We start from the raw sequence: 197,905 nt of genomic DNA, 5'->3' as shown, positions 1-197,905 counted from the left end.
TAAATAGATATAAATATCAGTTAATGAGTGAGTTGTGATGTTATAAAATGTGTAGTTTTTTGCCTTTTAAGGTGAAAAAATGATGATTTTAAAGAGGTTTTTAGTAGAGCTCTGATCAGGTATATGTAATCATTAAAATAACTGTTTCCAAAAAAAATATAGAACAAGGGGGGTAACATTTTTCTTGGTTAATACATTAAAGGCTCATTTAAGGAAAAATTAAAAAAGTAATGGATATGAAAAATTTAAAAAAGTAATGGATATGAAAAATTTAAAAAACAAACTTTTAGTACTATGTGTAGTAACCTTATCATTGGCTGCTTGCTCTTCTGATGATGATCCGGTGCCGGTAATAGATACTACGATTAAGGTAAGTAAGGAAGACCTGAGTGATAAGTCACTTAATGTTTTAACCCTAACAGAAACAAGAAGAGTTGAAGGAGTTGTAGATCAGGAAGAAACGGTTTCGTTTGTAGATGATCAATCTATCTATGCCTATTTTGATTTTTATGCAGATGGAGAATGCCTTTATCGACGCAGGCATTCTTCTTCTAATGAGAGAGGAGATTATGAGTGGTTGATTGAGGACGGTATTCTTAAACTAAATATGGGAATTGTTGTAGATATTGAAATTCTACGTTTTGAAGATGATTTTTTTGATTTTCAATACAAAAGAACCGGGACTACAGAAGAAGGAAAAGATTATGTGCGTACTTACAAATTTACCACAGCTGTAGGTGATATTGTTCTTACAGAGTAAATACATTAGATATAAAAATTAAAGCAATATGAAACTTAAAAATTTATTTATTCTGGCATTAGTATTGGCCAATACATTGATAAGCTGTAGTGAGGATGATGCTGACTTGATACTACCTCCAGAGACCATAAACAGTTTTACTTATGATGATAAAACAGAAGAGATTAATAGAATGGCGATGATCAAATGTGGTGGAAGTTATGCAGGATTTTATTTGTCTTCTGGTACGCTTGAATATAAAGAGAACCCATCAACGGTTAGCGAACTTTTGAACCCAATATCTGGTGATGGGAGTCGGATTGTTATAGAGTTAGGAGATAATTATTCTTCTGTTAGGAATTTAATTCGCAATGGGGAATACACTTTCTTAGGAGATGAACTAAGTGTGAACTATGTTGACGTTTCAACTTTTGAAGAAGGAAATCCGATTCCTTCAATTTTAGATAACCTTATAAAGGCTACGATAAACATAAAAACTGATGGTGATATTGAAAATGGCGTATACGAACTTTCTTTTGAAGCAGAATTTGAAAGTGGTAAAAAACTGAATGGATATTATAAGGATGAGCTATCAGGAATCAGAAATGGGAATTGTGAGTAAAAATATAAAGGATATGAAACTTAAAAGCCTATGCAGACTAGCGATAGTATTGGCTGCGGTATTAATAAGTTGTAGTAAAGATGATGAGACCGACATAATAGCTAACCCGGGAAAATTCTGTTTGATCTCAGAAAGGATTATGGGTCAATCAAAGATTGTATACGCTTATGATAATCAGGGTAGAATTATCCAAAAAACTGATTATTATAAAGATGAAAAAGGAGGTGAAGAGAGGATCGTTTATGGGGCTGATAAAATCACCATATCCTTTTTTGATAATGAAGGGAATAGACAAAGCAATGATGTAGTTTGGAATATTGAGGGTAATGAAGCCAGCTCAGGAGTTAGAATTATTGATGATTTTATCGATGAGTTTTCTGGGGTAAAAAGAGTATTTGATACTGAAGGGTATTTGATAGAAGAAACCAGAACATTTGAATTAAGAGAATGTGTAGCAGGGTGCTTTGAAAATAATACCGATATCGTTGTAAGTTATAATTATGAGAATGGAAATCTGGTTTCTGAAGATATTGTAGAAACATCTTACGTTGTTGTGTATAACGAAATAGGAGAGCTAGTTGATCAAAGTACCGATATAAAAAAGTATTCAAAAGAATATGAGTATTATGAAGAGTTACTCAATAAACAAAACAACTTAAAACTACTATCAGGAAAGTCCAACAAAAATTTAATTAAGACAATTATTGAGAAGGATGACGCTGGCAATTTGATAAGCTTTAATAATTATTCTTATGAATTGAATGAAGATGGTTATGTTGTTAAAACTGATAATTACATAACACCTATAGCATATAAATATTTGTGTAACTAAATATATAAAGGTTGATAGACCTAAAAAATAATTAGAAATATATAAATGCATTGAATCTCAAAAGAACTAAAATCAAAGATATACTTCCTTAAACTTGATTAAAATCCTAGAGCCTAAGGGTCAAAAGGGATTTTAGAAAAAAGAAATAGGAGATAAGAGCACCAAAAAGTATTTAAAAAAGAATCTTTTTTTGATAAATGCTTTAGCAACTCATACAGGGGTTTCAAAGAGCCGGAGGGGTCTTTGGGAAGATATATTGATTACATATGGTTGAATATTTAGATTTTTATATCTAATAAAACGGTCACAAGAAACCACCCGAATTAGGTAAGGAAATACATTATTTAATGATGTGGTTTTGCAAAAAAATAACTGTAAAATAAAAAATGTGAATCATAAATAGTAAAATTGTTCTAGTATTTATATTATCATTATTAATATTGTCCTGTAGCAACGATGATGATGTAAACCAATTATTAAGTAGTGAAAAGCAGATTACGTCATTTAGTATAGGGGATTCTATAGGGACTATTAATCAAGAGGACAATAATATCATAGTTAATTTACCATATGGTACGGATGTAACTACCCTAAAAGCAGATATTACAATTCCAGAAAAGGCTACGATAAGCCCGGATCCAAACCAACTTAGAGATTATACTAATCCTGTAACTTATACTGTAACCGCGCAGGATGGATCAAAGTTAGTATATACAATTACTGTGATTGTTGCAGAAATTACAGATAGAGACGTTTTAATAGCAATTTATAAAGCTAATACTGATAATACATTGGATTGGGATATTACTCAGGCTGATATTTCTTCTTGGCAGGGGGTAATATTAGAGAATGACAGGGTAGTATCTTTGGTATTAAGTGGAAGTGCTCTTAATATCACTACGCTGGTTCCTGAGATTGGTAACCTGACTTATCTAAAAAAAATGTCAATCACTTTTTCTGAAATCTCTATTATACCTAAAGAAATAGGGAATCTTAAACAGTTAGAAGAACTTACAATTTTTGGTAGTAGGCTTGAAACACTGCCTATCGAAATAGGAAGCTTAAATAATCTTAAGAAAATAAATATGGCTCAAAATTCAATTACGTCTTTACCAGCAGAAATTGGAAATCTGAGTAGTCTTACAGAGCTTTTTATGAGAGTGAATAAAATAGGAGCAATACCTATAGAAATTGATAAACTAAGTAATTTGGAAAGTATAGTCTTGACAGATAATGAGATAACCTCAGTTCCTCCAATCATAGGTAGCCTTTCTAAATTGTATAGAATATTATTAGATGGAAATAATTTAACGTCATTACCGATAGAAATAAGAAACTTGACCAACCTTGATTTGTTGAGAATTCAAAGTAATATGATCACAACTGTTCCAAGAGAAATCTGCGATTTAGCAAATTCTGGTACAGAAATTCAAAAAGATGATACAGCTATTTGTTATTCTTCAAAAGAATATTTGGCTTTAAAAGCTATTTATGAAGTCAATCCTAGTAATATATTAGGGTGGGACATTGCAAATCATGATATTTCTACCTGGAATGGAGTAACGGTTGAAAATGGTTTAGTTTATCAGAAAAATCTCTATCAATACTTCCTAAGGAATTAGGAGATTTGACAAATCTAAGAAGTTTAAACCTACGCAAAAATTCTTTAACAAGTGTTCCATCAGAGTTAGGAAGTCTTAGGAGTCTGGGCTATCTATACCTGGAGGATAATTCCTTAACCAGTGTTCCGGTAGAGTTAGGAAATCTGACAAATTTAACTGTACTACGCTTAAATCATAATTCCTTGAGAAGTATACCTGCAGCGCTAGGAAGGTTAGCAAAATTGATATTCTTAAACTTAAATCATAATTCCTTAACGGATATTCCAGCAGAGCTGGGAAATCTTGTAAAATTAACTACACTAAATTTAAGTAACAATTCCTTAACAAGTATCCCACAAGAAGTATGTAACTTAGAGAATACAGGAACTACTATAGCGAAGGATGCTGAGGTTTCTTGCAATTAATACGAAGTGATCAATCAATTTTCAAAATTAGTGGTATTAAAATCAAAAAAACTAAATAAGATGTAAGGATATATAAAAGCTACAATACCATAAACTGTATTGTGGCTTTTTAAATTCTTAGTAAATAAAGTTTTGCAGTAAAGAAAAACGCTAGCTGTAGTCTCAGATAAAAAGTCTAATTTTGCACAAATTTCAGAAAAGATTGTAATGAGCGGTATTGTAGCAATTGTGGGGAGACCTAATGTAGGGAAGTCTACTTTTTTTAATCGTCTAATAAAAAGAAGAGAAGCTATCGTAGATGCGGTGAGCGGAGTAACCCGAGATCGGCATTATGGTAAGAGTGATTGGAATGGTGTAGAATTCTCTCTGATTGATACCGGAGGTTATGTGGTGGGTAGTGATGATATCTTTGAGGCTGAAATAGATAAGCAGGTAGAATTGGCTATCGATGAAGCAGATGCGATTCTTTTTATGGTAGATGTAGAATCTGGAGTTACAGGAATGGATGAAGAAGTAGCTAATTTGCTTCGCAAAGTAGAAAAACCTGTTTTTCTGGTAGTCAATAAAGTAGATAATGCTCAGCGGGCTACAGATGCCGTAGAGTTCTATTCGTTGGGGCTAGGAGAGTATTATACAGTAGCCAGTATCAATGGTAGTGGAACCGGAGAATTATTAGATGCTTTGGTAGAAGCATTACCAGAAAAAGAAGACGTGGAAGAATCCGAACTACCTCGTTTTGCGGTAGTAGGTAGGCCTAATGCAGGTAAATCTTCTTTTATCAATGCCTTAATTGGTGAAGATCGATATATTGTAACAGACATTGCCGGAACAACACGTGATGCAATTGATACTAAGTATAATCGTTTCGGATTCGAATTTAACTTAGTAGATACTGCCGGGATCAGGCGTAAATCTAAGGTTAAAGAAGATCTGGAGTTTTATTCTGTAATGCGATCGGTTAGAGCCATAGAACATAGTGATGTTTGTTTGATTGTTTTTGATGCTACCAGAGGTTTTGATGGTCAGGTGCAAAATATCTTTTGGTTAGCAGAACGCAACCGAAAAGGGATCGTAATTCTTGTTAATAAATGGGATTTGGTCGAAAACAAGGAAAGTAATACGATGAAGGATTTTGAGAGGCAAATCCGTAAAGAGATCGAACCTTTTACAGATGTGCCAATTGTATTTATTTCTGCAATGACCAAGCAACGTATTTTTAAAGCAATTGAGACGGCTGTCGAAGTGTATAATAATCGTTCTAAAAAGATCAAGACTAGTGTGATGAATGACACAATGTTGCCGATTATAGAGCATAATCCACCACCAGCTTATAAGGGTAAATATGTAAAGATTAAATATTGTATGCAGTTACCCACACCTCAGCCACAGTTTGCGTTCTTTTGTAATTTACCACAATATATTAAAGATCCATACAAGAGATTTATAGAAAACCAACTACGTAAGAACTTTGATTTTCACGGAGTACCGGTTGCTGTGTATTTTAGAAAGAAGTAATAGTTACCCCTGCATTTTAGCAGTTAATTCCTTAAATATCTTATAAGCTACCATTGCGGTTGTATTATTCAGGTCTCTTATTGGATTATATTCTACAATGTCAGCTCCAATAATATGAGAAGGAATCTCTTGAATTATTTGGATCAACTGTCTTGTGGTCATTCCTCCTGGTTCATGATGTGATACTCCAGGGGCAAAAGCAGGATCCAATACATCTAAGTCAACAGAAATGTAAAGTGGAGAAGGTAAGTTTTTAATGAAGTCAAAGTTAAAATCTTTCATTTCTATAACATGTACTCCGAACTTATGAGCTTGCTCTCTTTGATGTGTATTAAAGGTTCTGATACCAACTTGCGTTAACGAATTGATTTTCCCCGTTTCCATTAATCTAGCAAAAGGTGAAGCGTGAGAAAAGGGATTGTTATCAAAATTGTTATACAAATCAGCATGAGCATCCAGGTGTAAAATGTTTAATTCGGAATATTTTTCAGCTAAAGCACTAATGACAGGATAGCTGATAGAATGATCACCACCAAAAGAAATAACTTTACTATTATCACTAACTAAATGTCTGATTTTACTTTGAATCGTATCAAATGCTGTTTTAGGATTTGTATTTTCAAAGTGTATATCTCCACAATCTTTATAGACAATGCCTTCTTTTACATCTAATCCATATTCTGAAAAAGAATTTGAAGAACCTTCTTTATCCATTAATCTAATACGTTGAGGGGCATAGGATGACCCTTTAAGAAAAGATGAATTTGCGTCAAAGGGTATTCCGATTAGTTTTATCATGTATAACTGTTGCTTTTAATCACTAATGCTACCAACTCCCACCAGCACCACCACCGCCAAATCCTCCGCCTCCAAAGCCTCCACCAAATCCTCCGCTGGAACCACCGCCAAAACTTCCGCCTCCTCCAAATCCACCGCGCCCCATATTACTTAGAATAATAACATCAAGTAAACTTCCTGATCCTGATCGATTACCTCTATTTCCCTTTCCGCCATTTTTATGGTTACTTTTTCTAAATGCAGCAATAATGATTACAACAATAAAAAATAATAATACAAAATGTCCTAAAGGAGCATTAGGTTTTTTCTTTCTGGATCCTTTAAAAGTACCGTCTAAAACCTGAAAGATTGCAGTGGTTCCTTTATCTAATCCGCCATAGAAGTTATTTCTTTTAAATTCTGGGGTTATGATATCATCAATAATGGTTTTACTAACAAAATCTGTTAGTTTATCTTCTACACCATAACCGGTGGCGATCCATATTTTTCGATCATTTTTGGCAACAAGTATAAAAACTCCATTATCCTCTTTTTTTTGACCAATTCCCCATTTGTGTGCCCATTCTGCAGCATATAAACCGATGTTTTCGCCTTGTAATGAATTGATGGTAGCAACAACAATTTGAGTTGAAGTTGTGTCGGAATAGCGTATTAATTTCTGCTCTAACTGTTTGCTGTTAGGAAAAAGCATTCTAGCTTCATCATATACAGCGGTCTGTTCTTTTGGTTTAGGAGGAATTTCTCTTTGGGCATAAATTGATGCAGAACATGTTCCTAGGATAAATAAAAAAGGCAGTAGTATTTGTTTTAAAGTCATTATTTACCCTTTTGATATTTCATCCGGAAGTTCGTTAGTATCATAATGATCCCACGGAAAATGTTTTTGTAACTGCTCTCCGGCTAAGATAACTCCATCGATTAGCCCTTGAGTGAAGTTTCCTGTTTTAAAATGCTTCAGAATAACATCTTTAGTGCTTTGCCAGAAATTTTCCGGCACAACTTCATTGATGCCTTGGTCACCATATATAGCAAATGTTCGATCTTCTACAGCAACATAAATTAAGACACCATTTCTTTGGATGGTATTGTCCATCTTTAAATAATGGAAAACTTCTTCAGCTCTTTCTAAAACATCAAGTTCTGTATGTTTTTCCAAATGTACACGGATTTCTCCGGATGTGGTTTGCTCGGTATCTCTAATCGCAGCTACAATTTGCTGTTCCTGATCAGTGGTAAGAAAATCTTCTACTTTAGACATTACTTAAAATCAAAATCTACATCAGGTGCTTTCTCGGTCCCTTCTTCAGCTTCAAATCGAGTCATTTTTTCAAAATTCCCTAGTCTTGTTAAAACGATATTATTAGGAAAAACTCTCAGGTATTTGTTGTAAGTCCCGACAGATTCATTATATCTATTGCGTTCTACATTAATTCTATTTTCAGTACCCTCCAATTGTGTTTGAAGGTTCAGGAAATTTTGATTAGCTTTTAGATCAGGATATCTTTCTACAGTAACTAATAATCGGGATAGGGCTGAGGTTAATCCACTTTGTACCTTTTGAAACTGAGCCATTTGATCTGGAGTAATATTACTGGGGTCAATATTGATAGAGGTAGCCTTAGACCTGGCATCGATCACTTCTTTTAATGTAGTTCTTTCAAAATCAGCAGCACCTTGAACGGTTTTTACCAAATTTCCGATCAGGTCGCTTCGTCTTTGATAGGCACTTTCTACATTAGACCAAGCTGTTATAGCATCTTCTTGATAAGTAACAGCTTGATTGTATTTTCCGCCAGATAACATATAAAACATTCCAATAATTATAACAATGATAACAATTGGGATCAGCAGTTTTTTCATGATGATTGTGTATTGGTTTTGTTTAATGCCCATTATGGGTTTATAGTTGTTCTTTAATCTTAAGTAGTTGTCCTTTGATAGCTTCTAGTTTGCGAATAATATCAAAACTATCCAGGGTTTCTTGTTTTTGTTCTTTGAGATGAATTTTTGCCCCTTCTAAGGTAAAGCCACGCTCTTTTACTAAGTGGTAGATGAGTTCTAGGTTTTTAATATCTTCTGGGGTAAATTTTCGATTGCCTTTGGCATTTTTTTTAGGCTTTAGGATATCGAATTCTTTTTCCCAAAAACGAATTAATGAGGTGTTTACATTAAAAGCATCTGCCACCTCACCGATACCGTAATACATTTTTTTAGGCAAGTCTACATACATAAATTAATCTTTTTGTTGTGTAAAACTTCCATCTTCGTTAAAAATGAGCTTACTCTCAGGAAAATCCTCTTCGGTTAGTTTCTTAATTTCTTTTAAAGCTCCTTTCTTTTCATCTATAAATGGGTATACCTCATCAATTTGTTTAGCAGAGTGAAGTTTGCCTTTTATAAAATTACCTTCGGTATCAATATCAATTTCCGCAATCGGGGCATATGCTTTGACACCTCCTAAACTAAATCTGGAATAAGTGCAAAAGTTTCCTAAGCTGTATGCAATAAATTTATTTTTATATACCTCGAATGCTCTGGAAACGTGAGGCCCATGGCCAATAACTATATCTGCTCCGGTATCTATCATTGTATGCGCAAAGCGATACACATCTCCACGGTCTTCGCCATAAAAACGTTCTGTTTTTCTAGGAACGTGGGTGTGTTTAAAACCTTCTGCACCGCCGTGAAAAGATACGATCACTATATCTGCTTTTTGTTTGAGTTCGGTTACTATTCTTTTTGCATTGGTTAAGTTATGAATTTTTACGCAATCTTTATTTGGGGCAAAAGCACAAAATCCATAAGTGATTCCATCTTTTTCAAAAATAGTAGACTCTTTTGCAAAGATTCCTGCATAGGCAATATCGTGTTTTTCGAGAGTTTTGGCAGTGTTTTTAATACCAATATTACCAAAATCACCGATATGATTATTAGCGATACTCATCACATCAAAACCGGCTTCTTCTAAATATTTTCCAAAATACTCTGGAGATCGAAAAGAATAACATTTGGAAGGATCAGAACACCTTTTTGCATTTTCACCTTCATCGGTCAGTGTGCCTTCTAAGTTCCCGAAAAGAATATCGGCTTCTAATAAAACAGTATGTACATCATCAAAAGGACCTTTACCCTCGGGAGGCATGTAGCTTTCATTAGGGAAATTGGTACCCATCATGATATCACCAACGGCCATGACTTTGATATGTTTAAATTTGGCTAGTTTTTCTTTAACGACCTCAACGATAGTATACATGGAGTCGATCTCTTCTTTTGAATATTTCTGGGCTTGTATTGAGAAACTAAAACCAAAAATAACTACAAACAGAAGGGTTTTACGCATTGACTGATATTTAATCTAGAGTTTCGTTGACTAGGTTAGAGGCTTTAAGCATTTCTGCAAATTCCTCAGGAGTTAAACTTCCGTAATAAAAATTACGTGGATTAATTTTTTCGCCATCTTTGAAAATCTCATAATGTAAATGAGGAGCTACTGATCTACCTGTATTTCCGACATATCCTATGATGTCACCGCGTTTTACCTTTTGCCCTACCTTTACATTATACTTACTTAAATGAGCATATAAACTCATGTAGTTAAAGCCGTGATCTATTCGTATATGCCTTCCGTAGCCTGTAGAATTAGCATCGGCTCTTTTTACAACACCATTTCCGGATGCGTAAATAGGCGTTCCTGTTGGTGCGGAGAAATCCATTCCGTAATGAAATTTTCTAGCTTTGGTAAAAGGATCACTTCTCCATCCATAACCTGATGCCATTCTCTTAAGATCAGAATTCTGAATAGGTTGTATTGCGGGGATAGTAGCAAGTAACTCTTCTTTTTGTTCAGCCAGATCTGCTATGACATCCAGAGATTTAGACTGTACTACAATTTGTTTGGTAAGTTTATCAATACGTTCACTACTGCTAATGATCATTTCAGAATTGTCAAAACCTTCTAAGTTTTTATATCTATTGACACCTCCAAAACCAGCGTTACGTAATTCTTCAGGAATTGGTTTTGCTCCAAAATATAAACGGTAGATATTATCGTCACGTTCTGCAATCTCCTGTAGAATGACTTCATCACGTTTAAGTCTTTTATTCATTAAGTCATATTGAAGCTTCATGTTTTCAAGCTCTCTTCGATATGCCTTTTCTTTAGGAGTCTCTAATTGTGGGATATTTAAATATATAAGAAGCAGCAGGAACCCAGCCAAAAATGCACCGAGAATACTTAATGCTGCTATACCAAATTTACGTCCTTTCTTTTGCTCAATTTTGCGATAAGAAAGAGTATCACTATCGTAGTAATATTTAACCTTTGACATAATTTAAAATATACTATTTTTGCAGGATATTAACCAAATAGCGGTTAATAAAATTGCTACCATCGCAACAAATATAGTAAAATGTTGCAAAGTGCGGAAAAACTGACAAAGATCAATTTTGCATTTAGTAAAACTTGTTAAGATGAAACCTATGTTTTTTCAAGTGTTTTAAGTGTAATTTTGAGATAATATTAGATAACATATAGAATTCATGAAATCCCAAGAAATCAGAAATCAATTTTTAGAGTTTTTTAAATCTAAAAAACATAGTATAGTAGCATCAGCACCAATGGTGATAAAAGACGACCCTACATTGATGTTTACTAATGCCGGGATGAACCAGTTTAAAGAATTCTTTTTAGGTAATGGTGTTCCTAAGAGTAACCGTATTACAGATACCCAAAAATGTTTACGAGTTAGTGGTAAGCATAATGATTTGGAAGAAGTAGGTATGGATACCTATCATCATACCATGTTTGAGATGTTAGGAAATTGGAGTTTTGGGGATTATTTTAAAAAAGAAGCGATTCATTGGGCTTGGGAACTACTTACCGAAGTGTATGGAATTGATAAAGATATATTATATGTTTCTGTTTTTGAAGGAGCAAAGGATGAAAACCTGGAGATGGATCAGGAAGCCTATGATTTGTGGAAGGAAATCGTTCCTGAAGATAGAATCATTATGGGTAATAAGAAAGACAACTTCTGGGAAATGGGAGATCAGGGGCCTTGTGGGCCTTGTTCAGAAATCCATGTAGATATTCGCTCTAATGAGGAAAAAGCTAAAACCCCAGGCCGTGATTTAGTAAATGCCGATCACCCTCAAGTAGTAGAGATTTGGAATCTGGTTTTTATGCAGTATAACAGAAAAGCAGATAGTTCTTTAGAGAAACTTCCAGCTCAGCATGTAGATACCGGGATGGGCTTTGAACGTTTGTGTATGGTCTTGCAAGGAGTAAAGTCTAATTATGACACTGATGTATTCACTCCGTTAATTAGAGAGATCGAAACTATTACTAATTCTGAATACGATAAAGATAGCTTGCCTACGGATGAAGATGGTAAAGTAAGCGTGGCTATTCGTGTAATTGCTGACCACGTTAGGGCAGTAGCATTTTCGATTGCAGATGGACAACTGCCAAGTAACACTGGTGCAGGGTATGTGATCAGAAGGATTTTACGTAGAGCAATTCGATATGGATTTACTTTTTTAAACACAAAAGAGCCATTTATCTATCAATTAGTAGAAACATTGAGTAAGCAGATGGGTAAGGCTTTCCCTGAGTTAAAATCACAGAAAAACCTAATCATTAATGTAATTAAAGAAGAAGAAAATTCATTCTTAAGAACATTAGATCAAGGGTTGTTATTGTTAGATAATGTGATTAAGAATACCAAAGGGAAAGTGGTTTCTGGAGAAAAGGCATTTGAGCTTTATGATACTTATGGTTTTCCTATTGATCTTACAGCTTTGATTCTTAGTGAACAAGGATATGAATTGGATGAGAAGGGTTTTGATGTTGAATTGCAAAAACAAAAAGATAGATCCAGAGCAGCATCTCAGGTTTCTACTGGTGATTGGGAAATTTTACAGAATAATGCTAAAGAAGAATTCATTGGGTATGATCATTTATCTGCGGATGTTAAAGTAACTCGCTATCGCAAAGTAAATAGTAAGAAAGATGGAGAACTATATCAGTTAGTTTTTGACAAAACACCTTTTTATCCTGAAGGAGGAGGGCAAGTTGGTGACAAAGGGTATTTAGAAGTTCCTAACGGAGATGTAGTGTATATTATTGATACGAAAAAGGAAAATAATCTGATTATTCATTTTGCTAAAAATTTACCAAAACATATTAATGAAACACTAACGGCTATAGTAGATGCTAAACAACGCTCCAGAACAGCTGCTAATCATACTGCTACACATTTATTGCATCAAGGATTACGTACTATTTTAGGAACGCACGTAGAGCAAAAAGGTTCAATGGTACATAGTGGGAATTTACGTTTTGATTTTTCGCACTTTTCTAAAGTTACAGCAGAAGAGCTTAAGGAGGTTGAAAATTTTGTGAATGCCAGAATTCGTGAAAACCTTCCTTTAGAAGAAAAACGCAATATTTCATATGATCAAGCTATTGCTGAAGGTGCTATAGCATTATTTGGAGAAAAGTATGGAGACTCGGTAAGAGCAATACGGTTTGGAGAGTCAATGGAGCTATGTGGAGGAATACATGTGGAAAATACGAGTAATATTTGGCATTTTAAAATCACATCCGAAAGCGCAATCGCAGCAGGAGTTCGTAGAATAGAAGCAATTACTTCTGATGCTGCAAAAGAATATTTTACTGCTCAATCTGAAGCGTTTAATGAGGTGAAATCAGTGCTTAAAAACGCTAAAGATCCAGTAAAAGCAATAACATCTCTACAAGAAGAAAATACAAGCCTCAAAAAACAGATTGAAGCATTGTTAAAAGATAAAGCCAAAAACCTAAAGAGTGAGCTTAAATCTGAGTTCGAAGAAATAAATGGTGTTCAGTTCCTGGCTAAAAAAGTAGATCTGGATGCTGCGGGAATTAAAGACCTGGCTTTTGAACTTGGGGGAGAACTTGATAATGTAGTGGCACTCTTTGGGGCAGAACAAAATGGTAAGGCATTACTGTCCTGTTACGTGTCTAAAAATTTAGTTGCTGAAAAAGAATTAAACGCGGGTCAGATTGTACGCGAATTAGGGAAATATATCCAGGGAGGTGGTGGAGGACAACCTTTCTTTGCAACAGCAGGAGGTAAAAACCCGGCAGGAATTGATGAAGCTTTGGAGAATGCTAAAAAGTATTTGAATTAATAGAAAATGATGTAATTGTTTTTATTCGATTTAGTTCTATGAATCTACAAACCAAAATACCATTACAACCACAGCAATATAAAATAGATTATAATGCTGAGGTTGCGTTGTTTGGTTCTTGTTTTGCCGAAAACGTAGGACAGAAATTTGAATATTATAAATTCAAAAATTATATCAATCCTTTCGGAATATTGTTTCATCCGAAAGCTATTGAGACATTTTTGTGGATGGCTACTCAGGGTGAAAGATATACAGAGACAGATCTTTTTTATCATAATGAACAATGGCATTGTTTTGATGCGCATTCTTCTCTTAGTAGTCCTGATCAAGATAAATTGCTTTCTGATCTAAATGAAGCATTGGTGATTACTCAGGATAAAATTCAATCAGCAACTCATGTTTTTATCACTTTAGGAACAGCCTGGGTGTATAGATTGAAGGCTTTGGATATGATAGTAGCAAACTGCCATAAGATTCCGCAAAAAGAATTCAAAAAGGAGTTGCTGTCTGTTGACGAAATTACAGAAAGTCTTCAAAATTGTGTGCATCTTATTCGAAACCTTAATCCTTCTGCAAAAATTATATGTACAGTCTCTCCGGTTCGACATATAAAAGATGGCTTTATAGAGAATAATAGGAGTAAGTCACATCTAATTGCAGCAATGCATCAAGCAATTGAAGCGGATAAAGGCTTGAGTTATTTTCCGTCATACGAAATTATGATGGATGAACTCCGAGATTATAGGTTTTATAATCAGGATATGATTCACCCTACAGAAACCGCTATTGAATATATTTGGGAACGTTTTTCAGAAGTTTGGATTTCGGAACACGCAAAATCCACTATGAAAAAAGTTGAAGAAGTACAAAAAGGATTGCTGCATCGTGTGTTTAATCCAAATAGTAAACAACATATCGCTTTTTTAGAGAATTTGGCTTATAAAAAGTATCAACTTCAGGAACAATACTCTTTTATTAAGTTTTAAACTGTAAACATTTAATTGTTAAAACAAGCTAAATAAAGTTTGTATTACTCCTACAGATACTCCTACTCCAAACGAATTTGTACCTGTTGGATTATCCCAGGATCTTCTTTCCAAAGATTCATATACCATTGGATCAAATAGTGATTCATGGTTAAAAGCGTCTCTTCTAATTGTAGCATAAGGGTTAAATCTAGAGATGCTTAGAGATGGGAATTGAGAATTGTACGGCAGGCTAAAAAACACTGAGTACTCATTACTCGTGTACATAACATCTGATAGGTTATGCTCTTTAAACTTTAGAACAGGTATAGAATCTATGACAAGTGTAGAAGTTTTTTTAAAGTTTAAAGAAGGTTTTGGTGTGAATTGAGAATGTATCGAATTACTGAAGGTAAAAAACACTACAAAAAATAAAATCTTTGAATAGGTCATGGTTTGGATAGTTGAATTTAAAATAGTTTCTGGTTGAATACTATGTTTCTTCATCAAAAAATATGCCGCAAAAAATGATGATTATAATGTTGACCTATGTGTGATTAGTTACACTAATAATAAAATTGGGGGAATTTTATAAAAAACTTTATTGTGAGGTTTTTTAACCTGAGATCGGGTATGAGTTCATTAGGGGCTGTGCCCGATCTCTTTTTAAGATGTGATTTGATCATTAATAGAATTGGCTTTTACAATTTCAACACCACTATCAACCAGATGTTTAATTTCTGGTCTTTTATTGGTTATATCTCTTAGGTGTTTTAGAATACTATCAGCAAATTTTTGATCTCTATCATAAACAAGTTCGTAGATCTCTGTAGGTAACAACCAGTCATCTGAGTGGTCTTTTTTTAGAATAGCAAAAACAGCTTCCAAAGAGAACTTTGTGTTTTCTCCATGTCGCACATTTTTTACAGCCTGATATAGAGAATGTAATTCTTCTTCTTTAGAGGAGTATGTTCTTTTTATCGTATTCATATCCGGATTATGAGTAACCAGATCAAAGGAATAATCATCCGCTGGACCTGAGAATGCGGAAACAATTTCTTTTCCTACTGCAAGGTCAAAAGTTCCCCACTCCGGCTTAAACAGATACTCATCTTTGTATTTGATAGTACATTCTTTAAACTGAATAAGGATAAGTTCTCCTTTAATATTTCGCATTCCGGTAATATTGAGCCCTGCAACGGTAATTCCACTTTCGAATTCAAATTCTATATATTCACCATCATAAAAATGATATGCTTTCAGATCTCTGGGTGACATGTTCTCGATAGCAAGGTTAATACCTTTTAACTTGCCAAGAGGAGATCTGAAGCCGTTAGCATGTGTTTCAATTCCGTGACCTGTTAATTCTTTTTCTCTAAAAGAAAGTGCTGTTGGTCCTTCGGTTTCAAAATAAATAACTTCATTATCTTCATTTTTGATCATTCGGGTAAAAACTCCTGAAATCTGTAATCCGGTACTTAATTCTATAGTTCCAAGATTTTCGGATTCGATCAATTTAGCAAGTCCTCGATGACCACCTTTGCGCAAAGCCATAGTGTTGGCAAATTCCTCCAAAACTTGACAGAGATAGGCAAAATCCGGAGTGACAAATAATTGTGGTTGAGGTTTTGTGATGTCAAAATCTTGATAAGCAGCTTCCGGCGAGTAGGGGAGTTTTTTAACATTGTCTGTCATACACCACTCACTTTCTCCGATTGAAGATAATAATCCTGCACCATATATTTTCGGGTCGTCTACAGTACCAATGAGTCCATATTCTACAGTCCACCAATGTAGATTGCGAATTAGAGCCATTTCAGATGGATCTTCTTTTTGATTTTGTAATTCCTCCACTCTTTGTTCAGCAGCAGTAATATCACTTGGTTTTGTATTTGGAGCTTCTTTTAAAATAGATAAAGTTCGCACTGCATCGTACATATCGTAATCTCGTTTAGAAGAAATAGCTTTGCAACCTATTTTTCCAAAACGCCTTAAATATTCTGCATAATCCGGATTAGCAATAATGGGTGCGTGACCAGCAGCTTCGTGAATGATATCGGGTGCAGGAGTGTATTCTATATTTTCCAGTTGTCTTATATCAGACGCAATCACTAATATATTATATGCCTGAAACTCCATAAAGGCATTAGGAGGGATAAAACCATCTACAGCCACAGCAGCCCAACCGATTTCTTTAAGAATACGGTTCATTCCATACATACTTGGAATTTTATCAATAGAAATACCGGTTTTTTTAAGACCGTTCAAATAAGATGTATGAGCCACCTTACTTAATGAAGCAATGTTTTTTCGCATTACGTATCTCCAAACTGCTTGATTAATTGGAGTGTATTCCTCATAATTCTGCGGTTTTATAAACTGTTTAAGATGAGGAGGTAACTTGTCAATTAATGGATTGGTTTCTATAGGTAGTGACATTATAAGTATAGTTGAGTCTTGATTAAAAAGCTTAGAGATGGGAAATTAATGGATTTATTTAATATTGAACTATAAGTAATTTCCTAAATTTACGTTAAACTAAAAAATGTTTGTTTTGAGATTAAAGTATATAATAATTACTGTTTTAGTATTTGTAACTGGTTTGAATGCTCAAGTTACCAATGAGAAAGAACCTTATAGTTGGAAAGAGATTAATAAAAAAAATCAAAAAGAGTTATCTATTATAGAAATGCCAAAATTTAATATGGCTAAAATAAAATCAGAGGATGCGATAAATGACTTAGATAAATCAAAAGTTTATCGTTTTGGATATGAATTTGATGTAGATTATGGTTTTAAAAACGCGGGAGTTTGGGATCAATTAAGTAGTGGTGATTGGATTTGGAGAATTCGTTTTAAATCTAATGGTGCTAAAACTTTAAACTTTGTTTGTAATGAATATAAACTACCAGAAGGAGCGTCTCTCTATTTATATAGTGAGGACAGGAAAGATTTGTTAGGAGCATATACAGATGCTTTTAATAGAGCTGATGGAATGCTTGGTACTTGGATGGTAGAGGGTGATGATATAATTCTAGAGTATTATGTTCCAGAATCTAAAAAGGGACAAGGTAAATTTAATATATCAAAAGTAGTCCACGGATACAGATCAGTAACCGATTTTGAGATTAGTCAAAAAGGGTTGAATGATTCTGGTGATTGTAATCAAGATGTGGATTGTACCGTGGGAGCAGATTTTGATCCATTAAAAAATGAGTTAAAACGCTCCGTAGCTCTAATGGTAGTGGGTAGCTCAGGGTTTTGTACAGGAACATTGATTAATAATACCGCAGAAAATAAGGCGCCTTACTTTTTAACCGCTAACCATTGTTATGTGAATGAATCGGGGGATCCACTGAGTAATATATCTACTTGGGCGTTTAGATTTAATTGGGCTAGTCCTAATCCTTCTTGCGCTACTACAACTCCAAGTACAAATGGAACTTTTGATCAAACAACAAGTGGAGCAACATTATTAGCTAATAATAGCAAATCTGATATGCTTTTAGTTAATATTGATACTTCTCTTCCTGATTCCTGGAATCTGGAGTGGGCTGGATGGGACAGAACAGGTAATACTCCCAATTTTACAGTCGGGATTCATCATCCTTCCGGAGATATTATGAAGGTATGTCGGGATAATCAGTCTCCTGCACAAACTAATCTAGATTTTAATGGTAACGCTACAACAGAAGTATGGGAAATAGCTGATTGGGATTTAGGTGTTACAGAAAGAGGGTCGTCAGGGTCAGCATTGTTTGATCAAAATGGTCGTATCATTGGGCAATTAGCAGGAGGAACTGCTGCTTGTAATGGAACTACAGATAATAACCAATTCGATGTTTATGGAAGATTTGATATTTCGTGGGATTTTGGTACTACCGATGCAACAAGGCTTTCTAACTGGTTGGATCCGCAAAACACAGGTCAAACAACCTTAGATATGCTTTCAGGGGATGTGGTTGTGCCACCTCCACCTCCATCTCCACCAGGAGAGGATATAGTAGAGTCCATACTTTTTCCGAATCCTACCCAAGGAGAATTTACAATTACCAACAAAGAAGAAAATCTTATAAAATATACGATTTATGATATTTTTGGTAAAAGTATTGATTCAGGTCAATCTGATGAGGAAAATCCAGTAATAGATATTACTTCGCAAAGAGCAGGTATGTACTTTGTTTATGTAGAAGATTTATCTAAAGGGATTTCTTACACTAGAAGAGTAGTGCTGAATCCTCGTTTGTTTTAGGTTTTGTAGTTTTAGTTATATCCTTCTAATATATAATAACAGAGAATCTTTTTTGTTTTGAGCCAAAAAAAGAATTAGTTTGAGTTTTGATTGTAAATTAATTAGCTAAATTTGTTAAGATGCGGTCAGTTTTTATGCTTAAGCTGTTATTGCTATAAATACATTTAGTATATAAATTTTTAGTGCTTATTTTAAAAATACTGGACTGATCTAATATAATCACACAATTATGAAAAAACTTATTTTTTGGGCTTTGATGTTATTTTTTACTAATATCACAATAGGCCAGGTTACTAATGAAGGAAAACCAAAAAGTTGGAAAGAAAGCTTTATAGGAATGAAAAAAGAATCCCTTAAAGTAATAAAAATGCCAACTTTTGATTTACTAAAGCTCAGGATGGAAGATGCTATAAACGATAAAGACAAATCAAAAGTTTATCGTTTTGGATATGAATTTGATGTTGATTTTGGTTTTAAAAATGCGGGAGTTTGGGAACAATTAAGTAGTGGTGATTGGATTTGGAGAATTCGTTTTAAATCTGATGGTGCTAAAACTTTAAATTTTGTTTGTAATGAATATAAACTACCGGAAGGAGCGTCTCTATATTTATATAGTGAGGACAGGAAAGATTTGTTAGGAGCATACACAGATGCTTTTAATAGAACTGATGGAATGCTTGGTACTTGGATGGTAGAGGGTGATGATATAATTCTAGAGTACTATGTTCCGGAATCTAAAAAGGGACAAGGTGAATTTAATATATCAAAAGTAGTACACGGATATCGTTCTGTTACTGATTTTGATATTAAACAAAAGGCACTTAATGATTCTGGAGATTGTAATCAGGATGTAGATTGTCCTGTTGGGAATGATTTTGAAACTTTAAAAAATGAACTAAAAAGTGCTGTTGGACTTATGGTTGTTGGAAGTTCAGGATTTTGTACAGGAACATTGATTAATAATACCGCGAATGATAGTGCTCCTTATTTTCTAACTGCAAATCACTGTTTTGAAAATACTAATGGAACCGGAAATACAGCTATTTGGGCATTTCGATTTAATTGGATCAGCCCTAATCCTTCTTGCGCAACTACAACTCCAAGTACTAATGGAACTTTTGATCAAACCACTAGTGGTTCAACAATATTAGCCAGAAATTCTGAATCTGATTTTTTATTGGTAAACATAGATACCAGCCTCCCGGAGAGTTGGGATTTAGAATGGGCTGGTTGGGATCGAACAGGTGATTCTCCAAGTTTTGTGGTTGGGATACATCATCCCTCCGGTGATATTATGAAACTTTGCCGTGAAAATATTAGCCCTACCAAAGTCGAAGAGGTTGGTATTGGAGGATTGGTAGCAGCTGTTGATTCCTGGCGAGTAGCTGATTGGGATTTAGGGGTTACAGAAAGAGGTTCTTCTGGTTCTGCAATTTTTGACCCCACAGGACGGATAATTGGGCAATTAGCAGGAGGAGCAGCAGCATGTAGTGGTACCGTAGATAATAATGCACAAGATTTTTATGGTAGATTCGATGTTTCGTGGGATTTTGGAACTACAGATGCAACCAGGCTTTCTAATTGGTTGGATCCTGGAAATACGGGTAGAACCACTTTAAACTCACTTACTCAAGAGATTTCACTAAGTGTTGAAGATAATATATTTGAAAACCAGACAGTTATTTATCCTATTCCTTCTAATGGGGTGTTTAATGTATCCAATAAAACAAAAAGTCAATTGGATTATATTGTTTTTAATATAATCGGTCAAAAAATTGATCAAGGAATAATTAATAAGGAAAATGAAACTATAAATATATCATCAAATACTAGTGGTATTTATTTTATAACCTTAACAAATACTACAAACAGCGCTAGTTTTACTAAGAAAATAGCTATCTGGTAATATATTCTAAATTTATGACTAGCTAAAAAAAAATGAAATTTATGGTTTCATTTTTTTTAGTTAAAAGTTATTGCTCTTTCTTGGCAACAATAGCTTCGGTTGTATTGTTAGATAGTTTTAAAAGACTCTTATTCGTGTTTTTAAGTTGTGTTTCGGATAAAGCTTTGAAAAAATCTTTTTCTAACTGATCAGTTTTGGCACAATACATTTTCGAATACATAGGAAGCCCAAATGAGATATTTTCTTTTTCTATTGTGTAGCCGCAAGAATATGTGTTGCAACCCGAAAATCCTGAGATAGTCTTTTTTTCTGAGTCAAATACGATAGTAAGTTTATGTTCAGAAACATCTTCTCCATATAATTTAGTTACCAGGTAAGTTCCATCAGGCTCAGATTGATTAGGAGTTAGAGTTTTATCTTGTTTTGCACTACTTGTGCTATTACAATTGATCAATAAAAGTAAAGCTAAAAATGTAATTGAAAAGCTGTATTTCATAGTGTGATAGGTTTTAGGTGAAATTTCAAAAGATGCTCTGTTAATTTCGTATGCAGCAAATTTATTATATTTTAGTCGTTAATCTTTGATTTGGACTAAATCTAAGGCAAAATCTTTTTTGTAATATAATTAAATCAATCCATGAAACCCGAGAGTAGGAAGCAAGAAATTATAAACGCTGCATCAATTCTTTTTAAGGAAAAAGGTTATAGTGCGGTAACTATGAGGGATTTAGCGAAAGCAATGGGGATCAAAGCGGCAAGTTTGTATAACCATATTCAGTCAAAGCAGGAGATTCTTTCTACTATTATCATTGAGCTTGCTGAAGAATTTACGAATGGGATGAATCAAATTGTAGCTTCAGATATAAGTACGATTCAAAAACTCGAAAATATTATTGCGCTACATATAGATGTCACTTTACGAAATGCTGATGGGTTGGCTTCATTAAATAATGATTGGATGCATTTAGAGGAGGATAATTTGATCTATTTCGAAAAAATGCGTCAAGAGTATGAGGAGAATTTTAGAAAAATTGTCAAAAAAGGTGTTGATAAAGGAGAGATAAAGTCCTTTAATATAGAGATTATGGTTTTTTCTACACTTTCTACACTGAGAACACTTTATTTATGGTATCCAAAACAAAATAATATAGAAGCCAATATTCTAAAACGCGATATGATATCGGTATTACTTAAAGGTGTGGCTTGACCTGGTTTTTTCACTTTTAATAATTAACAAATAATTATTTGTGTATAAAACTAACAATCGTTAGTTTTGTTTTACTATAACGATATAGTTACCCAATTAATTATGACTGATTTTTATCCCATGCAAGTTTCTGATATAAAAAAAGAAACTAAGGATTGCACTTCAATAACGTTTGATATTCCCAATGAATTATGGGATCGTTTTCAGTATAAGCAGGGACAGCACCTTACTATCAAAGCATTAATTAATGGAGAAGATGTCAGACGTTCTTATTCTTTATGCTCAAGTCCTATTGAAAATAAATGGCAAGTAGCTGTAAAAAGAATTAATGGAGGCTTGTTTTCAAATTTTGCTAATAATGACTTAAAAGTTGGAGATCAGCTAGAAGTGATGGCTCCGGTAGGGAACTTTTTTGTGGAAGTAGACCCATCAAAACCTAAAAACTATATTGTTTTTGCCGCTGGTAGTGGTATTACTCCCATTCTTTCAATTATAAAGACCCATTTGGCACTTGAGCCACAAAGTACTTTCAAACTCTTTTACTTGAATCGAAACGCTAAATCCATTATCTTTAAAGAAGAGATTGAAGCACTTAGAAATAAATACTTTGGGAGGTTAGAAATATTTTATTTTTTAACCAAAGAACAACGTGATATTCCATTGCTTAATGGAAGATTTACAGCCGAAAAGATTCAAGAATTGGCTAATAAAATTATCGATATTTCTAATGTGGATGAGTGTTTTGTTTGTGGTCCTGAAGAAATGATTTTTTTAATCAGAGATGAATTAGTGAATGCGGGGTTATCTAAAGATAAGATTCATTATGAACTTTTCTTTTCTGGAGCTACCGAAGAAGATAAAAAGAGAGCTGCTGAAGCTGTAGAACATAAATTCGAAGGAACAGAAGTCACAATTATCGATGGTGGAAAAGAATTCCATTTTGCTATGGACGATGACTACGATAATATTTTAGACGGAGCATTAGGTGCAGGAGCTGATTTACCATTTGCTTGTAAAGGCGGTGTGTGCAGTACCTGTAAGTGCAAAGTTGTTGAAGGTGCAGTAGAGATGAAAATAAACTACGCACTAGAAGATGATGAAGTTGCTAAAGGATTTGTTTTATCCTGTCAGGCAGTTCCAACTACAGAAAAAGTAGTAGTAGATTTTGATGTATAAAATTTTTTGTCATTCCAGCATAGGCTGGAATCCAAAACCATAATAAATGTAATTGTTATGAGTGAAAAAGAAATAAAGAATTTAGAAGAAATCTTTGAGCAAAGAATTGCCAGAGATGAAAAAATTGAACCTAAGGATTGGATGCCGGAGAAATATCGTAAAACGCATATCCGTCAGATTTCTCAACATGCACATTCCGAAATTGTGGGAATGTTACCAGAGGGTAATTGGATCACAAGAGCGCCTTCTCTAAGAAGGAAAGTTGCTCTATTGGCAAAAGTTCAGGATGAAGCAGGACACGGGTTATATCTATATAGTGCGTGTGAGACTTTGGGGATTTCTAGAGATGAATTATATGATCAATTGCATACCGGTAAAGCAAAATATTCAAGTATTTTTAACTATCCGACAATTACCTGGGCAGATATTGGTGCCATCGGTTGGTTAGTAGATGGTGCTGCAATTATCAATCAAGTGCCGCTTTGTAATACTTCGTATGGTCCTTATGCAAGAGCAATGATTCGTGTGTGTAAAGAAGAAAGTTTTCATCAGCGTCAGGGATATGAGATTATAATGACCTTGGCTAAAGGAACTCCAGAGCAAAAAGAGATGGCTCAAGATGCATTAAACCGTTGGTGGTGGCCATCATTGATGATGTTAGGACCTACCGATGCTGAATCGGTGCATACCGCTCAGTCCATGAAGTGGAAGTTAAAACGAAAAACAAATGACGAACTACGTCAGCAATTTATAGATCAAACAGTTCCACAAGCAGATTTAATAGGTCTAACCATTCCAGACCCAGATTTAAAGTGGAATGAAGAAACAGGTCATTATGATTTTGGAGAAATAGATTGGGATGAATTCTGGCAAGTGGTTAAAGGCCATGGTCCTTGTAATAAAGAACGCATGTCTGCAAGAGTAAATGCTTGGGAAGAAGGAGAATGGGTAAGAGATGCTGCCATGGCATATGCAAAAAAACAAGAAGGTAAGAAGCTTAAAAAAGCAATTTAATAATTCAGAATTCAGAATTTAAAATTCATAATTATGAGAAACTGGCCACTTTGGGAAGTATTTGTAAGAAGTAAAAACGGTTTAGAACATCGCCACTTCGGAAGTTTACATGCTGCAGATGCAGAAATGGCATTAGAAAATGCGAGGGATGTATATACTAGAAGAAGTGAAGGAGTAAGTATTTGGGTTGTAGAATCCAAACATATTACTGCCTCTAATCCTGAAAATAGCGGAGAATTGTTTGAACCTGCTCAGGATAAAGTGTATAGACATCCTACATTCTATACCTTACCAGACGAAGTAAAACATATGTGATTATTGTTTTTGCAATAATTACAATTCCCGCGAAGGCGGGAAACTTATAAAGCATACTTTAAGTTGAATAGATAAGAAATCCACTTTGCAGACAGTGATATGAAAAACGAAAATTTAATACAATATATATACGGAATTGCAGATAATGTTCTGATCTTAGGTCAGCGTTTGTCTGAACTCTGTGGTCATGGACCAAATCTTGAAACTGATATTGCCTGTACAAACATAGCTTTAGACCTTCTTGGTCAAACAAGAAGTTATTATCAATATGCTGCTCAATTATCCGGAGAAGGAAAAACAGAGGATGATATTGCTTTTTTAAGAAATGAGAGACAATATAAAAATGTATTACTCGTAGAACAACCGAATAGGCATTTTGGATATGTAATTACCAGACAATTTTTGTTTGATGCATTTCATTTATTATTGTTAGAAGAACTTCAAAATAGTAAGGATGATACCCTGGTAGCAATTGCCAAAAAGGGAATTAAAGAAGTAAGTTATCATCAAAGATTTTCTTCAGATTGGATCAAAAGGCTAGGTGATGGAACACAAGAAAGTCATAAAAAAGTTCAGGAGGCTCTTGATGATCTTTGGAGGTTTACCAATGAATTATTCCTAATGACAGAAGATGATAAAATTGCTTTAGAGAATGGAGTTGGTGTTAACGTATTAACACTACAAGAAAAATATAATCAAAGAATTAAAGAAGTTTTGGATGAAGCAACACTTACAATTCCTGAAACAAAATACTTTCAAAAAGGAGGTAAACAAGGAATTCATAGTGAACATATGGGGTATTTATTATCAGATTTGCAATATATGCAACGTACATACCCTAATATGAAGTGGTAAAATTTCTGCTTAGGCAGGAATCTCAATTTCCATTATGACAATCGAACTAGAGCAACATATAGACCCTAAACTAATTTCGATCCTTGAGAAAGTAAGTGATCCTGAAATTCCAGTACTATCAATTATGGATATGGGTGTTGTACGTTCTGCTGAGATGATAGATAATATTGCTCAAGTCAAAATTACCCCAACATATAGCGGTTGTCCTGCGATGGATGTCATAGGAGATGATATTATTAAAGCTTTTGATAATGCAAATATAAAAGCTGAAGTGTCTTTGGTGTTATCCCCAGCCTGGACTACCGATTGGATCACTCCAAAAGGCAGAAAAGCCCTCGAAGATTATGGTATTGCAGCTCCTTTAGAAGAAGACGCAGATAAAGAAGCACTCCTAGGAAATAAACGTATTGTAAAATGTACTAATTGTGGTTCTAGCAATACCAAATTGGTAAGTCAGTTTGGCTCCACGGCCTGTAAAGCCTTGTTTAAATGTGAAGACTGTTTAGAACCTTTTGATTATTTCAAATGTTTAAAGTAGTGCTATGCTTGGTTTAAGAACAACGATATACAAAGTAAATGATCTCAATAAAGCTAAAGAATGGTATGCAAAAGCTTTTGAGACAAAACAATACTTTGACGAATCCTTTTATGTAGGCTTCAATATTGGAGGATATGAACTTGGATTATTGCCGGAAGAAGGTTCGATAAAAGAAAAAGTAGATAGTGTACTTTCCTACTGGGGTGTAGATGATATTCATAAAACATTTCAAAAACTTATTGAATTGGGAGCTATCGAACACGAAAAGCCTACAAATGTTGGAGGAGAGCTTATGGTAGCTTCTGTAAAAGATCCTTGGAATAATATTATCGGAATTATATATAATCCTGAATTTAAAATACAAAACTAAATATGGCTTCAATAGAATTACATATTGAAAACAATATAGCAAGAATAACACTTAATCGACCAGAAAGCTTTAATAGTTTTAATAGAGAAATGGCTCTGTTATTACAAAAGATATTAGACGATTGTAATACTGATGATGAGGTAAGAACAATTGTCCTTACCGGAAATGGTAAAGCCTTTTGTGCAGGTCAGGATCTTAAAGAGGTGACTTCTCCCGAATTGAATCCTGGTTTTAGAAGAATATTAGAGGAACACTATAACCCAATTGTTCAAAGAATTAGAAATATCGAAAAGCCCATTATAGGTGCGGTTAATGGTGTAGCAGCTGGTGCTGGAGCAAATATTGCTTTAGCTTGTGATATCGTAGTAGCTTCAGAAGCGGCTAGTTTTATTCAGGCATTTAGTAAGATTGGATTAATTCCGGATAGTGCGGGAACATTCTTTTTACCTCGATTGATTGGTTTTCAAAAAGCATCCGCTTTGATGATGCTAGGAGATAAAGTATCTGCCAAAGAAGCCGAGCAGTTAGGAATGGTGTATAGGGTAGTTGAGGTTACAACTTTCGAAGAGGAAGTAACTAAGTTAGCACTAAAAGTTGCTCAAATGCCCACAAAAGCTCTTGGTTTAACCAAAAGGTTATTAAATCAGTCTATGGTCAATAACCTTGAGGAACAATTAGCAATAGAATCTGATTTGCAAATAGAAGCTGCAGAAAGTGAAGATTATGCAGAAGGAGTTCAATCTTTTATCGAAAAAAGAAAACCCATTTTTAAAGGAAAATAATAGTATTAGTAAACTCGTAAATCGTAATTCTTAAATCAAAAATATGATAATAGGAATCATAGGGTCTGGAACCATGGGAAGTGGTATTGCTCAGGTTGCTGCAACTGCAGGTAATACGGTCAAGGTTTTTGATACCAAGCAAGAAGCTTTAGATAGGAGTAAACAATCTTTAGATAAAATTCTTTCACGATTAATCGAAAAAGGGAGAATTGATGAAGCCGAAAAAACTCGAATTCAAGGTAATATTTCTTATATAGATTCTATAAAAAATCTAAAAGATGTTGATTTTACTATTGAAGCTATTGTTGAAAATCTTGATATTAAGAAAAAGGTGTTTTCAGAATTAGAAAGTTATGTTTCAGAAGGTGCTATCATTGCATCTAATACATCTTCATTATCAATTGCGTCGATTGCTTCTTCCTTGAAAAACCCAGAAAGATGTATTGGGATTCATTTCTTTAACCCAGCTCCATTGATGAAGCTGGTAGAAGTAATTCCCGCTATCCAGACATCAAAAGAAGTTACTGATAAAGTGGTAGAGATCATCAAAGACTGGAAGAAAGTAGTAGCCTTGGCCAAAGATACTCCTGGTTTTATAGTCAACCGTGTGGCAAGACCTTTCTATGGAGAATCACTGCGTATTTATGAAGAAGGACTTGCCGATGTGGCTACTATAGATTGGAGTTTGAAAACTCTAGGAGGTTTTAGGATGGGACCTTTTGAATTGATGGATTTTATAGGTAATGATGTGAATTACACGGTTACGGAAACCGTTTTCAAAGCATTTTATTATGACCCACGCTATAAACCTGCATTTACGCAAAAAAGATTATCCGAAGCTGGATATTTGGGTAGAAAATCCGGTAAAGGATATTATGATTATGATGATAATGGCTCAATTATATCTAATAGAGAATCCGCTGATAAAGATCCTGAACTTTCCCAATACATTTTTAATAGAGTATTGGTAATGTTGATCAATGAAGCAGCAGATGCTTTATTTTGGAATATAGCCTCTGCTGAAGACATAGATAATGCTATGACCAAAGGTGTGAATTATCCAAAAGGACTATTAGCTTGGGCAGATGAAAAAGGAATCGATTGGTGTGTTAATAAACTGGATAAATTATATAATGAATATCATGAAGATCGATATCGTTGTAGTCCTTTGCTAAGAAGAATGGAACGAGAAAATAAAAAGTTTTTTAAATGACCTCCAAAACTCACATACTCAAAAACTCACAAACCATACCAGATAAAATGTTATCGCTTGATCCATTCAGTCAATGGCTGGGTATTGAAGTTTTGGAAGTAGAAAAAGGAAGATGCAGAGTAGGAATGACCATTCGAAAAGAAATGCTAAATAGTATGGGTAAAGCTCACGGTGGGATATCATATAGTTTGGCGGATACAGCTTTTGGTTTTTCTGCAAATACACATGGCAAATATGCAGTTTCAATAGAGACATCGATAAATCATATAGAAGCATTAGAAGAAGGAGATTATTTAACTGCAGAGGCTGTTACAGATGTTACCAAAACCAAGATAGGGTTTAACATAGTTGAAGTAAAGCGAGGAGAACAAATTGTAGCTTTGTTCAAAGGAGTTGTCTATAGAACTAATAAAGATTGGGAATAGAACGTATGAAATTGAGAAAACTCAAAGACTCACTTACTAAAACACTCAAAAACTAATATGAAAGAAGCATATATAATAGACGGTATTAGAACTCCAATTGGGAATTATAAAGGAACATTATCTGCAGTTAGAACGGATGATCTGGGAGCTTTAGTAATAAGAGAATTAATAGAAAAGAATCCCAATATTCCTAAAGAATCTTATGATGATGTGATACTGGGCTGCGCAAATCAGGCAGGCGAGGATAATCGTAATGTTGCCAGAATGTGCTCTTTATTGGCAGGGCTTCCTTTTACAGTTCCCGGAGAAACAGTGAATCGCTTATGCAGTTCCGGGCTTTCTGCCATTATTCATGCAAATAGAGCAATAAAAGCAGGAGATGGTGATCTTTTTATATCAGGAGGAGTCGAAAATATGACACGTGGACCATACGTAATTGCAAAACCATCTTCAGCATTTGGAAATGATTCTAAAATGTACGATTCCAGTTTCGGATGGCGATTTGTTAACAAAAAAATGCACGAATTGTACGGTACCGATGGAATGGGGAATACTGCAGAGAATTTAGTGGAGAAATATAATATTTCTAGAGAAGATCAGGATGCTTTTGCGTATTGGAGTCAGATGAAAGCTTCCAAAGCGCAAGAATCTGGTAGATTGGCAAAAGAAATTACAACTGTAGAGATTCCACAACGAAAAAAAGATCCAATCCAATTTTCTGAAGATGAATTCATAAAACCTACTACGAGTAAAGAGGTGTTAGCAAAATTACGCCCTGCATTTAAAAAAGATGGAAGCGTAACTGCAGGAAATTCATCGGGCTTAAACGATGGTGCCGCTGCGACTATTATTGCTTCTTCAGCTGCGGTGCAACAATATAACCTAAAACCTATAGCAAGAATAGTCAGTTCTGCAGTAGTTGGAGTAGAACCAAGAATTATGGGTATTGGTCCTGTTCAAGCTTCTAATAAAGCATTAGAAAAAGCCGGGATCGCTATGGATGATATTGATGTGATTGAATTGAATGAAGCTTTTGCTTCTCAAGCACTGGCGTGTATTAGAGAATGGGGATTAAAAGATGATGATCCTCGTATCAATCCTAATGGAGGATCCATAGCTATTGGACATCCTCTGGGAGTAACCGGAACGAGAATAGCATATTCCGCAGCTCTAGAATTACAAGAACAAAACAAACGATATGCATTAATTACTATGTGTGTCGGTGTTGGGCAAGGGTATGCTGCTGTTATTGAAAATGTGAACATATAAAGAGTATAGTACTTTTTGTCATTCCAGCGTATGCTGGAATCCAAAATAAGAACTAAAAGAAATATTTTAATATGAAAGTTTTAGAAAGCTATATAACCGGGAAATGGGCTGAAGGTTCAGGTGATGGAATCGTAATGAACGACGCGGTTACTGGAGAAGTTATTGGTACATCCACTACAGAAGGCCTTGATATTCCTGAAGTTTTGCAATACGGTAGAACCAAAGGCGGAGAAGTGCTAAGAAAAATGACTTTTCAAGAGCGTGGAAATATGCTTAAGAAACTAGCATTGTACCTTACCAAGAGAAAAGAGCAATTCTATGAGCTAAGTTATAGAACGGGAGCAACACGCGTAGATAGCTGGATTGATATCGAAGGAGGTTTTGGTAATCTTTTTGCTAATGCATCCTTACGTAAGTTATTTCCGAATCAATCGTATCACGTAGAAGGAGATCCTATTGATTTATCAAGAGGAGGAAGATTCATGGCGCATCATATTTTAGTACCTAAACGTGGTGTAGCCGTTCATATTAATGCTTTTAATTTTCCAATTTGGGGAATGTTAGAAAAATGTGCAGTGAACTGGATGGCAGGAATGCCTGCAGTGGTTTTACCGGCGCCGCAAACTGCATATCTTACAGAAGCTGTAGTACGAGTAATTGTGGATTCAGGAATTTTACCAGAAGGATCATTACAGCTTTTAAGCGGGATGACTAAAAATATTCTGGATACAGTAGCATCTCAAGATGTGGTAACATTCACTGGTTCTGCACATACCGGAAGAATATTAAAAGCACATCCAAGATTAATTGAAGAATCTGTACCATTCACTATGGAAGCAGACTCATTAAACGCCTGCATACTTGGAGAGGATGCAGTACCAGGAACACCGGAGTTTGATTTGTTTGTTAAGGAAGTTCGAAAAGAAATGACTGTGAAGACAGGTCAGAAATGTACTGCCATTCGTAGAATCATTGTGCCATCAGGATTAGTTGAAGATGTACAGATAGCTTTAGGCAAACAATTAGATAAAGTCACCATTGGAGATCCAAGGTTGAAAGAAGTACGAATGGGAGCTTTGGCCAGCAAAAAACAGGTAGAAAGCTTTAAAAATAATGTAACAGAAATTGCTAAAACTGCTCAAATTGTATATGGAGATTTGGACAAAATAGAAACAGTTGGTGCGGATGCAAAGAAAGGAGCTTTTGTAAGCCCAATTTTGATGAGACAAGATAACCCGTTTCAGAAAACTGATGTTCACGAGATTGAAGCTTTTGGACCAGTTTCGACTATTATGCCATATGATACATTGGATGATGCCATTACATTATCCCAAATGGGCAAAGGATCTTTGGTATCTTCTATATTTACATATGACGATAACATTGCAAAAGAATATGTTGTGGGAGCAGCGTCGCATCACGGACGTATTTTAGTAGGAAATAGGGAAAACGCTAAACAAAGTACAGGTCACGGTTCCCCGCTGCCAATGCTTACTCACGGAGGTCCGGGAAGAGCAGGAGGTGGAGAAGAAATGGGTGGAATGCGTGGAATTAAACACTACATGCAGCGTTGTGCAATACAAGGAACTCCAACAACGCTAACTGAAGTAACCGGAATCTATCAGGCGAATTCTAAATATAAAGAGTCAGATAAGCATCCTTTTGCCTATCATTGGGAAGATATTGAGCCTGGAATGTCTCTTAAAACGCATAAGAGAACTGTAACGGATACAGATATTATCAATTTTGGTAACTTAACCTGGGACCATTTCTATGCGCATACAGATATTACCTCTCTAGAGGGCAGTATTTTCGAAAAGCGTACTGCTCACGGGTATTTCATTCTTGCTGCTGCCGCTGGATTGTTCGTATACCCAAATAAAGGACCCGTTGCCGCTAATTATGGGTTGGAAGAATGCAGATTCTTGCGCCCTATTTATCATAACGATACAGTGTATGTTAGGTTAACCTGTAAACAAAAAATTGATCGAGATCATCGTGGAAAAGAATTGCCAAGCGGTATTGTAAAATGGTTCGTAGAAGTATTTGATCAGGAAGATGAATTAGCAGCAATAGCGACAATTTTGACAATGGTACAAAAGAAATCACCATTTGTACAAGTGAATCGATCAAATATTGAAGGATATTTAGCAAAGCTAAGCGAGGATGCCAAACCTCAATGGGGTATGATGACAGCTCAACATATGGTGGAGCATGTGGAGAAAACCATCAGAATTGGAGCTGGAGAAATTCAGGATTTTGACATTGCAACGCCAGAAGAGTATCTGGAAAAAGTGCAAGAAATGATTTACAATCATAAACCAATGCCCAAAGGACATAACCATCCTTTAATGAAAGAAGGTGTATTAGAAGAATTGGTTCATGAAGATTTGACAACAGCCAAAATGAAACTGCTAGAAGCAATGGATGCATTAGTAGTGTATTTCAAAGAAAACCCTGAAGCAGTAACAAAGAATGCCGTATTCGGTGAGATGAATAAGTTTGAATGGGATTTGTTGAATATCAAGCATCTAAACCACCACTTTGAACAGTTTGGAATACTTTAACCTTTATCATTTTGTATTTATAATTTAAAAAATTGAACTTGACACAACCATACGTACATATAGACATAGAAAACGGAGTAGGAACAATAGAGTTTTTCCATCCGGCGCACAACTCTTTACCAGGTGATATTCTGGCAAAATTGGCACAAACTATAACCGAAGCAGGAAATAATGATGAGGTAAAAGTTATTGTACTAAAAAGTGGGGGCGATAGAACATTTTGTGCAGGAGCTAGTTTTAAAGAATTGATCAATATTAACGATGCAGAAACTGGCAAAGTATTTTTCTCAGGATTTGCCAATGTAATCAATGCAATGCGTAAATGTCCAAAATTTATAATTGGACGAGTACAGGGAAAAACTGTAGGAGGAGGTGTTGGAGTTGCATCTGCAACAGATTATTGCATGGCTACAAAATTTGCTTCTATTAAGTTAAGCGAGCTGAATGTGGGAATTGGTCCTTTTGTTGTTGGGCCAGCAGTGGAACGCAAAATAGGGCTATCGGCAATGACACAAATAGCTATTGATGCAAACTCTTTTTATGACGCAGAATGGGCAAGAGATAAAGGATTATTTACCAAAGTTTTTGAAGATACAGAAACTCTAGATGCAGAAGTAAAAGTATTTGCAGAACATTTATGTACGTATAACCCTGAAGCAATGAGAGATATGAAGAAAGCTTTTTGGGAAGGAACAGAACACTGGGATACACTTTTAGCTGAGAGAGCAATCATCAGTGGTAGATTAGTGCTAAGTGATTTTACCAAGGAAACATTGAAACGATTTAAGTGAAAAGACTTTTGTTATTCCAGTGTAGGCTGGAATCCAGAAAAATAGATTATTAAAATGATTTACAGTTTTAAAGGATACATACCAGTAGTTCACGAAAGCAGTTTCGTTCATCCGTTAGCGGCAGTAACTGGTAATGTTATTATTGGTAAAAACTGTTATATCGGTCCGGGAGCTGCAATTCGTGGTGATTGGGGTGAAATTATTCTTGAAGATGGAGTGAATGTACAAGAAAATTGTACGGTGCATATGTTCCCGGGTAAATCAATAGTGCTCAAAGAAAGTGCTCATGTAGGTCATGGAGCTGTTATTCACGGAGCTAATTTAGGGCGTAATTGTTTGATAGGAATGAATACAGTAATTATGGATGATGCAGAAATTGGCGATGAATGTATTGTAGGAGCTATGTCGTTTGTAAAAGCAAATACTGTTTTTCCTGAAAGAAGTTTAATTGTTGGTAACCCTGCAAAAGTGATTAAACAAGTTAGTGATGAAATGATTGATTGGAAAACAAAAGGAACCAGGTTATATCAACAATTACCCGCTGATTGTTTTGAATCATTAGAAGAAGTAGAACCGTTAAGAGCGGTTCCGAAAGATAGACCAACACAGGAGGCGTTTTATAAAACATTAGAAGAATTTAAAGATAAATAAATTATAAGGTTTGTCATCCCAGGCTTCCTCCCGTCCGGCGATCTGGGATCCATTAATGTAGCATATAAAGAAGTGGATTCCAGCCTACACTGGAATGACAAAAGGCTCATAAAAAGAACGAATCAAAAAACTAACAAACATTAGTTCGTTGAAAACCTTAGAATTATTATAACAGTTAAACCATAATTCTGAATTCATAATTCGTAATTATAAAAAATGTCAAGAGTAGAATTAAAAATGCCCAAAATGGGCGAAAGCATATCCGAAGCTACCATTCTTAATTGGTTAAAGAATGTTGGTGATACCGTAGAAGAGGATGAAACTATTTTGGAGGTTGCTACGGATAAAGTAGATTCTGAAGTACCTTCTCCGTGTAATGGCACGATTATAGAATTACTTTATCAATCTAATGATATAGTGCAAGTTGGTCAGGTGATTGCTATAATTGATGGTGATGCTGATCAAAGTTCAGTGAGTAATAAAGCGAAAGAGAAAACGCAAGTATCTTCGGAGAAGAATATTCTGGCAAAATCAGATGTGTTAACTCAGACGCAACGTGAAACGTTTAGTAAAACAGATTTTAAGACTCAGAATACAGGTGATAATGATGGCTTTCTTTCACCACTTGTAATTAGTATTGCCCAAAAAGAAAACTTAACCATAGAAGAAGTTCAAAGTATTGCTGGTACTGGTGATGGAGGTAGAATTCGAAAGAGTGATATCATGCTATATCTTAAGAATAGAAAATATCCATTGCCCAGTAGACCACAACCTGTTGCACCTAAGTCATCATATAATCCTCCTCCAATTTCATATGTAGAAGGAAAAGATCGTATTGTAGAAATGGATCGCATGAGAACTATGATTGCTGATCATATGGTGTATTCTAAACATACCTCACCACATGTAACGAGTTATGTAGAGGTAGATGTAACGAATTTAGTGAACTGGAGAAACAAAGTGAAACACGAGTTTTTAGAAAAACATGGTGAGAAACTAACGTTTACCCCAATTTTCGTAGAAGCTGTGGCAAAAGCGATTCAAGAATATCCGATGATTAATGTTTCCGTAGATGGCAAGAAAATCGTAGTTCATAAAGATATTAATGTAGGTATGGCAACAGCATTACCAAGTGGAAACTTAATTGTTCCAGTGGTTAGAAATGCTGATGAAAAGAACTTATTAGGTTTAGCTAAAAATGTAAACCACTTAGCCAATAATGCCAGAAATAATGCTTTAAAACCAGATGAGATTGGTGGAAGCACGTTTACTATTTCTAATGTAGGAACCTTTGGTAGTCTGATGGGAACACCAATTATCAATCAACCAGAAGTTGCGATTCTGGCATTGGGAATTATTAAGAAACGCCCAGAAGTGATCACTACTGACAAAGGAGATGAAATTGCAATAAGGAGTATGATGTATTTGTCATTATCTTTTGATCACCGTGTTGTAGATGGATTTTTAGGAGGTTCTTTCTTACGTAAAATAGGAGACGAACTAGAAGCTTTTGATATAAATAGAGAAATATAAAAAATGCGCAAGGGATAGTAGTGGCATCCTTTTTTACTGCTGTCACCCTGAGCTTGTCGAAGGGCGAGAACCAGTAAAAAAGATATAACGAATAGCCCAATCCCGAGAGGTACGATTCGGGATGCGCCCAAAATAAAATCGGAATGGAACAACGAATCAAAATTACAAGAACTCAAAATTCAAAATTAAAGGATATTGATTTTGATAATATTCCTTTAGGGACAACTTTTACAGATCATATGTTTATCTGTGAATATGAAAATGGTACTTGGAATAATCCAAGAATTGAACCATTAGAGCTTATCCCAACGCATCCCGCAGCAATGGCATTGCACTACGGTCAGGCGATTTTTGAAGGAATGAAAGCTACTGTAGGAAAAGGGAATACTCCATTACTTTTTAGACCTGAAGAAAATGCAAAACGTTTTAATCATAGTGCTGCAAGAATGGGCATGCCGTCTGTTCCGGTAGATCTTTTTGTAGAAGCTGTAAAACAAATCGTAGGAGTAGAACATGGTTGGATTCCTCCTAAGGATGGAAGCGCATTATATCTTAGACCATTTATGTATGCCGATGAGCCTTTTATTGGTATGCGTGCAGCGACAAGTTATAAGTTCATTGTTATCTGTTCTCCTGCTGGACCGTTTTTTACAAAAAAAATCAGATTATATGCAGAAACAGAATACATAAGGGCTGCAGATGGAGGGACTGGTGAAGCAAAAGCTGCTGGGAATTATGCTGCGGCTATTTTACCAACTGAAAAAGCTAAAGCCAAAGGGTATGATCAGGTACTATGGTTAGATGCTAATGAGCATAAATATGTTCAGGAAGTTGGTACTATGAATATCTTTTTTAAAGTAAAAGGCAAGTTTATCACTCCAGCGACTACAGGCTCTATTCTAAAAGGAATTACAAGAGATAGTGTTATTACGCTACTAAAGGATAAAGGGTTTGAAGTAGAAGAACGTGCCATTACTATTGATGAGATAATAGGATATTCTAAAGAAGGAATTTTAGAAGAGGCTTTTGGTACAGGAACAGCTGTAGCCATAGCTATGATAGAAGCTATTGGGTATAAGGATGAGGTTATTACTTTATCTGATGAAAATCCTGTAAGTCAGGATGTGAAAAATACCTTAGACAAAATCAAGACACAAAAAATAGCCGATAAATTTGATTGGATCATACCTGTATTCATAGAAGAAAAGGTAGGATAAAGAATTTTAATAATCTTAATTCGAAAATCATACATCAAAAATTAAATAGAGATGTTAGCTGAAAAAACAATAGCAAAAGAAGTTCTGAAAAAAGCATTTAGTACACTTTGTACTGCTAAAAGTATGACGGAACTATATGAAGAAAATTTTAAAACAGTTTCAAAATATGTTCATGCAACATCTAGAGGGCATGAAGCCATACAGATTGCTGTAGCAATGCAATTGTTACCTCAGGATTATGCGTTTCCGTATTACAGGGATGATTCGATGTTATTAGGTATCGGAATGAGACCTTATGATTTGATGTTACAACTGTTGGCAAAAAAGGATGATCCTTTTTCTGGAGGAAGAACCTATTATTCTCATCCGAGTTTGAAAGATGATGATAAACCAAAAATTCCGCACCAATCCTCTGCAACAGGTATGCAGGCAATTCCATCTACTGGTGTTGCTTTAGGAATGCAATACAAGGAACTTGTTGGGATTTCTCATGACTTAACACATAAGAGTGAAATAACAAAACCATCTCTGATGGAGAGTGAGATAAATAAACAGCCTATGGCTGCACCTCTTGTGGTGTGTTCGTTAGGAGATGCTTCGGTTACAGAAGGAGAAATTGCAGAAGCATTTCAGATGGCAGCATTAAAACAATTACCAATATTATATGTGGTTCAGGATAATGGTTGGGATATTTCGGCAAATGAAGCAGAAACCAGGGCACAAAACGCTTATGAATATGCGGCAGGGTTTCACGGATTAGAAGCAATAAGCATTGATGGTGCTAATTTTACGGAAAGTTATTTGGCTGTACAAGAAGCTATTCGAATTATAAGAGAAGAGAGAAGACCGATTTTAGTTCATGCAAAAGTACCATTACTAAATCATCATACATCAGGAGTACGAATGGAATGGTATCGAGATGATCTGGAAGAAGCTAGGTCGAGAGACCCATATCCGGTATTGAGAGATCAATTATTAGAAGCCGGTTGTACTGAAGAAGAGGTAAATACTATAGAAAAAGAAGCAAAGGAAACAGTAGCTAAAGATCTTCGGGAAGCTATAAAAGCTGAAGATCCAAAACCTGAAGATTTGTTTACACATGATTTTGCTCCAACACCTATCACAGAAGAAAGTGGCGAACGATCTCCAAAGGACAAAGAAGAGGTGGTCATGGTAGATTGTGCTCTTTTTGCGGTTGAAGAATTGATGCAGAAGCATAAAGAATGTTTGTTATATGGTCAGGACGTAGGTGGAAGATTAGGTGGAGTATTTAGAGAAGCAGCAACCTTAGCACAAAAATTTGGTGATGAACGAGTTTTTAATACACCTATTCAAGAAGCATTTATCGTTGGATCTACAGTGGGGATGTCTGCAGTTGGTTTAAAACCAATTGTAGAAGTTCAGTTTGCAGATTATATCTGGCCAGGACTCAATCAATTATTTACAGAGGTAAGTAGATCTTGTTATCTTTCTAATGGTAAGTGGCCTGTCTCCATGATTCTAAGAGTTCCTATTGGAGCTTATGGTAGTGGTGGCCCATATCATTCATCTTCAGTAGAATCTGTGGTTACCAATATCAGAGGAATCAAAATTGCCTATCCAAGTAATGGGGCAGATCTAAAAGGACTAATGAAAGCTGCATATTATGATCCCAATCCGGTGGTGATATTAGAGCACAAAGGATTGTATTGGTCCAAAGTTAAAGGAACCGATGCAGCCAGAACTATCGAACCGTCAGAAGATTATGTATTACCTTTTGGGAAAGCCAATATTGTACAACAAATATGGCCAAAGGATGAAGAAGAAACATTAACCGTAGTAACTTACGGAATGGGTGTACATTGGGCACTAAACGCCACAAAGGATCTGAAAGATACTGTGGAGATTATAGATTTACGTACACTATATCCGTTGGATGAAGATACTATTATAGAGTCGATTAAAAAGACCAAGAAGTGTTTAGTAGTTACCGAAGAACCTACGAATAATTCTTTTGCCAGAGCTTTATCCGGAAAAATTCAGGAAGAGTGTTTTAGATCTTTGGACGCTCCTGTAATTACTATTGGATCTGAGAATATGCCTGCAATACCATTAAATAGTACTCTGGAGCAAACAATGATTCCTTCTACAGAAAAAGTTAGAGCGAAGATAGAAGAGTTGTTGAGGTATTAGAAGTAAATAGAAATCAAAAAAATAGCCTTGTTTGTTATATATAGCAAGTGAGGCTTTATTTTTAATTATAATAAATTTGTAAGAAAAATAATACAAAAAATGTATTTTTGGTTCAACATGTTTAGTTAAAAAGCATTTTTTTTGGGTAAAATACACAAAAAGTTTGGTGGATTGAAAAATAGTTGTATCTTTACACCAGAGTTAATGAGTTAGCGTTTTCATTTTCCCCAAGATGAAAACATTTATAAAAAGTGAGTTTTAATTTTAGAATAAGCCCCTAAATTAAGATGATTTGTGTGAAGAAAAAGAGCGTGGAGACGCTCTTTTTTGTTTTCTAATACTTTGGGTTGATTATTCCCTTTAATTTTATTTTTCCTTCAAATCGATTTTTTATTTTTTCTGAATAATTATGAATCCAATAAAACCATGTATTCTGTTCTGGTAAGGATATTAAATATGTAAGTAAAATACTACAAAATTTGTTGTTTTGGTATTTTTTAAATGTTAAAAAGCATATTTTTTGGATAAAATACACAAAAAGTTTGGTGGATTAGAAAATAGTTGTATCTTTACACCAGAGTTAATGAGTTAGCGCTTTCATTTTCCCCAAGGTGAAAGCATTTATAAAAAGTGAGTTTTAATTTTAGAATAAGCCCCTAAATTAAGATGATTTGTGTGAAGAAAAAGAGCGTGGAGACGCTCTTTTTTGTTTTCAATACTTTGCATTTTATTAGAAGAAAAGATACTATCAAAGTTACTTTATTTTCTTTCTGAAAATCCCGAAAAGTTCACTTCCTTGTCTTTCTGGAATTGAATTATAACATCTTTCAAAAATAACAACCTCCAGATGTTTTTTTAAATATGATAAATACAGTTCTTTATCGCCTCCAAAAGGACGTTTTTCTGTATCAGTCGTTAATGGAATATCAAACCATAAACCGACAAGTTTTCCTTCTAGTTTCAAAAGATTTGCAATTTGAGATACATATTTAGAACGTTTTTCTTTCGTAGGAGTAAAAGAGCAAAAGAAAGTTTGTTCGATGATCAAGTCATATGTTCCCGTATGAGTAAAAAAATCTCCAATAATTAACTGTGATTCTGGAAATTCAGGAACTCTTTCTAAAAGTGTATTTAGTGGTTGTTCAGAAATATCAAGTACAAAAACATTTTTGAATCCCTTTTTGAATAGATATTCTGCTTCATAGGCATTTCCTGCTCCTGGAATCAGTATCTTAATATTCTTATCAGTTAATTGATCAATATATTCCTTTAGCGGAGTTGATACATAACCTACATCCCAACCTGTTCGATTTTCATCATATCGTTGTGTCCAGTATTGTTGTTCCTCAGATTGATTTGTATTCATATTATTTCTTGTGTACTGTTTTTTAAATTATGAATTTATCATTATTCATATGTTTTACCTGTGAAGACAAGGTCGTTATAATTTTATGAAGTTAAAAACTTTTACACCTTTCGATCATGAAACTAAAATACTTCTTTTTTGAATTCATAAAAAACTCTGATGATGGATTTGGTTTTAAATCAACAAATTAAAGTGGGGACAGCTCGAATTATTACAATTCCGAATATATGACAAGTTCATAATTCGAAGCTGAATATTTGCTTAGTTTATATTTTTGTAATAAAAAACTTACAAAATACACGATTTATAGTGTTTATTAATGTTAAAAAACATTTTTTTTAGATAAAATACACAAATTTGTTTGGTGGATTGAAAAATGATTGTATCTTTACACTGTAATAATGAGTTAACGCTTTCATTTTCCCCAAGATGAAAGTTTTTATAAAAAGTGAGTTTTAATTTTAGAATAAGCCCCTAAATTAAGATGATTTGTGTGAAGAAAAAGAGTGCGGAGGCACTCTTTTTTGTTTCAATATATTTTTAGAAACTTCTATGATTTTCAGCAATGAAGTAAAAGATTAGATATGTTAAGTTGAGGCAGTAATCTATTTCTTTATCAATTTCCTAAATGCTTTAGCATCACTTTGAAATAAGTCATAATCAACTTTACCAATACCTTCTAGTTTTTCTCGATCTGTTCGTTGCCAAATTGTCCAACCTTCATTTTTCCATGTTTCAGGTATTTTAGGTGATTTTGCTTTTGTGTATTCTGCAACCCAAAGTTTGTATTTCGCAAATGCAGGATTACTCAGGTATTTATTCCCAAAAGATGGATCTGCATAAATAATTGGGATAACGCCTAGTTTTTCTTCGACTGTTTTTAACCAAAGTAGGGTATTTTTGTGATAGGTTTCTATACTTACTGCTGTTTTAATACCTCCTTCTTCCAGGTCTAAAACAGGTGGTAAATCGCCAGATTCTAACTGTCCTACGGCTTCTAGAAAATTTTGTGCTTGCTTTACCGGATCTTTACCGGTTTCATAAAAATGATAAGGACCGCGATAAATACACTCATTTTTTGCGGAAGCTCGGTTTATTTTAAATTTTGGGTCTTTAAAATGTGTGCTTTGAGAAGCTTTGATATAAACAAAATTAACTCCATCGGCTTTGATCTCATCCCAGTTGATCTCACTCTGAAAATGAGAAATATCCATTCCTAAAATAGAAGGATCTTTTTCTAATCTTTGATTCTCGGAATAGCAAGGGTCATTTTTATCGTTAGCACAAGAGAAGAGTAATAAAGTTGTTATAGTTACAATAAAAAGTTTTTTCATCAGGTTTGGTTGTTAAGAGTTATTATGTGTTTTTAAATCTTCTCCTATTTTTTTAAGATTATTTGTTTCAGAAGCATAGATTTTACTTAATCCTGAAAAATGAAAGAGTTTCTTCAGCACAAAACTCATCAGGTAGAAATATAGCAAGGGTAGGATTAAAAATAGTACGATAAGATTACTGATCATATTGATTATTAATTTCATTAATTCTTTTTTACCTTCTTTTAGTACTTCAAAAGCTTCAGATACCCCTTCTTCGACATCTACACTGATATTTTCGACCTTATCTACAACAGCATCTTCAACTTTTTTAAAGATACCAATACCTTTACGACCTTTTTCTTTAGCTTTTTCTAACTGCTTTTCTTTTCGAGTTTCTTGTTTAGATTTTACCTCTTTTCTTTTTTCTTCATATTTGTTTTTTATAGCGGATAAATGTTCGTGTAAAGCAGAACCAAGATCTAACTCCATAGAGTCAGAAACATAATGTATTCCGTTTACGTATAGAGAAAGTCCAGGATTGATTAGCAATGAAATGATTAATAACTTTAATGCGAGTTGTTTATATTTTTTTAGAAATATACCTCCAAGAAACAATAAGGGGAGAATTTTAAATAATAAAGATTTTCCCATATTGACCAGAATCGTCTGGATTGCAATTACAATATTGGCAAAAGAAAGGTAATCAATCACCCTCGTTAAAATGTCCGAAAATTCTATTGCAATTCCTCCAACCAAAGGAATATTTGAGTGATCTATGCTGGTAGTGATACTTTTTAATTCCAAAGCAAGTCCTAAGCTTAGCATTAAATCGCCGTTTACATCAGATAAGAAATTGAGGGCAGGGGTAACCGAAACATTACTAAAAGCTATTCCAACTAACATAAAAGTCGTAATAATAATCCAAATTTTATCTTTTTTTATGAGATTGGTTATGCCTTTATTGGTATCCATTGTTGGTTTTTGGTTAAGAAGTTATATAGTCTTTAAGAATTTTAAAGATATAACTTTCCCAAAGTAAAAAAATAGGTGTTTTTACTTGATTTAGATTTTAAGATACCTTTAGTTATATAACTTTTTAACGAGTCTTCCGATACTTAATCCTTGAACGATTATTGAAAAGAATACAACGACATAGGTTATATATAATATAATTTCTGAAGAAGGATTATCAGCTAAACTTAGCGCTAATGCCAGAGAAATACCACCTCTTAAACCGCCCCAGGTAAGTATGGTTACTGTTTTCAGAGGACTCATTTCTGAATGTTTTAATAAAGAATAAGGTAGAAACACAGAAATAAATCTGGAAAAAAGTACTATGAAAATTGCAATAATCCCCAACGTTAAATGACTTGCATCGAATTTCAATAAATGAATAGCTAACCCAATCAACACAAACAGAATACCATTAAAAACATCATCCAATACTTCCCAGATATCATTGATCAGTTTTCTTGTCGGTCCTTTATTAGTCGCAACATTTAATCTATTACCAATGATCATTCCCGCAACCACCATAGCCAGTGGTCCGGATACATGGATCAGCGATGCCAATGCATATCCACCCATCACTATGGCCAGACTTATCATTACGGATAATTGCGGATTTTCTTCTACTGATTTAATACTTCGGGATCCTATAAAACCAAGGAGCGCTCCATATAAGATTCCGCCAACTGCTTCCTCCAGAAATAGTTTGCCTATTTCTGCGCTAATAGAACCTTCAGCTTGATGTTCTCCCATTCCCGTAAGGATGAGTATTCCAGAAAATACAACAACTCCAATCCCGTCGTTGAACAAGGATTCCCCCTCAATTTTAATCCCTAAACTTTTTGCAATTTTTGCTTTTTTTAATATTGCCATCACAGCTATTGGATCTGTTGGCGAAATCAATGCGCCAAAAAGTAATGCATGTAAAAAAGGTAGTTCAATACCTATAAGTTGTGCCGCACCAAATGTTAATCCTCCAACGATACATGTAGATATCACAACTCCCAACGTTGCAAATAAAATAATGGCCCATTTCTCTTTTGCCAATTCCTCAATATTTACGTGAAGTGCACCTGCAAACAGAAGGAAACTTAAAATGCCATCTAAAAGCAAGCTCCTGAAATCAGAATTGGTAACAATATCACAAAAGAATTGGTAAAATTGTGGAAAAACCCCTTTGCTTACGGTAATAATTCCAATGGTAACCAAGCTCATCAGCATTAGCGCAATCGTAGTTGGTAATTTTAGCCATTTGTAATTCACAAAACTAAAAAAAGCAGCAATCGAAAAAACAATACTGAAAGACTGTAACATAATTTCTAAGATTTTGCATTGATATTGATGGGATACCAATGCTCCACAGTTTTTATTTTTTATAAGCAGAAAGAGCTTCTTCAAAAAAAGCAACCCCACTATTTTTGTCTACCCCTGAAATTGGTAAAACAGCACCTTTAAAACCTTCATTCTTCCATTCGCCAAGTGATAGCGGTTTAAATTTTGCAGTATCTACACTATCATGACCATGATATGCACTAATATAAAAGTAGTATTCATCATTAGATGAGTCAGGAATTGCCAGACCTAAACCGATGGCAAGATTAGTTTTATCCTCTAATGGCATGAAAGCCCCTGTATCAAAATGATGTGGCCAAACTCTAATATCTGATGATAGTTGTTGATTTTTTATGAACGTTTCTAATATAAGTTGTGCTAAAATTCTGAAAGAGGTAAGTTTTCTCAAACTAGCAACATCAATTAGTTTAAAGATAAAATCTTCTGTAATTGGGGTGTATGGTAGTTCATAATGCAAGTCATACTTGTAAGGCTTCTTAATATTTGCTTCAATCGCGGTTTCTGCTATCCATTTGACAATTTTGGAGTGAGAAGCTCCATCCAGGGGTAATGTTTTTTGCGAATTTTTGAAATTCCAATCTAAAGTAAAATGTTGATAGCTTAAAGAAAGTGTATCATCATCTTCATTGAGAGGATGGGTATACAGCTTAGGGTCTTCAATAGAGAACCCAAGATTCGTATGGCTATCGTCATCTTTTTTATCTACAAAACTAATTCCTGCTGCGGCAAGATATTGTGCCGCCAAATGCATTTGAGTTGTCATATTTTTGTTTTGTGTGCTTGAAGTTTTAATGTTTTTTCTTTTTACTATCGTTTATGTTCAGGGCTATTGAATCCAGCTTTACATCCTGCTTCCCATTCATCTGGCTGATTTCCGTGGGCAGGAATACCGCCGATATCTTTAAGCATTCGTGCAAGGTGCATACAATTCCAAGCAAGAAATGTTGTATTTCTATTTGTAAAATCGTTTTCAGGTCCTCCTGATGCTTCATCTCTATAGGATGGTCCTGGTCCCGCTTCACCCATCCAACCTGCATCAGCCTGAGGAGGGACTGTATATCCAATATGTGATAGAGAAAAAAGGATATTCATTGCACAATGTTTTACACCGTCTTCGTTTCCGGTAATCAATGTTGCCCCTACTTTTCCATAATCTCTATATTGCCCCTTTGTATTAAATTGATGTGTATAGCCATACATTCTTTCCAGTACTCTATTACATACCGAAGATTTTTCTCCTAGCCAAACTGAAGTACATAGAATTAAAATGTCGCAGGCATCCACTTCTTTTTGAAGCATTGGCCAGTCATCTTTTTCCCATTCAGGAGTTTGTGACATATCTAATCCTAATCCTGCGGGGATTACATAATCTACGGGGCGAATTACTTTAGTAGTCACCCCATTGGCTTCAAAAATTTTTTTAGCTAAGTCAATGAGCCCTTCAGTATGTGATAAAACTGGCGTTCTGTTAAGTGTGCAGTTTAAAAACAGTACTTTTAAGTCATCATACTTGGCAGGCGGATTTCCGCAATGTTTTTCTGTAATTTTCTTGAGTTGTTCTGACATTTTTTAATATTTAGAGTATAAAATTTTATATATAAAATGAATATGTAATTTCTTCAGATTAAAAAGCAAATCCTACGGTAAATACAATTCGTCCCCCATCTTCGCTACCATAAAATCCTGCATTGGCTGAAAAAGTATCTAATCCGCTCATCCAAAAAGAACCACCTATAGTTGTATGCCATGTATCGGATTGATCATCTACGATCCATATTCTTCCATGGTCAAATCCTGCGGTAAGGCCATATTTTAATGGGATAAAGCTGGTCTTAAACTTACCTATTTGATAACGAAGATCTATATTTTGGTATACAGAATACTTCCCCGTGAATCGTTCATTTCTAAACCCTCTTAGCCCATTATTTCCTCCTAATTGAGCTCCATGATAGAACTCAAAATTATCTCCAAGAATAGCTTCTCCACCAATTTTTGTAGCAAACACTATGTTTCCATTTTTAGTAAGACTATGATCAATGGAAAAATAGGGTTCGATATAGGCAAAGTTATTTTCGTTATTACTCTTGTCAATACTGGTTTTGTAGCCAGTAGTAATACCTGTATTAAGTGCAAAAGTTGGAAAAGCCAAGTCATTTTTATTCTCGAAATGGTAATGAATTTCAGCTCCAATATAGTTTTGTTTTTCGAAAACATCATTGTTATCCGGTATCGTATTAATGAACCTGCCAGAAGTATTTTCTACCTCAAAAGACTCAAATAGTGGTTTGAAATAAAAATTACCTCCATCACGTCCTCTCCAAATAAGTGAAATAGCTCCACTAAGCTTTTCAATTCGTGTTCTGTTAAAATCGAGATCTACATCATCTCTGTCATATTCTGTGTCATTTCCGAAGCCAAAGAAGTTAATGGCAAATGTTGGACTATTATATTTAGCATCAATACCTAAATTCCAGTTATGAAAAATATTAGAAAATTCTCCGGAATAGGACACGTCAAACCCAGAAGACCCAGTATAACATGAAGCTCCGAAGGAATGTTTACTTGTAAAAGGGTTTCGTTGTAATCCAAATTGAGTGAAATTATTAAGAACTCCTACACGGAGACCATCATCAGGATTAAAAGCAATTAATGGGAGTAATTGATACACATGATATTTTCGTTTTTTGTAATCATAATTATTGATTTCATAAGAGTCTACCAACCACTTTCTGGATTTTTTGTTGATGATGGTGTTCTTTTTTGATTTATAATCATAGAGCTTGATTTTTTTAGGATTCTTGAAGTCATAAGTGTCATTTTTTCGACCTCCCATAGCTCTAATCATAATAGGATGATCACCATCCCCTTCCACTTTAAAAGAGTCATTGCCATCCAGTCCATATAACCAGATTTCTTTGGTTTCTTGATTGGTAAATGTTCTATTGAAAATACCAAGATCTTTTCGATGAATATCCAGTGAGGTCTTACCATTGGGGAGTCGTTTAATTACAAAATCATCATCTTTTTGTGTACCAACCACTACTTCGAATTTATTAATGTATAAATAGTATTCTCGGGCAATACTTTTAAGGTTTTGTCTTCTCCCTCTTAATTTAGCTTTAATTTCATCAATGGTTTCTCCTTTTATTTCATCAGGAAGTTCTTCAAAAGCTTGTTCAATCACTTCGTCGGTTAAGTTAGTCTGAATATATTTTAGTTGTTTTTCCCATACTGTCCAATCGGACTTGTTGATGAAAGTGAGATCTAATGGATAAGGTTCAAAATTAAACCATTTGGTATTCGGTAGTGTTGAATCAAAGGATTGCATCATCCGAATAAATGGTACTGCACAACGCAAGAACGAGAGTATGCTACCATCAAATACCGAAAAAGCTTGATCTCGATCTCTTGGGATGGGTTTACATACTTCTGTGCCGTCCACTTTTTCGAATCGTGCCCAGCGCCACTGATCTTCATGTCGATCCCAATCACCGATAAGCATATCAAATAATCTTGCTCTTATGTAAGAAGGCTCATCAACTATGGATTTACCTGTTTTTCTAATTTCTTGTAATACATCATCAGTGCTTAGGATATCTTTAGGCTTTCCAAAGCTTTCAAGGTCTTTGTGATTGGATGCTACCCGTTCTTCAATCATATATAATTCATCTCCATACTCATCATTAAATACTCCTAGTGCTTCCTGCTTAGGAATATAATATAATGTGGGATTGGTATGGTATACATCTACTGCATCTGCAAGCTGACTAATTGCAAAAGGAGTGTAGGGATGAGCTGTGGTATAGAAATCCAATAAAAAGCGATCTGCAAAACTATCTTGTAGATCCTCTTCAATATATTTATCCTGAAATGCTGTAGCCTGTAGAAATTTGATAGCACTTTTTCTTAGTGCTCGCATTACATATTGCTTACCGTTTTTATCCTCTAATCGTAAGGATTTTGATTGATGTCCGCCACCTCTTCTTATAGGCGTTAACCCTCCCATCAAGGTGTCCAGAAAAACTACAGGGGCTTCTACTTGTGTACTGTAATATTTTCTATAATGATCACCCCATAGTCCACGATAGAGCTTTCCTTTGGTAGTTTCTTCAATGGAGTATACTGAAGATTTTTGAGAAACCCCAAAATTACTTTTGGGTTTAATATTATATGATGTTTTTGAGACTTCTCCAGAGAATATAGTTGTTGAGAAAATTGAAGAATTGCTTTCAATTTCATAATAATTAACGATTACTTTTCCATTGCTATAAATATCCAATTTGGCATATCCGTTTTTTGAAGAACTAAAATCATCTATATCATGATTTCTGGTATTTTTGGTTTTACCAACTGATCCACTCATAACTTGTGGAATTCCATATTTGTTGATATACTGCAAGTTTTTGTCGCTACCGGAAACAAAAATGGTGTTTTCTTGTTGTCGGGTTAGGGTTATAAGGTTATTTCTTAAAATAGTATATTGTTTATTCTGAAAATCCTGAATTGAAGTTCCTCCAGTTCTAGCAATCAATCCGGCTTTAGAATTAGAAAAAATAGGATGATGCATAGCAACTATTTTTATTTTATCTTGGTTTTTCTTTAAAATACTTTCGTACTCTTGAAAAAACTGAGTTCTGTTTTGAATATCACAATCGTCGTTTATGTAAATGTTTTTATCCCAATTTTCCAAAAACCATTGCGAATCAATGGTAATTAAAACAGTATTTTCTGACATGTCTTTTTTCTTGATAGGACATCCGTCATCAGGATAATATTTTGCTTTGCTATTTTCCTGGATAAAATCTTCGATTCTTTTTACATTCTTATAACCCGATGCTTTCCACTCATTATACCCTGGAGTAAAAATAATTTGACCATTAAAATCTGAGATAATATCTAGTTGCATACCTAGGGAAGTTTTTGATGAACTCTTTTGTATACTGTTTGACTCTAGAGTATTACCAACAATTAGTAGCGTATTGTTTTTAGTGTTGGTAGAAGAAGATTGAATTTGCTCCAAAATTTCCAGTCCTCCATTTTCATTTGTGTTAGAGATAATGAAAATTGATTTTTCTATCTGATTTTCTTGGCCGAATAAAACATTTATCCAAAAGGTTAAAAGGAGAAAAATGATTATGTGTGTGCGATTCATAGATTGAATAAGTTTATTTTTCTTATACCATATTTACCGTGTTTTCATATCGTTGGTCATAGAGATAAATTGGGAGTTGTAATCTATAATGTCTTCTTTTCGTAAACTACTCATCACATTACTAACAGTTTGTCTGGATGTATTTGTGAGATTTGAAATGTCTTTATGAGATAATAAGTTTTTAGCTATGACTTTGTCGTTTTCGAATTTCCCAAATTCAGAGATATAGTCCATCACAAATTCTTTAATCCGGGTAGTACTATCTTTATAAAGTAAGTCTTGTAATCTGCGTTCTAACTTTTTAATACGAAGCCCATAGACTTTAAGCACCCCATTTTTTAAGGATTTATGTTTCTCCATTATGCTTTCCATGCGATCAGCTTCTATATAACAGATAATACAATCCTCTAAAGCAATTGCCTGTTCTTCAGCAGCAGCTTGTTCATTATATAAAGATAGTTCTCCAAAGATGTTTCCCCTTTTTACAACATATTTTACCGTGTTATTGGATGAGTCAGTGATTTTAATAGTTCCTTTTTTGAGGAAAAAGATACTTTTTTCGTCTTTATTAACTAATTGAATGGTGGTTCCCTTGTCGATATTCTCCATTTCGAGTATCTCACACATACGCATCATTGTGATTCTTCCTAGTTTATTAAAAAGATTGAAATCTTCTAAAAACCAATATTTAGTATATGTGTTCAAAAAGGGTTGGTTTACAAGTTATTATGTTAAAAATAGTGAATTTTGATATTACTATTTATGAATTAGTTTTATAAACTTACTTTTGGCGACAATTGCTAAGATTTTATTTTTCAGTTTGTTAAGTATGTGAAATACAAAAGCCCTCATCTGAGAGCTTTTGTATAATGATTTATGATAAAAATTGTATTTACTTATTACCTAACATCAATAACTCACTGCATACCACCTCGGTAATATATCTTTTAACACCTTCGTTATCATCATAACTTCTAGAAGTAAGCTTACCTTCTATCGCTACTTCCTGACCCTTGTTTACATATTTTTCAATAATGTCTGCAGTCTTTCCCCAGGCTACAATGTTATGCCATTGTGTATCTGTAATTTTATCACCTGCTTTATTATAATAATAATCATTGGTAGCAATAGAAAATTTTGCCAGTTTTTTTCCTGAATCTAAATTGATGATTTCTGGTTCTTGTCCTAAGTTTCCAATCAACTGTACTTTGTTTTTTAGCGTGTTCATAATTATAGTTTTTCGTTAAACAATTGATACTATCGAGTTCTTATGTTTCGACAGGGCAAACATAGTGTGACCAATAAAAAAGATTCGGTTAGGAAGTATTTATTTTCGTTTGTAATTATTTGTATTCGTTTGTAATTGTTTATGTATCTAATAATCAAGGAATTGTTTTTGAAGCTTCACCAGGGGTAAAAATATTTATTTTTTTTGTTTTAAGGGGTAGGGTATATAAGAAGTGATGCGTTATATAATAAAGAACCAGATGTTTTGTCTGGAAAAATAACAAATTATAAAGTCTGTATATTAATAATTACGTAGAGTTTAGGGGACAAAAGAATTCTACATATACAGATTTTTACATCAAGGTGGGAAGAGCATGTTCTTTCCACCTTTTGTTTTTAGAAGATGATTAGTGTTATATTTTATACCCAGGCATTATCAAAATGATTTGCTAAATATTGTATTGGTTGTACAGGGTGAAACTATAAATTCTTAGATTTGGTAGTACAACTACTTTTGTTTTATGACTGATTCATTACTTTTTATTCCAGATATTTCCGGTTTCACCAAGTTTGTTCAAAACACTGAAATAGAACATAGCCAGCATGTGATTTCAGAATTATTAGAAGTTTTGATAAAGGCTAATACCCAAGATTTAAGATTGGCAGAGGTAGAAGGAGATGCTTTATTTTTCTTTAAGGAAAATGAAATTCCTTCTCAGGAGAAATTATTAGCTCAGATTGAAACCATGTTTACAGCTTTTTATAGTCATCTTAAGCTTTTGGAAAAGAATAGAATCTGTCCATGCAATGCTTGTGCAGCTGCTCCTGATCTTCAGTTAAAAATTATTGCGCATTGTGGAGATTTGCAATTTATTACCGTACAGCAAAAACAAAAGCCTTTTGGAGAATGTGTAATAGAAGCGCATAGATTACTTAAAAACTCTATAGCTAGTGATCAGTATACACTTATAAGTAAGAACCTCTCAGAAATTATAGGTTTGCCGGATGATTATAAAAGTAAGCTTTATGATTTTAAAGGAGGTACAGATGCCTATGATGGCAAAGAGATTGGATATGTGTACTCAGAAATTGATAAGAATAAGTTGAAACTTACATCGTTTGCTACTCCTGAAATGGTAGAGTTTCAATGCCCGCCAAGTGTAGTAATTGAAAAAGAGTTCGATGTTTCTGCTTCTCAATTAATGGAACTTGTTACGAATTATAGTTACCGTCATCATTGGGCAAAAGGGGTTGATAAGTTCGAATACAATCCCGATGAGGTTACCAGATTAGGTACTGAACATGTATGTGTTATAGACGGAAAACGGTTAAATTTCACTACAATTACCAAAAAAGTGGAGCCTGGTCATCTTATTTATGGAGAGCTTACAAAAGATTTACCAATCGATTCGTTATATCAGTTTTTTACCTTTATCCCAGTTTCTGATCAATCGTGTAGGATTCTTGTAGAGATGTACCCTATAGCAAAATCTTTACTAAAGAAGCTTATACTTACTTTATTTATAAAACGAGCGATTAAAAAATCTACAAATACTTCATTAAATACGCTTAAGTCATTTGCTGAAAAAAATTAATACTAGATTAAATCAAGGATTCGTTCTAATTTCATTCCACGGGATCCTTTAATTAAAATTGCCTTGTTGGTTTTGTTAGTGTTCCATTCGTTTTTAAGCTCTTCAAAAGATTTATATTTTTTTACACGGGTATCATCAGAAGTGGTTCTAAAAAAGTTATTACCTAAGAGATAAATATTATCTACTCTGGTATTACAAATCAAATCAGCTATTTTTTGATGTTCGGCTTCAGCTTCTTCTCCTAATTCAAACATGTCTCCAAGAAAGACAGTTTTAGCTTTATAATTCAACTGTTTGAAGTTTTCGATAGCAGCTCTCATACTAGATGGATTAGCATTATAAGCATCTAGAATAATTGTTTGGTTGCCTTTTTCAATGATTTGAGAACGATTGTTGGATGGTGTATAAGATTCAATAGCCTTTTTTATCTGTAAAGAGTCTATCTTAAAATATTTACCTATGGCAATAGCAGCAGCTATATTGGTGAAATTGTAAGTTCCTATTAAATTGCTATGGATATTAATGGAGTCTAAACTAACAGAAACCATTGGGTTAGCTTCTAGTAATTTTACCGTAATATCACTTTCTGAACCCTTAGAAAAAGTAAAAGTTTTAATACCTGAAGCGGCTTTAGAGAGTTTGTCATCTTCAGTATTAAGAAAAACTATCTTCTGATGTTTTTTTAAGTGTCTATACATTTCTGTTTTTCCTTGCAGAACACCTTCGATGCCTCCAAAACCTTCTAGATGGGCTTTACCTATATTAGTAATATATCCATAATCCGGTTGGGCAATTGAACATAAAAAATTAATTTCTTCTAGATGATTAGCTCCCATTTCTACAATACCAATTTCCGTTTCCTTGGTCATAGAAAGTAATGTCAAGGGAACGCCAATATGATTATTTAAGTTTCCGGCAGTAGCTTTAGTCTTATAAGAAGTAGAAAGAACGCAATTAATTAATTCTTTTGTTGTAGTCTTTCCATTACTTCCAGTAAGAGCAATAATTGGTGTTTTTAAATATAAGCGGTGATACGTCGCAAGTTCTTGTAATGTTTTTAAAACGTTGTCAACCAGTATATGTTTGTCGGAAGTATTAAATTCTTCTTCATCAATAATAGCATAAGAAGCTCCTGATTGAATAGCTTGTGAAGCAAAAGCATTACCATTAAAGTTCTCTCCTTTTAGAGCAAAGAAAATGGTGTTTTTCTGAATGTTTCTGGTATCTGTAGAAACACCATCTGACTTTAAAAATAATTTGTGTATTCGATCAATATTCATGTAATATAAAGATATTAAAAAGCCCTGACTTATTAATCAGGGCTTTTCTATAACGAACTTTTATTTTTTAACTATCTAGGTTTTTTATGTCTTGGTGTTTTCTTGTCTTTTGCTTTTTCTCCAACACGAGACATTGCATTTCTAAATCCAATATAATCAGTAGACATGTCCTGAGGGAAGAATCTTCTCTGTGCAGGATCTAACCAATATGCTCTGTCTTTCCAAGAACCACCTTTATAAACACGTACATTATCATCTACGATTGTAGTTCTTGTACTTGTTTCATCATATCTTCTATCTAGTTTTGTACTATCCTCATCACTCACAGTTACACTATGAATCGGTGCATTATACATTCTTCTACTTGGAGAATCCTGATCTTGGAATCCTTCAAAATATCTAGAAGAGCTTTTGTCACCATCTCTATAGTTCCTATTATCACTTTCGGTAAAATTAGTTCTTAGATATGTGTCATCTTCAGTGATAGGAGTTTGTAAAATACCTCCAGGTAATACTCTGGCAACAATTTTACCATTACTTAATGTGTCATAAATAATAGAATCTGTTGTAGCTATTTTTACAGTACCGTCAGGGTTAATCGCATTTTTAGTATATACATTACCTCTATAGTAATTAAAGTCATTATACTCATCATCAACTATTGGTCTGTATACATCCGCAACCCACTCTGCAACATTTCCTGCCATATCATAAAGACCATAGTCATTAGGATCATAAGATGCTACCGGTGCAGTAATGTCAGCACCATCGTCACTCCATCCTGCGATACCACCATAGTCACCATCACCTTGCTTAAAGTTAGCTAATTGGTCACCACGAGTTCTTCTTTTTCCAGAGCGTGTATATTTACCACTCCAAGGATATTTTTTTCTACCTCTATAAATATTATAACTTCTGATCTCTACTAAACCTAAAGCAGCATATTCCCATTCTGCTTCTGTAGGAAGTCTATACTTAGGTAAAAGAAGTCCGTCTTTACGCTGTACATATAAACCTGTAGAATCATTATCTTTTGCATATCTTTCAGAAAGTCTCCCTCCTCTAATAGCTTCATCATTACCACCGTAAGTCTGAGAAGGAGCATTTAGATACGTTTCTGTATCAAATGTACTTTCTGCAGAAACATCTTCGAAAGGAGCATTTTCTTTAATAAACCCTTCTTTTTCTAAAATACCTTCATTAACTCGGTTTGTTCTCCAGTTACTAAATTCAACTGCTTGAATCCAATTTACACCTACAACCGGGTATTGTGCATAAGCTGGGTGACGAAGGTAGTTATTAGTCATCATCTCATTAAATCCAAGACGATTTCTCCAAACCAATGTGTCTGGAAGCGCTCCTAAATATATATTTCGGTATTTAGGTTCAGTAGGAGGATATACACCTTTAATCCAATCCAAGTATTCTAGATACATTACATTGGTTACTTCGGTCTCATCCATATAAAAAGACTGAACATGTTGTTGAGTAGGAGTGTTGTTCCAATCATGCATTACATCATCTTGGACACGTCCCATCGTAAAAGTACCACCTTCGATGAATACTAAACCAGGTCCAGTTTCCTGTTCTTTGTAATTTGTGTTAACTTGAAATCCGCCTTCTTTGGAATTATATTTCCAACCAGTGGCTCTAGAACTGCTTCCGTAGTTGTTTTTTGTATTACAACTGAGAAACAAAACACTAATGGTAAGTGCCATTAGTGACTTAAAAACAAACGCGTTTTTCATAATCTTAAGTTCGTTAAAGTAGAAATTAGGGCTTGCAATATAATAATTAACGTTAAATTTACCCTAATATTTTTAAAATAATATCAAATAGCAAAACTTTTATGTTTTTGCAATGATGTTTGGTTTAACGTAATATTTTTACGTTTATTATTATTTTTGAAGAAAAACTCTGATTTAGAGCAACACTAAATTTATGTTATGCTCGTTTTGAATGCTATGATGAAGAAAATTATTTTTTTGCTAATATTTCTGATTTCAATACCAGTTTTGGCTCAGAATACAAGGCAAGTTACTATAGATTGGAAAGATGTCGAAATTAGTACATCAAGTACTTCAATAACGGTTCCGGGTTTTGATGAATCATATTTTGATTACCAAGATGATATTGGGATTTTTTATTCTTCTGTTTGGGAGGAGTCTGGCGAGATTAATACCAATACCGCTAAAGTGACCAATATTAAGTATCAAAATATATCCAGATCTGCTCTTAAGGATTTAGATATTAACTTAATTCCGAACAAACTTCGGTATACTATTAAAACTGTTAGAGCTAGAAATAAAAAATCTGGTTTTATTCAATTAACTCCGATAATAAAAGATGGGAATGGTTATAAAAGAATTACTTCTTTTGATATAGAATATCAAACCGGTAGAAGTAAATCTTTTGCTAAGAAGTTTCCTATAAGTAATTCTGTTTTGGCCACCGGAGATTGGTATAGGATTTATGTGGATAAAACAGGTGTTTTTAGAATTACTCCAGAGTTTTTGAGTAGTTTAGGTATGAATATAGCTTCAATTGATCCTAGAACAATAAAAATCTATGGTAACGGAGGGCGAATGCTTCCTTTGCTTAATCAGGAAAATACAGAATTTGATTTAAGAGAAAATGCTATTCAGGTTGTTGGAGAAGAAGATGGGGTATTTTCTGGTAGCGACTATATCTTGTTTTATGGCGAAGGAACGACTGGTTATAGTGAAGAAAATGGTACAAATCTTAATCTGTATGCAGATAGGTCTTATTATTTCATTACTGCGGGAGGAGCAAATGGTAAAAGAATATCCAATTATGTAGAACCCTCTGGAGTTGCAACAACACAAATAAATTCATTTACCGATTATCAATTTTATGAAGTAGATACGGAGAATTTAGTGAAAATTGGTAGACGTTGGTTTGGAGATCGTTTTGATATAGAAAGAAATAAAAGTTTTGGGTTTAATTTTCCTAATCTGATTACTACAGAGCCTATTGAGTTAAGAGTTTTAGCTGCTGCTGTGTCAGAGTCAACTTCAAGTATGACGGTTAATTTTAACAATCAGAATGTTGCAACGCTTAACTTTTCTTCAATTACAGGAACTACATTTGCTTCTGGCAGAGAAACTACTCAGTCAGTAACTTCTTCAGCGGATCAGATGACAGTTGGGCTTACATTTAATAACAATGGTAATCCAACAGCAGTTGGGTATTTGGATTTTATTAGTCTAAAAGCCAAAAGGTCTTTAATAAGTACAGGTAATCAGATGTCATTTGCTTACGAGGAAGCGGCTACGATGACGGGAATAGGTGAGTATACTATTGCAAACGCATCAAATATTGCACAAGTATGGGATGTTACAAATCCAAACTCGATTACTACAGTTACTAATAATGGATTGCAATCAAATTTAAGATTCAAAGCTAATTTAGGCGAAATAAGACTATATGTAACCGTTGTGCCAAGTAATTTTTACCAGCCTATAATAGATCAAAATTTTAGAGTTGTCAATCAAGATATAAAAGGTACTATTTTTCAAAATGACCAAGGTCAGTTTCAGGATATTGATTATTTGATAATTACCAATGATAATTTATTGTCTTCAGCAAATAGATTAGCAGAGCATCATAGAAATATCAATAATTATAATGTAAAAGTATTAACTCTTGAGAAAATCTATAATGAGTTTGGTAGTGGTAAACAAGATATTTCAGCAATCCGAAACTTGGTGCGATATGTGTATGATAACGCTTCAGATCCTGCAAATCGATTAAAATATTTATGTCTTTTTGGTGATGGATCAGTTGATTACAAGAATAGATTACAAGGAAATAACAATATCGTCCCCACGTTCGAAAGTGTTTCTAGTTTTTCATTAGTAAGTTCCTTTGCAACAGATGACTTTTTTGGAGCGATGGATCCTGAAGAAGGTAGAATGGTAGGAGGAGATCTCTTAGATATTGCTGTAGGTAGAATCCTTGCGGACACTCGTCAATTGGCAGATGCTCTGGTTAATAAAATTATAAATTATAGTAGTCAGGAATCTTATGGAAGATGGAGAAATTCAATCTTGCTTGTGGCGGATGATGTAGATGCCGACTGGGAAGCAACAATACAAGGAAGTTTAGATGAATTGGGAGATGAGGTTGGTGCAAGAAAACCTTTTTTGAATTTTGTGAAAATATATGCGGATGCTTTTCAGCAAGAATCTTCTTCTTCAGGAAGTAGATATCCAAGGGTTAATAAAGCTATTTCTAGTGCAATTGAATCTGGTGCTATAGCGGTAGATTATTTTGGTCATGGGGGAGAAGACGGGATGGCTAAAGAATTTATTTATAATAAATCTGATATTGTAGGTTTAAGCAATACTAATAAATATCCATTTGTTATTACAGTTACTTGTGAGTTAACAAAGTTTGATAACCCGTTGAGACCTACGGCAGGAGAATTGTTGTATTGGAATAATAATGGTGGAGCGATAGGATTAGTTAGTACCACTAGAGATGTTGTAGTAACTTTTGGGATTTCGGTAAATGAAAGACTTTCAGGTTTTTTATTTCCGGATGGTTCAAGTTATCCTACAGTTGCAGAAGCTGTAAGACAGCTGAAGAATTCATATACTTCTAATAGTAAACGTGTAATATTCTTTTTTGGTGACCCCGCAATGAAGATGGCAATTCCTAAGCCTAATGTGCGACTTACCAGTATTAATGATGTATCTATTTCTGAAGTAATAGATCCGATTGAAGCATTAAGTAGAGTTAAAATTGCCGGAGAAGTAGTAGACGAAGCCGGGAATTTGATTAGCGATTATAATGGAACTTTAAGTACTACTATCTATGATAAGAATATTGATAGAGAAACTTTGGCGAATGATGGAGTGAGCAATAATGCTGGTGAGATTATAAAATTAAATTATAAAACTCTTGGGGAAATTATTTTTAGAGGTAAAGCCTCTGTTACCAATGGGGTGTTTGATTTTGAATTTATAGTCCCAAGGGATATCGCTATACCTGTAGATACTGGTAGAGTTAGTTTTTATGCCTCACGAAACGGGGTGTTGGAAGATCAAACAGGAGCTGATGAAACTATTTTAATAGGAGGATTAAATGAGAATGCTCCTGAAGATAATATTGGTCCTCAGATACAACTCTTCATGAATGATGAAAGTTTTGTTTCTGGTGGAACTACTGATAATTCTCCCGTTCTTATTGCTAAGCTTCAGGATGATAATGGTATTAATACCGCTAGTGGAATTGGTCATGATATCTCAGCAATTTTAGATGGAGATGAAGCAAATCCATTTATCTTAAATGATTTTTATGAGACTGAATTAGATGATTTTACTAGAGGAATAGTGAATTTTAAGTTTAAAGACTTAGAGCCAGGTCTACATACACTTACTTTTAAAGGTTGGGATGTATATAATAATTCTGCAACTCAAGAAATACAATTTATTGTGGCAGACGCATCAGGTTTTGCGCTTAATAATGTATTGAACTATCCTAATCCGTTTGTTAGTCATACAGAATTTTGGTTTGAACATAGTAGTACCGCAAGTGATATTCTAGAAGTTCAGGTTCAGGTATTTACGGTTTCAGGAAAAGTGATTTGGACACAGAATAAAACACTCTCAGGAAAGACTGGATATAGAGAAGATATACAATGGAATGGGCGAGATGACTTTGGGGATAAATTAGGAAAAGGTGTCTATGTATATAAGATATCAGTAAAATCTACGTTAACAAATCAGCGAGTCGAAAAATTTGAGAAGCTCGTTATCCTTTAATAACTAAATAACTATATATTTGTCAAAATCAATTTACACGGTATGAAAAAATCATTAGTACTTGTCCTTGCTTTTTTATCATTATGTAATTTTAAAATGCAAGCTCAAGATAATAGAGACCCAAGGGCCATTACTACGGCGGTTCCTTTTTTACTTATAGCAGCAGATGCAAGAGCGGCTGGATTAGGAGATCAAGGTGTTGTGACATCTGCAGATGCTTTTTCACAACAATGGAATCCGGCAAAATATGTTTTTGCAGAAAAGCAACAAGGTGTAGGAGTTAATTATACACCCTATTTAAGTAATTTAGTTAATGATATTGGATTAGGTAATTTAACGTACTATAATCGATTTGGTGTAGAGGGAAGAAGTGCAATTGGTGCTAGTTTTAAATATTTTAGTTTAGGTGAAATTGAATTTAGAGAAAATGCTAATGATTTGGGATTAATTCAGAAACCAAACGAATTAACTATAGATGTTTCTTATGCGCTACGTCTAAGTCAGAATTTTTCTATGGCAGTTGCAGGACGTTATTTAAGATCAGATCTTAAATTAGATCAGGTTTCAGAGGCTGAAGCGGCAAGTAGTTTTGGTGTGGATGTTGCTGCGTTCTATCAGAGTGAGGAAAAAGCGTATGGCTCTTTTAATGGTAGATGGAGAGCAGGATTAAATATATCAAATATTGGTCCTAAGCTTAAATATGATGATGCAGGACAAGAAAACTTTATTCCAACCAACTTTAGAATAGGAGCAGGTTTTGATTTTATATTAGATGAGTATAATACTATTACTCCTTCATTAGAACTTAATAAATTATTGGTACCAAGTCCACAAGATTTTGATGGAGATGGAATTGTAGGAAATAGTCAAAGAGACATCCAGGAGTATCAAGATATTAGTTCTGTTGGGGCTATATTTTCTTCTTGGGGAGATGCAGAGGATGGATTTAGTGAAGAACTAAAAGAATTTACCTGGTCTCTTGGAGCAGAATATAAGTATCGTGATGTATTTGCATTTAGAGGAGGGTATTTTAATGAAGCAGAAGAAAAAGGTGCTCGTAAGTTTGTTTCCTTAGGAGCAGGGTTTAGATATACTATCGTTAATATTGATATATCATATTTGTTTTCTACATCAGCAGTAAGAAGTCCATTAGAAGGAACACTACGTTTTGGTCTTTCCTTCAATTTCGGGGATGACTATGATGAAAGATAGATAACAATTGTTATACATTTTAAAAAGAAGTATCAAGCTAAAGGTTTGATACTTTTTTTGTTTATTGTACATTGTGAAGCCTTTTCTTAAACAAGGTTGTAATATGAAGGAAATTGAAATAAAATCTGTTTTGGAGATATATGATTCATTCGAAGAATTACCAGAGGATATTCAGCAATTAATGCAGCAATCTTTTGATATCAGGGATAAAGGATATGCTCCATATTCAGAATTTTTGGTCGGAGCAGCTTTATTGTTAGAGAATGGTGAGATAGTTCTTGGTAATAATCAGGAGAATGCTTGTTACCCTTCAGGTTTATGTGCAGAACGTACTGCAATTTATTATGCAGGAGCAAATTTTCCAGGGGTAGCAATTAAAAAAATGGCGCTTTCTGCTAAATCATTAAAACATCAATTAATTACTCCTACACCACCTTGCGGAGCTTGTAGACAAGCAATCGCAGAATATGAAATAAAACAGAATTCTCCGATAGAGATTTTTTTTACAGGAGAAACAGGGAAAGTGGTTAAATCTTATTCATTAGCTAATTTATTACCTCTTATTTTTGATAATTCGTATTTATAACGTTTTCGTTGATTTTATTCTAAAACTACTTTTCCCTTAATTCCGAATATGCTATTTTTGTTTTTCGCTCTTTAAATAAATTAAGAGTAAAAACAGATAATAGTCAGTATTATAGCTGAATTATTTTTGATATATCAGCACAATCAATCGTAAATGAAAAAAGTAACTAAAGAGGTTTACCTGAATTGGTACGAAGAGATGCTTTTCTGGAGAAAGTTTGAAGATAAACTCGCACAGGTCTATATCCAGCAGAAAGTTAGAGGATTTTTACACTTGTATAATGGTCAGGAAGCAATTTTAGCCGGAGCATTACATGCTATGGATCTTACTAAAGATAGAATGATCACTGCTTATCGTAATCATGTTCAGCCAATCGGTATGGGTGTCGATCCCAAAAGAGTAATGGCAGAACTTTTTGGTAAGGGTACAGGAACCTCTCAAGGTTTAGGAGGATCAATGCACATATTTTCTAAAGAACATCGTTTTTATGGAGGACATGGTATCGTAGGAGGTCAGATTCCTCTTGGTGCTGGATTAGCATTTGCAGATAAATATCATAAAAGAGATGCTGTTACTCTTACTTTTATGGGAGATGGTGCAACTCGTCAAGGGTCATTGCACGAAACATTCAACTTAGCTATGCTTTGGAATCTTCCTGTGGTATTTTGTGTTGAAAATAATGGATATGCGATGGGTACTTCTGTAGAAAGAACTGCAAACCATCCTGATATCTGGAAACTAGGATTAGGGTATGAAATGCCTTGTGGTCCAGTGGATGCTATGAATCCAATAAAAGTTGCTGAAGCTATGGATGAAGCTATTACCAGAGCTAGAACAGGAGGAGGCCCAACTTTCTTAGAGTTGAAAACATATCGATATAGAGGTCACTCTATGAGTGATGCGCAAAAGTATCGTACTAAAGAGGAAGTAGCAGAATATCAAAAAATAGACCCTATTACTCAGGTGTTGGATGTAATAAAGGAAAAGAAATATGCTACAGATGAAGAAATTGCTGATATCGATAAGAGAGTAAAATCTAGAGTAGCAGAATGTCAGAAATTTGCAGAAGAATCACCATTCCCAGAGAAGAATGTGATGTATGATGTTGTATACGACCAGGATGATTACCCATTTTTATCACACAAACCACAATAGATTATGGCTACAGTAATTAATATGCCGCGATTGAGCGACACCATGGAAGAAGGAGTTGTTGCGAAGTGGCTTGTTAAAAAAGGAGATAAGATTAGCGAAGGAGATATCCTTGCAGAGATAGAAACCGATAAGGCTACCATGGAGTTTGAGTCTTTTTATGAAGGGACTTTACTTCATATAGGTATTGAAGAAGGAGAAACTGCTCCTGTAGATCAGTTATTAGCTATTATTGGTGATGAAGGTGAAGATATATCAGGTCTTTTAAATGGAAATACCACTCCTCAGAAAGCTGAGGCTGTTAAAGAAGAAAAAACTGAGGTGTCTGCTTCTAGTGCTTCTGAGACAGCTGCAATTCCTGAAGGAGTAGAGATTATCACTATGCCTCGTCTTAGTGATACTATGGAAGAAGGTACAGTGGCTACATGGTTGAAGAAAGTAGGAGATACCGTTGAAGAAGGAGATATTCTGGCGGAGATAGAGACCGATAAAGCTACAATGGAATTTGAGTCATTCTATAATGGTACACTTTTGCATATTGGTATCGAGGAAGGTCAGACAGCTCCCGTAGATGTGTTATTAGCGATTATTGGTCCTGCAGGTACAGATGTTTCAGGGCTTAAAGATGGAGCCGTGGCGGTATCAACTTCTGAAAAAACAGAAACACCTGTTGCTGAAACTAAAACAGAAACCAAAACAGAAGCTACACCTGTAACAAGTACCGGAGGGAGAATTTTTGCATCTCCATTAGCTAAGAAAATAGCAGCTGATAAAGGTATTGATCTTTCTCAGGTAAAAGGAACAGGCGAAAATGGACGTATTGTAAAGAAAGATGTAGAATCATTTACTCCGTCTGCTACAGTTAGTGCATCTGCTCCTACAAAAGAAACAACTTCTACCCCGGCAGTACAAACATTTACTCCTGCCGGAGAAGAAAGTTTTGAAGAAGTTAAGAATTCACAAATGCGTAAGGCTATTGCAAAGGGACTTTCTGCTTCTAAGTTTAATGCTCCTCATTATTATCTTACTATTGAGGTAGACATGGATAATGCAATGGCTTCTCGTAAGAATATTAATGAATTACCAGATACCAAGGTGTCTTTTAATGATATGGTGGTAAAAGCTTGTGCAATGGCATTGCGCAAACATCCTCAGGTTAATACTCAATGGACGGATAATGCTACAAAATACGCAAAACATATCAGTATTGGTGTTGCAGTTGCTGTTCCTGATGGTTTAGTAGTCCCTGTGCTTCCATTTACGGATCAGATGTCTCTTACACAAATAGGGACTAAAGTCAAAGATCTAGCAGTGAAAGCTAGAAATAAAAAATTAACTCCTCAGGAAATGAGTGGCAGTACTTTTACAGTATCTAATTTAGGAATGTTTGGTATACAAGAGTTTACTTCTATTATCAATCAGCCTAATTCTGCAATATTATCTGTAGGTGCTATTGTGAAAAAACCAGTGGTAAAAAATGATCAAGTGGTAGTTGGAAATACTATGAAAGTGACTTTAGCTTGTGATCATAGAACGGTTGATGGAGCCACTGGAGCTCAATTCTTACAGACTTTAAAACAATATCTAGAGAATCCTGTAACTATGTTAGCATAGTAATAATGGAATTATAATAAATAAAATCCCGCTTCTTCAAGTGGGATTTTTTGGTTTTAGATAATTATGTACAAAAGAATAAATAATTTAAGATCCAAGGTCCTTTCTGATGAAACCTTCCTGCTGAAGGAGTATGTCTTTGATTATAAGCATACAGAAAATCATCATAAAGAAAAACATCTTAGAGAAGTATATGATCACGGAGATGGAGCATCAGTTTTGTTGTATAATCTGTCTAAAAAGACCGTGGTATTAACTAGGCAATTTAGATTACCTACATATCTAAATGGTAACACATCTGGTATGACTATAGAAGTTTGTGCAGGTTCACTAGATAACGATACACCAGAGAAGTGTGCAAAAAGAGAGGTTTTAGAAGAAACCGGTTACCGAATTGATAAAATTGAAAAAGCGTTCAATGCTTATGCCTCTCCAGCAGTAATGACGGAAATAGCACATCTATTTATTGCAGAATATACCGATGATATGAAGACTGAAGAAGGAGGTGGGTTAGAAGAGGAACAAGAACATATTGATGTGATGGAACTTGATTTTGAAAAAGCATTCAATATGATAGAATCAGGTGAAATCAGAGATGCCAGAACAATTATGTTATTACAATATTTAAAAATAAAAGATATAATCTAAGTTTAATTATCTTTAGCCCAAATCTGATTCATCTCAAAAAACAAAAGAATATGAAAAACATCCTTCTAATTGTAGTTTCATTATTATTTATCAATTGTAAACAAGTAACTAATGCTCAAGCGCCCACAGCACCTACAACTGCTTCAGAAGTAGGAGAGATTATGAAGTTTTTGGCTAGTGATGATCTTGCTGGTCGCGACACAGGTAGCGAAGGATTGGATAAAGCGGCTACTTTTATTGAAAAAGAGTTTAAAGAAAGTGGGATCCAGCCTTATTTTGAAACTTATAGAGATACTTTTGATGCTAAAGGTATAGCTACTTATAATGTAGTAGGGTTTCTAAAGGGAACTGATGAGAAGTTGGCAAATGAATTTGTAATTATAGGAGCGCATTTTGATCATATAGGCAACGGAAAAGAAGTCAATGGCGATATAATTGCCAATGGAGCTAATGATAATGCTGCCGGTAGTACCGCTGTAATATCGTTAGCAAAGCAGTTTGCGCAACTCAAGGATAATAAGAGAAGCATACTATTTGTGCTTTTTGGAGCAGAAGAAAGAGGTTTGTTAGGATCAGTACACCTGGCAAAAGTGTTAAAAGAAAAGAAACTCGATCTCTATGCTATGGTTAATTTCGAAATGATAGGAGTACCATTAAATGATAAGTCATATAAAGCATATATTACAGGTTTCGAAATATCAAATATGGCTGAAAAAATAAACGAATATGTTGGTTCTGAATTGGTAGGTTATCTAGCAAAAGCAAAAGAATTTCAATTGTTCCGTAGGAGTGATAACTATCCATTCTATGAGCAGTTTAAGGTCCCTTGTCAAACGATCTCAACTTTTGATTTCACCAATTATGATTACTACCATCATGTGGATGATGAAGTTTCAGAAATGAATTTTGAATTTATGGCGGAGCTAATTAATGATTGTGTTCCCGCAATTACTAAAATGGTAAATACAGAAGCAAAAGAGATTAGATTAAAATAATAAATATACTATATTCAGTTGTCAAATTGAGCTTCCTTCAAAGGGGGATAGGTCTCGAAGTTTTTAAAATCTTAAAAACTGAGTAGGCTTTGACAAGCTCAGACCGACATAAAAAGAATACTTTTTTATATCGTTTGATTTTATGAAAAACATCATTATCACAGGAGCTAGTAGAGGAATCGGTTTTGAGATGGCTAAGCTCTTTGCAGATGAGGGGCATCAGGTTTTGGCTTTATCCCGAAATGAGAAACCCATTACATCTTTACATCATAAAAATATCTACACATTTTCTTGTGATATATGTAACTCATCAGATCTAAAACAAGCAATGAACTATATTGAACAAGAATGGAAACAGGTAGATGTTCTGATCAATAATGCAGGAAAGTTGTTAAATAAACCCTTTGCCGAAATTTCTTCCAGAGAATTTGAAGAAGTGTATAAAGTAAATGTTTTTGGTGTAGCGGAGTTAACCAGGTTGGTATTGCCTTATATGCAATCTGGAGGCCATGTGGTAACTATTAGTAGTATGGGTGGTATTCAGGGTAGTGTAAAGTTCCCTGGATTGGCTGCCTACAGTTCTAGTAAAGGGGCGGTAATCACATTAAGCGAGTTATTGGCAGAAGAATATAAGGATAGTGGTATTGCTTTTAATGTATTAGCAATTGGTGCTGTACAAACCGAAATGTTAGAAGAAGCTTTTCCGGGATATCAGGCGCCATTAACAGCTGTAGAAATGGCTTCTTATATCAAAGATTTTTCTCTCACGGGTAATAAGTTTTACAATGGAAAGGTGCTTCAGGTTTCTAGTAGCACTCCTTAAACATAGAATTGAGAATCTGGTTTACAATAAGTATTATTCAGTACTTAAATTTAGATATTGATAGAACTGTGGAACTGTAAGTACTTTCTTTAATTCTTCGTTCTGAAAATATATGATATTACTTAGGCTTTTTGACTTTTCTTTTGCTGATAAATTAGATTGAATGACTTTATTTGCCTGAATAGAATATTTATAGATCGTTTTTTCAACCGCTCTTGCAGCATAGATATTAAGACTTAGCTCTTCTTGTAATTCGATTGTTTTATTTATAGCTAATTTGCGGAATTTTGCATTTTCCTTTTTCTCATCCTCAATTTGAGTTTGAACTGTATCTTGGTTTTGTGTTTGTGTTTGATCTTGGTTTTCCGTTTGCGAAATACCAGTAAAGCATGTAAAAAGAAAAACTAAAATTGTAATTATTTTCATGGGACTAAACTTTTTTACTTTTCTTTAGAAAATGTTAAAATATCAGGACATCAAAAATATTAATATTTGATTAACAACAAGTTAAAATACTAAAATACTCGATAAAAACTTGTATTTTTTCGTTGAAAAACCAGTTTTTAATGGTTTTAAAAGTGTATTATTAAGGTAAAACCGTAAAATTAACATAAAAAAAGTAGAGGCGTTTTTATGTGGATAAAGCATGAATCCTCAATTCTGAAAATAGAATTGAATTTTTAAATCAAAGTCTACAATTGGTCAAAAGCCTTTTTGTGATCACTTTTTTAGAGCTCAAATCAGTAAACCTAAAATCAATATAATAGGTGTATTTTCCTTTTACTTTTGGTATGGTGGGTGTGGCCTTTAACCGAACCCTATATTGATTGTTTTTATAGGTTTCCTTCCAAGTGGTTCCTGGTTTTCTGTTTTTAGATCTGGATTGGATTAACGGAATATGAAATTTCTCTGTGTTTTTACCTAGCTGTATGATTCCTGTGGAGTCACCTTTAAACCGCCCAAAATATAGTTTTTTATAATCCGTATTTGTTGCTTTTACCATAAATAAACAATCGCAAGCATTAATTTCTTCCCAGGTAAAACTGAGGTCTTTTAAAGAAAATTTGTTAACACTTTTGGGGTTTGATGCTTTAGGTTGATTAATAGTTTTGTTTTTTGAAACTTTAATTTTATCAAAACTAATTTGAGTCGCGTTTAAGGACTCTCCATCAATTTCTATGGTAGAAGTTTTGATCCGTGCAACTATGGTATCGCTTATCATGCTGTCGATTTCAGTGCCAAAGACTACTTCAGTTTTTATGGATTTAACCGAATCTGAAATTGTTTCTATAGGTTCGATTAGCTTAACGCTTTTTACTCCAGAGGCTAATTTGTTAAAAAACGATTTATTATCATCGAGGTCAATGTCAAAGTTCGGATGGTTTTTGGTTAGGTTCTTTTTATCAATTTGTTCTTGTAATTTTTCTTTAATCAAAAGCGCATAAGCATCTTCTTTAGAAATAATTTCTTCCTCCTTTTTAATTCCATTGGCTTCAAGGATATTTGTAGTATCCATTTCTTTAGAAGCATTATTAGCGCATCCAAATAGTATACAAAGTATTATGACAGATACAAATTGTTTCATGATTTTACTTTGAATTTAAGTTTTACAATTTGTCCGTTAGATCTTCTCGATTCTATAATTTCAATGTTTTTAAGGCTTTGAGTAGGAGTAGTCAGCGTATTGATGAATTTATGCTTTGTGTATATTTCGATCCCTAACCCGTGGGGTAATACCTGAAAAATGGTAGCTTCATTTGAGATCATTTGTGATAGTTCTTTTCTTCTATTTTTCCAGTCATCTACCTTTCCGTTAGCATAATAATGTAACATCAATGCATAATCATCAGTTTTAATTTGTAAATCCTCCTTAGCATCAGAAGACGCAATACGATAAATGGTGTCAGATTTATGATATGGTGATTGCACTACAAAATGAATGAATTCGTCTTTTGTTTTCCAAGTAAAACATCCGGAGCTATCACTTTTTACATAAAAAGGAGATTCACTATTATTGAGTATAATCACATCTATTGGGATATCGGTAATAGGTTGATTACGGTCCTGATCTATAAAACAAAAGCTAAATGTAGTTTTAGCAGGAATCATAAAATATACCCCGGTAATTACGATACTACCTATAATAAAAAACCAAAACCATTTGGGGATTTGTACTTTTTTTTGACGATGTACTGATGCGGAATGACTGTTTTTAAAATCATTCCAATGGTCATACTCACAGTATTGAGATAAAAGATTCAGAATATCTATCCTTGGTAGTTTTTCTGAAGAGTTTTTAAAGTAGCTATAAAAAGACTTTTCACTAATACTAGCTTTGACTTGTTGCTGTAAGTCTTCCTGAAACAATATTATATCCTTCCCTTTCCATTCAGAAATATCTGAACTCGAAGCAGTATTGCTCTTTAAAAACTGTAATGCTACAGCTTTTTTAAGGAGGTCGAATAATATGTTGTCTTCAGAAGTAATGGTTGTACTATTTTGAAAATGAGTTTTTTATGTTTTGTAAAACAATTTACAAAAGCTTTACAAGTAAGTTACAAAAGATCGTTGAGGTTAGCATTTATGTTTGTTTCAGTTTAACAATTTAAAAAAGTATAAGATGAAAACAAATAATTTAAAATTAATTAAAGGGTTAGGTATAGGATTCTTTATTTTAATAACTTTTTCTTGCTCCAGACCAGAAAGCAAATATGATATCTCTGCAGAACAAATTTCATTACAGGAAACAGGAGAAACCCCTTCGTTAAACAGTTATAAAACTCAAATAAACGAATCAAAACCGAAAAAGATTGGCGAAAGTGTTGATCTGAAAATTATCAGAAATGCAAACTGCAAAATTAAGGTCAGGAATGTAGAAAAAGCTACCTCATTAGCTAAGCGAATAGCATCTACAAATAATGGATATGTCTCTGACGAACGTTTTAGTAATACCAATTATACTAAAGAAAATCGTTTTACCATCAGAATTCCTCAAAATCGGTTTGATACTGTTTTAGATAGTATTTGTGGATTGGCAGAATTTGTCGACCATAAAAATATAACAACAGTAGATGTTACAGAAGAATATCTGGATATTAAGGCTCGTTTAAAAACAAAGTTAGAAGTAAAACAACGCTATGAAACTATTCTTAGAAATCGAGCAAAGACTGTTGAAGATATATTGAAAGCTGAAGAAAAACTAAGTGGACTACAAGAAGAAATAGAATCTGCTCAAGGGAGATTAAACTACTTAGGCAATAGAGTTGCGTATAGTACTATCCAATTGGATATGTATGAATCTGTGATTCCTAAAGAAGAACCATCTATATATGAACCAACATATTTGGATAAAGCAACGAAAGGTTTGACTTTTGGATGGTCATTGGTTGAAAGCGTAAGTTTGATTATGTTTTATATTTGGCCTTTCCTGTTATTAGGCTTTATGATCTATATGTACTTTAGATGGATTAGAAAATATCTTTCTAAATAACCTTTCTGCTATCCTGAGTTTGATAAAAACATAAAACATTCTACAAGCTTAGGATAGCAAAATAATCTTTTAAGAACCACATCTTATTTTGTATTTTGCGCAGGTGAAGGAAATATTAGCGCGATATATACCTGATAGGGCGATTGATCCGGCATTTGATCTGATCGTAAAATGTAATGTACATCTCAAGATTGTGAATGAACGAGTAACTCGTCATGGGGATTATCGCAAAATGCCGGATGGTAGACATCAGATTACTGTAAATGCGTCGCTTAATACATATCGTTTTTTGATCACGTTAATTCATGAGATTGCACACTTGGTAGCATTTGAAAAATATGGACGCTTTATCAAACCCCATGGAATAGAGTGGAAACGAACTTTTCAGCAATTGATGCTGCCGTATATCAATCCCGAAGTTTTTCCTTCTAAATTGTTACCGGTGATTGCCAATCATTTTAAAAACCCAAGAGCAAGTAGTGATACAGATGAAAAACTGGCCTTAGCTTTAAAACAATTTGACCCTGAGAGTGATAAAAATTATATCTTTGAGCTGCCTTTGGGAAGTACCTTTAGATTGTACAACGGTAAGATTTTTAAAAAAGGAAATAAGAAAGTGAAAAGATATGAGTGTGTAGAATTGAGTACGGGGAGAATTTATCTTTTTAATCCTAACGCAGAAGTAGAACTATTAAACTAAAATATGGTTAAAAAAATAAGCTTAATTCTGACTTTAACAGTTTTGTTAGGTTGTAAGAATGATGATGATTCGGGTGTTTTAGATAATGCTGTTGATGGGCAAAATAGTATTACCCTGGTAACAGGAATAGCGCTTAAAGCCTCGGCTTTAGATATGCCCTTAGTGTTTGGTAACCCAAATATTAAGAACAATGGAGTTTTTATTGCCCCTAACCCTACTGGTAGTGACGGAATATTTAGCGTATCATCGGTTACAGGAGGAAGTATAAGTAATCTATGGATTATCCCGGGAAATGCTCAAAAAGTATATCAAGAAGTTAATTTTCTAACCACATTAACCGATGTTAATTATGAGGATGCTGATCTTACAGCTGTTGCAGTAGAAAATATTTCAGGTATTAATGGTACTGATATAACTATTAACTTAGAAAATTTCTCATCAGGATATTATAGGGTATTTATAAAAACGGCTAATGGACTTAGTTGGGAAAACCTTTTTTTAAATAATGATGGAAACACTTCTATACAGGATATAGAAGATTTTTGGAAATAATATATGAACAATAAGAATTATTACGCCATACTAATGGCAGGAGGAGTAGGATCCAGGTTCTGGCCGGTAAGTACAACCGAGTTCCCTAAACAATTTCATGATATGTTGGGAACCGGTGAAACACTGATCCAACGTACATTTTCCAGATTATCGAAGATTATACCAACAGAAAATATATTTATTCTTACTAATGAACGATATAACGATCTGGTATTAGAACAATTACCACAAGCCAAGCAGAGGCAAGTGGTGACTGAACCCGCTATGCGAAATACTGCTCCTTGTATTCTCTATGCTTCACTGAAAATCCAAAAGGAAAATCCTGATGCGGTTATGGTAGTAGCACCAAGTGATCATTGGATAGAAGATGAAGATGCTTTTATCAATAATCTAGAGCAAAGTTTCAATGCCTGTACTGAGAAAGATATATTGATGACCTTGGGAATCAAACCCACATTTGCCAATACAGGATATGGATATATTCAATATAAAAAAGTAGATGAGGATATTAAAGAGGTTTCTCAATTTACCGAAAAACCGAATTATGAAACTGCAAAACAATTCCTGGATGCCGGAAACTATCTCTGGAATGCCGGAATCTTTATCTGGAGTGTAAAAAGTATTGTAGCTGCATTTACTAAGTTTCAAGAAGAGATGACAGCTTTGTTTGAAAAAGGAGTAGCTGTATATAACACAGATCAGGAAGGAGATTTTATACAGTCTCAATATCCTTTAGCAGAGAATATATCCATAGATTATGCTATCTTAGAGAAAGCAGATAATGTGTATGTATTGCCGGCTACTTTTGACTGGAATGATTTAGGAACCTGGGGTTCATTGTATGATAAGCTGGATAAAACCGAAGCTAGAAATGCTGTGGTTAATGCCAGAGTATTATCTGAAGATGCAACCGGTAATATGATCAGAACATCAAAAGATAAGATTGTAGTAGTAGACGGATTAGAAGATTATATTATTGTGGATAAAGAAGAAGTACTATTGATCTATCCTAAAAAGAAAGAGCAGGATATTAAGCAGGTACTTAAAAAAGTAAAAGATACATACGGAGAACAATACGGATAACAATTATTATGGCAGAAAATATTCCAAATTCGGGTGATCAGCATCAGGATCAGAAGGTAGAACAGCAGAAAGAAGCTGTGAAAAAAGATGCTAAAGGATTATTTCAGAGTATATCCACTTTCTTAAAAGAATTACTTGATTTTAGGCACGATACGGATCGGGAAGGTACTATAGAATTGATTAAAGCAGATATTCCTTTTAAGGGAGCTACTGCCTGGATTCTGGTTTGCTCGATATTCATAGCGTCGATAGGTCTTAATGCTAATTCTATACCTGTGGTAATCGGTGCGATGTTAATTTCACCACTAATGGGGCCGATCTTAGGGATGGGGATGTCTATTGCGGTAAATGATATCGATACACTTAGAAAATCATTGATCAATTTTGCGGTGATGGTGGTATTGAGTGTGCTCACTGCTTGGTTATTCTTTTGGTTGTTTCCGTTAAAAGAGGAGTCTTCAGAATTATTAGCCAGAACCAAACCTGATATCAGAGATGTGCTGATCGCATTTTTTGGTGGATTGGCTTTGATTATAGCGAGAACCAAAAAAGGAACCATTGCCAGTGTGATTTTTGGTGTAGCAATAGCCACAGCCTTAATGCCGCCTTTATGTACTGTAGGATTTGGATTGGCTATCGGTAAATATGACTACGCATTAGGTGCAATGTATCTGTTTACTATCAATACTATTTTTATTGGGTTAGCAACTTTTTTAGTTTTGAAATTGCTAAGATTCCCGATGATCAGATATGCCAATTCTGCTAAGCGAAAGCTTACTGCCAGAATCGCTTCAATACTTGCTATCGTGGTTATGGTGCCTGCTATTTATACCTTTTGGATTACGCTTAACGAAAGTCAGGCTGAAGGAGATTATGAAAGCTTTATTGCTAATGAAATTGAAGCCAATGAAAATCTATACCTCAGAAAGCCTATCTATGATTATGATAATAAAACATTGAAGTTGTTTTTTGACGGAGAAATATCAGATGCAACTGCTAGTGATTTACAGAATGAGTTATTGAAATATGATAATATCAGCGATTTTAAATTAACTGTGAGAGGTAATAAAGCTAGAGGTATTGATCAGGTATCTAAAGCCTATGACCGATCTATAGAACAAATAAATCGCTTAGAGAAAGAAAATGAGCAACTTTTAGATCAGATAGAAGATCTAAAAATCCAAATGGCAGCATTAGAACTGCAGTTAAAAGAAGCTCAAAAAGTAGTTCCTGTTGAGGTACTGCCATACTTCGATATATCCAAAGATGCTAAGATTTATTTCCAGGATCTTAAAGAATTAGGATATGCAGAGGTGATAACATCTAACTTTAAAAAGGTAGATACGTTAAAGACAATCTTTCCTGAATGGAAATTCGCTGTGTCTGATAGTCTTAATGATATTAGAAATAACGATTTAAGAATCTGGATGACCAATACACTTAAGGCAGATACCTTGTACGTAAAATGAAACTAGAAGAGGATTTATTAACCTTAATTAAGAAGGAGTTTGATAAAAATCAAATACCAGAAGTCGTATCTCACCTAGAGTCTATTACCTTAACACATGTTATGGCTGAGTCTGAGCATAATTTACGTAACGCCAGATTTTCTGTGGTATATCTTGCAGATGGGGATTTGGAAGAGTTAGTTAGGGTGACTAAAGTTGCTAAATCTGATTTTAGAGATGTGATCTATTGGGCTGGGATAAAGAAAAAGGAGCAAGAAAAATAAAGTGTATTATTACAACCCTTTTAACTGCGCATCACGTACTTTTTTAAAGAGATTCGAAGAATATACGAATTCGGTAACTGCTTGATTATCGGTTTTAAAGATCTGAGTTTTATCACCTTCCCACTCTAAGAAACCATTTTTAAGAAAAACAATTTTTTCACCGATCTCCATCACAGAATTCATATCGTGAGTATTGATCACTGTGGTGATGTCATTTTCTTCAGTAATTTCCTTGATAAGGTTATCAATCACAATGGCAGTTCTGGGATCAAGTCCGGAGTTGGGTTCATCGCAGAATAAGTATTTAGGTTTAGTAACTACAGCTCTGGCTATGGCAACACGCTTCTGCATTCCTCCACTAATTTCTGAAGGGAGTTTGGCATTGGCATTTTCAAGATTTACACGATTTAATACTTCGTTTACCCGATCGAGCATTTCATCCTTTTTGTGCTTACTAAACATCATCAGCGGGAACATCACATTCTCTTCTACTGTCATAGAATCAAATAAAGCACTCCCCTGGAATACCATCCCCATTTGTTCTTTAAGATCGCGTTGCTGAGCTTCATCTAATTCAGAATAGGTAGAACCGTCATAACAAATTGAACCTTTTTCCGGAGTAAAAAGACCTAATAAACATTTTAGAAAAACAGTTTTACCACTACCACTGGTACCGATGATAAGATTCGTCTTTCCGCGGTGAAAAGTAGTAGTAATTCCTTTCAGAATTTTTTCTCCATTAAATCCTTTATGTAAATCTTTAACTTCTATCATTAACTTAGGAGTAACTGGGTTAGTACATAGTTGGATATCACAATAACTACTGTTGTCCATACGAATGCAGAAGTACTGGCTTTACCAACTTCTAATGCTCCTCCTTTCATATAATATCCATGAAAAGAAGGTATGGTAGCCAATAAAAAGGCATATAAAAATGTCTTTATAAATGCATATACAAGATGGTATGGTATAAACTCTTCTCGTAATCCGGTCAGGAAATCACTGCTAGAAAGGAAACCTCCATACACTCCCGCTATGTAGGCTCCAAAAATCCCGGTAAACATGGCTATAGCAATCACAAAGGGATACATAAACATAGCAACCACTTTTGGGAACACGAGATAATTCAGAGAATTAATACCCATGACTTCCAGAGCGTCAATTTGCTCGGTTACTCTCATTGTACCAATACTCGAGGTAATAAAAGAACCTACTTTACCCGCCATAATTACAGAAATGAATGTAGGCGCAAATTCTAAAATTACTGATTGCCTGGAAGCAAAACCTATAAGCTGTTTTGGAATTAAAGGATTGGTAAGATTTAATGCTGTCTGGATAGCAACTACCGCACCAATAAAGAAAGCAAGGAACACAGTAATCCCCAATGATCCTATAATCAGGTCATCGATTTCTTTAAATATCAGATTTCTTAAAACAGATCTCTTAGTCATTCGACTAAAAACACCTTTCAACATTAAAAAATAACGACCGATATCGTCCAGATAAAACATAAACTGTAATTAGAAAGGGCTAAAATAGAAAAAAAAAGATCGCCAGCATTTAACCTTGCATTAAAGTTTTACATTTGCACATATCGTATTTTTGATATCAAAATCAGAAAAGTAATGACAAAGAAAGTATTCCTTATAGCATTGATGGTTTTCTTATCCATTGACTGCAAATCACAGGAAAAAGATAAAATTAACCATTCACCTAAATTGGTTGTCGGTATTGTAGTGGATCAGATGCGTTATGATTATCTCACTCGTTTTTACGATAGATTTGGAGAAGGAGGTTTTAAGCGTATGATTAATGATGGTTATAATTGTAAGAATAATCACTTTAATTATGTTCCCACCTACACCGGACCGGGACATGCCTCAGTGTATACTGGTACCACGCCACAAAACCACGGCATCATTTCTAACAATTGGTATGATAAATTTGCTAAGGAAGAAGTGTATTGCGCCAGTGATCCTGCTGTAAAAGCTGTGGGGTCTGATAGTGAGATGGAGAGAATGTCACCACATCGTATGAAAACAACTACGGTTAGTGATCAAAACAGATTACACACCCAGCTCCGAGGAAAAACTATCGGGATAGCAATAAAAGATCGAGGAGCTATTCTTCCTGCAGGGCATACTGCCAATGGTGCGTATTGGTTTAGAGGTAAGGATGAAGGAAAATGGATCACGAGTACGTATTATAGAAATGAGTTGCCGGATTGGGTGCAAAAATTTAATGCCTCCGGTAAAGCCAAATCTTATTTCAAAGTGTGGAATACTTTATATGATATTAAAACGTATAAAGAAAGCGGTAGTGATGAGAATACATTCGAGAGAGGATATGAAGGAAAGGAAACTGCTACATTTCCTTATGACCTGGCAAAGTTAAAAGATCAAAACAGAGGTTATGATATTATAAAAGAATCTGCTTATGGAAATAGTCTGACTGCTGATTTTGCTATTGCGGCCATAGATGGAGAACAGATGGGATCAGATGAGGTAACTGATTTTCTTACGGTTAGTTTTTCTAGTACGGATTATGTGGGGCATAATTTTGGAGTGAATTCAAAAGAGATTGAAGACACATACCTGAGATTAGATAAGGATCTGGAGCGGTTTTTTAATGCTTTGGACAGTAAAGTAGGTAAGGGGCAGTATACAGTATTCCTAACTGCAGATCACGGAGCGGTTCATGTGCCTTCATATTTAAAATCAGTAAAAATCCCTGCCGGGTATTTTGACTCTAAAAAGATGGCAGAAAAAATACAGGCTTTTGTTAAGGAAAAATTCAAAGCAGAAGACCTGATGGAAAATGCTTCTAATAATCAAATATTCTTTAACTATTCAGCTTTGCAAAAATATAATATTGATGCAGAGGAACTTCAGAAAGCGCTGGCACATTTTATTTTGCAAGAAAAACAAATTGATAAGGTATTTACCAGAAGTCAGTTAGAGAATGGTAATTATACTTCGGGTATTGCTGCATTATTACAAAAAGGATTTAACCAAAAGCGTAGCGGAGATATCATTATCGTATTTGATCCGGCAACGATCATGTATTCCCTTACGGGTTCTACTCACGGAAGTGGATTAACTTATGATACGCACGCTCCATTATTGTTTTATGGTCAGGGGATCAGAAAAGGAAGTACAACCGCAGAAACGCACATCACGGATATTGCACCTACGATTTCTGCTTTGCTGGGAATTGCGTTTCCTAATGGAGCTACCGGTGATGTATTGCCTTTTGTATTAGATTAAAATTAAAAGTGTAAGATTATAAAAAAAGCGCTAGCATATACATTATATACTAGCGCTTTTTACTATTTAAAAGATTTAGACATCACAATCGCAAGCAGGCATTAAAGGGAATGCCTCCAGGTTTTTGCAAACCCAGTCAGGGCATAAATACCCTCCTTTAACTTTTTGTTGTGCTTTTTTGTTAAGTGTTTGTACACCGTCTACTTTTAAAATGTTCTTAAGCATAATACATTAAATTTTAAGATTAATAATTATGTATTTATATCGTAAATAATAGATGTGTTACTGGGGAAATTTCAAAATAAGAAAACTTTAACAATACTTAAAATATTTGAGGAGAATCAAAAGTTGAGATTTAGGATATTACAGTAACTTCTTCCTAATCTTTTCCCAACGAAGTTTACGGATGAACTTCCCTTCTGCTTCAGTAACGAGAAAGGGTTGTTGTTCTCTTTTTGCCTTGAAATACCCTGCGATATAATCTGAGATAAGACGAGGTCTTTTTTTAAGTAATGCCAGTTTAACCGAAGCAATTAGCGTAATCCAGAAACCATATCGTATGCGGTAAAACGCTTCGCCTTGTTTGTACTTGGCTTTTGGATTATAGGTGTTGCCTGTTGGTTTTAGGTGTTTAACGTGCAGGGATTCATCGGTTTTGATCTCCCATTTGTGATATTGTGCCAGTAGCTCATCCACGGTATCCCATCCCATTGCTGGTTTTAAGCCATCTATATCCGAGAAACATTCTTTTCTGTACGCCTTTAACGCACCACGAATATGATCTTTGTTGGTTAGACTTTCCAGAATCCAATCCTTCTCTTTTTCGATATAACAGAAACCACCTGACATCCCGACTTTAGGATGTTGTGTAAAATGATGTGCTATTTTTTCTAAATAATCTGTAGGGAAAATAAGATCCGCATCAAACTTACAGATGATATCATACGCATCATCTAATGTTTTATACCCTTGATGAAAAGCATTAATCACTTTGCTCCCCGGCATATGATCCTCAGAAGAATCTGTGGATAGTAGGGATATAAAATCATAGCTATTGCAGAAATCTTTTACGATACTTTCTGTACGATCTGTAGAATGATCATTGACCACCACCACTTTTTTAGGAAGCAATGTCTGTGCAGCTAAGGAATCGAGCGTTTTAGCAATAAATCGCTCTTCATTATGTGCAGGTATGACGATGTATATTTTCAAGTATGAGTTTCGGGTTTCTTTGTTTCAGGTTTAAAGTTAAAAACTAAAAACAAGAAACTATCAACTATTTCTTCCTTTCCGCATATACAATATAATACCTCGGGGTAAAGAGTCTAAGTAAGGGTCTGAATCCTAGTTTCTTTACCGGATGTGTCCACTTTTCTCGGGCTTTGATTTCCCAACCTGCTTTTTCCAGTAGCCAGTCAAACTGCCAATCTTCGAATTCGTGATAATGACGATCCCAGGGATCTGTTTTACTTCTGTACGCCGGAGAGAACCATAGTTTTAGCGGAATAGAAGCGACCAATTTATCAGCTTTGATATCTCTTAATACATTAAAAGGAGCGATCAAATGCTCAAAAATCTCAAAAGCAGTTACCATTTCGGCATCACTTTGTTGTACACTTTCTGTATTGATATCCAGATCCTCACCAGAGGTGTTAGTTACGATATATCCTTCTTTCTCCATAAATTCTACAAAAGGATTACGAACTCCAAGGTCTAATACAGCAGAAGGAGCAGGAGCGTGGCTTCTAAGGAATTCTAATGTTTTTTGGTATCGCTTATGAGGAAAAGTCCCTTCGTACATAGTAACTAAATCAGTAATTGAAGCTGTAAAAATAGACAATTACTAAGATTACTATTAATCCATACCAGAGAAATTTTTAACGAGGATTAGAATTGGTATAAAAAGGCGTTGATATTCATTCCGGCGCCAACGCTTGCAAACAATAAGAGATCTCCACTCTGGATGGATTGATTTGCTATCTTTCCGTTTAGGATAAGATCATATAATGTAGGGATGGTAGCTACACTACTATTTCCTAGTTTCTGAATGCTCATGGGCATAATACCCTCAGGAACTTCTTGTCCGTATAGCTCATAAAATCGTTTTACGATAGCCTCATCCATTTTTTCATTGGCTTGATGGATAAGAATCTTCTTAATATCAGTAATCCCAAAACCGGTTTTATCCAAGCAGGCTTTCATCGCCATTGGAACTTTGTTTAGTGCGAATTCATATATTTTTCGGCCATACATTTTGATATACTTATTACGATCATCAGAGGTTTGGTTATATGTTTTCCCGAAGAATAGAAAATTACTTTCCTCTAAAGTATAGGATGCACTCACGGTAGAGATGATCCCTCCGGATGCTTTGGTTAGTTCTAGTATAGCTGCTCCGGCGCCATCAGAGTAGATCATAGAATCCCGATCATAATCATCGATAACCCGTGATAATGTTTCTGCACCAATAACCAGGCACTTTTTGGCCATACCACTTTTTATAAAGGACTGCGCTTGTATTAGGCCTTCTATCCATCCCGGACACCCAAAAAGAACATCATAAGCAACACAGTATGGATTCTCTATCCGTAGTTTGTGTTTTACTCTTGTCGCAAGACTAGGTACTGTATCTGCCTGAGATGAGTTTTTATCGACATCTCCAAAATTATGAGCGACTATGATATAATCCAGGGTTTCACGATCAATCTCTGCGTTTTGGATTGCTTTTTCTGCTGCTATATAGGCCAGATCAGATGTGTTTTGTTCATCAGTAGCATATCTACGCTCTTCAATACCCGTAATTTTCCTGAATTTATCGATGACTACCGTAGTAGGATGTGTAATTAGGGTTCCATTGGTATTAAGGAATTGATGATTGCCAAAATCCTCGTTTTTCTGAATTTCGGTAGGAATATAGCTACCCGTACCGGTTATCTTAACACTCATCGGTTCCTAAATTATAGATTAGAGACATAAGGTAGTGATTCAGAAATGAATTTATTATGTATGCATAATAAATTTACGATGTCTAAGCTTTGTTTTGATGTATTTCTGATTAAAGATTTAGCTCTTGACTCTCATTATTTTCATTTTCTTTGCTTGCCCAAAGAAAACGAAACAAAAGAAAAGGCACTTTTTTCAAGGTATTTTTTCCGCCTTAGGCGAAAAAACCAGATTTGTTTTGCTAAAATCTTTCCAAGGCTTCAAGATTTTTTAACGCAAAACAAATCTTATACTGGTGAAAAAAGATTTTCAAAGCTCTGCTTTGGAACGTCAAACCTTCCGCTGGAGTAAAATTTGTCGGATGTTTCGGAAAGCCAGAAAAATAGTTATGAAATCTTTATGCGCATCATTGTGGCAATGGATAATGCCCTGGTTTTGATGAGGTGTGCTTTCTCGCCAGCAAAGTGATCATCAACCGTTTGGTGGAATAAAGACAACCAGGTATCGAAGTGGGTTTTCTCCATAGCTTTCTGATGATGAAGGTCTTGATGTATTTTCATCACATTCTTTGTATAGCCTCCTGTTCTAAACAATTGCTGTTCCCAGAAATCGGTGATGTGTGGAATATGAGCCTCGAGATCTATTTTGGCAATTTTGGTAAAGAAAGCCCCGATGTTAGGATCTTGTAGTGCTTTATTATAAAATGCACGCATCAATACTATGATGTCTTCTCGTGTGGTGATGTCCGGTAATTCCAAATGTGCTATGCTAGTGTTGTATAATTACAAAATTAAGTAATTCTAAGCAGGTACATCCGGTTGATTTCTAAAGCGTGTTTTAGGGTTTGATATATGAAATGGATTCTTTTTGTGTATTGATCCTGAGAGTTTCACTTCGTAAATACCTGTTATTGGGTATGTTACATCGTGATTGGTGTGTTTACATTTGAGTCTATAGGGGAAGCATAGCTTTTATGCTCAGACAATATAGTTAATGATTTAAAATTTTTAATATGAAAAATTATCAAAACTCTTTAAGAAACATCAGCTCTAACGAACCTATTTTTTCGATACCACCTTTTAAAGTAGAACAAGTATATACGGCAAATTCACAAACCATAGATTGGGGAGTAGAATTACTGGGAGTTCCTAATTTTTGGAGATTTACCAAAGGCAAAGGTGTAAAAGTTGCCGTGCTAGATACGGGAGTAACCTATACACATCCTGATCTGAGGGGTGCTATTTGCGAAATGAAAGATTTTACGAATAGTCCTTCTGGCGTAGGAGATGTCAATGGTCACGGAACCCATTGTGCCGGTATCATTGCAGCAAGGGATAATTCTACCGGAGTAATAGGAGTAGCGCCAGAATCTCAATTAATCATCGGCAAGGTGCTGGGAGATGACGGTTCAGGAAGCGAAGATATGGTAGCCAATGGTGTACAATGGGCTGTAGAGAAAGGAGCTCATATTATCTCGATGAGTTTAGGAAGTCCTTACCCATCTGAGAAAATATATAATGCCATCAAAGCAGCGATGGATGACGGAGTTTTTGTCATTTGTGCAGCGGGAAACAATGGGCCTAGTCTGGATAGTGTAGATTATCCCGGGGCTTTTGAAGAAACAATAGCTGTGGGGTCTATTGATAGGAGAAAAAGAATAAGCAAATTTTCATCAAACGGAGTACAGGTTGATATTGTTGCTCCGGGAGATGAGATCTTGTCGACCTATCCTCCAAGAGGATTAGCAAAACTAAGCGGTACATCTATGGCAACACCTTTTGTGGCAGGGATTTCGGCATTAATACTGTCTAAACATAATGAATACCTGGGGCAAACACCTATTAAAAAACAGAAAGATCTAGAAGAACATTTAAGAAAGACCGCAATAGATTTAGGGTTGGTTGGATTTGATATTAAGTATGGCTATGGCTTAATAAATCCCGAACAACTATTTAGCCTGGATTATTCTCAAGATCTGGATCTATTAGCCATTAGAATGAAATAATTAGACATGTATAGAAGCTATGAAAAAAATTAGAGACTTTTTTAGGCAAAATGACGAATTTCTCGCCAGTATTCTGGGGATATTCTCTTCATTAGCCGTCATACTTAATGCGGTGAAGATTAAGACCTTTGAGTATATCGAAAATGTAAACCTGTTTACAGATTATTTGAATCTAATTGTCCTGTTTTTTGGTTTGATTTTTATTAGAAAATCTATTCTAATCATTCGCGAAGTCGAAATAGATGGCATCTGTAAACGATTTAATATTTCTTCTTCTGACCTGTCCAATAAATTACTGCGTACCAATTCATTAATTGGTCAATTATTCTATGCCATCCGTTGGTTTGTTATCATTCTTATTGGGTTTTATGGTTTACAGGTTTTTATGGATTGGAATCTGGATTACGACTTTTTTCAGAGTTCGCTCATCAGAAGTGATGATTTTTTGGACTTATTTAGGGTAACTAGTGAAAGGAATGATAGTGCTGCAAAATTTTTATCTATAGAAGTATTAACCAATGCTACCAATCTCTTTAGCGCGACTTTTTTGTTTACAGCCTTTTTGGTTTTGTTTAGTGTAACCCTGGAAGATGACAATAGGACTTCGAAAATTAAAAACCAAATTCCAATTGCCGTTGCTGTAGGTATTACCGTATTAAGTATAGTGCTTGTCGTTTTTGGGATCCCCGGTCTCAACCTCGAGGAGACTTCTACCATTGTCAGGTTATTAGGAGGATTATACAATGGAGTAGCCATGGCATTACTTTTTAGTAGATTCATTTCTATGGAATACTATTTTCAGCGTTCCACCAGATCCTTTGAACGTGTTTTTTATTTTTATGGGATCACAATATGGTTACCGCTTTATGTTGTGGTGCAACCACTCTATGCGCTGTTTAATCTTTTTGATTTTGCCGAAAGTTCTACCGAAATATTAAAAGCTATCGTATTTCTGATCACATTTTGGGGCAAACTGGTTTTTCTGTTTTTTATTTTCACTATGCTTAATAAGAAATGGATACACTCCTATATTTTACTAACGCTTATCGAAAATGAAAACCTGGAAAAATTATCCATTGAATTAGAAGATGTAGAAAAACTAAAAATAACCAATGGTAATCATGGGAGCTAAAAATCTTAAAATGCACTACAGACAGAGTTAAAATATTTTCCCTATATTTAAAAACCCAAACGGTCTATTATTTCCCCAAAAAAGTAATAGCCTATGATTACCAGAAAGCGATACGCTTTTTGATCAACTTAACAACGACACTGCTATATGACTACATATTCTTGTAGTTATAATCTCATCATTGCATATACGAATTACTACTGCCATTGTGGATTTCCACAAAGGATTGATGTGTGGTTGTGGTAGTTTGGTGGTTTAAATAAAACGAAGAGAACATGGTGACTATATATCTTAAATATGGAAGATATAGTTATCAAAACTAATTATATACATGAGTTGTGCGTAATCTAAAACAAAAATTATAAGAAAATTTAATGAGCAGAGAAGAAATTAAAAACTTAGATAAATTATTTCAATCATATAATTTTAGATTATATTCTAAATCAAATGAGGATATTAGAATTTACACGTTAAGATACGGGATGTATCACGCTGTAGAGATAATAAAAATAAATCCTGATGCTGACACAAAAAAAGTAAGAGAAGAATTTACTGACATAGGTTATGCTACGCAAATTAGAAAATTTGAAGGATTTGATGAAATTGAAGAGTACTTATTCGAAGGTTTTTTTATTAAGACACCTTTAGGAAATGAGTTACAACATAGATATGACGATTTTGTTAAAAAACAACTTGTTAATTTACCTGAGAAGAGCACATATAGGTACATAAATTCAAGTTACAATTTAACTTTCCAAGATGAAAATAGAAATAGTTTAGAAAACAAAACATATAATGGCGTAAATGATATTACAATTCTTGACAAAATTAACCTTTATTTAAGTGAGATAACAGGTGCTATATTTATCATCATTGAAGCACCGGCTGGTTTTGGCAAAACTTGTACAGCAAATGAAATATTAAATACTTTTTCGACTCAAGAATCTAAAAAGCTACCATTTTTTACTGAACTTTCAAGAAATAGAGAAGCAAGAATATTTAAACACATATTACTGAACGAAATTGACTCACAGTTTCCTGATGGGATCAAGCAAAATATTGTTTTAGAGCAAATTACAAAAGGCAGAATACCTTTGATAATTGATGGATTTGATGAATTAATTAGTAAAGAAAGTCAAAAGGAAGATGTTGAAAGTATGCTAACAACTATTGTTGAGTTGTTAAAGGAAGAAGCAAAAATTGTAATTACTTCACGCAAAACGGCAATTTTCAACAGTGAAGAATTCCTAAATTCAATATATGATTCGACCAATAAATTTTCTTTAGCACAATTTGAAATTAAAGAGCCAACAATAGAAAATTGGTTAACAAAAGAGAGAATTCAATTATTGGAGGAATCTCAATTCCCTTTATCAAATGTTGCAAATCCAGTTCTTCTATCTTACATCAGAAATATTCCTTTAGAAAAATTCAAAAGTTATTTATCCATTGAAGAAGAAACAACTTTAATTGATAAATACATTGATTACTTATTAAAAAGAGAACAAGAGAGACAAAACATAAAATTAAAGAATGAAGAACAACTTCATATTTACAGAAAACTAATTAGATTTTTTACGGAGTTTGACATCACTTCTGAAACAAAAGATACGATAAAAGACTTCATTAAAGAATATAATATTACACTTCTAAAGGAAAGTTTGAATGATTATATAGCAGAAGAAAAACCTAGTTTAGATGATTTAGTGGAAACTTTATCAAACCACGCTTTTTTGGATAAAAAAGATAAAGACAATATTGGTTTTGTTAACGATTTTATTTTTGGTTTGTTAGTTGGAGAAAATCTTATACTAAAAAAGTATCAAGAACATTATTCTAATTATAAAGCTCTTCTACCTCAGGATTTTGCAACTAAAGCAGTACAGTCTTTCAAAGTTCAATCTGAAAATAAAGTCAATCGTTTATGGGAGGAGTTTGATGATTCCTTTACGTATTCTTCTGATTTTTTCTTTGATTTAGATTATAGCTTTAAAAAGCCATTTAATAGAGAATACAATAATCTATTTATTTCTGACAAAATAATAATAGATGTAGTATTTAATGGTAGTTGTAAATTTAAAAATGCTGTATTTTCTAATTGTACATTTAAGAATGTTACGTTCAATTTAAGTAGGTTTAAATCTTGCACATTCCAAAATTGTAGTTTTTATAATTGTAGTGGTTCTTTTGACAATTCAGAAACTCGATTTAATGACTTTGCCCTTTTTGCTTGTGTTTCTGACAATTCATTCACTCAAAATGTGATTGAATCATTTGACGAAAAAGAAAACATTGAAGAAAATTCGAAAGAACTATCTGAAAGAGATGTACTTTCATTCTTTTTTCAAAGTGGTCAAAAGAAAGCGAGATATAGAAAATTATCTTATATAAAAAAAGCTTTACCAGGCTATTCAAATAAAGAGATTAGCAAGGTAATAGATTCATTAAAAACAAATAACTTAATTCACTTTAAAGACGATGTTGGTTTCATAACAAGAGAAGCAATATACAAACTTAAACACAATGAATTATGAATCCAAGTTTGAGTATAATCGAAAAATCAATTAGAGAAAGTATAATTTCAGAGCTTGATAAAATTGGATTATTATATAGAGTTTTTAGTCGTTCAAAAGACCAAAATTCAGTTGTTGATAAAATCGATAGAAAAATAAAAGATGGTAAACCCTACTCAGTAAATGGCAAAAAAATGCAAGATGTTATTGGGATAAGGATAGTAACATATTTTAGAGATGATATTGAAATCGCTAAAAAAATCATCAATGACAAACTTGAAATTGTTGATAAAGAAATAGACAATCTTGATTCTACGGTTTTCAAACCAAAAAGAACTAATATAATTTGTCGATTTAATTCCGAAAACACCAATACTTTTGAAGAATTACAAAAAATTGATTCTTCAAATTCTTTTTGGAATCTGATAGATAATACTTTTGAGCTACAGTTAAGAACAATCCTATCAGAAGGTTGGCACGAAATTGACCATAGTCTAAGATATAAATGTAAAGATGATTGGTCAAACTACAATGAAAGCGAAAGAATGTTAAATGGTATTTACGCTAGCCTTGAAACTAACGACATTGCATTAAAAAATTTATTTCAAGAATTAGCTTATCAGCATTTCAAAACTAAAAATTGGGAAGCTCTCATTCGTAACAAATTTCGATTGAAATTCCAACTAAAACCTCTTAAAGAAGATATTAAATTAGCTTTAGACAAAAACCCTGACGTTGGTAAACAGATTTTAAAAATAAACAGAAACGAGGTCTTAAATAAAATTAGTAATCTAGAAAATTCCTTTCCTGTAAACTTAAATAATACGGTTTTCTTAATTAATGAACTATTCATAAAGGATGAAAAAATTGAAAAACTAACACCAGGACTTATAAAAGACTACACACAACAAAGTGCATAAGTAAAGCGGTTTAAGTGATAAAACCCCCGCTGGCGCGGATTTGTAATCCGTGTCCTCCCCAGTTAGCATCGAAAACAGCTGAACTAGATGATTTTATAAAACAAGTTAAAAAAATAAATCACATGAAAAACTTAAAATCTATACTGTGCATCCTGTGTTTAATGCTTGGTTTTCAACATACCATTTTGGCTCAAAAAAGTAAGACTAAAGCGGTGATAGTCAAATATGTCATGCCACCATCAGAACCACTTCCTAAAGACTTAACTAAGTATTTTGTAGCGTTTAGCTGCAAACCTAGCTTTTTTAAGAAAGAAGCTGAGTTGTTCTACCCTAAAGAATCACTAACGATAAGAGGCTTGACAAGAGTAAATTCTGCACCAGAAGCAGATATTCTTATTTCTATGACATTAAACTCTTTAACCGATAAAGTAGAGTTTGTTTCCCGAAAATCGAAATTGAAAAGGAAAGATGGTACTGCATATGATGCTACACTTTATTATGCAGACAAAACGTATGTTTTAAATTCTACTACTTATGTTAAAGACCTTAGAAACAATAAAGTTTTATTTTCAGAGGAAAACCATGAGAGAAAAGAATTTTTATCTACACAAGGATATGCATCCAAACAAGAAGTTCTTGCTGTTTTAGCAACCAAGGATAAGACCGGGGTAGAAATGTATAAGGTAGCCTTTGGTAAACGAATGAATACTTTGAATAAGGGGTTTAAAGATAAATTTGCGTTTCAAAAATTCACAAAGAAATTACCTATCGAAATAGGTAAAGGAAAAAAGTATGATTATTCCAATTTAAAAGAAACTTTTGAACGTTTTAAAGGTGTAACTTCAAAAAAACAATTCATAACTGATGATAACGGTAGACAAGTTCTTCAGGATTGTATACAAACTTGGTTAAAAGAGATCGAACAATATAACGATAAATCCAACAAGGCAAAAATCAATATAAAGAACGTAGGCGGTCTTTATATGAACATTGTTTATGCTTATTTTATGTTAAAGGATTGGGATAATATTTATAAGTATTGCGAAAAAGCAAAAATATTTAAGCGTAATGAGAAAACATCATTAACCTTTTATCAATTCACGAGGTTATTACATAATAGATATATAACAAACAATCAACAGTGATATTTTAAGTAATTAGTAGTATTATGAAATTTTAAAAGTCACGATAGTGCGGATTTGTAATCCGTGCGGTTATGTGTAACCCCGCTCTATCCCGCTCTACGAAGTTTGCAACTTCGTAGCACGTTATCTTCAAGATATTTCCTGTAGCCTACGAGAGCTCCATGTAAGGTATACAAATACTTCCTGCAATCTACGAGAGCTCCATGTAATCTATACAAATGTCTCCTGCAGCTTGCGAGAGCTTCATGTAAGGTATGCAAATACCTCCTGCAGCCTGCAGGAGATCATAATTCTAAAAAAATGAGCTGATATAAGGTTTATGGCAATCCTTTAAAAAAATCCTCTAGCGATATATTATGAATATCCAGGATACGAAGTAAGGTTTCAATAGTAAAGTTTTGTCCCTTCTCGATACGCCAATAGTTTTTTCTTGGCAAGCCATTATCCACAGCAAAAGTTTCATAACTAGTATATCCTGCTTTTAGCCGTAGTTCGCGTATACGTTCTCCAATAATTGATAGACGGTCTTTTTTTGTTTCTGATGCCATATTAACAAAGGTTCACAAACCGTCTTGAAATAATTTACGCCATAAATAACGTGTTTTTATAAAATAAAGTGTAAATTGCCCCGTTTTTTAAATATAAAACAAGGGGAAATATCACACATCATGACTATAGAAGAAGACGAGCGCTACTATAGCTACATCATAGCTGTACTAAAAACACTACATATCCAGAGCGACAGGTTTTTTGCATCCGTAGCCCGTAGAGAACCTTATGAAAGTACAATCTATCAGTGGATTAATCGACTATATCATAAAGGAAAATCTAATGAAGAAACCATACAGCATCTCTATGATGGGACGACAACTTATGATCAAGAGGTAGGAGTTGGGGTTCGGGTCACAGGTATCAGGTTTATGGTTTCAGGTTTTTCTAACACCCGGTCGATCCCTGACTCCCGAAACCTGTGACCCAAAACACAAAAAATAATCTACTACAACTACGGGAACACTCCCTTTAAAAAATAAAATAAAAAAGTGCATTTTTTGGGGTAACAAATTATGGTTTAAAGCCACTATATAAAAACAAAAAGCAATACTATGATACGATCACCATAGAAAAGATTATTATACAAAACGGTGTAGTTCAACAAATATATCACACCTTTTGTCCAAAAGGGGATTTATCCCCTGATAAAAATTATAAACAAAGCTGTATCATTGCAGCTTTTAAAAAATAAACCTAACATAAAGTCAACGATGAAAAATTATTTAAAGCACTATGCTTTACTTACACTAACTGTTATATCTCTGGTATTCTCCGGATGTAAAAAGGATGATATTGTTGAAACAGATAATGTAACAGTTGCGGAAGAAGTACTGAATACCGAAAAAATTAATCGCGTCAATTATGAAGAATTAAAACAGGACCACGTTTTTAACAATTTGATTAATACTTTCAAATTAAAAGACAAATTAGACTCTCAATTTAATGATAATGAGATATTAGGAAACAGAAATCACTTAAAATCAAATGATGATTTTATAATTGACACGAATTATGCGAATAAAGTTATTACCGAGAATTATACTATATACACTTTATCGGTAAAAAGAAAAAAAGAATCCCTTTATAATATTGAGAATTTTGTTTTAAAAATAGAGGGGCAAACTACTAAAGCATATTTAGTTACTTATTACTTCACAAAAGAAACATTACATAAATACCTTACAGACTCTAATCATAATTTAAAAATTGATTATAAGGTTTTGGAGTTATCTAAAGATGGAAAATACACGGATGTAAGTAAATCTTTTGTAGATATTAAAAACCATTCTAAAACTGACAAAAAAATCGAAAACACTGCTAAATCAGGGAATTGTGTTTACGTGGAGGTAGCTATTCCATATTTTTGTACATGTAAAGGAAAACACGCACCTTGGCAAGGTGGTTGTACTTGCCCTGCTGACAAGGGAGGTAGAGCAAGATGGATTTATGACACAGAAAGAGTATGTGGCACCGGAGATTCTGGACTAGACCCAATTTTTACAGTAGGTTATTTTGATGGTAATGGTATCCGTATTGGTAATAGTGGTTCGTTATCAGCATCTAATCCACAAGGAGGAGGAGGTTTAGGAGGGGGAGGAGAACTTCCTACATTATTTGTTACTGGAGACGAACTGGCATTGCATCATCTTAACACGCTAGTAACACTTACAAGTTCTCAAATAAATTGGTTTTTAGAAGGAGATAATATCAATTACGCTCCAACTTTACTTAGAGCAATAAATGAAAATAACTTCTCTAATGAGGCGATCTCTTTTGTAGAAGAAATGATCAACCTTCTGGACACAGGGAATACAAATCAAAAACGTTTTGCCAACGCGGTTTTAAGCAAAAACATTTCACAAGCACTTATTATTGCGATAGAAGGGGCTCAATTTCAACAGTGTTGTGACGAAAATGATGTCTCGGGAAAAATGGCTTGGTTTACTGCTAAGCTGGTTTTCGATTTTCATGATGCCATGTTCAATTTAGTTAAAATGACAGAGGATTTATTCTATACTGATGAGGAAGAAGGCAAATTTGTAAAAATCATTATGGAGAACTCTGGAGTAACAGTCCCAGCAGATGTTAGTGATGAAACCATTGGTAGATTATTTAAGGTTAGATATGACGGATTAGAAATGATAGTAGAACCTACAGGAGAATGGTATACCCCTTTTGTAGATGCCGCAGTAACTTTTCTGGATATAGTTGCAGTATTGGCACCAAGTTCTAATGGCGGAGCTTTTTTAATGGTAAAAGGAGGTGGTAAAATTACTGCACAAACATTATCAGATTATTTAAAAGTTTTAGGAAGAGATGCAAACTTAGCACAAAGGCTAAATGCTTTATCATCAACTAAACTAAATGATTTAATCGATTTAATGAAAAATCAAAAAAAACCTGCGGGTTTTGCTGGAAAGTATAACTTTACGGCAACAAAAACTATTGATGGTAAGCAAGTCAGTGTAAAGTACGATGAAAACGGCTTCCCCGATTTCACGTCTTACGCTTCTAGTCCTGACCATGTATTCAAAGCTGATAATTTAGCAGGTAATGGAACAGATATGACAAGAGCAAATAATTTTATAAGAGGTCAAACTAATGTTGTTACTTTGAGCAATGGCAAAGTTAAGATAAATGGGGTTGAACATACTTGGCATCACCACCAAGATGGTAAATCTATGTTTCCAGTTCCTAGTGGGATACATAACGTTAGATCGGGTGGTTTTGCACATTCTGGTGGGGCAGCTATAATTAGTAGAGGTTTACAAGGTTTATTTAAAGGTCCAAATTTTTAGTGAAACTTATTATGACAAAGGAAGAGATAATTAACAAAGGGGTATATACAAATCATGAATCTGAAAATTTTTCAGAATTTGAATTGAATATATTTATTCCTTTTTTTGAAAAAAAAATACCTATAAAAGTATTTGGTTTATCGAATTTAGATGATAGTTCTGAAATGGATATTTTAGTCGAAAGAGTAAATGAAATTCTAAAATTTTCCATGGAAAATAAGGAATGGCTGCAACAAGAGATATGGAAACATTATGAAATTTGTATTGCCAATACCAGTTATGGCATGGTTGATTACGAAAATTTTAAAAACGAAATTGATGCAAATAAAGTTTATTTTTCCATTTTTAATGCAAATGATGCTTTAGAGCGCGCCATTATTCTTCAGGTACATTTTGATCTTACCTTTAAAGATGAGAATTATTTTAATTTAGAATATGAATGTCCTTGGGAAGATGAACATGGGATCATTATTACTATAAAAGATGGTAATTTTGATAGCATAACCTAAATGACTTATATAACCCCAAAGCCTAAAACTTTGGGGTTTCAATTAAAATTGACCAACATCTTAATAGCTCTGATAAAAAATAACTTGTAATGACAAATCAAAAATTTATTTCATTTTTTTTCTTTTTGTTTTTAACATTTAACTTTTACCCTCAATCCGATTGTCCCACTGATGGAAATTTAGTATTGGTTGGTGAAAAAATGACAATAAATCAAGATTTAATTAATCAGTCCCTTAAAAAACTTGTAGTAAATTTCACTGAGTTTTTTAAAGATTTTATGGTTGAAAAGTATCAAAAAGAAGGTAAAGAAATAGATTCTATAGAAGTGCAAACTCTTCTTAAAGAAAAATTGATACCTGCAATAAAACTTGATCTTGATCCGGGCAGCTACTCAGGAATTCAAATGAAACATGAATATACTTTTAAAGATTCTATAATTGAATATAAGTTTTATGATTCAAGAAACTTAGATTCGGATGAAATTACACGAATAAATAAAAACGATGGTTCTAAAGAAAATTTTTTGTTTAAGGATTCCACTTATGTTAGTTTGAAGAGAGTACAATTTAGTATGACATTACCTAAAGATGAGGAAATAATAAATATTGAAGAGTATCCAGAAGATCGCAAAAATATTAAAGGTTTTGAATGTTTCAGAGTTGTAGTGAAAAAAAAGAAAAACATATTAAAAAATGGAGTTTTTGCTTTCTTTTTTAAAGATTCAAAAGTTATCGATAAACATTCAAAAAAATTTGAAAAAATAATTATGGAGAATTACTATGTTACTAAAGATATAAACTGCCAATATCATCCTATAGTAAAAGACTCGACAATTTTGAGTAAATATTACCCTATTGAAATCACAATTGAAGATAATTCCTTAAAAGGGACCAAGACAATTTACAAAACCCAAAAACATTCGATTAAACCTACTAAACAAAGAGTAATTAAAAACTAAATACTTCTCGAATACTCCCCGGTCAGAAATTATAAATGCAGCTAGAGAAATTTATGCAGATTACCCAGAAATATTATTAGCTTTTGGATTATGATAAAAAAACACCACATATTTGCTAAATGGAGAAAGCAGGACGTTGAGTATTTAAAGAATTTTGGAATTAATATAAGAGATAATTATGACTCTTTTTTAATCCCAGAAAATGAAATTTATTTTAAAATAATCGATCATTTTACTAGCAAATCATTATTTAAAAAGCAGCCTCCTGAGTTTTCATTTATTCATTCTCTTTCTGAATTTTCTAAGGAAGAATTGGATAAAGCAGATAGATATATTCTCAATAATATAGGTAAACCCAAGGGGTATCCACAGCCAAAAAATGGTTATAAGGAAAAGAGTTATTCCAAATTATGTAGTAAGTGTTGTACTTATAACAGTCAAATTAGCCTATTCAGAATAAAAAATGAACCTAAATGGGGGAAAAACCAAGTCCATTTTTCTTTAAACTGGATTTTTGATGAAACTTTTATAAAAAAAGACTTTTTCCAAGAGGTGTTCGCACCTCTTGGACTTAAGTCTAGAGATGTTTTGATACACAATACTGGAAAGCCTGCGGAAACAGTTCTACAATTAGTAATTCCAGAGGCAGAGAGTGATTTACAATTAGATGGTTCTACTTATGATACACAAAAGTTTTGTCCTGTTTGTGGTATTAAAAAATATGATCAACGAAATCTTGATTTTATGCCTCCTTTTAGAAAAGATTTTGATTTTATGATATGCAAAACAAAAGAGTCATTTGGAGAAACAGAAACCCATCAGGCAAATAGAAAAATTATTATTTCCAAAGAGTTTTGTAATCTTCTAGTAAAACATGAAATAATAAAATACAACACCTATGATCTATTACCTGTGAGGTCATCTTAAATATATAATTAAAATGAGAATAGCAATTATTGTACTCTGTTTGTCATTTAATAATTTTTTTGCACAAGATGATGAACTTATAGAGAAACTAAGTTTAGAATGTTTATACAATTCATTTAGTGAATCCGGGTTAGATATTAAACAAGAATTAGAGAGATATGAAGATTTTTTGATTGAGAATGAATTCTTAGAAGATAAATCTGGTGATAGTTATATAAAATTTTATAAAAAAGTCTTTGAAATTAATTATCTACCAGCGACTAGACCAAATTCACTATTTCTTAAAATTATTAATTCTGATTTTCAACATAACTATAATAAAAATTGTTTTACTGCTAAAATGCTTCTCAAAGGAGAGTTCAAATCTTATACCAACTCAAAAGATTCTAAAGTATTCCTATTACTAAATAGTATGACTAATTCAAGTAAAACAGAAAATATGAGTTTTAAAGGATATGCTTCCATAATTTTAGATGTTTTAAATAAAAACGATTTAGAAAAACCTTTTTATAAAACACTTCTGTTACTATCTATAGCATTAGGGTCTAATGAAGAAGGACATGAGCAGTTTACCAAATTACCCCCTCCTAAAGAAAATTAGAAACCCCGCTCTACGAAGTTTGCAACTTCGTAGCCCGTTATCTTCAAGATACTTCCTGCAACTCTAAAATGGATTCAGGCAATTTGGTTTCGTTGTCTATTTTCTTCGGATCGTTATTTTAGGAATCGTAAAGGGTTTCCTTTCACTTTAAGGTACTTTTCTGCTATGGATCTTGTTCCACTTATATTTAAATGACATACATCTCTATAAACGATTTGATCGTTTATCGAATAATCACATTTACCGTCTACACACATAACATCGTTTAAATTAATAATGGTAACTGATGGAAATCTTTTCTTAATTTCGGTTACAATATATTTTTCCGGACGTTTGTAAAACGGAATTAATAAATCTTCCTTCAAAAATTGAGCTCCCATTTTGATTTTATGCAACTTCATTTTATGTACATTAGCTTCAGTTGTCATCCTTAAATGATCAATAATAACTACGGTTTTTTTCAAAGCGATCAGCTCTTTTATAGATGCCAGTATTTGATTGTAATTTTCTGAATCAACCTTTATGGCTTCCCAAAATGATGCAATGCAGATGATATCCATATTTTTAGCATATTCGAGCCTTCTTTTTCCATAGCCATCCCCGTAGTGATCTGGAAAATCCAGATTGCGTAATATGGGATAACCAGGAGCCGCGCTAACATAAAAATACATATTGGCATCTTTGGCTAATACATCCATAAAATAGGCTGAATGACCTCCAAGGGAATCCCCTATTAAAATACCATCTACCTTATTTTTAACCACCCCTATATTACACTCTTCATACTCTCCAATTTTTTGTTTATTGTAACATTGAGGTCTTACATCAGATGGGAAATTTACTTTTTTGTTAAACTCAGTTAGATTAGGAAAACGATCAGGAAAACCATCTTTACCATCAATTACTCCATAAATCAAACCAGCAATCAGTAAACTTGGAAATAAAATATACCTTAATGTTTTAGAAAAGGTATACTTGAAGGTATGCCTAAAAGGCTGTTCTACGAATTTCCAGGAAAAATACGATAATAAAATCGTAGCCATAATAATCGCTAGAACTAAAGTTAGCGTTAGTTCAAAGCCTAAATATTTTATAAACACGATGATTGGCCAATGCCACAGATACATAGAATATGATAGTAAACCTAAAAATACAATACCCCGAAACTCTAATAGGCTATTAACAATACCTTTCGAATCTTTTTCTTTCCCTGACAGAATTAGTAATACAGCTCCCAAACAAGGCCAAAAAGCATTTAAACCAGGAAAAACACTCCATTTCGTCAATACTATAGCTGGTATAAAAACAAGTAAAATTCCTATAATAGAAATCGTATGATTTATTGGCTTGGTAAGCTTTGGAATTCGCTCCCACAATATGGCTAATGTTGCTCCCATCAAAACCTCAAAAAAGCGAGCTGGTAATAAGTAGTATGCCATTGATTTATCCTCTCCTGTCAAATATATGGATAGCAGAATAGCACAAACCAAAAGAGCAATAACAGTATAGACTCTAGTATTTAAACTTAAAAAACGATGAAGGATTAACAGTAAAATGGGCCAGATCAAATAAAATTGCTCTTCAACAGATAAAGACCAGGTATGCAACAATGGCATAAATTGAGTATTCTCGACAAAATAATTATTACTATTAGACCATAAATAAAAGTTATTAGTACTTAACATGGTATGTAAAACTGTTCGAGAATAACTTTCAAAATCACTGGAGAATAAAAATAACCATGCAGGAATAGTGACCACCACTAAAACAAAAATCAAAACAGGAATAATCCTTCGTATTCTTCTTACATAAAATTCTTTAAAAGAAAAAGAATTATTAAGGAGTTGTTTATTTATGGAACTCGTTATTAAATAGCCCGAAATCACAAAGAATACATCGACACCAACAAACCCACCACTAAATAATGAAAGATCGACATGAAATAGAATTACAAGGAATACTGAAATTGCCCTTAAGCCATCAATATCGGGACGATAGGTAATAATTTTACTCACTTACTCTGAAAATATTATATTTTACATTTCATATAGTTCGCCCTTATACCACATACTATAACACCTAATGAAATATCTTTGCTACAATTACGAAATTTTTAATGTGTAAAAATAGTATTTTACTTTCTGATTAAGAATAAATAGATTGTTTCTTATAAAATCCTTGAGGCAAGCCCCAACTCATCTTAGTATGTGTTCCTGTTATGCCTTTGACTAGTAACGTCAAGGATTGACATAACCCGCTGGCGCGGATTTGTAATCCGTGCGGTTATGTGCAACCCGCTCTACGAAGTTTGTAAGGTCATAACATCATTGACAAGCAGGATAACAGAGTACAATGTTTGCAGCAAATAAACGATCAATATGTATAAAAACTCAATCCTGAGGTAACATTTTGCCTTGCTACGGTACAAATATTAAAAGGTTGTAAAACTTTCCACACATAAGAGACTCTATTAATTTCTTTTACTAACGAAACTAAAAAGAATGAAAATTGAATAGGTTTTTAGGAAATTTGACAAGATAGTAGACAGCTGAATATCAATACAATAATTCAAAATTAATCAGAACTAAAAAATGGGAAAAATTAAAATTGAGAGTTCAACCGGAGCAAAGATTTTTATTAACCAGAGAGACTATGGTACCATAAAAAAAGAAGATAAAGAATATGAAATAGAAAATGGGCAACACGAAATTTATGCTAAATCTGCTTGGTGCGGTAGTCAAAAAATAAATGTAACTATTACAGATGATGAGATCACAATATTGACTCTCAGTAGTTTTAAAAATGAAGGTATTGTTAAGGTTACATTTATGTTATTAGCAGGGCTTCTTATATTCACTAAAAACTTAATATTCGGAATAATTGCAGGAATCGTATTTTTATATCCGCTATATTATTTAACAATTGGAAAAGATAAATATTTAGAATTAGTTGAGAAAAAATAAACCTGATAGCTCGGATTTAACTAGTACTGTCAAGTATTCCCCTTTTGTCATAAAAAGCTTATGGCTTTATTTTTCAAAATAATATTTCTTAAGAAGTAAGATAGTTTTAGCTTTGTGACCTCTTTTAAAAATAGATATATAAAACGAACATTAATAAATTTTAAAAATTTCTTTACAAAAGGTAATGTTTAAAATTTTTAATGTGAGAGCGTAGCGGTTATATACGTTCTCAATTTTATAATTAACTTATTTTTAAATAATTACTAAAATTTGAACGTATGAAATACACGATATTTGCATTTGTAATTATACTTTTTGTTTCCTGTAATACTAGTACGGATAATGTGCCATTTGTAGAGAGGGATTATACCGAGGCAAATGAGCAGGAAATCACAAAATATTTAGAAGATAATAATCTAATTGCTGAGAAAAGTGATACAGGATTATATTATATCATTGATGAGCCGGGAACGGGTGCTCAACCCACAGCAGATGATAATGTTACTGTAGCGTATAAAGGATATTTTACCAATGGTACCGTGTTTGATGAAAGCAGTGCCAATGGTGTTTCTTTTGGTTTACGACAGGTTATACAAGGTTGGACAGAAGGGATTCCTTATTTTAAAGAAGGTGGTAGCGGTACACTATTGATACCAGCACACCTGGGATATGGTGGTAGAACGATAGGACCAATTCCTGCAGGTTCTGTATTACTGTTTGATGTGAAATTGATTTCTGTGAATTAAATAAATTCTAAACAGCTTACTATAACTACAATAATTTGAGGTTGGTCAGAGTTTTGAAGCAACTAATCTGCTTTTTTTGCATCATAAAATAAAAACAATGATCAATTCACGCAAATTATTTATAGTAGTATTATCTATCCTTTTTACACTTATCCAGATATCCTGCAATGATGATGATTCCAATTCAGATTGTGAAAATGCAATCTGCACCTTAGTATTGATACGATTTTCGGTATCCATCACAGATCAAAACCAGAATCCTGTGGCTTTAGATTCTTTTGAGGTGATCGATACAGAAAATGGAAATGATCTTACCATTATATTGACTCCGGATCAACTTTTGAATGCACAACAATCCGGAAAGTATCCATTAATACAAGATGGAACTCTGGGAGTAAATCAAGAGCGACAAATTCAATTTAATGGGTTTCTCAATAATCAGGAAGTGATCAGTAGCAATTATACTGTGAGCACTGATTGTTGTCATGTAAATGTGGATTCAGGAAACTTAGAAATTACGCTTTAGGGAGTAAAGGTGAGAGGTGAGTCTTTGAGCATCGAAGTTTCTGAATCATCGAATTATACGGATCTACTGATATTCTCTTCATTTGTATGGATCATGTATCCACCGATTAATTTCAAACAATATAGAATTGCTAAATAAAGACGAAGTTTGCAACTTCATTGCTCATGTATAACCTTAAGTAAAACAAAAAGCCTGAAATTGAATCAATTTCAGGCTTTTATATAAGTGTTATTTAATTTTATACCTCTTCCATATACTCCTCAATAGGAGCACAAGTACAGATCAAGTTTCTATCTCCATAAGCATCGTCTACACGACGTACCGATGGCCAGAATTTATTTTCTGCAATATAAGATAATGGATAAGCAGCTTGTTCTCTTGTGTATGGGAAATCCCAAGAATCTGAAGTGAGCATAGCTAAAGTATGCGGTGCATTCTTCATCACATTGTTAGGATTGTCCGCACTGGCTTCTGCAATTTCCTGACGGATAGAAATCAAAGCATCACAGAAACGATCTAATTCTGCTTTGCTTTCACTCTCTGTAGGTTCTATCATAATCGTTCCTGCTACAGGGAAAGAAACTGTAGGCGCATGGAAACCGTAGTCCATTAATCGTTTTGCAATATCGGTTACTTCGATTCCGTGAGCTTTAAATGGTCGACAATCAATAATCATTTCGTGAGCCGCACGACCGCGTTCACCGGAGTATAAAGTATCATAATGTCCTGCTAATCGTTCTTTGATATAATTAGCATTCAGAATAGCATACTCTGTGGATTCTTTAAGTCCTTTGGTGCCTAGCATCTTGATATATCCATATGATATCAGACAAGCCAGGGCTGATCCCCAAGGTGCTGCGGAAATAGCAGTAATTGCCTGATCTCCTCCGGTTGTAATGATTGGATTACTCGGAAGAAAAGGAACCAGTTGTGATGCTACACAGATCGGTCCAACTCCAGGTCCACCACCACCGTGTGGGATGGCAAAGGTTTTATGAAGGTTGAGGTGACATACATCTGCACCAATGGCTCCGGGATTGGTTAATCCTACCTGGGCATTCATATTGGCACCATCCATATATACCTGACCGCCATGGTCGTGGATAATTGTAGTAATTTCTTTAATAGCAGATTCATACACTCCGTGAGTCGAAGGGTAGGTCACCATCAAAGCGGCTAAATTATCTTTATGCTTTAATGCTTTTTCTCTTAGGTCTTCTACATCAATATTTCCTTCTTCTGTAGCTTTAGTCACTACTACCTTCATACCGGCCATCACCGCCGAAGCTGGATTGGTACCATGAGCAGAAGATGGAATAAGACATATATTACGATGATGATCTCCTCTGGATTCGTGATAAGCACGGATCACCATGAGTCCTGCAAATTCTCCTTGCGCCCCAGAATTAGGTTGTAATGATGTTGCGGCAAAACCGGTAATTTCTGTAAGTTGATCTTCTAGTTTTTTAAGTACTTCCTGGTATCCCTTTGCTTGCTCTATTGGTACAAAAGGGTGAATATTACCCCATTGTGGATCACTAAGTGGTAACATTTCTGAAGCGGCATTAAGCTTCATTGTACAAGATCCCAGCGGAATCATAGAATGATTTAGTGATAAATCTTTTCTTTCCAACTTCTTGATATAACGCATCAATTCTGTTTCAGAATGGTAGGTATTAAATACTTCATTGGTTAAGAATGGTGTATTACGCTTTAGCTGTTGATCAATTACAGTTGCATTGCTTATCTCTTTAATTGCAATAGTTTCTTTTTCAATAGCTTTTGCAAAAATAGTTACAATCGTATTTATATCTTCTAGAGTAGTAGCTTCATTAAGAGCAATAGAAACGGTTTCAGTATTCGGATAATAGAAATTTACTTCGTGAGCTTCTGCTATTTCTTTTACTTTGGCAGCATTTGCCTTAATGCTAATAGTATCAAAATAAGTGCTATTATCTTGTTCGAAACCTAACTGTTGTAGCGTATTACTTAATGTTGATGTAGCACTATGTACTTTGTTTGCAATATATTGCAATCCTTCTGATCCGTGATATACGGCGTACATTCCGGCCATAACAGCTAGTAATACCTGAGCTGTGCAGATATTAGATGTTGCTTTATCACGTTTGATATGTTGTTCTCTGGTCTGCAGAGCCATACGTAACGCACGGTTGCCATTCATATCCTGAGTAACCCCAATAATTCTTCCGGGTATATTTCTTTTGTATTCTTCGCGAGTTGCAAAAAAAGCTGCGTGTGGCCCTCCATATCCTAATGGAATACCAAAACGTTGTGTTGTACCTACAACTACATCTGCGTCAAAGCTTCCAGGTGACTTCAGCGATACCAAGCTTAAGATATCTGCAGCTACGGCTACTTTGATTTCTGCCTGATGCGCATTGGCAACAAAATCTGCATAATCATATACCTGTCCTGATTTTCCTGGATATTGTAAAATAGCTCCATAGAATTCGGTAGAAAAATCAAATTCCCGGTGGTCGCCAATCACCAGTTCAATATCCAGCGGAATTGCTCTGGTTTTTAGTAGTGATAGGGTTTGAGGAAGTATTTCTTCTGAAATGAAGAATTTGCTAACCCCCCTTTTTTTCTGATCTCTGGAACGTACTGCAAATAACATGGTCATAGCTTCTGCTGCAGCGGTACTTTCATCCAATAAGGATGCATTGGCCAGTTCCATACCTGTAAGGTCACAGATCATAGTTTGGTAATTTAGCAAGGCTTCTAATCTACCTTGTGCAATTTCTGCCTGATATGGTGTATAGGCGGTATACCAACCTGGATTTTCTAATATGTTACGTTGTATTACAGCTGGTAAACAAGCTTCGTGGTATCCTAATCCGATATAGGATTTAAAAACTTTGTTCTCGGCAGATAATTTATGCATATGAGCTGCATATTCCTGTTCGCTTAGCGCTTTATCAAGATTTAAAGGCTTTTTTAATAAAATATCATCCGGAACAGTTTCGTAAATAAGTTGATCTACAGAATCAACTTTTATAGTATTGAGCATACTGCCTAGATCCTTTTTTGATGGACCTATATGGCGCAGTTTGAATGAGTCAGTTTGCATAGCAAAAAAGAGTTGAGAATTGAAAGCGCAAAAATACATATTAAATCCCTAAAAATTTCACAATAAATTAACCTAGACCTAGCAAGTTTTTAACCAATTTCGGGTGTTATTAACAGATAACCCTAAATTTAACACGTGAAAACCTTAAAAAGTATCTTTAGATTTTATATCAATAGTAGTATTCATGTGGCTCTAGCCATATGTGCATTGGTGAAAATCACGTTTATTAAGTTTGGGATTCCTGAGGGGTATGCACTATTATGGTTTAGTTTTTTCTGCTCCATCATAGGATATAATTTTGTAAAATATTCAAAAGTTGCGAAGTTATATCACATTAGGCTGACCAGATCGATGAAAAGTATTCGTTTTCTGACCATTGCTTCTGGAGTACTTTTATTATATTTTGGATATCAGCTCTCTTATAAAACACTAATGTATGTCAGTCCTTTTCTTGCACTTACGGTATTATATGCGATCCCTGTTTTTCCGAATAAAAAGAACTTAAGAAGTGTCGCTGGGGTTAAGATTTTTGTAATTGCTTTGGTCTGGGCGGGAACTACAGTACTGGTTCCCATGATATATGCAGAAGCAGATCTAAGTTTTAATTTCTTAATAGAAATTATCCAGCGCTTTATATTTATTGTGGTGTTGATGTTACCGTTTGAAATAAGAGACATGCATCACGACGATATATCTTTAGAAACCCTGCCTCAAAAAATTGGGGTGACCAGAACCAAAGTTTTTGGGAGTATCTTATTAGTTGTTTTTTTGCTACTTACGGCAATCAAACAAGAACTTTCGTCAGTAGAAATTTTAAGTACAATTTCCATTACCACCATATGTTTGTTTTTCTTATGGGGAACCGAAAAAAAACAGTCAGAATACTACTGTTCTTTTTGGGTAGAGAGCGTACCGATAATGTGGTTGTTTATAGTAATATTAATGCAAAACTTATTTGGCTAATTCCTCTTGCAACCTATTTTTCATAGCTTGTTTTTCAGAAACGCTAAAGGTTTGGATATTAGACTTCTTGATCGTTTTGGTAAGTTTTACATTTCTTTTAGAATAGGCTCGGGTAACCTTACAGTACATCAATCTGATGTTAAGTTTTATAATTTCTGTAATCGAAGCTTCGCCATACTGATTTTTATCACAGATGTGTTTCGCTTCTTCGCACGATACTAGTAACTTATTAGTAGTTTTCATTTCAAATTTCTGACAACGTATTATTTGGGGATTATGTAATTATGATGCAGAACTTTCTGTTTATTGCTCTGCCATTTTTTGTTTTAGTCGTTCTTTCATCGCATTCTTTTCAGAAGGATTGATACTCACGACTTTTGGGTCTTTAACTAATTTGGAAAGCTTATTGTTATTGGCAGAATATTTTCTGCACGCTCTACAATAAATTACGTGTATATTAAGCCTTACTTTTTCCCAAAAAGTAGCTTCCTTATATTGATTTTTGTCGCAGAAGTGATTAGCTTCTGAACAACTTACAAATAGTCCTTTTCCTTTACTCATGTTTTCTTAAAACCAATTTTTTTCTAAACACTCAGCCATTGCTGTACGTGCTCTATGGATAATTACCCATAGGTTAGACGCAGTTATATCAAATTCATTACAAATAGCTTCTGTTTCAAACCCTTGTATTGTTTTCATCTTAAAAATTTGAGCTTGTTTCTCTGGTAATTTACCCATACAATTATGTATCGCCAGCCCAAGTTCTGTGTTTTCTATTTCACTTTCTGCATTGCCATCAAACGGATCCGCTACGCGTTCTTCTAACCAATCACCTTCTGTTTCTGAATCACCGGAATAATTTATTCTGACCTCTGCTTTACCTTTATTACTATTAATTTTTCGGTAATGATCAATAATTTTTCTTTTTAGGATAGAAATAAGCCAGGTACGCTCACTAGCTTCGCCTTTAAAGTTTTTCATCGATTTAAGGCCCGCAAAGAACGTTTCCTGAACTAGATCTTGTGCAATTTCTTTATCATCAACTCTAACAATAGTATAGTTAAATAAGTAATCACTGTATTTATCTATCCATGTATTGGGGTCTATGGTGTTTGTTGACATAGTGGTTTCTATTGTAGTACTCACCAAAAATAGGATAAAAAGTTGAATGTTACTATACGTTTTAACTAATGTATAATAAGTAGTGGTTTTCCTTAAAACCTTACTTGATTTGTTTTTAAATTTTCATTTTTTGTTTTCTAAAGATGATTTTATGAAGGAATTGCGATTTTGGAGAAATTGAGTAAGGTGCCTTTTTAACATCATCGTGTCAAAAAAATATCCCCAAAAACCATAAGGAGTTTTATATTCAAGTATATCTATCATCTCTGTTCCTGTTTCAGAGTCTTTAAAGATATGTTGATGTTTAAAGCTTCTAAAATGACCCTTGACCATCTCATCGGTAAAACGATTTGGGTACTCAAAGTCAGTGATCTTGCTTTGATGTGTTAGGTATATCCCGAAGTGTTTTCCTCTCCAGGTTACTGTTTCATGAAGTCCTATGAGCCCTGAGGTTCTTCCTGCAATTGCTTTTTCTTTAGTTTGTTTGGCAGAATTGATATGAAAATCAATATTTCTGGATAAGTCAAAGACTTCTTCTATAGGTGCTTTAATGAGTGTACGGAGTTGAATTAAGGACATATCTTAGAAATTGTTATATGTTCTTCGGGTAACATTTTTTGGGTTAATTATACTAACTAATAAAGTATACTATATGGGATCTTATATCATTTTGTCAATTGCTCTAGTGGTTTTGGTTATCGCTTTGATAGCCAAAGAAAAATTTAATTTAAAAACAAGACGTATCATGTTAATTTGTTCAATTGCTGTAGTTGTTACACAAGTATTGCGATGGATAGATTTTTAATCTAAAACAACTTTTACTTAGAAATCAAGTGTTCTAGTGCTGTGTTCAGATTAGGATAGCTGAATTGAAAACCGTGATCTTGTAGTTTCTTTGGGACTACATTTCTACTTTTGAGTATCAGTTCGGTCTCCGTTTTGATAATGAGGGCACCAAGCTCTAAGAGAGGTTTGGGGAGTGGGATTCCGAAAGGAACACGAACTATTTTTTGTAATGTTTTCATTAATATAGTATTGGTTGTAGGTTTTGGCGCTACAATATTGATGGGCCCATCTAAGTTTGTTGTGTGTATGAGATATTCCAAACTTCTGGCAAAGTCTTTTTCGTGGATCCAACTGAATTTTTGATTTCCGGATCCTTGTCTACCATCAAAACCAATTTTTACCAGATTGAGGATAGGTTGTAAAGCGCCACCTTTTTTGCCCAGCACTATAGAGGTACGCAACGCTACTTTTCTAGTATTTGGCGTAGAGTGGCTAAAGAATTCTTTTTCCCAGGCAGTAGCCACATTTACTGAAAATCCGCTACCGATCTCACCCGTATCTTCATTCATTTCTTTATCTAAAGAATGCCTGTAAATAGTAGCAGTAGAAGAATTAAGCCAGGTTTTTGGAGGATAGTGACATGCTTCAATGGCTTTGCCAAGAATAGCTGTTGATGCTATCCTGGAGGATAAGATCAAATCTTTATTTTTTTGATGATAGCGACAATCTACAGATTTACCAGTCATATTGATAAGTACATCTGCTCCCTCAAGTTCTTTGTTCCAATCTCCATGGGTTTTAGCATCCCAATGGACATATCGTACATTTTCTTTAGAAGTATGTTTTCCGCGGGTTAAAATGACTATGGTTTCGACTTTATCTTTGAAGTGATCAATTAGTACATTTCCTAAAAAACCGGTTCCTGCTGCTATAATTAATTTTTTCATAGTTTGTGAAATTAAAATAATAAAATTGGTAACCAAAGGGCTCTATACAATATCCAGGTTATAGTAAGGTAGGAGGGAAGCGTCAATTTTTTAACTCTTCTGAAATGATCTATGATCATACCAAGAACTATCGCCAAAAACCCTCCAATTCTTATCTTTAAACTAATATCCAGTTGTTGGTGTATTATGAGTAATGGGATTAATAATAATGACCCTAATAAAGAAACTGTAATCATTTGATATAGATATATGATCATCTTTTTCTTGATGCATAACATTAGGATAGTATCTTGCCAAAAGATTTGACCAGAACACATAAAGACTTCTTTGATCATATTATCATTAGGGATCAGTTCTGGTATTGCTTTGGCAAAATAAAACAATACAATACTAGATATGATCGTAGCGATAAGAATATAAACTAGCCTATATGTTCGTGAGTCGGTATTCATTTTTATTTTTCAGCGGTTATTATATAGTACCCAAAATTGTGCATGTGTAAACCCGAAAGCAATGCGAATAATGATCCTTTAAGGTTTTTCCAGCTTTGAGCTTTTAGCGTTTCCTTTCTAAAGAGCTTTTTGAGGATAAATCCTGTAATAGCAAAAGGGACGTGTAATACCGAAGGAGCAACTCTAAAAGATATATCTTCGATAGTTACTTTTCTAAATCCGATCTGTGTTAAAGATGTTTTTACATCTTCTATACTTCCTAATCCTTCTAAGCTCCATCCTTTACATAATTGTTCATAGCAATAATTACTTCCGATACATAATTCGTCAGCATTTTTTTTAAGAAAAGCATCGGTGATCACCAGTCTGGAACCGGGCTTGAGAATTCGGTGGGCCTCGCATAATGATTGTTCACTATGTCCTGAATGACAAAGACTTTCCATCGCATACGCCCCATCAACACTATTGGGCTGAAAAGAAGTATGATTGTAGTTTTCTTCCAGAATCAATCCGTTGATGTCTTGAAGTCTTTTATTACCCTCTCTAACCTGAAAAGAGGATAGTGTAACGCCAATAATATTGGTTAAAGGATATTTTCTTAATCCGTATTTTATGGTTCCGCCCATCCCACAACCCAGGTCAGCTACTAATGAATTTCTTTTTGGCATATCTAAACGATTAAAAACCTGTTGATTCATCTCATTAAGCATAGAATCTCTCTTAAAAAGATTAGTTTTAAAAGGAATGTAATACCCAAAATGCATATTCAAATCCTTGCTCCAAAACTCATAATCTTCTGTAGCCTCATCATAGAATTGGATGATTTTTTCTTTAGTTGTAGATTTTTTTAGCTTTAGTTTATGTAATAGTGATAGTGTACTCATAGCTATATGTTTTTGATTTCTAGGGTATTCGTTATGATTTCTGATATACTAATGAGGTATGTGATGTATACGAAGTAACCTGCAATTGACATAGGGACAACAGTGATGAAGAAAATCAGAAAGTAGGATTTTAGAACGTTTGTTAAGAATAATAGTCCATAAAAAATTACAATACCAACATAAATTGCAAGATGTTGTTTTTGTTTTGTTTGAAAATCTTTCCAATAGTACAATAGGATCAAAACAAGTATGATTTGAACACTACCTAAGAGTATCTGAGCTAACAATCCAAAATAAATCGTTAAGTAAAGTAAAAGGGTGATGATAAAACTCCATTTGTTTATGTTGTGTATCGTTTTCATATTTCTATTATTTTAAAGTTTCAGTAATTTTTGAAATATATTATAAAAAAGAAAAGGAGCTAACTCCTTGGTTCTTCTTGTGTGCGGATTAGTTTACTTCACTATTTTTAGTAAGGTTTTAGTAATCCAGTTATGCTCTTGATTCACCATTTTATTCATCATAGTGTCTGCGGTATCGGCAAGCTCATGTAATGCTTTGGTTTGTTTTATCAACTCTTTTGTCTTAGCCGTATTGTCATCTTCAATACTAGATACGTCTTTTAGAACTTTTATAACAGGTCTGATTTCTCTTCGACTTCTTTCTTTTGCTATCTGTCTTGCTAGTTCCTGTACATCTTTTTCAGAAACAAAATATTCCTTGCGTTCTCCCATTTTATTTTCTTTAAAAACGATGCCCCAATCCATTAATTGACGTAAGTTCATACTGGTGTTTCCTCTGGAGATTTGTAATTCTTCCATAATATCCTCCATAGAAAGTGGTTCTGGAGAGATCCATAATAAAGCATGAATCTGTGCCATAGCTTTATTGATACCCCAGAGCGTTCCAAGAGCTCCCCAGGTAGATATAAACTTTTCTTTTGCTTCTTCGTAATTCATGATGCTGATTAATAATTTTGTTTCTGGTTACAAATATATGAAAAATATCAAACTTTCAAAAAATATTGAAAATTAATTATTTTTAGATTTTTGTTTTACGAAGCGTTTAAGCAGTTCATGTTTTGTGGTTTTGCCGTTTTTCTAACATGTTAATTTTCCGTAGTTTGAGATCTAACACAAACTCAAATAATAATGAAAAAATTAAAATTAATTATTTCAATGGCTTTTCTATGCCTATGCACGATCATAGGCTATTCACAAAAACAATCCGGTATGTTTTATGCTACTATGCAAACAAAAGATGCATTAGGATTGAAAAAAGATCACCCTAAGGAGATTAAAATTCTGGATTCTCAAAATGGTTACAGTGCCGTGATGCTTACCAAAGATGCAGCACATGAGTTACATCATAAAGTATTGGTTCATGGACCCGGATTTATTTATGAGAGCTCTGAAAAGAATGCACTTTCTTCAATACAGAATATCAATAAGAGGTCTGTAAAAAAGCAAAGAGCCACTTTTTCTATTACTCAGGATGTACTGGTGAGACAAAGCCTGGATTTGGTAAATAACTTAAATATCGCCAGACAAATTCAGGAATTAGAAGATTATGGTTCTCGTTATCATACTACTAATAGTGCAAGACAATCGGTTTTGGATCTTAAAACCAAATGGGAAGGTCTGTCTAACGGACGTAGCGATGTGTCCGTAAGAATAGTTAATCATAACAGTACCGATATGCCTTCTGTGGTTATGACCATTACCGGGACAGAAAAACCAGACGAATTCGTAATTATCGGTGGTCATATTGATTCTACGGCAAGAGGTGGTAATAGTAATAATGCACCGGGAGCAGATGATAATGCTTCAGGTATTTCTACCATTACTGAAGCTGCCAGAGTGCTGTTCGAAATGAATTTTAAACCTAAAAGAACAGTAGAGTTTATGGCATTTGCAGCAGAAGAGGTAGGACTCAGAGGTTCTAAAGAGATAGCAGAAGACTATAAAAGACGTAATGTAAACGTGGTGAGTTATATGCAACTGGATATGACGAATTATAAAGGATCAACCAATGATGTGTATATATCTACTGATTCTTATAATGATGATACCTTAAATGATTTCTTAATCGAATTGATGAATTATTATAATGCATCGGGTACACATAGAATTACTTATGGAACTTCTCAGTGTAACTATGGTTGTTCTGATCACTATAGTTGGGCACAGCAGGGGTATGATGTAACTTTTCCTTTTGAAGCGACTTTTAATCAAAGTAACCCCAATATCCATACGACTAGAGATACTTTTGATAGATCTCCGACACCAAATGCTACGCATGCTGCAAAATTTGCAAAGTTGGCTTTGGAGTATTTAATTGAAATTTCTAATGGAGTTACAGGTGGTCCTGGTGGAGATTTTTGTATAGATACGATAAGTAATTTTCCTTATAAATTAGGTTTTGAAGGCTCTATTGGTAGCTGGACTCAATCTACACAAGATGATACAAATTGGACAATCGATGCTAATGGGACACCCTCTAATGGAACAGGGCCAGGAATTGCAGCAGAAGGTTCTTCATATCTTTATGTAGAGGCTTCCGGTAATGGAACAGGATATCCTAATAAAAGAGCAATATTAACTTCGCCTTGTTTTGATCTTAATAGTTTGTCTACAGCTAATTTAGGTTTTAAGTATCATATGCAGGGAGATGCCGTGGGTAGTCTTTTTGTAGATGCCAAAGCTGATGGTGGAATAAGTTGGGTAACAATTTTTGAAAAAACAAGATCACAAGGAAGCGATTGGAATACTGCTAATATTGATATTACTTCTTATATAGGAGAGCGTGTGCAATTTAGATTTAGAGTTGTAACAGGTAATGGTTGGCAAGGAGATATTGCTATCGATGACTTGATGATAGGAGAGTCTACAACCGATCCGGACCCTGATCCGTGTGTGTCATTAAATTTTAATGATTATACAGTTTCTTCTTTTTCTAATCAGGATAATGCCGGTAATTATTCAGTCAACAGTGATGGGTCAGAATTATCATTACAAAATAATACCTGGAAATCGATCGCTCTTAATTATAATGTAACAACATCTACTGTTGTTGCCTTTGACTTTACTAGTAGCGCTCAGGGAGAAATCCATGGTATAGGTTTTGAAAACGATAATACCTTAACCGCAAATAGATATTTTAAAGTTCATGGTAGTCAAAACTATGGTTTGACCAACTATGATAATTATTCTAGTGGTACAAAATCGTATGTTATTCCTTTAGGTAACTTCTATACCGGAAATATGGATCGATTGGTGTTTATTAATGATAATGATGCCGGAAACGGCAATAATTCTACATTCTCTAATGTGAAGGTCTACGAAGGTTCTTGTGGGAGATCAGCATCGACAGTAAATCTGCTATCCGAAATTCCAAAATTAGGAGATGAAGACGAAGGTGTTTTATCTGCAATAACAATTACACCTAACCCTGCAAAGAATAATTTTGAGTTATATGTAAAAGGTGAGAGCACCGAAAATATTAAAGCTACTTTCTTTACAATTTTAGGAAAAAGGGCCTCGGAGATTTTGTTGCAATCAGGAGTCAATACGTTATCTGCTGAGCAACTATCATTAAAAACAGGTATGTACCTCGTGAAGATTGAAACCGAAGGAGAAAAAACCGTAACTCAAAAATTAATAATTCAATAAAAAGTAATTAAAATAACAAAGGCGCTTCAGTTTATATTGAAGCGCCTTTTTATATTGTCTTGGCAATATTATTTTATTAACCCTGCACGCTTTAATAGTGCTTCTGGTTTAGGTTCTTGTCCTCTAAAACGTTTATATAAGGTCATAGGATTTTCGGTTCCTCCTTTAGAAAGTACGTGGTCTTTAAATTTAGCAGCAACTTCTGTATTAAAGATCCCATTTTCTTTAAAATATTCAAAAGCATCTGCATCCAATACTTCTGCCCATTTATAGGAATAGTACCCGGAAGAATATCCTCCTTGAAAAATATGAGAAAATGCCGTACTCATACACGTAGATTCAGTGTCAGGATATAAAGATGTTTCTGCAAAAGTTTTCTTTTCGTGTGCTTTTACATTTTTGATACCGCTAGGGTCTTTTGAATGCCACGACATATCTAATAACCCAAAACTTAATTGTCTCAGCGTTGCCATTCCTTCCATAAAGGTGGATGAATCCTTGATTTTTTGAACTAGTTCCATTGGTATTACTTCTCCGGTCTCATAGTGCTTAGCAAATAATTCCAACGCTTCTTTTTCATAACACCAATTTTCTAATACTTGACTTGGTAGTTCAACAAAATCCCAATATACACTAGTTCCTGATAATCCGGGATAGGTAGTATTAGCTAGCATACCGTGTAAAGCGTGACCAAACTCGTGAAAGAGGGTAGTAACCTCATTAAAAGTTAATAAAGAAGGTTTACTAGGGGTAGGCTTTGTAAAATTGCAAACGATAGATATATGAGGTCTAATATTATCACCATCCTTTTTCATTTGTGATTTATAAGATGTCATCCAGGCCCCATTACGTTTGCCAGGTCTTGGGTGAAAATCAGCATAGAATACAGCGATAAAATTATTCTGTAGATCTGTAACGTTATACGTTTTTACTTCTTCGTGATATGTATCTACTTCATTAGTTTCTTCAAACTGAAGTCCAAATAACTTGGAAGCTACAGTAAAAACACCATCGATTACATTTTCTAGCTTAAAATATGGTTTTAGTTTCTCATCATCAAGGTCAAAAAGCTTCTGCTTTAGCTTTTCAGAATAATAAGCACCATCCCATTTCTGAAGTTGATCGATGCCGTCCAGATCTTTTGCAAATGATTCTAATTGCTTGAATTCTCTTTCTGCAGCAGGTTTGGCTTTTTCCAGAATTTCATTCAGAAAAGAAAATACTTTTGCTGGAGCCTCTGCCATTCTTTCTTCTAATACGTAGTCTGCATGTGAAGCATACCCTAATAATAATGCACGATCATGTCTTAGGTTTGCTATTTTTAAAACAATATCCTGGTTGTCCAGATCATCGCTATGAAAACCCTTTGACCCAAAAGCCAATGCTAGTTTTTTACGTAGCTCACGATTATCAGCATACGTCATAAACGGAATATAACTTGGATAATCCAGCGTAATAAGCCAGCCTTCTTTTTCTTTAGCTGCCGCCATAGCTTTGGCAGCTTCTTTAGCCCCATCCGGGAGTCCAGCCAAGTCAGACTCTTCGGTTAACAACATTTCGAACTTATTGGTCTCCGCCAAAACATTTTCACCGAACTTGAGGCTTAGCTGAGAAAGCTCTTTATCGATTTCTCTAAGTTTTTCTTTTTTATCGTCAGGAAGGTCTGCTCCATTTCTGGAAAAAGACTTATATCTTTTTTCTAATAAGGTGTATTGTTCGGCATTAAGATTTAGTTCATCTCTTTGCTGATAAACTGCTTCAATTCTTTTGAAGAGGTTTATATTCAGCGCAATATCATTTCTGAATTCTGAAAGTAGAGGAGAAGCTTCCTGAGCTATTTTCTGAATTTCTTCATTGGTTTCGGCACTGTTTAGATTAAAAAATACACTAGTTACTCGATCTAATAATTCTCCACTATAATCTAAGGCTTCGATAGTGTTAGAAAATGTAGGTGCTTCTGAATTGTTTACAATAATATCTACTTCTTTTTTAGCGACTGTAATTCCATTCTTTATAGCCGGTAAGAAATGTTCTGATTTTATTTTTGAAAAAGGAGCCAAGTCAAATGACTCTAATAGCGGATTATTCATTTTGATAATAATATTTTAAGTTCTTTATCGAAAAAGAGTGCTTTTAAACGAAAAAACACCCTTTAAATTATCTATGTTTTGATTCAAATCTTTTTAATACTGGTAGATTTGACTAGGTTTATTAGTAATGATTTTGGCTAAAGAATTACTATACTATTGTTATAAGGGGTATGTATATCAATAAAATTCTTTGCCTGGATCAAATATATCGAAAGAGCTACAATTATTGTAGCTCTTTTGTTTTCTATTTTTTATAAAAAAGAAGTCTACTTTTTTTATAGAGAATTGGTTTTATGTATGTTTTTTCATCAAAAAAACAAGTAAAAAAAATTAATTATGTGTATTTCGTCGAAAAACTTTCCTTTTTACCGAAAATGTTGATAAATTTCTTGCTACTTTTCTTGTGTAATTAAAGTAAGGTTTTACCTTTGTGTCAGGTTTTAAGAGTATGGTCTTGCAATAAATTTTTTTTGTGTAATATATTTAAGTTGGTTAATAAATATTGTTATATTCATTGTAAGGCCTAAATTAAAGAGTCACTGAGGAGTGGCTCTTTTTTTGTTTACTATGTTGTTAGATCAAAATGGAGTCGGTGATTCTGAAGAAAAGTTTACTTTTTAATTTGCTTAGCCCCTTCAATAACCTTTTGTTTTAATCCTTCTTTATAAACCAAAACTTTATCCAGAACGCATTTATCAGATGCTCCTATAATCTGAGCAGCTAATATTCCAGCATTTAAAGCACCATCTAAAGCGACAGTTGCTACAGGAACGCCACCAGGCATCTGCAAAATAGATAAAACAGAATCCCATCCATCTATAGAATTCCTGGATTTTACCGGTACACCAATTACAGGAAGTGGTGATAATGAAGCTACCATTCCAGGTAGATGGGCTGCTCCACCAGCTCCAGCTATGATTACATTGATTCCTCTGGTATGAGCATTTTTGCTGTAATCAAATAATTTTTCGGGAGTACGATGAGCAGAAACAATATCTACTTCTACTTCGATATCAAAACCTTGTAATATTTCGATTGCTTTCTCCATGACAGGCATATCACTAGTACTGCCCATGATGATTCCTACTTTACTCATTATATATTTATTATTTCTTATTGTTATTAACTTATTTGTAAATAAAGTTGAGTTTATTTGAGTTAGAAAATAAATAGAATATTTTCTCAAACCTCAAACCTCAAACCTCAAACCTCAAACCTCAAACCTCAAACCTCAAACCTCAAACCTCAAACCTCAAACCTCAAACCTCAAACCTATTTACTAATCACTTTAATGGTGTTTTTTACTTTTTCAGCAATTTTTCTTGCTTCAGTAATATCCTCGTCAACTATAGTTACATGTCCCATCTTTCTAAAAGGCCTGGTTTGTTTTTTACCATAAATATGAGGAGTCACACCTTTCATTTTCATTATGTTTTCTATGTTTTTATAGACAACATCACCAGTATGTCCTTCTTCTCCGACTAGATTCACCATAATTCCATTTACTTTACTTTCGGTTACTCCTAACGGAAGATCTAATATAGCCCTGATATGTTGTTCGAATTGATTAGTATAACTGGCTTCAATACTATAATGACCGCTATTATGAGGTCTTGGCGCTACTTCATTTACCAGAATTGCATCATCTTGGGTATGAAACATTTCTACAGCTAATACTCCTACGTGTTCAAAAGCTTCAGACACCTTTTTAGCAACCTCTATAGCTTTTTGAGCAATTTCATTATCAATTCTAGCAGGGCAAATTACGTATTCTACCTGATTAGCTTCAGGGTGAAATTCCATTTCTACAACAGGGTAGGTTTTGATTTCGCCGCTAGGGTTACGAACAACGATTACCGCCAATTCATTTTTGAAATTGATTAATTCTTCTGCAATACATTCTGTGTCCGGTAATTTTACTAGATCAGTTCCGGATTTTATTACAGAAACACCTTTACCGTCATAACCTCCCTGAGTGCTTTTCCAAACAAAAGGTAGTTTTACTTTATTACTTGTTATTCCTTCCGCCAGGTGAGCTTTGTTGGAAAAACGTATAAAATTGGAAGTCGGAATGTTATGATCTGCATAAAATTGCTTCTGTGTTCCTTTATTTTGGATTTTTTCCAGAGTTTTAGCACTTGGATATACCTTTTTTCCTTCCTTTTCTAGTTTTGCTAACGCTTTGGTATTCACATTTTCAATCTCTATAGTAAGAACATCTACTTTTTTACCAAAATTATAAACGGTATCAAAATCCATTAGATCTCCTTTTTCAAAATAATTGCTAGAGATTCTACTGGGAGCTTCAAAGCTAGGATCTAATACATGAGTAAAGATATCATACTTGCGAGTTTCATATAGCATCATTTTGCCAAGTTGTCCTCCACCAAGGATACCAAGTTTAAAATCTGAAGAGAAATAATTCGTCATATTGGGATAATAAAACAGTATATAAACGCAAAAATAATTTTTTAATAAGTAATTACCACAATAATATAAGGTAAATGCTAAGGTTAAACTTTTATAAGCTTGTTTGTAATCACTATCTTTGCCGCTTTAAAAGTAAAACCTATACCGAACTTAGTTTGTGGTATTATGATTACACTGCACGATTTACAATTTACTCCTTTTATTGCTGAAGATAAGATCACTAAAGCAATAGATGACTTGGCTGATAAACTTAATGAAGATTTGACTGGTCAGAAACCAGTGTTTTTAGGGATTTTGAATGGATCTTTTATGTTTGCCTCAGAGGTTGTAAAACGTTTTAATGATGATTGCGAAGTAAGTTTTGTGAAATTAGCTTCATATTCTGGTACAGAGACTACTAATGAGGTAAAAGAATTAATTGGACTTCAGGAAGATGTAAAAGGTAGAACAATTGTCATTCTCGAAGATATTGTGGATACCGGAAATACTATTGAAGAATTACTGAAAATATTAAAAGATAAAGGCTGTGGTGAAGTAAAAGTTGCTACTTTATTTTTTAAGCCGGAAGCTTATACAAAAGAAAATCATATCGATTATATAGGGATGGAAATTCCTAATAAATTTATTGTAGGATACGGACTGGATTATGATGGATTAGGGCGTAACCTCACAGATGTTTATCAACTAAAATCAAACAACATGACAAATTTGGTGCTATTCGGACCTCCGGGAGCAGGAAAAGGAACACAGGCAGAAGTTTTAAAAGAAAAATACGATCTGGTACATATTTCTACAGGAGATGTATTTAGATACAACATAAAAAATGCTACGGAATTAGGTACATTGGCTAAGTCCTATATAGATAAAGGACAATTAGTACCTGATGAGGTAACAATCGATATGCTAAATGCTGAGGTGGATAAAAATCCGGATGCCAAAGGTTTTATTTTTGACGGTTTCCCAAGAACTGAAGCGCAAGCAGAATCATTAGGAGAGTTATTATCTTCTAAAGGATCAGAAGTAAGTGCTATGGTAGCTTTAGAAGTTGATGATGAAGTATTGGTGCAGCGTTTACTAGAGAGAGGTAAAACATCCGGGCGTGCCGATGATGCAGACGAAAGTGTAATTCGAAATCGAATCAAAGTATATTATGACGAAACAGCCATTCTTAAAAATTACTATCAAAAACAAGATAAGTATTTTGGAGTTGATGGAGTAGGAGGTATTGCTGAGATTACAGATAGATTAAGTACAGTAATTGATAGTTTATAGTTTATGTTTTCAGGTTGTTTGGTTTGAACAACTTGAAATTATGAACGCCAAATTTATAACAATCGAGCGAAGCGAAATATGACAGAAGGGAATTTTGTAGATTATGTAAAGTTACATGTTACTTCCGGAAACGGGGGTAAAGGTTCTGTGCATTTACATAGAGAAAAATATATTACCAAGGGAGGTCCCGATGGTGGTGATGGTGGTCGTGGAGGTCATGTTATTATACGTGCTAATCCTAATATGTGGACACTCTATCATCTTAAGTTTAAGCGTCACTTCCGGGCAGAACATGGAGGTCATGGAAGTAAAAACAGAAGTACGGGAGCTGATGGAGAAGATGTTTATGTAGATGTACCTCTGGGAACGGTGATTAGGGATACGGAGACTCAAGATATTATTAAGGAGATTACTGAAGAAGGACAGGAGTATATTGCTGCAGAAGGAGGAATGGGAGGTCGTGGAAACTGGCATTTTAAAAACTCGGTTAATCAGACTCCAAGATATGCTCAACCTGGAGTAGAGGGACAGCAGTACGATATTACTTTAGAATTAAAAATACTAGCCGATGTTGGTCTGGTTGGATTTCCTAATGCAGGGAAATCTACTTTACTATCTGTGATTACTGCTGCAAAACCAAAAATTGCAGATTATGAGTTTACCACGCTAAAACCTAATCTGGGGATTGTAGAGTACAGAAATTATCAAACCTTTGTAATGGCTGATATTCCTGGAATTATTGAAGGAGCCGCAGAAGGTAAAGGTATTGGACATCGATTTCTACGTCATATAGAGCGAAATTCTACTTTGTTGTTTTTGATTCCGGCAGATGCTCCGGATATTAAAGAACAATACGAAATTCTATTAGATGAACTTCGACGATATAATCCGGACTTGTTGGATAAAGAGAGGCTCATAGCCATCTCTAAAAGCGATATGCTGGATGATGAATTGAAAGGTGAAATGAAAGAAGAGTTGGACAAACAATTCAACGTGCCTTATTTATTTATTTCATCTGTTGCACAACAAGGATTACAAGAATTAAAAGATAAGCTTTGGCAAATGCTCAATGTTTAGACAGAATATCCTTGTTTTAGAATATCTTTTCCAACTTCTGGATGTTTTTTTAGATATGCTGCAACAAAAGGACATAAGGGTACCAATCGGTACCCCTTTTCTTTTATATAATGTAATGTCTTTTTTATTATAGTAGTTCCTAGTCCTTGTCCTTCTAGCAATTGGGGGACTTCTGTATGAGTAAGATATATAGTATCGCCTTTAGCCAGAATATATTCTATGAATACAATTTCATTTTCTACGTGAAGCTCGAATCTTTTTTTAGGACTTTCAGTATTATTTATGAGAGCTAGATTAGACCAGTCTTTCTTTTCCATAATTGCAATAATTAGTTTTATTTCAAAGTTAGAGTATTAGGCTATAGAAATTACTTAACAGAAACATAAATAATTGTGGTTTCTATGTTTATTATTTTTTATTAAGTAGTATATCAATTTCCAGATATTGTTCTTTGATAAAGCTTAACCCAAATGCAGCAGCTGAAGCAGAAAACACAGAATAATCTAAAGGTGCTTTTATACCTAAATTAATGATCATTGCAAATCCAAAAACAAATAAGAGGAGACCACTGAGTTTAGCTGTTATTTAGGTTTTGAACCCAATGAGTAAAAATATAGCAAGAACTATTTCTGCAACTGTAGCAATGATTGCAATACTATTAATAAAACTTTCTGGAACCCATGGATTTAATAATTGTGTATACTCCACAAAACTATTCCAATTACCCCAAGCGGAGCTTTTTTCTGGCCAAAAACCTAATCGATCTGCAACTGCTGATAAAAATCCTATGGAAAGACTTACTCTTAAGAAGAGTTTGATATATGTGATTTTCATTTTTTTTTTGATGTTAATCGTTAGTCTTGTGATGGTATTGGAGTCATTAAGGTCGCTCTACCGATTCGGTTCCATACATTAATACAACAAATCGCCATAATAATATCTGCTACTTTTTCCTTAGTAAATGTTGTGATAGCTTTTTGATATACATCATCTGGTAATCCTTCATCAGCTATGGTTGTGATTTCCTCCGTCATTTCTAGAATTATTTCCTCTTCTTTGGTAAAGAATGGAGATTCTTTCCAAGTGGATAAAGCGTGAATTCGATATTGTTTTTCACCTTTTTCAATGGCTTCAGTAATATGAGATTGAATACAATACGCACAACCATTAATTTGAGAAGCTCTAATTTCTATTAATAAAAACTCTATATCTGTTAACGAACTATTTTTAATATTGTCATATAAGGCAAATAGTGGTTTGTACGCGTTTGGATTTACCTCTTTAATCTTAATTCTATCAGTTTTCATATCTATGTTTTAATTGTTCAAAACAAAAATCTATAGATAAAATGAAGAAAAAATTAATCTAGATTAAGAAGTGAATTAAGGTTTCTTTTTTGCTCTTATTTTACTTAAAAACTCTGGTGTGAAACCAAGGTAAGATGCCAACATATATTGTGGTACTCGTTGTACAAAGCTTGGGTTGTATTCTCTAAATGTGTTGTAAAGCTCTTCTCCTGATAAATTATACATGAATTGAATTCTTCGTTGATCGGCAACCCTAACTTTTTCCAGAATTATTCTGAAATAGCGATTTAATTCTAAGGAGTCCTCCAAAAAGGCATCTAACTTTTCTTTACTAATTTTTAGAACTTTAGAGTTTTCTGCAGCCTGAATATTAAGTAGAGATGGGGTTTGATTAATAAGGCTTTCAAAATCAGATAGCCACCAGTTTTCGATACCAAAATTAACGACCTTTTCGGCTCCTTTATGATTTATAAAAAAACATCTGAAACATCCTTTTAGAATAAAATATTGATGTTTACAATATTGTCCTTCTTTAAGAAGAAACTCTTTGTTTTTTATAGCAAGAAATTCAAAATTATTAAGGAAATCATTGATTTCTTTTTCTGTCGGAGCGGCGAAACTGAGTATATGATTTTTAAGTTGATCCGTTATCATAAATTAAGTAACAAAATGATTATTCCTGTAGCTTTAAAACTAAAAATTCATCATCCATAACATTACCGGTCAATACTAGATTGCCGAATGGAGTTGCCACTGAGGATCCTGACATGGTAGTGCCATCCTCTACATAAATTTGATCAACCGAATAATCATTTTTACCGCGATAACTTATTTTAATAACCTCTGAAGGAGCGGTATCTTTTTTTCCTTTTGCATAGGCTTTAAACCTTAATAGATTAGGATGACCTGCTGTCCATAAATTCCCATCAGAATCGATTTCTATATTGTCTACACCTGTACCACAAGGAATGTCTTCAATAAAATCTAATGAGCCGTCCTCGTTTCTGGAATATACTTTGATCAAAAAACCTCTGGGTGAAGCCACATAAATTAGATTACGCTTTGGATCAAAATTAATTCCATTTGCATATGCTATACCACTTGCTACTTCTGTATAGTTTTTACCATCATAATACATAACGTTAGCCACAGAAAGTCCTAAATATTCTTCCAGAAATTTGCCAATACCTTCGGTATAACCATGATCATTAGTAAAGTAAAACCGATTTTTATCGATCATTACCACGTCATTAGGGCTTTTGAGAGCTGGATCTGTCAATGTTTTTTTATACGTTAAATTCTCATCCTCTAACGTGAAAACTTCTAAAGAATGCCCTTGGTCAGTATGGTTAACTGCCATTATTTTATATACGCTATCTTTTTTAATCATCGATATTCCGTGTGGAGCAAAAGGTTTATTAAACCCAGTAGTAAGATGAGTGAGGGTGAAATCGTTGTCTTTTAGATCCATAAAATATAAACCACCTTTTTCTTCCTTTACGGGAGGATATATTTCTCTGTTTGTGGAAGATATTATAGCAAAACCTTCTGATGGATTTACAGTAATGTCTTCTGCTCCAGGAATAGGTATTTTTTTTATGACTTCTCCATTAAATTCATTTTTTACTGATCTGAAAAATCCTGTAGAGATGAGTGTATGAGAAGCATAAGCAATAATTATAATTAATAATAGTAAGGCGATTCTTTTTATAAGTCGCATAGTTTTTTGGTATTGTTATTTAGTGAATTTTTTTGGTTTTAGTTGGGAGGAGTCATAGAAAAAATGTTCTTCAGCAATCTGTTCACCTTTCCATCGTTGGTGGGTAATTTCTTCAATTTTAGTAGTAGTTCCATTTAGCCAATCAAATTGAAACGACCATCTAATGACTACATAATCTCCATGAATAAAAACTGGTCTTATACATTTAGAATGTAATGTTTTAACTTTTGAAAGAACTTCACGTTCATTTGCAACCAGTACATCCCGTCCAGCTCTTGGTTCTAGTTGGTTTTCCTGCATTGTAGCATCAATGGTATAAAATTCTTCAATGGCACTGTCATGTTTATTTTCTTCTACACGAGCAATAAAACGTTCTACTGTTTCTTCTAATGGCATATGGGTATTTTTAAACCTTGGAATGTATCTAAGATAGTAAATTAATGATTATATGGTTTGTTATAATTCATTGTATAACAAGAGTTTAATTTTAAGATTTTGTTAAGAATTATTTAACCAAAACTTACCAAGGAAAAATGGATTGGTAGCGTTGTTCATGGAAACCAAAAATAAACCAGAAAAAAACGTTTAATAATTAAAACCCTACGGATACTCATTGAGTAGTATTCAATCATTTTAATTAAAATATATTTAACACGTAAACCATCAACTCTTTTAAATTATAAGGAGTAGTCATAACTACTAAAAACAATTTTGAAAATGAAAATTAGACCATTAATCAATCTTTTGACTTTATCTGGATTAATCTTTTTTACATCTTGTACCCAGCCTAAAAAAGTAAAAACTCCTCAAAATGAAAAGCTTATTGCCCAAAATTTAGAAACACCAAAAGAAGAAGTTTTGGTTCCTATTTCGGAGCTTACTTTAGGAGATGAAGGATTTTCTACATTAGCTTCTACGCTTAGTGCTACTGATTTAAAACAGATTCTTAGTGAAAAAGGTACTTACACTATATTTGCTCCGATCAATCAAGCGTTTGAAGACTTTTCTGAAGAAACAATAGATAAATTGTTGTTGCCTGAGAATAAAGAAAAACTCACCAATATTTTGAATTACCATATTATTCCTAATGAAATTAATGAGGCCGATATCATTAAAGCAATTAATGATTATGGAGGTAGTGTAAAACTAAAAACCCTGGGAGGAAAAAGATTAATTGCCAGCAGAAAAAGTGGAACTGTATATCTAATTGATGAAAACGGTAATAAAGGTAGATTAATTACTACAGATATAAAAGCTTCTAATGGACTGATGCATACCATTGATGGTGTGATGATGCCAAAGAAGTAATTCTAAACATAGTCGTCACGTCATAATGAAAATGTGTTTTGTAAACGAGAGTCCATGCTAAGGCTCTCGTTTTTTATTGATGCATATTTAACAACCCAAAATCAAATGGTGTCCATAAACAGGATTTGATATCACTTTGTTTAAAAGCTGTATTCACCCAGCTATTACAGGTTCTGAGACAATTGTAGTTACCATTAGCTTCGTAAAAATCGTCATTTGTATTATATCCTAATCCAGGTAAGAGTGTCATGTCACCTTGTGTATCCAAACTGAAGGTCTTATATATAAAGTCGTTTATTTTTTTAAGCTGATCATCATCTACTTTTATTATTGCCCAGTCTTGACGTGTTTTAGAGTATCTTGTAACATGGATCAATGTAGAACTATTTAAAAACAAGGCTCTAAAGCTGGTTGCTAAAGTAAGATCTGCCCAGGTAGGTGTCTCTACATAGAAGTTTTTATCTCCCCAACCAAATGAAAAATATTCTTCATTAGATATGTATTTAAGCTTATTTAGAATAGTAGTGTCTAAGTTTTTCTTTGGAATGATAATTTCTAAATGAACACCATTTGAGCTTAGGTAAATAGTGTTGTTTTTTTCAGTTTTGGTATCTTGATTATTTACTGGGATATAGGTGAGAATCAATGAAACTAACACATAAGATATGGGCAGAACTAAAACGATCCCGACATATTTCAATATTTTTTTAAGTAACTTCATTATAAATATAAAACCTGGCAGGTATCAAAAACTTGCCAGGTCTAAAATAATTAAAAGAAATTTTATTTACTCAACTTTCACTCTTACTCCTTTAGAATGACTACTAAATTCTGGAGCATACATACTTTGTATAGTTGTAATCCCATTAGAGAAATCTCCTTTATTGTTTACACGTAAGTCGTATTCAAATACGTAAACTCCTTTTGGTAAATAGTCAAAGAAGAAATTGGTTGAAGCGTCTTTAGTACTTTCGTAATATCCTAAACCATCTTGCCATTTATATTGCGATAATACATTGATAGGTTCTAAGCCAGAAGCTCTCATATCTTTCATGTGTATAAACTCCATATCCCTATCGGATCTCAGTTCGATACGCACCCGAACTAAATCCCCAAGTTCTAACTTTGTATCTGAAGTAATGTCAGTGATCTCCTCACCTCTATCTGTGTTTTTCTTTAAGAACAACTTTTTCTTTAATTTCAGAGGTGTTTCTGCAGAAGATATTTTATCTAAATCTTCAAAGTATTGCCAATACATTGCGCCCCAGGCAATACCTTTTCCTTTTTTAGAGATTTTAGCAGTTGCCATATTCGGTTTAATTTCAGTATTATTCCAAGAAGTTTTAAAATATCCTGTTCCAGCTTCGACTTTTACGTCTTCCATTTGGCTAGGATCAATTTTTTGATCCCCTAATACAATGTCTACCATATCCGTTACAGATAACCAATCACTGCCTTGGAGCAATAATGCATACACGGCATTTGAGGTCGATTTGGTAGTTTCCCATCGATTAGTTTGCTTGTTCTTTAATAACCATACCTTTAGATTGTCTACAATCTCAGTTCGCTTTGGTTCAGGCTCAATTTCTGAGAATACTTCTATCATTAAGGACTGTGTTTCTATTGGTGCTTGATACCAATACCAACTAGCTGTATTAGATTTCCAGTACATACCGAGTTCTTCACTAGTAATGCTTTTTTCATCCAGAGATCTAATTACCTTGGTTGCGGTTGCTGATTCATTATTTCGATGTAAAATCAAGGCTAACATTCCCTGTGCATATAGACTTTTTTCTAACCAATATTTTTTAGACTGACCTAAGTAGTAATTCCAAGCTTCGTTTGTGTTTTTAGGTCTTTTGGTTTCTGTAAAAAAGCTACGCATATATAAATAATGCATTTGAGTATAACTCAGATGATCTTTATTGATATCAATTTTATTACGTTTACAATACTCCTTAAGTTTATTGTATTCTTTCACAAATTCTTTATCAAGGTAAGTAAGCGCTTTTCGTAACATGTTTTGTGTATTATCATCAAAATCAGTTACCCCCAGCTTTCTTAAATGCCCAAAACCTGTTGCGATATGTTGTGTGATAAAACGATTTTCATGTCCTCCCTTAAACCAAGGGAATCCACCGGAACCATATTGCATTTGTCTGAGTTTGTTTAAGGCAGATTGCAGCTCATTATTCATTTTGTTAAGATCAAAAAGTAATGCAATTCGTTTCTTCTGCTCAGTTTCACTTTGTGCATCACGTAACCAGGGAGTTTCTTGAATGATCAAAGATTTTAGTTCCTGATTTTTCTCCAGATTACTCAATAAAGCATCTGTATTTTTCCACTGATTAAATACTTCCTGAATTCTAGGGTTAGAATTTGCAATATGACTGGCTAAAGAGTTTGCATAATATCTGGAGAATGTTTGCTCAGAACACTCATATGGATATTCCATCAAGTAGGGTAGTGCCTGTACAGCATACCACGCTGGATTAGAAGTCATCTCTAAAGTGAGCTTATGATGTTTTAGGGTATTGGATGTATTTTCTTTTAATTTGTCTAAAGTAAAGGTCTTGGTCTGATTAGAACGAATCCACATGGGTAAGGTTTCTGTAACCAACATTCGATTAGATAGTACCGGAAGCACATTTTGCTCACCATCTGAGAAATCACCAGCCTTGGCAACGATTTTGTATTGAACGGTTTGTACATTGTCTGGGATTTCTAATTGCCAGGAAACATTAGTGTTTCCAGAAGCTTTTACTGCGAAATCTTGACGAGCATTGCTGTTTTTGAGTTCAATGTCTATGGATGTATTGGTTAATGCATCAATCAATTGTAATTCTACAATTCCACTAAGATCTTTGGCTGCCAAATTAGAAATTTTAGAACTCAACACGATTTTATCACCTTCTCTTAAAAAACGTGGAGGATTCGGTAAAATCATCAATTCCTTCTGTGTTACAGTTTCTAAGGCTGTTGTGGTAGCGTGCATTTCTTTGGTATGCGCCAATAATTGTAATTTCCATTTGGTCAATGCCTCAGGAGCTGTAAAATTAAAACTTACATTACCTTCTGCATCTGTAGTGAGTTGAGGGAAGAAGAATGCTGTTTCTTGAAGATTTTTGCGGATTTTCACTCCTTTTAGAGAAGATTCTTTCAGATCTTCTTTTTCATTACTCTTATTTTCAATGTTGCTTGTAGAATAGGCTTTGCTTTCTTCCTTCACGGCCCCAGCTAGAGCAACTCCTTCCATTTCTGCATCATCTGCTGCCATTTCCATGGATGCCATAGGCATAGGTGCTGCTGCAGATTTTTTCATTCTTGAAACTGCTCCTACTCCTCTTATTCTAATGTTGCCTTGTCCAAAATATAATCCAAACCAGTTTAACTTGTCATAGCCTTGATACTGAAAAGGAGAGTATAGCTGATTAGGACTGTTTAAAGAAAAGTTATTGATTCCAAAACTCTGTCCTGCTTGTCTAGTACTACTAGTGTAATAAGAAGGGCGGTTTATAGGATTAAAATACCACTGATGTGCTTTAAATTGATCCAAAGATGCATCATACATACTTGCTAATAACTCGGCTGTTACCTTATCTCCTTTTGGTCCTTTGACGGTAAAACTCCAGGTTTCTTGTTGTCCGGGTTGTAACTTATCTCTAAAGGTTCTAGTCTCTATACTTAATTCTGTTGGCTCATAAGGTACCGCAATTGGTAGTGATCCTCCCTGATATCCATTATAGTTTACCAGGCTATAGCCTACAGAAAACCCTCCTAAGTCTTCTTTTTTGACCGGGATTTTAATGGTTTTACTGTTGTTAGAAAGTTTGATTAGTTGTGTTTCAATAATTTTATGATTCTTCTCGATATCAACTGTAATTGTAATATCTTCTGAAGCTGAACTAAATTTCAGAATAGCTTCATCGCCTACTTTATAAGTAGTTTTATTCATTGTTACCTCCAATAATTGTTGATCGCTGATTACTTTGTCATTTTGATCAAACACGGTAAAGTATTGAACGTCTTTTACTTCTTGTCCAAAACGATCTTTGGTATTCAATTCTATAACATACTTTCCGGACTCCCACTTTTTGATGACTCCCAGAGAAAATTCTTGGGTTCCTTTACTATTGTTTTTAGTTTCTGTAGTATTAAAGGATTTATCAAAAACGATTTTGCCTTTATCCCAACTACGGTAATTATCTTCATTAGAATAGGCATCGTGGGGGAATAATTTTTTAAATTCATCTTCTTTAAAACCCTTATAATCCGGAGATTTCCAGGGACGAATTCGCATTGGTTTCTCGGGCGCTTTTAGTTTAAAAGCTTTGATTGCTCCTGTAACAGATACAAGTTGATTATTTAAATTTCTAGTCGAGATCGAGAGCTTGTGATCTTTTGATGTTTTATCTAGTTCGCCCTGTATATCAATATTAGCGATTAATGAGTGATATCCAACATTTACTATGGTAGTTGTACTTCTGGTTTCCCCATTAATATCAGTTACATCTGCCGTGACTTCATAACTAAAGATAGGTTGATTTTTTTTATCTGCAGTTAAATCCGGGAGTGCAGCAAAATCAATTGTATATTCTCCTTTGTCATCTGTTTTTGTTTCTCCATGAGTGATTTCCTGAGATTCTGAACCATAGTTAGGAAACCACCAACACCAACGCGGGTACTGAACTTTTCGATGTACTCGATACACTACTTTAGCATCAGTAATGTTACTTCCTGCATAAGCGGTGGCAATCCCGGTAAGTTTTATGGTATCATTAACTTTATACGTTTCGGTAACTGGGTTGAATTTAGTTTCGAATTTTGGGCGTTTATATTCCTCCACAGAAATAGAAGCATACCCATTATTATTCGTCTGAATGTTATATATACCAGTTAAGCCAGAGCTAGGTAATATAAACTCACCGCTGAATGAACCATATTCGTTACTTTTAAAGTTTAAGCTTTTTATTTCTTGACCATTAGCATCGCGCAATGTTACAAAGGCAGATTGACCAGGGTATACCTTAAACTCATCTTTTCCTTTAGCATACATCATAATCCCCTTGAAATATACTGTTTGGCCGGGTCTGTAGATGCTTCTGTCAGTAAACAGAAAGCTTGTGTAATTAACATCCGGACCTTGATTGTTATTACGATAAGATTGATTTAGATAAAGATTATCAAAGTATGCCGTATCATTTTGATAAGTAACTGTTGCGGTGACATTATAATAATATCGATCGATATTTAGAGTTGCCAGGCCTTTTTCGTTAGTAGTTATGGTTTTATTTAATTGGTTTCTATATCCTCGCTGGTCTTCAGTTTTAAGTTGAATTTTGGCATTACCAATTGGACTTCCATCATTACGATCTACTACCTGAAACTTTAATGTAGAAGGAGACTTATTTTCTATAAGAGCTAGATTGCTAATTTGCAGATCTCCATAAGAGAACATGTTTTCAATAGAAAGATTTTTTTGTGGAGCGGCAACAATTAAATAAGAACCTTGAGGTAGTTCTGGTAGCAGAACCTCTGTGTTATGAGTCTGGTAATCTTGTTCATTAGAGATTTCTGATTCCCAGTTTTTTTCTATCGCCAAAGTATTGATTAATTCTATTTGATCTTTGATGTTATAAATCCTTCGTAAACGAACCAGTTGTTTTTTATTGATTTTTAAAGCTTTGAAATATAATTTATCTAGATTTTTGTAGGTAATTAATAACCTTCCTGGAGTTTGTATAGGGACATATTTCTCTGTTTTGATCGAAATTGAAGGGGTTAAAATTTGTTCTTTTAGTACTTTACAATTATTGGCCCCTCTGGATTCCGGAAAGCCCTTGATAGTAGCTTCGCATACTTCCAGAGCATCCTTCAGTTTCCAGCGATGTGTTTCATTTTCCTTCGGAATGTATTCGGAGGCTTGTTGTTGATAGACTTTAGCAATTTCATAACTATATAATGCACAAGCTTCGCGAGTTTTGATGTTTTCTTTTTCAGAAAGTAAAGTTTCTAGCAATACTTTTTGTTTATCATAAAATGTTGCGTTTTCATAAACAAATAATAATCTTTCGATATTGACTTCGGTTAGTGCGTCTGGCTCTTTGTCTCTAGAGTGAAAATTAATCAAGCTTTGATATACTTTCAGAGCGTGAAACTGAAGCGAAAGAGAATCTTTAGTTTCAAGTTTTACCCTTGAAAATATGGTGCTTTCTTTTAAATAATCAGAATTATTAATTTCGAAAGCATATGCCGGACGAGTAATATTGGTTTCTGAAGTTTTATAGAAATCTAAAGCATTATGTGATAAGAAATCGTAGAGCGTAGGTCTATATTTTTTAGAATCCTTTGCTTTTACAAGAAGTTCATCGAATATAGAAAGATCAGTTTGTTGCGCTAGAACACCATTCTGAAGTGATTTTTGATAATACTGATGGATCTCAGCAAATAAAGTTTCCAGATCCCAAGTTCTAAAATCTTCAACATCTACTTTTTCTGTAGTTTTGGTTCTGTTATAAAATTTCCATCGATTCTGCTGAAAATATTGCCAATACATATTAGCGAGTATACTTTCTAAAATGTTTTGCTCCGGAAATTTACTATTCTCAATTTCACTTTTAAATTCTTTTATAATATTGAGTTGAGCGTTTTCTTCAAGAGTAAGAATGTACTTAGCCTTAAAGAGTAAAGCTTTGATGATTTGATTAGCATCCTTCTTCTTTTGGGCTTTTGTGTATATATTTTCTACAACCTCCAAAGCGGATTTGGGTAATCCCTGTTGATCAAAAGATTCAACTTTTTTCCATTCATTTTCATAGTTTTCCTGACTCATTATTGTGCTGATGTTGGTTATACAGATAAGAACAAGTATGATGTATTTTTTCATTACCAATATTTTAGGTTGCTAAACAAATTATTGCAAGTCTTATACCAATTTATGACAGTCAAGACCTATCCTTTGTAAATAACAATATAAAGCTACGGATTTGAAATGAGCCATGTCAGTTTTGTTAGTATAAATTAATTGTAATAGCAAATTCTATTCTTTCGCTAAGTAAAAAATAAAAAGAGACATATAAAATGGTAATTGAGGGAAATGGTCTTTTCATTTAGTATTAGAGTTTATTTATGAAGAGAATCCATTCAGGTTTAATAACATTTTTCGTAACATCATTATTTCATTAGCTCATCGTTAATTGTATCTTTACTGACTAATTTAATAGTAAACTATGCGTGTACATTTTATAGCGATTGGTGGGAGTGCGATGCACAATTTGGCAATTGCACTACATAAAAAGGGATATCAGATTACCGGAAGTGATGATACCATTTTTGAACCTTCAAAATCTAGATTAGATCGTTATGGATTATTACCAAGTGAATTTGGCTGGTTTTCTGATAAGATATCTTCTGACCTAGATGCTATTATTTTAGGAATGCATGCTAAAGAGGATAATCCTGAGCTGTTGAAAGCGCAAGAGTTGGGAGTGAAAATATATTCATACCCAGAGTTCTTATATGAGCAATCTAAGGATAAGACACGTGTAGTTATAGGTGGTTCTCATGGTAAAACAACGATTACATCTATGATTTTACACGTTTTGCATTATCATGAAAAGGAGGTGGATTATATGGTAGGAGCACAGCTAGAAGGTTTTGACACTATGGTTCATCTTACTAAAGAAAATGATTTTATGATATTAGAAGGGGATGAATATTTATCTTCTCCTATAGATAGAAGACCTAAGTTTCACTTATATAAACCCAATATTGCTTTGTTAAGTGGTATTGCTTGGGATCATATTAATGTCTTTCCTACGTATGAAAATTATGTAGAACAGTTTCAGATCTTTGTGGATAGTATTGTAAGAGGTGGAAGTGTTAATTATAATGCTGAAGATGATGAGGTTGTTAGAGTCGTAGAAGGTTCTGAAAATCAAATCCGTAAAATTTCCTATACAACTCCAGAATATAGAGTAGAAAATGGAGAAACCTTATTAGATACTCCGGAGGGAGAAATGCCAATTGAAGTTTTTGGTGCTCATAATCTGAATAATTTGGCTGGTGCTAAATGGATTTGTCAACATTTAGGTATTGATGAAGATGATTTTTATGAAGCGATAGCTTCTTTTAAAGGAGCTTCTAAAAGATTAGAAAAAATTGCTGAAAGTAACTCTGCAGTTGCTTATAAAGACTTTGCACACAGTCCTTCAAAAGTAGCTGCGACCACAACAGCAGTAAAAGAACAATATAAAGATCGAAAGTTAATAGCTTGTCTTGAGCTGCATACTTATAGTAGTCTGAATGCTGAGTTTTTAAAAGAATATGAAGGAGCACTAAATGCTGCTGATGAAGCAGTAGTGTTTTATTCTCCCCACGCCGTTAAGATCAAACAGCTAGAAGAAGTGTCTGCTGATCAGATTGCTGAAGCCTTCAATCGTAATGACTTGATTATTTATACAAATCCAGAAAAATTTCAAGAATATCTGAAGCAAAAAGATTTTGAAAATAATGCTTTACTACTGATGAGTAGCGGTAATTACGGAGGTTTAGATTTTGATGAGGTGAAAGAATGGATTGAGAGCTAAAAATGCTTCTCAAAAATTCGATTTACAAAATCTGCCACACTCTTTTGATTATTCTGAATTAGTTCGCGCTTAGCATTTTTAATATCTGCAGGAATTTTATCCTGACTTAATTTAAATTTTCCTTCCCATTGTTGTACTTCAATTTCAAAACAATGAATGTAAGGAACTAGTCGATCCATTCTCTTGTCATTGATATCTAATGTAAATGCTTGAGAAGTACCTTCTAAATATTCTGTCATAGTAACCATAGACCCTTTTATGGTATCAGGATCTTTAATTTCTTGTACAACACCTTTAGCATGAGAAAAAATATAATTCCAGGTGGGTAATTGTTTCGTGGTATATATTGAGGGAGAAATATAAGTCTGCGGTCCTTGGAACACACAGGTGATAGGGTAATTGTTGTTTAATAAATCTACATGCGGATTATTTGCATCGATATGTCCAACTAACTTATCCCCATGAAAAATCAATGGAGCATGAGTAATAAAAGGAGTATCATCTTTTGCAGATATAATTGTAGCAAAAGGGTAGGTCAGTGCTACTTCTTTAATATTTTCAATATTGTAGTCTTGGTGATGTTTTGGTGGGTACACAGGCAATTATACATTAAATTGTTGAAGATGATGATCGAGATGTTTGTATTGCATTTGCCCCCATTGCTCATTTGTGAATTTTCCAAACATAGGATGAGGCTCCCAATATGGTCTATTTCTTTCGTTAGAAAATGCAGATACCAATTCTAACAGTTGTTGTTTTTCTTGATCAAACTCTTTCTGATCTACAACCTTTAATTTTGGATGGGTAGGAAGGTTTTTCTTCCAGGGTTTGTCATTATATAAAGATTTTTTAAAAAATAACTTTGCAAGTAAACTTGATTTCATTCTAGGATGATTCTTTTTTAAAGCGATTTTTAAAGGAAACTGACAGTGATAAAACATTTGTGCTACATCCATCTTTCCCCATGCTGGAGTACTTGTATTAGATAGCTGTTCAATACGACTTTCTATTTCATTTTTTGTAGTCTCATCAAATAAAGATTTCATCGTGATAAAGATTTGTGATTAATGATGAAGATACTAAAAAATCTTTCATATGTAAGAAGAAGAAACTTATATAAAAAAATAAAGACTGATCAATTAGATCAGTCTTTATTATATATTGTTTTTATGATAAAATAATTCTAGCTTACCTCGTCAAATATTTGTCTTAAAAAATTATCCATATCATCTTTTCCTACAATGTCTGCAGGAGTCGCTATGTTCATCATCAATGGTTGATCTTTGATCTTGCCTTTTAAGAAAAATTGATATGTAGTACCCATCTTAAATTTGTATCCTTTAAGCTCAAATCCAAAAGATGTGAAAGTAATTTCAGATTTAGTACTATTCCCTTCAGTAAAAGCACTAATCGTAGCATCAAAAACAGTAGATAACATGTCATCACTGTAATAGTCCCACTTTACAGAAGTACCATTACAAGCCTGTAACTCGTATTTAGATTGTGCTTCACATCCTCTAGGAACTTGTATGTTATTTCCTACTAGATCTAAGAAAGAAACTCTTTTGTCTTGTCCAAAAAAAGTAATGGTAGTGAATAATAAAACGAGGGTAAAAATATTCTTCATAAATAGGTTATTTTGAGATTTTTAAAAATGATTTTGGGCATAATCGGCGTAAAGATAGTAAAACTTTCATTTTCAAACAAATATATTTGTTGTTCACGTAATAATAATACGGTAAAATTATCAATAATATAATAATTGGATAATAATCTACTGTAATTGAGATAAATAGTTTATACTTAGAATCTGTAAAAAACATGCTACAAATAATGAATGAATTAAGTTCTTCGTTTTCTATCAAGGAATGGAGTGAAAATGATCGACCAAGAGAGAAATTAATCGCCAAAGGGAAAAACACGCTCACAGATGCAGAGCTTATTGCTATTTTAATAGGTTCTGGTAATCGTAATGAAAGTGCGGTTGCACTGAGTAAGCGGATTTTAGCAAGTGCCAATAATCAGATTCATACGTTAGGAAAGCTATCAATAAAACAGCTAATGCAATTTAAAGGTATAGGAGAAGCTAAGGCTATTTCTATCGTTGCGGCATTAGAATTAGGAAGAAGGAGAAAAAACGAAGATGTCCCTGTGATTCCAAAAATGACAAGTAGTAAAGACGTTTTTGACATAATGCACCCTTTGATAGGAGATTTAGAACATGAAGAGTTTTGGGTATTGTATCTAAATAATTCTAATAAAGTATTGCAGAAAAAGCAGATTAGTTTAGGAGGTAAGACAGGAACACTGGTAGATGCTCGAATCGTTTTTAAATATGCTTTAGAGTTTGATGCGACAGCTATAATTTTAGCACATAATCATCCTAGTGGTTCCTTAATACCTAGTCAGTCTGATAAGGATTTAACAAGAAAACTAAAGCTAGCTGGAACTAATTTAGATATTAGATTGTTGGATCACCTTATCGTCACAGAAAAAAAGTATTTTAGCTTTGCAGATGAGTCTATACTTTAACGCTGTTCTATGTTATTAATTTATGTTCAAAAAATAACTCCGAGGGTTTCCTATTCTTTTAAGCAAATTTGTAAAAGAATTTTGGGGTTGGAGATTGATTTCACTTCAAAAATTGAATCTTTTATTGCTCATGATGGTCCCAAATTTTCTTATGGTAAAAAACCATTAGGAAAAGAGCTTTATTTTCAAAGTACTGATTTACTTTTTGAGCATGGATTGAGCGATTTAGAAATTTTGGTTACAGACTGGGAAGAAACGAAATGTTTTTTTCAGGTCAAGCATGAAAAGTCTGCATTGCCTTTTGATATTTTTGCTGCAACCTTTTATTTACTTACCAGATATGAGGAATATATGCCTCATGTAAAAGATGAGCTGGGACGGTTTGTAGCTACAGAAAGTTTGGCATACCTCCATGGTTTTTTGCAAGATCCGGTAGTCGATATTTGGGCATATAAGTTCAAAAAGATTTTAAAAGAAAAATATCCGGATTTATTTTTCAAAAAGAAGAGTTTTTCTATTGTTCCGATTGTAAAAGTATCAAGGACATTGGTGTATAAGCAAAAAGGAATTTTAAGATCTGTTGGAGGTGGTTTTAGAGACTTATGGCAATTGGAGTTTAACCGCGTTGCTGATAGAATTAGGGTATTGCTAGGGTTAAAAAAAGACCCCTATGATACATTTGATTTTATAATTAATCTTCAAAAAAGAAAAAAAAGAAGGGCAATTGTTTTATTTGGACTTGGAGATTTTTCTAATTATGAGAAAAACATAAGCTTCAATGACCCTGAACATAGAAAAATAATAAAACACGTAGCTGATTATATTGATGTGGGACTAAAGGTGTCTTATGATGCAGTTTCTGATTTACCTTTATTAAAAAAAGAAGCGCTTCGAATGGAAGGGATTATAAATAGACATCTAAGATTTGCACTTTGCGCATTTTACAAGATAAAGCTTCCTAAAGCATATCGCAATTTTATAGAACTAGAAATAGAAGAAGACTTCTCTATGGGATATCGCGAATATTCAGGTTTTAGAGCAGGTACTTGTACACCATTTTTGTTTTATGATCTTGATTATGAAGTCCAGACTCCATTAGTGGTAAATTCTTTTTGCTTTGCCAATAGAGGTTTTGAGGATTCAAATGATGCAATTTCTGTAAAGAATGAGATTCTTTCTTATGTCAAAAAGGTCAAAAAGGTAAATGGTACTTTTATACCGGTTTTTAGCAATGCTTTATTTAGTGAACTTAGTGGTAATACATTTTGGAAGTCTATTTTTGAATTCATTTGGGATATAGAAGAATGAAAAATAATATTGAACACATATTTTTTGATTTAGATCATACACTCTGGGATTTTGATAAAAATTCTTCTTTAGCTTTTGAAAAAATGTTTCAGAAATTTGAGATCAATCTTCAGGTTTCAGAATTTCTAAATACATATCAATCGATTAATTTAAAATACTGGAAGTTATATAGAGAAGAAAAAGTAACTAAAACCGAGCTGCGAAGAGGAAGATTTATTGAAGCTTTTAACTCTTTTGCAATGCAATTTCCATTATCAACCATTGATCACCTTTCTGATGACTATATAGCTTTCCTTCCATTAAATAATTACCTTATTTCAGGTACAAAAGAACTGTTAGATTATCTAAAGCCTAAGTATAAACTTCATATTATTACTAATGGTTTTAGAGAGGTCCAAAATCACAAGTTATCAAATTCGGGGATTAAAAATTATTTTACAACCGTTACTAATAGTGAAGATGTCGGGGTCAAAAAACCAAACCCAATTATTTTCGAACATGCCATACAAACTTCTGGTGCGAAAATTGAGAATAGTTTGATGATAGGGGATAACTATGAAGCCGATATTTTGGGTGCTGAAGCTTTGGGAATCAAAACAATATGTTTTAACTATCATAAAGAAAAATTACCTGCTGATTTTATACAGGTTTCAGAATTAAAACACATAAAAATGTATTTATAGTAATAATAATTTGTATATTTTCGTTATTACTTTAATCTACCCCCAAGATGAAGACTATGAAAAGCTATGCATTTATGCTTTTCGCGTGTACAGTATTTTTAACTGTTTCATGTGTAAAAGATGTTGATTTTAATCAACTTGATGATGCGGTTCTTACTCCAGTGTTTGAAGCCGACTTTATTTATTCGCAATTTGATATCGAGGAATTTATTCCTGATGGTTTACCTCCCGATACGGAGTTTACTATTCCTGTAGAACGTTTAAGAGATACGATAAATTATGACCTTACCAGTACAGATTTTGCTATCGAAAATTTAGACAGGGTAGAATTAACTATAGAAGTTCGTAACACTATTGAGAGAGACTTTAGTATTGTATTTCAGTTTCTAACGGCAGATGGAACCGCTATTGGTGAACTTTATAACGTTCCTGTAGCTGCGGGAATGGGAGCAGGGACAGCACCTGTGGTTTCGTTTTCAAATCCAAACCCAATAGTTTTGGATAATCCTACACTTGTTGAATTAGCAAATGCTCGAAGAGTATACACTGAGATTTTAATTCCAGCCCCTCCGTTAAATACAAATTTGAGGGGAGTTATAGATTTAAGATCAAAAGCAACGTATTATATTAATTACGAGTTATGAGAATCTTTATTTACTTATGTATAAGTTTATGGGGATGCTCGATGTATGCTCAGAACAAGGAAGTATTATATGATTTTATAGAACTTCCGCAGTCGTTAATGCTTAACCCGGGAGCCGATGTTGATTTTGAATATCACGTTGGGATACCTGTTTTATCACAGATTCACGTTAATGCTGGATTTAAAGGAGCCTCAGTTTATGATGTTTTTGCAGATGATGGCAGAAGCATAAACGATAAAATAGAAACTACGCTTAATAATCTGGGGAGTAATGATTATGTAACATTAACTCAGCAATTAGAGATTCTTAATTTTGGTTGGAAAAGTAAGAAAAATGAAAAAATATACTACTCAGGGGGATTGTATGAAGAGTTAGATTTGATAAGTTATTTTCCAAAAGATTTTGCAGTACTAGCTTACCAGGGAAATCAAGATTTTATCAATCGCCCTTTTAGGTTTTCAAATATAAGTTTGACAGGAGAACTTCTTACAGTATATCATTTTGGATATAATAAAAAAGTAAGTAAAAAACTAACTTTTGGTGCTAGAGCTAAGCTGTATTCTAGTATTATAAATTTTAGAAGTACTAAAAATAGTGGAACTTTTACAACAATAGAGACTCCTAATGGTAATAATATTTATCAACATATAATAAATAATGCTAATGTAACTGTAAAAACCTCTGGATATGCTTCTTTGCGTGAAATAGAATCCGAAGATACTTCTGATGGAGCGAGACAAGTGAAAAATAAGTTTATTGGAAGAGCTTTGTTAGGTGGTAATCTGGGGTTAGGTGTAGATTTAGGATTTACATATCAATTAGAAGATCAATGGACAATAACGGGTAGTGCTACTGATCTGGGAATGATTTTTTATACCAAAGATGTTGAGACATATCGCGCCAGAGGGAGCTTTGCTTTTGATGGTATACAGACACCAATCACTACCGGAAGTGAAGGTCAAGATGTGCTGGATGAATTAGAAGAAGCGATACCTATAGATACATTGAGTACTGCTTATGCGGCTATGCGCCCACTAAAATTAAACGGATCTATAAAATATTCTTTTAACCGATATGATGATGGTACCTGTAATTATTGCTTCGAAGGAGAGGATCCTCCTTATCTGGATGGAATAGGATTACAAGTATTTACTCAGTTTAGGCCTAAAAGACCTCAATATGCAGCTTCTTTGTTTTATTACAAGCGATGGTTTAGTTTTTTAAGAACTAAGGTTACCTATACCATTGATGACTTTTCCTATAAAAACATAGGATTTTTATTATCTACCCATATTGATAAAATTAATTTCTATATTTCTGGAAATAATCTTTTAGAATACTCTAATTTGGCAAAGGCCAGAGGAGTTTCAGTTCAGTTTGGATTTAATTATATAATGTAATATATGAAGCATATTTTAATTTTAGGGGTTGTTGTTTTTTGTTCGATTAGTTTTTATGGTCAGAAAAGTATTAATGATTATAAATATGTTGTTGTTGCTGAGGAATATGATTTTTTTGAGGGAAAAGATAAATATCAACTAAATTCATTGACTAAATTCTTATTTAATAAATATGGATTTAATGCTTTTTTACAAAATGATGAGAAGCCAAATGATTTAATAAATAATGGATGCTTAGGTTTAAGAGCTGATGTAAAGAAAGGTTCTGGACTTTTTTCAACTAAACTCGTTGTGGAGTTAAGGAACTGTAATGGAGCAATAGTTTTTAGTTCATCTGAAGGTAAGAGTAGGGAAAAGGAATTTAAGAGAGCATATCAAGAAGCGCTTAGAGATGCTTTTAAGAGTATTCAAAAACTCAATTATAAATACTCTGAAGCAGCAAGTGAACTGGAAAATAAGGTAGTTATCGAATCTCCTGTAAAGGTGGATAAAAAAGATGCCAAAGAAGAAAAACCAGCAAAGCCTAGAAAAACAAAAAAGTCAGTTATCTCTGAGGCTCCAGCCTCAAACCCTAACTCTGGTTCTTACATTTTTAATGATGTTAGCTATACTTTTCATAAAAAAGAATATGGATATGAATTGCAAAGGAGAGAAGAAGGTCAATTAGTTAAAATTGGCAAAGCTTATAAGTCAAATCATGGGAATAACTATATAGTTAAAGCTGGTGAGTTAAGCGGGAACGGTTTGTTTGACTCTTATGGTAATTTTATTTTAGAGCGAATAAATCCTGTAACTGAAAAATTAATTACGGATACCTTTGCGAGACAATAAATAGCTAGTAATCATATTTATCTTTCCAACGTGATTTAAGAAATTCTCTTAAAGCATTTTCACGACTATTATTACCGGGCTCATATAACTTTGTATTAGCAATCTCTTCTGGAAGAAATTCTTGTTCTACGAAGTTGTTTTGATGATTATGAGCATACTTATAGTCTTCGCCATAGCCTAACTCTTTCATTAGTTTAGTTGGAGCATTTCTAATATGTAACGGAATGGATAAGTCACCAGTTTGTTTCACCAATTGTTGGGCTTTGTTAATCGCCATATAGGATGCATTACTTTTTGGAGAAGTAGCTAAATATACAGCACATTGACTTAATATAATCCTTGATTCTGGATATCCTATAGTGGTCACAGCCTGAAAAGTATTGTTAGCCATAATAAGAGCAGTAGGATTAGCATTTCCGATATCTTCTGAAGCTAAAATAATCATTCGACGGGCGATAAACTTAAGATCCTCACCTCCTTCAATCATTCGCGCTAACCAATAAACTGCTGCATTAGGATCACTACCTCTCACTGATTTTATAAAAGCAGATATGATATCATAATGCTGCTCACCGGTTTTATCGTATCTAACTGTATTTTGTTGTACTAATTTCGTAACCAAATCATTAGTCAACACTATAGGATCTTGATCTTGACTAGAAACTATTAACTCAAAAATATTAAGCAATTTTCTAGCATCTCCACCACTTAGCCTCAATAAAGATTCAGTTTCTTTAAGTTGAATATCTCTAGACTTTAAATATTCATCCTCTTTCATTGCTCTTTGTAACAAAGCCTCTAATTCTTCTTTTCCAAAGGCATTAAGAACATATACTTGACAACGAGATAATAATGCAGGGATAACTTCAAAACTTGGATTTTCTGTGGTTGCTCCAATGAGTGTTATCCACCCCTTTTCGACAGCTCCTAATAGAGAGTCTTGTTGAGACTTACTAAAACGATGGATTTCATCAATGAATAGTATAGGGTTTTTAGTAGTAAATAAACCTCCACTTTGTTTTGCTTTCTCTATAACGTCTCTAACTTCTTTTACTCCACTATTAATTGCACTTAGAGTATAAAAAGGTCTACCTGATTCATTGGCTATGATATTGGCCAAAGTGGTCTTACCTACTCCAGGAGGTCCCCATAATATTAAAGATGGTATAATTCCTTTCGTAATTTGATGAGTCAGAGAACCGTCATTACCCACTAAATGTTCTTGACTAAGATAAGCTGATAAAGATTTCGGTCGTATTCGCTCTGCAAGTGGTTCATTCATAATTGTAAATTTACAAAGTGGTAAAGGTAATATGTTATAAAGTTTTAATTTTTTTATTGATATTTCTAAGAATACTGACAATCTAACAGCATTTTATTTTTGGAGGGTTTTTTGATTATCATTGGTTATGACAAAAGAGAAGGATTATTTTAGCTTTAATACAGGTGTTGTTGCATACCCTTTATTATTTGTTTTGGCGATATGGATCGTTTTTTGGTTTGAAATTCGTTTTGGTTTTGATTTTAATCATTTCGGAGTGTCTCCTCGAAGTATTGTTGGTTTAAGAGGAATATTGTTTTCTCCTTTTATACATTCAGATATGTCTCATTTGTGGCATAATACTTTGCCGTTACTTATCTTATCCGCCTCACTTTTCTTTTTTTATCAAAATAATGCCTGGAAAGTTTTACTTATTGGAGTGTTTATGACTGGTTTTTTGACTTGGTTAATAGGAAGACCAGCGAATCATATTGGTGCTAGTGGGGTTATTTATATGTTATTTGGATTTTTATTTTTTAAAGGAATATTGGCTAAACATTTTAGATTGATTGCAGTTTCTTTTATTGTGGTTTTTATCTACGGAAGTATGATATGGTATATTGCTCCTATAGATCCAAAAATATCGTGGGAAGGTCATCTTTCTGGCTTGATAACAGGAACTTTGTTAGCGCTTCTGATCAGAAGGGGAGTAGCGAAGCCTAAAAGATATATTTGGGAATCACCTGATTATAATGAAGAAGAAGATGAGTTTTTAAAACATTTTGATGAGAATGGTAATTTTATAGAGCGAATTCCTGAAGAGGATGTTGAAATTGAAGAGGTAAAAGTTATTTATAACTATAAAGAAGACGATACTAAACACGAAGGCTAGTCAACTAATTATAATCTTTGTCTTATCGTTTCGTAAAGAAATACTCCACAAGCGACAGAAACATTAAGAGAAGCTATTTCTCCATACATAGGTAGTTTAGCCTGTTGGTCAACTAGTTTTAGAACAGAGTTGGATATTCCTTTACCTTCACTTCCCATAATTATAGCAGACGGAATCGTTAAATCTAGATCGTATATATTTCCTGAAGCTTTTTCGGTGGCAGCAATGATTTGTATTCCTGATCCTTGAAGATAAAATAAAGCATCTTTGATATGATCCACTTTGCAGATAGGAATTTTAAATATGGCTCCCGCAGAAGTTTTTACAGTATCAGCACTAACCGGTGCCCCACCTTTTTTCTGAATAATGATACCATGAACCCCAGTGCATTCTGCTGTTCTAATAATTGCTCCAAAATTACGGACATCAGATAATTGATCTAGAATTAAGAATAAGGGAGTTTCTCCGGATTCTACTACTTGTAATACTAAATTTTCAAGATCATGAAATTCGATAGGAGATGTTAATGCGACAACACCTTGGTGGTTTTTACGTGTCAGTCTGTTTAGTTTTTCAACAGGAACGTACGAGAAACTAATTCCTTCTTTTTTTATAATTGTACTTAACTCTCTGGCAAGTTCTCCCTGTAATCCTTTTTGGATAAATAGCTTATCCATTGTTTTCCCAGATCGTATTGCTTCGATAACTGCTCTTATTCCAAAAATTTGGTTTTCTCCTTTCATAGTTGGCAAAGATATATATAAAAAGAACAACCCTCTGAAAATTTTCAGAGGGTTGTACAATTATAAGTTAAAAGTAAATAATACTTTTGGTCTTACTTTTCAAAAAACATTGGTGTGATAAATGGAACTAAATCGGGAGCATTCGGATTCGAAGTAAGCTCACTTAGAGGTACTTGGTATCTACGAATGTTATCTGTTAAGACTGTACCGTCAATAGCTTCATAAGCTGGAACTCTATTTCGTCTAATAGTAGTCCAAGATTCCATATGTCTCATAAAATCTGCAACATAATGCTCTTCATGAATTTTTCTTAACGCATCAGCCTGAGAATCTCCACTGATAGAACCTCTTGCTGATGCCATATATGTGTCTTTATCCGCTTGTGGAACTGCATTTGCAAGACCATCATATCGTCCAAGAGATGCTTGTACACCAGCTTGATAAAAAGCATTAGCATCACCGCTAATCCATCCTAATAATGCAGCTTCTGCTAAATAAAAATTAACCTCAGGTGCAGTTATATATCTATCCGGTAACTCAGGACGAATAACATCCAAAGAAACTTGTGAAAACTGATCTCTGTCTAGAAGAAATTCTCCTTGAGGTTGCCCTACATAACCACCAGAAGTTATTTCATCAAAATAAGCAGCTCTTCTAGGGTCATTATTATTATTCATAAGGCTTATAAGAGTTGATCCACCAGAATAAAAATCTTGATCACCTCCAGCAAATTGTACAATTAATGTGTATATAGGGTTTTGATTACCCGCAACATCTAAATAGTCTAATTTAGCCTCGAATGCATTAGTAGTAATTAATGGTTGACTTGCAACTTCTTGTAATTGAGTTTGAACTGAAGCTGGATCAACATTAGCAATAAGCATTAAAGCTTTTAATTTGATAGAATTTCCAAAACGTACCCAACTTTCTCTGTCTCCACCATATATCAAATCTGCAGGAGCCCCAATGATATCAGTATCCGATGATAAAGCAGCAATAGCTTCATCGATTAGATCTGGAATACCTCTTAGGATATCTTCCTGACTATCGAAATTAGGATTCGGGAAGTCATTTACTTGGATTGCTTCACTAAATGGTACAGAACCAAATATCTGAGTAAGATTAAGATATATAAAAGCTTCTAATACCTTTGCTTGTCCAATTATATTAGTAGCTGAAGGGTTGTTTTCTTCAGTAAGAAGTCTCATCTGTTGTAAGTTTCTCAAACCAGTAGTATAGTTACCTACCCAAATATTGTTTGTAGTATTTGGTCCAACAGTACCTCTTTCCGGGTTTACGAATACACCAAATGCTGCAGAAAACGACCAATGCTGCGAATGAGTACTCATTTGAAATTGTTCAACAGTTCTATTTGCTGTTATACCACCTAATAATACTTGCGGCATTAATAGAGCAGGGTCTATATCTAAAGCTGCAAGCGGGTCAGAGTTAATACCTTCTATCGAGCCTTCACACCCAGATAGAAACAGTGTAGAAGCAGCTAAGAAGAATATACCAATCTTATTTATAAGAATATTTTTCATCTTTTTCATTTTAAAAATTTGCTTGTATGTTAAATCCAAAACTTCTAGTAGAAGGTACACCACCTCTTTCTATACCTTGCAAGTTACTTGCAGAACCACCTAAACCAGCTTCTGGATCAATATGTGGAACATCAGTATTAAAGATTGCAAGATTACGTCCTTCTAAAGCAATTTGTAAAGACTTTATAGGAGTGTTTTGAAGAATCTTATCAGAGAATGTATATGCCAAGCTTATTTCTCTCCATTTAATAAAAGTAGCGTCAAAAACATTTCCTTCTACAACACTAGCATTTGAAAAACCTCCCCAGTAATCCTGAACACTAGAAACAGGAGTAGTGTTTGGAACAACTGCACCTGAAGCATCCAACTGGAATGTATTTGGATCAACAAAAACCTCACGATTATTTACTGCTGTTTCTTCAGCTAATCCGGTTCTTCTTAATTGACCAACAGTGTTTGAGAATACCTTACCACCTTCTCTATAATCAAAAGTAGTTGATAGTCTCCATCCTTTATATCTAAAAGTAGAAGTAATACCCATAGTATAATCAGGGAATATGCTTCCTAATTCTGCAGACTGACCTACTTGACGGATACCATTAGCATCTACTAAGATCTGATCTTCTATGTCATTTCCATTAGCATCTGTAGCTCTTAACCAGCGAGGACCGAAAAGTTGTAAATCTTCTCCTTCAACTGCTCTAATTGCAATACCATTAAATCCAGTTGCTAAATTTAGAGCACCACCTGGTAATTCTCCTAAGTCATCGACATTGAATTGATTAGTAGTGAAATTGTAATCAACATCCCAACTAAAATCTTCAGATTTAATAACCTTAGCATTAAGTTGTATCTCAACACCTTTATTACTTATTTGTCCAACATTGGTCAAGAAGTTTCCAAAACCAGAAGTTTGTGGAGTAGGTACTTGTAAAATCTGATCCTCTGTAAAGTTTTCATAATAGGTAGCATCTATTAATAACCTGTTATTAAATAATCCTACTTCTAAACCTATTTCAAAGTTTTCTTGGTTTTCAGGTTTTAGATCCTGATCAGCCAATAGACCATCTGAGTTAAATGCTAAAGCACCTCCAAATGGATATGTTCCACCTTGACCAAACTGCTGGAAAAATCCAGTGTCCGGATTAAAAGTAAAATCAAGAAGGTATGCTCCTGTATCAACTCCTACATTTGCCCAACTTCCTCTTAATTTACCGTAGCTTAGGAAGTCACTTTGAATGTTTAAAGCGTCTGAGAAGACAAAACTTAAAGCAACAGAAGGGTAAAAGAAGCTATTATTGCTCTCAGGTAAAGTAGATGACCAATCATTTCTACCAGTAGCATTTAGTATTAACCAATTTTTATAATCTATAGTTAGATCTCCAAAAGCTCCAAAAATTCTTCTTAAAGCAAAATCTTTAAAAGGGCTGTTTACTTCAGCATTACCTGGATCAAATAATTCTGGAACCGTTAGGTTTTGACCTGTATTTCCAATACGCTCAAAAACACGTTCATTCCATTGTGTACCACCTCTAAGTGTAAGGTTGAAATTTTGACCTAATGCTTTGTCGTAAGTAGCAATAAGATCTAATGTAACCTCTCTATTGTTTATGAAATCATCAGTATAATTACCTCGTAATTGACCAATAGTACCAATACTATTATGAATTAGACGAGTATCTGTATATGTATCATATCCAGCTCTACCTAAGATGTCAAAACTTTCAAAAGGTCTGTACTGTAATGAAGCATTACCAAAGAAACGCTGAACAGTAGTTTCAGTAGCATTTTGACGAGCAATGAAAAGCGGGTTATTCGACTGACCTCCTGGGTCATTTATTTGATTGCCAAATTCATCAACTTCTGGATCGAATAATGAAAAGTCAGTTATTCTCGATAGACCATTAATTATATTGGTTAATACGTTAGGGTCATTTGCTCCCGCGGCAGCAGTACCTCTTGTATTTGTTCTAACATAATTCACACTAAATCTAGAGCTTAATTTATCGTTAAATGCTTTTCCGGCATTAAGACCTAAGTTAGTTCTGTTTAACGCAGAATTAGGAATAATACCCTTTTGATCAGTATAAGCAAGACTTAATCTATAGTCATCTCCATTTTGAGAAGCTCCCGATACAGTTAAACTATTAATAGATGTTGATCCTGTATTATAAAAATCTTCAACACCATCTTCAAAAATTCTAAAAGGAACTTGTTGTCCTCTCAAATTCTCAAAAGTTTGTCCAGCTATTGAAGGATCATTGATAGAAGGTCCCCAACCAGCAGTAGTCTGCTCTCCATTAGGAACGGCAAAATCATAAACACCATCATCACCACTTACAAATTGATTTTGAAAATCAGGTAGTCTTAATGCATTGTCAAATCTAAGACTTGTGTTAAAGCTAATACTAGCTTTTTGACCTTGTTTCCCCTTTTTTGTAGTTATTACAATTACACCACCTGATGCTCTAGATCCATATAAGGCAGCTGCTGATGCACCTTTAAGTACAGAAATACTCTCAATGTCATCAGGGTTAATATCTTGTGCTCTGTTACCAAAGTCAAATCCTCCAGTAATTCTAGATCCAGTTGCAACGTTTTGATTAGAAATCGGCACACCATCAACTACAAATAAAGGCTGTTGATTACCTTGTAAAGTTGATATACCACGAATTAATATTCTAGTAGAACCACCAACGTTACCACTTTGATTTTGAATTACTACACCGGATGTTTTACCCTGTAATGCGCCAAGTAAGTTGGTTTCTCTTACTTCATTAAGATCATCAGATTTAATAGTAGATACAGCATAACCTAAGGATCTTGCAGAACGTTCAATACCTAAAGCTGTTACAACTACCTCTTCAAGTTCCGAAGCATCTGGTACTAATTGTAAACTTACAGTATCATTATCTCCAACTACAATATCTTTAGTAGAAAAACCTACATAACTAAATGATAATACTGCACCTTTGTTTGCTTTGATAGTAAAGTTACCATCAAAATCGGATTGCGTACCTGTTGCTGTGTTTTTCACAACAATGTTTACTCCTGGCAATGGTAACCCTTTGTCATCGGTTACATTACCTGAGATTGTTTTTTCTTGTGCAAAAGTAATCTGCACAACAAACGCTAGAAATAGCGTTAAAATTCCACTAAACTTTGTTCTCATTTTACGATTTATTTGAATTAGCCAGCTCCAAAAATGATAATAATATCTTTATAAAACAACTTTTTGTTATTAAAATTTTAATTATTGTTTTTGAGGTGTTAAAAAAATGTAAAACATCACTACAACGTTATAGTACTGGGTTTTCGAGGTTTTGAATCTGTTTTTCAAATAATATTATTTGATCTTTTTAACTTAAAAAAACAGTTTTACAGATTTAACGAAGCTGTCTTTTTTGTGATGAAATGTTGTTGTAAAAGATGCGGTAAATTATTGGCTTTTAGGATGGTATTCTATGATGATGGATAGATTAGTTTTAAATATAATATAAAGCTATTTAATTTTTTTGATTTTCACATATTCTAATCTTATTTAAAAATATGTAAATACACTGGTATAGATGATCAACAGGCAATTTTCAGTTATTTGTTGAAGAAAACTATTTTGTTTTATAACTATAATCAAATATCTTTTTTAAATCATTTTCATTTTTATAAGAGAGATTGTTTGATTTAATGTATTTGTCTATTGCTTTAGTAGTTATATTTTTTTCAATTAATTTGGTGATAAATTTCTTTTTTAATTTAAAAGGAGTAAACCTAGTGCCCTTCATCATAAAATAAGTTTCCATTTTCATGATTTTGTTTTTGCTACGATTTAGCATGGGGTCAGGAGAACCTTCAATGATTTTTAAAGAATATCTTTTTAGAATTGAAAAATCGTTGTTTTCATAAATTACCTGAAATATTTTATTTGTTCCTTCAGCAGGATCAAAAAAGGACTTAAATTCTTTCCCGTTTACTATAACTTTATCGATAGTTTTAAAATCAAAAATATAAAGAGAATCTCCTTCAATTTGTGACATGAACTCTTCTTTCTTAATATTAAAATTAAAATTGGAGAAGGTGTAGCTTTTCTCATTCAGTTTTATGATGGTTTTATTTTTCCAAGTATCAAATAAGTATACAGAACCATCCGTTAGGCTTGAGTTTCCAGGTGAATTAATAGAAGCAAAGCTTCCGCTAAGAATTGCGGCTTGGGCTCTGAAATTGTTAAACTTTATTGGTCGTCCGGCTGCACCACTATTAAAGTCGGTTGATGTTAGGTTTTGAGCGTGCATACAACCAATTACAAAAAAAAATACTACGGTAATAATAAGTGAGTTTTTCATGACATAATAATTTGTGGTTGTTTTTTTAGATATACTATATATTAAGATTTATAAAGTTAAGGTATTTTAGGTTCTGTTGGTAGTGTATATGATGTAAGTTGAAAGGTTTCGATATCTGCATTGTTCATGCCAACTAGTAAGAATTCTTTATTTTTCTTTGATATTAATTCAACAGATTTTGCATTGCCATCAATATAAAAGCCTGTTTTATCCGGTCCGAGAACATTGTATCCGTTTTTTTTATTTGAAAGCAATACCAATCCAAATGCATTATCAAGACGCGGAGTTTCTACTTCTGTATTATAGATAGTTCCAACAACAATTATATCTTCATAGCCATCTGAATTAAAGTCAAATGGCTCGCTATCCAAAATAGGTATGGTTTGAGCCATTTTTGGCAAGACTATTTTCTCAAAACCATCATTGCCCTTGTTTAAAAGAAGAATGGAGTTAAATTCGTTTGCTTCCCTTTGGTATGCCGTATTAATTTTATTACCATATATTTTTTCTAAATCTGCATTGGCAAACTCTTGATATGTAGGGATTTTTTTTGCTATAAATGGCATTTGTTGTGACGAACATTCACGTCCTCTAGCGGGAACAAAGTTTCCTTTGTATTTATAGCTTAATACTATATCATGAGTTCCATTTGAGTCGAAATCATCTGCATAAACACGCAGAGGCTTTTGCTTGGTTGCCTTAAACTTAAAATTCAAGCCAACGTTTCCAATAATATAATCTTTATTACCATCATTATTCACATCAGTTTCAGTAATAGAAAACCACCAGCCTTTTTCGTTCTCCAAACTACTTTTATTTGAAATATCTGTGAATTTTCCTTGAACATTTTTGAATACTCCTATAGAAGTCCATTCACCCACAGCAATAAAATCTTGCCACCCATCATTATTAAAATCGGTAGCAATTACTTTATTCACAATTCCGAAATTTTCAAAGGAAGGTGCAATTTCTTTTGTCACATTTTTAAAGGTTCCATCGATGTTCTCATATATTATAGAAGATTCTGGGAAAGGGTATTTTTGGGATATGATCCTGTTTCCAAGGATTAAGTCAAGGTCACCATCTTTGTCAAAATCGATTTTCGTTATTGTTTTTCCACTAAAACTCGGATTGTTTTCAGAGAATGGATGTTTTGTGAAATTTGCATTTCCATCATTTATATATAATCTATCTTTTAGGTATTTTGAATTTTCTTTAAATTCATTTCCTCCACTTACCACGTATATGTCATTATCACCATCAGAATCAAAATCGAAGAATAAGGTTTCCATATCCTCGAATTTAGCATCCTTAGTAAATATGTTAATGTTACTTTTTTTAAAACCCTGTGCGGAGTGAATAAACAACTGTCCTGCTTGCCCTGAAGCACCACCAATATATATATCCTCTTTTTTGTCGCCATTTACATCTCCTTTTGCGATATAGGGACCTAATGTGGATTGTTTATAAGGTAATAGTATTTCGTTTTCAAAATCGTCGTAATCGTTTTCTATATGTTTAAAACGTATAGAGGTCTTTGTTTTTTTAAGTGAAATAAGTTGTTTTTTGGGTTCTGATTTTTTTTTGAAAACAGCATTTTTTTCAGATACGTTAATTGTTGTATTTGCTTTGATATTATATAATGTTTCCTGTTTTCCGGATAACCAATTTACTTTTACGCTATCTACAGACGTTATTTTTCCTAATCCAAAATGGATGGTTTTGTCGATGGAAGATAAATAACCTCTTACTCTTTTAGACTCTTTAGTTTTTACTATGTCATCATAATATAGTGTAACCTTTGCAAAATCTTCAGATGTACTTCCCGTGGTATTAATTTTTAAAAAGCTTCCTTGGTTGTTTTCTATACTCATGTTTTTATATAAAAACGATTCTCCATCTATATTGTTTACAACAATTTCTAAGTCACCATCATTATCTAAGTCCGAATACGCTGCGCCGTTAGAAAATGATAATTCATTAAGTTGTGTTGTAGAAGTTATATTCTCAAAATTTAACCCTCCATTGTTTTTAAAAAGGATATTAGATAATTTTTCTGAGGGTAAGCGGTTGTATATTTCTTTTTTTACCTCCAAAGGGACATTTCCTTTATAATATTTTTTTGCCTTATAGATTAATGTCCGGATATCATTGTCAAGGGCATATTTTCTATAACCATTAGTTACATAGATGTCATCATTTTGGTCATTATTAAAATCAAAAACGAGTCCAGCCCAGCTCCAATCTGTTTTAGAAAGCCCTGTATGCTGTGCGATATTATGAAAGTTGTTATTGCCAGTATTCAGTTGTAATGAATTAAACATGTATTGATTGTGTAAATTAAGTTTGTTGATTAATAAATCAAACTTTTTTACATTCATAGAAGCCATTAAGGTTTTTGATCTTACGTGATCACTTGAAGCCATATCTAAAACAAAAATATCCTTTAAATTATCGTTGTTTATATCAGCAATATCGACGCCCATACCATAAAATGATACATGATTGGTATACTCTTTAATTTGATCCGTAAAAGTATTGTTCTTGTTATTGATATATAAAGCATCTGGAACATAATAATCATTGGCTATGTAGATATCTAGCCATCCATCATTATTAATGTCACTGATGCATAGTCCCAATCCAAAACTTGGTTGTAGTAGGCCTGCCTTTTTTGTAATGTTTACAAATCTCCCATTTGTGTTTTGGTATAAATTACTGGAACTTTTATTTCGTTTTGATTCATCTTTTAGAATGTTATAAAAAGTATTAGGATCTAGTCCATAATACTCACTTTCATTCATTACAATACAATCTAAGTCACCATCTTTATCAAAATCAAAAAAAGCAGACTGGGTACTTATGCCAGCATCGTCTAATCCGTATTCAGAAGCTTTTTCTTTAAAAGTTAAATCTTTTTGATTAATAAGGAGCAAGTTATTTCTGGAGTTTTCATCTTTAGGTCCTCCTTGAGAGATGTAGATATCCATCCAACCATCATTATTTACATCTGCAAAGGTGACTCCATTAGACCAATTTTTATTCGTGTTGATATTTGCAGTTGCCGAGATGTCTTCAAAAATAAGATTTCCTTTGTTAATATAGAGTTTGTTGGGTACTTGGTTGCCGCAGAAAAATATATCCTTTAAGCCATCATTATTTATATCTTCAATACCGACTCCGGCACCATTATAAAAGAAATCAAAATCGAATAAATTGGATTTTGTAGAAATGGTATCAAGAATTATATTTTTAAAATGCAAATTACTGGTTGAAGATGGAATTTTTATAAAATGTTGTTGTGAAGACGCATTACTTACTTTTTCTGTTGTAGTTTTTTCTTGTGTCTTTTTTATGTTTGAGTCCTTTTTGCAAGAATAAAATATAAGAAGTATAGATAGGGATATAAAAAATAACTTATTCATATAATTAAATGATTCAATAACTGGTTAAAGATACGAGACCACTTCTCTTTTAGAAATAAAATACAAGACTTTTTTAATCTAAAATATATATTGGTTAGGTTGTTAAAGAAACGAATAAGTGTTTTCAAAAAGTATAAAACACATTTTTTATCGCTGATAAAAATCAATCAAAAAGTGATTTTCGTAAAGGGTGTGAGAAGTGCCTAAATTAAAAAAGGTTTCTACACGTAGAAACCTTTTTTGACTTAATGAGTTTTCGATTATAAGCAAATATTTAAAAATATTTCTCCGGCTGATGGACCAGGGCCATCTGAAGCTGCTTCCAATGGATCGGAGCCATCAAGGGCATCATAATCTATGGTATAAGAATGCTCGTCTTCAAAACTACCTGCGGTATATGTAAACACCAATTGTGTGGTTCCATCAGGGACTGTTACAGTAAACTGGGCTCCCTCGCCATCATCTATAGTATAGTCAGTACTTGTACCATCAATAGTTACCGTAATGAACGCACCATCCCAACCATCTCCAAAACTATCTACTAAGTCTAGAGTATACTCTCCGGCAAAAGGTGTTATTGGAATACATTTTATACCTACATTGTATATGAAAGGAGAAGAGAAAAACGACCCCCCGGAAACTGTACCACCCAGGTTGTTATTAGTAAATACTCTTCCATCAGTCAATTCTAATTCAAAGCGAAAACTAAATGTATCTCCTCCGTTAAATTCTCCAGCACTTAATCCATGAATAGCTAAAGCTTCGGTTAATGTTGATGAAAAATCTAATCGAGGTAGGCCAAAATCTGAAACGGTTAAACCACTTCCTGTTTCGGTTAAGATTAGTACCTCGTCTTGGCTATTATCGGTGCCGTCTTCCAGGTTGTCTGTAAAGCTTTGGTATAGTCTAATTTCGGAGATCAAGCCACCGTTTTGTGCATCTTGTTCTTCGAGAGCTACATCAAATACAAATCGAGTATCGTCTGGATCAAAAAAATTAAATGTATTAGTGGCATTAATAGTTCTTAAAACAGCTCCATTGGTAACACCTTCTATAACACTATCAATCGTCTTATCGTCTGTACCGCAAGATTGCATCATAGAGAATGCAAAAAGCAGAACAAAGAATTTATTTATATATTTTTTCATGAAGAATATTTTTTAATTATTAATTTGCTACTGGAGCATTAGGGTTGTTATCCCAAAATACTGGTTGTGCCTGATCAGGTTTTTGGCTAATATTAGCGTTTGTATTCACCTCATTTGCTGGGTAAAATAAAGATCTAATAAATGTACCTGGATTAGGCTCTAAACTTGGCTGTAGCGTAGTTGGATATCCTGTTCTTCTATAAAAATTGTAAGATTCAATTCCATTACCAAATACTGCGATAAAATATTGTTCACCCAAAACATCCCATTTCCCTGCCATGTCAGCTGCATTAAATTCAGCTTCAACACTTGCAATAAAATCAGTAACATCGGTATTTGTGGGTTCAAAAGAAGTGTCAGCAGAAGTGTCAAGGCTAACAAAACTTTGCACCTTTGCAATAGATTTTGTTAAACCTGCAGATATGAAAGTCCAGGCAGCAGGAGTATCTCCATTTACCATGGCTATTTCTGCTTGCATAAAATCTACCCAAGCAGCTGTTAAAATAGGAGTGATTCCCGCTCCACCACCACCGGCACCTGCAGCAACATTTTTATTATCCGGATCTGTATCAAATCGGTCGTCATCAAAATTCCCGCCAACAGGGTAGACACCAAATGTAGTACGTAGAAAACCGTCTGGTGGAGTACCACCATCATCATGATGATCTCTTCCCCAATAACCATTCTCTAAATAACAAAATGTGAATCCTCCTGATACATAATGTGCAGGGGCACTTTGTAAAGAACAGGCTATTGTTTCTTCATTTGGAGGTACTCCAGGTGCACCAGGAACTGCGCCAATTTGTCTGTAGAAATAATAGCGAATCCTTGGGTCTGAAGAAGTGTTCATTTTATTCATTAGCCAGTTTGACATGTAGTCTCCAGCTCCTGTAGCTGTATAGTTTAATCCATATCTAGGATGTCTGGTATCAGGTTGTGAAGCACTTGTACCTGGCCAATTGAATTGAAAATCATCTACCGTATCAGTAATATAATCACCAGAATCTAATATAGTTTGAATGCTCGTAAGTGCATTAGGGTCAACCAAACGTCTTTGGTTATACAAACGCATTTTAAGCGTATTTGTAGCTTTAACCCATTGGTCGTAGTCATTTCCGTAAAAGAAAATTGTTGGAGGTTCAAGCTCAGCGTTTATATCACTTTCGAAATTGGTAATGGCATTATCTAAAAGAACCAATGCCGCATCATATATAGAGGCTCCACTGTCTAGAACAGGGTTTAGATTGTCTATTCCTCCAATAGCTTCTGTATAAGGTACATCTCCATAAAAATCCACCATAGCGGTCATTACATATGCTTCTATAAATTGTGCAATAGCGATATGTCTGATTTGTCCATTTGCTTCTGCTAATGGGACCATAGCTCTAATGTCTGCCAAGATACCTTGATAAGCATTCACCCATTCATCATCAGAATCACTACCTAAATAATTGGTACTATATTGTTTGCTGGAAGTTGACGCTGTAAGTCTTGTTAATTCAGTTCCGAATAAAGATAGCCCATCTCCATTGGTGTTTCCTCCAGTTTCCCAATTGTCATTAGAATCAAAATCTGCATCACCTTCTATCTGTCTAACAAAATCTTCCTGGAGAGAAGTTAAAAATAAATCTACACTTGCTTGATCAGGAGTTAAGAAATTAGGGTCGTCCTTAAGATCTAATTCAAGTGTTTCGCATGAAAAAACCAGAAAGAGACTTGTTACTATTATTATATATTTATTTATATTTTTCATTTTTTTATAAATTATAAAATTAAAATGTTGCCTTTATGCTAAATCCATACCTTTTAGCACTAGGGCCATTAATGAAATCAAAACCAAATCCATTTCCAACACCTGTTCCAGAAGTATTAGGGTCAAAATTTGCACCATCTGGAGTGTTTACGGCATCATACCAAAGGTTGTTGCCCGACAAAGTCATTGTTAAAGAACCGAAAGGTGTATTGTCTAAGAATTTTTTTGGAAGAGTATAGCCAAGTGAAACTTCTTGTAACCTTATCAATGTTGCATCATATACTTGATTCTCATTAGGCCCGAATAACACATTGCTAAAATAGAAATCAGAATTATTTATTTGTACTGTATTTGGGTTTCCATTAGTATCAACTCCTGGTAAGATAAAAGTATTTTCTCTATCTAAGGTTTCTGTAATTAAACCTCTACCTAGTAAAGTGGAAATAGTACTTGAATAAATATCACCTCCTTTAGTATAATTAATTTGTACTCCTAATGAGAAATTTTTATAAGAAAAAGTGTTTTTAATGTTCATGACATAATCCGGATTAGGATCACCAATAATGCCATCCTCAGGATCTTGAACATAAAACCCATCTGAACCAACTACAAAATTACCATTGTCGTCTCTTAATATTCTAGAACCAAAAAGAACACCAAGTGGTTCTCCTTTTATAGCTGCGTTTCCAAGATTAGAGAAACCTGAGTATACTACTAGGTCCGTATCTAATCCTAAGTCAGTAACTTCGGATCTATAAGTTGTGAAATTCAAGTTTGCATCCCAGTTAAAGCCATCATCCACTGCACTTTGAACTAAGCTAACTCCTAAGTCCAATTCTAGTCCTTTGTTTTCAATCTCACCAATATTTGTTCTTGTGGTGGTGTTACCTGTACTTGGCCCTAATGGTCTATCAATAATTAAATCTTCTGTGATTCTTGAGTATAGTGATAAGTCTACAGAAACTCTGTTTTTCCAAAATTTACCTTCCAAACCAACTTCAAACTCCGTAAGTAATTCTGGTTTTAAGTCTGGGTTTGCTAAAACATCACTTGTAGTATTGGATACAACATTAGTACCTCCATCCTGAAAATCTTGTGTGTCTAAAAACAAGGTGTTGGCAACAGGGAACCCGGGGTCCCCAAAACTTGCGGATGTTCCATATCCTGCTCTTATTTTTATATAATTGATTATGTCTGATTGCATATCTCTAAAAGCCGCGGTTGGTAAGAAAGATACACTAGCACTTGGGTAAAAAATGGATCTGTTATCGCTTTCAAAATTAGATACCCAATCATTCCTTCCTGCTAAGGTTACGAATAAATAGTTATCATAATCAAATTGAGCTTGCCCATACACCCCAACAATATTTCTTTCAAAAAATGATTGTATTTCATTTTGTCTTAAAAAGTTAAAATGTCTTAAAACTCCAAATGATTGTTGACCATCACTAGCTGTACCATTTTGATCAAAAATTAAATTTCTGGTAGTAGCACCTAAACTAAAACTAGTACCAATTTTTTCGCTGAACTGAGCATTTCCAGTTAAGGCAATATTATGATCAAAAATAGAGTTTAGGTTATTCCAAGTTTCATAAAAACCACTGGCCAATCTTACATCACCACTATTACTATTTACCCCACCTTTATTTTGATAGTTTACGTTGCTCTCGTTATAAACGTCAACACCTGCGCGATAAAAAATATTTAAATTATCACTAAAATTATATTGTACAGTAGCATTACCAAAAACACGATTCGTTAATTGCGAAGTTTGTGCATTGTTTAATGTCCATAATGGATGTTGTATACTGTTGTTTTGTCTATAATATACGCTACCACCTGTTACAGGATCTTGAAAGGGGAGGCCTTGGATATCAATACTCCTAGGAGTAAACCATAAATCTCCAAATATGGAGGAACCTGTACCAGTTGCTCCATTACCCTGACTTAAGGCAACTGGAGGTGAAACAAAATTTGTTCTGGCATAATTTAGTGTTCCACTTATAGTAAACTTATTATTAAGTTTTGCATTACCTCCTATACCTATAGAATTACGGCCTAGTTTATTTCCAGGAGTAAAACCTTTATCATCCAGATGACCATAATTTATGTTATATGAAATCTTTCCGTTATCAGAAACCCCTCTTAGGTTTGCAGATACTGAAGCAGCTCCTCCAATTCTAAAGAATTTTTCTACACTATCGTAGGGTCTCCATTCGTAACGTGCTCCTTGAAATTCAGGGAAAGCTGCTTGGATTGCTGGTGTCGAAGTAGAATATGGATGAGGAAGTGTCGCATTTTCATCAATTGCAGAACTGTTTCCATAACCAGAAACTCCACCTTCTCTAAAGCTAGGTCCCCAGTTACTAAAGAACCATCCAAAAGATTGATCGAAACCATTACCATATTCATCTTGATAATCTGGTAAAGATGCTATTTTAGTAAAGAAATAGGAGGAAGCAATAGTTACTTCCATTTTCTTTTTAGCATTCCCAGAGGCTCCGGCTTTAGTGGTAATTAATACAACACCGTTCCTACCATCACTTCCGTATAAGGTCGATGCAGCCAAACCTTTTAGTACACTAACGCTTTCAATACTATTAGGGTCCAAATCTAAAAATCTACTGGATCCATTATTACCATTTACAAAGTCATTTCGTGCTCCTTGTCGTCCTGACGCGTTAGTGTCAGTGCTAAAAGGTACTCCATCTACTATAAATAGTGCTTGGTTACTTGAACTAAACGAGTTTTGTCCTCTAATTACGATATTGGTACCAGATCCAGTAAGACCACTCTGTTGAGTAATCTGTACCCCGGCAGCTTTACCAAATAATACTCTTCCAATATCCCCTTCGGAACGTTGCTCAATTTCTTGACTTTGAATTTCGCTCACGGCATATCCCAGAGATTTCTTCTCTCGTTTTATACCTTGAGCCGTTACAATTACCTCTTCTAGTTCAGAAGTAGATGCTTCTAATTGAACATTGATTACGGTGTTAGATCCTACAGGTATTTCCTTGTTAGAAAAACCTAAATAACTAAAAACAAGAACATTTCCCTCAGAAGTTTCGATAGAATATATTCCATCAAAATCAGACTGAGTTCCGCTGTTGGTGTTTTTAATAATAATGTTTACACCTGGTAAAGGGTTGCCATCAGTATCGGTAATTTTACCAGTTATAGTTTTGTCCTGCGCATAAGAAATATGCACGACTAATGCTAGCAAAAGCATTAGGATTTGCCTTGTCGGTGATTTCATTGTGTGTAATAATTTTAGAATTAGCCTGTTCAAAAATCCATAAAAAAATCTTAAAATACAATTAAATCGTAAATAAAATACGGTTTTTGTTAAGAGTAGATTAAGAATAGGAGGTAAAAACCATAATAAAATAAACTTTTAACCGTAGTGTTGAAAGTTTAAAATCTGGCATTAAGACTGATATGAACTTTAGTGTTAGAAAATCGAAAATTCTGATTACTTGTCTTGCCGTTGGCAAAAATAATTCTAAATAACCCAGTTTGAGTGTTAAGTCCTAAACCAAAACCGAAACTTGTAAGGTTATCTGATATATTATTGCTTTCATCTTCAAAGTATGCATAATCTATTATGGAATGGATCAATAGGTTTTGGGATAAAAGATATCTGTATTCTGTGTTTAATACATTATGTAGTGATGCGTTAATTGTATTTTCTTCAAAACCTCTTATGGAATTAATTCCTCCAAATCGGTTAAGTTCATTGGTGAAAAGGTTGTCTGAAAAAATTATAGCAGCAGTATCTTTTATGAGAATGGAGTTTCTGTTATTTAAGTCAAAAATATGACTTAAATGTATTTCACCTTTTACTTGATTTGTGGTTTCTGTGTCAGTTTTTCTAGAGCCTAATTCGCCTAAAATAGAGTAGTTGCTTTTGGTGGGAAATAAATTACTTTCTTGTCTTTTGATGTAGTTAAAACCAGCCCGCAAAAAAGATGATTTATAATCGTTAATGTTTAAGGATGATTGTGGGATATCTAAAAGGTCATTAGAGTTAATGGCTTTGTAGCCCAAAAAAACATTGCTTTTGTCATTAATAAGATAATTTAGATTTATGTTTTGTTCTGTGATTAAAAAACTAGAATCTCTTTTAAAAATTTCTAAACCTGCCTCTATACCAATTGGAGTCTTTAATATATAAGGAAGGTTTAGATTGGCTTCAAAACGTTGTTGTTCATTTCCATCGCTTTTATAAATAATATTAAGGCGTTCTCCGTAATTTAGATTATTAACTAAATTCAGGTTTATATAACCATTCAGTTCTAGGTTGCCACTTTCTGTGTCACTCGAAAACCCTAAAAAACCATCAAATGAGTTTGCATTTTGTTTTTTTAGATATAAAAAGATGGTGGTGGAATCTTTTCGGAATAATACTTCAGGGGATTTTATGCTGCTTGCAAAAGGTAGATTGTTGATGGATTGAGATTTGGATATGAGTTCGTTCTTATTGAATGATTTCCCTTTTTTGAGTCTGCCATAATATTTAAGGTAGGATTTCGGGAATTTCTTATATCCTTTAATAGTGATCTTGTCAATAGTTCTGGATTGGCTTCTTTTGCTATTTAAGGTAGCTTCAATGGTGTTTTTGTTTCCTTTCTTTTTGATTTTTGTTAAAGATAAATTACTGAATGTATTTCCTTGGTTTACTAAATAATCAGTTAAGTATTGCAGAACTTCTTCGGTTTTGTTTATAGGTATTAAAAAACTTCCATCGGTCAGGTTACTAGAAATGTTTTCTATAATCTTTTCCGGAATAACTTCTTTATCATAAAATATGATAATCGAATTGTATTTTGAGTTTAAATTGAATTTAGCTACTAATAATGAATCTGATTTTTTTTGAAACCCTATAAATTCTAGGTCTAAATATCCAGACTGAAGTAATTTTTTCTGAAGTGTGTCTACTTCTTTTTTTAATTGTAAAAAGTTTTGAAATTGTTTGCTGTATGAAATACTATCTATTTTGGTAGTTTCTATACTATCTTTTCCTTTGATAGAAAGGAAAAGATTAGGGTTTTGTCCATAGCAAGATGAATTTACATATATATATAGGACAAAGAATAAAAAAAGTGGAGTTTTCAAAGTATAGTATAATGATGTCAAAATAACGGAAAATACAGGGATTTCTTACAGTGAAGAAATATCATTTTAAAACTATTTCAAAATTAATGAATTAGGATTTGATTTGCTGGAAAATATTTCTACCTTTGCAGCCCTCATAAAAGAGGTATTGTAAAAAATATTTAAAAAATAGTGTAAAGCAAATTATGCCAACAATTTCACAATTAGTAAGAAAAGGTAGAGCCAAAATAACTAAGAAGAGTAAATCGGCTGCTTTGGATTCGTGCCCGCAACGTCGCGGTGTTTGTACGCGTGTTTATACTACTACACCAAAAAAACCAAATTCAGCTATGCGTAAAGTAGCGCGTGTTAGGTTAACAAATGGTAAAGAAGTAAACGCATACATCGGTGGTGAGGGTCACAATCTACAGGAGCACTCGATAGTATTAGTTAGAGGTGGAAGGGTAAAAGATTTACCAGGAGTTAGGTATCACATTGTTCGTGGAGCTTTAGACACCGCTGGTGTTGAAGGAAGAACGCAACGTAGATCTAAGTATGGTGCAAAACGCCCTAAAAAGTAATTAAAAAACTTTAAGAAGAAGACATGAGAAAAAGAAAGGCTAAAAAAAGACCTATTTTGCCGGATCCACGTTTTAACGATCAATTAGTGACTCGTTTTGTAAACATGATGATGTGGGACGGAAAGAAATCGGTTGCTTTCAAAATTTTCTATGATGCAATTGATATCGTAGAAGAGAAAAAACAAAACGATGAAAAAACTGCGTTAGAGATGTGGAAAGATGCACTATCTAACGTAATGCCTCATGTAGAGGTTAGAAGTCGTCGTGTAGGTGGAGCTACATTCCAAATTCCTAATCCAATCAGACCAGATCGTAAAATATCTACTGCTATGAAGTGGTTAATTAGTTTTGCGCGAAAAAGAAATGAGAAATCTATGGCTCAGAAGCTTGCTGCAGAAATCATAGCTGCAGAAAAAGAAGAAGGAGCTGCTGTTAAGAAGCGAGTAGATACTCATAAAATGGCTGAAGCAAATAAAGCATTCTCACACTTTAGATTTTAATCATTAAGAAATGGCTAGAGATTTAAAATATACTAGAAATATAGGAATTGCTGCGCATATTGACGCAGGGAAAACTACAACCACTGAACGTATTCTTTACTACACAGGGGTAAGTCATAAAATTGGAGAGGTTCATGATGGTGCAGCTACTATGGACTGGATGGAGCAAGAACAGGAGCGTGGTATAACAATTACTTCTGCTGCTACTACTTGTGAGTGGAAATTTCCAACAGAAAATGGTCAGGCGATAGCTGATACCAAAGGATATCACTTTAATATAATTGATACTCCGGGTCACGTTGATTTTACCGTTGAGGTAAACAGATCGCTTCGTGTACTTGATGGGTTGGTGTTTTTGTTTAGTGCTGTTGATGGTGTTGAGCCACAATCAGAGACTAACTGGAGACTTGCTGATAATTATAAAGTACCTCGTATTGGGTTTGTAAATAAAATGGACCGTCAAGGATCTAACTTTATGGCGGTATGCCAGCAGGTTAAGGATATGTTGGGGTCTAATGCGGTTCCAATTGTAATGAATATTGGAGATGAAGCTGATTTTAAAGGGATCGTAGACTTAGTGAAGAATCGTGCTATTGTTTGGCATGACGAAACACAAGGATCTACTTTTGATGTTATAGATATTCCTGAAGAATTGAAAGAAGAGGCTGCAGAATTAAGAGGTAAGCTTATAGAAGAAGTTGCTGCTTATGATGAGGATCTTTTGGAAAAATTTATGGAAGATGAAGATTCGATTACTGAGGATGAAGTGCATGCTGCACTGAGAGCTGCAGTAATGGATATGTCAATTATTCCTATGATTTGTGGTTCTGCATTTAAGAATAAAGGAGTGCAGTTCCTTTTGGATGCTGTTTGTCGTTATTTGCCTTCTCCGACTGATAAGGAAGGTATAGTGGGGATAAACCCAAATACTGATCAAGAAGAATTACGTAAGCCAGATGTTAAAGAGCCTTTTTCTGCTCTTGCATTTAAAATTGCTACGGATCCTTTTGTTGGTCGTTTGGCATTTTTTAGAGCCTATTCAGGTCGTTTAGATGCTGGTTCTTATATATTGAATAACCGTTCTGGTAAAAAAGAACGTATTTCTCGTATTTATCAGATGCACTCTAATAAACAAAATGCTATTGAGTATATCGAAGCGGGTGATATTGGAGCGGCAGTAGGGTTTAAGGATATTAAGACTGGTGATACTATGTCTGATGAGAAAAATCCTATCGTTTTAGAATCTATGGACTTCCCTGATCCAGTAATTGGTATCGCGGTAGAGCCTAAGACTAAAGCTGATGTTGATAAATTGGGTATGTCTTTGGCTAAATTAGCTGAAGAGGATCCTACATTTACTGTAAGAACAGATGAGGCTTCAGGTCAGACTATTATTTCTGGAATGGGTGAGCTTCACTTAGATATTATTGTAGATCGATTAAAGCGTGAGTTTAAAGTAGAAGTTAACCAAGGTCAACCTCAGGTTGAGTACAAGGAGGCTATTACTCAAAGAGCTGAGCATAGAGAGGTTTATAAGAAGCAATCTGGTGGTCGTGGTAAATTTGCAGATATTGTATTTACCCTTGAGCCAGCAGAAGAAGGTCAAGTAGGACTTCAGTTTGAATCTACAATTAAAGGTGGTAATGTTCCTAAGGAATTTGTTCCTTCTGTAGAGAAAGGATTTAAAATGGCAATGGTCAATGGTCCTTTAGCTGGATATGAAGTGGATGCGATGAAAGTAACACTTACTGATGGATCTTATCACGATGTGGATTCGGATCAATTATCATTCGAATTAGCTGCTAAATTAGGTTTTAAAGCTGCTGCTAAAGCTGCTAAAGCTGTAATTATGGAGCCAATTATGAAACTAGAGGTTATTACTCCAGAAGAAAATATGGGTGATATCGTTGGTGACCTTAACCGTCGTAGAGGGCAAGTAAGTGATATGGGAGACCGTGCAGGTGCAAAAACTGTAAAGGCTACTGTTCCACTTTCAGAAATGTTTGGATATGTAACAACATTGAGAACGCTATCTTCGGGTAGAGCAACATCTACAATGGAATTTTCTCACTATGCTGAGACTCCTTCTAATATTTCAGAAGAAGTAATTGCAGCTGCAAAAGGAGTTAACGCTTAATTATTACAGAAATGAGTCAAAAAATTAGAATAAAACTAAAATCTTACGATCACAACTTGGTAGATAAGTCTGCTGAAAAGATTGTAAAGACGGTAAAGAGTACAGGAGCTGTAGTAACTGGGCCAATTCCTTTACCAACACATAAAAAGATTTTTACCGTGCTTCGTTCTCCGCACGTAAATAAAAAGTCAAGAGAGCAATTTCAATTGAGTTCTTATAAAAGACTTTTGGATATTTATAGTTCTTCTTCAAAAACGATTGATGCGTTAATGAAGCTTGAATTGCCAAGTGGAGTAGAAGTAGAGATAAAAGTGTAATTCAAAATTCGGAATTCGTAATTCTGAATTCACATGTCCCAAGCTGCGCGCAAGGGAAAAACGGCAAAAAATACATTCAGGGTTGAAGTATTTTGACCCTGTTTTTTTGCAGATACAAAAAAGAATACTAATTAATAATTAATAAATATGTCTGGGTTAATAGGAAAAAAGATCGGTATGACCAGCATCTTCGACGAAAATGGAAAGAATATTCCATGTACAGTGATCGAAGCTGGGCCATGCGTGGTTACCCAAGTCAGAACTGAAGAGGTTGATGGTTATGAAGCTATTCAGCTAGGTTTCGATGACAAAGCAGACAAAAATGCTACTAAGGCGGCTTTAGGTCACTTTAAGAAAGCAGGAACTGTTGCTAAACGTAAGGTTGTCGAATTTCAAGGTTTTGATGAGGAGTACAAGTTAGGAGATACAGTAACAGTAGAGCATTTTACTGAAGGAGAGTTTGTTGATGTTTCGGCAACTTCTAAAGGTAAAGGTTTTCAGGGTGTGGTTAAAAGACACAACTTCGGTGGTGTTGGACAAGCAACTCATGGTCAGCATAACCGTTTAAGAGCTCCTGGTTCTATCGGTGCTGCATCTTATCCTGCTAGAGTATTCAAAGGAATGCGTATGGCTGGAAGAATGGGTGGTGAAAAAGTAAAAGTTCAAAACTTAAGAGTGTTAAAGGTAGTTGCTGAAAAGAACTTACTTGTTGTTAAAGGATGTGTTCCTGGACACAAAAACGCTTACGTAACGATTCAGAAGTAATGAAAGTAACGGTAATTGATATTAACGGAAAAGAAACAGGAAGAAAGGCAGACCTTTCTGATGCTGTTTTTGGTATAGAGCCAAATGATCATGCGGTGTACTTAGATGTGAAGCAATACTTGGCGAATCAACGTCAGGGTACTCACAAGGCTAAGGAAAGAGCTGAGATTGTAGGTAGTACTAGAAAGATAAAAAAACAAAAAGGAACAGGTACTGCTAGAGCAGGTAGTATTAAGTCTCCTATCTTTAAAGGAGGAGGTAGAATTTTTGGTCCTAGACCACGTAACTACTCTTTTAAATTGAATAAGAATTTAAAAAGATTAGCACGTAAATCTGCATTGAGTATCAAGGCGAATGACAAGGCAATTACAGTTGTTGAGGACTTTACATTTGATACAATAAAAACTAAGAATTTTACTGCTGTTTTAAAGTCCTTGGGACTTGAAAACAAAAAATCTTTATTTGTGTTGGGAGAGTCAAATAAAAATGTATATTTGTCGTCTCGCAATTTGAAAGGTTCAGAAGTTATAACTTCTTCAGAATTAAGTACTTACAAAATACTTAATGCTAATAGTGTTATTCTTTTGGAAGGTTCTTTGAAAGGAATTGAAACGAATTTAAGTAAATAGAAGCCATGAGTATTTTAATAAAACCTATTATTACGGAAAAGGCTACTGCGGATAGTGAATTGTATAATCGCTATGGTTTTGTGGTAGATAAAAGAGCGAATAAGGTAGAGATTAAAAAAGCGGTTGAAGCTGCTTATGGAGTATCTGTTACTAAAGTTCGAACAATAAATGTCCGTCCAGACCGTAAAACCCGTTATACAAAAACAGGTATGGTTACTGGTAAAACAGCTGCTATTAAGAAGGCAATTGTACAGGTGGCGGAAGGTGAAGTAATTGATTTATATAGTAATCTTTAAGACTAGAAAATGTCAGTAAGAAAATTAAAGCCAATTACCCCAGGTCAGCGTTTTAGAGTAGTAAATGGGTTTGACGCCATTACTACTGATAAGCCGGAAAAAAGCCTATTGGCTCCGAAAAAAAGATCTGGAGGTAGAAACAGTCAAGGAAAAATGACTATGCGCTACAAGGGTGGTGGTCATAAAAGAAGGTATCGTATTATTGATTTTAAGCGTGACAAGCAAGGAGTTCCTGCTACTGTTGCAACAATAGAATACGATCCAAACAGAACTGCATTTATTGCGCTTCTTAACTATCAAGATGGTGAGAAGCGTTATGTTATCGCTCAGAATGGATTACAAGTAGGGCAAAATATCGTTTCAGGTAGCAATGTTGCTCCAGAAATTGGTAATGCAATGCCTCTTAGTGATATTCCATTAGGTACAATCATTTCTTGTATAGAGTTACGTCCGGGACAAGGTGCTGTTATGGCGCGTAGTGCTGGTTCCTTTGCTCAACTTATGGCTAGAGATGGTAAGTTTGCAACTGTAAAACTACCTTCTGGAGAAGTAAGGTTGATTTTAGTTAACTGTATGGCTACCGTTGGTGCTGTTTCTAATAGTGATCACCAGTTGATCGTTGGAGGAAAAGCAGGTAGAACAAGATGGTTAGGTCGTCGTCCACGTACTAGACCAGTAGCGATGAACCCTGTTGATCACCCAATGGGTGGTGGAGAAGGGCGTTCTTCCGGTGGTCACCCACGTTCTAGAAAAGGTCTTCCTGCTAAAGGATATAGAACCCGTTCTAAGACGAAAGCGAGTAATAAGTATATTGTAGAACGTAGAAAGAAATAATAAGATATGGCACGTTCATTAAAAAAAGGACCTTACGTTCACTATAAGTTAGAGAAAAAAGTAGCTGCAAATGTAGAAGCTAATAAGAAGTCTGTCATTAAGACTTGGTCAAGAGCATCTATGATTACTCCTGACTTTGTAGGGCAAACAATTGCAGTTCATAATGGTCGCCAATTTGTACCGGTATATGTTACTGAGAATATGGTAGGTCATAAATTAGGAGAATTTTCGCCAACTCGTTCCTTTAGAGGACACGCTGGTGCTAAAAATAAAGGTAAAAAATAATTTAAGTCATGGGAGTTCGTAAAAGAGAAATGGCAGAAAGAATTAAGGAAGAGAAAAAGCAACTTGCTTTTGCTAAGCTTAATAACTGCCCTACGTCACCTCGTAAAATGCGTTTAGTTGCGGATTTAGTTCGTGGTGAGAAAGTTGAGAAAGCGCTTCATATTCTTAGATTTAATCCTAAAGAAGCATCACGTCGTTTAGAAAAGTTATTGCTTTCTGCAATTGCTAACTGGCAGGCGAAAAATGAAGACGCAAGCATCGAGGATGCTGATCTTTTTGTACAAGAGATTCGTGTAGATGGAGGAAGTATGTTAAAAAGACTTCGTCCTGCTCCACAGGGTCGTGCACACAGAATAAGAAAACGCTCTAATCACGTAACAATAGTGGTTGCAGCAAAAAATAATACACAAAGCTAATATAAACTATGGGACAGAAGACAAATCCAATCGGAAATCGCCTTGGTATCATCAGAGGATGGGAATCCAACTGGTATGGAGGTAATGACTACGGTGATAAACTTGCCGAAGACGATAAGATTAGAAAGTATGTACACGCACGTTTATCAAAAGCTAGTGTATCTAGAGTAATTATTGAGCGTACGCTTAAACTTGTAACCGTTACTATCACTACTGCCAGACCTGGTATTATTATCGGTAAAGGTGGTCAAGAGGTAGACAAGTTGAAAGAAGAGCTTAAGAAAATTACTGATAAAGAGGTTCAGATCAATATTTTCGAAATCAAAAGACCGGAACTTGATGCATACTTAGTTGGATCTAGTGTTGCAAGACAAATCGAGAGTCGTATCTCGTATCGTCGTGCAATCAAGATGGCTATTGCGGCTGCAATGAGAATGAATGCTGAAGGTATCAAAATTCAGATTTCAGGACGTTTGAATGGAGCTGAGATGGCTCGTTCAGAGGCTTATAAAGAAGGTCGTATTCCTTTATCAACATTTAGAGCTGACATAGATTATGCTTTAGTAGAAGCACACACTACTTATGGTAGATTGGGTGTGAAAGTATGGATTATGAAAGGCGAGGTATATGGTAAGAGAGAGCTTTCTCCTTTAGTTGGTTTATCCAAAAAACAAGGAAAAGGTGACAGAGGTGGACGAAGTGGTGGAAATAACAAATCACGTCGTAGAAAGTAATTTTTTAAAGTAAATTAACAATGTTACAGCCTAAAAGAACAAAATTCCGTAAGCAACAAAAAGGACGTATGAAAGGTCTTTCTCATAGAGGACATACACTTTCTAACGGAACTTTCGGAATCAAATCATTAGATTCAAGTTTTGTTACTGCTAGACAAATAGAAGCAGCACGTATTTCTGCTACTCGTTATATGAAAAGAGAAGGTTCTCTGTGGATTAAAATTTTCCCGGATAAACCTATTACAAAGAAACCTCTTGAAGTACGTATGGGTAAAGGAAAAGGTGCAGTTGAGTATTGGGCAGCAGTGGTAAAACCAGGAAGAATATTATTTGAGATCAGTGGTGTGCCATATGATGTGGCAAAAGAGGCATTACGTCTTGCTGCTCAGAAGCTTCCTGTGAGAACCAAGTTTATTGTATCAAGAACCTATCAAGGTTAAAATTCAAAAGAGACTATGAAACAATCACAAGTAAAAGAATCGTCTACAGCTGAATTGCAAGAGGAACTTGGTAAATCTCAAAAAGTATATTCAGATTTAAGAATGGCTCACGCTATGCAACCATTAGAAAACCCTTTACAATTACGTAAAGTAAGAAGATCTATTGCGAGAATAGCTACAGAGCTAACAAAAAGAGAATTAAACGGTTAATTCTGCTGAAAGATGGAAAAAAGAAACTTAAGAAAAGAACGTATAGGAGTTGTTACTAGTAACAAAATGCAGAAATCAATTGTGGTTTCTGAAGTTAAAAAAGTAAAACACCCGATGTACGGAAAGTTCGTGTTGAAAACGAAAAAATACGTTGCACACGATGAGACAAATGACTGCAATATTGGTGATACTGTAAAGATCATGGAAACAAGACCTATGAGTAAAACCAAATGCTGGAGATTAGTAGAAGTAATTGAAAGAGCGAAGTAATTATGGTACAACAAGAGTCTAGATTAAAAGTAGCAGATAACACAGGTGGTAAAGAAGTTTTAGTAATCCGTGTTTTAGGTGGTACAAAGAGAAGATACGCCTCTGTAGGAGACAAGATCGTTGTCAGTGTAAAAGAAGCAACTCCTAATGGAAACATTAAAAAAGGAGCAGTTTCTACTGCAGTTGTAGTTCGTACCAAAAAAGAAGTGCGCAGACCAGATGGTTCTTATATCCGTTTCGACGATAATGCATGTGTTCTTTTGAACCCTGCAGGAGAGATGAGAGGAACTCGAGTTTTTGGTCCTGTCGCAAGAGAACTTCGTGATAAGCAATTCATGAAGATTGTATCACTAGCGCCAGAAGTGCTTTAAAACATTTGTGAAAGATGACAAAGCTAAAAATTAAATCAGGAGATACAGTACGAGTTATCGCCGGAGACAATAAAGGTCAAGAAGGTACAGTACAGAAAGTATTGAAAGATAAAAACAAGGCGATTGTAGAAGGTGTTAATTTAGTATCTAAACACCAGAAGCCTAGTGCAACTAATCCACAAGGTGGAATTGTAAAGCAAGAAGCACCTATTCATATTTCTAACTTATCATTGTTAACCTCTAAAGGAGAAACTACAAGAGTTGGATATAGAGTAGAAGGAGATAAGAAAGTGAGATTTGCTAAAAAATCTAATGAAGTAATATAGTTATGGCTTATATCCCAAGATTAAAACAAGAGTATAAAGACAAAGTAGTGTCTGCTCTTACAGAAGAATTCAGCTATGATAATGTAATGCAAGTACCAAAACTTAAAAAAATTGTTTTAAGTAGAGGTGTTGGAGCAGCAGTAGCTGATAAGAAGTTAATTGACCATGCAGTGGACGAATTAACTACAATCACAGGTCAAAAAGCTGTGCCTACGATTTCTAAAAAAGATGTTGCAACTTTTAAGTTACGTAAAGGAATGCCTATTGGTGCTAAGGTTACGTTAAGAGGAGAAAAGATGTATGAATTTTTAGATCGTTTGATTACTTCAGCTTTACCACGTGTAAGAGATTTTAGCGGAATTAAGGCAACAGGTTTTGATGGTAGAGGTAATTATTCTTTAGGGATTTTAGAACAAATTATCTTCCCGGAAATTGATATCGATAAGGTAAATAAGATTTCAGGAATGAATATTACTTTCGAAACTTCAGCTAAGACTGACAAAGAAGCAAAATCATTGTTAACCGAACTAGGATTACCTTTTAAAAAGAATTAATTATGGCTAAAGAATCAATGAAAGCCCGTGAGGTGAAGAGAGCTAAAACTGTAGCTAAGTATGCTGAGAAACGTAAAGCTTTGAAAGAAGCTGGAGATTACGAAGCATTACAGAAGTTGCCAAAAAATGCCTCTCCAATCCGTAAACATAATCGTTGTAAATTAACAGGGAGACCAAAAGGATATATGCGTCAGTTTGGAATTTCTCGTGTTACATTTAGAGAGATGGCTAATAAAGGATTAATTCCAGGAGTAACTAAAGCTAGTTGGTAATATAAAATAAATTAATTGGTTTCAGGTTCGGTGTGATTATCGAAAACCAAAACCGTAAATTATATATAATGAATACAGATCCTATAGCAGATTATTTAACCAGAATACGTAATGCAAATAGTGCTCAGCATAGAGTTGTTGAAATCCCTGCATCTAAGGTTAAAAAAGAGATCACCAAAATATTATTCGATCAAGGATATATTTTAAGTTATAAGTTTGAAGATAACACGGTACAAGGTACTATCAAGATCGCTCTTAAATACGATAAGTTTACAAAAGAACCTGTGATTAAAGAATTACAAAGAATCAGTAAGCCTGGTTTGCGTAAGTATGCAGGGTCTAATGAGATTCCTAGAATTCTTAACGGATTGGGTGTGGCGATAGTTTCTACTTCTCATGGTGTAATGACCGGTAAACAGGCAAGACAAGAGAATGTAGGTGGAGAAGTACTTTGTTACGTATATTAACAGTATAAAAGACAAAAGAAATGTCAAGAATAGGAAAAAATCCAGTAACTATTCCGTCTGGTGTCACTGTAGAGGTGACAGGTAATGTTGTTACTGTTAAAGGAAAATTAGGAGAGCTTTCTCAAGAAATCGATAGTATCGATGTGAAAGTTGAAGAAGGCCAGGTGGTTCTAGAAAGACCTACTGAAGCTAAAGACCATAAAGCAAAGCATGGATTGTACAGAGCTTTGATTAATAATATGGTGCAAGGTGTTTCAGAAGGTTGGACAAAAGAGCTAGAATTGGTTGGAGTTGGTTATAGAGCTTCTAATCAAGGTCAGAAATTAGATTTAGCACTTGGTTTCTCTCACAATATCGTTTTGGACATTGCGCCAGAAGTTAAGGTAGAAACTATTTCTGAAAAAGGTAAAAACCCTATCGTAAAATTAACTTCTTTTGATAAGCAGTTGGTCGGACAGGTAGCAGCTAAAATTAGAGGCTTCCGTAAACCAGAACCTTATAAAGGAAAAGGAGTTAAATTCGTAGGAGAACAATTAAGAAGAAAAGCAGGTAAATCTGCATAATAACTAACGTTATGGCATTCTCAAAAGATTTAAGAAGATTAAAGATAAGAAAGCGAATCCGTGGAACAGTAAGCGGAACAGAACAACGTCCTAGATTATCTGTTTTTAGAAGTAATAAAGAAATCTATGCTCAGATCATAGATGATGTAACTGGTAAAACTATCAGTGCAGCTTCTTCAAGAGATAAAGACATTGCTTCAGCATCAGGAAACAAAGTTGAAAAAGCAAACTTGGTTGGTAAAGCCCTTGCTGAAAAAGCTAAGAAAGCTGGTGTTGAAACAGTATCCTTTGATAGAGGAGGATATTTATATCACGGTAGAGTAAAATCATTAGCAGAAGGTGCTAGAGAAGCAGGACTTAAATTCTAAGAAATTATGTATCAGAAATATAAAAACGCAGAATTAGTAAAACCAAGTGGACTAGAACTTAAAGATCGTTTAGTTGGTGTACAACGTGTTACCAAAGTAACTAAAGGTGGTAGAGCATTCGGTTTCTCTGCAATTGTGGTTGTAGGTGACGAAAACGGTGTTGTAGGTCACGGTTTAGGTAAGTCTAAAGAGGTGGCAGAAGCTATCGCTAAGGCAGTAGAAGATGCAAAAAAGAATTTGGTTCGTATTCCATTGCATAAAGGTACTTTACCTCATGAACAAAAAGGTAAATACGGTGGAGCTAGAGTGTTATTAATGCCGGCTGCAACAGGTACCGGGGTTATTGCTGGTGGTGCTATCCGTGCTGTACTAGAATCAGTAGGAGTGCACGATGTACTTTCTAAGAACCAAGGATCGTCTAACCCACACAATGTGGTGAAAGCAACGTTTGATGCTTTGTTACAATTGCGTAGTGCGCAGCAAGTAGCAGCTCAGCGAGGTGTTTCACTTGAAAAAGTGTTTAAAGGATAAATAACGAACGATGGCAAAGATTAAAATTACTAAAGTAAAAAGTGCGATTAATCGTACTCAGAGACAAAAGAGAACCTTAGAGGCTCTAGGTCTTAAAAAGATCGGCCAGGTTGTGGAGCATGATGATACTCCTAATATCCTTGGGATGGTAAATAAAGTTAAACATTTAGTTTCTGTAGAAACAAAATAATAAAAGCACATGGATTTAAGTAACTTAAAACCTGCTGCAGGTTCAGTAAAAAATAACAATAAGCGAGTTGGTCGCGGACAAGGTTCTGGTAAAGGTGGAACTTCTGCGCGTGGTCACAAAGGAGCAAAATCTCGTTCTGGATATTCAAGAAAGATCGGTTTTGAAGGAGGTCAAATGCCACTTCAAAGACGTGTACCAAAGTTTGGTTTCAAGAATATTAACAGAAAAGAATATCAAGGTATCAACTTAGACACGCTACAAAAATTAGTAGATGATGGTAAGATAACCGATACCGTTGATTTAGATGTAGTTTTAGCTACTCGTCTTGCTGGAAAAAATGATTTAATTAAGATACTGGGAAGAGGTGAATTGAAGGCAAAATTAAAAGTCTCAGCTCACAAATTTACAGCCACTGCAAAAGCAGCTATTGAAGCAGCAGGTGGTGAAGCAGTAACCTTATAATAAACAGTTCATGAAATTTATTGATACAATAAAAAACATTTGGAAAATCGAAGAACTAAAAAATAGAATCTTAGTTACCCTAGGACTACTTTTAGTATATCGTTTTGGAGCGCAAGTTGTACTTCCTGGTGTAGATGCTAGTGAATTAGCAAATCTAGGTACTCAGACCCAAGATGGTCTGTTAGGTTTGCTTAATGCATTTACTGGAGGAGCTTTTGCTAATGCTTCTGTATTTGCACTTGGTATTATGCCTTATATCTCTGCTTCTATTGTTGTTCAGTTGATGGGTATTGCGATACCATATCTTCAGAAATTACAAAAAGAAGGAGAAAGTGGTAGGAAGAAAATTAACCAAATTACACGTTGGTTAACTATAGCTATAACATTGGTTCAAGGACCTGGTTATATCTATAATTTGTATGCAACACTTCCAGGTAGTGCCTTCGTACTTCCTAATCAGACTGTTTTTGTTGTGTCTTCTGTAATTATACTTACCACAGGTTGTATTTTTGCAATGTGGTTAGGAGAAAAAATTACTGATAAAGGTATTGGTAATGGTATTTCCTTACTAATTATGGTTGGTATTATTGCTACTTTACCAATTTCATTTGTTCAAAACTTTGATTCTAGAACACAAGGTGATGGTGGTGGACTGATTATGATATTAATAGAATTGGTAATTTGGTTTGTCATTATTCTAGCTTCAGTTTTATTAGTAATGGCTGTACGTCAGATTCCTGTTCAATATGCCAGAAGAACCGCTGGAGGTGGGTATGAGAAAAATGTTTTCGGATCACGCCAGTATATCCCTTTAAAGCTAAATGCTTCAGGAGTGATGCCGATAATATTTGCGCAAGCAATTATGTTTATTCCGGCTGCGGTTGCAGGTCTATCAGACTCTGAAACTTCTCAGGGAGTAGCAGCAGCATTTAGTGATATTTTTGGGTTCTGGTACAATGTTGTATTTGCATTACTAATTATTGTATTTACATATTTTTATACTGCAATAACAGTTCCTACTAATAAAATGGCTGATGATCTTAAGCGTAGTGGAGGTTTTATTCCTGGTATTAGACCGGGTAGTGAAACGGCTGAGTATTTGGATAAAATTATGTCTCAAATAACTTTGCCTGGATCAATATTCTTAGCATTAATAGCGGTATTTCCTGCAATTGCGGTTAAGCTATTAAATGTGCAACAAGGTTGGGCACTGTTTTTTGGAGGAACATCACTTCTTATTATGGTAGGTGTTGCTATAGATACAATGCAACAAGTTAATTCTTACTTGTTGAACAGACATTATGATGGATTGATGAAAACAGGTAAAAATCGTAAAGCAGTAGCATAATGGCAAAGCAACCGGCAATAGAACAAGACGGAAGTATTATCGAAGCATTATCTAATGCAATGTTTCGTGTAGAACTAGAAAATGGTCACGTAGTGACCGCTCATATCTCGGGTAAGATGCGTATGCATTATATTAAATTATTACCAGGAGATAAGGTAAAGTTGGAAATGAGTCCTTATGATTTGACCAAGGCTCGTATAACATATAGATACTAATAAGATAAGAATATTGTTAATTAAGATTTTTTATGTACTTTTGCAGGCTGAAAAATCTTTTTAATGATATCTTCTGAAAATGCTTTAGTAAAGTACATTCAGAAATTAAACACTAAGAGATGAAAGTAAGAGCATCAATAAAAAAGAGAAGTGCCGAGTGCAAGATTGTGCGTAGAAAAGGCCGACTTTACGTAATTAACAAAAAGAATCCTAGATTTAAACAAAGACAAGGGTAATTATGGCAAGAATTGCAGGGGTAGATATACCTAAACAAAAGCGAGGAGTTATAGCATTAACCTATATCTTCGGAATCGGTAGAAGTAGAGCTAAAGAAATTTTAGATACTGCTAAAGTAGACGAAAGTATAAAAGTTTCTGACTGGGATGATGATCAAATTGGTCGTATCCGTGAAGCTGTAGGAGCCTATACCATAGAAGGAGAACTTCGTTCTGAAGTGCAACTGAATATTAAACGTCTTATGGATATAGGATGTTACAGAGGTATTCGTCACAGAGCTGGTTTACCACTTAGAGGTCAGCGCACTAAGAACAACTCTAGAACACGTAAAGGAAGAAGAAAAACAGTTGCTAACAAGAAAAAAGCAACTAAATAATAAGTAGTATGGCAAAGTCAACTTCAAAAAAACGTAAAGTAATTGTTGAGTCAGTAGGAGAGGCACACGTAACAGCTTCTTTCAACAACATTATTGTTTCGTTAACAAATAAAAAAGGAGACGTTATTTCTTGGTCTTCTGCTGGTAAAATGGGATTCAGAGGTTCTAAAAAGAATACTCCTTATGCTGCTCAGTTAGCTGCAGAAGATGCTGCTAAAGTAGCTATCGAGGCTGGACTTAAGAAAGTGAAAGTTTATGTAAAAGGTCCAGGTAACGGTAGAGAATCTGCAATACGTTCTATCCATAATTCAGGAATCGAGGTTTCGGAAATCATAGATGTTACCCCAATGCCGCATAATGGATGTCGTCCTCCTAAAAGACGTAGAGTATAATTTTTATCCCGAACAATGTTCGGGATCTCTTTATATTAAAATAAACAATAAGTAAATCGAAATGAGGAAATAATGATTATCGAAGGACAGAGACCTTAATTCATAATCACCTCAATAACTAAATTTTTAATAATGGCAAGATATACTGGTCCAAAAACTAAAATCGCTCGTAAATTTGGAGAAGCGATCTTCGGAGACGATAAGTCATTCGAAAAAAGAAATTACCCTCCAGGACAACATGGGAACAATAGACGAAGAGGTAAGAAAAGTGAATATGCAATCCAGTTAATGGAAAAGCAAAAAGCTAAATATACTTACGGTATTTTGGAACGTCAGTTCCGTAATATGTTCGAAAAAGCAACACGTGCTCAAGGTATTACTGGTGAGGTTTTACTTCAGCTATGTGAGTCTCGTTTGGATAACGTAGTATTTAGAATGGGATTAGCAAATTCTCGTAGAGGTGCTAGGCAATTAGTTTCTCACAGACATATAACTGTAAATGGACAGCAAGTTAATATTCCATCTTATCAGTTAAAAGCAGGAGATGTTGTAGGTGTAAGAGAAAAATCAAAGTCTCTAGAAGTAATTCAAAATGCTTTAGCAAATAATAGCAAAGTATATGAGTGGATTACTTTTAATAATGATACTAAACAAGGTACTTTTGTATCTGTTCCGGCTAGAATTCAGATTCCGGAAAACATTAATGAACAATTCATCGTCGAATTATATTCTAAGTAATAACGCTAAAGAAGAAACAATAACATGGCAATATTAAATTTTCAGAAGCCCGATAAAGTTATCATGATCGACTCTACTGAGTTCGATGGTAAATTTGAATTTAGACCATTAGAACCAGGGTATGGATTAACAGTTGGTAACGCTTTGCGAAGAGTTTTGCTATCTTCTTTAGAGGGATTCGCTATAACTTCTCTTAGAATAGAAGGTGTAGATCACGAGTTCTCAACTATTTCTGGAGTAGTAGAAGATGTTACAGAAATTATTTTGAATCTAAAACAAGTACGTTTCAAGCGTCAGATAGAGGATATTGATAATGAGTCTGTTACTATTTCTATTTCAGGTCAGGAGCAGTTAACAGCTGGTGATTTTCAGAAATTTATTTCTGGATTCCAGGTGCTAAACCCTGAGTTGGTGATCTGTAATATGGATAAAAAAGTAGCACTTAACCTAGAGATTACTATCGAAAAAGGTAGAGGTTATGTTCCTGCTGAGGAGAATAAGAAAGCTAATGCTCCTATCGGAACCATTTTTACAGATTCTATTTACACTCCAATTAAAAATGTTAAGTATAGCATTGAGAACTATCGTGTAGAGCAAAAAACAGATTACGAAAAATTAGTTTTCGAAATTGTTACAGATGGATCTATTCATCCTAAAGATGCATTAACTGAAGCTGCAAAAATATTAATCCATCACTTTATGTTATTCTCTGATGAGCGTATTACATTAGAAGCTGATGAGATTGCGCAAACAGAAACTTATGATGAAGAGTCACTTCATATGAGACAGTTGCTTAAAACTAAATTGATCGATATGGATCTTTCTGTTAGAGCATTGAACTGTTTAAAAGCTGCAGAAGTTGATACTTTAGGAGACTTAGTATCTTATAATAAAAATGATTTGATGAAGTTCCGTAACTTTGGTAAGAAATCTTTAACTGAGCTAGAAGAGCTTGTAAATGTTAAAGGACTTAACTTCGGTATGGATCTTTCTAAATATAAATTAGATAAAGACTAAATTCATCATAATTTGCTCTTCGCACGAGGCGAATTGAGCAAGATGATGATTAAATTAAAATGTCATGAGGCACGGAAAAAAAATAAATCACTTAGGAAGAAAAACGGCACATCGTAAAGCAATGCTTGCAAATATGGCTTGTTCCCTAATTGAACACAAAAGAATCAATACTACAGTTGCTAAAGCAAAAGCACTTAAGCAATTCGTAGAGCCGTTGGTAACTAAGTCTAAAGAAGATACTACGCACAACCGTCGTATTGTATTCAGTAAATTGCGTAATAAATATGCAGTAACTGAATTGTTTAGAGAAGTAGCTACTAAAGTAGGAGACAGACCAGGAGGATACACAAGGATAATCAAGCTTGGTAACCGTCTTGGGGATAATGCTGATATGGCAATGATTGAATTGGTAGATTACAATGAGCTTTATAATGCTGGTAAACCTGCTAAGAAGAAAACAACTCGTAGAGGAAGAAGTAAGAAAACTGGAACTGCCCCAGCTGCTCCAGCTCCAGAAACGGCAACTTCTGAAGAAGAATAAATGATAGATGTGAATAACACATAATAATAAAAGGATAAACGTTCGGCGTTTATCCTTTTTTTTTGAATAATTTTGAAACGTTTTTATAAATAGAAATATATACATGAAATATCAATCTCGAAAAAAAGCAGTTCTTTTATTAGCAGACGGCACAATCTTTCACGGCAAAGCAGTAGGAAGAGAAGGTAGTGCTTTCGGTGAAGTATGTTTCAATACTGGTATGACCGGATACCAGGAGATTTTTACAGATCCGTCTTATTATGGACAATTAATGGTAGCTACCAATGCACATATTGGTAATTATGGAACTAATGATGAAGAAGTAGAATCTGATTCTATTAAGATCGCTGGACTTATTGTTAAGAATTTTAGCTATGAGTATTCTCGTGTTAATGCTGATAGGTCATTGCAAGAGTTTTTGGAAAAACATAATCTTTTGGCTATTTCCGATGTTGATACTAGAGCTTTAGTAAGTTATATTAGAGATCATGGAGCTATGAATGCTGTGATATCTACAGAGGTGGATGATATTGATAAGCTAAAGAAGGAGTTAGCAGAGGTGCCTAATATGAATGGATTGGAGCTGGCTTCAAAAGTTTCTACTGAAGAACCTTATTTCTTTGGAGATCCAAATGCTACGTATAAAATATCTGCTTTGGATATTGGTATTAAGAAAAACATACTTAGAAACCTTGCACAAAGAGATGCGTATATAAAAGTATTTCCTTACAATGCATCATTTGCAGAAATGAGTGAGTGGAATCCCGATGGATATTTTCTGTCCAATGGCCCAGGAGATCCTGAGCCATTAACTGAGGCTATTGCTACAGCAAAAGAGATTCTAGAAAGAGATTTACCTTTATTCGGTATATGTTTAGGACATCAGGTTATTGCACTGGCTAATGGAATCAGTACTTATAAGATGCATAATGGACATAGGGGAATCAACCATCCTGTAAAGAATTTGGTTACAGGGAAAGGTGAAATTACTTCTCAGAATCATGGTTTTGCAATAAATAGAGAAGAAACAGAAGCACATGCTGATGTAGAGATTACTCACGTTCACCTTAATGATAATACAGTTGCAGGAATCAAAATGAAAGATAAAAATTGTTTCTCAGTACAATATCATCCTGAGGCGAGTCCTGGACCAAATGATTCGGTTTATCTATTTGATCAGTTTATAGAAAATATAAAGAATGCAAAAGTAACCGTATAAAATGATTGTTAATTGTTTCTAATCCTTAGGATTTTAACAATGAAATAATTTATAACGTTATAGTTGATAACTTGGCTATAATATTGCGATTTCAGCAGTAAATTAAGAAGATATTCGATGTATTAAAATTTACTGGTTTCGTATATTGCGACGAATTAAAATTATCCAACAAAATTAATAAAAAATGAGTGTAATTATTAATATTCACGCTAGACAGATCTTAGATTCACGTGGTAATCCAACTGTAGAAGTAGACGTGATTACAGAAAATGGTGTTTTAGGAAGAGCAGCTGTTCCTTCAGGAGCTTCTACTGGTGAACACGAAGCAGTAGAATTACGAGATGGTGGTAAAAACTACATGGGTAAAGGAGTTCTTAAAGCTGTCGAAAATGTAAATACAATAATTGCTGAAGAATTATTGGGGTATTCTGTATTTGATCAAAATTTATTGGATCAAACGATGATCGAATTAGATGGTACACCTAATAAATCTAAATTAGGAGCTAATGCAATTTTGGGAGTTTCTTTAGCTGCTGCAAAAGCTGCCGCTAATGAGTTAAATATGCCATTATATAGATATGTAGGTGGAGTAAGTGCAAATACACTTCCTGTTCCTATGATGAATATTATCAATGGAGGTTCTCATAGTGACGCACCAATAGCATTTCAAGAGTTTATGGTGATGCCGGTTAAAGCAAAAAACTTTACGGAGGCTATGCAAATGGGAACTGAAATTTTTCATAATCTTAAGAAAGTATTGCATGATCGTGGATTAAGTACTGCTGTAGGTGATGAAGGAGGGTTTGCGCCAACTCTTGATGGAACTGAAGATGCTTTGGATTCTATTGCTAAAGCTGTTGAGAATGCAGGATACAAGTTTGGTGACGAAGTAATGGTTGCTTTGGATTGTGCTGCGGCAGAATTCTATGTTGATGGTAAATATGACTATACTAAATTTGAAGGAGATAAAGGAGTGGTTCGTACTAGCGAGCAACAAGCGGATTATCTTGCAGAGCTAGCTGCTAAATATCCAATTATTTCTATAGAAGATGGTATGGATGAAAATGATTGGGAAGGTTGGAAATATCTTACAGATAAAATTGGTAACAAAGTACAATTGGTAGGTGATGATTTATTTGTAACTAATGTTGAAAGACTTTCAAGAGGAATCGAAAATAACATTGCGAATTCCATCTTGATTAAAGTAAATCAAATAGGAACATTGACAGAAACTATTGCTGCGGTAAATATGGCACACAATGCTGGATATACCTCAGTAATGTCGCACCGTTCTGGAGAAACCGAAGATAATACAATTGCAGATCTAGCGGTAGCTTTAAATACTGGACAGATTAAAACTGGATCAGCTTCACGTAGCGATAGAATGGCTAAGTACAATCAATTACTTCGTATAGAAGAAGAATTAGGAAGTATTGCTTATTATCCTAAGGAAAAAGCTTTTAAAATAAAGTAAAATATTCTTTTATAAATACTATAAAAAGAGGCTTTCTGAAAGGATTGCCTCTTTTTTTGTGAATAATTTCTGAAATAGCTTGTAAGGCTAAAAATGATGTAACGATTAATAACTTATTAACACTATATTTCGTAATTTAGCAACCCTTAATAAACAGAAAAATTCTATATAATCACATGTCAAAAAAAGCTACGTTAGAAATCGACGGTAATAAATATGAGTTCCCTATTATAGAAGGAACTGAAAAAGAATTAGGAATAGATATAAAAGCACTTAGAGGAGCAACAGGAGGAGTGACCACCATTGATCCTGGGTATAAGAATACTGGAAGTTGTGAGAGTGCAATTACTTTTCTTGATGGAGAGAAAGGAATTCTTAGATATCGTGGATATTCAATCGAAGAATTAGCTGAAAAGGCTGACTTTTTGGAAGTAGCTTACCTTTTGATTTTTGGAGAACTGCCAACTGCAGAACAGTTAGATAAGTTTGATAAAGATATCAAAGAAGAGTCTCAGGTGGATGAGGATATGAAGAAAATCTTGGATGGGTTTCCTAAAAGTGCTCACCCAATGGGAGTATTATCTTCATTAACAAGTGCTCTTATAGCATTTAATCCTGGATCTGTGGATGTAGATTCAGAAGAAGAAATGTATGGCGCTATAGTAAAAATCTTAGCTAAGTTTCCAGTTCTTGCAGCTTGGACAATGAGAAAGCGTAAAAGTCTTCCGCTAGATTATGGAGATAATTCTTTAGGATATGTAGAGAATTTGCATAAAATGATGTTTGCTAAGCCTAATCAAGCTTATGAAGCTAATAAAATTGTAAACGATGCATTGGATAAGTTGCTGATTCTTCATGCGGATCACGAGCAGAACTGTTCTACTTCGACTGTAAGAATTGTAGGTTCTTCTCATGCTGGATTATTTGCATCGTTATCTGCTGGTATTTCTGCATTATGGGGGCCACTGCACGGAGGTGCTAACCAAGCTGTTATCGAAATGCTTGAGGCTATCAAAGAAGATGGTGGAGATACAGCTAAATATATAGCTAAAGCTAAAGATAAAAATGATCCTTTCCGTTTAATGGGATTTGGGCATAGAGTATATAAAAACTTTGATCCTAGGGCTAAAATTATCAAGGTTTCTGCAGAAGAGGTTTTGGGTGATTTAGGAATTGAAGATCCGGTGCTTGATATTGCTAAAGGTCTTGCCAAAGTAGCTTTGGAAGATGAATATTTTGTAAAAAGAAAGTTATATCCTAATGTAGATTTCTATTCAGGAATTATATATAGAGCGTTAGGTATACCAACAGAAATGTTTACAGTAATGTTTGCTTTAGGAAGGTTACCAGGATGGATCGCACAGTGGAGAGAAATGAGACTTCGTAAAGAACCAATCGGTAGACCAAGACAGATTTATATTGGTGAAAACCATAGACCATTCAAAACTGTTTCTGAACGTTAGGACAGATTGAATTTTAAAGTAAAAGGCGTTGGATGTGTTTCAACGCCTTTTTTTTGTTGAATTCTTAGAATAGTGGCCTAAATCAAACTAATTTTAAAAGTTTGACAAAAAGTATGTCATTTTTTTAAAGAAAGTCATGTGTTAAAAATGTCTCTTTCATATATTTGCGTAACTACTCAAACTAACGTTTTAAAACTCAATTTTTTGAACTTAAATATACAAAACGAAACATCCAGACTTAGAGCTGTTGTATTAGGAACTGCAACCAGTAATGGTCCGATTCCTGAAATAGAAGATGCTTACGATCCAAAATCTGTCGAACACATTAAGGCTGGCACTTATCCTGTAGAAGCGGACATGACTTTAGAAATGGAAGCTGTTGCCAATGTTTTTAAGAAATATGAAGTCAAGGTATATCGACCAGAAATTATTAAAGATTATAACCAGATTTTTGCCAGGGATATTGCTTTAGTGATAGATGATAAATTTATTAAATCTAACATCCTTCCTGATCGTGAGAAAGAGATTAAAGCGATACAATATGTAATTGATCAAATAGATCCAGATAAGGTATGCAAAGCTCCATCAGAGGATATTCATTTTGAAGGAGGGGATATTATGATTCATAATGATCATATTTTTATAGGGACTTATAAAGGAGAAGATTATCCCGATTGTATCGTTGCACGTACAAATATGAAAGGAGTCGAATATATAAAGTCACTCTTTCCTAATAAAATTGTAAAAGAGTTTGACCTCAATAAGTCTATGCAAGACCCCAGAGATAATGCACTGCACTTAGATTGTTGTTTTCAACCTGTAGGCGAGAATAAAGCTATAATACATAAAGAAGGTTTTAGAGATCCGTTGGATTATGAATATTTGGTAGATTTCTTCGGGATGGAAAATCTTTTTCACATTGATAAAAATGAAATGTATCATATGAATTCGAATATTTTTTCGATTGCAGAGGATGTAGTGATTTCTGAGAGAAACTTCACTAGATTAAATACTTGGCTTCGTAGCCTAAATATTAAAGTTGAAGAAGTACCTTATGCAGAAATTGCAAAACAAGAAGGCTTATTACGTTGTTCTACCATGCCATTAATAAGAGATTAAAGATGAAGCAAGTAACCAATACGATAGTAATGATTCGTCCGGTAAGATTTAGGATGAATGAGCAGACTGCAGTAAATAATTATTATCAGGAAGATACAGGCATACCGCAAGAAGATGCTAATACAAAAGCACAGAATGAATTTGATGCTTTTGTAAAAGTGCTAAAGAATGTGGGGGTTAATGTTATAGTGATCAATGATGATCCTAGTAATGATACACCAGATTCTATTTTTCCTAACAATTGGGTCTCTTTCCATGAAAATGGAGATGTGGGATTGTATCCAATGTTTGCAGTAAATAGAAGAAGGGAACGTAGACCTGAAGTTTTAGAATTAATAGAATCTTCAGGCTTTGAAATAAAAAATATAGTTGATTACACTGAAGCTGAAGCTGAAGAAGTATTCTTGGAAGGTACAGGAAGTTTAGTTTTGGATCGGGTAAACAGAAAAGCATATTGTGCGCTATCACCAAGAGCTGATGAGGAACTATTAATTGAGTTTTGTGAAGATTTTGAATATTCACCTGTAATTTTTACCGCTTATCAAACGGTGAATAAAGAAAGGTTAGCGATATATCACACGAATGTAATGATGGGAGTTGGAGAGACTTTTGCTGTAGTGTGCTTAGATTGTATAGATGATAAAAAGGAAAGAAAAAACCTGGTAAATCATCTGAAATCTGATGGAAAAGAAGTCATCGCAATTACAGAAGATCAGGTAAATAGCTTTGCAGGTAATATGCTTCAAGTTGCAGGTTCGGGAGATAAGCGTTATCTTGTAATGTCATCAGCTGCATTTCGGAGCCTGACCGAAGACCAAATTACCAAAATAGAAAAACATTGTGCAATTCTTCATAGTGACTTGGATACTATTGAAACTTTGGGGGGAGGAAGTGCTCGATGCATGATGGCAGAAGTTTTTCTTCCAAAAGGTTTATAATTAAAACTTTTTATGTAGTTGTTGCAAGGATTATATATCCTAAAACAAATTAATATGCTTTCAAAAAAGACAAAATACGGACTTAAAGCACTTACATATATTGCCAGGAAGAAATGTGATCATCCTGTGCTAATATCCGAAATTGCTACAAGTGAAAATATATCTCAAAAGTTTTTAGAAAGTATTTTGCTAACACTAAGAAAGAATGGTTTTCTGGGTTCAAAAAAAGGAAAAGGAGGAGGGTATTACTTAATAAAGGATCCTAAAGATATAACGATGGCTTCTATAATTAGGGTTTTAGAAGGGCCAATAGCTATGTTACCTTGTGTAAGCCTTAATTTTTATGAAAAATGTGATGATTGCCCGGATGAAGATGCCTGTGCAGTGCACTCATTGATGATAGAAGTAAGAGATAATACGCTACGTGTTCTCGAAAACAAAACACTGGAAGACTTTATGAATTAGGATTTCTTTTATTTCTCTTGAATCCTTTTATACTTATAAGGGCCTTGAATTTTACCCCAAACTTGTTTCCCATCTACATCATAACCTTTATCCCAGACAGATAATTGATCCCTGCTTAAGACAATATTACTTTTTGTGTAAGCAATGTTTTTTAAGGTGCTTAAGCAAGATACGTTATTTGTTTTACCAACATATATTGATGAAGTTTTCTTTTTATAATAAATATCACACCCTTCTCTTTTTTGTAAACTATCCAGTGCTATTTCATTAAATAAGTTAGGATCTTTCCATCCGTGGGCGTATTTTTTTTGATCAGGAATAGTATAGGCTGTACTTATAAAAGTTACACTATCCATTCTTTGGATGTTTAAAATTCTTTGAATATAAATTAGTGATGGATTTTTGGCGTTATGAATTTCAGAGTATAACCAATAGTTTTTAGAGTCTTCCCATATGGGTGTGTTAATCAAATTAGAATCGGCATAACCAACTTCTTTTTCTGATTGTTCTTTAGAAGAAAATGAACCAGATAACAAGTCTACAAAATGGTGTAATTCAGGATCATTGTTTTGTTTAGGGTTACAACTGAGAAATAATAAAATTACAAGTAAATAAAGCAAGAGTTGGTTCATGCACTTTTTTATTAAAAATAATGAATTTTTAGTAAATAAAGGTAATTTGTCGGTAAAATCATACACTTAATCTTGGTGTGATTACTTCTTTCCGGCAATATTTTTAATCATCCCACCAAAGATGAAGTAGTGAAAAGGAACCATCAGATACCAATAAAATCGACCCCAAATTCCCCGTGGTCTAAATGTTGCTGTTTGGTGTAAAACATTCTCATTATCAATGTCAAATTCTAACCAAGCTTCACCTGGAACTTTCATTTCTGCAAATAATAATAAACGTCTATTACTTTTATCTGCAACCAAAACTCTCCAAAAGTCTAAAGCATCTCCCGAGAAAATTTCATCAGGATGTGTTCTTCCTCTTCTTAATCCAACACCACCAAAAAATTTATCCACATGTCCTCTGATTTTCCACATCCAGTTCCCATAATACCACCCGGTTTTACCTCCAATAGCCCAAATACGTTCTATAACCTTATCAGGATGGGCTACTTTGATTTTTTTTCTATCGGTTAAACATCCTCGCCTAGGAACGGTAACATATCGTTGAATGTCATTCTGAAAACGACCACTTATCATAGAATCTTTCCAACTCGAGACCACTTGATTTTGTTCTATTTTGATAAATGCTAATTCCAGTGCTTTCGTATAAGGCATTGTAGAAAAATCCAATAGCTCCTGTAGCCGGTTATCATTAGCGATTACTGGTATTTTCATACTATCAACTAGATTTAAAGCTAATTTGTATGATGTGGAAGTGACAAAGTATAGCCAGTAAGATGATAACTTAGGGGTCATTACTGGAACAGTAAAAATAAATATCTTAATTCCTCTTACTTTGGCATACAACTTTAGCATTTGTTTATAGCTTATGATGTCTGGACCACTAATGTCGTATGATTCATTATAACATTTAGAATTCCCAAGAACACCCGTCATAAAGCTCAACACATCTCTTATAGCGATAGGTTGTGTTTTGGTATTTACCCATTTTGGAGTGATCATAACAGGTAACTTTTCGCATAAATCTCTTATGATTTCAAAGGAGGAACTACCAGAGCCTACAATAATTCCTGATCTCAGAACAGTAAGGCTATAATTACCTTTATAAAGAGTTTCTTCTACATTTTTTCGTGACCATAAATGTTTAGAAAGATTTTTTTCGTTTACAATTCCACTTAAATAGATTACTTGCTTCACATTGGTGTGTTCCAGATATGTATTGAAATTTTTGGCTGAGATTTCTTCTTTTTCATCAAAATCACTTGTAGAAGAGCTCATAGAATGAATTAAATAATATGCAGCATCAATATTTTTAGGAAGTATATCAGGATTAGGTTCTTGAAGAAAATCAATTTCTATTATAGAGACCCGCGCTCTGACATCAGGATCCACAGATAATCGGTTTTTATCTCTGACACAACAAATAACTTCATGGTTTGAGTCTATCAAAAGAGGCAATAACCTCATTCCTATATAACCATTGGCCCCAGTAAGAAGAATACGCATTTTTACTGTTAAGATACGAAGAAATTAGTTGTCTGTAAATATTTCTATTGCTGGTAAAGCATTATGGTCAAAATCAAAAAGGCATTGGTTTTCCCACGAAGAACCTTTGGTCGAAGTAGTTTCATTACCAGAAAATGCTACCCAATCCGGTGCCCAGTAACAAAATCCAATACCTTTATTATCAGGAATTTCTTTTAGCACCTTGATGACCCATTCTAAAAATCTTTTTTGACCATTTGGAGTGGAAGGAAATTCTGTTAGAATTTGACTTTCATCTCCGATAAAATTATTTGCATTATCATTCCAGTCCAAAGTAAACGGATATGAAACTTCTGTTAATAATATATCCTTATTAAATGTGGATGCTAATAGATTAATATTATTTTGAATTTCAATTAAATTCTTCCCGTGAAATTGAGGATAATACGAAAGTCCAATAATATCATAGTTTCCATTATTTTCTTCAACTTTTTCGAAAAAGATTTTTGTATCAGTAACTCCTGCAATATGAATCATAGTTTTTATATTGTTGTCAACCTCTTTTATAGCCTTATAGCATTCGTTAGAAAGTTCAACATAAAACGGCCAGTTGTTGTTAAATTCATTCCATACTTTTCCAAAATTCCATAAAAATCCGGAGTTCGTCTCATTACCAATTTGAACAATAGCGGGAGTAGTTCCTTGATCTTTTAATTCTTTGACTACTTGTTTTGTATATCTATACAAAACATTTTTAATTTCAGTGCTACTCATGCCTTTCCAATCATTGGGAGGTTCTTGATTACCAGGGTCTGCCCAGGTATCAGAATAATGGATATCAAGAAGAAAATCAGCTCCGCTTGCCTTTATTTTTAACGCATAAAGTTTTACTTTTTCTAGGGAATTATGTCCATTTTCCGGAGTGTGCCATAAACGCAAGCGTATTAAGTTGGTTCCTTTAGAGGTTACATAGTCTAATAAGTTAATAGAATTGCCATTTTGATCCTTATAATCCAGATTATATGATTCTAATTCGGATTGAAATGACAAATCCATTCCTTTGTAAAATAATTTTTCAGGAGTATTATTCGTTACAGTGTTATCATTCGTACAGCTGGAAACTACTGAACATATCAATACAAGAATTACTTTTCTAATCATAAGTCTTCAATATTTGTAGGTAGATGATCTGTTTTATAATTCAATAATTTTTTTACAAATTTATGTATAGATATGTCATTTTTCTTTGCACTGAATTTTATAAAATAATGATCTTTATAAATCGAATATTCTTCTGCTTTTCCTTTATATAAGTTTAGTTTATAAAACGGAATGATCAAAAGATAGGTCTCTAGTCGAACCTGAAAACCTACTAAAATCCCTTTTGGGCGTAATTCTATGTTGCAGGTTTTAGTGGAGTTATCTATGATAAGCAAATTATGTATTTCTATACTACTGGATGTAATACGAAGTTTAGGAGAGCCAATACCTCCTAATTTTATTCTTTCCATTAGGGTAAAAGGCTTGCCTACTTCACCATCTATTTTTTGAGTTAACTCAGGATCTTTATAAGAGTTGTTGACTAGCACTTTTTTTATTACAAGATAGCGAAATCAAAAAGAAACGGATGGTGAAACACTATTATTTCTATTATCTTTGCTGCTTAATTAAGTAAAACCAATTTTTGAGAATTTGAATTAATCAAAAATTGTAAGTTGGACTTATCCCGCTGTAGAGCGGGATCTTATTTTAATGACCTTTTTAATTATAAAGATGAGTTTACATCAGATTATAACGGATAATGTAAAGAAAGCGATACAAGAACTGTATGAAGCAACTTTAGAATCTGTAGAATTACAAGCGACCAGAAAAGAATTTGAAGGAGATATTACAGTAGTAGTTTTTCCAATGCTTCGTGTGGTAAAGGGTAATCCGGTACAGATAGGAGAAGCGGTTGGGAAATATCTTGTGGAGAATGTAATAGAAATAGAAGGGTATAATGTGGTAAAAGGTTTTTTAAACTTAGTAATTTCTGATTCATATTATCTTAACTTTTTTGCAGAAATCAAGGGTGTTAAACAATATGGTTTTGTAGCTCCAGCTGAAGATGGCAAGGCAGTAATGGTAGAGTATTCTTCACCAAATACTAATAAACCTTTACATCTTGGGCATATCAGAAATAATCTATTGGGATATGCTGTTGCAGAAATTATCAAGGCTAGCGGTAAGAAGGTATACAAAACTCAGATTATAAATGATAGAGGGATACATATTTGTAAAAGTATGATTGCTTGGCAAAAGTTCGGGAATGGAGAAACTCCGGAATCCACGGGTTTGAAGGGAGATAAGCTTGTAGGGAATTATTATGTAAAGTTTGATAAAATATATAAAGAAGAGATTACAAAGCTTATTGATGAAGGTAAAACCGAAGAAGAAGCTAAAAAAGAAGCTCCAATTTTGATTGAGGCTCAGGAAATGCTTCGTAAGTGGGAGGCTGGAGACGCTAAGGTAGTGGAGCTTTGGAAAATGATGAATGGATGGGTTTATGAAGGGTTTGATCAAACATATAATACTTTAGGAGTAGATTTTGATAGTTATTATTATGAAAGTAATACATATTTACTAGGGAAAGATAATATCGAAGAAGGGCTTGTTAGTGGTGTTTTCTTTAAAAAAGAAGATGGATCAGTTTGGTGTGACCTGACTGATGAAGGTCTTGATGAAAAGTTAGTGCTTAGAAGTGATGGTACAGCGGTGTATATGACACAGGATATAGGTACGGCAATTCAGCGTGTTAAAGATAATCCTGATGTAGGAGGGATGATCTATACTGTTGGAAATGAGCAGGATTACCATTTTAAAGTACTTTTTCTAATTCTCAAAAAATTAGGATATGACTGGGCAGAAAACTTACATCATTTAAGCTATGGTATGGTCGATTTACCTAGTGGTAAGATGAAAAGTAGAGAAGGTACTGTAGTGGATGCAGATGATTTGATCGTCGAAATGGCAAAAACTGCTGAAGATATATCTAAGGATTTAGGTAAGTTAGATGGGTATTCTGATATAGAAAAAGCTGAAGTCTATAAGACTATAGGTTTAGGAGCTTTAAAATATTATATATTAAAGGTAGATCCTAAAAAGAGAATCCTTTTTAACCCTGAAGAGTCAGTAGATTTTCAGGGAAACACAGGGCCTTTTATACAATATACCTATGCAAGAATTCAGGCAATTCTGCGCAAAGCAGATTTTGATTGGAAAACTTCAGCGGTAACTAATATTAGTTTGCACGGCAAAGAGAAAGAACTGATCAAACAAATAGAGCTCTTTCCTGAAGTGATTCAGAATGCTGCTACAGAATTGAGCCCGGCGATTATTGCTAATTACAGCTATGATTTAGTTAAAGCATATAATTCCTTCTTCCAAAACGTTTCTATTTTTGGTGCAGACACCGAAGAGCAAAAACTATTTAGAGTTCAGCTTTCCGGAGTGGTTGGAGATGTTATAAAACATGCGTTTGAACTTCTGGGAATCAATGTTCCAGAAAGAATGTAATTAAGATGCTTTGGGAAGAGTTATACAGAAAGTACTTCCTTCTCCTAAAGTACTATTTACAGAAATTTCTCCTTGATTAAGTTGAATAAGTTCTTTACAGATTTTTAACCCTAGTCCTGTTCCTGTTTCCTGTTGAGTTCCATTTGTAGTAAAAGTATCTTCCGCAAAAAGCCTATGTAAGTTTTCTGTCGCAATACCAACACCTGTATCTTCAAAACAGATTTCATAATGTTCTTCTTTTTCTTTAGATACCAAACTAATAGAGTCTCCTGGGTTGCAAAACTTAATAGCATTGGCAATTAAATTCTGAGATACTATAGAAAACATATCCTTATCCGCATAAATCATAGTAGAATCTAATTCATTTTTGAGCTTAATATCTTTCGATTCTGCTTTTGGCTTAAAGAAAATGAATTTACTATTAATAACTTCATTGATATCAAAGGCAATGGGTTTTGCATTAAGTTCTTTCATCTGAGATTTTGACCAATTCAATAAGTTGTTCAATAAAATCGAAGTATGATGTGTTCTATTTGCTAGAAGAGGTACGATTTCCTTAAATTCTTGTGTAGAAATTTCATTATCCATTAATAAATTTAGAGTTCCGTCCAGACCATGAATTTCGTTCTTCAGGTCGTGAGAAATAATAGAGAATAATTTATTTTTCACTTCATTAGATTCGTTAAGCTGGTTGATATATTGTTTACGCTCTTTTCGCGTTTTAGCAATATGAACTAAAAACATGCATATAATTATAGAAATACCTAAACTGCTATATGTGAATATTCTATACTTGAACAATTCTTTTTCGTTTTCTTGTTCCTTTTTTTCTTGTTGATCAATAAGTTTAAGTTGCTCCATTTCTGAATTAAAACGGGCTTCTGCTAGTTCGATTTTTTCGGCAGTCTCATTCGATGAGGTCTGATCAGCTAATTGTTGATATTTTTTTTGCCATCCAAAGGCACTTAAAAAATTCCCTCTGGCAGAGTCTAATGTAGCAGAGTGTTGATAATTAGAAAGTAGTAGTGGGTTTACCTTTAGCTTTTTTAGTTCAATACGGGCTTCTGTTAATAGTTTCTCGGCTTTTTTAAAGTCTTTGGTTTTAATTGCAATAAGCCCTAATTGTTGTTTTGCAATCGCCGCTATTTTTTTATTCTGAGCTTTGGCGGCAACAACATATGAGGAGTCATAATATTTTCTTGATTTCTGATAGTCTTTATTTTTAGATGCAATATTTCCTAGTCTGTTGTAAGTTAGGGCTATGCTATGAGAGTTTTTATTTTTTTTATTAATCTCTAAAGACTCAAATAATAAAGCCTTAGCATTATCTAACTTATTTTGATCAATATATAATAAAGCAAGATTATTTAGCGAAGAACCTAGTCTTTTTGATTTGGTCTTTCTCTTAAGAGCTATAGATTTCTTATAATACTCTTCAGCAAGTACATCGTTATCCAAGTCTGAATATATATTGCCAAGATTATTATAAGTACTTGATAAAATTAAACTATCATTCATTCTTTCGAAATGCAGGTTAGCTTCTAATAAATAATTTATGGCTAGTTCTAGGTTTCCTTTTTTTTGTTCAATCGTAGATTTATTATTGTTTATTATAGCGATACCTCTTGATTCGTTAGATATTTTATAATAAATATTAGCTTTATCATAGTAGTGGTGAGCCTTAAGGAATTTATCAGTTAGATTATAAATATTCCCAATCTGATTATATACATCTCCCGTCCCTTTGTTATAATTTATACGTTTAGAAAGTGCTAACAACTGATCTTCATAAGATAATGCTGTTTCATAATCTTCTTGCACCCACATTTTTTTAAGTTTAACCATAGCTTTATCAAAAGCTATGGAGTCTTTAGGAGCCTTGATTGTAGATATGATACTATCCAAAGATTTTTGTTGTGAAAAACAAAAAGAGCTCAGCAGCATAACTATGTATAATATATAGTAGTTCTTTTTCATATATTTTGTTTTTCTAAATTATAGATAAAATGCAATTTAGAGCCGCAAAATACAATTAATTGCAATATTAACTATTATTTTGTAGTATTATTCGTTCAATAATATTGATTTTTTTATGGTTTTACCGTAATAAGTATGAGTTTTGATAACCTTTTAGCATATGAATTAATCATATTGTTGACTATAAGACTGTTGTTATATCCATAAAATTGTGTAGATGCAAACAGTCTTCAAAAGAGAAACAAATAGGCTGTGATTTTTTTAAATATTTTTTCGTAATTTACATTAATGATTATCTGAAGAGTTTTATGGAAATTATATTCACTTTTTGATATTTCGTTTTTTACGTAAATCCTGATTTTTAATTCAATGAGTTTTCAAATTACAAGGGCTAAGGATAGTGATCTATCGTTAATGCAACGTTTTTTTTATCAAACGGTGACTACATATGGCTCTAAAATTTTTACTAAATCAGAAATTAAAATATATTCCAGGTTAGCTACTAATAAAATCTATTGGCAAAAAAAGTTTAAAGAATATTTTATTTATAATGCGAAATGGAATGGTGAAATAGTTGGATCTTTCTCTATGGATAAAACCGGAAGTATTGAGTTTATTTTTGTTCATATGGAATATCACGGAAAAGGCATTGCAAATCAATTATATGATAAGCTGGAAGAAATTGCCAGAGAGAATAATATAAAAATTCTCACTACTCCGATCAATTTGTTAACTAAGAGTTTTTTTGAAAAACAGGATTTTGAAATTATAAAGAATTCGGTTAATGTAGTTGGAGGAGAAGAAGTGGTAACCTATAGTGGTGTCAAAAAGCTTAAAAGTTAACCCGAAAAACTACATTTGGAGTAAATTTTAGGCCAAATTCTTTTACTTCCTCTACATTTTCAGAACTACTATTTATTCTGTAAAAATTGTTTACTGTATTCTCTTGATTAAAAATATTCCATATAGATACTCCGGCTAAAGCTTTTATTTTTTTTGTAATCCTAAAGTTATATGTTGCAGATGTATCTAATCTTAAATAATCTTTTATTGTATCACTGTTAGGATCCTGATAATTAATATCGTTACCTTCTGTTTCATTTCCTGGGATTGGTCTGGTTATAGGTTTACCACTATGCCAGTTTAAGCCACTAGAGAATTTGAAGTTTTCAAGGGTATAGGCCAGAGCTATATTTATATTATGTCTGATGTCTAAATTATTTGGGAATTCTTTTTCACTTAATGCATTAAACCTATAATTATTTTCTGCATAAGAGTAACTTAACCAAACACTAAAATTTTTGAATTGTCTGTTTAATAAAAAATCCGCTCCAACCACATTGTATTCGCCCTGGTCCTTTTTGCCCTCAAAATCATCCTGAAAACCTTGGCTTCTGGCAATGATTCCCTCTATATCCTTATAATAAATTTCAGTACTGATTAACCAATTGTTGTGATTATAGTTTATACCTACAGAAGCTTGTTTGCTTTTTACAATAGGAATATCAATTTCGTTAGAAAGAATCCATTTTCTATTTTCTAACCCTAAAAAATCATTTTGAGACTCAATAATTTGTGAAGTAACCTGGCTTTTGAATTCACCCAGCATTTCTATTGTAAAACGATTGTTTAGTTTATGATTGAAACTTAATCGAGGTTCTAAAAGATAAGAATTGAATTTATCATAGTGATTAAGTCGTAACCCAAAAGTAAGATAAGTGTTATAGTTTTTGGAGCGATATTGCATTTCAGAAAAAAGACTGTTAGTGCGTACTACTTCTTTTGTTCGATCCCTAAAAGTAGGATTATTAAGATCTCTGAGATCAGAAATACCGGTTTCGTTAAATTGATAGCCAGTGTTTATATTAAAACTGGACCCAAGTTTTAATAAAGTATTTAGTTTAATGCCACTTTCCAAGACCTCATTTTCTTGTAATAATCTTTGATTGTTAATGATGTCGGCATTTATAGCTTCTAGACGGTAATTGGTGCCATAAAAAAGAAGTTCACTTTGGAAATCATTACTCCAGTTTCTTTGATAAAGTATACCTCCAGCAAAATTATTTTGTTTAGCACTACTTTCTCTGGAAACATCTATTTGATTTATTTTGGTATTTTCCTGAAAAACTAAGTTATTTCCTGTGATCAATGCGTTAACTTTAATAAGGTCTTTTGGGGTTATTTGATAAAGCAATCGTGCACTAGTGTCAAAAAAAGAAAACTCTTCATCCGTGCCGGTAACTACTTCAGATTCTTGAAAAGCTTTGTCTTTATATTGATCATAAGTTGGTGTTTCAGCAATTTCGCTTATAGATTTTCTTACAGCCAATTGAAGCGAAGTTTTTTCCCCGATAGGAGTATCAATATATCCGTCGACACTAAGCATATTTAATCCAATACTAGCATCAAATTTTTGATTGATATTGTTTTCTGTACTCATGGCAATTACACTCGAGACTCCATCACCATACTTGGCACTTGAGCCATTTTTGGTAATACGTATGTTTTTGGTCAGATAAGGATTAAAAGCCGAAATTAACCCAAAAAAATGACTGGACTGATACATTTTTATACCATCCCATAAGATTAAGTTTTGATCATTGGTTCCTCCTCTTACGTTAATATTAGATACGGTTTCATCCACACTAAGAATACCAGGTAATGCTTGAATCGTTTGGAGTAAGTCAGGCTCAATTAATCCAGGTAAAATCCCAAAATCAGTATAATCAATAGTGACTGAACCATCAGAATTTTTGCTTATTCCTTTAGTAAGATAATCCCTGATTACTACTTCTTTTAGATATTGAACTTCAGGTATTAATCTAATTTCTTTACATTCTGATGATGTAAAATCTTTAACTTTTATCTTTATTGATTTATACCCTAAACAAGTAATGTTGATGATTTCATCAGGGTCATTGACCTCTAGTTTGAAACCTCCTTGAGTATCACTTATTGTAGAAACTGTTTCTGTATTAATGAGGGCATCAGAAATAATTTTATTACTTTCTAAAGAAAATAGTTTTCCACAGATTTGTTGAATATCGTCAACAAATCTTATCGCTATGTTTTTATCGTTTATGAAAGTATATTTAAAACGAGTATTTGTCTCCAGATATAAGATAACTTGTTTTAAAGTAAGTGTGTTTGCAGGAGGAAGTAATTCTATTTCCTTTAGTTCTTGGTCAACATAAGAAAAATTACAGTCAAATTTCTCTTGTATTTGATTTAATATTACAATAAGAGGTAATGCTTCTTCAGTTTGCGCCCTGGCTTGAAAAAGAGTGGTTAAAAGAAGAGTAAGTAAAACTAGAATTTTGGTTTTGGTCACTCCTTGGTTAAGGTTATATTATTGTCTTTAATTTCAAATTTCAATCGCATAGGTATGGTTATTGCCTGTAATGCAGTTTGAATATCTGAATGTACAAAATTACCAGTAAAAAGAGTAGTTTGATCTATATTTTTTGCAATAATATTTATATCATATTGCCTTTCGAATTCATTAAGAACATATAAATAAGGAGTACTTGTAAAACGGCTTTGGTTTTCGGTCCAATCTGGTTTTGTAGAAGAAATCTTCAATAGGTCAGATATTTCATCATTAATGACTTTGTATCCTGTTCCTGCAGGTAATTTTATCGTTTCATTGTTATATGTAACGCTAACTAAACCTTCATAGCAATAGACTTCAAAATAGTTTTGCCTTTGTTTTACATTAAACTGAGTTCCTAGTACACTTACTATTCCAGAGGATGTATGTACATCAAATTTTTGTCCTTTTGCCACTTTAAAATATGCTTCGCCATCAAGATTAATAGCCCGGTTTTCTTCCCAATCTTTTGCATTATAGTCAACAGATGTTAGCGAATTAAGAATAACAGTAGATTGATCCGGAAGTTCTACTGTGGTTTTTTCTCCGGCCAAAGTGCTTATAACAGTAGAGCTATTATTAAAAAATGTGAAATATGTTCCAATACTTAAAACAAATATCGCAGCAATTTTAAGTATAATACTAGTATATGAAACTTTAGGGGCTAAAGGCTTATGATTAGATAATACTTTATTAAGATCTTGTAAATTGTTTTCGATATTGTATTCTGGAGCTCTGAATTTCTTGGCGGTTTCAGAGATTTTCATGTAAGAATCATAGGCGCTTAATTTCTCAAACGCCTCTGATTCTAGCTTAGTGAGTTGTTCGTTATCCAACCACTTCTTTACGAGATCCTTCTTTTTCATAGCAAGATTTCTATTTATATAACAATTCAATGTGAAAAACTCCTACCTTAGTTATTAATAAATTTTTAGTAAATATTTAAATACCATCAATTTCTGTTCTTAATTTCTCTAAAGCACCATAGATTCTTTTTTCTACAGCTTTGCTAGATATACCCAGCATTTCTGCGATTTCTTTATGTTTTTTTCCCTCAATTCGATTTAATAAAAAGGCAACTCTTTGTGATTCGGTGAGCTTAGCAAGTGCATTGTTGTATTTTTTGAGGTATTCTTTTTCTTCCAAAATAAATTCCGGACTTTCATTAGTTCGATCACTAATTTCTGTCTGTTGATATTTTAGTTTTATTTTTTCGTGTTTTATTTGGTTCAGGGCTAAGTTGTTAGCAACTGTAAAAAGAAAACTTTTAGTTTTTTTAATGGAAACCTTACTACAATTATCCCAAAGTTTTATAAATGCTTCCTGAACTTTATCCTTCGGATTAATGTGTTCACCGTATTTATAATAAATAAAGTTATGCAAGTCTTGAGAATACTTTTTGAAGAGATTGGAGAACAGTTTTTCTTCACATATATTTTCAAAAAGATCTTTAGACATTATTAAAATTTTTTCTAAAAGTATAAAAATTAACAAATTTAAAGTAGGGATTTTGCTTCATAAGTTGTTATATTTCAAATAAGACGTATAAAAAGTTTAATATGAGGAAGAAAGTAAGGAAGGTTTATTGGCTGATACTCTTCAGCTTAATTATAATTTATTCATGTCAAGAAGAAGAAAGAGAATTTTTTATCGAAGATAATATACCAACGGATTCTGAATTAGCAAAGGTGATGCAAAAGGTGGTTACACACGATGGATCTTTTGATGATATAGTTGATGGAGGTAATTGCTATAGTATCAATCTTCCATATACTTTGTTACGCAACGGCAATGAGCTTGTTATCGACGAAATATTGGACTATCAACAGCTATTACCAAGTGATGATATTCAAATACAATTTCCGGTTATGATCACTTTGCATAATCACGAAGAAAAGCTTGTCGTTGATAATAGCGCTTTAGAGTTTTTGGCCAATACTTGTTTGTCTAATGATGCTGATATTGAGTGTATTGATTTTGTATATCCTTTTAAGTTGTCATTATTTAATACTAATACGAATAGTATAAGTACAATAGAGATGGGGCACGATTCTCAATTATATAAATTTATGTTGGAAATTGATGATGATATTTTGGTTAGCATAAATTATCCTATAGGTTTGACCTTGCATAATGGAGAAAATACTAGTGCGACGCATAATATAGAATTATTAAACACAATTATGGGTGTTGCCAATGCCTGTGAAGAAAATGATTAATATTTAGGATGAATGTAATAGAAAAAGGCTGTCAGGTATGACGGTCTTTTTTTTTGTTTATTCTTTTAACAATAAGATTAAACAAAAAGTTAAAATAATATTAAAGTCATTTTTAGGGGTTCGACTTTTTTGTTTTGAGTTGTTTAATCAACAAACAATAAATCAAAAACCATGAAAATTAAAGACCTTTTTAAAACAATTTTTGCATTATTATTAGTTATCACAGCTACCTCTTGTGGTGATGATGACGATCCAATTATTGTACCTCCAGTACAGAGTATAGCTGAGATAGTTTCAGGAAATGAAAATTATAGTTCATTATTAGCTGCATTAGAAAAGGCAGAGCTTGATGATGAATTAGCTGGGTCAGGTACTTTTACAGTATTTGCACCTGATAACGATGCTTTTGATGAATTTCTTACTTCGTTAAATCTTACTTTAGAGACAGTACCAGCTGACGTATTGGAACAAGTTTTACTTAATCACGTATTAGGTACTACGGTTACTTCTTCTCAATTATCAACTGGTTACCAAAACAATCTGGCAACAGAATCCACAAGTGGAGAAAACCTTAGTATGTATTTTGATACCACTGATGGGGTTCAGATTAATGGTGACGCTAAAGTTACTGAGGCTGATGTTCCTGCTAACAATGGTGTAATTCATTTTGTAGATAAAGTAATTCCTCTGCCAACTGTAACTACGTTTGCAGTAGCTGATCCTGCTTTTTCTACTTTAGTAACAGCATTAACTACATTAACTCCAGATACTGATTATGCAGCGACGTTAAGTGGAACTACTAGTGCTCCATTTACTGTGTTCGCTCCTAATAATGCTGCTTTTGACGATCTTTTAGCAAGATTTGGATTAACTGATTTTTCTCCATTAACAGCAGCACAGATAGAAATAGTTCTGGGATATCACGTGTTGGCAGAAGCAAACGTAAGAGCAGAAAATCTTTCTGATATTGTTGATGGAATAATACCTGCCACGCTTCAGGGAGAAACTTTACTACTAAATTTAGAGGGTGGAGCCTTTTTAAGGGATAAATCAGGTGTAGATTCTGAAATCATCGCTACTAATGTGCAAGCATCTAATGGAGTGATTCATGCTATTGATAAGGTGTTATTACCAGCTGCAGCATTAGACGCACTTGGAAGAAGCTTTACAGCGGTAGCATACAACAATGGTGAAGATAGTGATTTCTCATCATTATATGCAGCACTTAGAAAAACAGGGCTTAATGATGCTTTGGATAATGCTATGATGCGTACAGTTTTTGCTCCCACTAATGATTCTTTTGCAGACTTTTTAGATGGTACTCCGTTAGCTGATGTTCCTAATGATGTATTGACTCAAGTATTATTAAATCATGTAGTTTCTGGAAAACTAATGTCAGGAGACCTATCAAATTCATATGGTAATACTTTAGCAACTTATGGTGATACAGATAATAATTTAAGTATATATATTAATACAGATAGTGGTGTAGTTTTAAATGGTGTAGCTAGCGTTGCTACCCCTGATGTAGAAACAAGAAATGGTGTGATACATGTAGTGGATGCTGTTATTGGTTTGCCAGACATTACAACTTTTGCCACAGCAGATCCTAATTTTTCTACATTGGTAACAGCACTTACTACGCTAACTCCATCAACAGATTTTGTTAGTGTTTTAAGCACAGCAAATGGAACTGCTCCTGCACCTTTTACAGTATTCGCTCCGATTAATAGTGCTTTTGAAGCTATTACTGTTCCTGCAGACGAAAATGAAGTAGCTGGAATATTAAATTATCATGTAGTGGCAGAAGCTAATGTGCGTTCTACCGACTTAGTAGATGGTACGGTAAACACTCTTGGAGGTCCAGTAACTATTGATGCATCAGCTCCTAGTGTTACTGGTGCTGGCAATGGTGGAGATGCAAGTAATATTATTGCTGTAGATGTACAAGCTACTAATGGTGTAATTCATGCTATTGATAGAGTTTTATTACCACTTTCTCCAAATTAATAATCTAAAGTAGCCCCAAATAACACATGATCAAGGGCATTTAGTAATGAGTTAACTAAATTCTAAATGCCCTTTTTTTCTCTTATTATCAAATCTTAATCACATAAATCTTTAAATCAAATCAAAATGAAAACGCTAATCAAAAGATTGACGGTACCTTTTTTGTGCCTTTTTGTAATGAACTTTTTTCTTGCTTGTCAGAATGATGATGGTATTGAACCTCAGATAGAGCAGATAGAATTCCTGGAATCCAAGATCATTAGTTTTGATGAAATCGAAAAAATGACCCAAGATATCTTAGAAGGCGAATTGGCTGAACCAGAAGATAAATCGAAATCGTTTTTTAGTAGAGAAAGAAGAGTTTTTGATTTTTCGGCAATAGTAAATACTGGAACTGGAGCTGGAAATCAAATAGAAGGGGAGCTTAGATTAAACTATACCTTGTATCATGCTAGTTTTACTATCGTAAGAGGATATTTAGAACTGCCTGATGGAACAAAAGCAAGAACAAGAGGTGCTATTATTAGTGATGGAATTGTGTATTTAATTATTAACCCACCAGGAAGAGATATAATTTTTGGAATAGGAAGAGTAAAAGATAATGGAGATCTGGAGGGGCGTTTCACATTATTTGGTTCAGGTATAGGAAGAGGAGAATGGACAGCAGAGTTAACAGAAACTACCTTTCCTAATAAAACAATAGTAGAACTTATTGTTGAAGATGGTAGGTTTACCACTTTAGTAGGTGCTCTACAAGCAACAGATTTAGTTGAACCTTTATCAGGAGAAGGTCCATTTACTGTATTTGCACCAACTGATGAGGCTTTTGGAGCTTTAGATGAAATTCCTAGTGGTGATACACTTAAAGAAATACTTCTTTATCATGTAGCTAGTGGGAGATTAAATACATCAGAACTATTGGCTCAGGAGCTTACCACAACCCTACAAGGAGAAGATGTTAAGATAAGTCTTAATGAGAATAATGAAATAATAATAAATGATAAAGTAAAACTTCTTTCTGCCAATATTGGAGGATCAAATGGTGTGATTCAAATCATTGATGCAGTATTGATACCGCCATCTTTCCAACCTTTACCTAGTATTGTCGAGATTGCAGTTGCTACACCAGAACTTTCTACGTTGGTTGAAGCCTTGCAAGCTGCAGATTTGGTAGATGCTCTTAA

At 34.0% G+C, this 197,905-nt stretch carries 190 protein-coding genes; 114 read left to right on the top strand and 76 right to left on the bottom strand.

The genetic code is table 11. From position 1 onward, the window contains the following. Positions 1-262: 262 nt before the first annotated feature. From J8M14_RS16110 to der, 6 genes are all read left to right on the top strand, one after another. On the top strand, positions 263-760 hold the full coding sequence (locus J8M14_RS16110) for a hypothetical protein (RefSeq protein ID WP_211075833.1): 498 nt from the start codon (positions 263-265) through the stop codon (positions 758-760). 28 nt (positions 761-788) lie between these two features. Beyond that, the gene (locus J8M14_RS16105; protein ID WP_211075832.1) at positions 789-1,361 is read left to right on the top strand and encodes a hypothetical protein; all 573 of its coding nucleotides are present in this window, start codon (positions 789-791) and stop codon (positions 1,359-1,361) included. Between the two features lie 13 nt (positions 1,362-1,374). Next, positions 1,375-2,193: a hypothetical protein gene (locus J8M14_RS16100; RefSeq protein ID WP_211075831.1), complete on the top strand. Its 819-nt coding sequence runs from the start codon at positions 1,375-1,377 to the stop codon at positions 2,191-2,193. 440 nt (positions 2,194-2,633) lie between these two features. Continuing rightward, complete coding sequence (locus tag J8M14_RS16095) at positions 2,634-3,815, top strand: leucine-rich repeat domain-containing protein (protein WP_211075830.1); 1,182 nt, start codon at positions 2,634-2,636, stop codon at positions 3,813-3,815. A 5-nt stretch (positions 3,816-3,820) separates the two neighbouring features. Further along, positions 3,821-4,219 (top strand): leucine-rich repeat domain-containing protein, encoded by a 399-nt coding sequence (locus tag J8M14_RS16090; RefSeq protein ID WP_211075829.1) that lies wholly within the window; start codon positions 3,821-3,823, stop codon positions 4,217-4,219. Positions 4,220-4,426: 207 nt separating this feature from the next. Beyond that, a complete protein-coding gene (gene der, locus J8M14_RS16085) occupies positions 4,427-5,734 on the top strand; it encodes a ribosome biogenesis GTPase Der (RefSeq protein WP_211075828.1) in 1,308 nt (435 codons plus the stop codon). 3 nt (positions 5,735-5,737) lie between these two features. Here der and speB read toward each other — a convergent pair whose 3' ends face one another. From speB to J8M14_RS16050, 7 genes are read right to left on the bottom strand one after another with little or no spacing between them, the layout of a single operon-like run. Beyond that, positions 5,738-6,532 (bottom strand): agmatinase, encoded by a 795-nt coding sequence (speB, locus tag J8M14_RS16080; protein WP_211075827.1) that lies wholly within the window; start codon positions 6,530-6,532, stop codon positions 5,738-5,740. 28 nt (positions 6,533-6,560) lie between these two features. After that, on the bottom strand, positions 6,561-7,349 hold the full coding sequence (locus J8M14_RS16075) for a TPM domain-containing protein (RefSeq protein ID WP_211075826.1): 789 nt from the start codon (positions 7,347-7,349) through the stop codon (positions 6,561-6,563). 3 nt (positions 7,350-7,352) lie between these two features. Then, positions 7,353-7,790 carry a TPM domain-containing protein gene (locus J8M14_RS16070; protein WP_211075825.1) on the bottom strand — a complete coding sequence of 146 codons (438 nt, stop codon included), beginning with the start codon at positions 7,788-7,790 and terminating at the stop codon, positions 7,353-7,355. Beyond that, on the bottom strand, positions 7,790-8,392 hold the full coding sequence (locus J8M14_RS16065) for a LemA family protein (protein ID WP_211075824.1): 603 nt from the start codon (positions 8,390-8,392) through the stop codon (positions 7,790-7,792). The genes J8M14_RS16070 and J8M14_RS16065 overlap by 1 nt, the downstream gene beginning before the upstream one ends. A gap of 40 nt (positions 8,393-8,432) precedes the next feature. After that, positions 8,433-8,762, bottom strand: coding sequence for a MerR family transcriptional regulator (locus J8M14_RS16060; RefSeq protein WP_211075823.1), 330 nt, complete (start codon positions 8,760-8,762; stop codon positions 8,433-8,435). 3 nt (positions 8,763-8,765) lie between these two features. Further along, positions 8,766-9,872, bottom strand: a complete 1,107-nt coding sequence (locus J8M14_RS16055) for a CapA family protein (RefSeq protein WP_211075822.1) — start codon at positions 9,870-9,872, stop codon at positions 8,766-8,768. Positions 9,873-9,882: 10 nt separating this feature from the next. Further along, complete coding sequence (locus J8M14_RS16050; RefSeq protein ID WP_211075821.1) at positions 9,883-10,860, bottom strand: M23 family metallopeptidase; 978 nt, start codon at positions 10,858-10,860, stop codon at positions 9,883-9,885. Positions 10,861-11,071: 211 nt separating this feature from the next. Between J8M14_RS16050 and alaS the strand changes: the two genes are divergently transcribed. Together alaS and J8M14_RS16040 are read left to right on the top strand one after the other, a co-directional pair. After that, positions 11,072-13,705: an alanine--tRNA ligase gene (alaS, locus tag J8M14_RS16045; RefSeq protein ID WP_211075820.1), complete on the top strand. Its 2,634-nt coding sequence runs from the start codon at positions 11,072-11,074 to the stop codon at positions 13,703-13,705. A 38-nt stretch (positions 13,706-13,743) separates the two neighbouring features. Beyond that, a complete protein-coding gene (locus J8M14_RS16040; protein WP_211075819.1) occupies positions 13,744-14,691 on the top strand; it encodes a GSCFA domain-containing protein in 948 nt (315 codons plus the stop codon). Positions 14,692-14,709: 18 nt separating this feature from the next. Here the strand turns inward: J8M14_RS16040 and J8M14_RS16035 are convergent, their stop codons facing one another. Both J8M14_RS16035 and J8M14_RS16030 read right to left on the bottom strand, forming a co-directional pair. After that, positions 14,710-15,123, bottom strand: coding sequence for a hypothetical protein (locus J8M14_RS16035; RefSeq protein WP_211075818.1), 414 nt, complete (start codon positions 15,121-15,123; stop codon positions 14,710-14,712). A 213-nt stretch (positions 15,124-15,336) separates the two neighbouring features. Then, positions 15,337-17,109, bottom strand: a complete 1,773-nt coding sequence (locus J8M14_RS16030) for an aromatic amino acid hydroxylase (RefSeq protein ID WP_211075817.1) — start codon at positions 17,107-17,109, stop codon at positions 15,337-15,339. 115 nt (positions 17,110-17,224) lie between these two features. On the opposite strand from J8M14_RS16030, the gene J8M14_RS16025 reads away from it, so the two are divergent. Together J8M14_RS16025 and J8M14_RS16020 are read left to right on the top strand one after the other, a co-directional pair. Next, complete coding sequence (locus J8M14_RS16025) at positions 17,225-18,922, top strand: T9SS type A sorting domain-containing protein (protein ID WP_211075816.1); 1,698 nt, start codon at positions 17,225-17,227, stop codon at positions 18,920-18,922. A 229-nt stretch (positions 18,923-19,151) separates the two neighbouring features. Continuing rightward, a complete protein-coding gene (locus tag J8M14_RS16020; RefSeq protein WP_211075815.1) occupies positions 19,152-20,828 on the top strand; it encodes a T9SS type A sorting domain-containing protein in 1,677 nt (558 codons plus the stop codon). A 67-nt stretch (positions 20,829-20,895) separates the two neighbouring features. Here the strand turns inward: J8M14_RS16020 and J8M14_RS16015 are convergent, their stop codons facing one another. Further along, complete coding sequence (locus J8M14_RS16015) at positions 20,896-21,324, bottom strand: META domain-containing protein (RefSeq protein WP_211075814.1); 429 nt, start codon at positions 21,322-21,324, stop codon at positions 20,896-20,898. A 141-nt stretch (positions 21,325-21,465) separates the two neighbouring features. Between J8M14_RS16015 and J8M14_RS16010 the strand changes: the two genes are divergently transcribed. The 17 genes from J8M14_RS16010 to J8M14_RS15930 all read left to right on the top strand — a co-directional run bounded on the left by J8M14_RS16010 (position 21,466) and on the right by J8M14_RS15930 (position 38,923). Continuing rightward, positions 21,466-22,035, top strand: coding sequence for a TetR/AcrR family transcriptional regulator (locus J8M14_RS16010; protein ID WP_211075813.1), 570 nt, complete (start codon positions 21,466-21,468; stop codon positions 22,033-22,035). Between the two features lie 102 nt (positions 22,036-22,137). Continuing rightward, the gene (gene paaE / locus J8M14_RS16005) at positions 22,138-23,211 is read left to right on the top strand and encodes a 1,2-phenylacetyl-CoA epoxidase subunit PaaE (protein WP_211075812.1); all 1,074 of its coding nucleotides are present in this window, start codon (positions 22,138-22,140) and stop codon (positions 23,209-23,211) included. Positions 23,212-23,268: 57 nt separating this feature from the next. Then, entirely contained in the window at positions 23,269-24,225 is a 957-nt protein-coding gene (paaA, locus tag J8M14_RS16000; protein ID WP_211075811.1) for a 1,2-phenylacetyl-CoA epoxidase subunit PaaA, read from the top strand. A 33-nt stretch (positions 24,226-24,258) separates the two neighbouring features. Further along, a complete protein-coding gene (paaB, locus tag J8M14_RS15995) occupies positions 24,259-24,540 on the top strand; it encodes a 1,2-phenylacetyl-CoA epoxidase subunit PaaB (RefSeq protein ID WP_211075810.1) in 282 nt (93 codons plus the stop codon). Between the two features lie 99 nt (positions 24,541-24,639). Further along, positions 24,640-25,395, top strand: a complete 756-nt coding sequence (paaC, locus tag J8M14_RS15990; protein ID WP_211075809.1) for a 1,2-phenylacetyl-CoA epoxidase subunit PaaC — start codon at positions 24,640-24,642, stop codon at positions 25,393-25,395. Positions 25,396-25,429: 34 nt separating this feature from the next. Further along, positions 25,430-25,933, top strand: a complete 504-nt coding sequence (paaD, locus tag J8M14_RS15985; RefSeq protein ID WP_211075808.1) for a 1,2-phenylacetyl-CoA epoxidase subunit PaaD — start codon at positions 25,430-25,432, stop codon at positions 25,931-25,933. Between the two features lie 4 nt (positions 25,934-25,937). After that, the gene (locus J8M14_RS15980; protein ID WP_211075807.1) at positions 25,938-26,303 is read left to right on the top strand and encodes a VOC family protein; all 366 of its coding nucleotides are present in this window, start codon (positions 25,938-25,940) and stop codon (positions 26,301-26,303) included. 2 nt (positions 26,304-26,305) lie between these two features. Next, positions 26,306-27,085 carry an enoyl-CoA hydratase-related protein gene (locus tag J8M14_RS15975; protein ID WP_211075806.1) on the top strand — a complete coding sequence of 260 codons (780 nt, stop codon included), beginning with the start codon at positions 26,306-26,308 and terminating at the stop codon, positions 27,083-27,085. A 43-nt stretch (positions 27,086-27,128) separates the two neighbouring features. Continuing rightward, positions 27,129-28,298, top strand: a complete 1,170-nt coding sequence (locus tag J8M14_RS15970; RefSeq protein WP_211075805.1) for a 3-hydroxyacyl-CoA dehydrogenase NAD-binding domain-containing protein — start codon at positions 27,129-27,131, stop codon at positions 28,296-28,298. After that, positions 28,295-28,723: a hotdog fold thioesterase gene (locus J8M14_RS15965; RefSeq protein WP_211075804.1), complete on the top strand. Its 429-nt coding sequence runs from the start codon at positions 28,295-28,297 to the stop codon at positions 28,721-28,723. The genes J8M14_RS15970 and J8M14_RS15965 overlap by 4 nt, the downstream gene beginning before the upstream one ends. A 57-nt stretch (positions 28,724-28,780) precedes the next feature. Next, positions 28,781-29,992, top strand: a complete 1,212-nt coding sequence (gene pcaF, locus J8M14_RS15960) for a 3-oxoadipyl-CoA thiolase (RefSeq protein ID WP_211075803.1) — start codon at positions 28,781-28,783, stop codon at positions 29,990-29,992. 71 nt (positions 29,993-30,063) lie between these two features. After that, entirely contained in the window at positions 30,064-32,559 is a 2,496-nt protein-coding gene (gene paaZ, locus J8M14_RS15955) for a phenylacetic acid degradation bifunctional protein PaaZ (RefSeq protein ID WP_211075802.1), read from the top strand. A gap of 38 nt (positions 32,560-32,597) precedes the next feature. Beyond that, positions 32,598-33,350 carry an enoyl-CoA hydratase/isomerase family protein gene (locus tag J8M14_RS15950; RefSeq protein WP_211075840.1) on the top strand — a complete coding sequence of 251 codons (753 nt, stop codon included), beginning with the start codon at positions 32,598-32,600 and terminating at the stop codon, positions 33,348-33,350. Positions 33,351-33,404: 54 nt separating this feature from the next. Continuing rightward, the gene (locus tag J8M14_RS15945; protein ID WP_211075801.1) at positions 33,405-34,001 is read left to right on the top strand and encodes a transferase hexapeptide repeat family protein; all 597 of its coding nucleotides are present in this window, start codon (positions 33,405-33,407) and stop codon (positions 33,999-34,001) included. Positions 34,002-34,217: 216 nt separating this feature from the next. After that, positions 34,218-35,534, top strand: coding sequence for a dihydrolipoamide acetyltransferase family protein (locus J8M14_RS15940; protein WP_211075800.1), 1,317 nt, complete (start codon positions 34,218-34,220; stop codon positions 35,532-35,534). A gap of 143 nt (positions 35,535-35,677) precedes the next feature. Beyond that, a complete protein-coding gene (locus tag J8M14_RS15935) occupies positions 35,678-36,751 on the top strand; it encodes a branched-chain amino acid aminotransferase (RefSeq protein ID WP_211075799.1) in 1,074 nt (357 codons plus the stop codon). A gap of 51 nt (positions 36,752-36,802) precedes the next feature. Beyond that, a complete protein-coding gene (locus J8M14_RS15930) occupies positions 36,803-38,923 on the top strand; it encodes an alpha-ketoacid dehydrogenase subunit alpha/beta (protein WP_211075798.1) in 2,121 nt (706 codons plus the stop codon). A 754-nt stretch (positions 38,924-39,677) separates the two neighbouring features. Here J8M14_RS15930 and J8M14_RS15925 read toward each other — a convergent pair. The 9 genes from J8M14_RS15925 to ssb all read right to left on the bottom strand — a co-directional run bounded on the left by J8M14_RS15925 (position 39,678) and on the right by ssb (position 50,346). After that, the gene (locus J8M14_RS15925) at positions 39,678-40,289 is read right to left on the bottom strand and encodes a methyltransferase domain-containing protein (RefSeq protein WP_211075797.1); all 612 of its coding nucleotides are present in this window, start codon (positions 40,287-40,289) and stop codon (positions 39,678-39,680) included. Between the two features lie 605 nt (positions 40,290-40,894). Then, complete coding sequence (locus J8M14_RS15920; protein ID WP_211075796.1) at positions 40,895-41,623, bottom strand: GH25 family lysozyme; 729 nt, start codon at positions 41,621-41,623, stop codon at positions 40,895-40,897. A gap of 12 nt (positions 41,624-41,635) precedes the next feature. Then, a complete protein-coding gene (locus J8M14_RS15915; RefSeq protein ID WP_211075795.1) occupies positions 41,636-42,577 on the bottom strand; it encodes a hypothetical protein in 942 nt (313 codons plus the stop codon). A 108-nt stretch (positions 42,578-42,685) separates the two neighbouring features. After that, on the bottom strand, positions 42,686-43,927 hold the full coding sequence (locus J8M14_RS15910; protein WP_211075794.1) for a sodium:proton antiporter: 1,242 nt from the start codon (positions 43,925-43,927) through the stop codon (positions 42,686-42,688). Positions 43,928-43,979: 52 nt separating this feature from the next. Then, positions 43,980-44,729, bottom strand: coding sequence for a hypothetical protein (locus tag J8M14_RS15905; RefSeq protein ID WP_211075793.1), 750 nt, complete (start codon positions 44,727-44,729; stop codon positions 43,980-43,982). Between the two features lie 44 nt (positions 44,730-44,773). Continuing rightward, positions 44,774-45,532 (bottom strand): flavodoxin family protein, encoded by a 759-nt coding sequence (locus J8M14_RS15900; protein WP_211075792.1) that lies wholly within the window; start codon positions 45,530-45,532, stop codon positions 44,774-44,776. Between the two features lie 58 nt (positions 45,533-45,590). Further along, on the bottom strand, positions 45,591-49,118 hold the full coding sequence (locus J8M14_RS15895; protein WP_211075791.1) for a metallophosphatase: 3,528 nt from the start codon (positions 49,116-49,118) through the stop codon (positions 45,591-45,593). A gap of 33 nt (positions 49,119-49,151) precedes the next feature. Further along, positions 49,152-49,823 (bottom strand): Crp/Fnr family transcriptional regulator, encoded by a 672-nt coding sequence (locus J8M14_RS15890; protein ID WP_211075790.1) that lies wholly within the window; start codon positions 49,821-49,823, stop codon positions 49,152-49,154. Positions 49,824-50,010: 187 nt separating this feature from the next. Further along, a complete protein-coding gene (gene ssb, locus J8M14_RS15885) occupies positions 50,011-50,346 on the bottom strand; it encodes a single-stranded DNA-binding protein (RefSeq protein WP_211075789.1) in 336 nt (111 codons plus the stop codon). 520 nt (positions 50,347-50,866) lie between these two features. Here ssb and J8M14_RS15880 point away from each other — a divergent pair. After that, positions 50,867-51,940 (top strand): DUF2652 domain-containing protein, encoded by a 1,074-nt coding sequence (locus J8M14_RS15880; protein ID WP_211075788.1) that lies wholly within the window; start codon positions 50,867-50,869, stop codon positions 51,938-51,940. A 2-nt stretch (positions 51,941-51,942) separates the two neighbouring features. Here the strand turns inward: J8M14_RS15880 and murF are convergent, their stop codons facing one another. Beyond that, on the bottom strand, positions 51,943-53,220 hold the full coding sequence (gene murF, locus J8M14_RS15875; protein ID WP_211075787.1) for a UDP-N-acetylmuramoyl-tripeptide--D-alanyl-D-alanine ligase: 1,278 nt from the start codon (positions 53,218-53,220) through the stop codon (positions 51,943-51,945). 71 nt (positions 53,221-53,291) lie between these two features. Continuing rightward, complete coding sequence (gldJ, locus tag J8M14_RS15870; protein ID WP_211075786.1) at positions 53,292-54,968, bottom strand: gliding motility lipoprotein GldJ; 1,677 nt, start codon at positions 54,966-54,968, stop codon at positions 53,292-53,294. Between the two features lie 198 nt (positions 54,969-55,166). On the opposite strand from gldJ, the gene porU reads away from it, so the two are divergent. The 8 genes from porU (at position 55,167) to J8M14_RS15830 (ending at position 66,039) form a co-directional block, all read left to right on the top strand. After that, the gene (gene porU, locus J8M14_RS15865; RefSeq protein WP_247672670.1) at positions 55,167-59,009 is read left to right on the top strand and encodes a type IX secretion system sortase PorU; all 3,843 of its coding nucleotides are present in this window, start codon (positions 55,167-55,169) and stop codon (positions 59,007-59,009) included. A gap of 42 nt (positions 59,010-59,051) precedes the next feature. Continuing rightward, positions 59,052-60,221: a type IX secretion system outer membrane channel protein PorV gene (porV, locus tag J8M14_RS15860; RefSeq protein WP_211075785.1), complete on the top strand. Its 1,170-nt coding sequence runs from the start codon at positions 59,052-59,054 to the stop codon at positions 60,219-60,221. Positions 60,222-60,324: 103 nt separating this feature from the next. Beyond that, the gene (locus J8M14_RS15855) at positions 60,325-60,807 is read left to right on the top strand and encodes a cytidine deaminase (protein WP_211075784.1); all 483 of its coding nucleotides are present in this window, start codon (positions 60,325-60,327) and stop codon (positions 60,805-60,807) included. A 153-nt stretch (positions 60,808-60,960) separates the two neighbouring features. After that, positions 60,961-61,962, top strand: a complete 1,002-nt coding sequence (gene pdhA / locus J8M14_RS15850) for a pyruvate dehydrogenase (acetyl-transferring) E1 component subunit alpha (protein WP_211075783.1) — start codon at positions 60,961-60,963, stop codon at positions 61,960-61,962. A 3-nt stretch (positions 61,963-61,965) separates the two neighbouring features. After that, complete coding sequence (locus tag J8M14_RS15845; protein ID WP_211075782.1) at positions 61,966-63,573, top strand: pyruvate dehydrogenase complex dihydrolipoamide acetyltransferase; 1,608 nt, start codon at positions 61,966-61,968, stop codon at positions 63,571-63,573. A 66-nt stretch (positions 63,574-63,639) separates the two neighbouring features. Further along, the gene (locus tag J8M14_RS15840; protein WP_211075781.1) at positions 63,640-64,221 is read left to right on the top strand and encodes an NUDIX domain-containing protein; all 582 of its coding nucleotides are present in this window, start codon (positions 63,640-63,642) and stop codon (positions 64,219-64,221) included. 50 nt (positions 64,222-64,271) lie between these two features. After that, positions 64,272-65,216, top strand: a complete 945-nt coding sequence (locus tag J8M14_RS15835; RefSeq protein WP_211075780.1) for a M20/M25/M40 family metallo-hydrolase — start codon at positions 64,272-64,274, stop codon at positions 65,214-65,216. A 142-nt stretch (positions 65,217-65,358) separates the two neighbouring features. Further along, positions 65,359-66,039, top strand: coding sequence for an SDR family oxidoreductase (locus J8M14_RS15830; protein ID WP_211075779.1), 681 nt, complete (start codon positions 65,359-65,361; stop codon positions 66,037-66,039). Positions 66,040-66,072: 33 nt separating this feature from the next. Here J8M14_RS15830 and J8M14_RS15825 read toward each other — a convergent pair whose 3' ends face one another. From J8M14_RS15825 to J8M14_RS15815, 3 genes are all read right to left on the bottom strand, one after another. Continuing rightward, positions 66,073-66,465, bottom strand: a complete 393-nt coding sequence (locus J8M14_RS15825) for a hypothetical protein (protein ID WP_211075778.1) — start codon at positions 66,463-66,465, stop codon at positions 66,073-66,075. A gap of 259 nt (positions 66,466-66,724) precedes the next feature. Next, positions 66,725-67,624, bottom strand: coding sequence for a hypothetical protein (locus J8M14_RS15820; protein ID WP_211075777.1), 900 nt, complete (start codon positions 67,622-67,624; stop codon positions 66,725-66,727). Further along, the gene (locus J8M14_RS15815; RefSeq protein ID WP_211075776.1) at positions 67,621-68,406 is read right to left on the bottom strand and encodes a hypothetical protein; all 786 of its coding nucleotides are present in this window, start codon (positions 68,404-68,406) and stop codon (positions 67,621-67,623) included. The genes J8M14_RS15820 and J8M14_RS15815 overlap by 4 nt, the downstream gene beginning before the upstream one ends. A gap of 253 nt (positions 68,407-68,659) precedes the next feature. Between J8M14_RS15815 and J8M14_RS15810 the strand changes: the two genes are divergently transcribed. From J8M14_RS15810 to J8M14_RS15785, 6 genes are all read left to right on the top strand, one after another. After that, a complete protein-coding gene (locus tag J8M14_RS15810) occupies positions 68,660-69,529 on the top strand; it encodes a DUF4349 domain-containing protein (RefSeq protein ID WP_211075775.1) in 870 nt (289 codons plus the stop codon). Between the two features lie 103 nt (positions 69,530-69,632). Beyond that, a complete protein-coding gene (locus tag J8M14_RS15805; protein ID WP_211075774.1) occupies positions 69,633-70,229 on the top strand; it encodes a SprT-like domain-containing protein in 597 nt (198 codons plus the stop codon). A gap of 3 nt (positions 70,230-70,232) precedes the next feature. Beyond that, positions 70,233-70,781: a hypothetical protein gene (locus J8M14_RS15800; protein ID WP_211075773.1), complete on the top strand. Its 549-nt coding sequence runs from the start codon at positions 70,233-70,235 to the stop codon at positions 70,779-70,781. A gap of 3 nt (positions 70,782-70,784) precedes the next feature. Beyond that, positions 70,785-71,864: a mannose-1-phosphate guanylyltransferase gene (locus J8M14_RS15795; RefSeq protein ID WP_247672668.1), complete on the top strand. Its 1,080-nt coding sequence runs from the start codon at positions 70,785-70,787 to the stop codon at positions 71,862-71,864. A gap of 8 nt (positions 71,865-71,872) precedes the next feature. After that, positions 71,873-73,333 (top strand): DUF389 domain-containing protein, encoded by a 1,461-nt coding sequence (locus J8M14_RS15790; protein ID WP_211075772.1) that lies wholly within the window; start codon positions 71,873-71,875, stop codon positions 73,331-73,333. Continuing rightward, on the top strand, positions 73,330-73,596 hold the full coding sequence (locus J8M14_RS15785) for a hypothetical protein (RefSeq protein WP_211075771.1): 267 nt from the start codon (positions 73,330-73,332) through the stop codon (positions 73,594-73,596). The genes J8M14_RS15790 and J8M14_RS15785 overlap by 4 nt, the downstream gene beginning before the upstream one ends. Positions 73,597-73,605: 9 nt before the next feature. Here J8M14_RS15785 and J8M14_RS15780 read toward each other — a convergent pair whose 3' ends face one another. Next, positions 73,606-74,370: an ATP-binding cassette domain-containing protein gene (locus tag J8M14_RS15780; protein WP_211075770.1), complete on the bottom strand. Its 765-nt coding sequence runs from the start codon at positions 74,368-74,370 to the stop codon at positions 73,606-73,608. Next, a complete protein-coding gene (locus tag J8M14_RS15775) occupies positions 74,370-75,107 on the bottom strand; it encodes an ABC transporter permease (RefSeq protein WP_211075769.1) in 738 nt (245 codons plus the stop codon). Before J8M14_RS15775 ends, J8M14_RS15780 begins: the two co-directional genes overlap by 1 nt. Positions 75,108-75,221: 114 nt before the next feature. On the opposite strand from J8M14_RS15775, the gene pafA reads away from it, so the two are divergent. Continuing rightward, positions 75,222-76,862, top strand: a complete 1,641-nt coding sequence (pafA, locus tag J8M14_RS15770) for an alkaline phosphatase PafA (RefSeq protein ID WP_211075768.1) — start codon at positions 75,222-75,224, stop codon at positions 76,860-76,862. Between the two features lie 75 nt (positions 76,863-76,937). Here the strand turns inward: pafA and J8M14_RS15765 are convergent, their stop codons facing one another. From J8M14_RS15765 to J8M14_RS15750, 4 genes are all read right to left on the bottom strand, one after another. Further along, a complete protein-coding gene (locus tag J8M14_RS15765) occupies positions 76,938-77,087 on the bottom strand; it encodes a hypothetical protein (RefSeq protein ID WP_211075767.1) in 150 nt (49 codons plus the stop codon). 138 nt (positions 77,088-77,225) lie between these two features. After that, positions 77,226-78,074: a glycosyltransferase family 2 protein gene (locus J8M14_RS15760; RefSeq protein WP_211075766.1), complete on the bottom strand. Its 849-nt coding sequence runs from the start codon at positions 78,072-78,074 to the stop codon at positions 77,226-77,228. Positions 78,075-78,138: 64 nt separating this feature from the next. Then, complete coding sequence (locus J8M14_RS15755; protein WP_211075837.1) at positions 78,139-78,663, bottom strand: methyltransferase; 525 nt, start codon at positions 78,661-78,663, stop codon at positions 78,139-78,141. Positions 78,664-78,749: 86 nt separating this feature from the next. Then, complete coding sequence (locus J8M14_RS15750) at positions 78,750-79,808, bottom strand: 3-oxoacyl-ACP synthase III family protein (protein ID WP_211075765.1); 1,059 nt, start codon at positions 79,806-79,808, stop codon at positions 78,750-78,752. 78 nt (positions 79,809-79,886) lie between these two features. Here J8M14_RS15750 and J8M14_RS15745 point away from each other — a divergent pair, with 78 nt between their 5' ends. After that, complete coding sequence (locus J8M14_RS15745) at positions 79,887-80,156, top strand: hypothetical protein (RefSeq protein ID WP_211075764.1); 270 nt, start codon at positions 79,887-79,889, stop codon at positions 80,154-80,156. Between the two features lie 35 nt (positions 80,157-80,191). Here J8M14_RS15745 and J8M14_RS15740 read toward each other — a convergent pair whose 3' ends face one another. Next, on the bottom strand, positions 80,192-80,563 hold the full coding sequence (locus J8M14_RS15740) for a group III truncated hemoglobin (protein ID WP_247672667.1): 372 nt from the start codon (positions 80,561-80,563) through the stop codon (positions 80,192-80,194). Between the two features lie 254 nt (positions 80,564-80,817). Here J8M14_RS15740 and J8M14_RS15735 point away from each other — a divergent pair, with 254 nt between their 5' ends. From J8M14_RS15735 to J8M14_RS15715, 5 genes are all read left to right on the top strand, one after another. Further along, positions 80,818-81,810: a S8 family peptidase gene (locus tag J8M14_RS15735; RefSeq protein WP_211075763.1), complete on the top strand. Its 993-nt coding sequence runs from the start codon at positions 80,818-80,820 to the stop codon at positions 81,808-81,810. Positions 81,811-81,829: 19 nt separating this feature from the next. Further along, the gene (locus tag J8M14_RS15730) at positions 81,830-82,942 is read left to right on the top strand and encodes a hypothetical protein (protein ID WP_211075762.1); all 1,113 of its coding nucleotides are present in this window, start codon (positions 81,830-81,832) and stop codon (positions 82,940-82,942) included. Between the two features lie 374 nt (positions 82,943-83,316). Continuing rightward, on the top strand, positions 83,317-85,476 hold the full coding sequence (locus J8M14_RS15725; protein WP_211075761.1) for an NACHT domain-containing protein: 2,160 nt from the start codon (positions 83,317-83,319) through the stop codon (positions 85,474-85,476). Beyond that, entirely contained in the window at positions 85,473-86,375 is a 903-nt protein-coding gene (locus J8M14_RS15720) for a hypothetical protein (RefSeq protein WP_211075760.1), read from the top strand. Before J8M14_RS15725 ends, J8M14_RS15720 begins: the two co-directional genes overlap by 4 nt. Positions 86,376-86,497: 122 nt before the next feature. After that, complete coding sequence (locus J8M14_RS15715; protein ID WP_211075759.1) at positions 86,498-87,520, top strand: hypothetical protein; 1,023 nt, start codon at positions 86,498-86,500, stop codon at positions 87,518-87,520. Positions 87,521-87,837: 317 nt separating this feature from the next. Here the strand turns inward: J8M14_RS15715 and J8M14_RS15710 are convergent, their stop codons facing one another. Continuing rightward, entirely contained in the window at positions 87,838-88,068 is a 231-nt protein-coding gene (locus J8M14_RS15710; RefSeq protein WP_211075758.1) for a helix-turn-helix transcriptional regulator, read from the bottom strand. A gap of 120 nt (positions 88,069-88,188) precedes the next feature. On the opposite strand from J8M14_RS15710, the gene J8M14_RS15705 reads away from it, so the two are divergent. From J8M14_RS15705 to J8M14_RS15680, 6 genes are all read left to right on the top strand, one after another. Next, positions 88,189-88,494 (top strand): hypothetical protein, encoded by a 306-nt coding sequence (locus J8M14_RS15705; protein ID WP_211075757.1) that lies wholly within the window; start codon positions 88,189-88,191, stop codon positions 88,492-88,494. Positions 88,495-88,782: 288 nt separating this feature from the next. Beyond that, a complete protein-coding gene (locus J8M14_RS15700; RefSeq protein WP_211075756.1) occupies positions 88,783-90,870 on the top strand; it encodes an HNH endonuclease in 2,088 nt (695 codons plus the stop codon). Positions 90,871-90,881: 11 nt separating this feature from the next. Next, a complete protein-coding gene (locus J8M14_RS15695) occupies positions 90,882-91,379 on the top strand; it encodes a hypothetical protein (RefSeq protein WP_211075755.1) in 498 nt (165 codons plus the stop codon). A gap of 89 nt (positions 91,380-91,468) precedes the next feature. Then, positions 91,469-92,338, top strand: a complete 870-nt coding sequence (locus J8M14_RS15690) for a hypothetical protein (protein ID WP_211075754.1) — start codon at positions 91,469-91,471, stop codon at positions 92,336-92,338. 90 nt (positions 92,339-92,428) lie between these two features. After that, a complete protein-coding gene (locus J8M14_RS15685) occupies positions 92,429-93,265 on the top strand; it encodes a hypothetical protein (RefSeq protein ID WP_211075753.1) in 837 nt (278 codons plus the stop codon). A 13-nt stretch (positions 93,266-93,278) separates the two neighbouring features. Further along, positions 93,279-93,866, top strand: coding sequence for a hypothetical protein (locus J8M14_RS15680; protein ID WP_211075752.1), 588 nt, complete (start codon positions 93,279-93,281; stop codon positions 93,864-93,866). Between the two features lie 113 nt (positions 93,867-93,979). Here the strand turns inward: J8M14_RS15680 and J8M14_RS23400 are convergent, their stop codons facing one another. Further along, a complete protein-coding gene (locus tag J8M14_RS23400) occupies positions 93,980-95,881 on the bottom strand; it encodes an acyltransferase family protein (RefSeq protein ID WP_211075751.1) in 1,902 nt (633 codons plus the stop codon). A 576-nt stretch (positions 95,882-96,457) separates the two neighbouring features. Here J8M14_RS23400 and J8M14_RS15670 point away from each other — a divergent pair. From J8M14_RS15670 to J8M14_RS15660, 3 genes are all read left to right on the top strand, one after another. Next, positions 96,458-96,829 carry a hypothetical protein gene (locus J8M14_RS15670; RefSeq protein WP_211075750.1) on the top strand — a complete coding sequence of 124 codons (372 nt, stop codon included), beginning with the start codon at positions 96,458-96,460 and terminating at the stop codon, positions 96,827-96,829. 278 nt (positions 96,830-97,107) lie between these two features. Then, the gene (locus J8M14_RS15665; RefSeq protein ID WP_211075749.1) at positions 97,108-97,575 is read left to right on the top strand and encodes an FKBP-type peptidyl-prolyl cis-trans isomerase; all 468 of its coding nucleotides are present in this window, start codon (positions 97,108-97,110) and stop codon (positions 97,573-97,575) included. 97 nt (positions 97,576-97,672) lie between these two features. After that, on the top strand, positions 97,673-98,101 hold the full coding sequence (locus J8M14_RS15660) for a hypothetical protein (RefSeq protein WP_211075748.1): 429 nt from the start codon (positions 97,673-97,675) through the stop codon (positions 98,099-98,101). Positions 98,102-98,339: 238 nt separating this feature from the next. Here J8M14_RS15660 and gcvP read toward each other — a convergent pair whose 3' ends face one another. Then, on the bottom strand, positions 98,340-101,192 hold the full coding sequence (gene gcvP, locus J8M14_RS15655) for an aminomethyl-transferring glycine dehydrogenase (protein WP_211075747.1): 2,853 nt from the start codon (positions 101,190-101,192) through the stop codon (positions 98,340-98,342). 135 nt (positions 101,193-101,327) lie between these two features. Here gcvP and J8M14_RS15650 point away from each other — a divergent pair, with 135 nt between their 5' ends. Then, positions 101,328-102,155 (top strand): hypothetical protein, encoded by an 828-nt coding sequence (locus J8M14_RS15650; RefSeq protein ID WP_211075746.1) that lies wholly within the window; start codon positions 101,328-101,330, stop codon positions 102,153-102,155. Here J8M14_RS15650 and J8M14_RS15645 read toward each other — a convergent pair. The 9 genes from J8M14_RS15645 to J8M14_RS15605 all read right to left on the bottom strand — a co-directional run bounded on the left by J8M14_RS15645 (position 102,144) and on the right by J8M14_RS15605 (position 107,305). Further along, positions 102,144-102,398: a hypothetical protein gene (locus J8M14_RS15645; RefSeq protein WP_211075745.1), complete on the bottom strand. Its 255-nt coding sequence runs from the start codon at positions 102,396-102,398 to the stop codon at positions 102,144-102,146. The genes J8M14_RS15650 and J8M14_RS15645 overlap by 12 nt on opposite strands. A gap of 60 nt (positions 102,399-102,458) precedes the next feature. After that, complete coding sequence (locus tag J8M14_RS15640; RefSeq protein WP_211075744.1) at positions 102,459-102,716, bottom strand: hypothetical protein; 258 nt, start codon at positions 102,714-102,716, stop codon at positions 102,459-102,461. A gap of 6 nt (positions 102,717-102,722) precedes the next feature. After that, positions 102,723-103,277 carry a sigma-70 family RNA polymerase sigma factor gene (locus J8M14_RS15635; RefSeq protein ID WP_211075743.1) on the bottom strand — a complete coding sequence of 185 codons (555 nt, stop codon included), beginning with the start codon at positions 103,275-103,277 and terminating at the stop codon, positions 102,723-102,725. Positions 103,278-103,400: 123 nt separating this feature from the next. Next, the gene (locus tag J8M14_RS15630; protein WP_211075742.1) at positions 103,401-103,856 is read right to left on the bottom strand and encodes an SRPBCC family protein; all 456 of its coding nucleotides are present in this window, start codon (positions 103,854-103,856) and stop codon (positions 103,401-103,403) included. Between the two features lie 239 nt (positions 103,857-104,095). Further along, positions 104,096-105,010, bottom strand: coding sequence for a TIGR01777 family oxidoreductase (locus tag J8M14_RS15625; RefSeq protein ID WP_211075741.1), 915 nt, complete (start codon positions 105,008-105,010; stop codon positions 104,096-104,098). 11 nt (positions 105,011-105,021) lie between these two features. Continuing rightward, positions 105,022-105,462 carry a hypothetical protein gene (locus J8M14_RS15620; protein WP_211075740.1) on the bottom strand — a complete coding sequence of 147 codons (441 nt, stop codon included), beginning with the start codon at positions 105,460-105,462 and terminating at the stop codon, positions 105,022-105,024. A 2-nt stretch (positions 105,463-105,464) separates the two neighbouring features. Continuing rightward, positions 105,465-106,346 carry a methyltransferase domain-containing protein gene (locus J8M14_RS15615; RefSeq protein ID WP_211075739.1) on the bottom strand — a complete coding sequence of 294 codons (882 nt, stop codon included), beginning with the start codon at positions 106,344-106,346 and terminating at the stop codon, positions 105,465-105,467. 2 nt (positions 106,347-106,348) lie between these two features. After that, a complete protein-coding gene (locus tag J8M14_RS15610; protein ID WP_211075738.1) occupies positions 106,349-106,708 on the bottom strand; it encodes a hypothetical protein in 360 nt (119 codons plus the stop codon). Between the two features lie 93 nt (positions 106,709-106,801). Next, positions 106,802-107,305 carry a MarR family transcriptional regulator gene (locus J8M14_RS15605; RefSeq protein ID WP_211075737.1) on the bottom strand — a complete coding sequence of 168 codons (504 nt, stop codon included), beginning with the start codon at positions 107,303-107,305 and terminating at the stop codon, positions 106,802-106,804. A 192-nt stretch (positions 107,306-107,497) separates the two neighbouring features. Between J8M14_RS15605 and J8M14_RS15600 the strand changes: the two genes are divergently transcribed. Then, positions 107,498-110,017, top strand: a complete 2,520-nt coding sequence (locus J8M14_RS15600; RefSeq protein WP_211075736.1) for a M20/M25/M40 family metallo-hydrolase — start codon at positions 107,498-107,500, stop codon at positions 110,015-110,017. 68 nt (positions 110,018-110,085) lie between these two features. On the opposite strand, the gene J8M14_RS15595 is transcribed toward J8M14_RS15600, so the two are convergent. The 3 genes from J8M14_RS15595 to J8M14_RS15585 all read right to left on the bottom strand — a co-directional run bounded on the left by J8M14_RS15595 (position 110,086) and on the right by J8M14_RS15585 (position 114,537). Beyond that, the gene (locus J8M14_RS15595; RefSeq protein ID WP_211075735.1) at positions 110,086-112,107 is read right to left on the bottom strand and encodes a M3 family metallopeptidase; all 2,022 of its coding nucleotides are present in this window, start codon (positions 112,105-112,107) and stop codon (positions 110,086-110,088) included. Between the two features lie 610 nt (positions 112,108-112,717). After that, positions 112,718-113,203 (bottom strand): 5-(carboxyamino)imidazole ribonucleotide mutase, encoded by a 486-nt coding sequence (gene purE / locus J8M14_RS15590; RefSeq protein WP_211075734.1) that lies wholly within the window; start codon positions 113,201-113,203, stop codon positions 112,718-112,720. A gap of 176 nt (positions 113,204-113,379) precedes the next feature. Beyond that, a complete protein-coding gene (locus tag J8M14_RS15585) occupies positions 113,380-114,537 on the bottom strand; it encodes a 5-(carboxyamino)imidazole ribonucleotide synthase (protein ID WP_211075733.1) in 1,158 nt (385 codons plus the stop codon). Between the two features lie 165 nt (positions 114,538-114,702). Between J8M14_RS15585 and J8M14_RS15580 the strand changes: the two genes are divergently transcribed. Then, a complete protein-coding gene (locus tag J8M14_RS15580) occupies positions 114,703-115,809 on the top strand; it encodes an adenylate kinase (RefSeq protein ID WP_211075835.1) in 1,107 nt (368 codons plus the stop codon). Positions 115,810-115,887: 78 nt separating this feature from the next. Beyond that, complete coding sequence (gene obgE / locus J8M14_RS15575; RefSeq protein ID WP_211075732.1) at positions 115,888-116,886, top strand: GTPase ObgE; 999 nt, start codon at positions 115,888-115,890, stop codon at positions 116,884-116,886. Here the strand turns inward: obgE and J8M14_RS15570 are convergent. From J8M14_RS15570 to J8M14_RS15545, 7 genes are all read right to left on the bottom strand, one after another. Further along, positions 116,883-117,203 (bottom strand): GNAT family N-acetyltransferase, encoded by a 321-nt coding sequence (locus J8M14_RS15570; RefSeq protein WP_211075731.1) that lies wholly within the window; start codon positions 117,201-117,203, stop codon positions 116,883-116,885. The two genes, obgE and J8M14_RS15570, sit on opposite strands and share 4 nt — an antisense overlap. Before the next feature lie 91 nt (positions 117,204-117,294). Then, positions 117,295-117,423: a hypothetical protein gene (locus J8M14_RS23310; protein WP_282100264.1), complete on the bottom strand. Its 129-nt coding sequence runs from the start codon at positions 117,421-117,423 to the stop codon at positions 117,295-117,297. 48 nt (positions 117,424-117,471) lie between these two features. Further along, complete coding sequence (locus tag J8M14_RS23090; protein ID WP_247672666.1) at positions 117,472-117,720, bottom strand: hypothetical protein; 249 nt, start codon at positions 117,718-117,720, stop codon at positions 117,472-117,474. A gap of 20 nt (positions 117,721-117,740) precedes the next feature. Then, entirely contained in the window at positions 117,741-118,193 is a 453-nt protein-coding gene (locus J8M14_RS15560) for a carboxymuconolactone decarboxylase family protein (RefSeq protein ID WP_211075730.1), read from the bottom strand. A 75-nt stretch (positions 118,194-118,268) separates the two neighbouring features. Then, positions 118,269-118,847 carry a Crp/Fnr family transcriptional regulator gene (locus J8M14_RS15555; protein WP_211075729.1) on the bottom strand — a complete coding sequence of 193 codons (579 nt, stop codon included), beginning with the start codon at positions 118,845-118,847 and terminating at the stop codon, positions 118,269-118,271. A gap of 19 nt (positions 118,848-118,866) precedes the next feature. Further along, positions 118,867-119,913, bottom strand: coding sequence for an SMP-30/gluconolactonase/LRE family protein (locus J8M14_RS15550; RefSeq protein ID WP_211075728.1), 1,047 nt, complete (start codon positions 119,911-119,913; stop codon positions 118,867-118,869). A gap of 15 nt (positions 119,914-119,928) precedes the next feature. Next, complete coding sequence (locus tag J8M14_RS15545) at positions 119,929-120,309, bottom strand: nuclear transport factor 2 family protein (protein WP_211075727.1); 381 nt, start codon at positions 120,307-120,309, stop codon at positions 119,929-119,931. 321 nt (positions 120,310-120,630) lie between these two features. Between J8M14_RS15545 and J8M14_RS15540 the strand changes: the two genes are divergently transcribed. Continuing rightward, the gene (locus J8M14_RS15540; RefSeq protein ID WP_211075726.1) at positions 120,631-121,221 is read left to right on the top strand and encodes a fasciclin domain-containing protein; all 591 of its coding nucleotides are present in this window, start codon (positions 120,631-120,633) and stop codon (positions 121,219-121,221) included. Positions 121,222-121,294: 73 nt separating this feature from the next. Here J8M14_RS15540 and J8M14_RS15535 read toward each other — a convergent pair whose 3' ends face one another. Beyond that, positions 121,295-121,942, bottom strand: coding sequence for a TIGR02117 family protein (locus J8M14_RS15535; RefSeq protein WP_211075725.1), 648 nt, complete (start codon positions 121,940-121,942; stop codon positions 121,295-121,297). A gap of 66 nt (positions 121,943-122,008) precedes the next feature. After that, positions 122,009-128,107: an MG2 domain-containing protein gene (locus J8M14_RS15530; protein WP_211075724.1), complete on the bottom strand. Its 6,099-nt coding sequence runs from the start codon at positions 128,105-128,107 to the stop codon at positions 122,009-122,011. A 343-nt stretch (positions 128,108-128,450) separates the two neighbouring features. On the opposite strand from J8M14_RS15530, the gene J8M14_RS15525 reads away from it, so the two are divergent. After that, positions 128,451-129,809 carry a Mur ligase family protein gene (locus tag J8M14_RS15525; RefSeq protein WP_211075723.1) on the top strand — a complete coding sequence of 453 codons (1,359 nt, stop codon included), beginning with the start codon at positions 128,451-128,453 and terminating at the stop codon, positions 129,807-129,809. Here J8M14_RS15525 and J8M14_RS15520 read toward each other — a convergent pair. The 3 genes from J8M14_RS15520 to J8M14_RS15510 all read right to left on the bottom strand — a co-directional run bounded on the left by J8M14_RS15520 (position 129,806) and on the right by J8M14_RS15510 (position 131,436). Then, positions 129,806-130,405 (bottom strand): FMN-binding negative transcriptional regulator, encoded by a 600-nt coding sequence (locus J8M14_RS15520; protein WP_211075722.1) that lies wholly within the window; start codon positions 130,403-130,405, stop codon positions 129,806-129,808. The genes J8M14_RS15525 and J8M14_RS15520 overlap by 4 nt on opposite strands. 6 nt (positions 130,406-130,411) lie before the next feature. Beyond that, positions 130,412-130,855 (bottom strand): DUF1569 domain-containing protein, encoded by a 444-nt coding sequence (locus J8M14_RS15515; RefSeq protein WP_211075721.1) that lies wholly within the window; start codon positions 130,853-130,855, stop codon positions 130,412-130,414. Between the two features lie 137 nt (positions 130,856-130,992). Then, a complete protein-coding gene (locus J8M14_RS15510; protein WP_211075720.1) occupies positions 130,993-131,436 on the bottom strand; it encodes a hypothetical protein in 444 nt (147 codons plus the stop codon). A gap of 206 nt (positions 131,437-131,642) precedes the next feature. On the opposite strand from J8M14_RS15510, the gene radC reads away from it, so the two are divergent. From radC to J8M14_RS15480, 6 genes are all read left to right on the top strand, one after another. Further along, entirely contained in the window at positions 131,643-132,341 is a 699-nt protein-coding gene (gene radC, locus J8M14_RS15505; RefSeq protein ID WP_211075719.1) for a DNA repair protein RadC, read from the top strand. An 87-nt stretch (positions 132,342-132,428) separates the two neighbouring features. Then, positions 132,429-133,649: a polysaccharide deacetylase family protein gene (locus tag J8M14_RS15500; protein ID WP_247672665.1), complete on the top strand. Its 1,221-nt coding sequence runs from the start codon at positions 132,429-132,431 to the stop codon at positions 133,647-133,649. Continuing rightward, positions 133,646-134,332, top strand: a complete 687-nt coding sequence (locus J8M14_RS15495) for a YjjG family noncanonical pyrimidine nucleotidase (protein WP_211075717.1) — start codon at positions 133,646-133,648, stop codon at positions 134,330-134,332. Before J8M14_RS15500 ends, J8M14_RS15495 begins: the two co-directional genes overlap by 4 nt. 47 nt (positions 134,333-134,379) lie before the next feature. After that, positions 134,380-134,976 (top strand): hypothetical protein, encoded by a 597-nt coding sequence (locus tag J8M14_RS15490; protein WP_211075716.1) that lies wholly within the window; start codon positions 134,380-134,382, stop codon positions 134,974-134,976. Further along, complete coding sequence (locus J8M14_RS15485) at positions 134,973-136,376, top strand: DUF5723 family protein (protein WP_211075715.1); 1,404 nt, start codon at positions 134,973-134,975, stop codon at positions 136,374-136,376. The genes J8M14_RS15490 and J8M14_RS15485 overlap by 4 nt, the downstream gene beginning before the upstream one ends. A 3-nt stretch (positions 136,377-136,379) precedes the next feature. Then, complete coding sequence (locus J8M14_RS15480) at positions 136,380-137,207, top strand: hypothetical protein (RefSeq protein ID WP_211075714.1); 828 nt, start codon at positions 136,380-136,382, stop codon at positions 137,205-137,207. 4 nt (positions 137,208-137,211) lie between these two features. On the opposite strand, the gene J8M14_RS15475 is transcribed toward J8M14_RS15480, so the two are convergent. Further along, entirely contained in the window at positions 137,212-138,489 is a 1,278-nt protein-coding gene (locus tag J8M14_RS15475; protein ID WP_211075713.1) for a replication-associated recombination protein A, read from the bottom strand. 127 nt (positions 138,490-138,616) lie between these two features. Here J8M14_RS15475 and J8M14_RS15470 point away from each other — a divergent pair, with 127 nt between their 5' ends. Further along, a complete protein-coding gene (locus tag J8M14_RS15470) occupies positions 138,617-139,360 on the top strand; it encodes a rhomboid family intramembrane serine protease (protein ID WP_211075712.1) in 744 nt (247 codons plus the stop codon). Between the two features lie 8 nt (positions 139,361-139,368). Here J8M14_RS15470 and rlmB read toward each other — a convergent pair whose 3' ends face one another. The 9 genes from rlmB to J8M14_RS15425 all read right to left on the bottom strand — a co-directional run bounded on the left by rlmB (position 139,369) and on the right by J8M14_RS15425 (position 157,431). Next, positions 139,369-140,103 (bottom strand): 23S rRNA (guanosine(2251)-2'-O)-methyltransferase RlmB, encoded by a 735-nt coding sequence (gene rlmB / locus J8M14_RS15465; protein WP_211075711.1) that lies wholly within the window; start codon positions 140,101-140,103, stop codon positions 139,369-139,371. 92 nt (positions 140,104-140,195) lie between these two features. Further along, positions 140,196-141,647 (bottom strand): SusD/RagB family nutrient-binding outer membrane lipoprotein, encoded by a 1,452-nt coding sequence (locus J8M14_RS15460; RefSeq protein WP_211075710.1) that lies wholly within the window; start codon positions 141,645-141,647, stop codon positions 140,196-140,198. A gap of 10 nt (positions 141,648-141,657) precedes the next feature. After that, positions 141,658-144,819, bottom strand: a complete 3,162-nt coding sequence (locus J8M14_RS15455; RefSeq protein ID WP_211075709.1) for a SusC/RagA family TonB-linked outer membrane protein — start codon at positions 144,817-144,819, stop codon at positions 141,658-141,660. Between the two features lie 436 nt (positions 144,820-145,255). After that, the gene (locus J8M14_RS15450) at positions 145,256-145,987 is read right to left on the bottom strand and encodes a hypothetical protein (RefSeq protein WP_211075708.1); all 732 of its coding nucleotides are present in this window, start codon (positions 145,985-145,987) and stop codon (positions 145,256-145,258) included. 56 nt (positions 145,988-146,043) lie between these two features. Continuing rightward, positions 146,044-149,412, bottom strand: coding sequence for a VCBS repeat-containing protein (locus tag J8M14_RS15445; protein WP_211075707.1), 3,369 nt, complete (start codon positions 149,410-149,412; stop codon positions 146,044-146,046). 260 nt (positions 149,413-149,672) lie between these two features. Beyond that, positions 149,673-150,560, bottom strand: a complete 888-nt coding sequence (locus J8M14_RS15440; RefSeq protein WP_211075706.1) for a hypothetical protein — start codon at positions 150,558-150,560, stop codon at positions 149,673-149,675. 19 nt (positions 150,561-150,579) lie between these two features. After that, positions 150,580-152,313, bottom strand: a complete 1,734-nt coding sequence (locus J8M14_RS15435) for a SusD/RagB family nutrient-binding outer membrane lipoprotein (RefSeq protein WP_211075705.1) — start codon at positions 152,311-152,313, stop codon at positions 150,580-150,582. A gap of 19 nt (positions 152,314-152,332) precedes the next feature. After that, positions 152,333-155,572: a SusC/RagA family TonB-linked outer membrane protein gene (locus tag J8M14_RS15430; RefSeq protein WP_211075704.1), complete on the bottom strand. Its 3,240-nt coding sequence runs from the start codon at positions 155,570-155,572 to the stop codon at positions 152,333-152,335. 158 nt (positions 155,573-155,730) lie between these two features. Next, the gene (locus J8M14_RS15425) at positions 155,731-157,431 is read right to left on the bottom strand and encodes a hypothetical protein (RefSeq protein ID WP_211075703.1); all 1,701 of its coding nucleotides are present in this window, start codon (positions 157,429-157,431) and stop codon (positions 155,731-155,733) included. A gap of 185 nt (positions 157,432-157,616) precedes the next feature. Between J8M14_RS15425 and rpsL the strand changes: the two genes are divergently transcribed. From rpsL to J8M14_RS15235, 38 genes are all read left to right on the top strand, one after another. After that, entirely contained in the window at positions 157,617-157,991 is a 375-nt protein-coding gene (gene rpsL / locus J8M14_RS15420; protein WP_024770883.1) for a 30S ribosomal protein S12, read from the top strand. A gap of 23 nt (positions 157,992-158,014) precedes the next feature. Next, a complete protein-coding gene (gene rpsG / locus J8M14_RS15415; protein WP_211075702.1) occupies positions 158,015-158,491 on the top strand; it encodes a 30S ribosomal protein S7 in 477 nt (158 codons plus the stop codon). A 10-nt stretch (positions 158,492-158,501) separates the two neighbouring features. Next, on the top strand, positions 158,502-160,628 hold the full coding sequence (gene fusA, locus J8M14_RS15410) for an elongation factor G (protein WP_211075701.1): 2,127 nt from the start codon (positions 158,502-158,504) through the stop codon (positions 160,626-160,628). Between the two features lie 11 nt (positions 160,629-160,639). Further along, on the top strand, positions 160,640-160,945 hold the full coding sequence (gene rpsJ / locus J8M14_RS15405) for a 30S ribosomal protein S10 (protein ID WP_010181931.1): 306 nt from the start codon (positions 160,640-160,642) through the stop codon (positions 160,943-160,945). A 147-nt stretch (positions 160,946-161,092) separates the two neighbouring features. Further along, positions 161,093-161,710 (top strand): 50S ribosomal protein L3, encoded by a 618-nt coding sequence (rplC, locus tag J8M14_RS15400; RefSeq protein ID WP_211075700.1) that lies wholly within the window; start codon positions 161,093-161,095, stop codon positions 161,708-161,710. Further along, entirely contained in the window at positions 161,710-162,339 is a 630-nt protein-coding gene (gene rplD, locus J8M14_RS15395) for a 50S ribosomal protein L4 (RefSeq protein WP_211075834.1), read from the top strand. Before rplC ends, rplD begins: the two co-directional genes overlap by 1 nt. Before the next feature lie 5 nt (positions 162,340-162,344). Beyond that, a complete protein-coding gene (gene rplW / locus J8M14_RS15390) occupies positions 162,345-162,635 on the top strand; it encodes a 50S ribosomal protein L23 (protein ID WP_211075699.1) in 291 nt (96 codons plus the stop codon). A 9-nt stretch (positions 162,636-162,644) separates the two neighbouring features. After that, positions 162,645-163,469: a 50S ribosomal protein L2 gene (rplB, locus tag J8M14_RS15385; protein ID WP_211075698.1), complete on the top strand. Its 825-nt coding sequence runs from the start codon at positions 162,645-162,647 to the stop codon at positions 163,467-163,469. 6 nt (positions 163,470-163,475) lie between these two features. Further along, on the top strand, positions 163,476-163,754 hold the full coding sequence (rpsS, locus tag J8M14_RS15380; RefSeq protein ID WP_019386271.1) for a 30S ribosomal protein S19: 279 nt from the start codon (positions 163,476-163,478) through the stop codon (positions 163,752-163,754). A gap of 8 nt (positions 163,755-163,762) precedes the next feature. Beyond that, positions 163,763-164,170 (top strand): 50S ribosomal protein L22, encoded by a 408-nt coding sequence (gene rplV, locus J8M14_RS15375; protein ID WP_211075697.1) that lies wholly within the window; start codon positions 163,763-163,765, stop codon positions 164,168-164,170. A gap of 8 nt (positions 164,171-164,178) precedes the next feature. Further along, the gene (rpsC, locus tag J8M14_RS15370; RefSeq protein WP_211075696.1) at positions 164,179-164,904 is read left to right on the top strand and encodes a 30S ribosomal protein S3; all 726 of its coding nucleotides are present in this window, start codon (positions 164,179-164,181) and stop codon (positions 164,902-164,904) included. Positions 164,905-164,924: 20 nt separating this feature from the next. After that, positions 164,925-165,344, top strand: a complete 420-nt coding sequence (gene rplP, locus J8M14_RS15365; protein WP_211075695.1) for a 50S ribosomal protein L16 — start codon at positions 164,925-164,927, stop codon at positions 165,342-165,344. A 15-nt stretch (positions 165,345-165,359) separates the two neighbouring features. Beyond that, entirely contained in the window at positions 165,360-165,554 is a 195-nt protein-coding gene (rpmC, locus tag J8M14_RS15360; RefSeq protein WP_211075694.1) for a 50S ribosomal protein L29, read from the top strand. 12 nt (positions 165,555-165,566) lie between these two features. Continuing rightward, positions 165,567-165,824 carry a 30S ribosomal protein S17 gene (gene rpsQ, locus J8M14_RS15355; RefSeq protein ID WP_211075693.1) on the top strand — a complete coding sequence of 86 codons (258 nt, stop codon included), beginning with the start codon at positions 165,567-165,569 and terminating at the stop codon, positions 165,822-165,824. A 2-nt stretch (positions 165,825-165,826) separates the two neighbouring features. Beyond that, on the top strand, positions 165,827-166,195 hold the full coding sequence (gene rplN, locus J8M14_RS15350) for a 50S ribosomal protein L14 (RefSeq protein ID WP_027392543.1): 369 nt from the start codon (positions 165,827-165,829) through the stop codon (positions 166,193-166,195). A gap of 14 nt (positions 166,196-166,209) precedes the next feature. Beyond that, positions 166,210-166,521, top strand: a complete 312-nt coding sequence (gene rplX / locus J8M14_RS15345) for a 50S ribosomal protein L24 (protein ID WP_025741864.1) — start codon at positions 166,210-166,212, stop codon at positions 166,519-166,521. Positions 166,522-166,523: 2 nt separating this feature from the next. Continuing rightward, a complete protein-coding gene (gene rplE, locus J8M14_RS15340; RefSeq protein WP_211075692.1) occupies positions 166,524-167,075 on the top strand; it encodes a 50S ribosomal protein L5 in 552 nt (183 codons plus the stop codon). 2 nt (positions 167,076-167,077) lie between these two features. Further along, positions 167,078-167,347, top strand: coding sequence for a 30S ribosomal protein S14 (rpsN, locus tag J8M14_RS15335; protein WP_025666456.1), 270 nt, complete (start codon positions 167,078-167,080; stop codon positions 167,345-167,347). A 68-nt stretch (positions 167,348-167,415) separates the two neighbouring features. Then, complete coding sequence (gene rpsH, locus J8M14_RS15330; protein WP_211075691.1) at positions 167,416-167,814, top strand: 30S ribosomal protein S8; 399 nt, start codon at positions 167,416-167,418, stop codon at positions 167,812-167,814. A 20-nt stretch (positions 167,815-167,834) separates the two neighbouring features. Next, positions 167,835-168,377 carry a 50S ribosomal protein L6 gene (gene rplF / locus J8M14_RS15325; RefSeq protein WP_211075690.1) on the top strand — a complete coding sequence of 181 codons (543 nt, stop codon included), beginning with the start codon at positions 167,835-167,837 and terminating at the stop codon, positions 168,375-168,377. 11 nt (positions 168,378-168,388) lie between these two features. Then, entirely contained in the window at positions 168,389-168,745 is a 357-nt protein-coding gene (gene rplR / locus J8M14_RS15320; RefSeq protein WP_211075689.1) for a 50S ribosomal protein L18, read from the top strand. A 6-nt stretch (positions 168,746-168,751) separates the two neighbouring features. Further along, positions 168,752-169,276 carry a 30S ribosomal protein S5 gene (rpsE, locus tag J8M14_RS15315; protein WP_211075688.1) on the top strand — a complete coding sequence of 175 codons (525 nt, stop codon included), beginning with the start codon at positions 168,752-168,754 and terminating at the stop codon, positions 169,274-169,276. 10 nt (positions 169,277-169,286) lie between these two features. After that, the gene (rpmD, locus tag J8M14_RS15310; RefSeq protein ID WP_027392536.1) at positions 169,287-169,466 is read left to right on the top strand and encodes a 50S ribosomal protein L30; all 180 of its coding nucleotides are present in this window, start codon (positions 169,287-169,289) and stop codon (positions 169,464-169,466) included. A gap of 9 nt (positions 169,467-169,475) precedes the next feature. Beyond that, positions 169,476-169,928: a 50S ribosomal protein L15 gene (rplO, locus tag J8M14_RS15305; RefSeq protein WP_211075687.1), complete on the top strand. Its 453-nt coding sequence runs from the start codon at positions 169,476-169,478 to the stop codon at positions 169,926-169,928. A gap of 10 nt (positions 169,929-169,938) precedes the next feature. Further along, complete coding sequence (gene secY, locus J8M14_RS15300) at positions 169,939-171,276, top strand: preprotein translocase subunit SecY (RefSeq protein WP_211075686.1); 1,338 nt, start codon at positions 169,939-169,941, stop codon at positions 171,274-171,276. Next, positions 171,276-171,491, top strand: coding sequence for a translation initiation factor IF-1 (gene infA / locus J8M14_RS15295; protein WP_008613577.1), 216 nt, complete (start codon positions 171,276-171,278; stop codon positions 171,489-171,491). The genes secY and infA overlap by 1 nt, the downstream gene beginning before the upstream one ends. Before the next feature lie 119 nt (positions 171,492-171,610). Beyond that, positions 171,611-171,727 (top strand): type B 50S ribosomal protein L36, encoded by a 117-nt coding sequence (ykgO, locus tag J8M14_RS15290; RefSeq protein WP_013621733.1) that lies wholly within the window; start codon positions 171,611-171,613, stop codon positions 171,725-171,727. A 2-nt stretch (positions 171,728-171,729) separates the two neighbouring features. Next, the gene (rpsM, locus tag J8M14_RS15285) at positions 171,730-172,104 is read left to right on the top strand and encodes a 30S ribosomal protein S13 (RefSeq protein ID WP_211075685.1); all 375 of its coding nucleotides are present in this window, start codon (positions 171,730-171,732) and stop codon (positions 172,102-172,104) included. A gap of 8 nt (positions 172,105-172,112) precedes the next feature. Then, positions 172,113-172,496, top strand: coding sequence for a 30S ribosomal protein S11 (gene rpsK / locus J8M14_RS15280; RefSeq protein ID WP_027392532.1), 384 nt, complete (start codon positions 172,113-172,115; stop codon positions 172,494-172,496). A 132-nt stretch (positions 172,497-172,628) separates the two neighbouring features. Further along, the gene (gene rpsD, locus J8M14_RS15275) at positions 172,629-173,234 is read left to right on the top strand and encodes a 30S ribosomal protein S4 (RefSeq protein WP_211075684.1); all 606 of its coding nucleotides are present in this window, start codon (positions 172,629-172,631) and stop codon (positions 173,232-173,234) included. Positions 173,235-173,258: 24 nt separating this feature from the next. Next, positions 173,259-174,251, top strand: a complete 993-nt coding sequence (locus J8M14_RS15270; protein WP_073316888.1) for a DNA-directed RNA polymerase subunit alpha — start codon at positions 173,259-173,261, stop codon at positions 174,249-174,251. A 64-nt stretch (positions 174,252-174,315) separates the two neighbouring features. Beyond that, positions 174,316-174,792 (top strand): 50S ribosomal protein L17, encoded by a 477-nt coding sequence (gene rplQ, locus J8M14_RS15265; protein WP_211075683.1) that lies wholly within the window; start codon positions 174,316-174,318, stop codon positions 174,790-174,792. A 103-nt stretch (positions 174,793-174,895) separates the two neighbouring features. Further along, the gene (carA, locus tag J8M14_RS15260; protein WP_211075682.1) at positions 174,896-176,011 is read left to right on the top strand and encodes a glutamine-hydrolyzing carbamoyl-phosphate synthase small subunit; all 1,116 of its coding nucleotides are present in this window, start codon (positions 174,896-174,898) and stop codon (positions 176,009-176,011) included. Between the two features lie 184 nt (positions 176,012-176,195). Beyond that, entirely contained in the window at positions 176,196-177,485 is a 1,290-nt protein-coding gene (eno, locus tag J8M14_RS15255; protein WP_211075681.1) for a phosphopyruvate hydratase, read from the top strand. A 176-nt stretch (positions 177,486-177,661) separates the two neighbouring features. After that, the gene (locus tag J8M14_RS15250) at positions 177,662-178,948 is read left to right on the top strand and encodes a citrate synthase (RefSeq protein WP_211075680.1); all 1,287 of its coding nucleotides are present in this window, start codon (positions 177,662-177,664) and stop codon (positions 178,946-178,948) included. A 204-nt stretch (positions 178,949-179,152) separates the two neighbouring features. Then, entirely contained in the window at positions 179,153-180,067 is a 915-nt protein-coding gene (locus tag J8M14_RS15245; RefSeq protein ID WP_247672664.1) for an amidinotransferase, read from the top strand. Positions 180,068-180,069: 2 nt separating this feature from the next. Further along, on the top strand, positions 180,070-181,005 hold the full coding sequence (locus J8M14_RS15240) for an arginine deiminase-related protein (RefSeq protein WP_211075678.1): 936 nt from the start codon (positions 180,070-180,072) through the stop codon (positions 181,003-181,005). 54 nt (positions 181,006-181,059) lie between these two features. Continuing rightward, positions 181,060-181,470, top strand: coding sequence for an Rrf2 family transcriptional regulator (locus J8M14_RS15235; protein WP_211075677.1), 411 nt, complete (start codon positions 181,060-181,062; stop codon positions 181,468-181,470). An 8-nt stretch (positions 181,471-181,478) separates the two neighbouring features. On the opposite strand, the gene J8M14_RS15230 is transcribed toward J8M14_RS15235, so the two are convergent. The 4 genes from J8M14_RS15230 to J8M14_RS15215 form a co-directional block, all read right to left on the bottom strand. Beyond that, positions 181,479-182,102, bottom strand: coding sequence for a chromophore lyase CpcT/CpeT (locus J8M14_RS15230; RefSeq protein ID WP_211075676.1), 624 nt, complete (start codon positions 182,100-182,102; stop codon positions 181,479-181,481). 81 nt (positions 182,103-182,183) lie between these two features. After that, positions 182,184-183,611 carry an SDR family oxidoreductase gene (locus tag J8M14_RS15225; RefSeq protein WP_211075675.1) on the bottom strand — a complete coding sequence of 476 codons (1,428 nt, stop codon included), beginning with the start codon at positions 183,609-183,611 and terminating at the stop codon, positions 182,184-182,186. Between the two features lie 24 nt (positions 183,612-183,635). Continuing rightward, entirely contained in the window at positions 183,636-184,751 is a 1,116-nt protein-coding gene (locus J8M14_RS15220) for a glycosyl hydrolase 53 family protein (RefSeq protein ID WP_211075674.1), read from the bottom strand. Further along, positions 184,748-185,179, bottom strand: a complete 432-nt coding sequence (locus tag J8M14_RS15215) for a hypothetical protein (protein WP_211075673.1) — start codon at positions 185,177-185,179, stop codon at positions 184,748-184,750. Before J8M14_RS15215 ends, J8M14_RS15220 begins: the two co-directional genes overlap by 4 nt. Before the next feature lie 184 nt (positions 185,180-185,363). Between J8M14_RS15215 and argS the strand changes: the two genes are divergently transcribed. Beyond that, on the top strand, positions 185,364-187,145 hold the full coding sequence (gene argS / locus J8M14_RS15210; RefSeq protein WP_211075672.1) for an arginine--tRNA ligase: 1,782 nt from the start codon (positions 185,364-185,366) through the stop codon (positions 187,143-187,145). On the opposite strand, the gene J8M14_RS15205 is transcribed toward argS, so the two are convergent. Further along, positions 187,146-189,122 carry a tetratricopeptide repeat protein gene (locus J8M14_RS15205; protein ID WP_211075671.1) on the bottom strand — a complete coding sequence of 659 codons (1,977 nt, stop codon included), beginning with the start codon at positions 189,120-189,122 and terminating at the stop codon, positions 187,146-187,148. It abuts the gene before it with no gap. A gap of 369 nt (positions 189,123-189,491) precedes the next feature. On the opposite strand from J8M14_RS15205, the gene J8M14_RS15200 reads away from it, so the two are divergent. Next, entirely contained in the window at positions 189,492-189,965 is a 474-nt protein-coding gene (locus tag J8M14_RS15200; RefSeq protein ID WP_211075670.1) for a GNAT family N-acetyltransferase, read from the top strand. Here the strand turns inward: J8M14_RS15200 and J8M14_RS15195 are convergent. The 3 genes from J8M14_RS15195 to J8M14_RS15185 all read right to left on the bottom strand — a co-directional run bounded on the left by J8M14_RS15195 (position 189,955) and on the right by J8M14_RS15185 (position 193,950). Beyond that, the gene (locus J8M14_RS15195) at positions 189,955-192,453 is read right to left on the bottom strand and encodes a TonB-dependent receptor (protein ID WP_211075669.1); all 2,499 of its coding nucleotides are present in this window, start codon (positions 192,451-192,453) and stop codon (positions 189,955-189,957) included. The two genes, J8M14_RS15200 and J8M14_RS15195, sit on opposite strands and share 11 nt — an antisense overlap. Next, positions 192,450-193,358 (bottom strand): FecR family protein, encoded by a 909-nt coding sequence (locus tag J8M14_RS15190; protein WP_211075668.1) that lies wholly within the window; start codon positions 193,356-193,358, stop codon positions 192,450-192,452. The genes J8M14_RS15195 and J8M14_RS15190 overlap by 4 nt, the downstream gene beginning before the upstream one ends. Before the next feature lie 76 nt (positions 193,359-193,434). Further along, positions 193,435-193,950 (bottom strand): sigma-70 family RNA polymerase sigma factor, encoded by a 516-nt coding sequence (locus J8M14_RS15185; protein WP_211075667.1) that lies wholly within the window; start codon positions 193,948-193,950, stop codon positions 193,435-193,437. 101 nt (positions 193,951-194,051) lie between these two features. Between J8M14_RS15185 and J8M14_RS15180 the strand changes: the two genes are divergently transcribed. The 3 genes from J8M14_RS15180 to J8M14_RS15170 all read left to right on the top strand — a co-directional run. After that, positions 194,052-194,711, top strand: coding sequence for a hypothetical protein (locus J8M14_RS15180; RefSeq protein WP_211075666.1), 660 nt, complete (start codon positions 194,052-194,054; stop codon positions 194,709-194,711). Between the two features lie 171 nt (positions 194,712-194,882). Beyond that, positions 194,883-196,721, top strand: a complete 1,839-nt coding sequence (locus J8M14_RS15175) for a fasciclin domain-containing protein (protein WP_211075665.1) — start codon at positions 194,883-194,885, stop codon at positions 196,719-196,721. Between the two features lie 126 nt (positions 196,722-196,847). Continuing rightward, the coding region (locus J8M14_RS15170) for a fasciclin domain-containing protein (RefSeq protein ID WP_211075664.1) at positions 196,848-197,905 on the top strand (1,058 nt) is incomplete at its 3' end.

Source organism: Aquimarina sp. MMG016 (assembly GCF_018100805.1).
In the GTDB taxonomy this organism is placed as follows: domain Bacteria; phylum Bacteroidota; class Bacteroidia; order Flavobacteriales; family Flavobacteriaceae; genus Aquimarina.
The sequence above is the reverse complement of the archived record's forward strand: the minus strand, read 5'-3'. Positions and strand labels throughout refer to the sequence as shown.

Bases quoted from the DNA above. Each gene is read 5' to 3' on its own strand.
- J8M14_RS16110 (WP_211075833.1), top strand. From the start codon at position 263: ATGAAAAATTTAAAAAACAAACTTTTAGTACTATGTGTAGTAACCTTA.
- J8M14_RS16105 (WP_211075832.1), top strand. From the start codon at position 789: ATGAAACTTAAAAATTTATTTATTCTGGCATTAGTATTGGCCAATACA.
- J8M14_RS16100 (WP_211075831.1), top strand. From the start codon at position 1,375: ATGAAACTTAAAAGCCTATGCAGACTAGCGATAGTATTGGCTGCGGTA.
- der (WP_211075828.1), top strand. From the start codon at position 4,427: ATGAGCGGTATTGTAGCAATTGTGGGGAGACCTAATGTAGGGAAGTCT.
- speB (WP_211075827.1), bottom strand. From the start codon at position 6,532: ATGATAAAACTAATCGGAATACCCTTTGACGCAAATTCATCTTTTCTT.
- J8M14_RS16075 (WP_211075826.1), bottom strand. From the start codon at position 7,349: ATGACTTTAAAACAAATACTACTGCCTTTTTTATTTATCCTAGGAACA.
- J8M14_RS16070 (WP_211075825.1), bottom strand. From the start codon at position 7,790: ATGTCTAAAGTAGAAGATTTTCTTACCACTGATCAGGAACAGCAAATT.
- J8M14_RS16065 (WP_211075824.1), bottom strand. From the start codon at position 8,392: ATGAAAAAACTGCTGATCCCAATTGTTATCATTGTTATAATTATTGGA.
- J8M14_RS16060 (WP_211075823.1), bottom strand. From the start codon at position 8,762: ATGTATGTAGACTTGCCTAAAAAAATGTATTACGGTATCGGTGAGGTG.
- J8M14_RS16055 (WP_211075822.1), bottom strand. From the start codon at position 9,872: ATGCGTAAAACCCTTCTGTTTGTAGTTATTTTTGGTTTTAGTTTCTCA.
- J8M14_RS16050 (WP_211075821.1), bottom strand. From the start codon at position 10,860: ATGTCAAAGGTTAAATATTACTACGATAGTGATACTCTTTCTTATCGC.
- alaS (WP_211075820.1), top strand. From the start codon at position 11,072: ATGAAATCCCAAGAAATCAGAAATCAATTTTTAGAGTTTTTTAAATCT.
- J8M14_RS16040 (WP_211075819.1), top strand. From the start codon at position 13,744: ATGAATCTACAAACCAAAATACCATTACAACCACAGCAATATAAAATA.
- J8M14_RS16035 (WP_211075818.1), bottom strand. From the start codon at position 15,123: ATGACCTATTCAAAGATTTTATTTTTTGTAGTGTTTTTTACCTTCAGT.
- J8M14_RS16030 (WP_211075817.1), bottom strand. From the start codon at position 17,109: ATGTCACTACCTATAGAAACCAATCCATTAATTGACAAGTTACCTCCT.
- J8M14_RS16020 (WP_211075815.1), top strand. From the start codon at position 19,152: ATGAAAAAACTTATTTTTTGGGCTTTGATGTTATTTTTTACTAATATC.
- J8M14_RS16015 (WP_211075814.1), bottom strand. From the start codon at position 21,324: ATGAAATACAGCTTTTCAATTACATTTTTAGCTTTACTTTTATTGATC.
- J8M14_RS16010 (WP_211075813.1), top strand. From the start codon at position 21,466: ATGAAACCCGAGAGTAGGAAGCAAGAAATTATAAACGCTGCATCAATT.
- paaE (WP_211075812.1), top strand. From the start codon at position 22,138: ATGACTGATTTTTATCCCATGCAAGTTTCTGATATAAAAAAAGAAACT.
- paaA (WP_211075811.1), top strand. From the start codon at position 23,269: ATGAGTGAAAAAGAAATAAAGAATTTAGAAGAAATCTTTGAGCAAAGA.
- paaB (WP_211075810.1), top strand. From the start codon at position 24,259: ATGAGAAACTGGCCACTTTGGGAAGTATTTGTAAGAAGTAAAAACGGT.
- paaC (WP_211075809.1), top strand. From the start codon at position 24,640: ATGAAAAACGAAAATTTAATACAATATATATACGGAATTGCAGATAAT.
- paaD (WP_211075808.1), top strand. From the start codon at position 25,430: ATGACAATCGAACTAGAGCAACATATAGACCCTAAACTAATTTCGATC.
- J8M14_RS15980 (WP_211075807.1), top strand. From the start codon at position 25,938: ATGCTTGGTTTAAGAACAACGATATACAAAGTAAATGATCTCAATAAA.
- J8M14_RS15975 (WP_211075806.1), top strand. From the start codon at position 26,306: ATGGCTTCAATAGAATTACATATTGAAAACAATATAGCAAGAATAACA.
- J8M14_RS15970 (WP_211075805.1), top strand. From the start codon at position 27,129: ATGATAATAGGAATCATAGGGTCTGGAACCATGGGAAGTGGTATTGCT.
- J8M14_RS15965 (WP_211075804.1), top strand. From the start codon at position 28,295: ATGACCTCCAAAACTCACATACTCAAAAACTCACAAACCATACCAGAT.
- pcaF (WP_211075803.1), top strand. From the start codon at position 28,781: ATGAAAGAAGCATATATAATAGACGGTATTAGAACTCCAATTGGGAAT.
- paaZ (WP_211075802.1), top strand. From the start codon at position 30,064: ATGAAAGTTTTAGAAAGCTATATAACCGGGAAATGGGCTGAAGGTTCA.
- J8M14_RS15945 (WP_211075801.1), top strand. From the start codon at position 33,405: ATGATTTACAGTTTTAAAGGATACATACCAGTAGTTCACGAAAGCAGT.
- J8M14_RS15940 (WP_211075800.1), top strand. From the start codon at position 34,218: ATGTCAAGAGTAGAATTAAAAATGCCCAAAATGGGCGAAAGCATATCC.
- J8M14_RS15935 (WP_211075799.1), top strand. From the start codon at position 35,678: ATGGAACAACGAATCAAAATTACAAGAACTCAAAATTCAAAATTAAAG.
- J8M14_RS15930 (WP_211075798.1), top strand. From the start codon at position 36,803: ATGTTAGCTGAAAAAACAATAGCAAAAGAAGTTCTGAAAAAAGCATTT.
- J8M14_RS15925 (WP_211075797.1), bottom strand. From the start codon at position 40,289: ATGAATACAAATCAATCTGAGGAACAACAATACTGGACACAACGATAT.
- J8M14_RS15920 (WP_211075796.1), bottom strand. From the start codon at position 41,623: ATGAAAAAACTTTTTATTGTAACTATAACAACTTTATTACTCTTCTCT.
- J8M14_RS15915 (WP_211075795.1), bottom strand. From the start codon at position 42,577: ATGGATACCAATAAAGGCATAACCAATCTCATAAAAAAAGATAAAATT.
- J8M14_RS15910 (WP_211075794.1), bottom strand. From the start codon at position 43,927: ATGTTACAGTCTTTCAGTATTGTTTTTTCGATTGCTGCTTTTTTTAGT.
- J8M14_RS15905 (WP_211075793.1), bottom strand. From the start codon at position 44,729: ATGACAACTCAAATGCATTTGGCGGCACAATATCTTGCCGCAGCAGGA.
- J8M14_RS15900 (WP_211075792.1), bottom strand. From the start codon at position 45,532: ATGTCAGAACAACTCAAGAAAATTACAGAAAAACATTGCGGAAATCCG.
- J8M14_RS15895 (WP_211075791.1), bottom strand. From the start codon at position 49,118: ATGAATCGCACACACATAATCATTTTTCTCCTTTTAACCTTTTGGATA.
- ssb (WP_211075789.1), bottom strand. From the start codon at position 50,346: ATGAACACGCTAAAAAACAAAGTACAGTTGATTGGAAACTTAGGACAA.
- J8M14_RS15880 (WP_211075788.1), top strand. From the start codon at position 50,867: ATGACTGATTCATTACTTTTTATTCCAGATATTTCCGGTTTCACCAAG.
- murF (WP_211075787.1), bottom strand. From the start codon at position 53,220: ATGAATATTGATCGAATACACAAATTATTTTTAAAGTCAGATGGTGTT.
- gldJ (WP_211075786.1), bottom strand. From the start codon at position 54,968: ATGAAAAACGCGTTTGTTTTTAAGTCACTAATGGCACTTACCATTAGT.
- porU (WP_247672670.1), top strand. From the start codon at position 55,167: ATGCTCGTTTTGAATGCTATGATGAAGAAAATTATTTTTTTGCTAATA.
- porV (WP_211075785.1), top strand. From the start codon at position 59,052: ATGAAAAAATCATTAGTACTTGTCCTTGCTTTTTTATCATTATGTAAT.
- J8M14_RS15855 (WP_211075784.1), top strand. From the start codon at position 60,325: ATGAAGGAAATTGAAATAAAATCTGTTTTGGAGATATATGATTCATTC.
- pdhA (WP_211075783.1), top strand. From the start codon at position 60,961: ATGAAAAAAGTAACTAAAGAGGTTTACCTGAATTGGTACGAAGAGATG.
- J8M14_RS15845 (WP_211075782.1), top strand. From the start codon at position 61,966: ATGGCTACAGTAATTAATATGCCGCGATTGAGCGACACCATGGAAGAA.
- J8M14_RS15840 (WP_211075781.1), top strand. From the start codon at position 63,640: ATGTACAAAAGAATAAATAATTTAAGATCCAAGGTCCTTTCTGATGAA.
- J8M14_RS15835 (WP_211075780.1), top strand. From the start codon at position 64,272: ATGAAAAACATCCTTCTAATTGTAGTTTCATTATTATTTATCAATTGT.
- J8M14_RS15830 (WP_211075779.1), top strand. From the start codon at position 65,359: ATGAAAAACATCATTATCACAGGAGCTAGTAGAGGAATCGGTTTTGAG.
- J8M14_RS15825 (WP_211075778.1), bottom strand. From the start codon at position 66,465: ATGAAAATAATTACAATTTTAGTTTTTCTTTTTACATGCTTTACTGGT.
- J8M14_RS15820 (WP_211075777.1), bottom strand. From the start codon at position 67,624: ATGAAACAATTTGTATCTGTCATAATACTTTGTATACTATTTGGATGC.
- J8M14_RS15810 (WP_211075775.1), top strand. From the start codon at position 68,660: ATGAAAACAAATAATTTAAAATTAATTAAAGGGTTAGGTATAGGATTC.
- J8M14_RS15800 (WP_211075773.1), top strand. From the start codon at position 70,233: ATGGTTAAAAAAATAAGCTTAATTCTGACTTTAACAGTTTTGTTAGGT.
- J8M14_RS15795 (WP_247672668.1), top strand. From the start codon at position 70,785: ATGAACAATAAGAATTATTACGCCATACTAATGGCAGGAGGAGTAGGA.
- J8M14_RS15790 (WP_211075772.1), top strand. From the start codon at position 71,873: ATGGCAGAAAATATTCCAAATTCGGGTGATCAGCATCAGGATCAGAAG.
- J8M14_RS15785 (WP_211075771.1), top strand. From the start codon at position 73,330: ATGAAACTAGAAGAGGATTTATTAACCTTAATTAAGAAGGAGTTTGAT.
- J8M14_RS15780 (WP_211075770.1), bottom strand. From the start codon at position 74,370: ATGATAGAAGTTAAAGATTTACATAAAGGATTTAATGGAGAAAAAATT.
- J8M14_RS15775 (WP_211075769.1), bottom strand. From the start codon at position 75,107: ATGTTTTATCTGGACGATATCGGTCGTTATTTTTTAATGTTGAAAGGT.
- pafA (WP_211075768.1), top strand. From the start codon at position 75,222: ATGACAAAGAAAGTATTCCTTATAGCATTGATGGTTTTCTTATCCATT.
- J8M14_RS15765 (WP_211075767.1), bottom strand. From the start codon at position 77,087: ATGCTTAAGAACATTTTAAAAGTAGACGGTGTACAAACACTTAACAAA.
- J8M14_RS15755 (WP_211075837.1), bottom strand. From the start codon at position 78,663: ATGTACGAAGGGACTTTTCCTCATAAGCGATACCAAAAAACATTAGAA.
- J8M14_RS15750 (WP_211075765.1), bottom strand. From the start codon at position 79,808: ATGAGTGTTAAGATAACCGGTACGGGTAGCTATATTCCTACCGAAATT.
- J8M14_RS15745 (WP_211075764.1), top strand. From the start codon at position 79,887: ATGTCTAAGCTTTGTTTTGATGTATTTCTGATTAAAGATTTAGCTCTT.
- J8M14_RS15735 (WP_211075763.1), top strand. From the start codon at position 80,818: ATGAAAAATTATCAAAACTCTTTAAGAAACATCAGCTCTAACGAACCT.
- J8M14_RS15730 (WP_211075762.1), top strand. From the start codon at position 81,830: ATGAAAAAAATTAGAGACTTTTTTAGGCAAAATGACGAATTTCTCGCC.
- J8M14_RS15725 (WP_211075761.1), top strand. From the start codon at position 83,317: ATGAGCAGAGAAGAAATTAAAAACTTAGATAAATTATTTCAATCATAT.
- J8M14_RS15720 (WP_211075760.1), top strand. From the start codon at position 85,473: ATGAATCCAAGTTTGAGTATAATCGAAAAATCAATTAGAGAAAGTATA.
- J8M14_RS15715 (WP_211075759.1), top strand. From the start codon at position 86,498: ATGAAAAACTTAAAATCTATACTGTGCATCCTGTGTTTAATGCTTGGT.
- J8M14_RS15710 (WP_211075758.1), bottom strand. From the start codon at position 88,068: ATGGCATCAGAAACAAAAAAAGACCGTCTATCAATTATTGGAGAACGT.
- J8M14_RS15705 (WP_211075757.1), top strand. From the start codon at position 88,189: ATGACTATAGAAGAAGACGAGCGCTACTATAGCTACATCATAGCTGTA.
- J8M14_RS15700 (WP_211075756.1), top strand. From the start codon at position 88,783: ATGAAAAATTATTTAAAGCACTATGCTTTACTTACACTAACTGTTATA.
- J8M14_RS15695 (WP_211075755.1), top strand. From the start codon at position 90,882: ATGACAAAGGAAGAGATAATTAACAAAGGGGTATATACAAATCATGAA.
- J8M14_RS15690 (WP_211075754.1), top strand. From the start codon at position 91,469: ATGACAAATCAAAAATTTATTTCATTTTTTTTCTTTTTGTTTTTAACA.
- J8M14_RS15685 (WP_211075753.1), top strand. From the start codon at position 92,429: ATGATAAAAAAACACCACATATTTGCTAAATGGAGAAAGCAGGACGTT.
- J8M14_RS15680 (WP_211075752.1), top strand. From the start codon at position 93,279: ATGAGAATAGCAATTATTGTACTCTGTTTGTCATTTAATAATTTTTTT.
- J8M14_RS15670 (WP_211075750.1), top strand. From the start codon at position 96,458: ATGGGAAAAATTAAAATTGAGAGTTCAACCGGAGCAAAGATTTTTATT.
- J8M14_RS15665 (WP_211075749.1), top strand. From the start codon at position 97,108: ATGAAATACACGATATTTGCATTTGTAATTATACTTTTTGTTTCCTGT.
- J8M14_RS15660 (WP_211075748.1), top strand. From the start codon at position 97,673: ATGATCAATTCACGCAAATTATTTATAGTAGTATTATCTATCCTTTTT.
- gcvP (WP_211075747.1), bottom strand. From the start codon at position 101,192: ATGCAAACTGACTCATTCAAACTGCGCCATATAGGTCCATCAAAAAAG.
- J8M14_RS15645 (WP_211075745.1), bottom strand. From the start codon at position 102,398: ATGAAAACTACTAATAAGTTACTAGTATCGTGCGAAGAAGCGAAACAC.
- J8M14_RS15640 (WP_211075744.1), bottom strand. From the start codon at position 102,716: ATGAGTAAAGGAAAAGGACTATTTGTAAGTTGTTCAGAAGCTAATCAC.
- J8M14_RS15635 (WP_211075743.1), bottom strand. From the start codon at position 103,277: ATGTCAACAAACACCATAGACCCCAATACATGGATAGATAAATACAGT.
- J8M14_RS15630 (WP_211075742.1), bottom strand. From the start codon at position 103,856: ATGTCCTTAATTCAACTCCGTACACTCATTAAAGCACCTATAGAAGAA.
- J8M14_RS15625 (WP_211075741.1), bottom strand. From the start codon at position 105,010: ATGAAAAAATTAATTATAGCAGCAGGAACCGGTTTTTTAGGAAATGTA.
- J8M14_RS15620 (WP_211075740.1), bottom strand. From the start codon at position 105,462: ATGAATACCGACTCACGAACATATAGGCTAGTTTATATTCTTATCGCT.
- J8M14_RS15615 (WP_211075739.1), bottom strand. From the start codon at position 106,346: ATGAGTACACTATCACTATTACATAAACTAAAGCTAAAAAAATCTACA.
- J8M14_RS15610 (WP_211075738.1), bottom strand. From the start codon at position 106,708: ATGAAAACGATACACAACATAAACAAATGGAGTTTTATCATCACCCTT.
- J8M14_RS15605 (WP_211075737.1), bottom strand. From the start codon at position 107,305: ATGAATTACGAAGAAGCAAAAGAAAAGTTTATATCTACCTGGGGAGCT.
- J8M14_RS15600 (WP_211075736.1), top strand. From the start codon at position 107,498: ATGAAAAAATTAAAATTAATTATTTCAATGGCTTTTCTATGCCTATGC.
- J8M14_RS15595 (WP_211075735.1), bottom strand. From the start codon at position 112,107: ATGAATAATCCGCTATTAGAGTCATTTGACTTGGCTCCTTTTTCAAAA.
- purE (WP_211075734.1), bottom strand. From the start codon at position 113,203: ATGAGTAAAGTAGGAATCATCATGGGCAGTACTAGTGATATGCCTGTC.
- J8M14_RS15585 (WP_211075733.1), bottom strand. From the start codon at position 114,537: ATGACGAATTATTTCTCTTCAGATTTTAAACTTGGTATCCTTGGTGGA.
- J8M14_RS15580 (WP_211075835.1), top strand. From the start codon at position 114,703: ATGATTACACTGCACGATTTACAATTTACTCCTTTTATTGCTGAAGAT.
- obgE (WP_211075732.1), top strand. From the start codon at position 115,888: ATGACAGAAGGGAATTTTGTAGATTATGTAAAGTTACATGTTACTTCC.
- J8M14_RS15570 (WP_211075731.1), bottom strand. From the start codon at position 117,203: ATGGAAAAGAAAGACTGGTCTAATCTAGCTCTCATAAATAATACTGAA.
- J8M14_RS23310 (WP_282100264.1), bottom strand. From the start codon at position 117,423: ATGATCATTAATTTAGGTATAAAAGCACCTTTAGATTATTCTGTGTTT.
- J8M14_RS23090 (WP_247672666.1), bottom strand. From the start codon at position 117,720: ATGAAAATCACATATATCAAACTCTTCTTAAGAGTAAGTCTTTCCATA.
- J8M14_RS15560 (WP_211075730.1), bottom strand. From the start codon at position 118,193: ATGAAAACTGATAGAATTAAGATTAAAGAGGTAAATCCAAACGCGTAC.
- J8M14_RS15555 (WP_211075729.1), bottom strand. From the start codon at position 118,847: ATGATAACGGATCAACTTAAAAATCATATACTCAGTTTCGCCGCTCCG.
- J8M14_RS15550 (WP_211075728.1), bottom strand. From the start codon at position 119,913: ATGCGACTTATAAAAAGAATCGCCTTACTATTATTAATTATAATTATT.
- J8M14_RS15545 (WP_211075727.1), bottom strand. From the start codon at position 120,309: ATGCCATTAGAAGAAACAGTAGAACGTTTTATTGCTCGTGTAGAAGAA.
- J8M14_RS15540 (WP_211075726.1), top strand. From the start codon at position 120,631: ATGAAAATTAGACCATTAATCAATCTTTTGACTTTATCTGGATTAATC.
- J8M14_RS15535 (WP_211075725.1), bottom strand. From the start codon at position 121,942: ATGAAGTTACTTAAAAAAATATTGAAATATGTCGGGATCGTTTTAGTT.
- J8M14_RS15530 (WP_211075724.1), bottom strand. From the start codon at position 128,107: ATGAAAAAATACATCATACTTGTTCTTATCTGTATAACCAACATCAGC.
- J8M14_RS15525 (WP_211075723.1), top strand. From the start codon at position 128,451: ATGCGTGTACATTTTATAGCGATTGGTGGGAGTGCGATGCACAATTTG.
- J8M14_RS15515 (WP_211075721.1), bottom strand. From the start codon at position 130,855: ATGAAATCTTTATTTGATGAGACTACAAAAAATGAAATAGAAAGTCGT.
- J8M14_RS15510 (WP_211075720.1), bottom strand. From the start codon at position 131,436: ATGAAGAATATTTTTACCCTCGTTTTATTATTCACTACCATTACTTTT.
- radC (WP_211075719.1), top strand. From the start codon at position 131,643: ATGAATGAATTAAGTTCTTCGTTTTCTATCAAGGAATGGAGTGAAAAT.
- J8M14_RS15495 (WP_211075717.1), top strand. From the start codon at position 133,646: ATGAAAAATAATATTGAACACATATTTTTTGATTTAGATCATACACTC.
- J8M14_RS15490 (WP_211075716.1), top strand. From the start codon at position 134,380: ATGAAGACTATGAAAAGCTATGCATTTATGCTTTTCGCGTGTACAGTA.
- J8M14_RS15485 (WP_211075715.1), top strand. From the start codon at position 134,973: ATGAGAATCTTTATTTACTTATGTATAAGTTTATGGGGATGCTCGATG.
- J8M14_RS15480 (WP_211075714.1), top strand. From the start codon at position 136,380: ATGAAGCATATTTTAATTTTAGGGGTTGTTGTTTTTTGTTCGATTAGT.
- J8M14_RS15475 (WP_211075713.1), bottom strand. From the start codon at position 138,489: ATGAATGAACCACTTGCAGAGCGAATACGACCGAAATCTTTATCAGCT.
- J8M14_RS15470 (WP_211075712.1), top strand. From the start codon at position 138,617: ATGACAAAAGAGAAGGATTATTTTAGCTTTAATACAGGTGTTGTTGCA.
- rlmB (WP_211075711.1), bottom strand. From the start codon at position 140,103: ATGAAAGGAGAAAACCAAATTTTTGGAATAAGAGCAGTTATCGAAGCA.
- J8M14_RS15460 (WP_211075710.1), bottom strand. From the start codon at position 141,647: ATGAAAAATATTCTTATAAATAAGATTGGTATATTCTTCTTAGCTGCT.
- J8M14_RS15455 (WP_211075709.1), bottom strand. From the start codon at position 144,819: ATGAGAACAAAGTTTAGTGGAATTTTAACGCTATTTCTAGCGTTTGTT.
- J8M14_RS15450 (WP_211075708.1), bottom strand. From the start codon at position 145,987: ATGAAAAACTCACTTATTATTACCGTAGTATTTTTTTTTGTAATTGGT.
- J8M14_RS15445 (WP_211075707.1), bottom strand. From the start codon at position 149,412: ATGAATAAGTTATTTTTTATATCCCTATCTATACTTCTTATATTTTAT.
- J8M14_RS15440 (WP_211075706.1), bottom strand. From the start codon at position 150,560: ATGAAAAAATATATAAATAAATTCTTTGTTCTGCTTTTTGCATTCTCT.
- J8M14_RS15435 (WP_211075705.1), bottom strand. From the start codon at position 152,313: ATGAAAAATATAAATAAATATATAATAATAGTAACAAGTCTCTTTCTG.
- J8M14_RS15430 (WP_211075704.1), bottom strand. From the start codon at position 155,572: ATGAAATCACCGACAAGGCAAATCCTAATGCTTTTGCTAGCATTAGTC.
- rpsL (WP_024770883.1), top strand. From the start codon at position 157,617: ATGCCAACAATTTCACAATTAGTAAGAAAAGGTAGAGCCAAAATAACT.
- rpsG (WP_211075702.1), top strand. From the start codon at position 158,015: ATGAGAAAAAGAAAGGCTAAAAAAAGACCTATTTTGCCGGATCCACGT.
- fusA (WP_211075701.1), top strand. From the start codon at position 158,502: ATGGCTAGAGATTTAAAATATACTAGAAATATAGGAATTGCTGCGCAT.
- rpsJ (WP_010181931.1), top strand. From the start codon at position 160,640: ATGAGTCAAAAAATTAGAATAAAACTAAAATCTTACGATCACAACTTG.
- rplC (WP_211075700.1), top strand. From the start codon at position 161,093: ATGTCTGGGTTAATAGGAAAAAAGATCGGTATGACCAGCATCTTCGAC.
- rplD (WP_211075834.1), top strand. From the start codon at position 161,710: ATGAAAGTAACGGTAATTGATATTAACGGAAAAGAAACAGGAAGAAAG.
- rplW (WP_211075699.1), top strand. From the start codon at position 162,345: ATGAGTATTTTAATAAAACCTATTATTACGGAAAAGGCTACTGCGGAT.
- rplB (WP_211075698.1), top strand. From the start codon at position 162,645: ATGTCAGTAAGAAAATTAAAGCCAATTACCCCAGGTCAGCGTTTTAGA.
- rpsS (WP_019386271.1), top strand. From the start codon at position 163,476: ATGGCACGTTCATTAAAAAAAGGACCTTACGTTCACTATAAGTTAGAG.
- rplV (WP_211075697.1), top strand. From the start codon at position 163,763: ATGGGAGTTCGTAAAAGAGAAATGGCAGAAAGAATTAAGGAAGAGAAA.
- rpsC (WP_211075696.1), top strand. From the start codon at position 164,179: ATGGGACAGAAGACAAATCCAATCGGAAATCGCCTTGGTATCATCAGA.
- rplP (WP_211075695.1), top strand. From the start codon at position 164,925: ATGTTACAGCCTAAAAGAACAAAATTCCGTAAGCAACAAAAAGGACGT.
- rpmC (WP_211075694.1), top strand. From the start codon at position 165,360: ATGAAACAATCACAAGTAAAAGAATCGTCTACAGCTGAATTGCAAGAG.
- rpsQ (WP_211075693.1), top strand. From the start codon at position 165,567: ATGGAAAAAAGAAACTTAAGAAAAGAACGTATAGGAGTTGTTACTAGT.
- rplN (WP_027392543.1), top strand. From the start codon at position 165,827: ATGGTACAACAAGAGTCTAGATTAAAAGTAGCAGATAACACAGGTGGT.
- rplX (WP_025741864.1), top strand. From the start codon at position 166,210: ATGACAAAGCTAAAAATTAAATCAGGAGATACAGTACGAGTTATCGCC.
- rplE (WP_211075692.1), top strand. From the start codon at position 166,524: ATGGCTTATATCCCAAGATTAAAACAAGAGTATAAAGACAAAGTAGTG.
- rpsN (WP_025666456.1), top strand. From the start codon at position 167,078: ATGGCTAAAGAATCAATGAAAGCCCGTGAGGTGAAGAGAGCTAAAACT.
- rpsH (WP_211075691.1), top strand. From the start codon at position 167,416: ATGAATACAGATCCTATAGCAGATTATTTAACCAGAATACGTAATGCA.
- rplF (WP_211075690.1), top strand. From the start codon at position 167,835: ATGTCAAGAATAGGAAAAAATCCAGTAACTATTCCGTCTGGTGTCACT.
- rplR (WP_211075689.1), top strand. From the start codon at position 168,389: ATGGCATTCTCAAAAGATTTAAGAAGATTAAAGATAAGAAAGCGAATC.
- rpsE (WP_211075688.1), top strand. From the start codon at position 168,752: ATGTATCAGAAATATAAAAACGCAGAATTAGTAAAACCAAGTGGACTA.
- rpmD (WP_027392536.1), top strand. From the start codon at position 169,287: ATGGCAAAGATTAAAATTACTAAAGTAAAAAGTGCGATTAATCGTACT.
- rplO (WP_211075687.1), top strand. From the start codon at position 169,476: ATGGATTTAAGTAACTTAAAACCTGCTGCAGGTTCAGTAAAAAATAAC.
- secY (WP_211075686.1), top strand. From the start codon at position 169,939: ATGAAATTTATTGATACAATAAAAAACATTTGGAAAATCGAAGAACTA.
- infA (WP_008613577.1), top strand. From the start codon at position 171,276: ATGGCAAAGCAACCGGCAATAGAACAAGACGGAAGTATTATCGAAGCA.
- ykgO (WP_013621733.1), top strand. From the start codon at position 171,611: ATGAAAGTAAGAGCATCAATAAAAAAGAGAAGTGCCGAGTGCAAGATT.
- rpsM (WP_211075685.1), top strand. From the start codon at position 171,730: ATGGCAAGAATTGCAGGGGTAGATATACCTAAACAAAAGCGAGGAGTT.
- rpsK (WP_027392532.1), top strand. From the start codon at position 172,113: ATGGCAAAGTCAACTTCAAAAAAACGTAAAGTAATTGTTGAGTCAGTA.
- rpsD (WP_211075684.1), top strand. From the start codon at position 172,629: ATGGCAAGATATACTGGTCCAAAAACTAAAATCGCTCGTAAATTTGGA.
- J8M14_RS15270 (WP_073316888.1), top strand. From the start codon at position 173,259: ATGGCAATATTAAATTTTCAGAAGCCCGATAAAGTTATCATGATCGAC.
- rplQ (WP_211075683.1), top strand. From the start codon at position 174,316: ATGAGGCACGGAAAAAAAATAAATCACTTAGGAAGAAAAACGGCACAT.
- carA (WP_211075682.1), top strand. From the start codon at position 174,896: ATGAAATATCAATCTCGAAAAAAAGCAGTTCTTTTATTAGCAGACGGC.
- eno (WP_211075681.1), top strand. From the start codon at position 176,196: ATGAGTGTAATTATTAATATTCACGCTAGACAGATCTTAGATTCACGT.
- J8M14_RS15250 (WP_211075680.1), top strand. From the start codon at position 177,662: ATGTCAAAAAAAGCTACGTTAGAAATCGACGGTAATAAATATGAGTTC.
- J8M14_RS15240 (WP_211075678.1), top strand. From the start codon at position 180,070: ATGAAGCAAGTAACCAATACGATAGTAATGATTCGTCCGGTAAGATTT.
- J8M14_RS15235 (WP_211075677.1), top strand. From the start codon at position 181,060: ATGCTTTCAAAAAAGACAAAATACGGACTTAAAGCACTTACATATATT.
- J8M14_RS15230 (WP_211075676.1), bottom strand. From the start codon at position 182,102: ATGAACCAACTCTTGCTTTATTTACTTGTAATTTTATTATTTCTCAGT.
- J8M14_RS15225 (WP_211075675.1), bottom strand. From the start codon at position 183,611: ATGCGTATTCTTCTTACTGGGGCCAATGGTTATATAGGAATGAGGTTA.
- J8M14_RS15220 (WP_211075674.1), bottom strand. From the start codon at position 184,751: ATGATTAGAAAAGTAATTCTTGTATTGATATGTTCAGTAGTTTCCAGC.
- argS (WP_211075672.1), top strand. From the start codon at position 185,364: ATGAGTTTACATCAGATTATAACGGATAATGTAAAGAAAGCGATACAA.
- J8M14_RS15205 (WP_211075671.1), bottom strand. From the start codon at position 189,122: ATGAAAAAGAACTACTATATATTATACATAGTTATGCTGCTGAGCTCT.
- J8M14_RS15200 (WP_211075670.1), top strand. From the start codon at position 189,492: ATGAGTTTTCAAATTACAAGGGCTAAGGATAGTGATCTATCGTTAATG.
- J8M14_RS15190 (WP_211075668.1), bottom strand. From the start codon at position 193,358: ATGAAAAAGAAGGATCTCGTAAAGAAGTGGTTGGATAACGAACAACTC.
- J8M14_RS15185 (WP_211075667.1), bottom strand. From the start codon at position 193,950: ATGTCTAAAGATCTTTTTGAAAATATATGTGAAGAAAAACTGTTCTCC.
- J8M14_RS15180 (WP_211075666.1), top strand. From the start codon at position 194,052: ATGAGGAAGAAAGTAAGGAAGGTTTATTGGCTGATACTCTTCAGCTTA.
- J8M14_RS15175 (WP_211075665.1), top strand. From the start codon at position 194,883: ATGAAAATTAAAGACCTTTTTAAAACAATTTTTGCATTATTATTAGTT.